Source organism: Cedecea sp. AS113 (assembly GCF_037152415.1).
GTDB lineage: Bacteria > Pseudomonadota > Gammaproteobacteria > Enterobacterales > Enterobacteriaceae > Cedecea.
Window position 1 is genome coordinate 56,842 of sequence record NZ_JBBCMI010000004.1, and the last position, 230,067, is coordinate 286,908.

Here is a 230,067-nt window from a genome sequence, read left to right on the forward strand (position 1 = left end):
TCAGGGGAATCGAAAGCAATAGCCCCATTGACCAGCGCCGCCAGGCTTTCAAGCTGAACTTTGGCCCCACTCAGGCCAACATCGGCCTTTACGCCGGACACATTCCAGAAACGGCTGCCTTTTTTCACCAGGCTGGTAAAGCGGCGATCGATAAGCACGTCGACGGTGACACCCTGCTTGTTCTTATTGATGGCATAGTCATACACGCGGCCAACCGGAATTTTGCGGAAATAGACCAGCGACCCGCTGTTAAGGGAGCCTAAATCCGGGGCGTGGAGGTGAATCATCAGCTCGCCGTTATCCAGGCGATATTTGGGTTGGGTATCGAGGGCGGTAAAATGGTCACGCGGCTCGCCTTTACCCGGCATCATGCCGATGTAGTTCCCGCCTACCAGGGCATCAAGCCCGGATACTCCAGCGAGGGAAGCCTTCGGCGTTACCAGCCAGAATTGTGTGTCTTCCCGCAGGGCATCCTTCATATCGCTTTTGATGCTGACTTTGACTTCTATTTTACGCAGGTCATCGCTCAGGCTGATGTTTTGCACGGTACCCACTTCAACGCCCTGGTAGCGCACGGGCGTGCGGCCAGCGACTATCCCGTCGGCGGAGATGAAGTCGATGGTTACGGTGTTGCCGCGTTCCTGGTAAGTCGTCCAGATCAGCCAGCCGGCAATCAGTAACGCAATAACAGGTAATAACCAGAAAGGGGAAATCCGGCGTTTCGTTTTAATTCTCGCTTCAGTCGGTGAAGCGGGCGTTTCCTGACTCATGTGCGTCCCAAAGTAGTCGGCTATCCAGCCATTCGACGGCAAGAATAGTTAATATAACCGCCGCGCCAAAGAAGACTGCGGCGGGACCCATCGTAAAAGCTAACAGCTGGTCACGGTTAACCAGTGACATCATCAACGCGATGACAAACAGATCGAGCATAGACCAGCGGCCAATCCAGGTGACAAAGCGCAGCAATAAAATGCGGGTTCGTAATCCCTGCTGGCATTTGAAATGAATACTGATAAGTAGCGTAATTAATACAATAACTTTAGTAAACGGCACCAGGATACTGGCAATAAACACCACGGCAGCGACGGCGATATTGCTGTGCGCCAGGGAAATAATGCCCGAAAGAATGGTGTCTTCCTGGCGTGCCCCGTTCACGTAAATAATAGAAATCGGCAGCAGGTTAGCCGGAAGCAGGAAGATCAGGGAGGCAACCAGTGCTGCCCAGGATTTTTGTAAGCTTTGCTTTCGGCGATAGTACAGCGGGATGTGGCAGCGAGGGCAGCGGCCTCGTTCGTCAGGAACGCCGGTAAAATGGCAGCCGAGGCAAACCCGCAGTTGCGCATTAAAAGCACGAGCCGGGCGCTGGGGGTAAAAACGCTCCCATAGCTGCTCAATGTTCAGGTGGATCATGGTCAACAGACTCAAGACCACCAGCGCAATAAAAGCAATCAGCCCTGGGCCTGGCTGGATAAACGCATACTCGCGAACCTTAATGCAGGCCACGCCAATGCCCACCAGATAGATATCCAGCATCACCCACTCTTTAAGCTTATCCAGCATCAGCAGTACCGGGCGAAGGTTCATGCCGAGAATGTTGCCAAAGCAGAGATAGGCAATAGCCGCGACCAGCGTGGCCGGTGCGCCGACCACGCAAAAGAGCACGACGGCGGCGGTAAGCACGTCTCCCTGGCTTGCCATCTGCCAAATGCCCTGCATAACGTTGGCATCAATACTCGAACCCAGGAGATAGATACGCAGCAGCGGATCGGAAAAGGCGACGGGCATCAGCACCAGCATCGCCACGGCCATCGCCCCCAGGCGCGTCAATGACCAGTCACGGCCATGATGTACTCTTGCATCACAACAGGGGCAGTATGCACTTTGTGTTGATTTAACCAGGGGCAGAGAGAAAAGGGTATCGCATTGGGGACAACGCTGATAACGTGCCTGAGGCAATGCCTGACTGATGGCGTGTATTTTCATTGTGCGTCGTAAGCCGGGAGCGTTGTTATCTGAATGATGCATTTAGCCTATCGTAATTCATAAAATGATACACCTTGTGGCACCGTGCATTTAATGCTTATTTTAATATGCTACAAAGTAAAGTAAGACAACATAACGGTTATTTAATGAACAAAGAACAATTTTACGCGGATCTGAATCGCGATTTTAGTGCGTTAATGGCAGGTGAAACCAGCTTTCTTGCAACACTGGCGAATACCAGTGCGTTGCTCTTTGAGCGCCTTGAAGGCGTCAACTGGGCAGGATTCTACCTTCTCGAAGCCCAAACGCTAGTTCTGGGGCCCTTCCAGGGTAAAATTGCCTGCGTAAGAATCCCTGTCGGCAAGGGCGTATGCGGCACAGCCGTCGCAACAGGCACGATTCAGCGTGTGGAGGATGTGCATGCTTTCGACGGGCACATTGCCTGCGATGCGGCCAGCAATTCGGAAATTGTGCTGCCTCTGACGGTTGACGGCCAGACGATTGGCGTCCTGGATATCGACAGCACCGAGTATGGCCGTTTTTCGGAAGAAGACGAAATGGGTTTAAAAACCTTGAGTTCGCGGCTTTCAGACGTGCTGAGCGGCACTGATTTTAAAAAATTCTTCCCTCGATAGCATGATAAGCAACGGATAACGTGGCATTTAGCGATGGCGTCATTATAATGTCGCCTGTTCATGCCTGGGACTTATTGGCAATTCCGTTGTAATCAGGAAATTTCATGGAAAATCAACCTAAGTTGAATAGCAGTAAAGAAGTTATCGCATTTTTGGCCGAGCGTTTCCCTCAATGTTTTAGCGCTGAAGGTGAAGCTCGTCCGTTGAAGATTGGTATCTTCCAGGATTTAGTCTCTCGTGTTGAAGGCGAAATGAGCCTCAGCAAAACACAGCTTCGTTCAGCGTTACGTCTCTATACGTCAAGCTGGCGCTACCTGTACGGCATCAAAGCTGGCGCGACTCGCGTCGATCTTGATGGCAACCCTTGCGGTGAGCTGGACGAACAGCATGTTGAACATGCACGTCAGCAGCTGGATGAAGCGAAAGCCCGCGTTCAGGCCCAGCGCGCTGAGCAACAGGCGAAGAAACGTGAAGCCGCGGCAGCCGCAGGCGTAACGGAAGACGCTCCACGTCGCGAACGCAAACCTCGTCCGGCGGCAGCACCGCGTCGTAAAGAAGGGGCAGAGCGTAAACCTCGCGCAGAAAAACCGGCACCAAAGGCACCTCGTGAAGAGCGTCGTACGCCGGTGACCGATATTTCTGCTCTGCAGGTTGGACAGGCCATTAAAGTCAAAGCCGGTAACAACGCAATGGATGCTACCGTACTGGAAATTACCAAAGATGGCGTCCGTGTACAGCTGACTTCTGGTATGGCAATGATCGTACGCGCAGAACACTTGCAGTTCTGAAACGGAGGCCTGACTCAGGCATGAACAAACTCTTTAAGCTTACGGCTATCGCCAGCCTGCTGTTCGTGGCAGGCAGTGCCCTGGCCCTGGACAACATTACCCGTGCTGACCAAATTCCTCAGTTAAAGGAAGAAGCTCAGCACGCTACGGTGAGTGAGCGTGTGACCTCGCGTTTTACGCGCTCGCATTACCGCCAGTTCGATCTGGATGCCAATTTCTCGGCAAAAATCTTTGACCGCTACCTGAACTTGCTGGATTACAGCCATAACGTGCTGTTAGCCAGCGACGTCGCCCAGTTCGCTGCGAAGAAAGGGCAGATCGGCGACGAGCTGCGTAGCGGTAAGCTCGATGTTTTTTACGACCTCTACAATCTGGGTCAGAAGCGCCGTTTTGAACGCTACCAGTACGCCCTGAAGGTGCTGGCGAAGCCGATGGATTTCACCGGTAACGACACCATCAATCTGGATCGCAGCAAGGCGCCGTGGCCAACGAGCGTCGATGAGCTGGATAAGCTCTGGGATGCGAAAGTTAAATACGACGAGCTGAGCCTGAAGCTGACCGGTAAAACCGAGCAGGAAATTCGTGAAACCCTGACCAAGCGCTATCAGTTTGCGATCCGCCGCCTGGCGCAAAGCAACAGTGAAGATGTGTTCTCGCTGGCGATGACCGCGTTTGCTCATGAGATTGACCCGCATACAAACTATCTCTCTCCGCGCAGCACCGAACAGTTCAACACCGAAATGAGCCTGTCTTTAGAAGGCATCGGGGCGGTGCTGCAAATGGACGATGATTATACGCTGATCAACTCCATGGTTGCCGGTGGTCCGGCGGCGAAGAGCAAGGCCATCACCGTCGGCGATCGTATTGTTGGCGTAGGCCAAACGGGTAAACCGATGGTTGACGTGATCGGCTGGCGTCTGGACGACGTTGTGGCGCTGATTAAAGGGCCAAAAGGCAGCAAAGTTCGCCTTGAAATCCTGCCAGCGGGCAAAGGCACCAAGACGCGTACCGTGACGCTGACCCGCGAACGTATTCGCCTCGAAGATCGCGCGGTTAAGATGTCTGTGAAGACAGTCGGCAAAGACAAAGTCGGCGTGCTGGATATTCCTGGCTTCTACGTTGGCCTCACTGATGATGTGAAGGTTCAGCTGCAGAAGCTGGAAAAACAGAATGTGAAGAGCGTAATTATCGATCTGCGTTCTAACGGCGGCGGGGCGCTGACTGAAGCGGTGTCCCTGTCCGGTCTGTTTATTCCTAGTGGCCCGGTCGTTCAGGTCCGCGACAACAACGGTAAAGTCCGTGAAGATAGCGATACCGACGGCGTGGTCTACTACAAAGGGCCGCTGGTGGTGCTGGTTGACCGCTTCAGCGCCTCGGCATCTGAAATCTTTGCGGCGGCGATGCAGGATTATGGCCGCGCGCTGATTGTCGGCGAGCCGACCTTCGGGAAAGGCACCGTGCAGCAGTACCGTTCGCTGAATCGCATTTACGATCAGATGCTGCGTCCGGAATGGCCTGCGCTGGGCTCGGTTCAGTACACCATTCAGAAGTTCTACCGCATCAACGGCGGCAGTACCCAGCGGAAAGGTGTGACGCCGGATATCATGATGCCAACCGGGACCGAGCAAACTGAGACCGGCGAGAAGTTCGAAGACAACGCGTTGCCGTGGGATAGCATCAACGCAGCGACCTATGTGAAAACCGGTGACCTTACGCCGTTCGAACCTGAGTTGCTGAAGCTGCATCAGGATCGCATCGCCAAAGACCCTGAATTCCAGTACATCATGAAGGACATTGCTCGCTTCAATGCCCTGAAGGAAAAACGTAACGCTGTTTCTCTGAATTATGCGGTACGTGAAAAAGAGAATCAGGAAGACGACGCGACGCGTCTGGCCAGAATCAACGATCGCTTTAAGCGGGAAGGTAAAGCGCCGCTTAAGAAACTCGACGATTTGCCGAAGGACTACCAGGAGCCCGATCCGTATCTCGACGAGACGGTACACATTGCCATCGATCTTGCCGGTATGGAGCAAGACAGGCCGGCTGAACAACCGGCGGCGAAATAACCTCCCTGATGGGCACCCAAGCGGTGCCCATTTTTTTGCCTGTCTTCGTGATGTAAGATAAATGCATACAAAATGTAAAGTTATGTATTATTAACCACTTGGGCGGGGCGGATGCTTGAAAATAGGCGGCGCGCCCCTACGATGTGTGGGAGCGCAAAGAGCGTGTTTTTAACCGAGGTAAAAAGAAAATTATGATGCGTATCGGGCTTTTCCTGTTGACCAACCTTGCGGTAATGGTCGTTTTCGGGCTGGTGCTAAGCCTGACGGGGATCCAGTCGAGCAGCGTTCAGGGTCTGATGATCATGGCGGTGCTGTTTGGCTTTGGCGGCTCTTTTATTTCCCTGCTGATGTCAAAATGGATGGCATTGCGTTCAGTAGGCGGTGAGGTGATTGAGCAACCTCGTAATGAAACTGAGCACTGGTTGATGGAAACCGTGCGTCGGCAGTCACAGCAGGCGGGTATCGCCATGCCGCAGGTTGCGATTTACCATGCGCCAGACATCAATGCTTTCGCCACCGGAGCGCGCCGTGACGCCTCTCTGGTTGCGGTCAGCACAGGTCTGCTGCAAAACATGAGTCGTGACGAAGCGGAAGCGGTTATCGCGCATGAAATCAGCCACATCGCCAATGGCGATATGGTCACCATGACGCTGATTCAGGGTGTGGTGAACACCTTCGTTATCTTTATCTCCCGTATCATCGCTCAGGTCGCTTCCGGCTTCCTGTCCGGGAACCGTGATGACAACGAAAGCAGCAACGGCAACCCGCTGATTTACTTTGCGGTGGCGACGGTGCTTGAACTGGTGTTTGGCATTCTGGCAAGCATCATCACCATGTGGTTCTCACGCCATCGTGAATTCCATGCCGACGCGGGTTCCGCGAAGCTTGTGGGCCGCGAGAAGATGATTGCTGCGCTGCAGCGCCTGAAAACCAGCTACGAGCCGCAGGAAGCCAGCAGCATGATGGCGTTTTGCATCAACGGTAAGGCTAAGTCAATGAGCGAACTGTTCATGACGCACCCACCGCTGGACAAACGTATCGAAGCGCTGCGCAGCGGTGAATACCTGAAGTAACCGGAAGGTTGAAGTGAAAAGCGTGCCCACGTGGCACGCTTTTTTTATGCCTGAGCCCGAGGCTGGGACATTCGCAACCCGCTGACGACGGCGGCAATGGTGGCAAATATGCCTGCAAGAACCAGCGAGGCATGCGTCCCGCTGTTACCAAACAAGTTAAACATTAGCGCGACCAGTGCAGCCCCACAGCTTTGCCCGAGCAGGCGAGCTGTCCCCAGCATTCCGCTTGCCCCTCCGCTGCGATGGCGGGGCGCCGAGGAGATAATGGTGTGGTTATTCGGGGACTGGAAGAGGCCGAATCCTGCCCCACACAACACCATACGCCAGATAATATTCAGGTCGGACGGATCGTGCGGGAGCATGGCCAAAGCAAACAGGCCGCAGGCCATCACTAAAAGCCCTACGGCGCCCATCAGGCCGGCATGAACACGTTCGATAAGATAACCGGCCAGCGGGGCCATCACCATCGTTGCCAGCGGCCACGGCGTTAACAGCAGACCGGTTTCAACCTCACTGCGGCCCAGGACGGTTTGCAAGAAAAAGGGCAGTGAAACCAGCGCCAGCATTTGAGCGCCGAACGAACATATTGATGTGCCAATAGACAGCGAAAAAATCGGGATTCGCAGCAGGTCTACCGGCAGCAGAGGGAACGGTAAGCTAAGCTGGCGACGGATGAAGAAATAGCCAATCACGACAAGCGCAACCAGCTCACCGATAATGACTGACCCCGGCTGGCCCTGTGAAAAACCACCGATCGCTGAAATCAGCAGACCGAAGGTGAGGGCATTCATCACCGCACTCGGGATATCAAAACGCTGCCCCTGGGATTTTTGCTGATTTGGAGGTAAATAGCGCAGCGCCAGAATCAGCGAAACGATGCCAATCGGCACATTGATTAAAAACAGCCACTGCCAGGAGGCCACCGAAAGAATCGCGGCGGCAACGGTGGGACCTGCCGCGGAGGAGACGGCAACGATAAATGAATTGACCCCCATCCCACGACCAAGAAAACGTTGAGGATAAATGAGGCGTATCAAGGCGGTATTTACGCTCATCAGCGCCGCACCGCCAAAGCCTTGCAGTACGCGGGCAAAGGTGAGCATCGGCAATGAAGTTGAGACGGCACAAAACAGTGAGGTCAGGCAGAACAGGACCAGACCGCATTGATAGATACGGCGGTAGCCAAAAATATCGCCGAGAAACGAAAGCGACAGCAGCGAGACAATAATCGCTATTTGATAAGCGTTAACCACCCAAATAGATTCCGCCGGGCTGGCATTCAAATCGTGGGCAATGGTAGGCAGGGCAACGTTAGCAATAGCGCCGTCCAGCACGGCCATCATAATGCCGAGCGCGATGGTGAAAATGGCGCCATAACGCTGGGGCGTAGGCAAGCCGTCGGACACTGATTTATCCATACTTTGAAAAGGCTGTCTGAAGTCGTTAGGAGGGTAATGATTTTATCATTAATTAATCTCGCTGATGCCGCAGATTTGTAACGAATCAGCAGGCTTTGATTGCGACACTCACGGGGCATCAATATACTAAAAAGCAGTTCTGATTTTTATAAAACAATAACCCCCGAGGTGATGTATGGCACTCTCAGACTCCGACAAACAGCCCGATGCAGTCTCTTCCGTGCTGAAAGTTTTCGGCATCCTGCAGGCGCTTGGGGAAGAAAAAGAGATTGGGATAACCGAACTTTCTCAGCGCGTGATGATGTCCAAGAGTACCGTGTATCGCTTTTTGCAGACCATGAAGTCCCTGGGCTATGTCTCTCAGGAAGGCGAGTTAGAGAAATATGCGCTGACGCTGAAGCTTTTTGAGCTTGGCAGCCGCGCCCTGCAGAACGTTGATCTTGTCCGCAGTGCAGATATACAGATGCGAGAGCTCTCCCGCGGAACCAAAGAGGCGATTCACCTCGGGGCGCTGGACGACAGCAGTATTGTCTATATCCATAAAATTGACTCGCTCTATAATTTACGCATGTATTCCCGCGTAGGGCGTCGGAATCCTTTGTACAGCACAGCAATAGGCAAGGTTTTGCTGGCCTGGCGACCGCGCGAGGAGATTCTGGATATTCTCTCTGACGTAGAATATGTCCGCAGCACGGAACGCACTATTGTCAGTACTGAAGCGCTTCTCCCGGTGCTTGATCTGGTGCGTGAGCAGGGGTACGGCGAAGATAACGAAGAACAGGAAGAAGGCATTCGCTGCGTGGCGGTACCGGTGTTTGATCGTTTTGGTACTGTCATTGCGGGAATGAGTATTTCATTTCCAACGCTTCGCTATTCGGATGAGGGACTGTCTGAATACGTTAGTCTTCTTCATCAGGCTGCGCGTGCGCTGTCAGAGCAAATGGGCTATCACCACTCTCCTTTCTGATTTTGTTAAAGTGGGCCGCGCAGAACACGCGGCCCTTTAGATCTAACCATTATCAATCGGCGTGTCGACCTTACGCAGCAGTGGGCAGTTGGTCAGGCCAATAATTCCACTGTCGGTATGAATAAACTGTGCTGTCACGGTATTACGTGCCGTCAGGTACTTGCATTGCAATCCCAGTCCGGCCGCATTTTCTTTGCTGCCAATCAAAACGCCATAGCCTGAAAGCAACAGGCCAATCCAGATGATGGCAATAACAATGATGGTACGAATAATCGCTCGCATACTGACCTCAAACATCAATCCAATCCTGCATCAACCTTACTCTGAATAATTGACGTCACAATCTGATGATTCTGAAATGAAAAAGCAGGAAACGTTACTTATGGTTTAGTTGGTTAGTGTTAAATTAGCGAAATTCTATGGTCAAGAGGTGGCGATGTAGTGAGAAAGTACAGATGGGTGATCGTTCTGGTGATTGTTGTTACCTGCCTGCTGCTATGGACTCAAATGATAAATGTGATGTGCGACCAGGATGTGCAATTTTTCAGCGGCATTTGTACCATTAATAAATTTATCCCCTGGTAGTGATTTGTCTCTCTCTGCCTCAGGTGTAGAATGCGTTTTTTTTGAGGTGGTAAGATGAACGAACTGGGTGTTAGTGCTTTAAGTATCATGCCGCTGGCAATCTCGCTGGTGACGTTGATTCTCGGTCTTGTCCTGTGGTTTTTTGTCAATCGTTCCAGCAGCCGTGCAAACGAGCAGATTGCGCTGCTTGAAGAGCTGGTTGATTTACAGAAACGTCAAAATGCCCTGCTGCGTCGCCTGTGCGAAGCCAACGAACCCGAGCCGGAACACAAACCGACTGCGAAGGCTGAAGAAGAAAATGACGACGACTTTGTTCGTCTGGTAGCGGAACGCTAATCAGGCTGGAGGTGGGATGAGCTGGAAAAACCCCTGGTACAATCCGCAGTTATCCCACCATCTACCTGATGGGTTTTGTAACGCTGAGCCTGCAGTCCGGCAACCTGGCGACGTCCAAAGGTGGCGGCAGGAGCGCAAAGCGCAGAAGCTGCCGCATCCTCCCGGTGAAGGTTATTCCGCGTTTATTGAACGCTGGTGGCAACAGGCCGATCTGAGCGGCAGCGATGACCGCATATGGTGGCTGGGCCATGCCAGCCTGTTATTGCGGCTTAATGGTCATTTTTTGCTGACCGATCCGGTATTTTCCCGTCGAGCTTCCCCGGTTTCTTTTGCCGGTCCTGCCCGGCGAACCGAAGTCCCGCTCGACCTTAACCTGTTGCCTCGACTTGATGCGGTACTCATCTCCCATAACCACTACGACCATCTGGACAAAAAAACTGTCCGTCGCTTGATCAAGCGTTTTCCCGACGTGCATTTTTTTGTGCCCCTGGGCTTGAAAGCATGGTTCAGCCAGCGCGGCATTGAACAGGTAACAGAGCTGGACTGGTGGCAAAGCTTTAACTGGTGCGGCATGGTTTTCACCGCCGTGCCTGCCCGGCACTGGAGTATGCGAACGTTTTGGGATCGAAACCGTTCGCTCTGGTGCGGCTGGGTTGTGGAGCAGGGGAATTTGCGCTTCTGGTTCAGCGGTGATTCGGGTTATACCCCGTCTCTGGCGGAGATCGCAAAACGGCTGGGTCCATTTGACATGGCTGCATTGCCGATCGGGGCCTATGAGCCTCGCTGGTTTATGGGCGATCATCATATGGATCCGCAACAGGCGGTGACCTTATGGCAAGCAATCGGCAAGCCTGAGACAATTCCTATCCACTGGGGCGTATTTGAACTGGCCGATGAGTCTCTCGATAAACCACCGCAGGAATTGCTGGCGGCCCTGCGTGAGAAAGGGGAAAGCGATGATCTGTTTTCACCGCTGCGTATTGGTCAAAGTTTGCCCCTAACAAAAAATAAGAATTAATTATTATTGCCCGTGCAGAGAGCTTTATTTCTATTTGGCTAAATTAACGCCTGATAATCATGCTTTAAATTTCATCGAAACGTTTTTATTGCCTTATCCTGGTGCGCGGTGTCATTAAACTTTCATTATTTTGGTGCAGAATACGTGGCCTGTTGTACAGGCTTTATTCGGTGGACATAAAAAATACAGGGATGAAATCCGGGCATTGAACGCGATGACTGGCTTTAGGTTGATTTGTGCATAGGTATGCATAAAAAATCATAAAGATATATCCTTCAAAAAGGATTTTATTGTTCATGTGTCTGGACGAAAAGTGCACTTTACGCTAAGGTTCAGAAGTTGTCGGAATGTTGTTAAAACACAATCTGTTGCGACAATCTTGTGCAGTGAAAATATATATCAAAAAGCGCGGATTACTTTCCCAAAGTAATCGTGTAATTTTCTGAATCTGTGCGGCAGATCGACACATGCTTAAAAATGGCTTGCCATTGTTTACGTTGTGTGTGATAACACGTTGGGTTAAACGAGGTACAGTTCTGTTTATGTGTGGCATTTTCAGTAAAGAAGACCTGAGTAAACACGTTGTCGTTGAATACCGCTTCTCTGCCGAGCCTTATATTAGTGCCTCATGCAGTAATGTCTCTGTTTTATCTAAGTTATGCCTGCGGGCGAAGAATACAATCTAAGGAATTTGCAAAATGGCAAAGATTAAAGGTCAAGTTAAGTGGTTCAACGAGTCTAAAGGTTTTGGTTTCATTACTCCAGCAGACGGCAGCAAAGATGTATTCGTACACTTCTCTGCAATCCAGGGTAACGGCTTCAAAACTCTGGCTGAAGGCCAGAACGTTGAATTCGAAATCCAGGACGGCCAGAAAGGCCCTGCTGCAGTTAACGTGACTGCCATCTAATTCTTCTGGATTAGAGCTCAGGCGCGAATAACGCCGAATTGAGATAAAAGCCCCGTTTCGACGGGGCTTTTTCATTTCTGTCGCTAATCTACTGTTTTTCAAGCTATTAACAAATTGAATCATTTGTTGCCTCTTGTTGCAAAGCTGCGAAGGTTTTAGCACTGTTCTCCCGGCAAAATGTCTGGGATCTGGTTAAATCTTTCAATCGCTTAGGCTCCTCAAGGAATAGTTGTGAAGAAGGGTGTCCCCGTATTAACCGGTAATTTTATCCAGTGGCGTTTTGGGCTTCTGTGTGTGGCCATCACCGGGAGTTTGGTGTTCCTGCTCGGACGTATTGCCTGGCTGCAAATTATCTCCCCGGATAACCTGGTTAAACAGGAGGATATGCGTTCCCTGCGCGAGGAGCCGATTGAGGTGCCCCGTGGGATGATCGAAGATCGCAACGGAAAACCGCTAGCGGTCAGTGTGCCGGTCGAGGCTGTGTGGGCCGATCCGAAAACGGTTATGGAGAAGGGCGGCGTACTGGTTAACAGCCGCTGGCAGGCGCTGGCCTCGGCGCTGCACGTCCCTTTGAGCGAGATTGCCGCGCGTATTCACAGCAACGAGCGCGGCCGTTTTATCTACCTTGCGCGCCAGCTGGATCCCCAGCAGGCACAATACATCGACAAACTAAATATCCCTGGTATTGCGCTGCGCGATGAATCTCGCCGCTTTTATCCCGCAGGCCGGGTTGGGGCAAACCTGATCGGCTTCACCAACATTGACGATCAGGGCATTGAAGGGATCGAGAAAAGCTTTAACCAGCAGCTGACCGGTAAAGAAGGTGAGCGTCTGGTGCGTAAAGACCGTTACGGCCATGTTGTCGAGAATATTACTGAGAACCCTGCCAGCCCCGCGCATAATATCCAGCTCAGCATCGATGAACGGCTGCAAACTGTGACGGAAGATGCGCTCAGCAACGCCGTATCCTGGAACAAAGCCGAGTCAGGCGCCGCGGTGGTTATTGATGTGCAGACCGGTGAAGTTCTGGCGATGGCTAATTACCCGACTTTTAATCCGAACAACCGCGATGACGCAAAGCTCGATGATTTCCGTAACCGTGCGATAAGCGACACCTTCGAACCCGGTTCGACCGTAAAACCGATGGTGGTAATGACCGCGCTGCAGCAGGGAATTGTCCGGCCTGACAGCGTTATTGATACTCATCCATTTACACTGGACGGGCACCACATTCGTGACGTGGGGTATTACCCGCAGCTCACCCTGACAGGCGTGCTACAAAAATCGAGCGATACCGGCGTGTCCCGTCTTTCACTGGCGATGCCGATTCAGAATATTTGGGACACTTATCATAAATTTGGCTTTGGCGTCCCTACGGCAATCGGCCTGACGGGGGAAAGCCGCGGCCTGTTGCCGGTGCGCCAGCGCTGGGGAGAACTGGATCGCGCCACTTTCGCATTTGGCTATGGCCTGATGGTGACCCCGCTGCAGCTGGCTCATGTTTACGCCACGATCGGCAGCTTTGGTATTTCCCGTCCGCTGTCTATCACCCGCGTAGATCCGCCTGTGGAAGGGAAAAGGGTTATGCCTGAAGAAATCGTGCATGAAGTGGAACATATGATGGAGAGCGTGGCGCTGCCCGGCGGCGGGGGGGTTAAGGCAGCAGTTCATGGCTACCGTGTGGCAGTGAAAACGGGCACAGCCAAAAAGATCGGTCCTGATGGCAAATATATAGATCAGTACATTGCTTACACGGCTGGCGTGGCGCCGGCCAGTAATCCTCGCTATGCGCTGGTGGTGGTGATTAACGATCCTTCCAACGGGAAGTACTACGGCGGTGCGGTTTCTGCCCCTGTTTTCAGCCAAATCATGGGGGATGTTTTACGTCTGGAAAATATTGAGCCGGACGGGCTACCCGCCGGAGACAACAGCATTATGGTGCTGAACAAAATGGAGAATGACCGCGCCGCCATGTAGCGGTTTGGCAAAAGGGGCGCTAAAATTGCGCCCTTTGTTGTTTCCGGAGTTTTTTATGTCCTGGCTTTGCCCACTCTGCCATTCCGTGCTTAGCGCCAGCGCGAACAGCTATCGTTGCCCTCAGGGCCATCAATTTGATATTGCCAAAGAAGGCTACGTTAATTTGTTGCCCGTTCAGCATAAACGTTCGAAAGACCCGGGTGACAGCGCGGAAATGATGCAGGCTCGCCGGGCATTCCTCGACGCCGGACATTATCAGCCTCTACGCGATACCGTTTGCCAGCTGTTAAAAGAGATAGCGCCCTCGGCGCTATTGGATATTGGCTGTGGGGAAGGGTATTACACGGCGGGATTTGCATCGGTTGTGGCAGATAACGGGGGTGAAACCTGGGGGCTGGACGTTTCAAAAGTTGCGATTCGCTACGCCGCCAAACGCTACCGTGAAGTTAAATTTTGCGTAGCATCCAGCCACCGCCTGCCGTTTGCCGACGAGAGTATGGACTCGATTGTTCGCATTTTTGCACCCTGCAAGGGCGAAGAGCTTGCCCGGGTCGTGAAGCGTGGCGGCGTAATGGTGACAGCCACGCCTGGCCCACGCCATTTGATGCAGCTAAAAGGGCTGATTTATCAGGATATTGTCTTGCACAGTGAAGCGGTAGAATCTATGCCGGGCTTTACGCTGCAGCAGACGCTTCAGCCTGGCTGGATGATGAACCTGCGTGGGGATGAGGCTGCCGCTCTGCTGCAAATGACGCCGTTCGCCTGGCGCGCCCGCCCGGAAGTCTGGGACGGGCTGAAAACAGAAACGGCATTTAGCTGTGACACTGACTTTGTTGTGCGGGTCTGGCAGCGCGATTGATCAGTTAAAAGGGGCGAAGTGGCTGTACATGATCTGGCAGCCGATGCCTATCAGCACGATACCGCCGAGGATCTCGGCGCGTTTGCCTAACATAGGCCCGATAAAGCGGCCGACCATTATCCCCAGCGTGGACATAATCGCAGTAGCGCAGCCGATGGCTAGCGCAGTCTGAATAATATTGACCTGCAGGAAGGCAAGCCCAACGCCTACGGCCATTGCATCAAGACTGGTGGCAATCGCGGTGGTCACCAGCAGCCAAAAACCGTGGCGATGAATTTTAGGCGCATCTTCCTGAGCCGCCCCGCGGAAGCCTTCCAGCACCATACGCCCGCCGAGGAACACCAGCAGAATAAAGGCCACCCAATGGTTCCATTCCAGCACAACTTTGCTCGCCAGCAGGCCAAGGCCCCAGCCGATAAGCGGAGTAATGGCTTCAATGACGCCAAAGATCAAACCGGTACGGAGGGCTTCTGAGAATTTAGGTTTGTGCAGAGTGGCACCTTTGCCGATGGAAGCGGCGAAAGCGTCCATGGACATGCCGAAAGCAAGCAGGATTGTTGCGGAGAGATTCATCGTTACGCCTCAGTTGGGAATATCCATATACACGCAAACCATCCCCAACTTTACGATGGCGCGTGCCTATGGTCTCGCCTACTCAGAACTCTGAGGCGTACATGCCACGTTAATCTCAGGAGCGGATATAACGAGTATGTTGACATGTACATTTCTGCCTGTGGCAGAAATCGGCTACTCCCCAACGACGGGCGCAACCTTAACATATTTTTTTAATTTAAAACAATCTTTGAATTCTATTTTTCTGATCATTTATTGATAACGATTTTCGTTTTAATGAGACATGCAATGTAAAGGTTAAAATAAAGCCATATAAATCTTATGAAATAGCAAAGGCTATGTTTCAATTGATGAAAAATAGCCCACCAATATAGACATTGCTATATGTGTAACTTACTGAGTTGAAACCATTAGTTTGTAAATTCTTTCGAGGTCATCAATATTCTTTACGCGAATCAATAAGCGCCGCTGTTCTAATTGCATCACCAGCACGCCATCTTCCGATAAATTCATTTCTTTAATGCGGTTATATTCCACCCAAACATTGGCGAAGAAAAAACCATGACTTTTGAAGACGATCTTCGGTTGCCTGAACCAGGAAAGATAAATGGCCATTAGCGCCAGAGCAGATAATAACCATGTGGTTAGCGGGGTACCGTGCGAGGTCACGTTGTTATAGATAAGAATGCCGACAAGAAAGACAAAGATGGCGCTGTCCACGCGATTACGGCGAAGCAGGGGGATTTTGAGCAGGGTTTTGCCCTTTAGTTTGTCCATCACAAACTCATCGTAAACGGCAAAAGCCAGCAGCAACGCGATAAACACAACCAGCACGACATCCGTTAACGTCATGAAACCTCCCCTTAGAGATAAAAAAAACGGGGGCTGAATGCCCCCGTTTGTCAGAACAAATTACAGACCCAGCAGGCCAATAGCGTAACCCACAATGCCGATCACAAAGAAGCCCATAATGATCCACAGCGCGTTGACTTTTTTGCGTAGCAGCCACATACAGGCAAAGGTCAGCAGCAGCGGTACCAGGCCCGGCATCAGCTGGTCGAGGATCGTTTGCACGGTGGTCACTTTAACGGCCCCAGTCTGGTCGGTAATTTTTGACACCACCAGTGGGATGTTAACGTGCGTCCATTTGTTAACTAACGCCCCCATGACAAAGAGGCCGAGAATAGACGCCCCTTCCGTCAGTTTTTGCAGGAATCCGCCGCCCATATCCTTAACGATATCGACGCCTTTACGGTAGCCATAGGCCACGCCATAGTAGCGGGTCAGCAGGCGCACCGCGTTGAACAGAATAAAGAACAGCAGCGGGCCAAGCAGGCTACCGCTCATGGCGATACCGGCGCCCAGGGCAGCAAAGACCGGGCGGACGGTACCCCAGAAGATAGGGTCGCCTACGCCGGCCAGCGGCCCCATCAGGCCAACTTTGATGCCGTTAATCGCACCGTCATCAATTTCAGCGCCGTTAGCACGCTGCTCTTCCATTGCCAGCGTGACGCCAAGTACCGGGGCGGCAACGTAAGGGTGGGTGTTAAAGAATTCCAGATGGCGCTTGATAGCCTGGCGACGGGCGTCGTTGTTTTCCGGGTACAGGCGTTTGATAACCGGCACCATACAGAAGCAGAAGCCTAACGCCTGCATACGTTCGAAGTTCCATGAGCCCTGGAACAGGTTAGAACGCAGGAATACGCCACGGATATCACTCTGGGTGATTTTCTTCTCAGTCGTTAATTTAGTGGAATCAACCATTTCGCTCACCTGTTAGTCCAGTTCGTTATCAAGATCGTTCGCGGCAGCAGCCTGAGCCGGAGCACCCGCGCTACGGTTATATTTCGGGCTGAGCTGAATGTAGAGAATGGCCATCACTGCGCCAATCACGCCCAGTGCCACCAGGTTGAAGTTGGTGAACGCTGCGGTAACGAAACCGAGGTAGAAGAACGGCATCAGGTAGCCCGCGCGCATCATGTTGATGACCATCGCGTAACCGACCACCACAATCATGCCGCCGGCGATGTTCAGGCCGCTGGTTACCACTTCAGGAATGGCGTTCAGCATGTTCTGAACTTCACTGGTGCCTACGGAGATGGCGACGATAACCGCTGGAATAGCGATACGCATTGCCTGCAGGAACAGGGAAGAGACGTGGATCCAGGAAAGCGCCGTCAGGTTGCCGTTATTGGCCGCCTTATCCGCCGCGTGCTGGAAGCCCACGGTAATAGTACGCACGATAATGGTCAGCACCTGGCCCGCAGCCGCCAGTGGAATAGCCAGCGCGATACCGGCCCCGATGCTTTGGTGCCCGGCAATGACCAGAATGGTCGAGATAATTGAGGCGAGGGCGGCATCCGGGGCCACGGCGGCACCGATATTCATCCAGCCCAGGGCGATCATTTCCAGCGTACCGCCGATGATGATGCCGGTTTTCATGTCGCCGAGAACGGCACCGATTAACGTACAGGCGATAAGCGGACGGTGGAACTGAAATTCATCGAGCACCGACTCCATACCGGCGATACAGGCTACGACAAACACCAGCACAATCTGAAGAGTGGTAATCTCCATTGTACTTCTCCTATTGACGATGACTTATGTGTGAAATCTGAGCAATATTATTAGTGATGACAATCATTTAACTTTCGCGATCAGATCCATCATTTTCAGTTTTTGATCGGTAGACACTTTCCGCGCTTCAAGCTCAATACCGCGGTCGTTCAGTTTTTTGAAGGCCTCAATATCTTTCTCATCTACGGAAATGGCGTTGTTAACCTGGGTTTTGCCCTGGCGGAAAGCCATGCCGCCGATGTTGACGGAGGTGATTTTTACGCCACCCTCAACAATGCGCTCAACGTCGGTTGGGTTGGTGAACAGGAGCATGACGCGTTCACCCGCGTATTTGGGGTTGTTGTAAACGCGGATCATTTTTGCGACATCCACCACGTGGGCGGTGACGCCCGGCGGTGCGACCTGGGTCAGCAGCGTTTTGCGAACGGTGTCTGCCGCCACTTCATCACTGACGACGATAATGCGGGTAACGTTGGTTTCTTTCGTCCAGCGGGTGGCGACCTGGCCATGAATTAAACGGTCATCAATACGCGCGAGACCGATGTTCATGTAATCGTTTGGCCCCATCGGTTTGGCTGGCGCAGCGGCTTTCGGCGCGGCGGCAACGGGGGCCGGTGCGGCTTTTTCAATCGGCTTAGCTTTCAGCGCTTTCACGCCTTCGCGGCCCGTTTCAACGGCGTGGGCAACCAGATCGTCGAAGGTGGGATTGTCGTCCCGCGACATCAGGGTTTCGACCAGCATCGGGATATTAACCCCGGCGACCACTTCGTAATGTTCCTTATCCACAACGATACGGCTTGCCGCATTGAATGGACTGCCACCCCAGGTATCCACGAGGAATAGCACGCCTTTGCTGGTGTCCAGTTTCTCCAGCTGAGCGTTATATTTCTCGATCAGGGTTTCAGCATTTTCACCCGGGACGAAATCTATCCAGCCAACGTTCTCTTGTTCGCCTAATAGCATTTCGGCGGTTTTCAGCAATTGTTCCGCTGCCCAGCCATGTGTGCCTATGACAATAGCAATAGTCACTTGCTACCTCCTGTTTTTGTCATTACAACACCCCTCGAAGGGTGCGGTGGTGTATCGGGATCGTTTCAGCGAATCGATTCAGATAACACGTTCAAGAAAGAACAAACCATTTGCCGGAATTATTTTAGACAGTGAAAAAATAATTTATGTGATGAAGATCCGTAATTTAACGTTGCCGTGATTTCATGGCATTACGCTGTAAAATATGGTCAGCATAAGTTGCAAAAAAATTGCAAAGTCAGGTAAATCTTTGCCAAGCCCTGGTTTACTTTGATAATGTTAGCGTCCGATTCACTTTCAGGAGTAGCGGGCAGTAGCCCACCCTATGGACCGTCACCGACGTCTTTTCACTGCCGGGATGCCTAAATCCCACCCTCTCAGCGGCGTTTTATGCCCGCAAATACGATTAACCAGCCGCTTTGCGTCCGTAACCTACGGAATGCCGACTTGCTGTGCCCTTAACGGGAGTCTGACATGGAACTGTTAATGGACCCGCAAATCTGGGCCGGTTTACTCACGCTTGTTGTGCTGGAAATCGTACTGGGTATTGATAACCTGGTGTTTATCGCCATTCTTGCGGATAAGCTTCCGCCTAAGCAGCGGGATAAGGCTCGATTGATTGGCCTGTCGTTAGCGCTGATTATGCGCCTGGCACTGCTGTCGCTGATTTCGTGGCTGGTCACGCTAACTGCGCCGCTGTTCAGCATCGCGGATTTCACCTTCTCAGGCCGTGACCTGATTATGCTGGTGGGCGGTATCTTCCTGCTGTTTAAAGCGACCACGGAACTGCACGAACGCCTTGAAAACCGTCAGCATGATGACGGCCACGGTAAGGGCTATGCCAGCTTCTGGGTGGTGGTGCTGCAGATTGTGGTGCTGGATGCCGTCTTCTCGCTGGATGCGGTGATTACCGCCGTGGGGATGGTCAACCATCTGCCGGTGATGATGGCTGCGGTCATCATTGCGATGGGCGTCATGCTGCTTGCCTCCAAACCGCTAACCAACTTTGTTAACCAACACCCGACGGTGGTGGTGCTCTGCCTGAGCTTCCTGTTGATGATTGGTTTGAGTCTGGTGGCAGAAGGCTTTGGTTTCCACATTCCAAAAGGCTACCTGTACGCGGCCATTGGTTTCTCGATCATCATCGAGCTGTTTAACCAGATCGCGCGTCGTAACTTTATTCGTCATCAGTCGCGCCAGCCTCTGCGAGCGCGTACTGCCGATGCGATTCTGCGCATGATGAGTGGTAAGCGTCAGGAACGTGTACAAAGCAGCGAAGACAGCAAAGCCATGACGCCAATTGAGGCGGAATCCTTTGCGGAAGAAGAGCGCTATATGATTAACGGCGTGCTGACGCTGGCTTCGCGCTCATTGCGCAGCATTATGACACCGCGTGGTGAGATTTCGTGGGTTGATGCGATGAAGAGCGTGCCGGAGATCCGCGAACAGCTGCTTGCCTCTCCGCACAGTTTGTTCCCGGTGTGCCGGGGCGAACTGGATGAAATTATTGGCGTAGTACGAGCGAAAGAGCTGCTGGTTGCCCTGGACGAAGGCGTTGACGTGGCGGCGATTGCCGCGCAGTCACCGGCGATTGTTGTGCCGGAAACGCTGGACCCAATCAACCTGCTTGGCGTGCTGCGTCGTGCTCGCGGCAGCTTCGTTATCGTTAACAACGAATTTGGCGTGGTGCAGGGCCTGGTCACGCCGCTGGACGTGCTGGAAGCGATTGCCGGTGAATTCCCGGATGCGGATGAAACGCCTGAAATCGTTCGTGACGGTGACGGCTGGCTGGTGAAAGGCTCAACGGACCTGCATGCGCTGCAGCAGCGCCTGGACATCCATCGCCTGGTGCACAGCGAAGAAGATATTGCTTCTATCGCCGGCCTGGTGATTGCGGTGAATGGTCATATTCCTAAAGTCGGGGACGTGATCGAAGTCGCGCCGCTGCGTATTCAGATAGTCGAAGCCAACGATTATCGCGTCGATTTAGTTCGTGTGGAAAAAGAACGCTCTCCACACGAGGACGAAGAAGAGTAAGTCAGCGCATAGGGAAGGCCGGGATAGCCCGGTCTTCATGGCGAGGGGGCGGCGGCGTGTTGCCCTCGAGCCAGTGAGAGAAATCTCTCAGCGGCATAGGTTTGGCGTACAAAAAGCCCTGCAGCACATCGACACCGTTACGACGTAAATATTCTGCCTGCTCTTGCGTTTCCACCCCTTCAGCCACCAAATCGATCCCCAGCCTTTGCCCAAGGGCGATAATAATGTCCGTCACCGTCGAGTTCACCGCATCAGTCCCGATGGCGGCGGTGAAGGATTTATCGATTTTCAGCACATTGGGATTCAGCGTTTCAAGATAAGCCAGCGAGCTGTGGCCGGTGCCGAAATCATCAATAGCGAGGTCGATACCGAGCCTGTGTAGCTCCTGAACGACGCCGTGATCCATTGGGGGCAGGGCATTTCGTTCGGTGAGTTCTAGCGTCAACTTTTGCTTAGGCGTGGCCGGGAACCAATAACGTTTCAGGTCTCGAATAATTGCGCCGTCGTGGAAGTGGCTGGGGGCAACGTTAAGGCCGATATGAAACCCGGGCGTTTTGGGGAAGATCTCCAGGTGACGCACGGTTTCATCCAGCACAAAGCGCGTGAGTGGCGCAATTTGCTGCTGCTGTTCCGCGAGGGGGATAAACACTTCAGGCGAAATCCAGCCCTGTCTTGGGTTATTCCAGCGCAGCAGCAGCTCTACGCCAACGCACTCTAAGTTTCGGGCGCTGACCAGCGGCTGGCAGAAGACTTCAAATTCCCGGGCGGCGAGGCCGAGGTTGATCTCCCAGGAAAAGCTCATTCGGTTGGCGGTCGCAAGCCAGGCAATATAGCCCACCAGCAGGCTGAGTAATAAAGCCAGTGGAAGCTGGGCCGGTAAGTTTTGCAGCGTTAACTGGTCGGCAGAAGGGCCAATGGCAGTAATAGAATAAGGGTAAAGCTTAGATACTGTCTGTTTAGATACATCATCTCCGTTTGTTTCTATCTTCCCCAGCAGACCGGCACCGTATTCAAGATGATCGTCGCCGACGTTCAGTACCGCTCGCGTTACCCAGGGATGCTCCGGCTTAAGCAGTAGGCTGGTTAACATCTGAATATTAATAATCTGCATGACGCCATCGTGTGGCTGCCCCTGCAGCGGTCGCCAGAAAATCAGCACCGGTGTACCTTTTAACAATGAGCTGTCGCGGGATAAAAACAGCAGCGGCTCGTCTGAAGGCAGGCGAGTATGGAGCTGATGAATATCCACGTTGCGGCTGCCGTAAATACTGGAGCAGTACAGCACGCCATCTTTGATTAAACCAATGGCGCGTACCGTTTGCATTTTGGCGGCGTGTTCACGAATTTTTAATTGGGCGTCGTCGCAGGAGGTCCCGATAAGCTGCATAATATCGTCGCTGACCGTATTCAGCGGAGCGAGGAGAGTATCGAGTGTGGTAATGATTCGCTGATTAAACTGGACGACGCGTTGTTCGTTAAGATTTCGCTCCACCGCATATCTGACGCTAAGCGTAACGATTAAAACTAAAATGGCGAGTACAGCGCAGACAATAACTCGCCTGCGGCGATAGTCAGAAATAATCCGCTGTGCCGTTTGCATCCCTGTTTCCCTGTTTCTCGCCGCAAGCAATGAGGCGTAACGTTATCATCAAAGTGTAGCGGGATATCAGAGCGCGAAAAAAATAAAAAAAGATAAGATAAAAAAACACCGCATAAGCGGTGTTTTATATTATTCATGTCGCTGACGTCAGCTCTTACGAGGCGGAGTATTGGTCTCCTTTTTCCCTCTTATCTGGCAACCTATTCAGCCTTATTCCCGGCCTTGCTTCGATGGTCACCGCCAAAACCGGGGACATCTTCAGAAAATCGCGCAGTCCTCGCATCTCGCTCGTAGCCCTGTGATTCGCCCAGGACACCATACAGCTCAGGCCGACGGCCGTGAATCCACCTGCGGCCGGTAGACATCGGCAGCAACTCCAGATCGAGGTCGGCGTACACGATCGTATCCTCAAAGGAACCCGTTTCGGTAACGATCCTGCCGTAGGGATCAATAACCATGGCATTTCCTGTCCGAACCTCTCCGTTATCCAGGCCGACGCCATTACTGAACAGAATGAAAAAGCCATTATCATGCGCGCGAGAAGGTAGCCAGCGCATCAGCCAGCCCCGGCCGCTGTCCCCGCGCAAGGCTTCCTCCAGCGTTTGCGGGTCGTTATGTCTGTTTTCCCAGAGGCTGGGGGAAATAGGTTTCATGCCGAAGGGACTTCGCGAATGGGTTCCTCCAGTCTGGTGTGGAGCGATAAGAACATCGGCGCCCAACAAGGCCGTAATGCGCGCATTTTCCACGAGATTATTATCCCAGCAGATAAGCACCCCGACACGCACTCCCCACGGCGTGTCAAAAACAGTAAAACTGTTGCCGGAGGAAATATCAGGGTGTTCAAACGCGTGGAGCTTCCTGTGCACATGCCGCGTGCCATCCGGCATGCAGATGGCGTAGGCATTATACAGGCGTTCGTCGCTGCTCTTTTCAATGAACCCGGCGCCAATAGCCATCTGGTATTTTTCTGCAAGTGCGGCGACCCGGGCTAATGATGCGCTCTCGTCAGCCCGCTCAGACAACGCATTCAGCGCCTGGCGGCTGAGATCCGGCACATGCCAGTATCCGGTAATGCACATTTCAGGGAAGGCCAGAATCTTTACCTCCTCCTGGGCGGCCTGAATAATAAATTTCTCCATCACCGATAAATTGTACTGTTTATCTCCCGCCCGGTGGCAGAACTGCACTGTGGCAGTACGAATATGGGTATCCATTTTTCATCCTTATTTAACGATTCGGAGGCTATTCCATCAGAGAGCACGTTCGCGTGTATAATCACGATTTCGCCCCATACGATAACCAGACGGAATGGATATAAAACTGCTGCGCGCTTTCGTTACCCTCTCACAGTCAGGGTCGTATCATTCAGCCGCTGAAACACTGTGCGTCACGCAACCTGCACTGACCAAACAGATCCAGACGCTGGAGTTTCTTTCCGGCATCACGCTATTTCAGCGAGGTCGCCACGGGGCAAGGCTGACCGTGGCAGGAGAGCTGCTGCTCCCGGGCGCTGCTGCGGTACTCGAACGCCACGATCTTTTCTGTTCCGAAGTGGCCGATATTCAGAAAGGGCGGGCGGGGAAACTGACCATGGGCTTTGGGATCTCGTCCTTCCAGTTGGCCCCTCGGCAGGTGGCCGTTTTTCGCAGCCAGTTTCCGGATGTGCAGGTATCCCTGAATGATATGTCCTCTGCAGAACAGTTTCGGCAGCTAATGGAGGGCAGTCTTCAGGTTGGGTTTGTGCGATTGCCTGCGCCTGCACAGCTGGAAAGTCGAATCCTGGCGGAAGAGCGGCTGGTTCTTGCCGTGATTCAGGCGCCTAATGCGGAAACAGCTGCGGCAACAGAGTTGCTGCAAATGAGCCAACTGCTGCAGCTATCCCGCAATCGGGGAGAAGGGCTGTCGGCACAGGCAGCGCGTTTTCTCTCAGGCAATAATCTCGCTCCCCGCACCGTTTCAGCGGCAGATGATATTCAGACTTTGCTGGCGCTGGTTGCCGCCGGAGAGGGCGTGGCATTACTGCCGGCGGGGGTAAGCCATATTCTGCCAGCCGGAGTCAGGCTTGTGGCACTTGAAGGTGAACATACCACCTGGCAAACGGGCATAGCCTGGAATGCTCAGTTAAACGATCCTGTGCGAGATCGCTTCCTGCAGATAGTGACCGGCTAATTGAATTTTAGATATTGAATGTCGGGGAAAGAACAAGCGGATGCTCAGTAAAACGATGTGAGCGGGAAATACTTTACGGTACTCCCCGCTCATTTTATAACGAACGCGGCTTAGCGTTTAAGCCGCGTTGCTTGGTTACGGCTTAATCGCACTGAACCTTAATAGCCAGCCCGCCTCGCGATGTTTCGCGGTATTTGGCGTTCATGTCTTTACCGGTTTCGTACATGGTCTCAATGACCTTATCGAGCGAAACGCGTGGGGCGCTGGTACGACGCATCGCCATACGGGTGGCGTTGATAGCCTTCACCGAGGCAATCGCATTCCGCTCGATACATGGCACCTGTACCTGGCCGGCGACCGGGTCACAGGTCAGGCCGAGGTTATGTTCCATACCGATTTCCGCCGCAACGCAAACCTGTTCCGGGCTTGCGCCCATAATTTCAGCCAGGCCCGCCGCCGCCATCGAACAGGCAACGCCGACTTCACCCTGGCAGCCTACTTCAGCGCCAGAAATAGAGGCGTTCATTTTGTACAGCACGCCGATAGCGCCGGAGGCCAGGAAGTAGCGAATCCAGGTGTCCGGCGTGACCGGCTCGATAAAGTGGTCGTAGTAGGCCAGCACCGCAGGCACGATCCCGCAGGCGCCGTTGGTTGGCGCGGTCACAACGCGGCCACCCGCGGCGTTCTCTTCGTTCACCGCCAGGGCAAACATGTTCACCCAGTCAACCACGTTCATTGGATCGTTGGACAGCTTATCGCTGGACACCAGCATCCGGCGCAGGGCAGAGGCACGACGCGGCACGCGCAGCGGGCCAGGCAGCACGCCTTCGGTATTCATCCCGCGATCGATACAGGCGCGCATGGTTTGCCAGATATTGGCGAAGTACTCTTCGATTTCCTCGCGGCTATGCAGCGCCAGTTCGTTCTGCATTACCATGCCGGACACGGAAAGCCCGGTGTCCTTGCAGTGCTGCAGCATTTCCTGTGCGGAATGGAATGGATAAGGCACGGTGACTTCGCTGGCCGCATCTTTACCAAAGTGTTCTTCGTCGACGATGAAGCCGCCGCCGATGGAATAATAGGTTTTGCTGTAGATCTCTTTGTCGCCGTTATAGGCGTGGATCTGCATGCCGTTTTCATGCAGCGGCAGGTTGTCGCTGCGAAAACGCATGCCGTTATCCTGCGGGAAATCGACCTCATGACGACCCTGAGCAATTAGCAGACGACCGCGGGTTTCCACGTCGCGAATAAAAGCCGGAATAGCGTCGATATCGACGTTATCCGGCTGGTTGCCGGCCAGACCCATAATAATCGCGATATCGGTGTGGTGGCCTTTCCCCGTCAGGGAAAGAGAACCGTAAACGTCCACCGCGATGCGGGTGGTACTGTCCAGCAGTCCCTGTTCGATCAGTGCGTCGACAAACTGTTTCCCGGCCTTCATTGGCCCGACGGTATGGGAGCTGGAAGGCCCGATGCCGACTTTGAACATGTCGAATATGCTAATCACTCTAAAACTCCTCTGATAGCACCCTGTTTCATGGAACATGATGCTTTGAAATGGCTAAGCGCTAGTTTAAAAATTTATTGGTTCCACCAGGAAACTATTCACATGAATTAAACTAATGCTTAACCATAAATCACCTAATAGCAGATGATTTATGGTCTTTCTGTTGCTTAAATATAGCCATTTTCAGCGTTTTAAAGTGTCGCCTGGATCGCTATCTACCTGTAAAGAGAGTTCGCGAATAATCCCCGCCGTCATCCCCCAGACAAAATAGCGTTGATACCAGGAAAGCCAGACGCGATGCGCGTTGCCGCGGCGATGGATATCTAACGGATGGTAGCGCCCAAGCCTCAGCGCCTCGGCGAGCGGCATTTCAAATACCGCAGAAACTTCATCTTCACTGGCGCGCCAGGGCAAATCAGGGGGAATGATGCCGACAATCGGCGTGACCTGGAAACCCGTCACGCTGTCCACCGGCGGGAGCGTGCCGATAACCTCGACGGATTCTGGTGGAATGGCGACTTCTTCCTGGGCTTCCCGCAACGCGGCGGCTATCAGCGAACTGTCGGTGTCGTCTACCGCTCCACCGGGGAAGGCCACCTGGCCTGCATGTTTGCGCAGCATCAGCGAGCGCTGGGTGAGTAAAAGCCCCGGCTGAGGGCGCCGCACAATGGGTACCAGCACCGCCGCCTGACGTTTGTTGCTGACCGGCCCGCTGTCCGCCGGGCGTAACAGTTGAAACCGGGTAAGGAAGTCATTCAGCGTCAGGGACGAACCAGGCATGCATTAATTCTCCAGTAAGGGCAGGATACGATTAACTTTATCAAAAGTTTCCTGATATTCCGCCGCCTCGTGACTGTCGGCAACGATCCCGCCGCCGGCAGAGCAATATAATTTCCCGCCTTCGGCAGTGAGCGTACGGATGGTGATGCTGGTATCCATTTTTCCGCAGAAGCTAATGTAGCCGATACTGCCACACCATGCGTTACGCCGTTGAGGCTCAAGCTCTTCAATAATTTCCATTGCCCGCACTTTGGGGGCACCGGTGATTGAACCTCCGGGGAAGGTGGCGCGCAGGAGATCGCAGGCGCTAAGCGTCTCAGGCAGCCTGGCGGTAATCGTGCTCACCAGGTGATGCACCGCAGGGAAAGGCTCCACCACAAACAGCTCTGGCACTTTGACGCTGCCCGGCACCGCAACGCGGCCAATGTCGTTGCGCAGCAAATCAACAATCATCAGATTTTCAGCGCGATCTTTTGGCGAGTTCGCCAGGCGTTCAGCTTGCGCTGCGTCGGCCTGCGGATCGGCAAGACGAGGCAGCGTGCCTTTAATCGGGCGGGTTTGAATCTGCTTGTCTTCGAGCAGAACAAACCGCTCCGGGGAAAGGCTAAGAATACAGCTGTCCGGCAGCCGCAGAAAAGCGCTGAACGGCGCGCGGTTCGCCTGATTCAGCGTTTCGAAAGCCTGCCATTCATCCCCTTCATAGCGGGCGTGGAACCGCTGAGCCAGGTTAACCTGGTAGCAGTCTCCGCTACTGAGATAAGCCTGGATCTGGCGGAACTTCTCGCCGTACGTATCGCGGGACATATTGGACTGCCACTGGCTGGTCAGCCGGAAAGGCTGAACATTTTGCCGGGGCGAGAGTGCATTCAGCCAGGCCAGACGAGCTTCAATGTCTCCCCTGCAAACCAGCGTCAGACGCTGCAGATGATGGTCTGCAATCAGCGCCCAGTCATAAATGCCGACGGCCATATCCGGCGTGGTTAAATCCTGTTCTGCCGTCGAGGGGATTTTCTCAAAGCGGCGGCCCAGATCGTAGCTAAATAGCCCCAGCGCGCCGCCGCAGAACGGAATATCGCTAGTGGGCGTGGTGGCAAGGCCACAGCTGTCCAGCGTTTGCTGTAACAGTTCAAGCGGGCATTCGTTGTGTTGTGATGAAAGCCCGTGGCGTTCAATCACGGTTTCCTGGCCGCGTGTGACCAGCGTTGCAAGCGGGCTGGCAACCATAATATCAAAACGGTTATGCGGATGGTCGGCAAAGCCAGAGTGAAGCAGCATGGCCCAGGGCTGAGTGGAAACCGAGCGGAAATAGTGCTGAACGGCATCGGCCTGCCAGCTGAGTTCGCGAAAAACGGGGGAGGTTGTAACATTCATCTTGGTAGCATCGTCAGGAGCAGAGTAAAATAGCGACTTCAGCACTGTAACAGGACTTAAACATGATTTCAGGATTACCGGCGCTTAGCCACGAGCAGCAGCAGCAGGCCGTCGAGCGTATTCACGAACTGATGGCCGACGGCATGAGCAGCGGCGAAGCCATCGCCCTCGTAGCCAGTGAGATTCGTGCCTCGCATACCGGGGGTAACGTCGCCGTACGCTTTGAAGATGAAGACGGCGAAGAAGAAGACCCGCAGGACTAGCCGGGCCTTAGCGACTTAGCGTTACACCGCCGCGATGATTTTGATTTCCACTTTGTAGCGCGGGTTCATCAACTTAGCTTGTACGGTGCAGCGTACCGGCGCTTTACCCGCCACAACCCACTCATCCCACGCTCTATTCATCGCCGCAAAATCTTCGCCATCCGGCAGGAAAATCGTTGCATCCAGAATGCGGGTCTTGTCGCTGCCGAGTTCGGCCAGCAGGGTGTCGATTTGCTGCAGGGTATTTGCCGTCTGCTGGTAGGCGTCAGCATCCAGGTTTTCCGGGACGCCGGTGTAGTACACGGTCTGGTTATGGATAACCGCATCAGACCAGCGGGCTTCAGGTTTAATACGCGCAATACTCATGGCAACTCCTTAACAACAAACGATATGTGCGGCACAGACTGCCACAATCCGCCGCCCGGTGCCACCGCCTGGCTGGATAAACCTCGCCGGGGCTGACATAATCACTGGCAATTTAACCAGGGGGTAACGTGACGGACGATTTTGCAGCAGACGGCCAACTGGCTAAGGTCATTCCGGGCTTCAAGCCGCGTGAAGCTCAGCGTGAAATGGCGGAGGCCGTAACCCGGGCGATTCAAGTCGGCGGCGAGCTGGTGGTAGAGGCCGGTACCGGTACAGGGAAAACATACGCTTATCTTGCCCCCGCGCTGCGTTCTGGCAAAAAAATCATTATTTCTACCGGCTCAAAAGCGCTGCAGGATCAGCTGTTTTCTCGCGATCTGCCGACGATATCCCGTGCGCTGAAATTTACCGGTCGCGTGGCGTTGCTGAAAGGGCGCTCTAACTATCTTTGCCTGGAAAGGCTGGAGCAGCAGTCGCTGGCGGGCGGTGATTTGCCCGTGCAGGCGTTAAGCGACGTGATGCATTTGCGCAGCTGGGCCAGTGAAACCGTGGATGGCGATATCAGCACCTGTGGGTCCGTCGCCGAAGATTCCACCGTCTGGCCGATGGTCACCAGCACCAACGATAACTGTCTGGGGCAGGATTGTCCGCAGTATCAGGACTGCTTTGTGGTCAAGGCGCGTAAAAAGGCGATGGATGCCGACGTGGTGGTGGTGAACCATCACTTGTACCTGGCCGACATGGTAGTGAAGGAGAGCGGCTTCGCGGAGCTTATTCCCGAGGCTCAGGTGACAATTTTCGATGAAGCCCACCAGATCCCGGATATCGCCAGCCAGTATTTTGGCCAGTCTATCTCCAGCCGGCAGTTGCTCGACCTCGCCAAAGACATTTCCATTGCCTACCGCACGGAAGTCCGTGACGCGCAGCAACTGCAAAAAAGCGCCGACAGCCTTGCCCAGCGCACGCAGGACTTCCGCCTGCAAATAGGCGACCCGGGCTACCGGGGGAACCTGCGGGAGCTGCTTGCGGATGCGAATATCCAGCGTTCGCTGCTGCTGCTCGATGATGCCCTGGAGCTGTGTTATGACGTGGCAAAGCTTTCTCTTGGCCGCTCGGCGCTGCTGGATGCCGCATTTGAACGCGCGGTAATTTACCGTGGGCGAATCAAACGGCTGAAAGAGATTAATCAGCCGGGCTACAGCTACTGGTATGAATGCAACGCCCGCCACTTCACGCTGGCCCTGACGCCCCTGTCCGTGGCCGACAAGTTTAAGGAAGTCATTCGTGAAAAAGCGGGCTGCTGGGTCTTTACCTCGGCCACGCTTGCGGTGAATGACAATATGAGCCATTTCACCGAGCGGCTGGGTATTGACGAAGCAGAAACACTGCTGCTTGCCAGCCCGTTTGATTACGCTAAACAGGCGCTGCTGTGCGTGCCGAGAGGGCTGCCGACGCCCAATCAGCCCCATGCTGGCCGTCACCTGGCTAACCTGTTGCGCCCGCTCATTGAGGCGAACAACGGGCGCTGCTTTATGCTCTGTACCTCCCACGCCATGATGCGCGACCTGGCGGAACAGTTCCGGGCCACCATGACGTTGCCCGTGCTGCTGCAGGGGGAAACAAGCAAAGGCCAACTGCTGCAGCAGTTTGTTGAGGCCGGTAACGCCCTGCTGGTGGCGACCAGCAGCTTCTGGGAAGGCGTAGACGTGCGCGGCGACACGCTCTCCCTGGTTATCATCGACAAACTTCCCTTTACCTCGCCGGACGATCCGCTGCTCAAGGCTCGCATGGAAGATTGCCGCATTCGCGGGGGCGATCCATTTGACGATGTCCAACTGCCTGACGCGGTGATCACCCTTAAGCAGGGTGTCGGTCGCCTCATCCGCGATGTAGAAGACCGTGGGGTCCTGGTTATCTGCGATAACCGCCTGGTCATGCGTCCGTATGGCGCTGTTTTCCTTAACAGCCTGCCGCCCACGCCGCGTACCCGGGATATAAATCGGGCAGTTGAGTTCCTCAATGCCTCTGGTGCGCAGTAATTTGTGCCAGGCTATGGTATGATGCGCGCCGTTTTTTGACCTTATCTCCGCCAGAGGTTGGCAAGCCCATGCGAATTTTAGCCATCGATACCGCAACAGAAGCCTGTTCTGTTGCCCTGCAAAACGACGCGGCGTCCTACGCCCATTTCGAACTCTGCCCGCGTGAGCACACGCAAAGAATTTTACCGCTGGTCAAAGAGATCCTGAACCAGGGCGGGATTACTTTGTCTGAGGTGAACGCACTTGCCTACGGGCGTGGGCCGGGCAGTTTCACCGGTGTGCGCATTGGGATTGGGATTGCGCAGGGGCTGGCGCTGGGTGCTGAGCTGCCGATGATGGGCGTTTCAACGCTGGCGACAATGGCTCAGGGCGCATGGCGCAGAACGGGCGCCACCCGCGTACTCGCCGCAATAGATGCCCGCATGGGCGAAGTTTATTGGGCTGAATATGAGCGTGACGAGCAGGGCGTGTGGCACGGTGAAGCAAGCGAAGCCGTCCTTAAGCCTGAAGACGTTGCCGGGCGGTTGAAGCATCTGAGCGGCACCTGGGCTACAGTCGGAACAGGCTGGCAGGCCTGGCCTGATATGGCGAAGGATAGCGGACTTGTGTTGCAGGACGGTGAAACTACGCTGCCTGAAGCTGAAGATATGCTTCCTCTGGCGCAGCAGGCGTTTAGCGCCGGCAAAACCGTCGCCGTCGAGCATGCGGAGCCTGTCTACCTGCGTAACGAAGTCACCTGGAAAAAGCTACCTGGCAGAGAGTAAGACCGACCCCGCTAAACGGCGGGCAGGTTAAGGAGATGAGGTATGGCTGTTTGTAATGTCAAAAAATGCAGCTGGCTGCTGGCCGCCGCTGCGGCGCTGGTCCTGAGCGGCTGCGTGAGTGTGCCGGATGCAATTAAAGGGACTTCCGCGACCCCACAGCAGGATCTGACGGCGGTGATGAGTGCGCCCCAGCTTTATGTCGGGCAGGAAGCGCGCTTTGGCGGGCGAGTGGTGAACGTGGACAACCTGAAGGGCAAAACTCGCCTGGAGATTGCCACCGTCAGCCTCGATGAAGGTGCCCGTCCGGCATTGAATGATCCTTCGCAAGGGCGCATTTATGCCGACGTCAATGGCTTCCTTGATCCGGTAGATTTCCGCAATCAGTTGGTGACCGTCGTCGGGCCAATTACCGGCACGGCAGAAGGTAAGATTGGTCAGACGCCCTATAAATTCATGACCATGCAGGCGACGGGATACAAGCGCTGGAACGTAGTCCAGCAGGTCGTCATGCCGCCGCAGCCGATCGATCCGTGGTTCTGGGGCGGGCCTTACCCGTATCGCCACCATTACGACATGTGGGGCGGCGGCTGGTACAATCCGGGGCCTGCACAGGTGCAAACCGTTGTAACCGAATAATCTGTTGTTTTTAAAATGTTTTCAAACAGCGGCCTGGCCGCTGTTTGTTTTTATCCAGGACGGATGAAAAAATTTAGTGATGTGCTTCGCAACCTTTAATCAGGCTAATTAATAAACTGGTACGCTGAGTTAATATTATGTTAACGAAATGTATTCCCTGGGGTTGTGATGACGACAAATAATAATTTCAGAGGTGGATCCTTGAATAAGGTTTGGCTTAACCGCTACCCGGCCGACGTTGCGGCTGAAATAAATCCCGACCGCTATCAATCCCTGGTTGATATGTTTGAGCAGGCTGTCACTCGCTACGCTGACAAACCCGCTTTTATCAACATGGGGGAGGTGATGACCTTCCGCAAACTGGAAGAGCGCAGCCGGGCATTTGCCGCGTACCTTCAGCAGGGGCTGGGCCTGAAAAAAGGCGACCGCGTGGCGCTGATGATGCCAAACCTGCTGCAGTATCCTGTCGCGCTGTTCGGCATTCTGCGCGCCGGTATGGTGGTGGTTAACGTTAACCCGCTCTATACCCCGCGAGAGCTGGAGCACCAGCTGAATGACAGCGGGGCCAGCGCGATTGTGATCGTGTCAAACTTTGCCCACACGCTGGAGAAAGTGGTCGAAAAAACCCAGGTGAAACACGTCATCCTGACTCGCCTGGGGGACCAGATCTCCGGGCCGAAGGGGACGCTGGTTAACTTCGTGGTGAAGTACATCAAGCGTCTGGTGCCGAAATACCATCTGCCGCACGCCATCTCTTTCCGTCGGGCGCTGCAAAGCGGTTACCGCATGCAGTACATCAAACCTGAAATTATCAATGGCGATTTAGCCTTCCTGCAGTACACCGGCGGCACAACCGGCGTAGCTAAAGGCGCCATGCTGACGCACCGTAATATGCTGGCCAACCTCGAGCAAGTCAGGGCGGCATACAGCCCGCTACTGCACGAAGGTAAAGAGCTGGTGGTGACTCCGCTGCCGCTGTACCACATTTTTGCTCTGACCATTAACTGCCTGCTGTTTATCGACATGGGGGGGCAGAACCTGTTGATTACCAACCCACGCGACATTCCGGGACTGGTAAAAGAGCTGGCAAAATATCCTTTCACTGCCATGACCGCCGTGAATACGTTGTTTAACGCGTTACTGAATAACAAAGAGTTCCAGCAGCTTGATTTTTCAAGCCTTCACCTCGCTGCGGGCGGCGGTATGCCCGTCCAGCACGCTGTTGCCGAACGTTGGGAAAAACTCACGGGCCGCTTCCTGCTTGAAGGCTATGGCCTGACGGAATGCGCACCGCTGGTCAGCGCGAACCCGCATGATATGGATTATCACAGCGGATCTATTGGCCTGCCGGTGCCGTCCACCGACGTGAAGCTGATAGACGATCAGGGCAATGAAGTACCGCCCGGTGAGCCAGGCGAACTGTGCGTTAAAGGCCCGCAGGTAATGCTGGGCTACTGGCAGCGACCGAAAGAAACGGATGAAATCCTTAAAGACGGCTGGCTGCGCACCGGGGATATTGCGGTAATGAACGAAGAAGGCTTCATGAACATCGTTGACCGCAAAAAAGACATGATCCTCGTTTCCGGCTTCAACGTTTATCCGAACGAAATTGAAGATGTGGTCATGCAGAACGAAGGCGTGCTTGAAGTCGCGGCGGTGGGTGTTCCTGCCGGGGTGAGCGGTGAGCAGGTGAAAATCTTTGTGGTGAAAAAAGATCCTGCCCTGACGGAAGAGGCGCTGATCGCCTTCTGTCGTCGCCAGTTAACCGGCTATAAAGTGCCTAAACTGATTGAATTCCGCACGGAACTGCCAAAATCGAACGTCGGGAAAATTTTACGACGAGAACTGCGTGACGAAGCGGGCAAGACAGGCAACAATAACGCCTGAGCTCCAAGTCACTCGTCCTGATGCCGGTTCGCCGGCATTTTTTATGGGCGCAACCTAAGAGAACTGAATTTGACTTACCAGATGATTACTACCGATGAAGGGCTGGCCGCCGTATGCCAGGCCGCTCGTCAGTTCCCCGCGCTGGCGCTGGACACCGAATTTGTTCGCACCAGAACCTATTACCCGCAGCTGGGGCTGATCCAGCTTTATGACGGCCAGCAGGTTTCGCTGATCGATCCTTTAGCCATCGGCGACTGGTCGCCGTTCAAGGCGTTGTTGCAGGATCCTGACACCATCAAGTATCTGCATGCGGGCAGCGAAGATCTCGAAGTCTTCCTGAATGCCTTTGGCATGCTGCCTGATCCGTTTATTGATACGCAAATTCTGGCGTCCTTTACTGGCCGCCCGCTGTCCTGCGGCTTTGCCACTATCGTTGAGTCTTACACCGGCATTGCGCTGGATAAAAGTGAATCCCGCACCGACTGGCTGGCGCGTCCGCTCACGGAGAGGCAGTGTGAATACGCCGCGGCAGATGTGCTTTATTTGCTGCCTATCGCTGAGAAACTGATGGCCGAAACGGAAGCGGCGGGCTGGATAGGCGCGGCTCTCGATGAGTGCCATCTGATGTGCTCCCGTCGTCGCGATCAGCTCGATCCGGAAGAAGCCTGGCGCGAAATAGGCAATGCCTGGCAGCTGCGTACCCGACAGCTGGCCTGCCTCAAGAAGCTGGCGGCCTGGCGCTTGCGTAAAGCCCGCGAGCGCGACATGGCGGTGAACTTTGTCGTCCGCGAAGAAAACCTGTGGCAGGTAGCGAGATACATGCCTGGCTCGTTGGGCGAACTGGACTCGCTTGGCCTGAGCGGCAGCGAAATTCGCTTCCACGGCAAAACGCTTATCGCCCTGGTGGCCGAGGCGCAGGCGCTGCCGGAGAGCGAGCTGCCGCAGCCGCTGCAAAATCTGGTGGATATGCCGGGCTACCGCAAAGTGTTTAAGGCCATTAAAGCCCTGGTGCAGGAAGTGAGCGAGGCTAAAGGGCTGAGCGCCGAATTACTGGCCTCCCGCCGCCAAATCAATCAGCTGTTAAACTGGCACTGGAAATTGAAACCGCAAAGCGTGGCACCGGAATTAATTAGCGGCTGGCGGGCAGAATTAATGGCAGAAGCATTAACGAAATTGCTGGCGGAATACTGATTATTTATATGACCTGGGAATAATTACAGTATTGTTCTCAGGTTTGAATATATTGGCAAGCTGCAACAAGAATGAGCTTAATAAACGTTAAGTGACTGCGTAAAAATAAAACCCCCTGACAAATGCAGGGGGTTTTTTATTCATGCCGACTTACTGGCTTCTTCCGCTTCCGGGAGCGTCACGTTCAGCTCCAGAATCGAAATATCTCCATCCCGCTGCTCGAGCTGGACGCTGACCATTTCCGGGTCAATTTGCACGTATTTGCAAATCACGTCGAGAATGTCCTTGCGCAGCTGCGGCAGGTAATGCGGTTCCGCATCGCTACGGCGACGCTCAGCTACGATGATCTGTAAACGCTCTTTCGCGATGTTGGCGGTGTTCTTTTTTCGTGACAGAAAAAAGTCGAGTAATGCCATAACTTATCCTCCGAACAGGCGTTTCAGGAAACCCTTCTTCTCTTCTTCAATGAAGCGGAAAGGGCGTTCTTCGCCGAGCAGGCGTTCCACGGTATCGGCGTAGGCTTTGCCTGCATCCGATTCACCGTCAAGAATCACCGGCTCGCCCTGGTTGGACGCACGCAGCACTGACTGGTCTTCAGGGATAACGCCAACCAGCGGAATGCGCAGAATTTCGAGCACATCTTCCATGCTCAGCATATCGCCTTTATTGACGCGACCTGGGTTGTAGCGGGTCAGCAATAAATGCTCTTTAATCGGCTCTTCACCGTTTTCAGCGCGGCGGGATTTGGACGACAGAATGCCGAGGATTCGGTCTGAGTCACGCACCGAGGAGACTTCCGGGTTGGTGGTAATGACCGCTTCATCCGCGAAGTACAGCGCCATCAGCGCGCCGGTTTCGATACCTGCCGGGGAGTCACAAACGATAAACTCGAAGTCCATGTTTTTCAGGTCTTCCAGCACCTTGGCCACGCCTTCGCGGGTCAGAGCGTCTTTATCGCGGGTTTGTGAAGCAGGCAGGATATAGAGCTGTTCAGTGCGTTTATCGCGGATAAGCGCCTGATTCAGCGTGGCATCGCCCTGAATCACGTTAACGAAATCGTACACAACGCGGCGTTCGCAGCCCATGATCAGGTCAAGGTTACGCAGACCAATGTCGAAATCAATAACGACGGTTTTTCTTCCCTTTTGGGCCAGCCCCGTAGCGATGGCCGCGCTGGACGTGGTCTTACCGACGCCCCCTTTACCCGATGTAACAACAATAATGCGTGCCATAAAGGATTTCCTTGTTAAAAGGGCTTAATTCAAAGATTGAACGGAGAGCGCACCACTCGCCAGATTCAGGCGAGCCGCTTTTCCATAATAATCGGCTGGGATCTGCTCGCTCAGCCAGTACTCGCCCGCAATAGAGACAAGCTCTGCTACCAGGTTAGTACAAAATATTTGTGCATCACGATCGCCGCTTGCACCAGCCAGCGCACGGCCACGCATCATGCCGTAAATATGAATATTACCATCTGCTATCAGTTCTGCACCGGCGCTGACGTGATTGGTCACAATCAAGTCACAGTTTGGCGCATAAATGCGCTGCCCGGAACGGACCGGAGTATCAATTAAACGCGTTTTTGTGATCGGTGTAACATCCGGCGCGGTGACCACCACGGGCTCAGCAGGTGCGGCTTTTGGCGTTCTTGCGGCCTTTTCTTTCCCTTCGGTCAGCAAGGGCAGGCCAGCACGCTCAATTTCAGCCTTTAAAGCTTCATCTTTACAGCCGCTGATACCCACCACGCGCAGGCCGGTTGCGGTAACGGCCTGTTGTACTTTCTTCCAGTTGACGGAACCATCGAGACTGGCGACGTTAACGACCACCGGGGCATTCTTTAAGAATGCGGGAGCCTGGGCGATTTTATCTTCCAGAGCCTGGCGAATAACCTCAGGTTGTGCATCATGCAAATGAACCACAGATAAGGTAAAACTGCTGCCCTTTAACTCGATTGGCGTGTTTGACATCCTGGCCTTACTCAATTCAGTTTCAATCCCCACTATTGTGGGACGATATTCCGAAGTACACCAGGCATGTTATAGTCCAGCTTATATTCAGGCAAGCCACTCGCTGGCGAAAATAGAGTAAAAAAAATGTTTTGTGTGATCTACCGAAGTACTAAACGTGACCAGACATATCTTTATGTCGAAAAAAAAGACGATTTCTCCCGAGTGCCGGAAGAGCTGATGAAAGGCTTTGGCAAACCGGTCCTGTCGATGCTGTTGCCGCTGGACGGCAGTAAAAAACTGGCCAATGCCGATTTGGATAAAGTGAAACAGGCGCTGGAAACTGAGGGCTATTATTTACAGATCCCACCTCCGGTAGAAAGTTTGCTGACTATGCACCTGGAAAAGAGTCCTAAAAAATAAATTTCGGACTGAAGGTAAATCTTTTCCATGCTTTCACACGGAGAATGTGTGAAACACATTATTGAAGAAATGATGATGAAAAATGCAGTTTTGCGTTATACCTTCAGCGCCTTAATTCTTTCCAGCGGGGCCGGTTATCTTCCCGCTGCTGAGGCGACTCCCACAGCCGCCTCAGTTCCTCAAACTAGCCCGCGTCAAACTGCCACGCTCGCTGAGCAAGGGCGAAATCCCGCTGAATTTCCGGCTTATGTCGAAAAATTAAAACAACAAGCCAGAGCAAAGGGCATCAGCAATGCGACGCTGGCAAAAGCCTTTGCCAATATTCATTTTGTCGATCGGGTCATTCAATCCGATCGCAATCAGCTGGAAAAGAAAATAACGCTGGATGACTATTTAAACCGCGTTATTACTCCCGCCAAAATCAAACAGGCGCGTAGCCTGGCCCGCCAGCACCGGGCAGAGCTGGAAAAAGTCAGCGCCAAAAGTGGCGTGCAGAGTCGCTACATCGTCGCGCTGTGGGCAATGGAAAGTAACTTCGGCAAGCTGCAGGGCAAAGAAGATGTCATTTCTGCTTTAGCGACGCTCGCATTTGAGGGCCGTCGTGAAGCCTTTTTCACCAACGAGCTGATGGCGGCGCTGAAAATCATCCAGCGAGGTGATGTCAGCGCGACGCAGATGAAAGGCTCATGGGCCGGGGCGATGGGGCAGAACCAGTTTATGCCGAGTTCGCTGCTGCGCTACGGCAAAGACGGCGATGGCGACGGCAAAATTGATATCTGGAATAACACCCGAGACGTTTTCGCTTCCACGGCAAACTACCTGGCGGTAGAGGGCTGGCAGCGTGGTGGGGCGTGGGGCTATGAAGTGAAACTGCCCACGGGCTTTAATACTTCGCTGCTGGGCACAAGCCAGGGGCAGGGCAAGTCCGTGGCCCAGTGGAAAAAACTAGGCGTGACGCTGCCAAAAGGCTCCTATCTTCCAGCGTCGTCAAAGAAAGCCTGGCTGGTGAAGCCAGACGATGGTTTGGATCGTTCGTTCCTGGTCTATAACAACTTCCGCACCCTGATGCACTGGAACCGTTCTTACTACTTTGCCATTAGCATCGGCAAAATGGCGGATGCCATCGCAGATAAATAAGGCACGCTTAGAAACACTTCCCCGGTATTCAGCAGGCATTTTTTTATCTAGTATCAAAGGCAGTTAACACACACGACACAGAGGAAAGGCATGTATCAACATCATAACTGGCAGGGTGCGCTGCTTGATTTTCCGGTAAACAAAGTAGTCTGTGTTGGCAGCAACTATGCCAAACATATTAAAGAGATGGGCAGTGCGACGCCGGACGAGCCGGTGGTGTTTATTAAGCCTGAAAGTGCCCTGTGCGATATTCGCCAGCCGCTGGCGTTACCACAGGAATTCGGCTCCGTGCATCATGAGGTAGAGCTGGCCATTCTGATCGGCTCAACCCTTAAGCAGGCAAGTGAAGAGCACGTGCAAAAAGCCATCGCCGGCTATGGTGTTGCGCTGGACCTTACGCTGCGCGATCTGCAGGCCAAACTGAAAAAAGCAGGCCAGCCGTGGGAAAAAGCCAAGGGCTTCGATAACTCTTGCCCAATCTCCGGGTTTATCCCTGCGGCACAGTTCACTCACGATCCGCAAAATACCCCGCTGGAGCTGAAGATCAACGGTGAAATTCGCCAGCAGGGCAATACCGAAGACATGATCCACAAGATCGTGCCGCTGATTGCCTACATGAGCAAGTTCTTCACCCTGCGTGCGGGGGATGTGATCCTGACCGGTACACCGGAAGGCGTAGGCCCGCTGCTTAGCGGCGATGAGCTGGAAGTGAGCTTTGCAGGTCACAGCCTGACGACGCGTGTTTTATAAACAATTTGCCGCTTCAGGGCGGCAAAACTTGCATCCGGGTGTCAGACTGTTTATAAGGTGCAGCTTAATTTTTAAATGCAGGAACCGCTATGACACCCACTCCTTTTTGGCAAAGTAAAACTCTCGACGAAATGAGCGACGCCGAGTGGGAATCCCTGTGCGACGGCTGCGGCCAGTGCTGCCTGCATAAGCTGATGGACGAAGACACCGACGAGATTTATTTCACCAACGTCGCCTGTAAGCAGCTCAATATCAAAACCTGTCAGTGCAGGAACTACGCCCGTCGCTTCGAATACGAGCCGGACTGCATCAAACTCACTCGCGACAATTTGCCGACTTTTGAGTGGCTGCCGCACACCTGCGCTTACCGCCTGCTGGCCGAAGGCAAACCGCTGCCGGAATGGCACCCGCTAATCACTGGCTCAAAAGCCGCCATGCACGGCGAACGCATTTCCGTGCGTCATATCGCGGTGAAAGAGTCAGAGGTTCGCGACTGGCAGGATCATATCCTCAACAAGCCCGAGTGGGCTGACTAGCGTATTTCGATGCTGGTCGGTAATGAAAATAAATCCTTTATATAACCAATCTTGTGATAGGATAGACTTTCAATAACCAAAATAAGAGAGTTTTTATCCTGAATTTAACATTCCAGTGTCCGTCATGTGGCGGATCGCAGTATCGCACCTCCCCCTACGATGTCCGAGAATCAAATCCCCATGGCGCAGTCTGTATCTTTTGCAAATCCGCAATGCAGGCGTCCGCTCATCGTCCGTTAAATGCGACCTTCTCCGGTTTTAGCCCGCAGGTGCAACAGTCTTTGGCTTCTTCCCAGCCGCGCTGTTAAGATTCCGTCCTCAAAGGAGGAAAAATGAAAAAACTAACAACCATCATGAGCCTATTGTTGCTCAGCGGCTGTGCGACGGCAGAGCGTGAGGCACCGAAGCCTCCGCACAGCATAGGCATGGCGAACCCGGCTTCAGTTTACTGCCAGGCCAAAGGCGGGAAATCTGTGATGGTGAAAACGCCTGAGGGCGAAAGAAGTGACTGCCTGCTGCCAGGCGGGGAAAGAATTGATGAATGGGCTCTGTACCGGCGCGATCATTCCTGAAAAAAATAACCCACCGAAAGGTGGGTTATTTGTCTAACGTGTTTGTTAACTTAGCGGCCAAACAGATCGCGACGCTTAGGTTTGAAGAACTGGGCAATCAGCACCAGAACCGCGATTACCAGGAACACGGCGAAGATCCCGAGCAGCCACTGCACCATATCCAGCGACAGGAATTCCCACTGACGAACGGAGCAGTCACCGTTGGCAACAAAGACCTGCGGCAGCCATTTATCCAGCGGTAGCCAGCTTGGGAAGCGAGCGAAGAAATCACAGGTCACAAATGGGGACGGGTGAAGCTGCAGCATGGTGTGCTCCCATGCCAACTGAACGCCTTTCCCTGCGCTGTAGAGCCAGATGGCCAGGGCGCCATAGCGAAGCGGGCTTTTAGGCGCTATCGCGCCCACGATGCCTGCCCCCATCACGCCAAACAGCGCGCAACGTTCATAAATACACATCACACAAGGTTTCAGCCCCATAACGTGCTGGAACCACAATGCCACCATCTCAAGCGCAAATGCCGTAAAGGCTAAAAGCAGCCAGGCGGTGCGCCCAAGAGAGCATTGGTTTAAATATCGCAACATAATCAGTTTCCCTGCAGCATGCGTAGAATCGGCAGTGTAAACCAATTCCCTTTTTGCGCCAGTAGCGCAGATGAAAATAACGCAGTAATCGGATGTTTATAAGGAAAAAATTTGTAACGGGAAGCGGACTTCCCGTCAAATTGCCTTAGTGCGGTGCAAGCAGCGTATCAGGCGTCATTAGCCAGCCACTGTCCAGCATCCATTGTGTAGCAGGCGTCAGGGTATATTCCACACATAGCAGGCCCACAAGGGTCAGAACCAGCGTGTAGGGCAGCGCCATCACAACCATGCGGCCGTAAGAGAGGCGAATCAGCGGCGCCAGCGCCGATGTCAGCAGGAACAGGAACGCCGCCTGGCCGTTTGGCGTTGCCACCGAGGGCAGGTTTGTGCCGGTATTGATAGCCACCGCCAGCAGTTCGAACTGCTGCATATTGATGGCACCATTCTGCAGCGCAGTTTTCGCCTCGTTGATATAAACGGTGCCGACAAAGACGTTGTCGGAAATCGAGGATAGCAGGCCGTTAAAGATATAAAACAGCGACAGCTGGGCGTGCGGAGAGGCATCGAGCACGTACTGAATTATCGGGCTGAACAGATGCTGGTCGATGATAACCGCCACGATAGTGAAGAAAACGGTCAACAGGGCGGTAAACGGCAGCGCTTCGGTAAAGGCTTTGCCGATAGCATGCTCGTCGGTAACCCCGCACAGCGATGTCGCCAGAATAATCACCGACAGGCCAATCAGGCCGACTTCTGCCAGATGGAAGGCCAGAGCGATAATCAGCCAGACGCCAATCAGCGCCTGGATCAGCAGCTTCATCTTGTCCTGCTTTGTTCGCTTCCTGGTGCTCTGAGCATCAAAGTCATACAGGATCCCACGCACTTTTTCCGGCAGCGTTTGTCCGTAGCCGAACACTTTAAAACGTTCCAGCAGGATGCAGGTGAGCAGGCCACAAATCAGCACCGGCACGGTCACCGGCATCATGCGCAGGAAGAAATCGCCGAAGTGCCAGCCAGCGTTTTTAGCAATGATCAGGTTTTGCGGCTCGCCAACCATGGTCATTACGCCGCCCAGCGCGGTACCGACGCCAGCGTGCATCATCAGGCTGCGCAGGAAAGCGCGGAATTGCTCAAGCACTTCGCGGCTGTCGCTCCGAATATGGCTGTCGTCCTGAACGTTGCTGTCATCCTGTGCTTCAGATGCTACGCGGTGATAGATGCTGTAGAAGCCCACGGCGACGCTAATGACAACGGCCACGACCGTCAAGGCATCAAGGAAGGCGGAAAGAAACGCGGCGGCGACGCAAAAGGCCAGCGACAGCGCAACTTTAGACCGGATCCCCAACAGCAGGCGGGTGAAGAGCAGCAACAGGAGCTGCTTCATGAAATAAATCCCGGCCACCATAAACATCAGCAGCAGCAGCACTTCGAGGTTTGAAGCAATTTCAGCACGAACGTGATCGGGGCTGGTCATACCGACCAGCACGGCCTCAATGGCCAGCAGGCCACCCGGCAGCAGCGGGTAGCATTTCAGCGCCATCGCCAGGGCAAAAATAAACTCCACCACCAGCATCCATCCCGCGATAAACGGGCTGACAAACCAAAAGACTAGCGGATTAAGCACTAAAAAGAGAAGCAGCGTCAGTTTGTACCAGTCAGGTGATTGACCCAGAAAATTGCGGTACAACGCCCGCCCAAAGGACATTTCCATCGTATAGTTACCATTATCCGTTGTATTATGTTGATGTTAAAAAAGATAACGCTTCAGGGTACTCGTTTATCGCGCACGCGATCAAGCCGAAGGAAATCCTGAGTTAAGGCGTTTATCGTCAAAATTCAACGCCGATCCCGCATTTGCGCGTCGGCCCCGCTATCTGGCGCGCATGGCATCTGGTATGATGAGTCCAATTAGCAAAACCTGAGTAATGGAAATCTTACTATGGTCATTAAGGCGCAGAGCCCAGCGGGTTTCGCGGAAGAGTATATTATAGAAAGTATCTGGAACAGCCGTTTTCCGCCGGGTTCTATTCTGCCGGCAGAGCGTGAACTTTCAGAACTGATTGGCGTTACCCGTACCACTTTACGTGAAGTGCTTCAGCGTCTTGCACGCGACGGCTGGCTGACAATTCAGCACGGGAAGCCAACGCGGGTGAACAATTTCTGGGAAACCTCGGGCTTAAACATTCTGGAAACGCTGGCTCGTCTCGATCACGACAGCGTGCCGCAGCTGATTGATAATCTGCTTTCGGTGCGAACCAATATTTCCACGATATTTATTCGTACGGCGATTCGTCAGTATCCAGATAAAGCGCAGGAAGTGCTGGCCACGGCTAGCAAAGTTGAAGACCACGCGGACGCGTTTGCCGAGCTGGATTACAACATTTTCCGCGGCCTGGCGTTTGCATCAGGTAACCCAATTTATGGGCTGATCCTGAACGGGATGAAAGGGCTGTACACCCGCATCGGGCGTCACTACTTCTCCAATCCTGAAGCCCGTAGCCTGGCGCTGGGCTTTTACCACCGCCTGGCAGAAATCTGCCAGCAGGGGCTACACGAGCAGGTCTTTGATACCGTGCGTAACTACGGTCGCGAGAGCGGCGAGATTTGGCACCGTATGCAGAAAAACCTGCCTGGCGATTTGGCGATGCACAGTCGCTAGGCCAGCATAAAAAACGCTTCCCGCGGGAAGCGCTACAGACTGTTGACAAACCTCTTGTGATATAAGAAATAACAGAGGGCTCGTTAAAAAAACAGGAAAATCAATTCATTGATTTTCGGCTAATAACCACAAAGAGGGAAAAATCACGCTTTTTCCCTCTTTGTCAGCAACTTTAAACGCTTCCCTCGGGAAGCGTTTTTTTTCACTCTTACAGCGGGTTTCGCTGCGGGCAGCCCTCCAGCAGTTCCACGCTACCATCCGCATTTTGCTGCTCCAGCACGACATCAAAGCCCCACAGGCGATGCACATGCTTGAGCACTTCTCTGCGCCCTTTATCCAGTGGGGCGCGGTTGTGCGGGATGTAGCGCAGCGTTAGCGAACGATCCCCACGCAAATCTACATCCCAAACCTGAATATTCGGCTCGAGGTTGCTCAGGTTGTACTGGGCCGACAGATGGGAACGTATTTCCCTGTATCCCTCTTCATTGTGGATGGCCGAAATTTCCAGGTAATTATTGCGGTCATCGTCCAGCACGGTGAACAGGCGGAAGTCGCGCATCAGCTTAGGCGAAAGGAACTGGCTGATAAAGCTTTCGTCCTTGAAGTCACGCATGGCGAAATGCAGCGTTTCCAGCCAGTCTTTGCCGGCAATATCCGGGAACCAGTAGCGGTCTTCTTCGGTCGGCGACTGGCAAATACGTTTGATATCCTGGAACATGGCGAACCCCAGCGCGTAGGGGTTAATGCCGTTGTACCACGGGCTGTTATAGGGCGGCTGGAACACCACATTGGTATGGCTGTGCAAAAACTCCAGCATAAAGCGGTCACTGACTTTGCCCTCGTCATACAGATGATTGAGAATGGTGTAGTGCCAGAAGGTGGCCCAGCCCTCGTTCATGACCTGGGTCTGTTTTTGCGGATAAAAATACTGGCTCACCTTGCGCACAATACGCAGGATCTCACGCTGCCACGGCTCCAGCAGCGGGGCATTCTTCTCCATAAAATACAGCAGATTCTCCTGCGGCTCCGAAGGGAAGCGGTGGGCGGATTCCGCGGCTTTTTCCTCTTCCTTACGCGGCAGCGTGCGCCAGAGCGTATTCACCTGGCTTTGCAGATACTCTTCCCGGCTTTTCTGGCGCGCTTTCTCCTCCTGCAGGGATATCTTCTGCGGGCGTTTATAGCGGTCCACGCCGTAATTCATCAGCGCGTGGCAGGAGTCCAGCAGACGCTCCACCTCATCAACCCCGTAGCGCTCTTCACACTGCGTAATGTAATTTTTGGCGAAAATCAGGTAGTCGATTATCGAGCTGGCATCCGTCCAGCTGCGGAACAGGTAGTTGTTTTTAAAGAAAGAGTTGTGCCCGTAACAGGCATGCGCAATCACCAACGCCTGCATGGTGATGGTGTTCTCTTCCATCAAATAGGCAATGCAGGGGTTAGAGTTGATGACGATCTCATACGCCAGCCCTTGCTGCCCGTGCTTGTACAGGCGCTCGGTTTCGATGAATTTTTTGCCAAAAGACCAGTGCGGGTAGTTAATCGGCATCCCGACGCTGGAATACGCGTCCATCATCTGCTCGGAGGTAATGACCTCAATCTGGTGGGGATAGGTGTCCAGGCGGTAGAGCTTTGCTACCCGGTCAATCTCGGCCAGGTAAATGTCCAGTAGCTCAAACGTCCAGTCGGGGCCGTCACTAAGACGGGTGGGATCCTTTGTGGCGAAATCAGTTACGTTAGCCATCAGCGCGCCCTCATTGTTTTCGACTTTCTCTGGATGGAAAGCCTCACTCTCAAGAATAGACAACTCCTGAAAGATAGCGCCGACAAGTAAAATTTTTTCTTCGCGATTTATTGATCTCAATAGCGGGCTTTTAGCGCGTCACTCAGCATTTTATTTTGACGAAAATGTTTTCCCGTACAGGAGATGCTAATTATCCCGATCCAGCGCTGGCGGGCAGGTTTGTGAGTTTAGTCACCATAATAAAGTCATATGTTGAATAACATATTCAACTGAGTTATCAATATGTAATCAGAAGATTATTCTTTTAGCTAATTGCGGAGCAGATATGCGTGTTGTGGTGCTGGGAAGTGGTGTCGTCGGCGTGGCGAGCGCCTGGTATTTACGTCAGGCCGGGCATGAAGTCACTGTCATCGATCGCGAATCTGGGCCGGCGCAGGAAACTAGCGCGGCTAACGCAGGGCAGATCTCTCCGGGCTATGCTGCTCCGTGGGCGGCTCCGGGCGTCCCGTTAAAAGCCATTAAGTGGATGTTCCAGCGCCACGCGCCGCTGGCCATCAGCCTCGACGGAACCCAGTTCCAGCTGAAGTGGATGTGGCAGATGCTGCGCAACTGCGATACCCGCCATTACATGGAAAATAAAGGCCGCATGGTACGCCTGGCGGAGTACAGCCGTGATTGCCTGAAAGAATTGCGCCACGCCACAGGCATCCAGTATGAAGGCCGGCAGGGCGGGACGCTACAGCTGTTCCGCACCGAGCAGCAGTATGAAAGCGCGGCCAAAGACATCGCCGTCTTGAAAGACGCAGGCGTGCCGTATGAGCTGCTGGAAGCTAGCCAGCTTAACCGCGTTGAACCCGCGCTGGCGGACGTAGCCCACAAGCTGACCGGCGGCCTGCGTTTACCGAACGATGAAACCGGTGACTGCCAGCTGTTTACCCAAAACCTGGCGCGGATGGCGGCGGAAGCCGGCGTTGAGTTTCGCTTCAATACGCCGGTTGATCGTCTGCTTTACGACAACCAGCAAATCAGCGGCGTACAGTGCGGCCAGGAAGTGGTGAAGGGGGATGCCTACGTCGTGGCATTCGGGTCCTATTCCACTGGCCTGCTCAAGGGCATCGCCGATATTCCTGTCTATCCTTTGAAAGGTTACTCCCTGACAATTCCTATTGCCGACGAACAGGGCGCGCCGGTTTCAACCATTCTGGATGAGACCTACAAGATCGCTATTACCCGCTTTGACAACCGCATCCGCGTGGGAGGCATGGCAGAAATCGTAGGTTTTAACACTGAACTGCTGCAGCCGCGCCGTGAAACGCTGGAAATGGTCGTCAGGGATCTCTATCCGCGAGGCGGGCACGTCGAGCAGGCCACGTTCTGGACCGGGCTGCGTCCGATGACGCCGGACGGGACGCCAATTGTAGGGCGTACGCCGTTCAAGAATCTCTGGCTTAATACCGGACACGGCACGCTAGGCTGGACAATGGCATGCGGTTCGGGCCAGATGCTGAGCGACCTGATCTCCGGGCGTACTCCGGCTATCCCAAGCGAGGATTTAGGCATCGCACGCTACGCGCCTGGCTTTACGCCACTGAGCGCCCGCCACCTTCACGGCGCACATAACTAAAAGGAGCCGTCATGTCCCGTCCTGTGGTAGCGACGCTGGATCTCAGCGCGCTGCGCAATAATCTTGAAGTGGTGCGCAGAGCCGCCCCGCGTTCGCGTGTCTGGTCGGTCGTTAAGGCCAACGCATATGGCCACGGTCTCGACCGTATCTGGTCGGCGTTAGGCGCGACCGATGGTTTTGCCATGCTGAATCTCGAAGAGGCCATTTTGCTGCGTGAGCGAGGCTGGAAAGGGCCGATCCTGATGCTGGAAGGGTTCTTCCATGCCGATGAGCTGGCGCTGTTCGACAAATACCGGCTGACCACCAGCCTGCACAGCAACTGGCAGGTGAAGGCGATAGCCAACGCGAAGCTGAGCGCGCCGCTGGATGTTTATCTCAAAATCAATAGCGGGATGAATCGTCTCGGGTTTACGCCCGACCGCGTACACGGCATCTGGCAAAAACTCCGTTCTATCCCGAATGTGGGCGAGCTGACCCTGATGGCGCATTTTGCCGATGCCGAGCAGCCAGAAGGCATTACTGAGCCGATGAAGCGCATTGAACGGGCGGCGGAGGGAATTGACGCCCCACGCTCGCTGTCAAACTCGGCGGCTACGCTGTGGCACCCTGAGGCGCATTTTGACTGGGTTCGCCCGGGGATAATCCTTTATGGCGCCTCTCCGAGCGGGCAATGGCAGGATATCGCCACCAGCGGCCTTCAGCCGGTAATGACGTTGAGCAGCGAAATTATCGGCATTCAGAACCTGAAGGCTGGCGATACCGTGGGCTACGGCAGCCGCTACACCGCCAGCGGCGAGCAGCGAATCGGGATTGTGGCTGGTGGCTATGCGGACGGCTACCCACGTATTGCGGCGGATGGCACGCCGGTCATGGTGGATGGCGTCATGACCCGCCTGGTGGGCAAAGTGTCGATGGATATGATCGCTGTAGACCTGACGCCTTGCCCGCAGGCGGGTATCGGCAGCCCGGTTGAGCTGTGGGGCAAAAACGTCAAAATTGACGATGTCGCCAGCGCCGCGGGTACGGTTGGCTATGAGCTGATGTGTGCGTTAGCGCCGAGAGTGCCGGTGGTGATGAGTTAACGTTTATGCTTCTTATCCCCCCTCCGGGAAGGGAGAGGGGATAAGCCATGTTAACGCCATTTGTTTTCCCCCTCTCCCTCTGGGAGAGGGCCGGGGTGAGGGGAGACTACTCCTCTTCTTCCTCAGCCACCCGGACACCAATCTTACGCACCAGATTGTCCTCTTTCTCGGCCACCGTCCAAATCATTCCGGCAAACTCCACCTGGTCGCCAACCACCGGCGCGCCGCCGAGCATCCCCAGCACAAAATCACCTAACGATTGCTGAGTATCCACTTCTTCATCCAGCGTCAGGCCGTAAATGGTCGCCACGTCGGAGAACTGGGCGCTGGCTTCCAGAATAAAGTCGCCAAAGAAACGCTGATCCAAGTCCACCGGCGGCGACTGGCTAAACAGTTTCCCCAGCGCGGGAAGATCGCGTTCCCGGCCAATAACGCAAAGCACATCGCCTTCTCGCAGGCGGGTGCTGCCCGTTGGGTGAAGCAGTACGTTATTGCGGAACAGCGCGGCAATACGCGTTTCTTCTGGCATATGCAGGTCACGCAGGGCGGCACCCACGCACCATTTCTCTTCGCTTAGCTGGTAGACAAACTGTTCCCACGGATTGTCAGGATGAATATCCAGACCCACGCGCGAAACGGGCCAGCCTACTGGCGGCACGACGACTTTGGCTTTTTTGGCAGCCCAGCCCAGCGACGTGCCCTGGAGCAGCAGAGACACCAGCACCACAAAGAAGGCCACGTTGAAGAACAGGCGGGCGTTATCCAGCCCGGCCATCATCGGGAACACCGCCAGGATGATCGGCACTGCGCCTCGAAGCCCAACCCAGCTGATAAATACGCGCTCGCGCAGATTAAAACCGCGGAATGGCAGCAGACCGGCAAAAATCGACAGCGGACGAGCAAAGAAGATCATCCACGCGGAAAGCAGGAGAGCAGGGACTGCAATCGGCAGCAGATCGGACGGGTTTACCAGTAAACCCAGCACCAGGAACATGCCGATTTGCGCCATCCAGGCCAGGCCGTCGAAGGTTTGCAGGATCCCGAAACGGTTGCGAATCGGGCGGTTGCCCATCACAAAGCCACACAGATAAACCGCCAGAATACCGCTGCCGTCCAGCGCCGTCGTGACGCCAAATACCATAATCCCGCCGCTAAGGGCCAGCATCGGGTAAAGCCCGTGGGGTAAGGTTATCCGGTTAATCATTTGCAGCAGCAGATAGCCGCCGCCGAGGCCAAGCACAATCCCCAGGCCAAATTGCTGAATGATGTGCACGAGGAACAGCCAGCTCAGGCCGGTCTGGTGCTGCTGGATCATCTCAATCAGCGTGATAGTGAGAAACACCGCCATCGGGTCATTGCTGCCCGATTCAATTTCAAGCGTCGCGCCGACGCGTTCGTTCAGGCCTTTCCCACCGAGCAGGGAAAAGACCGCGGCGGCGTCGGTGGAGCCGACAATGGCGCCGATAAGCAGGCCGTCAATCAGGTTCAGGTTGAACAGCCAGGCGGCGGCAATCCCGGTCAGCCCGGAGGTAATTAATACCCCAACGGTTGCCAGCGAGAGCGCGGGGCCCAGCGCAACGCGAAACGAACTCGCCTGGGTTCTCATCCCGCCGTCAAGCAGGATCACCGCCAGCGCCAGGTTGCTGATCAGGTAGGCAAAGGGATAATTATCAAACGGGATACCGCCAAGGCCATCGATCCCGGCCAGCATGCCGATAGCCAGAAAGATAACCAGAATGGGAATGCCCAGACGAGAGGAGAAAGAACTTAATAAGATACTGCAAGTTACCAGAACGGAACCCAAAATAAACAGACTGACAATCGCCCCTGCGTCCAAAATCATTCGTCTCCTTTGTCTATGTTGTCGAATTGTAACATGTCATCTGTTACCCAAACGCTCAAAAAGGGCGCTTAAACCGGGCTTCTTTAGCGAAGTACCGGGTGTCCACTTAACGTCAGTCGGGAGGTAACGCCGTCGTGGGCCAGCTCGCCAAACGCGCCGAGCGGCAGCGTCACGGTTTGTGGTTCATGTCCAAAAGGCAGGCCGGAAAGGACAGGCACGTTCAGGCGCTGTTGCAGCGTTTTACGCATTACTTCAAAAGTATATCCTGCATCGTAATCCGTTGCGGTTGTCCCGTTAAAACTGCCTAAAATAATCGCTTTCTGGCGTGACAGAATGCCCGCATGGTAAAGCTGCAGCAGCATGCGCTCAACGCGGAAGGGATGTTCGTTGATGTCTTCCACAACCAAAATACCGCCGTCTATTGGCGGCAAAAACGGCGTGCCGACCAGAGAGATTAGCATTGCGAGATTGCCGCCCCAAACCGTGCCGCTGGCCTGCATCGCGGGCGCATCGTTTTCCCAACTTAGCGTGAACGTCGGTTCGCTGAGCGCCTGCCAGAAGTGGCGCCAGGTATATTCATCCATCTCCTCGGCACCAAAATTTCCGGCCAGCATCGGGCCACTGAAGGTGATGGCTCCGCACTGTGCCAGCAGGGCCATCTGGAAAGCGGTGAAGTCGCTGTGACCGCAAATAATTTGTGGCCGGGCACGAAGCGAAGCCCCAAGACGTGAAAAATCAATGTGCTCAAGCAGGCGGCTCATGCCGTAACCCCCGCGCACGGCCAGCACGATGTCCGTTTCCGGCGGCAGAGCCGCCAGCTGATTAAGTTCAGCCAGTCGCTCACTGTCCGTGCCGGCAAAACGCTGAAAACGCCGGGTCACTGCCTGCTGATTGACGACCTGATGCCCATTCTCTTCCAGCCGACGAATGCCCCTGGCGGCGGCCTGTTGATTAATGCAGTAGCCGGACGGGGCGATTAAATGAATCAGAGACATGGCATTTCCTTGCTGAATATGAATTGGTTATCATGCCGCTATCGAGAGCGCTTGTCATCGCCGTTATGGCCGGCCACATCAATAAGGATAGAGGCGTGAAATTAAGAGGGTTTATCATTCTGGTGCTTTTTTTGGCCGGTTGCTCCAGCCATTCTCCGCAGCAGCAGGCACCGTGGGATCCGACGATCCCCACCCAGCGGGCGCTGAACTGGATGCCGCTGACCGAACTCTCCGGCCAGCAATGGGGCGTTAGTCCGAGACTGATAACGGCAATTATTGCGGTAGAGTCGGGCGGCAATCCGCAGCTGGTTAGCGCCTCTAATGCCATCGGCCTGATGCAGATCAAAGGCTCCACGGCGGGCAAAGAGGTGTATCGCAATCAGGGCTTCAGAGGGCAGCCCTCGGACAGTGAACTGAGAGAGCCGGCGCGTAATATCGACATCGGTACGGCTTATCTGAGTATTCTGGAACACGGCATTTTGCGGGGAATCAACGACCCGCAGGTGATGCAGTACGCGCTGATTGTTTCTTACGTGAACGGGGCGGGGGCGCTACTAAGAACCTTTGATTCCGACAGGCAGACCGCAATCGACAAAATTAACCGCCTGAGCCCGGATGAATTTTATCAGCATGTAGCGACCAACCATCCTGCGCCGCAGGCACCGCGCTACCTGTATAAGGTCACGCGGGCCATGAACGCCATTTAAGCTATTTCACGCGGTTGGCCTTTTCCCGGGCCGACCGCTCCAGCGAGAAAATAATCTTTTGCAGTTCGCGCTCGACCGCCGGGTTGACGTTTAAGAAACGAAAACTCAGGCGCGGAGTAGAAATGGTCTCGTTTTTACTGTCCACGACTTTTCGCTCTGAAACCATCACCAACTGCATATCAAAGTAAAACTTGCCCCATTCTACGAGATCCATCTCTACGCGGCCAAAACGCAGCCCGGGTGCAAGGCCCGGCGGTAACGTGCCGTCCACCAGGGCGCCCATTCCACCAAGAGACAGGTCGCAGAGCCGGAAGGCAAACTGAGAACCGTCGGCAAGTTCGGTGCGGCAATAATACTGGGGCTGCGTAGGCGCGGTAATGCGGAAATATTCCCGGCGCTGAACGAACCACAGCGATGGCGGCAGCGGCGTGGTAAACGCCGGGAGATTTTGATATTCCGTCGCTTTAAGGCCGGGCAGGGAGAATTCGACTTTTGCCCCCTGCGTTTCAGCGATGAAATCAATATCGTTGGCCTTCTGCACGGAAAGGTTTTCCCGCGCCTGGCTGCCAAAGTCCAGCACTAAACGCTCCGCCGAGACATCGAGAATTTTGCTGATGAACTGCCCGTTAGACCATTCCAGCCTGACGGGAACCTGCTGTCTGTGTAAATCACGTAACACACCTAATACTGCCAGAGGGGACTGCTTCAGGAACTGATCGTTATAGTGACTCAAGGCTCAAGTCCTTGTTGTGTTTTCAGGTTGTGGTAACGAAGCTTATCGGCAAAACCGCACAAAACTTAATACAAATTTTTGACTATTTTTTCCTGAAAATGCGCATAACCAGGTGAGATTCATCACGTTTTTTTGCAGCCGAACTATACTCTTTTTGACAGCAGGTCGCTGGCCGGGGCGCAGACAGCCTTGGGCGAGCCTGCTAAAGCTCACAATGTAGAAGAGGACGTTCTAAAATGGGTATCCTGGCCTGGATTATTTTTGGTCTTATCGCGGGTGTGGTAGCTAAGTGGATTATGCCTGGCAAAGACGGCGGCGGTATTATCCTCACCTGTATTCTGGGGATCGTGGGCGCGGTTGTCGGCGGTTGGGTGGCGACGGCATTGCACCTTGGCGGACCGGTAACCGGTTTTAACTGGCCAAGTTTCTTTGTGGCGGTGATTGGCGCCATTATTGTGCTGGCTATTTTCAGGATGGTACGACGGTAGACAGTCATTCATTACAAAAAAACGGCCCTTCAGGGCCGTTTTTACGTTTAGCTTTCTATACAAGTTTAGAAATCGTAGCCCACGGTCGCAATGATCGAACGTTCCGCGCCCCAATAGCAATAGCCCGTCCCGTAGCAGCCCGCCACATAGTCACGGCCCGTGAGGTTGGTGGCATTAAGCTGCACAAACGCGCCTTTCAGCGACGGTGTCCATGCGCCCATGTCTGCCCGAACCATGGCATCCAGCAGCGTTACGGAAGGAACACGCAGGGTATTTTCGTTGTCGGCCCATTGTTTGCCGATGTAGCGAATCCCTGCGCCCAGGCTCAGGCCATAATCGGCTTTGAACGTGCTCCACAGGCTCGCTATTTGATTTGGCGTGACGTACGGCGTGTTGCCGTCATTACCGTCGATGGCGTCTTTATAGCGCACCCGGTTAAGGGTATAGCTGGCGATGGTTGACAGGCGTGGTGTCAACTGAGTGCGGGCTTCCAGCTCAAGTCCTTGCGAATGCACTTTGCCTGCCGGTTCAAAATATCCCCCCTGCACGTTACGGTTCCCCACATCTTTTTGGGTCAAATCGTAAACGGCGGCGCTATACAGATCGCTGGTTCCCACAGGCTGGTATTTTACGCCAGCTTCGTACTGTTCGGCAGTTGTGGGTTTCAGCAGTTTGCCTTCGGCATCGGAAAGTACCTGCGGTGTGACGGCCTGACTGTAGCTCACATACGGCGAAATACCGTTATCAAAGGCGTACAGCAGAGATGCGCGGCCGCTAAAGTGGTTGTCGCTGCGGTTGTCCGTCACGTCACTGTCGATCGCCGTCGCCACCAGATGGCTTTTAGTCACCAGATGATCGTAGCGGCCAGACAGCGTCATATGCCAGCGGTCCCACTTCATCTCATCCTGCAGATAAGCCCCGGTTTGCTCATACTGGCGGCGGCCTGATTTCACCAAAAGCCCCTGATTAATTGTCGCGTAGCTTGGGTCACGTGGATCGTAATAATAGTAACCGCCAACGCCAACGCCACCAGAAACGCCGGTCCACGGATTCAGGTTGGTAGTGTAGCCCGTCCCGTCGGTCAGATCGTTGGTGAACCGGTGATATTCCCCGCCGAGCACCACTTTATGCTGCAGATCGCCGGTCGCGAAGTCGGCTTCTAACTGATTGTCGATGGCCCAGGCATCCAGCGAGGAGTTTTCACGGCTGTAGTAGCGCGACAGTTCGTTATGCGCGGTATCTGCCCAGCCAATTTGATAGGCCTGGCGTAGCGCTACGTTTGAGTGGGTATAGCTGGCGTTTGAGCGGAAAGACCAGACCTCATCGAAGGCGTGAGCAAACTCGTAGCTGTAGATCTGCTGGTGGCGCTTAAAGGCGTCATCGCCCGGCTGTACGTCAGAAAAGCCAGTATCCAGCTTGCGTCCCGTGGTGGTGTAAAGGCTGCCGTCGCCCGGAACAGAACCGTGGTAGCCCCCGGACGGATCTTTTTCCAGGTAGGCTCTTAGTACCAGAGACGTTGCATCATCCGGCTGCCAAAGCAGGGACGGCGAAATAGCGTAACGTTCATCACGCGTGTTGTCATACTGTGTATCACTATTTTTAGTCAGGCCGGTGATACGGAAGGCCCACTGGTCATTAATCGCGTTGGTGTAATCAAACGCCGTGCCGTTGGTGTTGTGGTTGCCGTATATCGCCCGCACGTGGCCTTCTTCGACAAACTGCGGACGTTTAGACGTTTCCATCACCAGGCCACCCGGAACAGTCTGGCCGTAAAGTGCGGAAGACGGGCCTTTGATGACGTCAAGGCGTTCCAGGAACCAGGGATCGACCTGGACCACGTTAAAGCTGCCCGCGTCGCTCATCAGGCGGAGGCCATCAAGGAAGATGTTATTCACGTCGCCGCCGTGGAAACCCCGTAATGCGACGGTATCGTAACGGGTTGCACCGCCGGAGAATCCGGTAAACACGCCCGGGGTATAGTGCAGCGCGCTATTAATGGTTTGCGCGCCCTGGTCTTCCATTTGCTGACGGGTCACGACGGAAATGCTTTGCCCGGTGGTAATCAGCGGCTCGTCGGTTTTGGTCGCGCCACGGGTTGTGGTGGCGGTATAACCTATTGTTGGAGAGGTTGCGGTGTCAGCAGGTTTGGCGGTCACAACCAGTATTTCTTCAGCCGATGAAGAAAAAGGGGCGATGAGCGCCAGCGTGCAGAGTAAAGCGGAGCGCTTTACGGTAAGGTCCTTTATCATTTTTTGTCCGGAAGTATTGAGATCATCATCCTGATGGAAGTCCTCCGCCGGCATGCGACGGGAAAACGCGGTTTTTAAATGCGGTTTCGAATGAGAATTGTTATCGTTATTATTATCAAGTGCAAGGCGTGCGATGATTTTTAATGCATAAAAGCCCATGAAATCAATGATGATTTCATGGGCTTATTGTTTTAAATGAAATGATTAAGCGGCAATCACGCCGTGGTCAGTATGGTCAGGTTACGGCGCTGGCTTGCTCGAGGCAGGTGAGATCCCCGTTTTATCTGCGGCAGGTTTGGCCGCTTCCGTTACCGGGCCGGGCGTGGCCGAAGGCAGCTTATCCGGCGCATTGTCGCAGGGTTTTTCTTTTGCACAGAGCCTATCCAGCATTTTCAGCGCGACGCCGTTGGTCCAGCCGAAGCCATCCTGAAGCGGATATTCACCGCCTCCACCGCCCGCACCTCCGGCTGTGACATCGTATTTTTCAACCAGCTTTTGCTCTTTGTTGTAGAGGTTCTGCACCGTACTCAGGAAGCGGAAGCTGACTTCCAGCGCGAGATCTTTATGCCCGTAATTTTGCAGACCTTCGGTGGCCACCCACTGCAGCGGCGCCCAGCCGTTGGGGGCATCCCATTGCTGGCTGGTTTTTACGCTGGTCGTGGCAAGTCCGCCCGCGCTGAGCAGGTGCTGACGGGTGGCTTTCGCCATCTTGTCCGCTCTGTCCTGCGCCGCCGCATGAACGTACAGTGGGAACAGGGCGGCGGCGGTTAGCTGGTTTCGAACCGTGTGGCTTTTCAGATCGTAATCCGCGTACCAGCCTTCTTTGGCGTTCCACAGGTTTTGTTCAATTGCTTTCTGTCGATCGTCCGCGGCCTGCTTATAGCGCTGTGCTGCGTCGCTATCTTTTGCCAGCTCGCTGGCGTGAGTCAACGTTTTTTCAAGCTGGTAGAGCAGCGCATTAAGGTCCACGGGCACAATGCTTGTGGTACGGATGGTGCCCAGTTGGGCTGGATTATCCATCCAGCGGGAGCTGAAGTCCCAGCCGGAAGCGGCGGCAGCTCGCAGGTCACGATAAATATCCGTGGCCGCACGCGACGGCGTATTTTTCGCAGTGGTGACGTCGTCCAGGTAAGACTCTGTTCGCGGCGTGTCTTTCTCATCCCAGTAACGGTTGAGCAGGGCACCATTTTTGAGTTTCACCACGCGGGCATGGGCTTCGCCCGGTTTGAGGGCGTCGCTGCCCTCCATCCACCAGCTGTACTCCTGCTTCAGCTGTGGCAGATAGGTTGTGTAAACGCTATCCCCTTTATTCTGCGCCAGCAGTTCCACCATCATGGCGAAAAACGGCGGCTGTGAACGGCCCAGGTAGTAGCTGCGGTTCCCGTTGGGAATGTAGCCCCAGGTATCGATTTCGTGGGCGAAGTTGTCCACCATATTTTGCACGTCATCCCAGTGCCCACTCTCCGCCAGCCCCAGCAGGGTGAAGTAACTGTCCCAATAGTAAAGCTCGTGGAAGCGTCCGCCGGGCACAACGTAAGGTTTTGGTAGCGGGAGAAGCGAGTCCCATTTGTTGTCGCTGTTCGCGGAACGGGTCAGTTCTGGCCAGAGCCCGTTGATATGCTCCCGCAGGCTTTCTCCTTCCGGCGGCACAGACTTTTTTTCTTCCTTTGGCAGGATAAAGTTCACATCAACAAAATGGCGTAAGTCGAACCCCGAGAGCCGGCGCTGCATACGATAATCAGCAAGGATCATCAGCGGATCGCCCTTGGGCACGGCATCCGCAAAGGTTTTCTGGTCGGGGAACAGCTTCGCGGTCTGGACATCAATAAACAAAGGCCCAAAAAGCTCGTCGGGCGATTGAGGCTCGGGCGGGCGTGGGGATTCGGTTTCCTGGGCTGCAAACGAAGCAAGCGGCGTAAGGCCAAATACGGCACCGGCAGCGGCCATTTGGGCCGCAAAGCAAAGCGCATAAGGCCGGCGCAAAACGGGTTTTATCATCATTCCTTCTCCATCGACGGGACGCAACACGCTACGTTGCGATCAACTCCCTGAAAACCTTAGTTGAATTTTCCGAATTTCGAGCACTGTTGAAGATAAAAAGAGAAAAACCGGATTATTTACCCCATAAAAAAGCCCCGCAGAGCGGGGCTGAAGTATTCGTTAAGTCTGTAATCACCCCTGCGGGTTTACCAGCCATGTGCCGGAGTTTGCTACTACAATGGTTTGCTTGCGGGGCGTTTCACCGCCGCTCAGCGTCAACAAATATTTCCCGGCAGGGAGCTGAAGCGACGCAAAACCGTTGGCGGCGGGCGTCAGCTTTTGCGCTTTGCCGTTGACCGCCAGCTGTTCTCCGTCGTTCATTCGAACATACACTCTCGCGAGCGTGCTTTCAGCCGCGACGGCTACAGGGGGCGCGCTTGCCTGCGCCGGGCTTTGATTCGCTGCAAGCGGCGCGGGAGCAGGTTCCGGCGAGCTTACTGAAGGGCTTCCCCGGCCAAAAAGTACCGCGCCAACAATCAGACCCGCGACGGCGCCCGCACCAATTTGCAGGGCAGGTTGATAGCGCTTCCAGAGCGGACGCGTCGCCGTATTCTCTGGATCTTCTACCGGCACCAGCGCGGTACCCGTTTTTTTATTACCGATCAGTTCACGCACGTCGTCTGGCTGGATATTCAGCAGGGCCGCAAAAGCGTCAATGGATTGGGGGCGATCTTCCGGCTTCAGCGACAGCGCTTTATCAACCGCCTGCAGTAAATTCAGGGAATAGCCCTCGGGCTGGTTTTCCGCGAGCTGGATGCAGCTGTCCTGAATACTGCGGGCGACGCTGGCAGGCGGTGCATTGCCGGTAATCAGCGTATAAAGCACGGCTCCGACGGCGTAAATATCTGTCCACGGCCCCAGCTGGCTTGCCAGATCTCCGGTGTACTGCTCCAGCGGTGCAAATCCGGGGTGAAGCAGGGTATTGCCTTCATCCAGCGAGCCTTGTCCCCGGCGTGGCGCGCCGGTATTGAGCAGGATGGGCAGCCCGTTATCCTGAATTTGAATGCTTTTCAGCGACAGGTTGCGGTGCAGATGTTCGGCCGCGTGAAGCGTTGCCAGCGCGCCGCAAAGCATGGGCAGCATCCGGCGGATCCACGTTTCATCGATCAGCGACGGCTGCTGCTTTTGCAGTTCATCCAGCGTAATGCCGCTATAAAACAGCGTCACGACGTAAGCGGTATTATTGTCGCTCCAGATGCGCAGCACCTGAGGCAGATTCGGGTGATTAAAGTGCGCCAGCTTACGCGCTTCCTGCATAAAGCCGTTCAGACCGGTGGTGTAGACCAGGTGATCGCGCTCGCTGTGCAGCACCAGCTCCATCACGTCATTGCGCATGACGTAAGCTTTAGGCATGTATTCACGGATAGCCACCAGACGCTCGAGCTGATGATCCCACGCCCGGTAAAGAATACTGGTCATGCTGGCGTCGATGGCTTCCTGAATTTCAAATTCGTCAAAGCGGTAGCCAGGCGGCAGAGCATTGGGCACTTTTGGAATAAAATCGTTATCTATCATGATGTTCTCTGCGCGTAGTCATGCAACATGCGGCGTATTTATTTTTGGGCTCGCCAGGCACCCGCGGCCGGGTCGCGCAGCTGCGGGTGCAGGGACTCGACCAGCAACAACGTAATGGCCGTCCCCGGCGTCACCCAGCCGGACCAGAGCTTGCGCACCTCGTTGAGCCGCGTCTGGAGACGCTGTTCATCCAATGCCATGTCGCGGGACACTTCCACGGCAACGGTGCCGCTGGCTTTCCAGCCGTTAATTTCAGGGTGGTAAGGTAAAATAAGCCAGCTTTGCGGTGCCTGTTCACTGCTGACGACCATGCGCTCATTGTTCACGCTGGTGATAAGCAGGCTGTCGGCGTCCGCTGAGGGGTTGAGTCCGCTGACCGGGAAACCGTGGACAAACGTCATCATAATGCGCTTTTCGCCGCCGACGCCGCGCTGCACCACTTCGCTGGTGCCGTTCAGCCAGCCGCCTTTTTCACATTTGCCATTCTCTTTACCCGGAATAAACAGGGAACTGCTGGAGGCATCCCCCTGCCAGAATGTGCGCAAGTGGCAGCCATCCTGTAGGGTAAATTCCAGCCATGGCGTGCGGTCGAGAGGCGTGGAAAGATCTTCCGGGCGCTCATTACGGGTCGCAACCGAAGAAAGCGGGGACTCGATAGTCACTCCCCAGTCGCTGGTTTTGGTGGCAGACCCGCGAGCAAGGGAAGCCCCCTCGGGATCTTCAAGCTGCCAGTTGACGCGCTCAATCTCGCTGCACTGATTTTCCAGAAGCGCGCCGAGGCGAGGCATGAACGTTTTCAGAATAAGGGGGTTTTTATCCCCGTTTGCCACAATTCGAACCGGAAGATCGCTTCCGCACCAGCTTTGCGGGGCATTGCTTTTGATGTTGTCTATCCACACGTCCAGCTTTTGGGACGGCGATTGAACAATGCGGTAGTTCCCTGCCCAGACGGTAGTGGATGCCAGCAGCAACGCCATACCCGAAAGCCAGAGTTTCATAAAAATCCTTGTTAGCCTGTGTGTAAAGAGGGGCTACGTTAACGCCCATACAGGTTGCCGGGCGAGTCGTTGCTACTCTCATACCAAAATCTTTGGTTAGAAAACCCCCGAAGGGGAAGTTTAATTAATGATCCACGTTCCGTTGTCGGCGTTCTGGCAGGCTTTGCTTTTATTATCTACCGCAACGCAGGTGGATTTTTTGGCCGCGCGGCGAGGGCGAGGCCGGTCTTTTTTCAGCGTCTGGGTATACAGCTCGCTTTTGACCAGCGCCCTGAGCGGCACATAGCCCAGCAGCTCTTGTTTATCCTGCTCGGCGATAGCAAACCAGTGATTTTCTACCTCGCCCAGCACCGTGTAGCTTTGGCCGTTTTCAAGCTGGGCCAGCACTTTGCCACCAAAATCGGGTTTGCTCATGATGGAGCCCGGATAAAGCGCCCGATACTCGGCGTCAACAGGCGTAAACTCTTTTGGTACTTCAACGACATAGCGGTGAGTCAGGGTGACGCCGTTTACCGTGCTGGTCACAATGGTGTCGTCGGTCATCTTCGGCGGCGGCGCTTTACAGCCGACAACCGTAGTGACAACAAGGAGGACTAACAGGCTTCGCAATTTCATTGAGACGTTCCCTGAGAAAAAGGTTAAAACTCAACCGCCGCGGGAGCAAGGAGCGCCGCACAGGAAAATTATCCACGACGTGAGATACGCCCACGCAAAACGGTGCGGCGGCTTGAGTATCTCGCCGGCGCAAGGAATTCGCGTGGTTTCAGCATAGTAGCGTGATTTTACATAGCCCGGTTAACAATTCAATGGTGTTATAACAGTGGAATAACCTATTACGTACATGAAGGTTTGATGCCGGGTTAGCGCAGTAAAAAATTGGGCTGAGGTAAATGTAATCGGCTCGCCACTTAAAAGGAATGAAAAGCAGGGAGATGACGGTAATTTTTTGAATTTATTTGATAAATTCAGACTTTTCGTTGTGGTGTTATTTTTATTCTGTGGTCAATGCAAATCGTCTTTTGGGGTTTCCCTGAGGTTATTCTTAAAACAATAAAAAAACATCGGGCCGTCTTCAGGATGCCCGATGAGAAGGCAGAGGTTCAGGCTCCGCTCGATTGAGAAAATAACCGCAAAGCTCGCTCACCTGTTTCATCGATCGGCAGGTAAACCAGCAGCCTTGAACCGTCTCGCGGGGCAGAGTACCAGTTGACCTGTTGCATACCGAAGGTGCCGATCTGCGGATGCGTATACTGTTTGATATGGTTTTCGATATTGCGGATTTCATAGCGCTGCTCCCAGAGCGTTTTAAACGCGGGAGAGGCGGTGAAAAACGACTCCAGCAGCGCTTCCCAGCGCGGGTCGCCGCGGTGCTCGGTGATCCCGGCGCGGAACCAGCCGACAAACTTGGGCAGCACATCTTCGTTACAGTCCACCCGGCTGCGCCAGGTCTCATTGGTCAGATATTGATAAATGCAGTTGCGATGCTCCGGCGGTTCATTGTCGAGATCGACCCCCATTAGCTGGCAAAAATGTGAATTGTAGCCGAGGATGTCGAAGTTCGGCTTCTGGATACTGGCGGGGTTGGGCATCAGGGCGTCCAGCATCCGGCGGGCGGCGGGGCTGAGCCCCTCGCACTGCGCGGCGGCGGGCGCTTCGGACGGAGGCAGTCCGGCCAGAATAAACAAATGACGGGTTTCCGCCGGGGAGCACTGCAGCGCGCTGGCGATCGCCGCCATGGCGCTTGAGGATGGATTCACTTCTCGGCCCTGTTCCAGCCAGGTATACCAGGTTACGCCGATGTCAGCCAGCAGCGCCACTTCTTCACGGCGAAGGCCGGGCGTGCGCCGACGCCCGCTGCGCGGTAGCCCCAGCCGCTGCGGGTCCAGACTTTCACGCCGGGTGCGTAAAAACAGCGCCAGCATTTTACGGCTGTCGTCCAGCGGGCCATGCCGCAGCTCAGGCTGAGTGATGAGCATCACAAATACTCCAGAATAGTAGTGCCAGTACCAGTATAAGTAAGAACTGGTACCCGGTTAAATGTTCAGGGATCCTACGTCGGTATCCTGAACTATGCAATGGAGTCCCTGATGAATAATTCGCCTGTTTCACCCGGTCGTGCTGGCCTGGTGCTGCTGTTGACGGGCCAGATGCTGCCGTTAATCGACACGTCTATCACCAACGTGGCGCTGGACTCGATCACCCAGTCCCTCGGCACCACGCCAACCCAGCTTGAACTTATTGTGGCACTTTACGGCGTTGCTTTTGCCGTCAGTCTGGCGGTAGGCAGCAAACTGGGGGATAACCACGGCCGCCGCAGAACGCTGCTGTGGGGCGTGGCCCTGTTCGGCATTGCTTCTTTCCTGTGCGGGATCTCCAGTTCGGTCTCCGAACTGCTGGCAGCCCGTACCCTGCAAGGCGTTGGGGCTGCGCTGATCGTGCCGCAGATCCTTGCCACGCTGCACGTGACGCTCAAAGGCACCGCTCACGCCCGCGCCATCAGTCTGTACGGCGGCATTGGTGGGATAGCTTTTATTATCGGCCAGATGGGCGGCGGCTGGCTGGTGTCGGCGGATATTGCCGGGCTGGGCTGGCGAAACGCGTTCTTTATTAACGTGCCTATCTGCCTGTTGGTGCTGGTGCTGAGCCGGTTCTATATTCCTGAAACGCGAAGCGAAAGCCACTCGCGTATTGACTGGCAGGGCACCGTCACGCTCGCGCTGGTGCTGTGTTGCCTGCTGTTCCCGATGGCGCTTGGCCCCGAGCTGCACTGGCCATGGCCGATGCAGCTGATGCTGGTGGCGACATTGCCGCTCGGTTATCTGATGCGCGTTGGCGCGCTTAACCAACAGCAGCGGGGGCTACAGCCGCTGTTGCCGCCAAGACTGCTTAAGCTGGGCAGCATAAGGTTTGGCCTGCTGATCGCGCTGTTGTTCTTTACCTGCTGGTCGGGCTTTATGTTCTGCATGGCGCTGACGCTCCAGTCGGGCATGGGAATGGCGCCGTGGCAGTCCGGGAACAGCTTTATTGCCATGGGCATTTCGTATTTTGTTTCAGCGTGGTTTGCGCCGAGGCTTATCGTGCGCCACTCGCTAAGCACGATTCTACTGAGTGGGATTGCTATCCAGGTGGTTGGCCTGTTGGGGCTGATATTTACGCTCTGGCACTTTGGCACCCAAGCAGGCCCGCTGGCTATTGCCCCGGCGACGCTGGTGGTGGGCTACGGCCAGGCGCTGATTGTGAACAGCTTCTACCGCATCGGGATGCGCGATATCGACCTGAACGATGCCGGGGCGGCAAGCGCCATATTAAGCACCCTGCAGCAGTCTGCGCTGGGGCTTGGCCCGGCGGTCCTCGGAGCATTGTTCCTGCATCTGCAGCACCAAAGCGGGGATTACTCCGTGGCGATGATCGGTTTCCTGGCGGCTGAAATCGTGATGATGCTGGCGCTGGCAGTTGCCGCCGTTACCCGCCGTCAGCTTTTATCTGGGGTGAAAGTCTCTTTAAGATAACGCCCCGGCGGCTGGCCGATAATTCGGGTAAAGGCAGTGGTAAAGCTGCTGGCGCTTTGATAGCCCATATCATAGGCCACCTGAGTTATCGGCTCGCCGTTAACCAATTTCTCCACCGAACTGATAATCCGCATTCTCTCCCGCCAGCGGGTAAAACTCATCCCGACTTCGCTTTCGAAGAGGCGGCTTAATGTTCTGGGGCTGATGAAGGCAACGGCGGCCAGCTGCACCAGCGTTTTATTGCAGGCCGGATCTTCCCGCAGCAGGCTGGTGATTAGCCTCAGCCGCTTATCTTTACCCTCAGGCACAAACAGATCGGTTTTCAAAACTTGCTTGCGCAACTGGAAGTGCAGCAGTTGCGCAATGAGCTCAAGTTGCGCGCCCGAATCGACGTGGTGTTGAATCGCTAAGGCTTCTTTGGCCAGTTCCATCAGCAGGTTAGAGGCGACGATAAGCGAGCTATTTTCCGGCAATTGCAGCTCAAATCCTTGCCTGAAACGCAAATTGATCAGCCGCGAACGCTCGGTGTAAAGCGCCCGGTGTAGCAGGCCAGGCGGCACCCAAATGCCGTTACCAGGCGTAGCCAGCCACCAACCTGTTTCGTTTTGCAGACGAAGAGTGCCTTCCAGCGTCACGCTTAACTGGCCGTGTATATGGCGGTGAAACGTCACATCGTCACCCCGGTGATGGGCCATGTCGGAAGCAGCGATAGCCACGGATAGGGCATCTGGCATGTTGGCACTCCTGCGAAGTGTTTTGGCGGATTAGCGAAAGAATTATCTCATTCTTTTTCTGATAATGCTTGCATCGAGAAAATTAGAGGAGAACAAGATGAAAAAATTACGCTTCGTAGGTATCGCCGGTAGTTTGCGGGTAGATTCCGCTTCCCGTGCATTGCTCAACAGCATTGGTGGAATGTTGCCTGAGCAGAGTCATTTTAGCGTGCTTGATATTGGTGCCATGGAACATTACTGCCAGGATCTGGAAAAGGGGGAATTACCGGAGCCGGTGGTAAGCGCCCGCCGGTTAGTGGCTGAGGCCGATGCGGTGATCATTACGGTACCGGAATACAATCACGGCATGCCCGGCGTACTCAAGAATGCGCTCGACTGGCTGTCTCGGCCGGTCAGAGCCAGCTGTATGCTGGGAAAATATGTCTTTTTCGTTTCGCAGTCGACCGGCGCGCTTGGCGGCGTCAGGGCGCAATACCAGCTGCGGGAAACGCTGGCTTCAATGCTGTGCAATATGGTGCCGCTGCCGGAGCTGGCGGTCAGCTTCGCGAATCAGAAATTAGAGAACGGGCGTTTAATTGATTCAGCCACGGCGGCGTCTATTCGTACCCAGCTTGCCGTCTTTATTAAGGCGGTAGAGCAGAATAGCACAAACCGTTAACGACGGATTTATCGCCTTATATGGCAACAAAATAAGGATAAAATCCATACATGTGTGTGGATTTTTTTTGCCAATAACATCCCGATAACTAAGCGAATTACCGCTAATAATACCCGAAATACAGGATGTATTATTCGGCGGTGTTATTTTTATAATATTTGATTTTATTTTGTTTTTTTAATTAAAAAAATTATTGGCATTAATTGTATGGATTAATCAGGATGTGAATGAGATTTTAAAATATCGTGAAAGTGGGTTAACATAGATTTACTTCATTCACCTGCGATGCAATAGAATTATTATGCCTGCAATGAAAAAGACAATTATTTCTCTGACAACACTGGCGTTATTCGTCAGCTCTGCTAGCTACGCTAACGCGGATTCCACGCAAAAAACCGACTTCCTGCTGATTGGCGGCGGTATTATGAGCGCCTCTCTCGGGACGTGGCTCCAGGAGTTGCAGCCGGACTGGAAACAGGTCATGGTTGAGAAGCTTGACGGCGTGGCGCTTGAGTCCTCGAACGGCTGGAATAATGCCGGTACCGGGCACTCGGCAAATATGGAACTGAACTATACGCCGGAGCGCACGGACGGTTCTATTGATGTCAGCAAAGCGCTGGAAATTAACGAACAGTTTATGATTTCCCGCCAGTTCTGGTCCGCACAAATTCAGCGCGGTATTTTGAACGACCCGCATTCGTTTATTAATTCCACACCGCACATGAGTTTTGTCTGGGGCGATAAAAACGTTGAGTATCTGACCAAGCGCTATGCCGCGCTGCAGAAAACCACGCTGTTCCAGGGGATGAAATTCTCCACCAACCACGAGCAAATTAAACAGTGGGCTCCGCTGGTGATGGAAGGGCGCGACCCAAATCAAAAAGTGGCGGCGACCTGGACGCCAGTAGGGACCGACGTTAACTACGGTGAAATTACCCGCCAGCTGATCGGCAGCCTGAAAAAAAGCCCGAATTTCTCCCTGCAGACCTCTTCTGAAGTCACCGACTTCAAACGCAACGGCGATAATTCCTGGCACGTCACCATCAAAGACGTCACCAGCGGCAAAGAGCACGCCATCGACGCGAAATATGTCTTTATCGGGGCTGGCGGCGGTGCACTGAAACTGCTGCAGGAAACCGGTATTCCGGAATCGAAAAACTATGCCGGTTTCCCGGTGGGTGGCTCCTTCCTGATGACCGAAAACCCGGCGGTAACCAGCCAGCATCTTGAAAAAGTGTATGGTCAGGCCTCCGTGGGTGCACCGCCGATGTCCGTGCCGCACATTGATGCCCGCTTTATCGACGGCAAGCGCGTGGTGCTGTTCGGGCCGTTCGCGACCTTCTCTACCAAATTCCTGAAAAACGGCTCTTTCTTTGATCTGCTGAGCACCACCACCACCAGCAACTTTATGCCGATGACCGACGTAGGTCTGGATAACTTTGACCTGGTGAAATACCTGATTGGTCAGGTGATGCTGAGTGATGAAGATCGCTTTGAAGCGCTGAAAGAGTACTACCCGCAGGCGCGTAAAGAAGACTGGAAACTGATTCAGGCTGGCCAACGCGTGCAGATCATCAAAAAAGATGAAAACAAAGGCGGCGTCCTGAAGCTCGGTACCGAAGTGGTTGTTGACCAGCAGAAAACCATTTCTGCTCTGCTGGGCGCATCCCCAGGCGCGTCTACCGCGGCACCTATCACGCTGAACGTGCTGAAGCAGATGTTCCCGCAGCAGTTCAACTCGCCTGAGTGGCAGAGTAAGATCCGCGCTGTTGTGCCAAGCTACGGCCAGGAGATGAACGGCAACGCGGCGCTGACGCAGAAAGTGTGGGATGACACCGCGGCCACGCTGCAGCTGACCAAACCGCCGGTCATTCAAATGAACGACCAGAGCGCAACCCCGGTAGCAAAACCAGCCGAAGCGAAAGCGGACGCGGCTACCCAGCACGACATGGCGCTGTAAGTTAACGCCTCAGCCAGCCGCTGTTACGACAGAGGCAATGATAAAAAAAGCCAGCCGCAAGGCTGGCTTTTCTCTTTCAGGTGCCGTTACAGCCCGCGTTTATCCATCAGCAGGGCAAGGTCAACCAGGCGGTTAGAGAAGCCCCATTCGTTGTCGTACCAGGCCAGGATTTTCACCAGGTTACCGCCAATCACCAGGGTCGAAAGCCCGTCAATAATCGAAGATCGCGGGTCACCCTGATAGTCGCTGGAAACCAGCGGCTCATCGCTGTAGCCCAGAATGTCTTTCAGCGGGCCAGCTTCAGCGGCTTTGCGGAACGCGGCATTCACTTCTTCCGCCGTGACATCGCGTTTGAGCGTCACGGTTAAATCAACGATAGACACCACTGGTACAGGCACGCGCAAAGAGTAGCCTGTCAGGCGACCGTCAAGCTCGGGGATAACCTTGCCGAGGGCTTTAGCCGCGCCGCTGGAATATGGCACAATCGATAGCGCTGCCGCACGTGCACCACGCAGGTCTTTTTCTGGCTGGTCGTGCAGCGCCTGGCTGTTGGTGTAGGCGTGAGTCGTGTTCATCAGGCCGTGTTCAATGCCGAATGCCTGATGCAGTACCTGCGCGGCAGGGGCCAGGCCGTTGGTGGTACAGCTGCCGTTGCTGACCACAAAGTGTTTCTGCGGATCGTAACTTTCGTGGTTCACGCCCAGCACGATAGTCAGATCGTCGTCTTTACCAGGGGCAGAAATGATCACGCGTTTTGCGCCGCCGTGGGTGATGTGAACTTCTGCTTTTTCGCGGCTGGTGAAGAAGCCGGTGGCCTCGATAACGACATCTACGCCGACCTCACGCCATGGGATCTGCGCCGGATCTCTTTCGCTGAAAACGCGAACCGGCTTGCCGTCAACGTGCAGCAGCCCTTCGGAGGCTTCCACTGGCGCAGGCAGTTTACCCATCAGCGAGTCGTGTTTTAACAGGTGCGCAAGGGTTTTGCTGTCCGTCAGATCGTTGATGGCCACGATCTCAATATTGGGGTTACCCAGGGCAGCGCGCAGCACGTTACGTCCGATTCGGCCAAAACCATTAATCCCGACCTTAACCATGATTCACTCCTTCTCTTGAATGTCTGAGGTCAGAGTAGGCGCAGAGTGGAATGGCGTAAATGACAAAAAAGGATCAATTCATGCCAACTTCCGGCAGTGGAAGCGCTCGCGGTATTCCCCCGGCGTGAGGTGAAGCTGGCGCTCAAAGACGCGGCGCAGGTTAATGGCGGTGCCAAAGCCCGAGGCGCAGGCGACCCGCTCCAGGGTGTCGTTCGACTGCTCAAGATGATGGCGGGCGGCGGCCAGCCGGGCTTCTTCCACATAGCGGGCGGGCGTGACGCCGGTTTCACGGGTAAAGACGCGGGTAAAATTACGCGGACTCATGGCGACCCGTTCCGCCAGTTTTTCCACCGATAAATCCTCCGCCAGGTTATCCAGCAGCCAGTCCTGGAGCTGACTTATCGGCCCGGTATTGGCCGCCTGGCGCAGATGATAGCGGCTAAACTGTAGCTGACCGCCGGGGCGATGGAGGTACATCACCAGATCCTGGGCCACATCCCGCGCGAGGGTAAAGCCGTAATCCGCCTCAACTAACGCGAGCGTAAGGTCAAAGCCGGAACTCACGCCGCCGGAGGTCCACACCGGGCCGTCCTGAATATACAGAGGGCCGCCTTCCACTTTGATTTGCGGCCACCTGGCCTGCATCTCTTCCAGCATTCGCCAGTGGGTGGTTGCCCGGCGGCCATCCAGCAGCCCGGCGCGGGCCAGCAGCATCGCACCGCCGCACACGGAGGCAATGCGCTGAGTATTTGGCGCGGCGCGGTATAACCAGTCGACCACCGCGCTGCCTTCAGGTTCGCTCTGGCCTTTGCCGGTGATCATGATGGTGTCGCGGGGCTCATTGGGGTCGAGGTCGGCCAGCCTGTGGTCAGCCAGCAGGTTCAGGCCGGACATGCCGTGCACGACGTGATGAGGTTGAGTGGTGGCGATACTGATGCGGTAGCGAGGCTCGGTCAAGGCGTCCGCATGCAGTCGGTTAGCCTGCATCAGAATATCGGCGATACCGGCGGCTTCGAACAGCATGCCGCCGTCAGGAACAATTATCAGGATCGTTTTCATGTCCTGAAAAGTACGCTTTTAACAAATTAAGTCAAGTGGGCTAGCCGTAATGCCGCTGTCCCCAGGCCAGGGCGGTTTCAATCAGTCGGGCTAGCACCTGCTGGAATTGCGCGCCCTTATCGTCTGACCAGGCAAAACTCTCTTCATCCATGTAGCAACACTGCGCCACTTCCAGCTGTACCGCATGGATATTTTGCTGTGGCGCACCGTAATGGCGCGTGATGTACCCGCCCTTGAAGCGCCCGTTCAGCACTTTGCTGTAGCCGTTGAAATGCTCGCTGGTTTTTAACAGTTCAGCGCTGAGTACCGGATCGCAGCTGGTGCCGTCTGCGGTGCCGAAGTTAAGATCCGGCAGGCGGCCTTCGAACAGGCGAGGTACCACGGATTTGATGGAATGCGCATCCCACAGCAGCGCATAGCCAAAGGTTTCTTTCAGCCTTGCCAGTTCCTGGGCCAGCGCCTGATGATAGGGCTGCCAGATGTTGGTCAGGATATCTGCTCTGGCCTGCACATCGGGGGATTTTCCCGCCTCGAACAGCGGTTCACCGTCGAAAAAAATGTCCGGGTAAAGCCCGGTAGTGGCGGTGGTGTACAGCGGCTTATCGTCCGACGGGCGGTTCAAATCCACCACGTAGCGGGAGTAGTTGGCGCTGAGTATGCTGGCACCCATCTCGCGTATAGGCTGATAAAGTTTGGGAATATGCCAGTCGGTATCTTCCAGTTTTTTGGCACGCGCCGTCAGCCCGTTTGCCACTTCCGGCGTTAACTGTGTACCGGGATGCGGCATGCTGATCAGCAGCGGCAGCTTGCCCTGATGAAGCTCAAAGCCCTTAATCATTCCACACCTCTTTACCTTGATAGATAACCTGTTTGGAGAGCGTGCCGCCCAGCCAGTAGCTCAGCTCGGCGGGATGGTCTATTTCCCAGGCAACAAAGCTGGCTTCTTTCCCGGCTTCAAGAGTGCCCGTTTTCTCACCGATCCCGAGTGCGCGCGCCGCATTCAGCGTCACGCCAGCAAGCGCTTCTTCCGGCGTCAGGCCAAACAGCGTGCAGACCATATTCATCATCAGACGCAGGGATTGCACCGGGGAGGTGCCCGGGTTCAGATCGCTGGAAATGGCTATTGGCACATGATGTTTACGCAGCAGCGCCACCGGCGGCTTCTGCGTTTCGCGCAGGAAGTAAAATGCGCCGGGCAGCAGCACGGCGGTTGTACCGTGTTTTGCCATCAGCGTAATATCGTCCTCGCAGAGATATTCCAGATGGTCGGCGGAAAGCGCATTGTGGCGGGCGGCGAGCCCCGCGCCATGCAGCAGCGAAAGCTGTTCGGCATGAAGCTTAACCGGCAGGCCCAGCTCATGGGCTTTCACAAAGACGCGCTCAACCTGCGGCACGGAAAAGGCCAGGTGTTCACAGAAGGCATCGACGGCGTCAACCAGCCCTTCGCGATGCAATTCCGGTAACCAACGTTCGCAAACGTCGGTGATAAAATCGTCGCTGCGGTCTTTGTATTCCGGGGGCAGGGCGTGTGCAGCCAGGCAGGTACTGTAAATCGTCAGCGGCAGACTTTGTGCCAGCTGGCGGACAACGCGCAGCATTTTGCGCTCGTCGTCAAAGCTGAGGCCGTAGCCCGATTTCACTTCCAGAGTCGTCACGCCGTCTTTACGCAGCGCATTGATACGGCGACTGGCGCTTGCCAGCAGCTCGGCTTCGCTGGCCTGACGCGTGGCCTTCACCGTGCTGGCTATCCCGCCGCCGGCTGCGGCAATATCCGCGTAGGTGGCCCCGTTCAGGCGCATCTCAAATTCCTGGCTGCGGTTGCCGCCGAACACGCTGTGGGTGTGGCAGTCGATAAGGCCGGGGGTGACGAATTTACCCTGAAGGTCGCGTTCTTCGTCGTGGGGCTGGTTGGGACGCTGGCTTTCGGTGCCAACCCAGGCAATTTTCTCGCCTTCGGTCAGCAGCGCCGCGTCTTCGATAATATTGTACTTGCCGCTGACCATGGTGGTGATGCGGCAGTTACGCCATAAAATCCGCATAAGATCTCTCTCATCAGGACGGGGCACGGCGAAAGCCGCGCCCCAGGGGAACTACTTCGCCAGCATTGGCAGGTTCAGGCCGTGTTCTCTGGCGCACTCAATAGCAATATCATAGCCCGCATCCGCATGGCGCATCACGCCGGTGGCCGGGTCGTTGTTCAACACGCGAGCAATACGCTCCGCCGCTTCGTCGGTACCGTCGCAGACGATAACCATGCCGGAGTGCTGTGAGAAGCCCATGCCGACGCCGCCGCCGTGGTGCAGGGAAACCCAGGTCGCGCCGCTGGCCGTGTTCAGCAGGGCGTTCAGCAGTGGCCAGTCGGACACGGCATCGGAGCCATCCTGCATCGATTCGGTTTCGCGGTTGGGGCTTGCCACCGAGCCGGAATCAAGGTGATCGCGGCCAATGACGATAGGGGCGGACAGCTCGCCGCTTCTGACCATTTCGTTAAACGCCAGGCCCAGTTTTGCGCGCTGGCCGAGGCCGACCCAGCAGATACGCGCCGGCAGGCCCTGGAAGCTAATGCGCTCTTTGGCCATGTCCAGCCAGCGGTGCAGGTGCTTGTCGTCCGGGATCAGCTCTTTGACTTTGGCATCGGTACGGTAGATATCTTCCGGGTTGCCGGAGAGTGCGGCCCAGCGGAAAGGCCCGATCCCACGGCAGAACAGCGGGCGAATATAGGCCGGCACAAAGCCCGGGAAATCAAAGGCGTTGCTGACGCCCATCTCTTTGGCCATCTGGCGGATGTTGTTGCCGTAATCAAAGGTAGGGATGCCCTGCTGCTGGAAGGCGAGCATCGCTTTCACGTGCTCCGCCATGGACGCTTTCGCTGCCTGAGTGACCACCGCAGGCTCGACGGCTGCGCGCTCGCGATACTCTTCCCAGCTCCAGCCAACGGGCAGGTAGCCGTTGAGCGGGTCGTGGGCGCTGGTCTGATCGGTAACCATGTCCGGGCGCACGCCGCGCTTCACCAGTTCAGGCAGAATTTCTGCCGCATTACCGTGCAGGGCAATAGAAACAGCTTTCCCTTCGCCGGTGTAGCGTTTGAGGCGGTTGAGGGCGTCGTCCAGATCTTTAGCCTGCTCGTCGACATACCCGGTGCGCAGGCGGAAGTCGATGCGCGACTGCTGGCATTCAATGTTCAGTGAACAGGCACCGGCAAGGGTAGCGGCCAGCGGCTGCGCGCCGCCCATGCCGCCGAGGCCCGCGGTGAGCACCCAGCGCCCGGTTAGCGAGCCGTTGTAGTGCTGGCGGCCAGCTTCCACGAAAGTTTCATAGGTGCCCTGCACAATGCCCTGGCTGCCGATGTAGATCCACGACCCGGCGGTCATCTGGCCGTACATCGCCAGACCTTTGGCGTCCAGCTCATTGAAGTGTTCCCAGTTAGCCCAGTGCGGCACCAGGTTAGAGTTGGCAATCAGCACGCGAGGGGCGTTGGCGTGGGTTTTAAAGACGCCAACCGGCTTGCCGGACTGCACCAGCAGGGTTTCATCATCATTCAGGGCTTTGAGCGCTTCGACCATTTTGTCGTAGCACTCCCAGTTTCTCGCCGCCCGGCCAATGCCGCCGTAAACCACCAGTTCTTTCGGGTTTTCAGCCACATCGGGATCGAGGTTATTCATCAGCATGCGCAGCGGAGCTTCCGTCAGCCAGCTTTTGGCATTCAGCTTCGTGCCGCGTGGCGCCCTGATTTCAACATCACGATAACGAGAAAACTCACTCTTCATGGGGTTCACCTTGTTTTGAGATAACGGGGAAAGTGCTCACGAAAAATACCATGTCATCTTTTCGTTTGCTTGTATATACATGATTATCACATTTGATGTCAGGCACGAAAAACATTTTATTATTCTTTTAAATCAACACATTAAATAATAACGGATAAGTAGTTACATCATATATCGTTTCTTTTTCGACCTCTTCCGCACCATTTTGGCGCTCTTTACAAAGAGATTGATCCTTTTTGGGGCAAAAATAGCAGTTCAGATAGCTGGAAAATCCCCCGGAAGGCACCGTTTAATCCTGATAAAAATCACGGATTGATCACACTTAAAATTTAATAAATTCATTATTTATTTGTTTTTAAACAATAAATTTTATTGTTTTTAATGTTGCGTATTTGTTATGGCACAGGCTTTGCAGATTGTACATACAATGCTATACATAGCTTTTTTACGCAGCCGTTCATTTCTTCGGCAGCCAGATGACCATGAGGCGTAGCGATGATTACTTTCAACAATGTGACCAAGTTTTATGACGACGGCACGGTCGTGGTGGATGGACTGAATCTCACCGCACCCGGCGGCAAGATCACCGTGCTGGTAGGCCCTTCCGGTTGTGGGAAAACAACGTCACTGCGCATGATCAATCGGCTGATCGAGCCGTCTTCCGGCGACATTCTGCTTAACGGCGAATCCACCTCCGCCATGGACGTGGTGCAGCTGCGCCGCCGTATTGGCTACGTTATTCAGAATGCGGGCCTGTTCCCGCATCGAAACATCATCGACAACATTGCTACCACCGCGATCCTCAACGGCATGCCTAAGGCTAAAGCCCGTGCGCGAGCGGGGGAACTGCTGGAAGTCGTCGGCCTGGCCCCGCAGTTGGCCAAACGCTATCCGTGGCAGCTTTCCGGCGGCCAGCAGCAGCGTGTCGGGGTTGCCCGAGCGTTGGCCGCTGACCCGGAGTTCATGCTGATGGATGAACCCTTTAGCGCCGTGGACCCGGTGGTGCGTGACCAGTTGCAGGAGGAGTTTCTCCGCATTCAAAAGGAAGTGAGTAAAACCATCATTATGGTGACGCACGATATTGACGAGGCGATGAAGCTGGGCGATCTGGTCGCGGTCCTGAAGCCCGGCGGCAAGCTGGGGCAGATGGCATCCCCTGGTGAACTGCTTAACGCCCCGCAGAGTGATTTTGTCGCCGACTTTATTGGCCGCGACCGCGGCTATCGCAAGCTGAGTTTCTACAATTCCGGGCCGCTGGCCTCAATGCAAACGGAGCCTACCGCCGAAGTGGGCACGCCTATTGATATGGCTCGCAACATTGCGGTGCAGCGCTGGCTGCTGGTCACCCGCGAAGGCAAAGCCTGCGGCTGGTTTGATACGCATCAGCAGGTTGAGGCCGTGGTGCCGGAGCATATTAATCTGGGCGCCACCTTCTTCCCACAAACCGGCACGCTGCGCCAGATGCTTGACTCAGCGCTCAGCTCGCCGTGCCACCGGGCGGTGGTGATTGGCGAGCGGGCAGAAGTGCTGGGGACGCTGGGGCTGGATCACGTCCTGGATGCCTGCAAGTCGATGGCGCGGGAGGCGGTATGAGATTTGACTGGCTGTGGGCGCAGAGCGACAAAATTTTCCATCTGCTGCTGTGGCATCTCTACCTTTCGGTGACGCCGATCCTGATTGGCCTGCTGCTGGCCATTCCGGCTGGCTGGCTGGTGAGCAGTATGCCGCGCGTGAAGGGCGTCATTCTTAACCTGTTCGGGCTGCTGTACACCATCCCGTCTCTGGCGCTGTTTGTGCTGCTGCCGCCGCTGCTCGGCACGCAGATCCTCGACCCGATCAACGTGGTGGTGGCGCTGACAATTTATAGCTTTGCGCTGCTGGTCAGAACCGTGTGCGACGGGCTGGATTCAGTACCCACCGACACCCGGCAGTCCGCCTTTGCCCTCGGCTACAAACCGGTGCACCAGTTTTTCCAGGTTGATTTGCCGCTGGCGGTGCCGGTGATTGGCTCCGGGATGCGGGTTGCCGTGGTGTCTAACGTCAGCATCGTTTCCGTCGCCGCGCTGATCGGTGCCCCGCAGCTCGGGTCGCTGTTTACCCAGGGGTTTCAGCTGCAGTTTCTGACACCGATTATTGCCGGCATCGTTCTGTGTATCGTGCTGGCTTTCGTGCTCGACTGCGTGGTTGTGGCCGTCACCCGCTCATTAAGCCGCTGGCAGCCAACAAGGGGATAAAGTATGTCTGACTGGTTCTTTACGCTCAGCCACTGGTATGGCGATGACGGTATTCTTCCGCTGCTGGCGCAGCATATCGGCTACAGCGCGGTGGCACTGGCGATAGCGATAGCCATTGCGTTTCCGGTGGGCTGTTACACCGGCCATACCGGCAAAGGGGAGGCGCTGCTGATTGGCACCACCAACGCGCTGCGCTCCCTGCCGTCGTTTGGCCTGATTATCCTGCTGGTTATTCTGATGGCAGGCTACTTCAAGTCCGACATGGCCTTTATTCTGCCATGCATCATCGTGCTGGTGGTATTAGCCCTGCCGCCGATAGCGCTGGGCGTGCATGCGGGGATTCGCTCCGTTGACCCCAGCGTGCACGACGCCGCCAAAGGCATCGGTCTGACGCCGTTCCAGGTGCTGACTCAGGTGGAGTTACCCTGCGCCACGCCGTTGATTCTGTCCGGCATTCGCAGCGCCACGCTGCAGATTATCTCTACTGCTACCATCGCGGCCTACGTCTCCCTTGGCGGCCTGGGGCGGTTGATTATCGATGGCCGTGCGGCGAACGATTTTGCCCAGATGACCGCTGGCGCGGTGCTCGTTGCCATTCTGGCGCTGCTCGTAGATGTGTTCTTTTCCCTTTCGGTGAAGTACGTGGTGTCCCACGGCATTTCCCGACGTATCAAAACCCAGTGATGTTGAGCCCGTTAATTACACAAGGTGAAAGCGATGAATATGAAGAAACGTTGTTTGACGCTGTTGAGTGCCGCGATGCTGTCCGTTGTTTCCTCCGCGTGGGCGGCAGATGCGGGGCAGAAGGTAATTATTGGCTCGGCTGACTTCCCGGAAAACCAGCTGCTGGCGACGATTTACGCCGGGGCGCTGGAAGCACAGAACATCCCGGTGGAGAAGAAGCTCAACATCGGCAGCCGCGAAGTTTACATTCCGGCCCTGCTGGACGGCTCCATTAATGTTATCCCTGAGTACAGCGGCGCGCTGCTGAGCTACCTGGATGCCAAGAATACGGCGCACAGTTCTGACGAAGTGGCGACCGCGCTGGCGGCGAAGCTGCCGGCCAAAGTGAAAATGCTGAATACCTCCGTGGCGCAAAACAGCGACGTTATCGCCGTCACCAAAAAAACGGCGGATAAATACAACCTCAAAACCATTGAAGACCTGAAGCCTCACGCGGCGGAGCTGATTCTGGGCGGCCCGGCCGAATGGAAAACGCGTCACGAAGGCGTGCCGGGGCTGAAAGAAGTGTATGGCCTGAACTTCAAGAGCTTCAAAGTGCTGGACGTGGCTGGCCCGCTGACGCTGACCGCGCTGAAGAACAACCAAATTCAGGCGGCGGATTTAACCTCCACCACGCCTGAAATTCAGAAAGACCATCTGGTGGCGCTGGCCGATCCGAAAAACCTGTTTGCGGCGCAAAATATCGTCCCGATTGTGGCCACTACTACGCTGAATCCGACGATTGAGGGCACGCTGAATAAAGTCTCGGCTCAGTTAACCACCGCGGATCTGATCGCTATGAACGGGCAGCTTGCGGAATTTGCCAGCATTGATGACGTGGCGCATCAGTGGCTGGTTAAACATGGTCTGAGCAAGTAAGGGCGAACGATGACAAGACAAACTGGCTCCACCGCACGTTCCCATGAAACCGTCACCTTAGGCAGGGCGCAAACCACCATTGACGAGCTGGTACGCATTGCCGACGGGGCGCCGGTCGAACTGGCCCCCGAAGCCCTGGCGAATATGAACCACGTCAGCGGCTATATTCGACGGGCAATAGATGAGGGGCAGGTGATCTACGGCCTGACTACCGGGGTAGGCGACCTGGTGACGGAGCGCCTTTCCGCCGACCAAATCGCCAGCGTGCAGCTCAATATGCTGCGCAGCCACGCCTGTGGGATGGGGCCAGATTTGTCCGTGCGTGAAGTGCGCGCCATGATGGCGGTAATGCTGAAGTCGCTGCTGCAGGGATATAGCGGCGTCAGCGCCGAGCTGGCGACACGCATGGCCGAAATGCTTAACCGACAGGTGACGCCATGGTCACCGGCCAGCGGCTCGGTCGGCTATTTAATTGCGACGGCGCATATCGGACTGTCTCTGTTTGGCGAGGGGCAGTGCTGGTATCAGGGCGAGCTTCTGCCGTCCGCCGAAGCTTTGGCAAAAGCGGGGATTGCTCCCCGAGTGCCAGGCCCGCGCGAAGGCCATGCGCTGATCAGCGGCACCTACGAAATCACCGGCCTGGCGTGCCTTGCCGTGCATGATTTTGAGCGGCTGCTGCCGGTGGCGGACATGGCCGGCGGTATGTGCCTTGAGGCGCTGAAGGGCAATACTCGTGGCTATGATGCCCGTCTGCACGCCCTGCGTCCGCACGATGGGCAGCAGAAAACCGCCGCGATTCTTCGCCGGTTACTGAGCGGCAGCGAGATCTTTGCCCGCTACCGCGACCATCGGGTGCAGGATGCGCTCAGCCTGCGCTGCATTCCGCAAATTCACGGCGCGGTGCGCGACCAGCTCGCCCATTGCCGTCAGATTGTGACTATCGAACTCAATTCGGTGACCGATAACCCGGTCTTCCTTATCGAAGAAGATGCGCTGGTTATTCTGCCCGGTGGCAACGGGCACGGTGCGCCGCTGGCGCTGGCGCTGGATTCTCTGGCCGTTGCCATTGCCCAGGTCAGCACGGCGTCCCAGGCGCGGTCGGATCGTATTACCAACGTGCACCTGAGCGGCCTGCCTGCGTTCCTGGTGGGCAGAAGCGGCGCGAACTCCGGGATGATGATCCCGCCTTACGTGGCCGCCGCGCTGGCGGGGGATAACCGCAGCCTGGCAGCTCCGTCGAGCGTGCATACCGTCACCACCTGCGCCGGGCAGGAAGACCATATCAGCATGGGCGTTTCTTCGGCGCGAAAAGCCATGCTGGCGGTGAGCAACGCGGTGGATATCGTTGCCATCGAGCTGCTGTGCGCCAGCCAGGCGCTGGAGTTTCACCGCCCGCTTCGCGCCTCGGTTGGCGCGGAGTTAACGCTGAGCATGGTGCGCGCCCGTGTGCTATTCCGTGAGACAGACACGGCGCTTTACCCGGATATGCACGCCCTGCGCGATTTGATTGCTGAGGGTGAGCTGAGCCAACGGCTGCTCGCCCTGGTTGAGGAGTCCGAACATGAGTGAAGCTTTGCAACCGCTGAAAGGCGTCAGAGTGCTTGATTTATCCCGTGTGCTGGCCGGCCCGTGGTGCGCCTCGCTGCTGAACGATCTCGGGGCGGAAGTCATCAAGATTGAGATGCCGGGCAGCGGGGATGACTCCCGTAGCTTCACCCCGCACATCGGCGGGGAAAGCAGCTACTTCATGCAGCTTAACCACGGCAAGAAAAGCGTCACTCTGGATTTAAAGGCACCGGAGGGGTTAGCCATTCTCAAGCAACTGGTGGCGCAGGTCGATGTGCTGGTGGAGAACTTCCGTCCGGGCGTAACCAAACGCCTCGGCATCGACTACGCGACGCTGCAGGAAATCAACCCGCGGCTGGTTTACGCCAGCATTTCCGGGTTTGGGCAGCACGGGGCGATGGCACACAAAGCTGCCTACGACCATATCGTGCAGGCCTACGGCGGCATTATGGAGGTCACCGGCTGGGCGGAGGGAGAGCCAACACGCGTCGGCGATGCCATTGGGGATGTTGTGGCCGGGTTGTACGGCAGTTGGGCGGTGCTCGCGGCTTTGCTGCAGCGCGGGATAAGCGGCAAAGGGCAGCATCTTGATGTGTCGATGCTCGACACGATGGTGACGATGCAAATGGTTTCCCTGACCCAGTGGATCGGCGGGCAGCCTTCCGCCGGGCGGCTGGGCAACGCGCACCCGATCAGCGCCCCGATGGACAGCTTTCCGGCGCAGGATGGCCACATTGTCATTGCCGTCGCCAACGATAAACTTTTCCGCCAGCTTTGCTCGGCGATGAATAAGCCCGAACTGGCAAGCGATCCGCTGTATCTCACCGATCCGCTACGCCTGGCGAACCAGCGGCCACTGCGGGAAGAAATTGAGCGCTGGCTGGCGGATAAAACGGTGAACGATGCTCAGGCCATTCTGGACCATGCGGGCGTCCCTGCTTCTGCCGTGCTGCGTCTCGACCAGATTCTGACCAGCGACTATGCGAAAGAACGTGAACTCGTTAAGCAGGTAACGCACCCGACGGCAGGCACCATCTCTATTGTTCCGCAGCCGGTGAAAATGAGCGCCATGCAGGCCGAGCCTGCGCTGATGCCGCCTGGGCTGGGTGAGCATACGGCCAGCGTGCTGCGAGAATTACTGGCTATCGACGAGGCAACGCTGACGCAGCTCAAGGCGCAGGGCGTCATTTAACCGGCGGAGAACGAAAATGGTGCAAATAAATAAAGTGGCGGTGGTCGGGGCCGGAACGATGGGCGCGCGCATCGCCGTGGTGATGGCGCGAGCGGGCTACCGCGTTAGCCTGTGGTCGCGCTCTGAGCCGACGCTCGATAAAGCGCGGACTATTGTGGCATCGCTCGGCGCTGGTGAAGCCGTAGAGTTCACCATCTCCTTTGAGACTTGCCTGAGCGACGCCGACCTGGTGTCCGAGAACGTTGCCGAAGACGTGGCGCTCAAGCAGCGCGTGCTGAGGGATGTCGAGCGCCTGGTGAGTGAGCATTGCGTTATCACGACGAACACTTCAAGCGTGTCTATTACGCTGCTGGCCTCGGCCTTGAGCCAGCCGCAGCGGCTGATCGGTATGCACTGGTTTAACCCGGCGGATACCATGCCGATGATCGAGATTGTGCGCGGGGCACCGACCGGGGATGACATCTGCCAGCGCGTGCGGGACATCTGCCAGCACCTGGGGAAAGAGACTATCGTCGTCAACCAGGATATTCCGGGTTTTATTATCAACCGGCTGCAGTACGCGATGCTGCGCGAGGCGCTTTACCTGGTGGATGCCGGAATCGGCTCCGTAGAGGATGTTGACCGCGCGGTGCAGCGCACGCTGGCGCCCCGCTGGGCGGCGATGGGGCCGATGAAGCTAATGGATTTTGCCGGGCTGGATACGGTAGAGAAAGTGGCCGGTATTTTACTGCCCGAATTGGATAACAGCGCTGAACTCCCGGCGTGGCTGAAAGCCAAAGTGGCCGACGGTAAGCTCGGCGCGAAAAGCGGGGAGGGCTTCTATGCGTGGACCGCAGAGACCGCCGCAGCCGGAATGCGCCACCGGGATGAAATCGTCAGGCAGCTAACCGGGGGAGAGAAGTATGAGTGATATCCTTTCTCACGTTGATGGCGCGGTTGCGGTGGTGACGCTCAATCGGCCACAGAAATACAATGCGCTCACGGCTGAAATGCTTGATGAGCTGCTCGGCGTCTTAACCGAGCTGGACGGGCGACCGGACGTCAGGGCGATCGTTTTGCTTGGCTCTCCCAAAGCGTTTTCTGCCGGGGCGGATACCGGCACGCTGGCGTCTGCTTCGGCGACAACATTATGGCGCAGCGGATTCAGCGAGAAGTGGGACCAGGTGGCGAGCATTGAAAAGCCGCTGATTGCCGCCGTGTCTGGCTACGCCCTCGGCGGTGGCCTGGAGCTGGCGCTGCTGTGCGACATTATTATCGCCGATTCAAGCGCCGTCTTTGGCCTGCCGGAAAGCCACATCGGGATTATCCCCGGGGCGGGCGGGACGCAGCGGCTGGTGCGTGCCGTGGGCAAATCGCTGGCGATGGACATGCTGTTAAGCGGCAGAAGAATTGACGCGCAGGAAGCGCTGCGTGCCGGGCTTGTCAGCCGCGTGACGGACTCGCTGGAAGAGCAGGCTTTAGCGCTGGCGACTCAGGTGGCAAAAGCCGCGCCGCTTGCCGCGATGATGATCAAAAAAGCCGTGGCGGCCAGCTACGAAATGCCGCTGAGTGCGGGCGTGGCCTACGAGCGATCGCTCTCTGCGTTAATTGCCGACAGCGAAGACCGGGCGGCGGGGCTGGCGGCGTTTAAAAATAAGCAATCGCCCGAGTTTAAGGGGCGATGAAGTGAGATAACGCTGAAACCGGCAGCCAGTCTGCCGGTTTTTTTATGCCGAAAGGGTGACGCGAGCGAAAAGGGAAGAGGCCGCAGAAACCACGCTGACCGTGGCCGGGGCGCTCATCAACAGGCTGTCGTAGTGTTGTAATACCTGGCGTTCACCGTTGACCTCAACCTCCAGATCGTCACCGGCATTAAACAGCAGCTGTGTACCCTGCTGGTGTTTCCAGGTGCCTTCCCGCAGCCAGCTTACCGTGGCTCGCGTGCTCTCTGCTTTATAGATGACGTTAAAGTCCAGCAGCGGCCCGCCGACAATCGTACAGCTGACTTCGCTGTCGCCGCTAAAATCCGTGGCCTGGAACGGTGGAATCAGCGGGCTTTGTTCGCCGTCGACGGTGAGATACATACCTTCGCCTTCCAGCACGCTGATATTGCGCAGATAGCCTGAAAAAAGAGAGAAGGGGCCGTCCTGGCGGATGGTCGCCACCGAAATGCGCCAGGCGTAGTTATCCGTCGCCGGGAAACGATAAATTTCCCGCGTCACGCCCTGGCCGTTTTTCCAGAGCATTTCCGGGCACTGCTCGTAGGGCAGAAGCTGGATCATTTGTGCATGCTTCCTTCGAGGCGGTAGCGTGAACCCGGGTAAACCAGGCGCACGCTGGTGACGATTTTTTTGTTCTGGCGGCCGGTCCAGGTGCGACGATTGACCTGCAGGCAAGGCGTGTGCTCGTCGATTTCCAGATACGCGCACTCTTCGCGAGGCACGTTTACCGCCTCAATAATATGCTCACCTTCAACGATGGGCGCGATGGACGAGAGATAGGCGTTGGGCGTGATACGGGTGAAATCCTGCTGGAAGTAATCCGGCACGATCAGCGAGTTCACCAGGCGGTCTTCCAGCATCACCGGCACGCCGTTTTCGTAGTGGCAAATCAGCGAATGGAACAGGCGGCTGCCCTTGGGTAAATTGAAGGCCATGGCCTGCTGCGCGTCGGCATACACCTGGGTTAGCTCCAGCACGCGGGCGTGATGGCGGTGGCCGCGGCTGGCAATTTCGTCGGCAATATTATTGATTTCGAGCAGCGCGGACTGCCCGCGCACTTCGGCGACGAAAGTCCCGATGCCCTGCATACGTACCAGCAGACCTTCGGCGGTCAGTTCACGCAGGGCGCGGTTGATGGTCATGCGGCTGTAGCCAAACTGATTCACCAGTTCACTTTCGGAGGGAACCCGGTAGTTTACTGGCCATAATCCACTATGAATATTGGTCTTAATAATGATTTTGACCCTTTCATAATAGGGGGCCGGCTGGTCCAGATTGTCGGTCTCTGCCGCTGCTTTAAAAACGTCGTTTTGTGCCATTCATCATTCCTCGCCCGGGTATCCTTTAAAGTTTACTCTACCCCTATTTGGATGTATATATACATGCATGTATATACAATTGATTAACATCGAACCGGGGTGCTGATATGGCGGTATATTTCGCGGCAAAAGCGCTTCTGCCGCAGGGCTGGGCGGAAAATGTCAGAGTGGGCGTTTCGCCCGAGGGCGTCATTCAGTCCGTGGTCGCTGACAGCGTGCCGGATGAAGGCGATATTCGCCTGGACGGCGTTGTTGTGCCGGGGATGCCGAACCTGCATTCGCACGCTTTTCAGCGGGCGATGGCGGGGCTGACGGAAGTCGTTGGCGACCCGGCAGACAGCTTCTGGACGTGGCGCGATCTAATGTATCGCCTGGTGGGCAAAATCATCCCGGAACAGCTGGAAACCATCGCCAGCTATCTGTATATCGAAATGTTAAAAGCCGGCTATACCTCGGTGGCCGAGTTTCACTATCTGCATCACGATGTGGACGGCAAAGCCTACGCGCAGCCTGCGGAACTGGCGCTGCGCGTGGCTCAGGCTGCAAAAAACGTCGGCATTGGCCTGACGCTGCTCCCGGTGCTATATACGTATTCCGGTTTCGGGGGGCAGCCCGCATCGTCGGGGCAGCGTCGCTTTATTAACGACACCGACAGCTACCTGAAATTGTATGACAGCATTGCCACAGCGCTTGCCCCGGAGCCGATGCAGCGCGCTGGGTTGTGCTTCCATTCGCTGCGCGCCGTGACGCCGGAACAAATGCATCTGGTGCTGTCCAGCCAGCCGCAGCCTCAGCCGGTGCATATTCATATTTCCGAGCAGCAGAAAGAGGTGGCGGACTGCCTCGCCTGGTCCGGGCTGCGTCCCGTCGAGTGGCTGTATGACAATATGCCCGTCGATGATCGCTGGTGCCTGATTCACGCCACCCACATCACCGAAAGCGAAACGCGACTTATGGCTGATTCCGGCGCAGTTGCCGGGTTGTGTTTGACCACCGAAGCGAATCTCGGGGACGGCATTTTCCCCGGGCAGGCGTTTTTGCAGCAGGGCGGCAACTGGGGCATTGGCTCCGACAGCCATATCAGCGTCAGCGTTAGCGAGGATTTACGCTGGTTTGAATACGGCCAGCGGCTGAATAACCGCCGCCGTAATTTGCTTCACCTTGAGGCGGAGCCCTATGTTGGCAACGTGCTTTATCAGGGGGCGCTGCGCGGCGGGCGCATGGCGCTGGGGAAAAACATTGGCGAGCTGGCCGTAGGGGCGCGGGCCGACTGGCTGGTGCTGGACGGGGACGATCCGTTCCTGGCGACAGCGAAAGATAGCGAGCTGTTGAACCGCTGGATTTTTGCCTGCTCTTCTAACCCAATCAAAGACGTTGTGACCGGCGGGAAATGGGTGATACGAGAAGGGCGGCATGAGAAAGACGCAGAGATCAAAGCGGACTTCGCGCAGGTGTTGAAGCAGCTAACGCGTTAGTTACCCGATGAAAATGCATATCCGCTATTGAGCTATCCGCCTCCGGGCTTTCAGGTTTTAATGCTGGCCTGCAAGTTCACGAGGAGAAAATCATGGCCAATGCACGTTATGCTATTTTGGGCGGCAGCTCTGGTATCGGGCTGGCGCTTGCCCGAAAGCTGACGTCTCGCGGAGACAGCGTCCTTATCGGCGGACGATCGGGGGAAAAACTGCAGGCGGCATTAGCTGAGCTTGGCCAAAATGCCGCAGGTAAAACGGTGGACGTGACCGACCGCCTGTCTCTCCGGGCATTCTTTTCGGATGCCGGGCCGCTGGCTGGGTTGTTTACCCCGGCGGCCTCTTATCAAACTGGCGATTTTCGCGATGGCGATGCCGCCACGTCCGAAGCGCTGTTTCAGGCCAAATTCTGGTCACAGTATTGGGCCGTCTATGAGGCGCTTCCTAATCTGCATACTTCCTCTGCCGTGGTGCTGATGTCCGGTGCCGCTTCTGCCCGCCCCATTGGTGCGCCAGCCTATGCCGCCTGCAATGCGGCGCTTGAGGGACTGGCCCGGGGCCTGGCGGTGGAGCTGAAGCCGGTGCGGGTCAACTGCCTGTCGCCGGGCACCACCGACAGCGAACTTTGGCGTAGCCGACCGGCCGAAGTGCGTGAATCGACCTACCAATATTGGAACAGTCTGGCGTTAAATGGTCGCCCAGGACACGTAGATGAACAGGCCGCAACGGCACTTTTTTTACTGGATAATCATAACATTACAGGCAGTACAATTTATTGCGATGGCGGCTATACCCTGCGGTAGGCACGTTTGTCCGTGGGTGCTTTCGCACTCAAGTTAGCCCCGCCCGGGCCGATATTTTTTGCAGACCAACAATATGGGATGAATTAAATGACAGGTCCGATTGGCAGCATTGGCGTTTCTGTTCCCTCGATGGGGGCAAATATTGCGGCAAAGGTTAAAGCTCCGGTGGTCCCCGCCCCGGCGATCCAGGCCTCAACGCGCGTCACCCTCAGCGGAGCGAGCGACAGCATCAGCGCCGTTTACTCGTTCGGTGCCCAAAAGCTTCGGGCGAATACGCCCGCAGGCAACAGCAGTTTATCCGCGCTGATGGGGGCAACCCTTTCGCAGCCGGGTTCTGTCTCGTTCCAGGGGCTGGGTAAAGAGCTTCTGCTGGCGCTGAAAGATAATCCGAAAGGTTTCTCTCTGGCGGTTGCCTCGCCTGCGGCCGCCGCCGTAGAGGGCGACGTTGTGCAGGACAAAGACAGCGCTGTCGCGCTGAATATCGAGACAAAGAGCGGCGTAAAGGTCAGCATTTCGTTATCCCGCCAGTCTGAAGGCCTGGTCGCGCAAGTTCAGACCAGCGGCGGCGATCTGACCGACGATGACGTGGCGGCGATCTCGGGCCTGGCGGATGGCTTCCAGAACGTGCTTGATGGCCTGTCGCAGCAGCCACCGGCGATAAAAATTGGCGGACTGCTCAACGTTGATAGCAGGCTGTTCAAGTCCGTGGAGCTGAACACCGATGTCAGCCAGGCCGGCAGCTCAATCCAGTCTCTGAGTTTCCAGAGCGACAGCGCTCGGCGCACGCTCAGTTATAAAGACGGCGACGCCACGTTTAACCTGACGACCGACCTCAGTAACGCGGGGACATTGGGCAGCAAAAGTCAGCAGGCCCAGGCGCTTTCCGCCTATGAGAAACAGCTCGACGGAGCCGGATCCCGCGGCCATGCGAACAAAGCCCAGCTTGCCCTGTTTAAAAGCGCCTTCCACGCGCTGAACAGCGATTATGGCTCTAACGAATCGAAAACCAGTGGGATACAGCAAAGCATCACTGTTTCTGCAGAAGATAAAGCACGCTCTTACTTGAGCGGGCTGGCTGATTTTACCGCGTCCTTTAAACAGTCGGACGTCGCCTCAAACCCTTACAAGTCCGAGGAAAAAGACAGTTTTTCCTATGACTTTAGCCAGACCACTCAGGGCAGCACCGATACCCGGGGTGACCTGAGCAAGCTGGCTCAGAGCACAAAGGCGGGCCTCAAGGCCAGCTATCATGAGTCGCTGGTCCCGGGCGGAAAATTGGACCTCACGGGACTGAAATCCTCACAAAATTATACTTATCATGTGATTAGTGAAGAAACGTCGACCCAAACAACGCTGGCGTTCAAAAAGGGCAATCTGGCGAGCGTGGAAACCAGCCGCGCGACCCATAACGCCGAATATGTTCAGACTTACGTTGCGGCGCGTTTGACCGATGAGAAACGCACCCCGTTTGATAAGGAAGAGACGAAGAAGGTCAATCTCCTGGCGGATAATGTCAATCTGAAATCAACCAATCCATTGAATCTGAAATAATCCTGCTACCCACGCTGCGGCGTGGGTTTTTTACCTCTGTCGGGGAACCGGCTCGCCGGCGTTACCACTCAGCCTCAATTGCCCAACGAGTGGAATACCCTCCGATGAGAAACATCCTTAATACTTTCCGTCCTACACAGTCCGATCCTCGCCTGCAGGCGCAAAGCGGCCAGTCAAGCCGCACCGCCAGAACGTCAGCCACGGCATCGTCGTCCCGCAACGTGAATAACCCGTCCACACGGTTGGTGCAGGATTTCGCGAAGCTAAGCGGCAAAAACCTGAGGGCCAACGTGTTGCTTAACAGCGATGATAATTCGGTACCTATTCACCATAAAAGCCCGTCGGCGCTGCTGAAAGCGATAGACGATAATATTTCAAATACGGCCAGAGAGTGGGGGATGCCTAAGCATGAAGTTGAGGCGATGCTGGGCAGCAGCAAGCGCATTAACGAGCCTGTTTGCGGCGTTACGGCGAATAACGTGATGAAGCTTTTCCTCGACACCGACCATTTCAGCTACGCTTTTGAACACGGGCGAACAATGTCGTTACCCCAGCTTCAGCAACAGCTTGCCAATTTACCCGCCCACAAACACTTTATTTTGCGCGTGAATGACGCAGGCATGGGCCATGCTTACGTGATTGATCTCCCGGCCAGCACAAAACCAAGGCGCGATGCGTTTCTGTATCAGTCGGATTTAGGGGAAGGGGCGACTCGCCCGCTGCGTCTTGACGACTGGATGAGCAAGAAAGCTGCACAGCCGGTTTCGCTGAACGATATCAATACGCATTTTATGAACATGGCGCACGGGCGAATCGATCCGGGGCATATTGCTAAGCTGTTCGACGTCGACAGTAACCCGAATATGCTGCGCCCGGAGCGCCTGGATCTACAAAGGAATCAAGGTTTTAATTTTCAGCTGGCGGAATACGACCCGGCGAATCTGGAGAAAAACGTCTCGGCGATTAAAGCCCGATGCGGCTAAGTATTTGCCGCCGGTAGCAGGGAATAAATCCACGTTTAATGTGGATTTATTCCGCTTTGTCGCCAGAGAAAAAGCGGCCTTTTGGCGAGTCGGGGCTGGACTAACTCAATGTGATCTCTATCATGTCGGGGTCACTACAGAACAAGAGAACGTGCTATGCAACATATCATCGAAGGCTTTCTTAACTTCCAGAAAGAGATTTTCCCGCAGCGCAAAGAGCTCTTTCGCAGCCTGGCGTCCAGCCAAAATCCTAAAGCGCTTTTTATTTCCTGTTCCGACAGCCGACTGGTGCCGGAGCTGGTAACACAGCAGGAACCAGGGCAGCTCTTCGTTATTCGTAATGCAGGCAATATCGTGCCTTCTTTCGGTCCAGAGCCGGGCGGCGTTTCGGCAACCATCGAGTACGCGGTTGTTGCCCTTGGCGTAACCGATATTGTGATTTGCGGGCACTCTAACTGCGGTGCGATGAAAGCTATCGCCTCCTGCCAGTGCCTGGATCCGATGCCGGCCGTTGCGCACTGGCTGCACTATGCCGATGCGGCAAAAGCGGTCGTGGAAAAGAAAACCTGGAACAACGAGACCGATAAGGTCAACGCCATGGTAGAAGAAAACGTTATCGCCCAGCTGAACAACATTAAAACGCATCCTTCCGTCGCGGTAGGGCTGCGTAACAACGGCCTGCGCCTGCACGGCTGGGTTTATGATATCGAAAGCGGTGAAATTCGCACGCTGGATAAAAACAGCAAATCCTTTGTTTCCCTGGCGGATAACCCTGACGTTTGTTTCGAATAAATTCACGTCAGCGCTCTTGCAGATAAAAAAATCCACGCTTTGCGTGGATTTTTTACATCTATGGATAAATAAAGACGCCAGAAGCAGGATTGTGGAGATTTCACGGATTTACTTTCCCTATACGGAAAAGCCTGAGACGGCGGGATTATAATCGACATAAAGCGGGCGAATGCTCGCGCTCAGCCGCAGGTCAGGAGAGTTTAAGATGAAAAAGTATCTGTATGTGTTGGCTATGTCTGCGCTGATTGTTGTGCCGTCCCTGGCGCAGGCGCGTCCTGGCCCCTGGTTTGGTCATGGTCCAGGATTCTGGTCTGGCCCGCGCTATTATCCGGGGCCGCATTATTTCTATGGCGGACCGCGTTTAACCGTATTGCCTGGGCTTGCCACGGCCATTATCGTAGGCGGCCTGACCTATTACGTGGTCAACGGAATTTACTACCAGCGTCAGGGAGCGGAATACATTCGCGTGGAGACGCCGTCCAGCATCAATTCTGGCGTCAGCGTGCTGGATTACAACGGCAAACGCTATTACGTGCGTAACGGCAGCTATTACCAGAAGGATATTAACGGTAACTATTTCGAAGTGCCGCGCCCCGCCGGACTGTAATCCCCATTTTGTTCAGCCTGTATGGCAGGCGGTAATGTAGGAAACCCACCGTCAGCGTGGGTTTCTTTTGGCATTAACTGACGCCTTAGTTCCCCTCTTTTCTCAACGTTCGCCCTCCCGTCAACCCTTGGGCCGGTCTTCCACGCCTGTTCACCATCACTTTTTCATATTGGTACATCTACACATCAATTTGGTTACATAAAATCTACAACTTAGTTCGCAAATTCATTATCAGCAGGGTGTGGTTTGCGCGCATTACTTGTATATACATGAGTGATCATTTGATGTGCGATGGGTTTTCCGGCGTTTAATCAGGTTCAGCGAGGTCGTTATGTCTTCCTTTTCATCCACAGAAGAACAGTCCAAAAAGAGCTCACGTCTAAGCGAGAGCCGATCTATTGATTACATTCCTGACGGGGAACGTCACGGGCATGCGTTTAGCCAGTTCACCCTTTGGTTCGGCGGCAATTTGCAGATCACCGCGATTGTCACCGGCGCGCTGGCCATTGTGCTGGGTGGTGACGTCGTTTGGTCGCTGGTGGGGCTGTTTGTGGGGCAGATTCTGGGGGCATCGATAATGTCCTTCCATGCTTTACAGGGGCCGCGCCTTGGCCTGCCGCAGATGATCATCTCCCGGGCGCAGTTTGGCGTTTACGGGGCGGTGATTCCGCTGGTGCTGGTGTGTATCATGTATATCGGCTTTTCCGCCAGCGGCACCGTGCTGGCGGGGCAGGCAATGGCGCATTTGCTGTCAATCAGCGATGTCAGCGGGATGATCCTGTTCAGCGCCATTATTATCGTCATTGCTGTGCTCGGCTATCGCGTGATCCATAAGCTTGGCAAGGTCGCCAGTGTTGTTGGCGTGCTGGCTTTTGCCTGGCTGTTTGGGTCGCTGCTGTTCAACACCGATCTCGCGGGCATTGTGCAAAATAACCATTTCTCCATGCCGATGTTTTTGCTGGCGGTGTCGCTGTCCTCTTCCTGGCAAATTGCCTTTTGCCCCTATGTTTCCGATTACTCGCGCTACCTGCCGCGAGACGTGTCTGGTCCGAAGGTGTTTTTCTCGGTGTTCAGCGGCACCGTGCTGGGGACTCAGGCTTCAATGACGCTGGGCGTTATCACCGCTGCGATTGCCGGGAGCGCTTTTTCCGGACACGAAGTCGGCTACATTGTGGGGCTGGGCAAAACCGAAACCATGGCGATGCTGATTTATTTTGCTATCTGCTTCGGCAAAATTACTTTTACCACGCTGAATGCCTACGGCAGCTTTATGTCGCTGACCACCATTGTGTCAGGGTTCCGCAAGCAGGTGACCCTGAGCCAGAAGAACCGCATTCTGTTTGTGGTGCTGATGGTGGCGGCTTCATGCATCATTGCGCTGCTGAGTGAACCCGCATTCCTGAAACACTTCACTCATTTCCTGCTGTTCTTGCTGGCCTTCTTTGTGCCGTGGAGCGCCATTAGCCTGACCGATTACTTCTTTATTTCGTCCCGAGCCGTAGATATTCCCGCGCTGTTTGATGCCGATAAGCGCTATGGCCGCTGGAACCTGTTTGGCATAGGGGTTTATATCGTCGGGGTGCTGATTCAGCTGCCGTTTATTGAGAACCCGCTTTTCCACGGCTCGCTGACGTGGCTATTCGACGGCAACGATGTGTCGTGGATCATTGGCTGGTTTGGTACGGCGATTCTCTATTATGGCCTGCATCGCCTCGATAAACGTGTTCTACCAGCTGTGACGGTTTACCCGAATAGCGCTGCTCGCTGATTTTTCTGTGTTTAAAAAAAATCCACGCCTGAGCGTGGATTTTTTATACCCGAAGGGAAGGGGTTAGACGTTGAACAGGAAGTTCATCACGTCGCCGTCTTTCACGATGTAGTCTTTACCTTCGGCGCGCATTTTGCCGGCTTCTTTTGCGCCTTGCTCGCCTTTGTAGGTGATAAAGTCTTCATAGGCGATGGTTTGCGCGCGGATGAAGCCTTTTTCGAAGTCGGTGTGGATTTTACCCGCCGCCTGTGGAGCAGTCGCGCCGACAGGGATGGTCCACGCGCGCACTTCTTTCACGCCAGCGGTGAAATAGGTCTGCAGGCTCAGCAGCTCGTAGCCAGCGCGGATCACGCGGTTCAGGCCCGGCTCTTCCAGACCCAGCTCGGCCATGAACTCTTCGCGGTCGGCATCGTCCAGCTCGGCGATGTCGGATTCAACCGCGGCGCAGACGGCAACCACGACGGAACCTTCACCAGCGGCAATTTCGCGGACTTTATCGAGGTACGGGTTGTTTTCAAAACCGTCTTCGTTAACGTTGGCGATGTACATGGTTGGCTTCAGGGTCAGGAAGCTCAGGTATTTGATCGCCGCCTTATCTTCTTCGGTCAGATTTTTCAGCGCGCGCAACATACCGGCGTTTTCCAGCTGTGGCAGGCATTTTTCCAGCGCCGCCAGCTCGGCTTTAGCGTCTTTGTCGCCGCCTTTGGCTTTCTTCTGCACGCGGTGAATAGCGCGCTCGCAGGTGTCCAGGTCAGACAGCGCCAGCTCGGTATTGATAACTTCAATGTCGTCAGCCGGATCCACTTTATTGTTTACGTGGATGATGTTGTCGTTTTCAAAGCAGCGCACCACGTGGCCGATAGCTTCGGTTTCACGGATGTTGGTCAGGAACTGGTTGCCCAGGCCTTCACCTTTAGACGCGCCTTTCACCAGGCCTGCGATGTCCACGAATTCCATGGTGGTCGGCAGAATACGCTGGGGTTTAACGATTTCGGCCAGCTTGTCCAGACGCGGGTCCGGCATTGGCACCACACCCGTGTTCGGCTCGATAGTACAGAACGGGAAGTTAGCCGCTTCGATACCTGCTTTGGTCAGGGCGTTGAACAGCGTGGATTTGCCCACGTTCGGCAAGCCGACGATACCGCATTTGAATCCCATGGTTTAAATCACCTTAATTGCTTGATTATCAATGAATTTAATTGTTTTCATTGAAAAAATGTAGATAACTTTGCGCATTATACACTGAAACCGCCGCCAGCGGGCGTGGAAATCCTTTCCCGGTGCGGGGAAGGCCGGTTTATTGTGCTTTAAAGGCGTGCAGACGATTAGTTGCCTTAGTCAGACCCTCTTTCAGCCAGACTTCGGTGCAGCGCGCCGCTTCGTCTACTGCGTCGTCGATAAGCTTCTGTTCGCTGACCGGCGGTTTGCCGAGCACAAAGCCGACAACTTTGTTTTTATCGCCCGGATGGCCAATCCCCACGCGTAACCGGTGAAAGTTCGGGTTATTGCCGAGTTTACTGATAATGTCCTTCAGGCCGTTGTGCCCGCCGTGGCCGCCACCCAGCTTGAATTTCGCCACGCCCGGAGGGAGATCCAGTTCATCGTGCGCCACCAGAATTTCGTCCGGGGCGATGCGGAAGAAGGTGGCCATGGCGGCAACCGCTTTCCCGCTGAGGTTCATAAACGTGGTCGGAACCAGCAGGCGAACGTCTTCTCCACCCAGATTAATGCGGGCGGTATAGCCAAAGAATTTCGCTTCTTCTTTCAGCGACTGATTGTGGCGCTCGGCCAGTAAATCCACATACCAGGCCCCGGCATTATGGCGGGTCGCTGCATATTCAGCGCCTGGGTTGGCCAGGCCGACAATTAATTTAATGCTCACGTTTAAATTCCTGAAAACCGTTCACAGCCGCGTAGTTTACTGCGCGAGGGCGACGTTGACAAAGCGCAATCCCCCCGCCGACACATTCTTGAATAGTTGAGGATCTGAACCATTAGAATTTCAAGTAACTCAGACGCTTATTTGTAAACTTTTGTAGGTCTTTCATTCGTAATTGTGATCGCTCACGCACACGCTCTTTAGGGGCATTGTCTATACTTTAGTCACAAGGATAGGGGATGTTCCCCACCGACCCGTAATAGTGCGGAGGTGACATATGAAACGCAGAAACGCTTCGTTACTCGGTAATGTCCTCATGGGATTGGGACTGGTTGTGATGGTGGTCGGCGTGGGCTATTCAATTCTGAACCAGCTCCCGCAGCTAAACCTGCCGCAGTTTTTCGCCCACGGTGCCGTGCTGAGCATCTTCGTTGGGGCCGTACTTTGGCTTGCCGGGGCGCGTATTGGCGGACGTGAACAGGTCTGTGACCGTTACTGGTGGGTTCGCCATTACGATAAACGCTGCCGCCGGGATGAACATCATCGCCACAGCTAATATTTAGCAGATTTTGAGAAACGGCTCCTTTTCAGGGGCCGTTTTTTTTATGCTTAACGGATTGACCCTCACGTTACGTGAGGCTGCACACTCCCTCTCAGCAGAAGCCAAAAGGAGCAGGACATGTTGTTCAAAGTAGGTGAACTGGCAAAGCGTGCCGGGATCACGGTACGGACGCTACACCACTATGAAGCTATAGGCCTGTTGCTGCCTTCTGCCCGCACCGCCGCGGGTTATCGGCTGTATAACCGGCTGGATATCGCCCGGCTGCATCATATTCAGGCGTTGAGCCGGATGGGAATGAGCCTGGGTGAGGTGCGCGACTGTCTCGAGCGTCAGGCGCTGTCGCTCCAGGAGATCCTGGATTCGCAGATCTCCGTGCTGGATGGCCAGCTGGCTGAAATCGCCGTGCTGCGCCAGCGGCTGGTTACGCTACGTGAAACTCTGCGCAGCGGCGCAGAACCTGACCTCGAGGAATGGCTGACTACGCTGGAGTTAATGACGATGTACGATCGCTATTTTTCAAAAGAAGAGTTAGAGCGCCTGCCTTTTGCGCAGGCTGATAGCCGCCGTGACGGGGAATGGAAACAACTGGTCGACGAGGTGGCCGTGCTTCATGCCCAGGGCGTTCCACCGGCGGATGAGCGCGCCCAGCGGCTGGCGGCGCACTGGATGGAAATCCTGGAGCGTGACACGGCGGGTGAGCCGGATTTTCTGGTTCGCCTGAACAAAATGCATCAGGCTGAGCCGGACATGGCCCGCCAGACCGGGATTTCGCCGGCGCTGACCGAATACGTAACGCACGCATTCGGCCACAGCAAGCTGAACATTTACCGGCGCTACCTCAACGATGAGGAGTTTGCTTTCACCAGCCGCCACTATTTCGACCGTATGCAGGAGTGGCCGCCGCTGGTGGCCGCGGTGCGTAAGGCCAATGCGGAAGGCGTGCAGGCTGAATCAGAGCAGGCGCAGCAGCTAGCACGTCGCTGGCTGGAACTGTTTCAGTCGTTTGCCGGGCCGTCTGTGCAGACGCAGCAAAAATTCCGCACCGCAATGGCGAACGAGCCAGAGCTTGCCAAAGGCACCTGGATGACGCCGGAGGTGCTGGCCTGGCTGCAGAGGGCGATTGGCGCTATGTTCCAAGCCGCTGGACTAAGAAATCAACCAGGCTCCTGACGCGTAAAGAGAGATGGCGAGCGTGAGGATAAAGTAAAATAAACGGTCGTGAGGTGCCGCCGTACTCCGGCAGCACCTCAACCAGCGTTCCGTCGGCCACATCCTGCTCCAGAATAAACCGGTAGGTCTGAATCAGGCCCGCTCCGCTTCTGGCAAGCGCCACTATTCCCAACACATCTTCCGCGCAGGTAAAGCCGCCGCGGGTAAAAATGTCGGTATCTTTGCCGTCGACGCTGAACGTCCAGGGGACTTTTCGCCCGGTGCTCGGCAGCTCAAACTGGATGCACTCGTGGTGATTTAAGTCGCCCAGCGTTTGGGGTATTCCCGCCCGGGCTAAATAGACCGGAGAAGCCACGGTGATAAGCTCCGCGTCTTCGAGCTTGCGGGCAATAAGCGATGAGTCCTGAGGTGAGCGGCCGCGAATGGCAATGTCGTAACTTTCATCGGCAAAGTCGATGTTGCGGTTGCTGATGTGAACCTGCACCGAGACGCGGGGGTAAAGCTGCCTGAATTCCGGCAGCAGCGGCAGCACTCGATGATGTGCATACGGGGTAGGGAGGCTAATTCGCAGCACGCCAGCGGGTTCTCTCTGTGCGCCGGTGACTTCCCGCTCCGCCTCTCTGAGCTGCTGCAGCGCCTGCTGGCACTGGCGGAAATAGCGCTCCCCGCTTTCTGTCAGCCTGATCTGGCGGGTTGTACGCACGAACAGGCGCACGCCTAAGCGCTCTTCCAGGCGGGCGATAGAGCGGCTGACCGCCGCGGGCGTGATCCCCATAAAATTGGCCGCCGCGCTGAAGCTCAGCTGTTCCGCGGCCTGGCAAAACAGCTCCAGCGTGCCGATCTGCATCTCTTCGAAGTGGCGTTTCATTCCGATGTTCTCTTTCTATTTATTACATGAGGTATCTTGTCATGTTACGGATGGCTAATTTATCGGTCATTGTGTCATAAGTATAGTGAGCTCCACATTCACCCACAGGAGCAAATCATGAACTCAACCCCAACCGTTATTGTGACCGGCGCCTCAAGCGGCATCGGCCTGGCTATCGCGCAGGCTTACCTGGCTCGCGGCTACAATGTTGTCGGCAATGGCCGAACGCTGAAGCGCTTAGAAACGGCGGCGGCAAGCCTCGGTAACCCGGCGAATTTCCTGCTGGTGGCCGGAGATATTGCGCTGAAGACCACTGCAGAAGCACTGTTTAAGCAGGCTATCGCCGCTTTTGCCGTGTGGATATTCTGATCAATAACGCCGGGATCTTTATCCCGAAACCGGCGAGCGACTACAGCGAGCAGGATATCGACGCGTTGATTAACACCAACCTGAAAGGGTTTCTGTTCCCGTCCCAGCAGGCCGCCAGCCATATGAGCAAAAACAAGTCGGGGCACATTGTGAACATCACGGCGAGCGTGGCCATGCAGCCTAACGTCAAGGTGCCTGCCTTGTTGCCGGTGATGGTGAAGGGCGGTCTGAATCAGGCGACCAGGGCGCTGGCTTTAGAGCTGGCGGCGGATAATGTGCGGGTTAACGCCGTTGCGCCTGGCATTATCGAAACGCCACTGCACGCGGACTATTCAGGCTCAATAGGTTTTCTCAGCACGCTGTCGCCGAGCGGGAAGACAGGCACCGTGCAGGATGTGGTAAACGCCGTGCTGTATCTGACGGATTCACAGTTCGTCAGCGGCACGGTCATGGCCGTGGACGGCGGCAGCACCGCCGGGGTTTGGTAACAGGAGAGCCGCTATGCCATACATTAATATTCGCGTCACCCGGGAAGGGGTCAGCGCAGAGCAAAAGCTGGCGCTGATTGAGGGCGTCACCGACCTGCTGGAGCAGGTATTAAACAAAAAGCCCGCCGACACCTTTGTGGTTATCGACGAGGTTGAAACCGACAATTGGGGCGTGAACCGTGAAAGCGTGAGCGCCCGGCGGCGACGCGAAGCCGGGCAGGAGTAAGAGTGAACCTGGCCGCTAATTGGCGGCCAGTGCGGCCTGAACGTCCGGGAAGAACGCAAGGCGGCCGGGAATCGGTTTCACGCCAGCCCGCGCGAGCGTGCGCAGCGGCTGGAATTCAAGGTTCGTCACCCGTAGTTCGCAGCCTTCCGGCATTTTCTCTACAAAGCGCTGGAAGGCATCCAGACCCCCTGCGTCCAGCACCGGAACCGCATCCCATTGCAGAATAACCACCCGATGCCCCGGCACCTGCTGGGCCAGCTGAATGAACAATCCTTCGGCAGCGGCAAAGAACAGCGGCCCCGTGACGCGCAGCGCCAGCACATCCTCAGGCACATTCACATTGCTAAGCGGCGCGAGGCGGGTCATTCGAGCCACGCGTCGCATGAAAAGCAGCGACGCCAGCACAATGCCGACGCTGATGGCAATCACCATGTCAAACAGCACGGTCAGCGACATGCAGATCAGCATCACGATGATGTCGTCTTTCGGCGCCCGGCGCAGCAGGTTGACGACTTTATGCGCCTCGCTCATGTTCCACGCCACCATCAGCAGCAGGGCCGCCATCGCCGAGAGAGGCAGCCAGGAAAGCAGAGGGGCGAGCGCCAGCAGGGCCAGGATCACCAGCAGCGAGTGAATAATGGCGGCCACAGGCGAAGTTGCCCCGGCACGCACGTTGGCGGCTGAGCGAGCAATGGCCGCGGTGGCGGTAATTCCGCCGAAGAACGGGGCAATAATATTTCCCAGCCCCTGGCCGACCAGCTCGCTATTGGCGTTATGTTTGGTGCCGGTCATGCCGTCCAGCACCACCGCACAAAGCAGGGATTCGATGGCACCCAGCATGGCCATAGAGAACGCCGCAGGTAGCAGGGCGCTGAGTGAGTCCCAGCTAAGCGTAAAGTCCGAATTTGGCATCGCCCACGGGAGCGTTAGCTGAGGCAGCAGTTGGGGAATGCCGTTGCCCTGGGTGCCGTCGGCAAGCACGTAGTGGAACCGGGAGCCAATCGTCGCAACTTCACCACCAAGCAAAGTCACCATCGCCATCACGGCGCAGCCCGCCAGCAGCGCAGGCAGATGCCCCGGCAGGCGAAGCCCCAGGCGCGGCCAGAGAATCAGCACCGCCAGCGTCACGATGCCGATCGCAGCGTCGCCCATATTCAGCGTGGGCAGCGCCATCGCCAGCGCGGCCACTTTATTCAGGTAGTGTTCCGGCACGTGCTCCAGCGTAAGGCCGAAAAAGTCTTTCACCTGCATCGTCGCAATGGTGATGCCTATCCCGGAGGTAAAGCCCAACGTCACCGACAGCGGAATGTATTCGATAAGCCGCCCAAAGCGTGCCAGCCCAAACAGGATCAGGAATATCCCGGACATCAGCGTGGCAACCAGCAGGCCAGCAAGCCCGAATTGTTGCGCGACGGGGTAGAGGATCACCACGAAAGCCGCTGTCGGGCCGGAGACGCTGAAGCGCGAGCCGCCGCTAAGGGCGATGACAATCCCGGCCACGGCGGCAGTATACAAACCGTACTGCGGCGCAACGCCGCTGCCGATGGCCAGCGCCATAGCCAGAGGAATAGCGATGATCCCGACGGTCACACCGGCGATGGCGTCCCGGCTAAAGCGGGACAGGGTGTACTTTTCGCGCCAGCAGGCATCAATCAGGGCGCGGAATGGCATTACGTGAGAAGAAGATACGGTTTTCACTTGTGATTCCATCCGTGAGCGCATCATCTGTCGTTCAGGCAGGTGAAGGAGGCATTGAAAAAGAGTAGTTCAAAAACGAAAAAACCCGCCGCAGCGGGTTTTAAAAGCAACGTCTATCAGTGCTCGAACATCGCAGAGATAGATTCTTCGTTACTGATACGACGAATGGCTTCTGCCAGCATACCGGACAGGGTCAGGGTACGGACGTTTGGCAGAGCTTTGATTTCGTCAGACAGCGGGATGGTATCGCAGACAATCACTTCGTCGATCACCGAGTTGCGCAGGTTGTGAACCGCGTTACCGGAGAAGATAGGGTGAGTGGCATAGGCGAATACGCGTTTAGCGCCGCGTTCTTTCAGCGCTTCAGCTGCTTTACACAGGGTGCCGCCAGTATCAATCATGTCGTCAACCAGTACGCAATCACGGCCGGACACGTCACCGATGATATGCATAACCTGGGAAACGTTAGCGCGCGGACGGCGCTTGTCGATGATAGCCATATCGGTGTCGTTCAGCAGCTTAGCGATAGCACGGGCACGTACCACGCCGCCGATGTCCGGGGAAACCACGATTGGGTTTTCCAGGCCGATTTGCAGCATATCTTCCAGCAGAATTGGGCTACCGAAGACGTTGTCTACCGGGACGTCAAAGAAGCCCTGGATTTGTTCAGCGTGCAGGTCCACGGTGAGAACACGGTCAACCCCTACGCTTGAGAGGAAGTCAGCAACGACTTTCGCAGTGATGGGTACACGAGCGGAGCGCACACGGCGGTCCTGACGAGCGTAGCCAAAGTAAGGGATAACAGCGGTGATACGACCTGCAGAAGCGCGGCGCAGGGCATCAACCATAACAACCAACTCCATCAGGTTGTCGTTCGTTGGGGCACAGGTGGACTGGATGATGAAAATATCACCACCGCGTACATTTTCGTTGATTTGTACGCTTACTTCACCGTCGCTAAAGCGACCGACGGCGGCGTCACCAAGGGAGGTGTACAGGCGGTTGGCAATACGTTGTGCTAGTTCCGGGGTGGCGTTACCAGCAAAAAGCTTCATATCAGGCACGAGAAGAACCTCAGGCATGCGTCCAGTGGCGGATGGTTGCTACCGCATAATGTGCGGGCGGGGTAGCCCCCATCCAGGCGGTGTATTAAAGAGCACGATGCAACGTCTGAAACGAGGTGACGTTGTCACCAATGCCCAGCTTGCCCGGATATGGCCTGATGCAGCGGAGATCTATTAACGCCTCGCGCAACAAACCCATGCAGCCATTCCGGGGCTTGCTCAAGCACCTGCCGGGCGGCGTGCTCGGTGTTAAATTCAGCAAACACACAAGCGCCGGTGCCGGTCAGGCGCGACGGCGCGTATTCTAACAGCCAGGAAAGCGCGGCATCAACCTCGCGAAAACGTTTTCTTGCGATAACCTCACAATCGTTGACAAATTCACATTTTAGCAACGTCGTAATTGACCTGACCGGGGTTTCGCGCGGGAGGTCAGGATCGCCAAAAATGATCGGCGTTGGAATACTGACGCCCGGATGAGCAACCAGGTACCATTTTTCTTCAGGTTCGACCGGCGTCAGGATTTCACCGACGCCTTCAGCAAAGGCGGCGTGGCCCCTGACAAATACCGGCACGTCGGCACCAAGGCGAATGCCCAGCGCGGCCAGTTCGTCTTCGCTGCAGCCGGTTTTCCAGAGCTGGTTCAGTGCCACCAGTACGGTAGCCGCGTTGGAGGAGCCGCCGCCCAGCCCGCCGCCCATTGGAAGCTGCTTCTCAACGCCGAGATCGGCGCCTGCGCCCGCGGGCAGGGTGCCTTTTTCTGCCGCGAATTCCATCAGCATACGGGCGGCGCGCACAATCAGGTTTTCTTCATCAGGCACGCCGTCAATCGGCGTTACCAGCCGAATGACGCCGTCGGAACGCGGTTCGATGGTGAGCGTATCGCCATAATCAAGAAACTGAAACAGGGTCTGCAGGTTGTGATAACCGTCGGCACGGCGGCCGGTGATGTACAGAAACAGGTTCAGTTTTGCAGGGGCAGGCCAGCGGGAAATCATTATTTCACCGTCCAGCTGTCCATTTTCAGCTTGATACGCTGGTCGCCTTCGCGCAATTCCATGTTGGACGGCAGAGAAGGTTGGGTTTTGCTGTCGTAATCGCTGTACACCACTTTCCAGGTTTTGCCGCCCTGGGTGTAGTTTACTTCGCGCAGGCGGTACTGGTCGTCCAGCTTGTAGTCCGTGGAGTCGCCCGGCAGGCCGAGCATCCACTGGCGCAGGCTGTTCAACGGAATAGGCATCCCGGTCAGCTTGCCGATCATCTCTTCCGCATCTGTGGCGGTGTAGCGCTTGCCGTCGCGGTCGGTTAACTGAACCCGATCCGGCTGAGCATTAAGCTCAAGCTCGGTGCTGCCGAGCGGGTTGGTCAGCAGCAGGCGGTAACGGTCAGGGGCAGTTTGCTGCCAGTTAAAGCGGGCATATACCTTTTGGCTATCGGAGAGATAAGCAAAAGCGCCACGCGTCTGATATTGGGTGATTTTTTGCACTTGTTGCTGGTGTTCTAACCACTGCGGCGAGTCAGGACTTTTGCCCGGGCCGCTCGGTTGGGTGACTGAACAGGCGGCCAGCACGAGGCTGGCAAGGGGCAGAAGGCGCATCAGGCGGGCTTTTGGCATCAACATGGCGGCAGCAAATCCTTAAATTCATTTTTGTGGTCAACCGTTCATGCTAGCGGGCGGGCGGCAGGGCGTCTACGGTCATGTTGTCTTAAATCATAAATCATCCACTTACTCCACAGGGAGAAGCTCTCTTTTATTGATTCGGCTCATCCTGTATGATGCGACCAGAAATCCTTATCAACATCGGTATTACTCAGACCGCTCCATGACCCTGTTAGCGTTAGGAATTAACCACAAAACCGCGCCGGTATCGCTGCGAGAACGTGTAACGTTTTCGCCAGACACGCTCGACCAGGCGTTGGGCAGTTTGCTGGAACAGCCTATGGTTCAGGGCGGAGTGGTGCTGTCGACCTGCAACAGAACCGAGTTATATCTGAGCGTTGAGCAACAGGAAAACCTGCACGAAGGGCTGGTGCGCTGGCTGTGTGATTACCACAACCTCAACGAAGAGGAAGTGCGTAAAAGCCTTTACTGGCACCACGATAACGACGCCGTCAGCCATCTGATGCGCGTGGCCAGTGGCCTGGATTCACTGGTGCTGGGCGAACCGCAGATCCTCGGGCAGGTAAAAAAAGCCTTTGCCGACTCCCAAAAAGGCCATTCGCTTTCCAGCGAGCTGGAGCGCATGTTCCAGAAGTCCTTCTCCGTTGCCAAGCGCGTGCGCACCGAAACCGACATTGGCGCCAGCGCCGTTTCCGTCGCGTTTGCCGCCTGCACCCTGGCACGGCAAATCTTTGAATCGCTCTCCTCGGTAACGGTCCTGCTGGTCGGTGCCGGGGAGACTATCGAACTGGTTGCCCGCCATCTGCGCGAGCATAAAGTTGAGAAGATGATTATCGCCAACCGTACCCGAGAACGCGCTCAGGTGCTGGCCGATGAGGTCGGCGCGGAAGTGATTAGCCTGAGTGAAATTGACGAACGTCTGGCGGATGCCGATATCATCATCAGTTCTACCGCCAGCCCGCTGCCTATCATCGGCAAGGGGATGATGGAACGCGCGCTTAAAGCCCGTCGTAACCAGCCGATGCTGCTGGTAGACATCGCCGTACCGCGTGACGTCGAACCCGAAGTCGGTAAGCTGGCGAACGCCTACCTTTACAGCGTGGACGACCTGCAGGCCATTATTCAGAGCAACCTTGCGCAGCGCAAAGCGGCGGCGGTTGAGGCTGAAACTATCGTGGCGCAGGAATGCAGTGAATTTATGGCCTGGCTGCGCGCGCAAAGCGCCTCCGAGACCATTCGTGAATACCGTAGTCAGGCAGAGCAGGTGAGAGACGACCTGGCTGCCAAAGCGCTGGCTGCCCTACAACAGGGCGGCGACGCGGAATCCGTACTGCAGGATCTGGCCTGGAAACTGACCAATCGCCTGATTCATGCCCCAACCAAATCGCTCACGCAGGCTGCCCGTGACGGGGACGACGAACGCCTGCAAATCCTGCGTAACAGCCTCGGGCTGGATTAGCACACACAACTCTTATTACAAGGTGAACCACCGCCCATGAAGCCTTCTATTGTTGCCAAACTGGAAGCCTTGCAGGAGCGCCATGAAGAAGTTCAGGCCCTGCTAGGCGATGCCTCGACCATTGCCGATCAGGACCGTTTCCGCGCCCTGTCTCGTGAGTATGCCCAGTTAAGCGATGTATCGCGCTGTTTCCTGCAATGGCGTCAGGTACAGGAAGACATTGAGACCGCAGAAAGTATGCTCGGCGATCCGGAAATGCGCGAAATGGCGCAGGAAGAGCTGGCCGAAGCCAAAGCCAGCAGCGAAGAGCTGGAGCAGCAGCTTCAGGTTCTGCTGCTGCCAAAAGATCCCGACGATGAGCGCAATGCGTTTGTCGAAGTTCGTGCCGGCACCGGCGGGGACGAAGCTGCGCTGTTTGCCGGCGATCTGTTCCGCATGTACAGCCGCTATGCCGAAGCCCGCCGCTGGCGGATTGAAATCATCAGCGCCAACGAAGGCGAGCACGGCGGCTTCAAAGAAGTGATCGCAAAAATCAGCGGCGAGGGTGTCTATGGCCGCCTGAAATTTGAATCCGGCGGCCACCGCGTGCAGCGTGTTCCGGCCACGGAATCCCAGGGGCGTATTCATACTTCCGCGTGTACCGTGGCGGTGATGCCGGAAATTCCAGAGGCGGAACTGCCGGACATTAACCCGGCGGACCTGCGCATCGATACCTTCCGTTCCTCTGGGGCGGGCGGGCAGCACGTTAACACCACCGACTCCGCAATCCGTATTACTCACTTGCCAACCGGCATTGTGGTGGAGTGCCAGGACGAACGTTCCCAGCATAAAAACAAAGCTAAAGCGCTTTCCGTGCTGGGGGCGCGAATTCGCGCCGCCGAAGTCGCCAAACGTCAGCAGGAAGAGGCTTCCACTCGCCGTAACCTGCTCGGCTCCGGCGACCGCTCTGACCGCAACCGTACCTACAACTTCCCGCAGGGGCGCGTGACCGATCACCGCATCAACCTGACGCTTTACCGTCTGGATGAAGTGATGGAAGGGAAAATCGACGCCCTGATCGAGCCGATTGTGCAGGAGTTCCAGGCCGATCAGCTCGCGGCGCTGTCCGAGCAGGATTAATGGAGTTTCAGTCATGGCTTCGCCAGGCCGTTCAGCGCCTGGCGCAAAGCGAAAGCCCAAAGCGAGATGCGGAGATTTTATTGGGATTTGTCACCGGCAAATCCCGCACGTTTATTCTCGCTTTTGGTGAAATCTCGCTGACGCCAGCCCAGCAAGCCGAGCTTGATGGGCTTCTGGCTCGCCGGGAGCGCGGTGAACCGATTGCACACCTTGTGGGCGAACGTGAGTTCTGGTCGCTGCCGCTGCGCGTTTCTCCGGTGACGCTGATTCCTCGTCCTGATACCGAATGCCTCGTCGAACATGCGTTAACTAAGCTGCCGAAAACCCCGTGCGCAATGTTAGATCTTGGCACCGGGACGGGCGCTATCGCTCTGGCGCTGGCCAGCGAACGTCCTGACTGCGACGTCACCGCGCTGGACGTGGTGCCGGAAGCCGTGGCGCTGGCGAAAACGAACGCAGAAAACCTGGGCATAACCAACGTCAGGGTGTTGCAAAGCCACTGGTTTAACGCCCTTGATGCCCAGCGCTTTGCGCTGATTGTCAGTAATCCGCCGTATATCGACGAAGCCGATCCGCACCTCAGTGAAGGTGACGTTCGCTTTGAACCGAAAAGCGCGCTGGTAGCGGAGAATCATGGTCTGGCCGATTTAGAAACCCTGGTTAACGATTCACGCCGTTTTCTTGAACCCGGCGGCTGGCTGGTGCTGGAGCACGGCTGGACGCAGGGCGAAAGCGTGCAGCGTTTGCTACGGGATGCCGGTTTCACCGAGGTTGCAACCTACAAAGATTATGGCGATAACGATCGCCTGACGTCAGGACGCTATCTTTGACTTATTAAGGAACAGACATTTTGGCGACTTATTTTTCACTTAAATATCTGCATATTTTCACCGTCGTTATTTCAATCAGCCTGTTTGTTTTACGCTACTGGTGGCAATATCGCGGGTCTGTGATGTCCGGCAAGCGCTGGGTGCGCATCGTACCGCACGTTAATGATACGCTGTTATTGATCAGCGGTTTTGCGCTGGTTATGGTTACGCATTTCTATCCTTTTACGCCGCAGGGAACGTGGCTGACTGAAAAGCTGTTTGGCGTTATTATCTATATCGCTTTAGGTTTTATCGCGCTGGGAAAACGTCCGCGCAGCCAGCAGGTTCGTTGGTTTGCTTTTCTGCTGGGGCTGGTGGTGCTTTACATCATCATAAAACTCGCCACCACTAAAATACCGATATTGGGGTAAGTATGAAGTCGTTAGCCGATTTCGAATTTAATCAGGCACCGCTCTGCGAGGGCATGATTTTGGTCTCGCAGCTGATTCGGGATGATTTCCCGACCGCAGAAGTGAAAGCACAGCTCGGGGAACTGGTGAAGCTGGCAAAAGAAGAGATTTGCCTGGGGACACATCCCGACCTGCAGCTGGAAAAACTGCTGGAACTCTTTTACGGCGAATGGGGCTTTAAGGACTCAGGCGGCGTGTATCGCCTGTCCGACGCCCTGTGGCTGGACAACGTTTTAAAAAGTCGTCAGGGGAGCGCGGTTTCCCTTGGGGCAATTTTGCTGTGGCTTGCCGAGCAGCTTGATATTCCGCTGATGCCGGTGATTTTCCCGACGCAGCTTATTCTGCGTGCCGACTGGATGGACGGCGAAATGTGGCTTATCAATCCGTTTAACGGCGATACGCTGGATGAGCACACGCTGGAAGTGTGGATCAAGGGCAATATTAACCCGACGGCGGAGCTGTTCGACGAAGATCTTGACGAGTCCGACAACGCGGAGGTGATCCGCAAGCTGCTGGATACGCTCAAGTCCGCGCTGATGGAGGAGCGGCAGATGGAGATGGCGCTGCGCGCCAGCGAAGTACTGCTGCAGTTTAATCCGGAAGATCCGTACGAAATTCGCGACCGCGGCCTGATTTATGCGCAGCTGGACTGCGAGCACGTGGCGCTCAACGACTTGAGCTATTTTGTTGAGCAGTGCCCGGAAGATCCAATTAGCGAAATGATTAAGGCGCAAATCAATTCGATTGCGCACAAGCAGATTACCCTGCATTAAGTTCACACCTGATAAGGCGAACATATGAAACAAAAAGTGGTTAACATTGGCGATATCAACGTCGCAAACGACCTGCCGTTTGTGCTGTTTGGCGGCATGAACGTGCTGGAGTCCCGCGACCTGGCGATGCGCATCTGCGAACACTACGTGACCGTGACCCAAAAGCTGGGTATCCCGTACGTGTTCAAAGCCTCTTTTGATAAAGCTAACCGTTCATCCATTCATTCCTACCGTGGCCCGGGCCTGGAAGAGGGCATGAAGATTTTCCAGGAGCTGAAGCAGACCTTCGGCGTGAAAATCATTACCGACGTGCATGAAGCTCACCAGGCACAGCCTGTGGCTGACGTGGTTGATGTGATTCAACTGCCAGCTTTCCTGGCTCGCCAGACCGACCTGGTTGAAGCGATGGCCAAAACCGGCGCCGTCATCAACGTGAAGAAGCCGCAGTTTGTCAGCCCTGGTCAGATGGGCAACATCGTGGATAAATTCGCCGAAGGCGGCAACGACAAAATCATCCTGTGCGATCGCGGCACGCAATTCGGCTACGACAACCTGGTTGTCGACATGCTGGGCTTCAGCGTGATGAAGCAGGTCTCTAACGGCGCGCCGGTGATTTTCGATGTCACCCACGCGCTGCAATGCCGTGACCCGTTTGGTGCGGCGTCAAGCGGTCGTCGTGCGCAGGTGACTGAACTGGCTCGCGCCGGGATGGCTACTGGTCTGGCGGGTCTGTTTATTGAAGCGCACCCGGACCCGGATAACGCCCGCTGCGATGGCCCATCTGCGCTGCCGCTGGCGAAGCTGGAAGCTTTCCTGACCCAGATTAAAGCGATTGACGATCTGGTGAAGAACTTCGAGCCGCTGGACACCAGCAAATAATTGCTGCAAAAAATAAAACCCGCTTCGGCGGGTTTTTTTATGTTTGGCTCCCTCTCTTGAGGGAGACAGCGAAATGAGTCCGTAGTGGCCTGATGCTCTCTCCCCGTGGGAGGGGGAGCAAATATTAAAGACCGCCTTTACAGGCGGTCTTGCTGTTTACTTAGGCAAAGATTGTCATCAGGTAGGCGGCAAACAGCGCCAAGTGCGCGGTGCCGTTAAGCACGTTGGTGCGTCCGGTGGAGAACGAAATCTGGCACAGGACCAGCGCCGCCATCATCACCACCATCTGCGGCATGCCGAGGGCGAAAACCAGGTCGTTGCCGGTGAACCAGGCAATCAGCGTCACCGTCGGTACAGTAAGAGAAATGGTGGCGAGCACGGAACCGAAGAACAGGTTCATGGCGCGCTGTACCTGGTTACTCAGCACCGCTTTTAACGCGCCCAACCCTTCCGGAGACAGAATCAGCAAGGCGACCAGGAAGCCGGTGAACTGGGCCGGGGCATCCATCGCGTCCAGAAGATGCTCCAGCGGGTTGGCGTTCATCTTGGTCACGGCAATCACTGCAATCAGGTGGACGATAAGCCAGGCCGTGTGCCACGCGGAGCTGTGCGCGGATGGCTTGCCGTGGTGCGGGTCGTCGCTGTCGCCTTCATCTTCGTGCTCGTAAACAAACAGGCTCTGGTGCGTTTTCGTCTGAATCAGCAGGAATACGCCGTACATGGCGGCAGAGATCAGCGCTACAAGCAGGGACTGACCCAGCGAGAAATTGCCGCCCGGAAGAGCCATCGGGAACACCAGCACGATCACCGCCAGCGGGAAGAGCGCGATCAGGTACTGTTTAATACCAAACAGGTTCATGTACTGCGTGGCAAATTTGCGGCCGCCCATCAACAGGGAGAAGCCCACAAGGCCGCCGGTCACAATCATGATGATGGAATAGAGCGTGTCGCGCATCAGCGTTGGGGCTGCATCGCCGGTGGCCATCAGCGCGGAAATCAGACTAACTTCAAGAATAACGACCGACAGGCTCAGAATCAGTGAGCCGTAGGGTTCACCCAGACGGTGCGCCAGCACGTCCGCGTGGCGAACAACGCTAAAGGCACTGCCCAGAATGGCGACCAGCGCCAAAATATTGATGCCGACAACCACCGGCAGGGACTGGCTTGACCCCCACATCGCCAGTACCGCCAGTGCCAGTACCGGGAAAATGAGAGAACTCTCCTTGTGGCGGGTTTTTACCGCCTCATGTTGTGTTTTTGTCATTCAACTTCTCCATCTCTGCAGGCGATAACCTGTTTTGATCATTATAGTCAGGTTTTTGAAGTCATATAAACTAGCAAAAAACCGTTACTTTTAGTTAAAAATTTACTTATTTTTACGGCATTTATTTGAATTTAAGTCTGGTGCACCGAAATGGCGTGTATTCTTTATTTAATTTAAATAAAACATATTGATATGAATTGCATTCAGTCAAATAACCGCTGTTTTTGACGGTGTTAGTCCCGGGTATGGGCATGAAAATCACAACCTGGGCGCGAAATCAGTATGTTAGCGATAGAGTAACGGGCGAGTGCATTGTTTACAAAAAGAAGTGTTATGAAAATTAACCCTCCATTATGTGTGACTAATTTATTGGCGACAGGGTAACACACATCAGTCTGGCAAGAAAAAATGACAATTTATCTGTTTTGTGATCGCTATCATGCTTGCCAGCGCGCGGTGAATTGCTTATGGTCTTGATATATTGCTCTATTAGTAGGCAAAAGTTGTCAATAAATGCCGGGAAGGCGCAGCGTGTGCAGTCGCACGGAAGCAAGCAGTGGCGGAGGTATATCGTGTTAACGCGTGATTTCTTAATGAAAGCGGATTGTAAGACGGCTTTTGGTGCCATTGAGGAATCGTTACTGTGGTCCCCTGAGCAGCGTTCGGCGTCTCTTGCCGCCACGCTCGCTTGTCGCCCAGACCAAAGTCCGGTATGGCTCTTTGGTTACGGTTCACTGATGTGGAACCCGGCTTTTGAATTTGAAGAGTCAGCCCCCGGCATGCTGGTGGGCTGGCATCGTGCATTTTGCCTGCGGTTGACGGCGGGGCGTGGAACCGCCTGCCGCCCTGGACGTATGCTCGCGCTTAAAGAGGGCGGCAGAACGACCGGGCTGGCTTACCGGTTGCCGGAGGCTGGCCTGGAAGACGAACTGACGCTGGTCTGGAAGCGGGAGATGATTACCGGCTGCTATTTGCCAACCTGGTGCAAACTCGAGTTGGACGATGGGCGAATGGTCAACGCGCTGGTGTTCATTATGGACCCGCGTCACCCGCTTTATGAGGCGGATACCCGGGCAGAAACCATCGCGCCGCTGATCGCTTCTGCCAGCGGGCCGCTGGGCACCAATGCTCAGTATCTTTTTTCGCTCGAGCAGGAAATGAAAAAGCACGGGATGAAGGACGATTGTATGTCCGAACTGGCAAACCAGGTGCGGGCCTGGCTGAGCGGGCATGAGGATAACAGCGGGCTGCAGCCTGGTTTTGCATAGTAAGAAAAAGGCCACCGAAAGGTGGCCTCAGTGTTTTATGCCGGAACAAAACTGATGGAGTGCTCCAGCGACTGGGTATGACTGTCGATCAGCACCTTCCAGGTCCCGCTATAGGGCACGGCGATATAGGCCGACTGGCGATTTTGTACGCTTAGCACGTCGGCCTCCGCGCTACCGCGCCTGTCTGAGTCGCACATCAAATGGATATGACAGTTATTCGAACAGCGAACAACCACGGTATCGCCACCAAAAAGTTTTAGACTGGCTTTTACTACTGGCATTTTTCACTCCACTTCCGCATCAAACATGGCCTGCTGGCCCCCAAAGGTGCTGTCCTGGTTCGTGATGTTGTTCACAAATCACTCGTGGCATCACACCAGAGCCGAGAGGGGTAAATGCTGATATTGATCAAAAAATGCCGCAACGATTAAACAATAATCATATTGTGCCTGAAACCTTTCAGCTGGCGGGCGTTTCGTTGGCAAACGTCCGCCCGCGCATCATTAAATACGGAAATGCCCCGCGGTTTCCGCTAACTCTCCAGCCTGACTTTGCAATGCACCCGCCGCCGCCGCGGATTCCACTACCAGTTCAGCATTCTGCTGTACCATATTGTCCAGATGGGTCACCGCGTGATTAATCTCCTGAATCCCTTTCATCTGTTCGTCGGTTGAGAGGGTTATCTCGCGCATGATGACCAAAACGCTGCCGACGCTTTGTTCTATTTTGTCCATCGCCTCACCGGCCTGGCGCACGTAAAGCGAGCCATCTGCAACGCTTGCGGTGGTGGAGTCGATCAGGCTTTTGATCTCCTTCGCCGCCTGTGCGCTGCGGCTGGCGAGGTTGCGCACTTCGCCAGCGACCACGGCAAATCCCCGGCCTTGTTCACCGGCGCGGGCAGCCTCAACGGCGGCATTTAGCGCCAGGATGTTGGTCTGGAAAGCGATGCTGTCAATGACGCCGGTAATATCGCCAATCTTGCCGGAGGCCAGCTCAATGGCCTGCATGGTGGTAATAACCTTCGAGACCACTTCACCCCCGCGTTCAGCGGCTTCACCGGCGCTGTGGGCTTGAGCGTTGGCCTGAGCGGCAGAAGCGGTAGAATTTGCGACAGAGGCGGTGATCTGCTCTACGGCGCTGGCTGTTTCTCGCAGGCTGGAGGCGGCCCGCTCGGTGCGGGCAGAAAGCTCCTGGTTGCCTGCAGCAATTTCGTTGGCGGCGACTTTCACCGAGGCGCTTGAATCCCTGAGCTGGGTCATGACTACGCCCAACTTGTCGCTGAAGGCGTTAAAGGCGTGGGCGATTTCCGTCACTTCATCGTGACCCGTTTCCGGCAACCGCTGAGATAGATCATTTGTGCCGTTGCTGATGGCGCGCATCCCGTCGCGAATTGTCCCGAGGCGGCTCATCACCTTACCGATCAGCAGATGCACAATTGCACCAGAAATCAGCACCAACACCAGCAGGGCGATGGCGGAAGCCTTCAGCAAAGCGCGCATCCCGGAGGTGGCATCATGCTCGTCGAGGGCCACGACCAGATACCAATGCGTGCCGCTAATCGGCGTAGCCATCAGCTGTTTACTTTGCCCGCTGATTATGCCGACGGCGCGATGTGTATCGCCGAGTAGCTGAGGTAAATCAGCCTGTTGAACGGCATCAGAAAAGGCTTTCAGCGTCAGGGTCGGATCCTGAGCGGCAATCAATGTCCCATCGCTGTTGATTAGCAGCCCGCTGCTGGCGGGCGTTGGGTGAATGCTGCGCACGTTCGCCACCACGCTGTCCATCGCCACATCCCCCGCGACGACGGCTTTAAGGCTGCCATTTTGCTTAATGGGCACGGCAAAAGTCACGACCAGCTTACCGGTACCGGCATCCACGTAAGGAGCGGTGACGACGGGAGCGTCGTCTTTCACCACCTGTTGATACCACGGGCGCCCGGTGGGGTCGAAGTCGGCCGGTACCCCCGTTGGGTCAGAAAATTTTGCGGTTTTATTCGCATAACCGACGTAGATATTGGTGAAGCCGCCGGCTTTGGCCAGTTGAGTGAAGACCGGGATGGGATCTTCGCTCAGCGCGGTGTTTTCCAGGGAGCTAACGATCGCCATTTTACCGCTGACCCAGTCGCCGATAGCGACGGAATGGCTCAGGCTGGTGCTGGTTAGTGTGTCGGTGATGGCACGTTGGTTATCGCGGCTGGTGACGGCGTAATTAATGAAGGTGTTGAGACATAGAGCTGAGACCAGGCAAATTGCCGTGACTAAAAGAAGACGTGTACGAAGAGATTTAACCATAATTATTATCCTGCTGCTGTGTTGTCCTAAGCAAAATATCGGCAACAAATGCAGGTAACTTGATGGCGCGGGAGAGGGTATAAGCAAATAATATTCCCGCGCTGAAATAATTAGAAAGTGAGGATTTTGTCCGACGCTAACGTCCATTCGGCAAGTTCAACGAGCGTGCCGATGGCAACGCCTTCAATGAGCGGCAGGCTGGTGATCCCGCGCCCGTCGGTACAGGTTTTACAGAGCTTCACCGGCACACCTTGCGCGGTGAGAATCTCGAGCATCTGCTGAATGTTGTATCCCTCGGCGGGCTTCTGACCGCGCAGGCCAGCGGTCACCGCATCGGACATCAGGAACAGTTTTACTTCTGGCTGCGGCTCCTGGTCGCGCAGGGCGATGGCCAGCCGCAAACTGTTAAAAAGCGATTCGCTGCCGTACGCCGCCCCGTTGGCAATAATGACTATCTTCTGCATGAGTTTCTCCTTGATGATAACGTTGAGCGTGAGAAGCAGTGTATCGCCCTGAGTTATCGCTGGGTATGATTTGTGCCCGGAAAAGCAGGATTAATCCTGGAGTCGTGCATGCATGTCTCCCCGGTGGGTTAAGAGCAAAACCAGTGTGTTATCCTTAATCAATGCGTAGATTTGCCGTTCCGCTTTTAACCTTGTGTTGTTTGCTCCCTCGTCCGGGAGGGGCAATGAGTACCTCAAACAACGTTGTTCCCGCGGCCCAAAACCCTTTCTCTTCTCCCGCTGATGACCTGCCGAACATGGGCCTCGCGCCTGAAACCGATGCTGCCGCGCGCAGGATTGCCGCAATGGCGAAGAAGTTTGGCGAAGACAGCATGGTGGACAACGGGCTGGATACCGGCGAGCAGGCGCGACTGTTCGCTTTTACCAGCCTGAGAGATTTACTGGCCGACAAAGTGACCGATGAAACCCAGGCTTTGCTTTCGCCCTGGGGCAAAGCCAGCGTCAATTTGCGGGTGGATGAACACGGGAGCTGGAAGGGCAGCAATGGTTCGCTTTTCACGCCCTGGCAGGACAACAGCCGCTATCTGACCTGGAGCCAGCTCGGCTTTAGCCAGCAAAAATACGGCACCACCGGTAACCTCGGGCTGGGGCAGCGCTGGGTCGCCGGAAGCTGGCTACTGGGCTACAACTCGTTCTACGATAATCAGCTGACTACGCAGCTACAGCGGGCGGGATTTGGCGCCGAAGCCTGGGGCGAATACCTGCGGCTTTCGGCCAATTATTACCAGCCGCTGAACGGCTGGCGCGGGCAAACCGACACGCTTGAGCAGCGCCTGGCCCGGGGCTATGACGTCACGGCGCAGGCCTGGCTGCCGTTTTATCGGCATATTGCGACCAGTCTTAGCTTCGAACAATACTTTGGTGACAACGTCACGCTCTTCGACAGCGATAGCGGATACCGAAACCCAGTCGCGGTGACGATGGGCATTAACTATACGCCCGTGCCGCTGATCACGCTCACGGCCCAGCACAAGCAGGGTGAAAGCGGCGTCGCGCAGGAAAATCTGGGGCTCAAGCTGAATTATCGTTTCGGGGTGCCGCTGCAGAAGCAGCTCTCGGCGGACGAAGTGGCCGCGACCAGCTCCCTGCGCGGCAGCCGCTACGATAGCGTTGAGCGCGAGTCCGCCCCGGTGATGCAGTTCCGTCAGCGTAAAACGTTGTCAGTATTCCTGGCCACGCCGCCGTGGCAGCTGCAGCCGGGAGAAACGGTTTTGCTTAAGCTGCAGGTGAAAGCGACGCATGGCATCCGGCGGCTGGTATGGCAGGGAGATACCCAGGTGCTCAGCCTGACGCCGCCGGCACGGCCGCTCAGCACCGACGGCTGGAGCATTATTTTGCCTGCGTGGCAGGCAGGTGCCGCAAATGAATATCACCTGTCGGTCACCGTGGAAGACGAAAAGGGGCAGCGCGTCTCGTCGAATGAGATTGTGCTCCAGCCTGCCGCACCGCTGCTGATTGCCCCCGAAAGTGACCCGCGTTACTCCTTGCTGCCGGAGGAGTAACCGGCGCTAAAAAATACGATCCTGGTGAACCCAAACGGCCGCTTCCACTCGGGACTTGAGCTTCATTTTCTTCAGCAGATGTTTGACGTGCACTTTCACCGTACTTTCGGTGATGTCCAGGCGACGGGCGATCATCTTGTTCGGCAGCCCCTGGGCTATCAGCTTCAGGATATCGCGTTCCCGCGGAGTAAGCTGATTGACGTCACGGTCTGAGGTTGCACGGTTGGCCCGCAGGCTGGCCGCCAACACCGGGGTCAGCGCTTCGCTAAGTACCATTTCTCCCGCTGCGGCCTGCTGCAGGGCTTTGAGCAAATCTTCCGGCTCCATGTCTTTCAGCAAATAGCCATCCGCACCGCGCTTAAGGGCGGTGACCACATCTTCTTCATGGTTCGAAACGGTAAACACCACAATGCGTCCTGACAGTGCTTTTTCACGCAGGCAGTCGAGCGTTTCCAGCCCGTTCATGCCCGGCATGTTCAGGTCGAGCAGGATCAGGTCTGGATCGAGCGCTTCGGCAAGCTGCACGCCCTGTTCGCCGCTGCCGGCCTCTCCGACGACGGCCAGCTCTGGCGCCATGCTGATCAGCTGCTTAACGCCGGTACGCATCATGGGATGATCGTCTATCAGCAAAATGGTTGCTGCTTCCTGATGACTCATTCTTCGCTCCTTATTACGGAAGAAAGCGGTGCTTCGGGGATAAAATTGACGACCACTTCGGTGCCGCCACAGGGACGGGGGCGAACCTGGCAGTCACCCTGCAAGGTTTGGGCGCGGTCGCGCATGATAATAAGGCCGTAATGGTTGCTGCGCTCGCCGCTGCCGGAAATACCGCGCCCGTTGTCCCACACCGCAAGGCGTACCTGATTTCCGTGGCGGGTAACGCTGATACCGCAGGCGCTGGCTTCCGCGTGTTTCAGGCTGTTGTTCAGTGCCTCACGCGCAATCTGCACCAAATGAATGGCCTGATGAGAAGGCACTAAGCGCGGCGGGAGCTGGTAGTCCAGCCCCACCGGGAAGCCAAGTTTGTCGCTGAACTCCTGGCAACTGGCCTCAAGCGCCGGGCGCAAACCAGGCTCGGTGAGCTTAAGGCGGAAGGTGGTCAGCAATTCTCTCAGCTGCCGCCAGGAGGTGTTCAACTCGCCGCGTATTTGCTCCAGCAGCGTCCGACTCTCCTCCGGCAGCGTTTTGCCCTGCATTTGCAGGCAGCTGACCTGCATCTTCATACAGGAAAGCGACTGGGCGATGGAGTCATGCAATTCCCTGGCAATGGCAGATCGCTCCTCCATCACCACTAACTGCTGCTGGTGTTCATACTGACGCTCCATGGCGAGCGTGGCTGTGAGCTGCTCCATTAGCGTGGCAATAAGCTGCAGCTGGTCTTCGGTCAGCGTTTTGCCCAACGGAAGCTGGGCCAGCACCAGACCGTAATGAAGATGGTTATCGGTGAGGCGCCATTTCAGCGTCGTGGTGTCCTGCGGTAGCGCTGCCCCGGCATCCGGGCACAGCTGGCAGCCCCGGGCATCGCAGTGCGCGTCCGGCTGGAACGTGTATTCCTGATAATTCTCTTCATCTTCGTACTCGTACACCCGGAGCACGATGCCCAGCAGCGGCGTTAAAACCTGAAGTTCGCTCAGTACGGGGGAAATACGCTGGCACAGCGGAGCCTGCGCGTGCAGGCGGCGGTTAGCCTCGTAGAGGAAGGTGAGCATCTGGTTTTTTTGCTCAAGCCCGGCTGTTTTCTCCCGGACCCGCCGCTCGAGCACGGCGTAGCTTTGCGCCAGTTCGCTGGACATGCTGTTTAGCGCGCTCCCAAGCGTGGCCATTTCGTCGCGGCCGCGAAAATTCACCCGTTGGGTGAAGTCTCGCTGACCAATGGCGGTGGCCATCGCCAGTAGCTGACGCCACGGGCGGAGTAATCTTTTGCGTAACCAAATCAGGGTAAAGACGATCAACAGCCCGAGTAACACCGCCATACCCTGCTGCAGCAAAATCACGTGATGCAGACGCATCTCGGTGGTGCGGTCGAAGGAGCTGACCAGTTCATCAATGCTGGCGACAAAATGGGCGACGGCGGGTTTCACCTGCTGCGGCGTTTGGGCGGCAATCAGCGCGGGTTCAAGCGTGCTGCGCCAGTAATCTTGTAGCTGTTGAAGCCTGGACTGCTGCCCGTCGCGCTCGGCGGCAAGGCGGAGATCGTCGCTCCATGTGGTTTGCTCCATTTCTCGCAGCAGCATCTTGTCCTGCTCCGTCAGCGGAATGGCTGCCAGCAGGCGGTAGCTCTGCATGCGCATGGAGCCCGTTTTGTTGATCGCGTGGGCATTGCCCGAAATCCCCTGGGCCAGCCAGCCGGCCATCGCCATTCCCACCACGCTTAACATCGCCAGCAGCATGACAACCAGCGCGAGCTGATTGACCAGCGAAAGGGGAGAAAACAGGCGTTTTAGCATTGGCAAACGGGCTCCTGAGTGGGAAAGGTGACGAGTGGCGCTATTTTCAGTCAACAGCTGGAGTATACCCATACCTCCAAAGGATTACCCCCAAATTGCCAGAGGTGGCAGGGCAATGGGAGCGGTCAGCAGCAAGTCCCGCAGGGGTGTGATAAATCACGTTATTTTTTTGCCAGAAGATTACTCACAAAGAATGAGGGGGCTTTTTTGCCCGCCGGAGAGATAGATTATCCCTTGATTTACATCAACTAATCTCGACACAGGAACCCTAAGGTTGCGGCATTTACTCACACGAAATGAGGTGTTTATGTCACAGTCTCCCGTTCCCGAGAAGCCGTCGGGCGCACTGATTACCGACTGGCGGCCGGAAGATCCGCAGTTCTGGCAGCAAAAAGGTCATCGGATCGCCAGCCGCAACCTGTGGATTTCCGTCCCAAGCCTGCTGCTGGCCTTCTGCGTCTGGATGCTGTTCAGCGCGGTGGCGGTGAATTTGAATAAGGTCGGCTTTACCTTCACCACCGATCAGCTGTTTATGCTCACGGCGTTACCTTCCGTTTCCGGCGCGCTGCTGCGCGTCCCGTATTCGTTCATGGTGCCGGTCTTTGGCGGCCGCCGCTGGACGGCGTTCAGCACGGGGATCTTGATTATTCCATGCGTCTGGCTGGGCTTTGCCGTGCAGGATACCAGCACCTCGTTTAACACCTTCATCTGTATCTCTCTGCTGTGCGGCTTTGCCGGGGCGAACTTTGCCTCCAGCATGGCAAACATCAGCTTCTTCTTCCCGAAGGCAAAGCAGGGCGGCGCGCTGGGGATTAACGGCGGGCTGGGGAATATGGGCGTGAGCGTGATGCAGCTGGTGGCCCCGCTGGCTATCTCCCTGTCGATGTTTGCCATTTTTGGCGGCAAAGGCGTGGCACAGGGCGACGGCACGATGCTGTTCCTGGAAAATGCCGCGTGGATCTGGGTGCCGTTTCTGGCGGTATTCACCTTAGCGGCCTGGTTCGGAATGAACGATCTCTCGGCGTCGAAAGCCTCCCTGCGTGAGCAGTTGCCGGTGCTTAAGCGCGGCCATCTCTGGATTCTGGGGCTGCTCTACCTGGCGACATTTGGCTCGTTCATCGGCTTTTCTGCCGGGTTTGCGATGCTGTCTAAAACCCAGTTCCCGGACGTCAACATTCTGCATTTTGCCTTCTTTGGCCCGCTGTTTGGCGCCCTGGCACGTTCTGCAGGTGGGGCGATTTCCGACCGCTGGGGCGGCACCCGAGTTTCGCTGTATAACTTCATGCTGATGGCCATTTTCAGCGCGCTGCTGTTCACCACGCTGCCAACGAACGGACAGGGTGGGAACTTCATCGCCTTCTTTGGGGTGTTCCTGATGCTGTTCCTGACGGCGGGGCTGGGCAGTGGCTCGACCTTCCAGATGATTTCCGTGATTTTCCGTAAGCTGACAATGGACAGAGTAAAAGCCGCCGGTGGCAGCGATGAAGTCGCCCTGCGCGAGGCTGCCACGGATACCGCCGCAGCGCTGGGCTTTATTTCGGCCATTGGCGCCATCGGGGGGTTCTTTATCCCTAAAGCCTTCGGCACTTCCCTGGCGTTGACCGGCTCGCCTGCCGGGGCGATGAAGCTGTTCCTCGTCTTTTACATTGTGTGTGTGGTTATTACCTGGGCCGTTTATGGCCGGAAATCCTCTCGCTAATGCATTGACCTTTTTGGTTATCCCTTTGCGCGGCTTCGTCCGCGCTTTTTTTTGCCCGTTACGTTTTCAGCGCTGGTTAATTCGCCGCCTACCCCTTAATACCCAAACCCGGCTTGCAGCTACCCCTTACCCGATAGGTTTTGATTTTTTTGTATTTATATTCAGTTAGTTAGTGATTCTTAAGATCTTACACTTTGGTGGTAGTGGCCGCCGGGCGCCCAAAAACCACACCAGAAGCAGTTGATCGTTATCAAAAATCCCCAGCTTTCGAGGCGTTACCGTCTCGGGCATCAAGCAATGTCGATTTCACCAGAAGAGCCACCAGGCTCCACATCAGGAGTATCCCGATGAGCAAGTTCCTCGACCGGTTTCGTTATTTCAGGCAGAAGGGAGAAACCTTCGCCAATGGACACGGCCAGCTACTCGATACCAATCGCGACTGGGAAGAAGGGTATCGCCAGCGCTGGCAGCATGACAAAGTGGTGCGCTCCACGCACGGCGTGAACTGTACCGGCTCCTGCAGCTGGAAGATTTATGTCAAAAGCGGCCTGGTGACCTGGGAAACCCAGCAAACGGACTACCCGCGTACCCGTCCGGATATGCCGAACCACGAACCTCGCGGCTGCCCGCGCGGGGCAAGCTACTCATGGTATCTCTACAGCGCCAACCGTTTGAAGTACCCGCAGATGCGTAAACGTCTGATCAAGCTGTGGCGCGAAGCGAAAACGCAGCATAACGATCCGGTTGAAGCCTGGGCATCGATCATTAACGATCCCGACAAAGCCAAAAGTTACAAACAGGCGCGTGGCCGCGGGGGATTTGTTCGTTCGACCTGGGAAGAGGTTAACGAGCTGATCGCGGCGGCGAACGTCTATACCGCAAAAACCTACGGCCCGGACCGCATCACCGGCTTCTCGCCGATCCCGGCCATGTCGATGGTTTCTTACGCCGCAGGCACCCGCTATCTGTCGCTTATCGGCGGCACCTGCATGAGCTTCTACGACTGGTACTGCGACCTGCCGCCAGCGTCTCCGCAAACCTGGGGCGAGCAGACTGACGTACCGGAGTCCGCGGACTGGTACAACGCCGGTTACATCATCGCCTGGGGCTCTAACGTCCCGCAGACGCGTACCCCGGACGCCCACTTCTTCACCGAAGTCCGCTACAAAGGCACCAAAACGGTTGCCGTCACGCCGGACTATGCGGAAATCTCCAAGCTGTGCGACCAGTGGCTGGCGCCGAAGCAGGGGACGGATGCCGCGATGGCGATGGCAATGGGCCACGTTATGCTGCGGGAATTCCATCTCGACAAACCAAGCCAGTACTTCACCGACTACGTTCGTCGCTACACCGATATGCCGATGCTGGTGACGCTGGAAGCCCGTGACGGCTTCTATGCCCCGGCGAATTTGCTGCGTGCGGCAGACCTGGTCGACAGTCTCGGCCAGGAAAATAATCCGCAGTGGAAAACCGTGGCGCTGGCTGATCAGTCCGGCGAGCTGGTTGCACCTAACGGGTCCATTGGCTTCCGCTGGGGTGAAAAAGGCAAGTGGAACCTCGAGCAGCGTGACGGCAGCACCGGGGAAGAAACCGCGCTGCGCCTGAGCCTGCTGGGCAGCCACGATGAAGTTGCCGAGGTGGGGTTCCCGTACTTTGGCGGTGAGAGCACCGAGCATTTCGACAACGTCAAACTGAAAGACGTACTGCTGCATAAGCTGCCGGTTAAACGCCTGCAGCTGGCGGACGGCTCAAGCGTGCTGGTGGCAACGGTCTACGATCTCACCCTGGCTAACTACGGTCTGGATCGCGGCCTGAACGATGATAACTGCGCCAGCAGCTACGATGAAATGAAGGCTTATACACCAGCCTGGGCCGAGCAGATCACCGGTGTGCCTCGCCAGGATATCGTGCGCATTGCCCGTGAGTTCGCGGATAACGCGGACAAAACCCACGGCCGCTCGATGATTATCGTTGGCGCAGGCGTGAACCACTGGTTCCATATGGATATGGCCTACCGCGGGCTTATCAATATGCTGATCTTCTGCGGCAGTATCGGGCAGAGCGGCGGCGGCTGGGGCCACTACGTCGGTCAGGAAAAACTGCGTCCGCAGACCGGCTGGATGCCGCTGGCGTTTGCCCTCGACTGGCAGCGCCCGCCGCGCCACATGAACAGCACCTCCTACTTCTATAACCACTCCAGCCAGTGGCGCTATGAGACGGTGACGGCGGATGAGTTCCTGTCGCCGCTGGCGGATAAGTCCCGCTACACCGGCCACCTGATCGACTTCAACGTGCGCGCCGAACGCATGGGCTGGCTGCCGTCTGCACCGCAGCTTGGCACTAACCCGCTGCGCATTGCTGACCGGGCGAAAGAGGCCGGAATGTCGCCGGTGGATTACACCGTTGAACAACTTAAATCCGGCGGCATCCGCTTTGCGGCGGAGCAGCCGGACTCCGGCTATAACCACCCGCGCAACATGTTTATCTGGCGTTCTAACCTTCTGGGCTCTTCCGGGAAGGGGCATGAATTTATGCTCAAATACCTGCTGGGCACCGAGCACGGCATTCAGGGGAAAGATCTGGGCCAGGAAGGCGGGCTCATGCCGGAGGAGGTGGAATGGGTCGATAACGGCCTGGACGGCAAGCTGGATCTGGTGGTCACCCTGGACTTCCGCCTGTCGAGCACCTGCCTGTATTCCGACATTGTGCTGCCGACCGCCACCTGGTATGAGAAAGAAGATCTGAACACTTCGGATATGCATCCGTTTATTCACCCGTTCTCCGCCGCCGTGGATCCTTGCTGGGAATCGAAAAGCGACTGGGAAATCTACAAAAGCATCGCGAAGAAGTTCTCCGAAGTTTGCGTTGGCCACCTCGGTAAAGAGACCGATGTTGTGACGCTGCCGATTCAGCACGACTCGGCCGCCGAACTGGCTCAGCCGTATGGCGTCATGGACTGGAAGAAAGGCGAATGTGACCTAATCCCAGGCAAAACCGCGCCGCACATTATTGCCGTTGAACGCGACTATCCGGCGACGTACGAACGCTTTACCTCCGTCGGACCGCTGTTGGAGAAAATGGGCAACGGCGGGAAAGGCATTAGCTGGAATACCGAAAAAGAAGTCGAGTTCCTGCGCAAGCTCAACTACGTGAAGACCGACGGCCCGGCGAAAGGTCAGCCTATGATCAACACGGCCATTGATGCCGCCGAGGTTGTGCTCAGCCTGGCGCCGGAAACCAACGGCCAGGTGGCGGTGAAAGCCTGGGCCGCGCTCGGTGAATTTACCGGTCGCGATCACACGCACCTCGCATTGCCGAAAGAAGAAGAGAAGATTCGCTTTCGCGACATTCAGGTTCAGCCGCGCAAAATCATCTCCAGCCCGACCTGGTCCGGCCTGGAGGACGAACATGTCTCTTATAACGCGGGCTATACCAACGTGCACGAGCTGATCCCGTGGCGCACCCTGTCTGGGCGCCAGCAGCTTTATCAGGATCACCAGTGGATGCGCGACTTTGGCGAGAGCCTCGTGGTGTACCGTCCGCCGATTGATACCCGTTCCGTGGACGGCATGATGGGCCACAAGTCTAACGGCAACCCGGAAAAAGCGCTTAACTTCCTGACCCCGCATCAGAAGTGGGGCATCCACTCCACCTACAGCGACAACCTGTTGATGCTGACGCTGGGGCGCGGGGGGCCAATTATCTGGCTGTGTGAAGCAGACGCCAAAGAAATCGGCATCGCCGATAACGACTGGGTTGAAGTGTTTAACAAAAACGGGGCGCTGACGGCGCGCGCGGTAGTGAGCCAGCGCGTTCCGGCCGGGATGACGATGATGTACCACGCGCAGGAACGCATCATGAACCTGCCGGGCTCTGAAATCACCGGCCAGCGCGGCGGCATTCATAACTCGGTGACCCGCATCACGCTGAAGCCAACCCACATGATTGGCGGCTACGCCCAGCTGGCCTACAGCTTTAACTATTACGGCACGGTCGGCTCTAACCGCGATGAGTTCGTGGTGGTTCGCAAAATGAAAGAGATTAACTGGTTAGACGGCGAAGGCAATGACCAGGTACAGGAGAGCGTAAAATGAAAATTCGTTCACAAATTGGCATGGTGCTGAATCTGGACAAATGCATCGGCTGCCATACCTGCTCGGTGACCTGCAAAAACGTCTGGACCAGCCGCGAAGGAACGGAATACGCGTGGTTTAACAACGTGGAAACCAAGCCTGGCCTGGGCTACCCAAACGACTGGGAAAACCAGGACAAATGGAAGGGGGGCTGGATCCGCAAAATCAACGGCAAGCTGCAGCCCCGCATGGGCAACCGCGCGATGCTGCTGGGTAAAATATTCGCTAACCCGCATTTACCGGGGATCGATGATTATTACGAGCCGTTTGACTACGACTACCAGAACCTGCACACCGCGCCGGAGGGCAGCAAAGCGCAGCCCGTGGCCCGGCCTCGCTCGCTGATTACCGGCCAGCGGATGAACAAAATCGAAGCTGGCCCGAACTGGGAAGAGCTGCTTGGCGGCGAATTTGAAAAACGCGCGCAGGACCAGAACTTCGTCAATATGCAAAAGGCGATGTACGGCCAGTTCGAAAACACCTTCATGATGTACCTGCCGCGCCTGTGCGAGCACTGCCTGAACCCGGCCTGCGTCGCCACCTGTCCGAGCGGGGCCATCTACAAGCGCGAAGAAGACGGCATTGTGCTGATTGATCAGGATAAATGCCGCGGCTGGCGGATGTGCATCACCGGCTGCCCGTACAAAAAAATCTACTTCAACTGGAAAAGTGGCAAGTCCGAGAAGTGCATCTTCTGCTACCCGCGCATTGAAGCGGGGATGCCGACGGTTTGCTCAGAAACCTGCGTCGGACGTATTCGCTACCTCGGCGTGCTGCTGTATGACGCCGATGCGATTGAGCAGGCGGCCAGCACGGAAAACGAGAAAGATCTGTATCAGCGTCAGCTGGACGTATTCCTGGATCCGAACGATCCGGCGGTCATTGCGCAAGCGCTGAAAGACGGTATCCCGCAGGGAGTGATTACGGCGGCTCAGCAGTCGCCGGTGTACAAAATGGCGATGGACTGGAAGCTGGCTCTGCCGCTGCACCCGGAATATCGCACGCTGCCGATGGTCTGGTACGTGCCGCCGCTGTCGCCGATTCAGTCCGCGAGCGATGCGGGCCAGCTGCCGCACACAGGTATTCTGCCTGATGTCGAAAGCCTGCGTATTCCGGTGGAGTACCTGGCCAACCTGCTGACCGCCGGGGACACCGCGCCGGTGCTGCGGGCGCTGAAGCGCATGATGGCGATGCGTCACTACAAACGTGCTGAAACTGTTGAAGGCGTGATCGACACGCGCGCGCTGGAAGAGGTGGGGCTAACCGAAGCTCAGGCGCAGGAGATGTACCGCTACCTGGCTATCGCTAACTACGAAGATCGTTTTGTGGTGCCGACCAGCCATCGCGAACTGGCCGAGGACTCTTTCCCTGAGCATAGCGGCTGCGGCTTTAGCTTTGGCGACGGCTGTCACGGCAGCGACACCAAATTCAATCTGTTCAACAGCCGTCGGATTGACGCTATCGACGTCTCGAGCAAAACGGAGCCGCATCCATGATTGAACTACTGATTATCTCCCGCCTGCTGGAGTACCCGGATGCTGCCCTGTGGCAGCATCATCAGGAGCTGCATGAGGCGCTGGCCCAAAGCGAGACATTGACGAAAATGCAGCGCGCCAGTCTGGATGGGTTTATCGACTCACTCTGTCAGCGGGAGCTGCTGGACGCGCAATCCAGCTACAGCGAGCTATTCGACCGGGGCAGAGCCACTTCGCTGTTGCTCTTCGAGCACGTTCACGGTGAATCGCGCGATCGGGGCCAGGCGATGGTTAACCTGATGAACCAGTATCAACAGGCCGGGCTGGAAATTGACAGCCGCGAGCTGCCGGACCATCTGCCGCTTTATCTGGAATACCTGTCCCAGCGCACGCGGGCAGAAGCGCAGGGCGGGCTGCAGGACATCGCGCCGATCCTGGCTTTGCTCAGCGCGCGTCTGAAACAGCGTGAGAGCGACTATGCGCTACTCTTCGACCTGCTGATTGCTCTGGCTGAAAGCGACGTCAGCGTCGAAACGGTCCGCCAGCAAATTGCCAACGAAGCGCGCGACGACACGCCTCAGGCGCTGGATGCGGTGTGGGAAGAGGAGCAGGTGAAATTCATGGCCGATGACAGCTGCGGAGAGACCGACATTACCGCACACCAGCGCCGTTTTGCCGGGGCGGTGGCTCCGCAGTACCTGAATATAGCAGGAGGGAAATAATGTATTTTCTCAACGTCTTCTTCTTTGATATCTATCCGTACCTTTGCGGTGCCGTGTTCCTGATTGGCAGCTGGCTGCGCTATGACTACGGGCAGTACACCTGGCGTGCAGCGTCCAGCCAGATGCTGGATCGCAAGGGCATGAACCTGGCCTCAAACCTGTTTCATTTCGGTATTCTTGGGATCTTTGCCGGACACTTCCTTGGCATGCTGACGCCGCACTGGATGTACGAGGCGTTTTTGCCGCTAGAAATTAAACAGAAAATGGCCATGTTTGCCGGGGGAGCCAGCGGCGTGATGACGCTGGTGGGCGGCCTGCTGCTGCTGAAGCGTCGCCTGTTCAGCCCACGCGTGCGCGCCACCACCACTGGGGCCGATATCCTGATCCTTAGCCTGCTGATGCTCCAGTGTGCGCTGGGCCTCGGCACTATTCCGTTCTCCGCCCAGCATATGGACGGCAGCGAAATGATGAAGCTGGTGAACTGGGCGCAGCACGTGGTCACCTTCCGCGGTGGCGCATCTGACTACCTCGACGGCGTGGCGTTTATTTTCCGCGTTCATCTGGTGCTGGGCATGACGCTGTTCCTGCTGTTCCCGTTCTCGCGCCTCGTGCATATCTGGAGCGCGCCGGTGGAATACCTGACACGCAAATACCAGATTGTTCGCGCTCGCCGCTAGTCTGCATGAACGATCACAAGCCCGGTATATGCCGGGCTTTTTACACAATAAACAAATTCGTTTTTTCGGATATGAACGTTGACTTTAACGCCGAGAGCTTTACTATGGCAGCGTTTATTCAAGAGATCTCACCATGACTGCCCTGGCGCCTTTACAGCTTTTTAAACATTTGTCGGAAGAAACCCGGCTGGCTATCACTCTGCTGCTAAGAGCGAAAAGCGAGCTTTGCGTCTGCGAACTAACTGCTGTGCTGGATCTGCCGCAGCCTAAGGTCTCCCGGCATTTGGCGATGCTGCGCGAGGGCGGTTTGCTGCAGGACAGAAGAGAGGGGAAATGGGTTTATTATCGCCTTTCACCCCACATGCCCGCGTGGGCGGCGGCGGTCATTGAGCAGGCCTGGCAAAGCCAGGGCCATGAAGTGCTGGAGCGCTTGAAACGCATCGAGGCGAGTGGGGCTATGGCGCTTTGCCAGTAAAAAAATTTAACTTAACACATTCGTTTTTTCAGATATGATGGCGTTGTTTTACTGAAGTGGGAGTGAACATGTTTTTAGCAGGAACGCTATTTCTTCATGGCAATCGGCGCCCGTGAACTGCTGCGCAAAAACGTTGAGCCTTATGAAGTTTTAGGGCTGGAGAAAGGGCAATTCAGCGAGGAGCGACTCATTGAGTTGATGGTGCAGTACCCGCTGTTAATTAACCGCCCGATTGTGGTGACTGAGCGGGGGACGAGATTTTGCCGCCCTTCGGAACGCGTGCTGGATATCCTGCCTGAAGGGCAGCAGGGTGCGTTCAGTAAAGAGGACGGCGAGCCGGTTGTGGATGAGCAGGGCCAGCGCTTGAAACCGTAAAACCCGCTTGAAACCCTGAGGGGAAGGGTTCACAATACTTCGCAAGGTGATGGCGTTCCACCTTCCCCCAACCGCCTCGTTCAGAGGCTGATGACGCCTGGTATGACTCTTTTAATCCAAGAGGCATGTCAGGCTGGTCAACGTTTACCCCCCGGCTCTGCATGCTTCCCTTAACGGGGCTCGAGCCATGATACATGTTATTGGTCACCTTCATCCCGACAGCGATGCTGTTTGCAGCGCCGTGATGGTTGCTCGCTGGTTAACGCTGCGGGGCCGCACGGCACAGGCGTGGCGCTGCGGCGAGGTTAACCGTGAAACTGAACTGATTTTCTCCCGTGCCGCTCTTCCTCTGCCCGGGCTTCTCTCGTCTTCTCTGAGCAACAAAGACATCTGGCTGGTGGATTTTAACGAGCCGGGGCAAGGGCCAGACTCGCTTATCACCGGCAATATTGTTGGGATCATCGATCATCACCGTTTGGGCGGGCTGATTACCCGGTTGCCGCCGGAGGTGTGCATCAAACCCGTAGGCAGCACGGCCACGGTGATCTGGCAGCTTATGGACGCCCGACTTCGGGCCGGGATCTCTGCCAGCGAGGCTATTTTGCTCCTGGGCGCGCTGCTCAGTGACACCGTCGCGCTACGTTCGCCCACGACCACACCTGAGGATAGGCTGGCGGCGGATGAGCTGGCCGGGCGCATCGGTATCGATTATGAAGAGTTTATTGCCGACCTGCTCACGGCCAAGACCTCTGTGGCCGGGCAGAGCGCGAGGGAGCTGCTGCACAAAGATCTCAAGCGCTTTGACATCAACGGTGTTCGGCTAAAAATTGCGCAGCTGGAACTCTACTCTCTAACGCAACTTGCTCCTCAACTGGATGCTCTGCTGGAAGAAATGAATCTGCATGCGGCCGACGCCGATGTCGATCTTGTCGTGTTGATGGTGACCGATATTAATGCTTGTGCATCTGAACTCTATTTCTCCACCTCTTCATTGATGCCTGGGGCGCAGCCCCGCGTGATGTCGGGCATGATGAGTCGCAAAAAACAGCTTCTCCCCTGGCTGCAAAGCCAGCTCAATCCCGCCAGGAGCCCGCTATGAACCTCTACTCCCACGTTCTCGTACTTATTCAGGGCAAGACCGACGGGCAGGTGCTGATTCAACATGCCGCTCGCCTTGCCGGGGCGCTGCCCGTCCAAATCACCCTCGTCCACATCAGCGAAGACTACCGGGAGATGAATTACGTCTCCGATGCGCGAATGGATGACAACGTTTCTGCCGACCTGATTCAGGCGAAAGCGTTGTTTAGCGAGCTGGTGCACTCGGTCAACGTGCCGGTAAAAACGCGGGAGCTGGTGACGTTGAACCGCTTTGAAGGCGTTGAAAAATGCATTTCTTCACTGGATGTGGACCTGGTGCTGGCCGGGCACCGCAACCGCTGGCTGGGGCAGATCGCTTCTGACTCGATGGAATACGTTAATCATCTGAATGTTGACGTGCTGATTAAACATATCGATGGCAAACAATGAGGTAATCACCATGAATTTTACGCTGGATAAAATAGTTGCTCGTGAAATTTTGGATTCTCGTGGGAACCCAACCGTTGAAGTTGATGCTTATACCACAGAGGGGGTTATGGCCCGGGCCTCGGTTCCGTCCGGTGCCAGCACGGGTTCAAGGGAGGCCATAGAGCGACGGGATGGCGATAAACAGCGCTACAACGGTAAGGGGGTGCAGAACGCAGTGCATTCGATCAATACCGAGATTCATCAGGCACTTGTGGGCGTTGATGCCCGTGAACAGCGGCGGGTGGATGATATTCTGCTGGCGCTGGACGGCACGGAAAACAAGGCACGGTTGGGGTCTAACGCCATTCTCGGTGTTTCTTTGGCCGTCGCGCGGCTTGCAGCTCAGGTAGCCGGCCAGCCGCTGTTTCGCTATCTCGGTGGGCTGAGGGCGAACCTGCTGCCGGTTCCCTGCATGAATATTGTTAACGGCGGGGTGCATGCCCGGGGGCAGGGAGCGGATTTTCAGGAGTTTATGATTGCGCCACATGGTGCGGCCAGCCTGACCGAAGCCGTGCGCCAGGGGAGCGAAGTCTACCAGGCGCTTCGCCAGATCCTGCTGGATAACAATCTTTCTACAGCCGTGGGTGATGAAGGCGGATTTGCCCCGGCGGTGTCCTCTAATAAACAACCTTTGCAGTTTATCGTGCAGGCGATTGAGAAAGCGGGCTACCGGCCAGGGGAAGATATCAGCATCTGTATCGATCCCGCTTCCAGCGAATTCTATACCGAGGGTAAATACCACCTAAGAACGGAAAAAAGCACGCTTAGCGCCGAAGAGATGACGGGCTATTATGCCGATCTGCGGGGCCAGTTTCCTATTGTGCTGCTTGAAGATGGGCTGGCCGAGAATGACTGGGCAGGCTGGAAGCACCTGAACCAAAAATTGGGCAACAGGGTCGAGCTGGTGGGCGACGATCTCTTCGTGACTAACGTGAAATACATCCGACGTGGCATAGAAGAGAACCTGGCTAACGCGGCGCTGATCAAGCTGAACCAGATAGGCACCCTGAGCGAAACCTTCGACGCGGTGGCACTTTGCCAGCAGCACGGCTGGGGAACGTTTATTTCGCACCGCAGCGGTGAAACGACGGACAGCTTTATTGCGGACATGACGGTTGCCCTGCGTGCGGGGCACCTGAAAACCGGCGCGCCTTGTCGGGGCGAAAGGGTAGAAAAATATAATCAGTTGATGCGAATTGAACAGGCGCTAGGCGCACATGCACATTTTGCCGGACGTAGCGCTTTTATTCATAAAAGCTAAAAGCAAAGTTCTTATTTAACAACACCGTATCGTTTAGATCTTTTTGAGGGAAATATGGTTAAATCACTGTTTGCAGTTATTGTTGGCGGCTCGGCTGGGTGTGTTATTCGCTGGCTCCTTGCGTTACGTCTGAATGGCCTTTTCCCTCATTTGCCCCTCGGTACGCTGGCGGTCAACCTGTTGGCCGGGTTGATTATCGGTGGCGCGATGGCTTTCTTTCTGCGCCAGCCGCAGCTCGATCCCGGCTGGAAGTTGTTGATTACCACCGGCCTGTGCGGCGGCATGAGTACTTTTTCAACGTTCTCTGTTGAGCTGTTTTCGCTGCTGCAGGGGGGGAATTATGCCTGGGCGATGGCGTCCGTTTTCGCTCACGTACTGGGTTCACTGTTAATGACCGCGGTCGGTTTCTTTGTCATAAATGCCGTGATGTAATCGGGCTGTACAATCGGCGGGCCTGAGTTTGGCTCGCCTTTTTTATTCTTAGAGAACAACAGAGAAAGGCGTTTTATAAGAGTATTAGCCCGGGTGCCAGGAATAGGGAGGCAGGGGAAGGATGACCGCACAAGCGCGTTCTCACTGACGTGAGTCGAACCTTAATCGAAGCTTCTCGTCCTTCCCCAACGGTAATCTGGATGATTGTGCAAGTTCATAAGTTGGGATTTGTTCTGGAAGATGGTGGCGGGGGAAGGATTCGAACCTTCGAAGTCGATGACGGCAGATTTACAGTCTGCTCCCTTTGGCCGCTCGGGAACCCCGCCAGGGGTTAATGCTTTGAATTTTGAGATGGTGGTGGGGGAAGGATTATTCGTCGCTTCACTCCTCACCCTTCGGGCCGCTGCTTTAGCAGCGTTATCTCGCTTTCGCTCGATTCGAACCTTGGTCGAAGGTTCTCACCCTTCCCGATAAGCGAAAATTTTGTCTCATCTCATCGGTATTACCACATCACTGTGGTGAATAATGGTGGTGGGGGAAGGATTCGAACCTTCGAAGTCGATGACGGCAGATTTACAGTCTGCTCCCTTTGGCCGCTCGGGAACCCCACCACGGGGTAATGCTTGTTACTGGCCTGCTTCGCTGTGGAAGCGGGGCGCATCATATCAAATGAAGCGCCGCTGTAAAGCATTCACTTGAGGAAAATGAATCGTTTGCCGCTTTTTTACGCTGAGCGCCGCAAAGCTAACCAATTCATTTTCTGAGTGATTAGAGAATAATCGTACGGTTGCCGTAAACGAAGACTCGCTGGGCCAGCACTTCGTAGAGCGCCCGGCTTAGCACATTTTTCTCTACGTCACGCCCGGCACGCATCATGTCGTCGGCGGTGTAGGTGTGATCGACGTGGATCACGTCCTGCATGATGATCGGGCCTTCGTCCAGATTATCATTAACATAATGCGCGGTGGCGCCGATAATCTTCACGCCGCGTTCGTAAGCCTGGTGATAAGGGCGTGCGCCGATAAACGCCGGCAGGAACGAGTGATGGATGTTGATTATCTGGTTCGGGAAGCGGGCGACAAACTCAGGCGTCAATACGCGCATGTATTTGGCCAGCACGACGTAGTCTGGTTTATGTGCTTCGATAGCATCGGCCATTTGCATGTCGTGCTCTTCGCGCGTCATCCCTTCGTGGCTGACTAACTGGAACGGAATGTCGAAACGCTCCACTAAGGTACGTAGGGTTTCGTGATTGCCGATGACGGCAGCGATTTCTACGTCCAGGCCGCCATAGGTGGATTTCATCAGCAAATCGCCGAGGCAATGGGCTTCTTTGGTGACCAGAATAACAATGCGACGGCGGCCCGCAGGCGTCAATTCACGAATTGAGCCTTCCGGCAGCGCGCTGTCCAGGTCGGCCATCAGCGTGAAGTCGTTAAAAATGCCTTCAAGCTCGGTACGCATAAAGAAGCGGCCGGTACGATGATCGACAAATTCGTTGTTCTGAACAATATTGAGTTCGTGTTTGTAGCAAATGTTAGTGATTCGCGCGATGAGACCCTTCTGATCGGGGCAGATTGTGCGGAGAACTTTACGTTGTAATGCCTGCATGAAGAGATAAATCCTGTTGAACGGTGTTTGCGAAACAATAATGCTGTTATGCAGCGAAGGCTATCATCCGCAGCATTTTTTATATTTTTTTCCAGAACCGCAAGGGCAGGGGTCATTACGACCGAACTGCGGGCGGAGGCCGTCGATATAGTACCATTGACCGCTTTCCCTGACGAAACGAGAGCGTTCGATTATCGCGCTTTGCTTGCCGTTTTCCTGAAAACGGGCCACAAAGCTGACAAATCCTTCGTTGACATCTTTGCCTTCGGCTTCTTCATATATCGTCAGGCCGAGCCATTCCGTGTCGCCGAAGCCGCTGGATATTTCTGATTTTAACGACGGACGGCGGCAGCTCTCATGCCAGCTTGCAACAAGATAATCCGCATCCTGCTTCACAAAAGCGGTGTAACGAGAGCGCATAAGCTGTGACGGGCGTTGCGGATGCTGGGCCGCGCTTAGGTAAGGCTGGCAACATAAGCTATACTCCAAACCGCTGCCACAGGGACAAAGTTGCAACATAATATCTCCAGGAAAAAATAAACGACGCCAATAATACGACGGCAGCACTTATGTTAACTGAGCGGTGGCGTTGGCGTCACGGAGTGATTACCGGGGAAGATTGACCGAGGCGTGATGAGACAGGTAAAGATCGGCCTGGCATTAGGGTCGGGTGCGGCCAAAGGATGGGCGCACATTGGCGTTATCAATGCGTTAAAAAAAGCAGGGATTCAGATTGATATCGTGGCAGGGTGTTCCGTCGGCGCGCTGGTCGGTGCCGCCTGTGCCAGCCAGCGGTTGCCGGTGATGGAGCGATGGGTGCGATCATTCAGCTACTGGGATGTCCTGCGTCTGATGGATCTTTCCTGGCGTCGCGGCGGGCTGCTCCGCGGTGAACGCGTGTTTAACAATATTCGCAAAATCATTCCAGAAACCGCTATTGAGGGCTGTGGCATGAGATTTGGTGCCGTGGCCACCAACCTGAGTACCGGGCGAGAGCTGTGGTTTACCGACGGCGACCTCCATCAGGCTATTCGCGCCTCCTGCAGCATGCCGGGGCTGCTGTCTCCCGTTGCACACAACGGTTACTGGCTGGTGGATGGCGCAATTGTCAATCCGGTGCCGATCTCGCTCACTCGTGCGCTGGGGGCGGATATCGTCATTGCGGTGGACTTGCAGCACGATGCGCACCTGATGCAGCAGGATCTGCTGTCGGTGAATATGACGCCTGCCGGGGAGGAGAATCTGGCGCAGCCTGCGTCCTGGCGCAGTCGTTTACGGGAGCGTTTGGGAAAAATGACCCACCGCCGGGCCACTGTTACGCCGACGGCGATGGAAATTATGACGACCTCGATTCAGGTGCTGGAAAACCGCCTCAAGCGTAACCGCATGGCGGGCGATCCTCCCGATATTCTGCTGCAGCCCTTTTGCCCGCAAATTTCCACCCTCGACTTTCATCGCGCGTCCGAAGCTATCGCGGCAGGCTACCTTGCGGTTGAGAAAAAAATGGATGAGCTACTGCCGCTGGTTCGTACTCATGATTAAGTTAATACTTAACCCGTTTCTGACAGGCGCTCGTTGCGATACCGTGCCACTATTGAAATATTGCCAGGCAGAGGAAAGCGCATGAGTTACCCGCTGGAAGGAAAGCAGATCCTCATTGTTGAAGACGAGCCCGTTTTCCGCTCTCTGCTGGACAGCTATTTGACGTCGCTGGGCGCGGGCACGCTGCTTGCCTGGGACGGCATGGATGCGCTTGAGAAGCTGGGGCAATTTACGCCGGATCTGCTGATTTGTGACCTGGCGATGCCACGAATGAATGGTCTTGAACTGGTGGAGCACATCCGTAACGAAGGTAATCAAACGCCCATTTTAGTTATTTCAGCGACGGAAAATATGTCTGACATAGCCCAGGCTTTACGGCTCGGTGTGCAGGATGTGTTGCTGAAACCCATTAAAGATCTTAATCGATTAAAAGAGACCGTATTGTCCTGTATCTACCCCACAATGTTTAATTCCCGGGTAGAAGAGGAGGAGCGGCTGTTTCAGGATTGGGATGCGCTGGCACGGGATCCTCAGGCTGCATCCAAGCTGCTGCAAGAACTGCAGCCGCCGGTCCAGCAGGTTATGTCGCGCTGCCGAATAAATTATCGCCAGTTAATTGCCGTCGATCAGCCTGGTCTGGTGCTCGATATTGCGCCACTTTCAGATAATGATCTGGCTTTTTATTGTTTAGACGTTACCCGTGCTGGCGATAACGGTGTATTAGCCGCGCTGTTGCTCAGAGCATTATTCAACGGATTATTACAGGAACAACTTTCGCATCAGGGCCAGCGTTTACCTGAACTGGGTAATTTACTAAAACAGGTCAATCAACTATTGCGTCAGGCAAACCTGAACGGACAATTTCCGCTCATTGTGGGTTATTATCACAGCGGATTAAAAAACCTCATTCTGGTCTCCGCCGGGCTTAATGCCACATTAAATACCGGCGAGCACCAAATCCAGGTCAGCAACGGCGTGCCGTTGGGGACGCTGGGCAATGCCTACCTCAATCAAATCAGCCAGCGGTGCGAAGCCTGGCAATGCCAGGTGTGGGGCTCCGGTGGGCGTTTACGGCTGATGTTGTCTGCAGAATAAACAACGGAACAACTGATTACATTTAGCTTTTTTCCTGGAACCCGGGCGGTGGTAATATCGCGACCAACCTAATCGTATTTGTCTTAAATTAGCCGCTGCCGGAGTAAACGGGGGGCGGTTTTCGTTTTTAAGCTGATATACTCAACTGCGTTTTTAAATTGACGACAAGTGTGAAACTTGAACAGTCCTGGAGGTTTTTTCAATGGCTGCCATTAATTCTAAAGTAAGAAAAGCTGTTATCCCGGTTGCGGGGTTGGGAACGCGTATGTTGCCGGCAACAAAGGCAATTCCAAAAGAGATGCTGCCGCTGGTTGATAAACCGCTGATTCAGTATGTCGTTAATGAGTGTATCGCTGCCGGTATTACCGAGATTGTGCTGGTTACCCACTCTTCTAAAAATTCCATCGAGAACCACTTCGACACCAGTTTTGAACTGGAAGCCATGCTTGAGAAGCGCGTTAAGCGTCAGCTTCTGGAAGAAGTGCAGTCTATTTGCCCGCCGCACGTCACCATTATGCAGGTGCGTCAGGGGCTGGCGAAAGGGCTGGGCCACGCCGTGATGTGTGCGCATCCTGTCGTCGGTGATGAGCCGGTTGCGGTGATCCTGCCGGACGTGATTCTGGATGAGTTCGAATCCGACCTTTCTCAGGACAACCTGGCCGAAATGATCCGCCGCTTTGACGAAACCGGACACAGCCAAATCATGGTTGAACCTGTTGCGGATGTAACCGCTTATGGCGTGGTTGACTGCAAAGGTGCTGCGCTTTTTGCGGGCGACAGCGTGCCAATGGTCGGGATTGTTGAGAAACCTAAAGCTGACGTTGCGCCATCCAATCTGGCCGTTGTCGGACGCTATGTGCTGAGCGCGGATATCTGGCCGCTGCTGGCGAAAACCCCTCCAGGTGCCGGGGATGAAATTCAGCTCACCGATTCTATCGCCATGCTGATGGAAAAAGAGACCGTTGAAGCCTACCACATGAAAGGCGTGAGCCACGACTGCGGCAACAAGCTGGGCTATATGCAGGCGTTTGTTGAGTACGGTATTCGTCATAACACGCTGGGTGCAGACTTTAAAACCTGGCTTGAAGCCACGGTTGGCGCGAAGAAATAAGTTAATTCAACGCAGGATGGTAAGATGAAAGTTACCGTATTTGGTATTGGCTACGTTGGTTTAGTCCAGGCCGCCGTGCTCGCTGATGTTGGGCATGACGTCATGTGCATCGACGTAGACGCAAAGAAAGTGGAAAACCTGAAAAAAGGTGAAATCCCTATCTTTGAGCCAGGCCTTGCGCCGTTGGTGAAGAAAAATTATGAAGAAGGGCGCCTGCAGTTCAGCACCAATGCTGAAGAGGGCGTCAACCATGGCGAAATGCACTATATCGCCGTGGGGACTCCGCCGGATGAAGACGGTTCCGCTGACCTGAAATACGTGACTTCCGTTGCGCGTACCATTGCGCAGTACATGGATTCACATAAAGTCGTCATCGACAAGTCAACGGTACCCGTTGGCACGGCAGACAAAGTCCGTGCGGTGATGGAAGAAACCCTGAAATCTCGCGGTCTGGAGATTAACTTTGATGTGGTTTCTAACCCCGAGTTCCTGAAAGAAGGTGCCGCGGTTGCCGACTGCATGCGCCCTGAGCGTATCGTCATCGGGACGGATAACGAAGAGGTTATTGACCTGCTTCGTGAGCTGTACGAGCCGTTCAACCGTAATCACGATCGCATGATTCTGATGGATATCCGCAGCGCCGAGCTGACCAAATACGCCGCTAACTGCATGCTGGCGACCAAAATCAGCTTCATGAACGAGATTGCTAACCTGGCCGAACGTCTCGGGGCTGACATCGAGAAAGTGCGAATGGGTATCGGGTCTGATTCCCGGATTGGCTACAGTTTCATCTATCCAGGCTGCGGCTACGGTGGCTCCTGCTTCCCGAAAGATGTTCAGGCGCTGATTCGCACCGCAGAGCAGATTGGCTACACGCCAAAAATTCTGCAGGCGGTCGAAGAGGTTAACTATGCTCAGAAGCAAAAGCTGCCTGAATTCGTGACCCGCCACTTTGGCCAGGATCTGAAAGGCAAAACCTTTGCGCTTTGGGGACTGTCTTTCAAGCCTAATACAGACGATATGCGTGAAGCCTCCAGCCGGGTGCTGATTGAGGCTCTGTGGGAACGAGGCGCAGAGATTCAGGCTTTCGATCCAGAAGCCATGGATGAAACTCAGCGTATTTACGGCCACCGCAGTGATTTAAGGCTGATGGGAACCAAAGAAGCGGCCCTGCAGGGCGCTGATGCGCTTGTGGTTTGTACCGAGTGGCAGAGCTTTAAGGCTCCGGATTTCGATCTGATGAAGAAATCCCTGAAGCAGCCGGTCATCTTCGATGGTCGTAATCTGTATGATCCAGAGAGACTGAATAAGCGTGGTTTTGTTTATTACGCAATCGGCCGCGGTGCTTCCATTAATATTGTTTAAATAACGCCCGTCTGTTGTTATTTATCGTGACCGGCACGACAGCGCACCAGAGAGCCTGTACGCTGCCGGTCACGTTCTCCTTCTGGCACCACTCCTAAGATTTTAAATCCCCGCTATTAGGCTCCTACAGGGCTTTTCAGCCGTGTTCCTGCAATATTCTGCCGTGCTCGACGGACAAAACCTTTATAGGGGTTAAGGTAAAGGGTTGTGTTCGTTATTTGAACATCAGGGTGCATTTGAAGCAGAAAGATAAGCGAGCGACTAAACGCTGATAACAATGGGCCGTGTAAATATGAGCGATAAAAGTGGCAGTAATATACTTCACGGCGCGTATGTGGGGCGAACCAGTCTCGGCGTCAGCGAGATAAATACAACGTATGGGATACTCAATAATCTCTCGGCATGAGATCTTCAGGCAGGATTCCCCACTTTGTTCAGGCAAGGATTCAACTCTATGTAGTAACGCCACATTTTTAGTTGATAACGCTTATGGAGTATATCAACCCGAGAAATGGATTACCTTAACGCCAGATAAATCTGCGTCAGGCTTAACCTGATGATTAGCGGGAGAAATTAACTGTACTAAAGGACAGGTATTGTATCTAAAGATATTAAATACGATTCATTAATAAAGAAACGTAAGCTGTTATAGGATTGTTTTACTAAAGTGGTTCATGGCAGGGGCATTAAAATGAAGTGCGTCACAAATAAAAAATCCCGCCGGAGCGGGATCTTAATAAGCAGCACTGAGGGGATTACAGCAGGAAGTCTTCCAGTTTCTTACCTTGCTCATCCATTGCTTTCTTGATAACTGCTGGCGTACGGCCCTGGCCAGTCCAGGTTTTAGTTTCGCCGTTTTCGTCGATGTACTGGTATTTAGCAGGACGCGCAGCGCGTTTCGCTTTACCTGCAGATTTAACAGCAGCAATGCTGTTCAGCAGTTCGTTAGGGTCGATGCCGTCAGCAATCAGCATTTCACGGTATTGCTGCAGTTTACGAGTGCGCTCTTCAACTTCAGCCGCCGCCGCGTTTTCTTCTTCACGACGTTCGTTAACGACAACTTCTAATTTCTCCAGCATCTCTTCCAGAGTTTCCAGGGTGCATTCTCTTGCCTGGGCACGAAGAGTACGGATGTTGTTCAGAATTTTAAGTGCTTCGCTCATTGTAGTAATCTCAAACTTATTATTGGGGGGGTGACGTTTGAGCTAATAATAGAGCGTTATATTAGGTTCTGCAATAGCCGTGAATGTAAGTAATTCAAAATTTGCTGATATATAAGTGGCAGTTTAAATACTGTTAACTTAATTCCTGGCCGCTAAACCACGTGAAATGGCACTTCAAGACTCAATTTTTAGACAACAACCCTGCCATCAAAAGGGTTTGTCATGATGAGGGAAAGATAAAAATTTCGCATTAATCATCAAATATCAAGCGCGGGTATTTAGGCATAGGATGGATAGCGGTCGTTTACAATTTATAATAATTGAGCAGGTGAAGCATTTCATTAGAGGCGATAACCCGTCTGGATCGGCGATCCGTCATAGCTGTTTCATGTATCCGGCGTACCGCTATTACTCAATGTATAAGCGTGATTTATTAATATATCGGATACAATTAACCTTGATGTTTAGCGAGGTAATCCGCCATCCACCACACGTTACAGTGTGGTACAATCCGCCGAAACATAATTTACACTTTTGATTCAGGCAACGGGTGCAATGGCTCAACTCTATTTTTACTACTCAGCAATGAATGCGGGAAAATCGACGGCGCTACTTCAGTCATCCTGGAATTACCAGGAAAGAGGGATGCGTACGCTGGTCTACACCGCCGAAATTGATAATCGCTTTGGTGTGGGTAAGGTCAGTTCGCGTATTGGTCTGTCTTCCCCGGCCCGGCTTTATAATCCGACAACGGACCTGCTGGCCGACATCCGCGCCGAACAGCAATCTGCCCCGATACACTGCGTTCTGGTGGACGAGAGCCAATTTTTATCTAAAGAGCAGGTTTATGCTTTATCTGATGTTGTCGATGAGCTGGATATTCCTGTTTTATGCTACGGGCTGCGAACGGATTTTCGCGGGGAGTTATTCAGCGGAAGTCAGTACCTGCTGGCGCTGTCAGACAAATTGGTTGAGCTGAAAACGATTTGTTTCTGTGGCCGTAAAGCCAGTATGGTGCTGCGTCTCGATCAGGAAGGTCGGCCTTATAATGAGGGTGAACAGGTGGTGATAGGCGGGAATGAGCGCTATGTTTCGGTCTGCCGTAAGCATTACAAAGAAGCGTTGCTTAAAGGCTCTCTACAGGCCATTCAGGGCAACTGATTCACCGACCATAACTTCCTGTAACGCTTCTACATTAAACATGCTGTGCAGGCCTGAGTGACGTATTCAGACAGAAAAAAACCCGCCAAAAGGCGGGTTTTGCATTTTAAGGGATACCGATTAAGCCGTTTTCTTGGCTTTTTTGTCAGCTTTTGCCGCTGGTGCAGCTTCTTTAGCCGCAGCACCTTCAACAAACGGACGGCCGTAGTAGGTATCCAGCAGAATCTGTTTCAGTTCAGAAATCAGCGGATAGCGTGGGTTAGCGCCGGTGCACTGGTCATCAAAGGCATCTTCGGACAGTTTATCCACGTGGGCCAGGAAGTCTGCTTCCTGCACGCCTGCTTCGCGGATGGACTTAGGAATACCCAGTTCAGCTTTGATTGATTCCAGCCATGCCAGCAGTTTCTCAATCTTAGCCGCGGTACGGTCGCCCGCTGCGGTCAGACCCAGATGGTCGGCGATTTCAGCGTAGCGGCGACGAGCCTGTGGGCGGTCGTACTGGCTGAAAGCCGTCTGCTTGGTTGGGTTGTCGTTCGCGTTATAGCGAATAACGTTGGAGATCAGCAGGGCGTTCGCCAGACCGTGAGGAATGTGGAACTGAGAACCCAGTTTGTGAGCCATGGAGTGGCACACGCCCAGGAAGGCGTTAGCAAACGCGATACCGGCGATAGTCGCTGCGTTGTGAACACGTTCACGTGCAACCGGATTTTTAGACCCTTCATTATAGGAAGCTGGCAGGTTTTCTTTCAGCAGTTTGAGTGCCTGCAGAGCCTGGCCGTCAGAGAATTCGCTTGCCAGGACGGAAACGTAAGCTTCTAGCGCGTGGGTCACGGCATCCAGACCACCAAAGGCGCAGAGCGACTTAGGCATATCCATCACCAGGTTAGCATCAACAATTGCCATGTCCGGGGTCAGCGCGTAGTCAGCCAGCGGGTATTTCTGGCCGGTTGCATCGTCGGTAACAACCGCAAACGGTGTAACTTCAGAACCGGTACCGGACGTGGTAGTGACCGCAATCATCTTCGCTTTCACGCCCATTTTCGGGAACTTGTAGATACGTTTACGGATATCCATAAAGCGCAGCGCCAGTTCTTCGAAGTGGGTTTCTGGGTGTTCGTACATGACCCACATGATTTTGGCTGCATCCATTGGGGAGCCGCCGCCCAGCGCAATGATCACGTCTGGTTTGAAGGAGTTTGCCAGTTCAGCACCCTTGCGAACAACGGTCAGCGTAGGGTCAGCTTCAACTTCGAAGAAGACTTCGGTTTCTACGCCAGCGGCTTTCAGCACGGAGGTGATTTGATCGGCATAGCCATTATTGAACAGGAAACGGTCGGTCACAATCAGCGCACGTTTGTGGCCATCAGTAATCACTTCATCCAGCGCAATTGGCAGAGAGCCACGGCGGAAGTAGATAGATTTCGGAAGTTTATGCCACAGCATGTTCTCAGCTCGCTTAGCAACGGTTTTCTTGTTGATCAGGTGCTTAGGACCCACGTTTTCGGAGATGGAGTTACCGCCCCATGAACCACAACCCAGCGTCAGAGACGGCGCAAGTTTGAAGTTATACAGGTCACCGATACCCCCCTGAGAAGCCGGAGTGTTAATCAGGATACGTGCGGTCTTCATTTTGTCGCCGAAGAACTTAACGCGCGCAGGCTGGTTGTCCTGGTCGGTATAAAGGCAAGAGGTATGGCCGATACCGCCCATCTCAACCAGTTTTTCTGCTTTTACTACCGCGTCTTCAAAGTTTTTAGCGCGGTACATGGCAAGGGTAGGGGACAGTTTTTCATGAGCAAACGGCTCGGACTCATCGACTACGGACACTTCACCGATCAGGATTTTGGTGTCTGCTGGTACGGTGAAGCCTGCCAGTTCTGCAATTTTGGCTGCCGGCTGGCCCACAATCGCGGCGTTAAGCGCGCCATTCTTCAGGATGATGTCCTGAACGGCTTTCAGCTCTTTGCCCTGCAGCAGGTAACCGCCGTGGCTGGCGAAACGTTCGCGAACGGCGTTGTATACAGAATCAACAACGATGACGGACTGTTCAGACGCACAGATAACGCCGTTGTCGAAGGTTTTTGACATCAAAATAGACGCGACAGCACGTTTAACGTCGGCAGTTTCGTCTACCACTACAGGTGTGTTACCTGCGCCTACGCCTATAGCCGGTTTACCGGAGCTGTAAGCCGCTTTAACCATGCCAGGGCCACCGGTCGCCAGAATCATGTTGATGTCCGGGTGGTGCATCAGGGCGTTAGACAGCTCGACGGAAGGTTGATCAATCCAGCCGATCAGATCTTTTGGTGCGCCCGCCGCGATTGCAGCCTGCAGAACAATGTCTGCTGCTTTGTTGGTTGCATCTTTAGCGCGTGGGTGCGGGGAGAAGATGATCGCGTTACGGGTTTTCAGGCTGATCAGCGATTTGAAAATGGCGGTTGAAGTTGGGTTAGTGGTTGGCACGATACCGCAGATGATACCGACAGGTTCGGCAATCGTGATGGTACCGAAGGTGTCGTCTTCAGACAGCACACCGCAGGTTTTCTCATCTTTATAAGCGTTATAGATATATTCAGAAGCGAAGTGGTTTTTAATCACTTTATCTTCGACGATACCCATACCGGATTCAGCGACGGCTAATTTAGCCAGGGGGATTCGAGCGTCGGCAGCGGCCAGGGCGGCAGCACGGAAAATCTTATCGACTTGCTCTTGAGTAAAGTTGGCATATTCACGCTGGGCTTTCTTTACGCGCTCTACGAGGGCGTTCAGTTCCGCGACATTAGTTACAGCCATAATGCTCTCCTGATAATGTTAAACTCTTTTAGTAAATAAGCTGCGCGAGTCGACAGTATAGCCAGCAGCCACCGAATGCGTGTTTAAGACAAAAAACTGTCATAAAAATGACCTGGATTCATGCGCTGATTTACTAAAAGAGCCTCATCTGAATAAGCCGTGTTAGTGGAGAAACCTGCTTTTCAGATGTGTCCAAGAGTACTCACTTCTGAGTAGGTTTTTCGTGATCTAAATCACAACTAATCGATGCTGACACCATTCAGCAGGCGGTACCCAGGTGATTGATAAATCTTTAAAAATTTAGTCACAGCAATGTCAAAACAAAGTATCACAAATTCAACATTCGGGTAACAGTTCGCCATGATGCTAAAATAAGTTGTTGCAGGCATCGATTAAGCAGGGAAATAGCGTAGCGGCAGGGGTGTTTTTCCATTACATTACGCCTGCTTTTGCTTTGTTCATTTGCGGAGTTTTGTGTGGCTCAATCCTTTTTCGACCTGCCAACCTATATTAAGTTTTTTATCGGGATGTTTGCTCTGGTCAACCCGGTAGGGATCATTCCCGTATTTATTAGTATGACCAGTTACCAGAGTGCCGCAGCAAGAAATAAAACCAACCTCACGGCCAACCTCTCGGTGGCGATTATTCTCTGGACCTCACTTTTTTTGGGTGACGGTATTCTGCAAGTTTTTGGTATTTCAATTGATTCATTCCGCATTGCCGGCGGCATTCTTGTGGTGACCATTGCTATGTCAATGATCAGCGGCAAGCTGGGTGAAGATAAACAGAATAAGCAAGAGAAATCGGAGAGCGCGATACGCGAAAGCGTGGGGGTTGTTCCCCTGGCATTGCCGTTGATGGCGGGGCCGGGTGCCATCAGTTCAACGATTGTCTGGGGAAGTCGCTATCACAGCTGGGGGCACCTGCTGGGATTCTCCCTGGCTATTGCGCTGTTTGCATTTTGCTGTTGGCTGCTGTTCCGCATTGCACCGTGGCTGGTGCGCATACTGGGGCAAACCGGGATCAACGTGATTACCCGTATTATGGGCCTGCTTCTGATGTCTCTGGGGATCGAATTTATTGTCACCGGGGTCAGGGCTATCTTCCCGGGCCTGACAAGTTAATTCCGCTGCCGCTTTCAAATGAAAAAGCAGAATCTCTATTCTGCTTTTTTTCTTTCCGTAGAAGAAAATTTTACCTGCCCGCTATCCCCATTATTGCAAAAGTAAATGCGAATCTTTCATAAGAAAATGCTTTGGAAAACCGTGTATTAGAGGTTGACGTTGTAACAAGCTGTACAGAAAAGTGGCGATCGAAATGATATTTAGCATCCGTTATGCAATCAGGCTTGCTGCGGGTTTATTGAGATGATATTAGTAATTCATGCCTTCCCGCAGAGGAATGTGCTAAAAAATAATCAATTGTTAATTTTTTGTGAGTGATGAAGCAGGCGATAAACCGACCTCCTCTCTAATGCAGTGATAGTATACTAACCCCATGATAATAAAGATTATGATTGGGTTTTTATAAACATCCTTCCTGCATGACGCTCCCCACAATCTCTCCATAAAAGAGAAATGGTTAACAAATTTGCAAATTGTATTGGCGGGTATCTGAAGCTTTTGATACTTTCCGGGCAAAACAATTCGCTGAAAAATGTTTCTTTTCTAGATGAGAATGATTTCGCAGCGTAATCATGTCCTGCGAACCACTAAATCATGGCCGTCGACCACGCAATCGGCGGCAGAAAGAATCGACGTAATGAGGTCGCCGAATCGAGCGGCCCGAAAATAAAGTCGGTGATAGCGAAGTAGTAAGGAAAGCAGTATCCCGTACGGACGTTTAACGCTCCTGCGCTGTAAGGGACCCCTGAGGGGAAGAGGCCGACTTTCGGGTCGGTAATTATAATGAGTGGAGTACCAACACAATGACAAATATCACTAAAAAAAGCCTGATTGCAGCGGGCATTTTAACTGCGCTGATTGCTGGCAATGTCGCGATGGCGGCAGATGTTCCGGCGGGTGTGCAATTGGCAGAGAAACAAGATCTGGTTCGTAACAACGGCTCAGAACCTCAATCTCTTGATCCGCACAAAATCGAAGGCGTGCCAGAGTCCAATATCAGCCGTGACCTGTTCGAAGGTCTGCTGGTAAGCGATCTGCAGGGCCACCCGTCTCCGGGTGTCGCAGAGTCCTGGGACAATAAAGATTTTAAAGTCTGGACTTTCCACCTGCGTAAAGACGCGAAATGGTCCAACGGCGAACCTGTCACCGCGCAGGACTTTGTTTACAGCTGGCAGCGCCTGGCTGACCCGAAAACCGCCTCTCCTTATTCCAGCTACCTGCAATACGGTCACCTGACCAATATCGACGATATCATTGCCGGTAAAAAGCCGACCAGCGATCTGGGCGTGAAAGCCATCGATGACCACACTCTGGAAGTCACCCTGAGCGAGCCGGTGCCGTACTTCTACAAGCTGCTGGTTCACCCATCCGTTTCTCCGGTACCGAAAGCGACCGTTGAGAAATTCGGCGACAAGTGGACCCAGCCTGCCAACATCGTGACCAACGGTGCTTACAAATTAAAAGATTGGGTGGTGAACGAGCGTATCGTTCTGGTGCGTAACACCAACTACTGGAATAACGGGAAAACCGTGATTAACCAGGTGACCTACCTGCCAATCTCTTCTGAAGTAACAGACGTTAACCGCTACCGCAGCGGTGAAATCGACATGACGTATAACAACCTGCCGATTGAGCTGTTCCAGAAACTGAAAAAAGAAATTCCAACTGAAGTTCACGCCGATCCGTACCTGTGTACCTATTACTACGAGATCAACAACCAGAAAGCACCATTTACCGATCCTCGCGTTCGTGCGGCGCTGAAACTGGGCCTGGATCGCGACATCATCGTGAACAAAGTGAAAAACCAGGGCGATCTGCCGGCTTATGGTTATACCCCGCCGTATACTGATGGCGCGAAACTGACCCCGCCAGAGTGGTTCACCTGGTCTCAGGACAAGCGTAACGAAGAAGCCAAAAAACTGCTGGCTGAAGCAGGTTACACCAAAGACAAGCCGCTGACCTTCAACCTGCTGTACAACACCTCCGATCTGCACAAGAAGCTGGCTATCGCCGTGGCGTCTATCTGGCAGAAAAACCTGGGCGTGAACGTCAAGCTGGAGAACCAGGAGTGGAAAACCTTCCTGGATACCCGTCATCAGGGGACCTTCGACGTGGCGCGTGCGGGCTGGTGTGCGGACTATAACGAACCGACTTCCTTCCTGAACACCATGCTGTCCGACAGCTCTAACAACACCGCGCACTATAAGAGCCCGGCGTTCGACAAGATTATTGCCGACACCCTGAAAGTGACCGACGAAGCCCAGCGTACCGCGCTGTATGAGAAAGCTGAGCAGCAGCTTGATAAAGACTCAGCCATCGTCCCGGTTTACTACTACGTTAACGCCCGTCTGGTTAAGCCGTGGGTGGGTGGTTACACCGGTAAAGACCCGATGGATAATGTCTACGTAAGAGACTTGTACATTATCAAACATTAATGGCAATTCGTGGGGCAGGACCCACCGGTTTCGGCCGGTGGATAGATTCTGCCCCATCGTGTCTTATTTACATCGCACTGCAAAGGCACAGGCCAGAAGGTACGGGCAATGTTGAAATTTATTCTACGTCGTTGTCTGGAAGCAATTCCGACACTCTTTATTCTTATCACTATTTCCTTCTTTATGATGCGTCTCGCACCGGGGAGTCCTTTTACCGGCGAACGTACGCTGCCGCCAGAAGTCATGGCGAACATCGAAGCGAAGTATCACCTTAACGATCCGATCACCACGCAGTATTTCAGCTATTTAAAACAGCTGGCGCATGGGGATTTTGGGCCGTCATTTAAATACAAAGACTATTCGGTCAATGACCTGGTGGCCTCCAGCTTCCCGGTATCCGCAAAATTAGGTGCAGCGGCTTTCATCTTTGCCATTGTGCTGGGTGTGACGGCGGGCGTGGTTGCGGCGCTGAATCAAAACACCAAATGGGATTACACGGTAATGGGCTTTGCCATGACGGGGGTGGTTATCCCCAGCTTCGTGGTGGCGCCGTTGCTGGTACTGATCTTCGCTATCACCCTTAAATGGCTGCCCGGTGGCGGGTGGAACGGGGGGGCGCCGAAGTACATGATACTGCCGATGATAGCCCTGTCTTTGGCGTACATCGCGAGCATCGCGCGTATTACCCGCGGCTCAATGATTGAAGTCCTGCACTCTAACTTTATCCGCACCGCACGTGCCAAAGGCCTGCCGATGCGTCGTATCGTGCTGCGCCATGCCCTGAAACCTGCGCTGCTGCCGGTCCTGTCTTACCTCGGACCAGCGTTTGTGGGCATCATCACGGGCTCCATGGTGATTGAAACAATTTATGGCCTGCCGGGCATCGGTCAGCTGTTTGTTAACGGGGCGCTGAACCGTGACTACTCACTGGTTCTCAGCCTGACCATTTTGGTCGGCGCGCTGACGATTCTGTTCAACGCGGTAGTTGACGTGCTGTATGCCGTTATCGACCCGAAAATCCGTTACTAAGCTGGAGTGGCCATAATGTTGACTAAGAAAAACAGCGAGGCGCTGGAAAACTTCAGTGAAAAACTGGAAGTTGAAGGTCGCAGCCTGTGGCAGGATGCGCGTCGCCGTTTTATCCATAACCGCGCGGCGATCACCAGCCTGTTTGTCCTGGCTCTGATTGCGCTGTTCGTGGCTTTTGCGCCAGTTCTGTCGCAGTTTACCTACTTTGATACCGACTGGGGCATGATGTCGGCGGCCCCTGATATGGCATCCGGTCACTATTTCGGGACCGATTCGTCCGGTCGCGATCTGCTGGTGCGTGTTGCCATTGGGGGACGTATCTCCCTTATGGTGGGTATTTCTGCTGCGCTGGTGGCGGTTATTGTCGGGACGCTGTACGGCTGCCTGGCGGGCTATCTCGGCGGCAAAATCGACTCCGTGATGATGCGTTTGCTGGAGATCCTGAACTCCTTCCCGTTCATGTTCTTCGTGATCCTGCTGGTGACCTTCTTCGGGCAAAACATCCTGCTTATCTTCGTGGCTATCGGCATGGTGTCCTGGCTGGACATGGCGCGTATCGTGCGCGGCCAGACCCTGAGCCTGAAACGCAAAGAGTTCATCGAAGCGGCACACGTAGGCGGTGTTTCGACCATTAACATCGTTCTGCGCCATATTGTGCCGAACGTGTTGGGCGTGGTGGTGGTTTACGCCTCACTGCTGGTACCTAGCATGATCCTGTTCGAATCTTTCCTGAGTTTCCTGGGCCTCGGCACGCAGGAGCCTCTGAGCAGCTGGGGAGCGCTGTTAAGCGACGGTGCAAACTCCATGGAGGTATCACCGTGGCTTCTGCTGTTCCCGGCAGGCTTCCTGGTGGTTACGCTGTTCTGTTTTAACTTTATCGGCGATGGCCTGCGTGATGCCCTCGACCCGAAAGATCGTTAAGGAGTCCCTCCATGAGTACTATTGAAACCTCTCCGGTGGCCGCTCCACTGAACAAATCTGAGGTCCTGCTGGACGTTAAAGACCTGCGTGTGACCTTTGGCACACCCGACGGCGACGTCACGGCAGTAAACGACCTCAACTTTAGCCTGCGTGCCGGTGAAACCCTCGGCATTGTCGGTGAGTCCGGCTCGGGCAAATCCCAAACGGCCTTCGCGCTGATGGGCCTGCTGGCGGCCAATGGTCGTATCGGCGGCTCTGCGAAATTCAACGGCAAAGAGATCCTGAACCTGCCGGAGTCGCAGCTTAACCGCCTGCGCGCCGAGCAAATCTCGATGATTTTCCAGGATCCGATGACCTCGCTGAACCCGTACATGCGTGTGGGCGATCAGCTGATGGAAGTGCTGATGCTGCACAAAAAACTCGGTAAGGCGGAAGCGTTTGAAGAGTCTGTGCGGATGCTGGATGCGGTAAAAATGCCTGAAGCGCGGAAGCGTATGCGCATGTTCCCGCACGAGTTCTCCGGCGGGATGCGCCAGCGCGTGATGATTGCCATGGCGCTGCTGTGTCGGCCAAAACTGCTGATTGCTGACGAACCAACTACCGCACTGGACGTTACCGTTCAGGCGCAGATCATGACGCTGCTGAACGAGCTGAAGCGTGAGTTCAACACGGCGATCATCATGATCACCCACGACCTGGGCGTTGTGGCCGGGATCTGCGACAAAGTGCTGGTGATGTACGCCGGGCGTACGATGGAATACGGCAACGCGCGCGACGTCTTCTACAAGCCGGTACACCCGTACTCAATCGGCCTGTTGAACGCGGTACCGCGTCTGGATGCGGAAGGTGAATCTCTGCTGACCATTCCAGGCAACCCGCCGAACCTGCTGCGCCTGCCGCAGGGGTGCCCGTTCCAGCCTCGCTGTCAGTTTGCGATGGAAGCGTGTAATAGTGCTCCGCCACTGGAGCAGTTTGGTGATGGCCGCCTGCGTGCCTGCTTTAGACCGGTGGAGGAATTAGCATGAGCACCGTTGCAGAAGAGAGAAAAGTTCTGTTAGAAATCGCTGACCTGAAGGTGCATTTTGACATCAAAGATGGCAAACAGTGGTTCTGGCAGCCTTCCAAAACCCTGAAAGCCGTGGATGGCGTGACGCTGCGCCTGTACGAAGGGGAAACCCTCGGCGTGGTGGGCGAGTCCGGCTGCGGTAAATCGACCTTTGCCCGCGCCATCATTGGCCTGGTGAAAGCGACCGATGGCCGAGTAGCGTGGCTGGGGAAAGATCTTCTGGGCATGAAACAGGAAGAGTGGCGCGATGTGCGCAGCGATATTCAGATGATTTTCCAGGATCCTCTGGCATCGCTGAACCCGCGGATGAACATCGGCGATATCATCGCCGAGCCGCTGCTGACCTATCATCCAAAAATGCCTAAGCAGGAAGTTCGCGACCGCGTGAAGGCGATGATGATGAAGGTCGGCCTGCTGCCAAACCTGGTCAACCGCTACCCGCATGAGTTCTCCGGCGGCCAGTGCCAGCGTATCGGTATCGCACGCGCGCTGATTCTTGAGCCAAAACTCATCATCTGTGATGAGCCGGTCTCCGCGCTGGACGTGTCCATTCAGGCGCAGGTGGTTAACCTGCTACAGAAACTGCAGCGCGAAATGGGGCTGTCGTTAATCTTCATCGCCCACGATCTCGCGGTGGTGAAGCACATCTCCGATCGCGTGCTGGTCATGTATCTGGGCCATGCGGTGGAGCTGGGCACCTACGATGAGGTGTACCACAATCCGCTGCACCCTTATACCAAAGCGCTGATGTCGGCGGTGCCGATCCCCGATCCGGATCTGGAGAAGAACAAAACTATCCAGCTGCTGGAAGGGGAGCTGCCGTCGCCCATCAATCCGCCATCAGGCTGCGTGTTCCGCACCCGCTGCCCGATTGCCGGCCCGGAATGCGCCAAAACGCGTCCGGTGCTGGAAGGCAGTTTCCGCCATGCGGTTTCCTGTCTGAAGATTGACCCGCTATAATCTCGCCTGGGGCCAGCACCGCGCTGGCCCTTTCTTTTTGCGAGGATCACCGTGCCAGGCAACATTTTATCACTTCGTGCGCTGCTTTACCGCTTTCTGTTCGATCAAAATACCCGCTCAGGGCGCCGGTTCGAGGCGTTTTGCGGCCTGCTGGCGCTGCTCAGCGTGGCCGTTGTTTTTACCGAATCCAGCGTCGGGAGCGATCCCCGGCTAACCTACGGCGAATGGCAGCTGTTTATCTGGCTGGAAATCATCTTCACGCTGCTGTTCACCTGTGAATATCTGCTGCGAGTGCTAACGTGGCCGCAGCCCATCCGCTACGTGTTTAGCTTCTGGGGCATTATTGACCTGGCGACCATGCTGCCGCTGTATGTCCTGTGGCTTTGGCCTGAGTTTGCTATTCACTACTATTTTGCCTGGCGGGCAATGCGCGCCATTCGCGTGCTGCGTATCCTCAAACTGCTGCGCTACATGCCCGCGCTCAAAAGTCTGTGGCGCAGCCTGATTAACGCCAGCAATCAGCTGATCCTGTTCTATTCGTTTATTGCCATCGTAATGGTCGCGGCGGGAGCGCTGATGTACGGCATAGAAGGGAAGGCCAACGGCTTTACCAGCCTTGGCGTAGCGGTTTACTGGGCGGTTGTAACGGTCACCACTGTCGGCTATGGCGACATTGTGCCGCATACTGCGCTGGGGCGTTTCGTGGCCTCGCTGCTGATCCTGATTGGTTATTCGGTGATAGCCATCCCCACCGGGATTTTAACGGCGCAAATGTCGCAGGATATGCAAAGAAGGCGGTCAGTAAGGGAATGTACGCGCTGTCATCAGCAGGATCATGCCAGCAACGCGCATTACTGCAAAACCTGCGGGGAGCATCTCCCGCCCAATGAGAAGTAGTCACAGCGCGGCCTGAGGGCCGCGCAGGGAGGATTACTCACGCCACAGGATGTGGCAAAGCTTGTGGTCTTTCTCGCGGCACAGCAGGACGCGAGCGAAGATATCGTTCAGCTCGCCGCCGTCGGTATCCGCCAGCCCGATAACGACTTCTGCAAAGAAGTCAGGGTTCAGGTCGAAATCGACGTGCTCCTGCCAGTCTTCGGCCGGGTCAAACAGCTCCGCACCGCCGCGCTCCTCGAACTGTAGATTGAAAAGAATAATGTCGGCAGGATCGAGATTATCGCCCGCCAGCTCGAGAAAAATATCGTACGCCTGTTCTAAAGTCTCGTCTTCGGTCAGGCGGTTATTCAGATCCATTTCCATCTCTACATCCACTTATCGAGGGCTGATGCGCCACGTTTTACAGCAACGGACTAAAGAAGTAAAACAGTCGCTCGGTCATTCGCTGCCAGAGCGGGCGTTTTAACCATAAATGCGCGTCCAGCAGCCGCGAGCGTGAGATATAGTCGTCCTGCACCGCAGCTAAATCACCGGCAAAACCTTCATCATCGATGACCAGCGTAATCTCAAAATTCAGCCACAGGCTGCGCATGTCCAGGTTAACCGTGCCGACCAGGCTGAGTTGCCCATCGACCAGCACGCTTTTGGTGTGCAGCAGCCCGCCTTCAAACTGGTAAATTTTCACGCCAGCGGCAAGCAGTTCAGTGAAGAACGCGCGGCTTGCCCAGCCCACCAGTAAAGAATCGTTTTTACGCGGCACGATGATACTCACGTCCACGCCGCGCTGCGCTGCCGTGCAAATGGCGTGGAGCAAATCATCGCTCGGTACGAAGTAGGGGGTCGTCATGATCAGGTATTCACGTGCGGCATAAACGGAGGTCAGCAACGCCTGATGAATCAGATCTTCCGGGAACCCTGGCCCTGAAGCGATAGTATGAATGGTGTGGCCGCTGGCCTCTTCAAACGGCATGATATTCTCATCCGGCGGCGGCGGAAGAATACGTTTCCCGGTCTCTATCTCCCAGTCGCAGGAGTATACGATGCCCATTGCGGTGGCGACCGGGCCTTCCATACGCGCCATCAAATCGACCCACTGACCCACATTCGCATCCTGCTTGAAGAAACGGGGGTCAACCATGTTCATGCTACCGGTATAGGCAATATAGTTATCGATCATCACCATCTTACGGTGCTGGCGCAGGTCCATTCGACGCAGGAAAACACGCATCAGGTTAACCTTCAGCGCTTCGACTACTTCGATGCCCGCGTTACGCATCATATTGGCCCACGGGCTGCGGAAGAAGGCGACGCTACCCGCGGAGTCGAGCATCAAACGGCAATGAATGCCGCGTCGCGCTGCCGCCATCAATGATTCTGCCACCTGGTCGGCCATGCCGCCGGGTTGCCAGATATAAAACACCATCTCGATGTTATGGCGTGCCAGTTGGATATCGCGGATCAGCGCCTGCATGGTGTCATCCGAACTGGTTAGCAGCTGGAGCTGATTGCCCTTCACGCCGGCAATCCCCTGGCGGCGCTCGCAAAGCTGGAACAGCGAGCTGGCGACCTCGCTGGTTTCTGAGGCAAAAATATGCTTACAGTTTTTCAGCTCTTTAAGCCACTTAGCGGTAGAAGGCCACATGGCGCGCGCGCGCTCTGCCCGGCGTTTACCGAGATGCAGTTCTCCCACGGAGAGATAGGCAATAATCCCGACCAGCGGCAGAATATAGATGATCAATAGCCAGGCCATTGCCGAAGGGACGGCGCGGCGTTTCATCAATATACGCAGCGTAACGCCGGCGATAAGCAGCCAGTAGCCGAGAATGACCAGCCAGCTCACCACGGTATAGAAGGTTGTCATGCCTTAAAAATCCTTTTGAAACCGAAGAGTTGAGAGTGTACGCAGAACTTTCACTGCTTAACACTAAAAGTATACGCAAAACGGATGGTTTGCCCGGCAGAAGGTTCTATAATGGCGCGTCTTTTTTAGGAAATTGAGTCGTAGACATGAGACGTAGCAGAACGGAAGTTGGGCGTTGGCGTATGCAGCGTCAAACGCAGAAGCGCAGGGCGCGTTGGCTGGAAAGCCAGTCACGGCGCAATATGCGCATTCATGCTATTCGTAAGTGCCTGGTTAACCAGCAGCGTAATTCATTGCTGTTTGCCATCCACGATCGCTGGGCATAAGATCCGGGCACCGCGTGCGGTGCCCATTAAATCCATTAGGAAATAAACCTTCCCTTTACCCTGAATTTATATTTCCAAAGGGCGGAAGTTTGTTTTTAAAATGATCGCGATCATCATTTTAATTAAAATAGACGGCATAATTCACGGAATTTTCTTACCTTGACAGGGTGCCGCAATAAGTGATTAGCGATTTAATTAAAAAGGATTTTTCTTATACCAGGAGAATAAATTTTCTGTTTGTCATTATTCTTGCCGTGCTGGTGATGTTTAGCTCGGTGCTGGCCTGGATAAACTATAATCATCAAAAAAACACGTTGGATGATGAAAGCGAAGGTTTTGTTCATAATATTGCGATGTTCTATATCGAGCAGCAGCTGAAAACTTTAGAGAATGCATTGTGGCAAAGCGCTACCCTATTAAATAATAAAACCGTTGATGCTCTGGTTAATGCTGAAAATGAAGTTTTGGAGAAACAGCTCACAACATCTATTGCGGTGTTGCCAGCTATTTCAGGTTATATCATTGCCACACGTGATGGAAAGTATAATAGCATACCAAATTCCTATGTTGATAATCGCCTGGACCTGTCAGGACGAAACTGGTACGAAAGCCTCAGCGTAAAAAGTTCTTTTGTGAACTATTCGAATATTTATGCTAATGCAGTTGATAAATCACCGGTAGTGACCATTGCCAAACTGCTGCACGACGATAAAGGCGAGCGGTACGGGATGTTCGCCATGGATCTGAATTTGATCAATATGAGCTATCCGCTACGACAGTTGGAGAGTCCGAATCCAGGGCACTTCTCGATTGTTGACCGTCAGGGAAGAGCGGTGCTTGATGCAGACAGCGATGCTATCGGCACGGAGGTTGTCTCGCCGGCGGTGGTGCAATGTATGACAAATGGCCTGGGGTCATTTCACGATAAAGCAAGTCACAGGCAGTATTACTACTACTCCTTTTCAAACCCGGACTGGTTTGTTGTTTATGCTGTAAAAGACAGAATCATTGATGATGCCGTTTTATATTATATCTGGATCATTTTGGGCGGATTTGTTTTTTGCCTGACAATTTATCTATTATTATGGTTCTTTATGCATCAATCGATAAAGTCGATGGTGATTGATATTATTTCGATGATGCGTTTTGGCCGTCTGGATATGAAAGGCGGCGTCGATAAACAAATTATGAATGAAATAAACGAAAGCAGTCAGCAAATAAAAAGTGCAAAAAATGCTTCGCTAACGGATGGTCTCACAGGGTTGCTTAATCGCCGTAGCTTTGATAATGACATTAATTACCTATTAGCCCGGGAAGCACCTTTTAGTCTTGGCATCATTGATATTGATAACTTTAAAAAAATAAACGATCACTACGGGCATCTGGTCGGTGACACGGTGCTAAAGGTCATTGCCGATATGGGCATGGGTTTACTGGACGATCGCGCCAAGCTTTATCGCTACGGTGGAGAGGAAATTGCCTTTATTTATTTTTCCGACAATCAGGTTAAAGCTATGGAAATTATGGAAGGCTGGCGTAAAGCGGTCGAAAGTAAACTCTGGCGTGAACAAGGATTAGTCGTCACCTTTAGCGGCGGTGTTTGCCCATGGCGAGGTGAGGATTATGAAGCGCTGATTGAGAAAGCCGACAGGTTGCTCTACAAGGCGAAATCCAGCGGAAAAAATAAAGTCGTGATCTCGACCAGCTAAGGAAGCCTGCCAAAAGGAGTAGTTACATGGAGAAAAGCGTTGAGTTCATCGTTAATCGGGTGATGAAGAATAACTTCGGCATGGCTTTTGAGTCGTTACTGCAGCCGATTTTCGACACATCAGGTTTTACCTGTGTCGGCGCCGAGATGCTCATTAGAGGCGTGCATCGGCGGGCACTCGTCTCCCCAGACGTGTTTATTAATCGACTGGAAGAAAACGGAGGGATTGTGTCGCTGGGCGAACATGTTATCTCCTCGGCATTTAGCTATATGACGGACGTCATCGTGCCGCATAACGGGAGTTATTTATTGCACCTCAATCTTTCGCCAGTTCAATTGAATGATGCTGGTTTTGCCGATCGGATAGTCGAGCTGGTGGCTCAGCGCCCTGTGCCAGTGCAACGCATTGTCTTTGAGATAACCGACAACAACATTCTGCTAGATGATACCGGGCGCGAAAACGCCACTCGCCTTCGTGACGCCGGTTTTTTACTTGCGTGGGATGATATTCACAGCGTTGAACAGCTTCAAAGCCGACTGGCTCAGCTAGAAACAGACTTCATAAAGCTAGACCGTGCCTGCTTCAGGGCCACATCCGGCGAAGAAACGCTCAATATTATCCGCCGTGCTCAGGAGAAAGAGGTGGATGTTATTGCGGAAGGGGTAGAAACCTTTTCGCAGATGCAAGTGCTGTTCAATAGCAATGTCAGGCTGGCGCAAGGTTATCTTTTCTCACGGCCCCTGAATCAGGACAGTTTTCGCCAGAAGCATTTACAGCTGACAGAGTAACACGCTAATGAGCCTGCAGCCTGCAGGCTCGTCTGAAGGCAAATCAGAATACTTTCTTGTATGGTTTTACTTCAACTTTAGCGTACACGCCTGCGGCGATATACGGGTCTGCATCAGCCCAGGCTTTCGCCTCTTCCAGAGACGCAAACTCGGCAATCACCGTGGAACCGGTAAAGCCGGCGCTGCCAGGATCGTTGCTGTCAACCGCCGGCATCGGGCCTGCGGTCAGCAGACGACCTTCGTCACGCAGCACCTGAAGGCGAGCCAGGTGGGCAGGGCGAACGGACAGGCGCTTTTCCAGTGAATCGGCAATATCTTGGGCATAAATGACGTACAGCACGGGCACACTTCCTTCTTGATGTTGGGTTGTAAACCACGGTAAGTGAACCTCGGGCAGACTGCAATTGAAAGATAAACAGGATGTTAAATCCTTGAGAAAATAGCGGGAAACTCGCGCAGACAGCAGGAAAAAGTGCGCCTTTGGGCAATGCGTTGTTGAATATGATTGTTATTTGCATTTAAAATTGTCGTCTCTTGAAAGACACTGAAACCATTATGACGTCAATGACCCTGGAATTACCTCGCCGCTTTCCGTGGCCGACTCTTCTCTCCGTCGGGATTCATGGTGCCGTTGTGGCCGGGTTGCTCTACACCTCGGTACATCAGGTTATTGAGTCCCCAGCACCTTCGCAGCCGATCAGCGTCACGATGGTTGCGCCTGCTGATCTTGAGCCTCCTCAGCCTCAGGTTGTTCAGCCTCCGCCACAGCCGGTCGCGGAACCCGAACCGGAGCCAGAGCCGATACCCGAGCCGCCGAAAGAGGCGCCCGTTGTTATTCACAAGCCTGAGCCTAAGCCAAAACCGAAGCCTAAACCGGTGAAAAAGGTTGAGCAGCCGAAGCGAGACGTTAAGCCGGTTGAGCCTCGTCAGACTTCTCCATTTGAAAACAATGCGCCCGTGCAGCCTGCGCCAACGGCAGCGGCGAAACCAGCTCCTGCATCGCCTGCACCATCGGTGAACACCGGGCCGCGAGCGATCAGCCGCGACAGGCCGCAGTACCCTACGCGAGCTTTTGCATTGCGCATGGACGGCAACGTTCGCGTGAAGTTTGATGTCGATGCCGATGGCCGGGTGAATAACGTTGAGATCCTCTCCGCCCAGCCTGCAAACATGTTTGAACGTGAAGTTAAGCAGGCGATGAAGAAGTGGCGCTATGAGAGCGGGAAGCCAGGGCAGGGCATTACCGTCAACATTAAATTCCGCATTAGCGGCGGCGCAAGCATGGATTAATAATCATCACCCACCTTTTAAAAAAGCCACGTATGAGAATACGTGGCTTTTTTATTTCGTGACCTGTTTTGCCTAATGTTGCAGGACAATTATTGTTTAAATATTCATCAGCTAAACGATTCCAGAAAAATAATAAATGAGTTATTTCATTCCTTATCTTAAATTCAATAATCAAACTTAAGGTAAATTAACTACTAATATTAATAGGGTGTTTATTTAAGACTTTTCTTATTTATTGCTGCGCTGGCATACTAAAAGGAAATGACAAAAATAGACTCTTCCTTTATGCGCCATTATTATAAGGCCGCCTTTTTGTGCGTGCTTTTTTACTCCGAATTAAACTATGCTGCGCCGCTGACGCCTGCCGACCGGGACACTATTCTCCAGCAGCAGCAGGATTTGCTGTTGCAGAACAGGCAGCAGCGAGAGGAGATCCAGCGTAGCCTCCAGCCCCGACTGGCAAGCCCTGTGGCCCAACCTGACCAGGGACCCTGCTTCACCATTCGCCATATTGATATTGAAAATGCCACGCTGCTTTCCGACCCGGCCCGGAATCGCCTAATTACGCCCTATATTGATCGCTGCCTCGGCATGGCGAAGATCAATCAGCTAACCCGGGATATATCTGACTGGTATATTAGCCGCGGATATATCACCAGCCGGGCATTTTTGACCGAGCAGGATCTTTCGGGGGGAACGCTGCATATTGCCGTGCTGGAGGGCAGGCTGCAGGCTATTCGTATTGAAGGGGCTCCTTCACGCCAGCTAAAAATGGCGTTTCCGGGACTGGAAGGGAAAATACTTAACCTGCGCGATATTGAGCAGGGGATGGAGCAAATAAACCGGTTACGCACCACGCCGGTACAAATTGAAATATTACCGGGCGAGAAGGCCGGGGAATCAATTGTCAATCTCACGGCCACGCCTGAATTTCCATTTTCCGCAGCCGTCGGGTTTGATAACAGCGGGCAAAAAAGCACCGGCACCGGGCAGCTCACCGCCTCGCTGACCGCCAATAATCCGCTGGGGCTGGCTGATAAATGGTTTATCAGCGGTGGGCGCAGCAGCGATTTTGCCAGCGACCATGATGCCCAAAGCTTTCAGGCCGGGGTCAACGTGCCATGGGGTTATAGCCTCGTTGATTACAGCTACAGCTGGAGCGACTACCTCACCACCCTGGATAACAAAGGTTATCTGTGGCGTTCGACCGGGCGAGCCGAAACGCATCGCCTGAACTTCTCCCGCGTGCTTTACCGAAACGGTGACTTAAAAACCGCCGCCTCCATCGGCCTGACTCACCGTATTAGCCGCAACTACCTGAACGATGCGCCGTTGCTTAGCAGCAGCCGGAAGCTCACCAGCCTGCAGTTCGGCCTTAACCACACGCAGAAAATCGCAGGCGGCGTGGCAACTCTGAACCCGTCATTCAGCCACGGCGTGCCGTGGTTTGGGGCCGAAAACGATAACGGCAAGCGGGGCGATGTGCCAAAAGCCGAATTCAAAAAATGGAGCCTGAGCGGCAGTTTTCAGCGTCCGCTGACGCAAAAAATTTGGTGGTTAACCAGCGTCTACGGCCAATGGTCGCCCGATCGACTTTACGGCAGCGAGCGCTTAACGATAGGCGGTGAAAGCTCCGTGCGCGGCTTTAAAGAGCAATACCTTTCCGGCGATAACGGGGGCTATCTTCGCAAGGAACTGAACTATGCCCTGTTCAGCTTCCCTTATCTGGGCGAAGTCAGCCTGAACGCTGCCGTAGATGGCGGTTGGCTGCGCAATGACAACGAAGACAGGCAGGCATCCGGCACGCTTTGGGGTGCCTCCGCTGGCCTCACTGTCGCCGGGCGTTTCTACTCCAGCCAGTTCACCGTTGGCACACCACTTCACTATCCGGGCTATCTGGCACCGGATCATCTCGTGATTTATTACCGCCTGGGCCTGGCGATTTAAGGTAAAAATATGGATAAGCACCCGGTTGGATTAGCGCCGCGCCTGTTAAGTTACCTCATCATCTGCCTGATTGCCGGGCAGCCGGTCTTTCCGGCGGTGGCGGCGACCATCAACCCGGTCACGCCGGGTACGCAGATGGATCAGGCCGGAAACGGCGTCCCGGTAGTTAACATCGCCACGCCCAACCAGGCAGGTATTTCCCATAACCAGTTCCAGGACTATAACGTCGGAAAAGAGGGGCTGATCCTTAACAACGCCACCGGGCAGATGACGCAAACTCAGCTCGGGGGGATTATTCAGAACAACCCTAACCTTCGGGCCGGCCAGGAAGCGACCGGCATCATCAATGAAGTCATCGGCGGCAATCGCTCACAGCTGCAGGGTTATACCGAAGTGGCGGGCAAGGCGGCCAACGTGATGGTCGCTAACCCCTACGGCATTACCTGTAACGGCTGTGGATTTATCAATACCCCCAATGCCACGCTGACCACGGGCAAACCTCAGTTTGATGCGGCAGGTAACCTGCTGGCGCTGGATGTCAGCAAAGGTACCATCACGGTCGAAGGCCAGGGCCTCGATGCCAGCAAAACCGATGCGCTGTCGATCATTGCCCGGGCAACGGAAGTCAACGCCGGTATTCACGCCAAAGATCTTAAGGTGACCGTGGGCGCCAACCGTGTTTCATCCGCGGGCGCGGTCACGCCGATAGCCGGAGAAGGTGCCGCGCCCGTGGTTGCCGTGGATACCGGCGCGCTGGGCGGCATGTATGCCAATCGTATTCACCTTGTTTCCAGTGACAAAGGCGTGGGCGTCAACCTGGGGAACCTGAACGCGCGCCAGGGCGACATCACCCTGGATGCCAGCGGCAAGCTGGTGGTAAATAACAGCCTTGCAAGCGGGGATCTCTCGGCTCAGGCGGATAGCGTCGTGCTGAGCGGCGAGCATAAAAGTGGGGGCGCAACGCAGGTTAATAGCCGCTCTGACATCACCATCGCCAACGGTAAGTTAGCCAGCAACAGGGAAATCACGCTGAACGGCAGCGGAAAACTGACGCTGAACAACGGCCAGCTCACCGCAGGCAATGACATTGCTCTCAATGCCGGGGCGGTAAGCATGGACGCGGCCAGCGAGGCCAACGCGGGCGGCGCGATCCGGGCCAGCGCGGGGGCAGACATGGGCAATGCCGGGAAGCTGACGGCGGGGCGAGACATTGCTTTATCCGCTGGCCAGGTAAGCAACAGCGGCCAGATTACGGCCAACGGGGACCTGAACGCCAGAGCCAGCAGCCTCAACAACAGCGGGAACGTACAGGCACAGCGTAATATCCAGCTCGACCTCGGTTCGTTCACACACAGCGGCCAGATGCTGGCCGGGGCAGGACTCACGGCCACGACCGGGGATGCCTGGATAGACGGCATGTTGAGCAGCGGCACCGACCAGGCGTGGACCAGTCGCAACACCTTCAATATTGGCCGGAATGGTCAACTGCTGAGCAGCGGCAATCTTGCGCTTGAGTCCGGAACGTTCAGTAATGCGGGGACGGTGAATGGTAAGCAGGCGGTCGCATTAAGCAGCCAGCAGTTTTACGGCCAACAGGGAAGCTCGCTGGCAAGCGGGGGCAACCTTGAGCTGGTTACGCAGCAGCTACAAAGCGCCGGGCAAATCACCTCGCAAAAAGATCTGACGTTCAAGGGCGGGCGATTTGAAACCCTTGCCGGCGGGCAATTGCAATCTGAAGGCAATATGCTGCTGCAGGCTAATAATAGCCTCACGCTGAGCGGTACGCAGGCCGCAAAAGGTGCGCTCGTGATTAACACCGGCACACTGACACACAGCGGAAGCACCAAAGGTAATACCGTTACGCTTGGCGCCCGTCAGATCGACACCAGCGGAAATATTCAGGCTGATGGCGCAATGTTGCTCACCGCAGACAATATTGTGCAACAGGCCGGTGGTGCCCTGCTGGCGCAAAACAACTTACAGCTTAATGCCCTGAACTTTACCAACCGGGGCTCGCTGGACAGCGATGCGCTGACGCTGGCCATCGTCGGGAATATCGACAACCAGACAAGCGGCAAAATCACCGCACGCAATGGACTGAACAGTACCTCCGATAGCTTTAACAACGCCGGGCAGGTAGCGGCCTCCGCGCTTGACGTCGCTGCGCAGACCGCCCTGACCAACACCGGCAGCATGCTGGCTGAGAAAAACCTGAATGCAACGGCGGCACAGCTAAAAAACACCGGCCAGCTTGAGGCGGCCTCCCTCGCGCTGCATGGCACCACGCTAGACAACGGCGGCCTGATTCAGGGCGGTCAGAATCTCACGTTAACGGCTGCGAACCTGGCTAACCGAAGCGGCGGCAAAATCATCAGCGGCAGCGGCCTGGCGCTCAGCATCCCGCAGCTCACCAATGCAGGCCTGATTTCCGTTCAGCAGGGGCTGGCCATTGATAGCCTGATGCTGGTTAACAGCGGGAATATTGAATCTCAGGCGATGACGCTGAAAGCGGGCCAGCAGGTAGACAACCAGGCCAGTGGAGCACTGCTGGCGAAAGATGCGCTCTCGCTCACGGCTGGCAGCTTCAATAACGCCGGGAGCCTGCAGGGAAAAAATCTCGCTATCGGCGCAGGGCAATGGAATAACAGCGGGCTGACCCGCGGAAGCGAGAGCTTAACGGCAAGCGTTAGCGGGGAGCTGAATAACGGCCCACAAGGGAAAATCATCGTCGGCCAGCCGGACGCTCAGGGCGTCATCGCCGGCGGTCAGTTTGATCTCAACGCCGGGAGCGTGACCAACGAAGGCTGGCTGCAAAGCGGTGGCGGGGCGAACGTGACCGTTCAGGCCCTGGTGAACGCGGGGGTGATTTCCGCTAACCAGGGCGCAACCCTCGAAGGGCTGACGCTCGATAACCGGGGCCGCATTGAAGCGCAGGATCTTCAGCTAAAACTGCGTGACAAAGTGAATAACTTTGCCGGCGCCGTGCTGGTGGCAAAACGCAACCTGCAGCTTTCTGCACCTGAGTTAGATAACGCCGGCCAGTTAATTGCCGACAGTACCGTTCTGGATGCACAAAACGTCACTAACACGGGCTTGCTGCAAGGGGATTCCGCGCTCAAAGCCACGGGCGACACCTTCAACAATGCCACGGGGGGCACCGTGCTGGCTGAAAGGGAGCTGACGCTTGCCGCTCGCCAGATGACCAATGCGGGAGAGATTCAGGCCGACAGCGCGACGCTCAATGCCGGCCAGATGACCAACAGCGGCAAGCTGCTTGGCTTGTCCATCCTCAACCTGACCGCGACTGATAACCTGGCCAATACCGGTAAAATTCTCGGCAAAGACAAACTCCTACTGACCAGCGGCAGCCTCGAAAACCAGGGCACGCTGGCGGCATCTGATCTCAGCGTCGACAGCCAGCGTAACGTCAACGGCGGCCTGTTGCAGGGCGAAAAATCGCTGCGTCTGGGTGCCACGGTGCTGAACAACCTCGCGCAGGGGAAAATTATCAGCGGCAGCGGGTTGTCGTTGTCTATCCCTGAGCTGAACAACGCCGGGCTGATTTCGGTAGCGCAAGGGCTGACGATCGACGGGGTCAATCTCAGCAACAGCGGGAACATTGAAGCCAGCGACCTGAACCTGGGGCTGACGCAAGGGCTGGATAACCAGGCCAGCGGTGTGCTTCTCGCCGACAACACGCTCTCGGTGACAACGGCCAAAGGCAGTAACGCCGGGAAACTGATTGCCAACAATACAACCCTGACGGTTGATGACCTGACCAATAACGGATTGCTCCAGGGTAACCAGGCCATTAGCTCCCGGGGCAAGACGCTGACTAACGGTGGCCCTGGCCAGCTATTAAGTGATGGAAGCATTGCCGTGAATGCTGCGCGTCTGGATAACGCCGGCCGACTGCAGGGGAGAAATATTACGCTCACCGGCGGGCAAAACGGCGGTGAAAATACAGGGCAGATCCTTGGCCGTGACGCGCTGAATATTTTATTCGGCGGGGCGTTCAACAACGGCGGCCGGCTGATTAGCCAGAACACTCTCGGCCTGACGACCGGGCCACTCAGCAATGCCGGCATTATTGCAGCCTCTACTTTGGACATTGATGCCGGGTCAGCCCAGGCAAACAATAGTGGCTTGATTCAGGCCGACGGCAAACTCACCTTCACCGCCGCTGCCCTGCAAAACGATAAAGGGGCAACGGTGGCCGCGGGCGATGACGTCACTTTGACCCTGCCGGTGTTAAATAATGCAGGCAGCATTTCTGCAGTCAAACACCTCCAGCTCAACGGGGGACGTTTAGATAACCTCGGCGCCATCGACGCCCAAAATCTGGATTTCGACCTGAGCGGGCAGTTAAATAATCTGGCCGGAGCCTCACTGCTGGCGGACAACCGGCTGGCAATGACCGCTCACGGCTGGACTAACGCCGGGCAAGTTATCGGTGACAACGTCACGTTCTCTGTTCTGCAGGGGCAAAACGATGGCCTGCTGCAGGGCGACAGCAGTTTGAAGCTCAACGCCACTCAGTTTGGCAACGGCGCGGCAGGCAAAGTGCTGACCGGCGGCTGGCTCGATATGCAAGGCGACCAGCTGAGCAATCAGGGATTGCTGCAGGGGCAAACATTGACGCTGCAGGGCACAAATCTCAGCAATACGGGGTCGCTGTCCGGCAAAGACAGGCTGTCGATTAACACCGATAAATCGGTCACTAACGACGGGCAGATGCTGAGTCAGGGAGAGCTGCAGCTTTCCACCGGCCAGCTGGATAATAATGGCGTGCTGGCCGCGACAAAGGTCGGTGTTCGGGCCGACACGCTTAATAACCGGGGAACGCTGCAGAGCAACAGCGGGTTGGATCTCCACAGTGCCGTTGTGACAAACAGCGGCACGCTGCTGGCTAAGCAGGGGCTGAATATCACCGGCACCAGCCTCGACAACGGCGGTATCGTTCAGGGGGACACGCTCACTCTTGCCTTGCAAAACGGGCTAACCAACCAGGCGACAGGGAAACTGCTGGCAACCGGCACGCTTGATTTCAGTGGAGAGTCGCTGAGCAATAGCGGTGCGGTGGCAGCGGATAACGCGCGCCTGGCGGTAAACATTTTCAATAACGGTGGGCTGGTGCAGGGCAATAATGGCCTGTCGCTGTCCGGTGCAGGGGCAAATCGCCCTCAGACCATGCTGCTGAGAAGTTTTGCCGCAGCGCCACCTCCGGCCGTTCGTGTCCTGAATAACCTGAGCGGCGGGAAGCTGCTGAGCGGCGGCCAGCTCGACATTGCCGCTAATGATGTGAGCAACGCTGGCACCGTTCAGGCCCGCGACAATCTGACCTTCACCGCAGGAAGCCTGAATAATCAGGGTACACTTTCGGCGGGCAGTTTAGCGCTCGATATCGCCGGACAGTTGAATAACCAAAGCGGCGGCAAATTACTGGCGGCAGATACGCTGCAAGGCCTGAGCGAAACCCTGGCTAACGGCGGCGTGATTGCCGCAGGCAAGCTCGAACTCGGCAGCAACCGCATTGATAACCAGGGCGTGCTCCAGGGCGACACTGCGCTGGCGCTGAATACTCCGCAGCTCAACAACCTGGCCGACGGGCAGATCGTGAGCGGCAGCTCGCTGAACCTGACCATTCCGCAGATGGTCAACCTGGGCCTGATCTCCGTGAAGGAGGCGCTTGCGCTGTCAGGCGCGAGCCTGGATAACCAGGGCATGCTGCAGGGCGGCAGCCTGGCGCTGAACTTTACCGACAACATCCTCAACCGCAACGCGGCCAAACTGCTGGCAGAGAAAGGTCTGTCTCTGCAAACGGCCAATCTTAACAATCAGGGCACGCTGGCAGGTGACACCGCAGAGATAACGACCAATACCCTGAACAACGCAGGCTTGATGCAGGGCAATACGGCGCTGACGCTGGCCTCGGGTACGCCATCCACGCTGACAGTCACGAACCAGAATAACGGGAGAATACTGACCGGCGGGGCTCTGGCGCTTAACCTGTCGACGCTCGCCAATCAGGGAACCCTGCTGGCTCAGCAGGGAATGACCGTCCATGCCGATACCGTGGACAACCAGGGCACGATGCAGGGGCAAGATCTGACGGTTAACGCTTCCACGGTGAATAACTTGTCCGGCGGCAGAATGCTCACGGGGGGGCAGTTGGCGCTTAATGGCCAACAGATCGCCAATGCCGGCATTATGCAGGGCCAGACCCTGGGCGTGAAAGCGACTAACTGGGACAATAGCGGCAGCGCGCTCGGCCTCAACGGGCTGACGGCTCAGGTTGATAACGAACTCATCAACGGTGGGCGTTTGCTCAGCCAGGGCGTGAGCCAGATAACCGCCGGAACGTTAACCAACACCGGCGCAGTGTTGAGCGAGGGGGACTTAACCCTCAGCGGCGGCGCGCTGCTGAACCGCGGCAATATTCAGGGCAGCAATCTCACGGCCAACAACGGGGCGATAGACAACGCGGGTTCGGTGATTGGCCTGAAATCGCTGACTCTGCAGCCTCAGCAGGACATCAACAACCGGCTGGGCGGCGCCATGCAAACCCAGGGCGCCATGCTGGTGTCCGGGCAGAACGTCACCAACGGCGGCCTGTGGCAGGCGCAGTACCTGAAGCTGAACGCTCTGCAACTGCAAAATAACGGCACGCTGCAAAGCACCGGCAACCTCGATCTGGCGCTGGTATCCGGCCTGACGAATACCGGTGCCATAACGGCCAATAACGCGGCCACCGTTACGGCTCCGGGAATAACAAACCAGGGGCAAATACAGGCTAAAAATCTTGCTCTCAGCGGCAGCTCGCTCAATAACAGCGGCAATATCAGCGGCGTTGAAGGCCTGGGGATCTCGCTGGGCGGTAACCTGGATGTGCAAAGCGGCGCGAAACTGCTGACCAATGGTTTGCTGACCGTCGGGGCCAATATCATCACCAACCTCGGCCACGTTCAGGGCAACGCGGTGACGCTCACCGCCGCCGCACTAAACAATCAGGGACGTATAGAAGCGAATTCCGCCCTCACCGGCACGCTGAGCGGAGGCCTGGATAACGGACAGAATGCGGTCCTGCTCAGCCAGGGCAGCCTGGATCTTGGGGCGCAGCAGCTAACCAACACCGGCACCGTTCAGGGGAACGGCAATACCCAGATCGATCTGCGTGAGCGCGGCAACAACCAGGGGCAGCTACTGAGCGGCGGTCTGCTTACGCTCAACGCGCCTGGGTTTACCAACGGCGGCTGGGTGCAGGGTTTCGCACTTATGCTGAATGCGGGCTCGCTCAGCAACAGCGGGACGGTGCTGGCGCAGCAGCAGGGGACGATCGGCGGCAGCTATATCCTGAATAACGGCATGTTACAGGGGGGCAGTTTAACCGTTAATCCAGGACAACTGGACAACAACGGCACCGTGTATGCCACACAGAACCTGGGCATCACGGCCAGCCAGGTTAACAGCGCTGCCGGGGCGCGGCTGCTTAGCCAGGGCAATATGGGGATCAACGCCGGGAATACCAGCCTGCAGGGGCAGGTCGCGGCGCTGGGCAACCTGTCGCTCAACAGCCAGGGCAGCTACAACCAGCTGACCACGCTGGCGGCCGGCAATACGCTGGCGGTCAGCAGTCAGGGCGATATTAACGTCAATGGCCTGCTACAGGGCCAGGGCGTGCAGCTCTCTGCCGCAGGCACGTTGAATAATAACGGGCAGGTCCGGGCGGGCTACGGCGAAAGCCACCTCAATGCCGGGCAGCTGAATCTGAACGGCGCAGGTAGCGTGCAGGCGGGTGGGACGCTGCGCCTGACCAGCCAGAACGGCATCAACAACGCGGGCTTCGTCGGCACCGCCGGTGATTTAATTGCCAGCGCGGGCGGGACGCTGCTCAACAGCGCCCTGCTGTATGCGGGCAATAACATGAGTCTGTTTGCCAACAGCATTCGCAACTATCGCGGCGATATTCTGGCGGGCAACAGCCTGTGGATGCAGCGTGATGCGGCGGGCAATGCCAACGCCGAAGTGGTGAACACCTCCGGAAGTATTGAAACGCAGAATGGCGATATTTCTATTCGCACCGGGAATTTATTTAACGGCTATATAAATTTTGTAGTGAATAAAACATCAACAAACTCTGAGAACAATCGTGATGTTTTTCCTATGGGGGCAAGTTATGGTACTGACAATAAAGGTCCGTATGTAAAGTTTGGTGTTTTCTTTGATATTCTCCAGGACGAAATTTACCCAGGTGGTAATTTTACAGAATCTTTGACTGTTGATGCCACCGGTGTCGCTGCGAGGATTTCTTCAGGAGCAAATATAGCTTTAATTTCAGGTCAGTTAACAAATCAGGCTAGTAATATTATAGCTAAAAAGAATATCAGATTAAGCGGAACGAGTCTGGATAATCTGAGTTATCAAACGGGGATGTCAAGCCGGGAGGTGATTTATGTGCTTGACAGCTACAGAAGTACATCAGGTGATACGGTTGAAGCGACTTACAGACCTAAAATATCTGAAGCTTCATCAACTAATGGTCAAATTTATCGGGCTAGTATACTGGCAGGTGGAGATATTAATGCCAGTTTTAGTAACCAGTTTGATAATTCATATATCACCTCAAATTCAGCCGGCTACACGCCAGGCCGCAGCAAGCCAGAGCTTAATTTAGCCGGTGGTCCTGGTGTAACTGGTGGCGCTCAGGCCACCGATCTAAACACGGGCACCAATAATACGGTGGCCGCGCCACAGGCAATGATCAATTTGCCTGGAACCGGGATTGGCAACATCGAAAATCCAATCGGAAGCGGCGGATTAGCCGCCGTGGATAGCCGGCCGCAGAATAGCGCGGACTATGGTCAGGCAGGCGGTAAGATCGCGGATATCAATCTAAGTCAGCAGGGCGGGCCAGGTATCGATTTAGCGGGCAACGCGACGGGCCTGGCGGATTCGAAGGCGAATGGTGGCAATCTAACGCCTGTAAACGGTGAGCTCGTTGAGCTGACCAAACAGCAATCGGGCGAGCCCTCTCGTCATAAAAATGATGATATTGCCGCCGCTGCCGCTCAGGTGATAGCGCAATCCAGCGGAGGTAAAACACCGCCTCCGCCGGGCTATGATTATCGCCCCATTGAACTGACGAACATCTCGGATATTACCTCGAAGCTGACGGCCAGTGGGTCGCCAGTTAAGCTCAGCGATTATCCGCTGCCTGCCAGCGATAACGGCTATTTTGTCGCGAATAAAGATCCGAAAAGCCCGTATCTGATCGTCACCAATCCCAAGCTGGATAGTCTTGGACAGCTGGACAACAGCCTGTTCAATGATATCTACAAGCTTGCCGGGATGGCCGGACCAACCGCACCGCAGGAAACGCGCGCCACTTATACCGATACCAATAAATTCCTGGGCTCGGATTATTTCCTGGCTCGACTGAACCTGCGCCCGGAATATGATTACCGTTTCCTCGGGGATGCGGCTTTTGATACCCGCTATGTCAGTAATCAGATCCTGAATCAGACCGGCAACCGCTACGTGAACGGCATCGGCTCCGATCTGGAGCAAATGCAGTACCTGATTGACCATGCCGCTCAGGCTCGCGATAAACTGGGTCTTAAGCTGGGTGTCAGCCTGTCCGCTGACCAGGTCGCGGCGCTGGATTCCAGCATCCTGTGGTGGGAAAACGCGGTAATCGACGGGCAAAATGTCCTGGTCCCTAAACTGTATATTTCCCCGAAGGATGTCACGGTGAATAACGGCAGCGTCATCGCCGGGAATCAGGTGATCCTCAACGGCGGCAATATCACCAACGACGGCAGCACGCTGCAGGGCAAAGCGCTGCTGAGCGCCAGCAGCCAGAACGCCATCAGCAATATTAACGGCGGGGCAATTAACTCGGGCGGTAGCCTACAGCTCAGTGCGCTGGGGGATATTAATAATGTCAGTTCAACTATATCAGGTCAAAAAGTTGCCCTTGAAAGTGTGTCCGGACAAATTGTTAACAAGACAACGGCAAATCTTTGGGATGCGGCAAATGTTGGAAAGGGCTGGAATCGGCAAGGGCTAGAGTTAGTACAAACAGATTTAGGTGCTTTGGCTTCTATCAACGCCACCGATTCTCTCATTCTTAGTGCAGGGACGGATATTCTTGTTACCGGTGCTTCTCTAAGAGCTGGCAGCAATATGGCACTTAAAGCGCAAAATAATATTGTCATTGAAAGTAATCAGCTTGTTGAACGAGAAAGGCGAGGTAGTAATCTCAACGAAAATATTACTCAACAGAGTAGCTCAATCACCAGCGGAGGAACGCTTAATCTGCAAGCGGGTTGGGATATTGCGGTTAAAGCCAGCAACCTGTATGCAGAAGATAACGTCGGCTTACAGGCCGGCAGGGACGTTAACTTAGAGGCGGCGGAATCTACCCACCGCGACCAATACACCGCGAAGAAAAAGGTCGATATCAACGAGTCCGTGCGCCAGCAGGGCACGGAGATCGCCAGCGGCGGGAACACCACAATTATTGCCGGGCGCGATGTTAACACCGAGGCCGCGCAGGTGACGGCCCACGGGGATATCGGCGTGGGCGCAGGGCGGGATATCAACCTGGCCACGGCCACCGAGAGCGACTACCACTACGACGAAGAAACCAAAACCAAAAAAGGTTTCCTCAGCAGCAAAACCACGCACACCATCAATGAAACCAGCTCGACCCGCGAAGCCGGAACGCTGCTGAGCGGCGACAACGTGACGCTGAAAGCCGGTAACGATCTGCTGGTGAAAGGCTCCTCCGTGGTGGGCGACGGCAATGTGGCGCTGAACGCGGGCAATAACGTCGATATCGTGGCTGCGACGGAAACTGACACGGCCTGGCACTACAAGGAGACCAAAAAGAGCGGCCTGATGGGCACCGGCGGGATTGGTTTTACCATCGGCAGCAGCAAAAGTACCCACGATCTGCGTGAGCAAGGCACCACCCAGAGCCAGAGCATCAGCACCGTAGGATCTACCGGCGGCAACGTCAGCGTCAATGCAGGTGGAACGGCGCATATTGGCGGTGCCGACCTGGTCGCAAGTAAGGATCTGTCAGTCGCTGGCGATAGCGTGCTCATTGAGCCGGGGCACGACAAACGTACCCGCGATGAGAAATTTGAGCAGAAGAGCACCGGGCTGACCGTGGCGCTGTCCGGGGCGGTGGGAGACGCGGTCAACAGCGCGGTAGAGACCGCCCAAACAACCAAAAATGAAAGTGACGGCAGACTGGCTGCCCTGCAGGCCACGAAAACGGCGCTGGCCGGGGGCCAGGCCTATCTGAACGACCAGAAAGCGGGGGCAGACAAAGATCCTGACAATGGCATTCGGGTAAGCGTCTCCCTGACCACGCAAAAATCGAAATCTGAGCAGCACGCCGAGTCGGACGTAGTGAAAGGCTCGACCCTGACGGCCGGGAATGATCTGAGCATCACCGCCACCGGAAAAGGAAACAGTGCGGACAGCGGCAATATCCTGATTGGCGGCAGCCAGCTTAAAGCGGGCGGCGATACATCGCTTTCTGCGAGCCAGGATATTGTCCTGGGCGGGGCGGCCAATACGCAGCTGACGACCGGCAAAAACAGCAGCAGCGGCGGCGGGATTGGCGTTGGTTTCGGCGTGAACAGCGGTTCGGCGGGGCTCAGCGTCTTTGCCAACGTCAACGCCGCCAACGGTAAGGACAAAGGGAACGGCACCAGCTGGACGGAAACCACGCTCGACAGCGGCGGCGCGGTGTCGCTCACCAGCGGCCGGGACGCCATTCTGAACGGGGCCCAGGTCAACGGCGATAAAGTTATCGCCGACATTGGCCGGGACTTGCTGATCGGCAGCCAGCAGGACTCGAATAGCTACGACAGCAAGCAAACCAGCATGGCCGCAGGCGGCAGCTACACCTTCGGAGGCGGTGGTGGTTCTGGCTATATCAGCCTCAGCCAGGACAAGATGAAGAGCACCTATGACTCGGTGCTGGAGCAAAGCGGTATTTTTGCCGGAAACGGCGGCTTTGACATTACCGTGGGCAACCATACACAGCTGAACGGGGCGGTAATAGCCAGCCGGGCCGGGGCGGATAAAAACAGCCTCGATACCGGGACACTGGGCTTCTCTGATATCGGCAACAAAGCCGACTATAAAGTCAGCCACAGCGGTATCAGCCTGTCCGGTGGCACGAAAATATTCCCCGGATCAATGCTGGCCGCTAACGGCCTCGCGAACGTCGGCACGCTGCTGGCCGGAATGAACGGGAAAGGTCACGCCGAAGGCACCACGCAATCCGCCGTGGCGGGTGGTAGTATCACGGTTCGTGACAAGGCAAATCAGCAGCAGGACGTTGCCACGCTGAGCCGCGACACTGAACATGCCAACGGCAGTATCGGGCAGATCTTTAACAAAGAGGAAGAGCAAAAACGCCTGCAGACGGCGCAGCTGGTGGGTGAGATCGGCGGCCAGATGACCGGCGTGGTGGCCACCTATGGCGACCTGCAGGCGCTGGATGCCGTGCGTGCCAAAGATAGCAAATACGCCAGCATGAGCGCTGCAGAACTGCGTAATACGGAGGACTACCAGAAAGCCTTTGGCGACTACGGCATCGGCGGTAAATACCAGATGATAGCGCAGTCGGTGAGCGGCATTCTGGCGGGCGCCGCCGGGGGCGATTTCAATAAAGCCCTGGCGGGTGGCCTGAATCCGGTGATGGCGCAGGCTATTAAGGGCACCACTGAAGGCAATGAACCTGCCAATCTGATGGCGCACGCGGTCTGGGGCGCTCTGGCGGCGCAGCTCTCAGGCGGCAATGCGGCGGCAGGCGCGGCGGGGGCATTCAGCGGCGAACTGGCGGCCAGGCATATCGCCGCAGAGATGTTCCCGAATACAAAACCTGGGGATTTGAATCAGGACCAAAAACAGCTCGTTAGTCTGCTGGGCACCATGGCGGCAGGGATCGCTGGCGGCGTGGTAGGGAATAGCACCGCGTCAGCAACCACGGGCGCGCAGGCCGGGAAGAATGCGGTTGAAAATAATCTCCTGGGTGCTACCTCATCCGACAAACTAGACAAGGCAGTTGAGAGAATTAAGAACGGTGATAAAACATTAGCTACCGCGAATGAACTGATTATGCTGGAAAATGCGAATAGCCGCAGTGATGCGCTTGTATCCAAATTCACCAAAGATCCTTCGCAAATGGACAGTAACGAGCGGGCGGAACTGGCGGGCTACCTGCGCGTCTATGCCAGTGAAATGGAGAAGGCGTACGGGTCAGCAATTGCACAGCAACTGGTTACAGGCCTATTGTCCGGTCAGAATTATATGAAGCGTAGCCCTGATTCCGAGGCAATGGCCAGTGCTCAAAAAATAATGAATACCTGGGGTTACCATAAATCGAATGCCAGTATTGGCGATGCACCGCTGATGTTTGGAAGTAGCGTACTGGGTATTACGGTGAAAGGTATGGCGGCTAATGTGGCAATAGGTACAGCGGTTAATACTGGTGTTCAGCTTAGTGGGAAAGATCCTTTCAGTTATGTGGATGCAATTATTGCGGGTATAACTGCTGCCGTGACTACAGGGAAAGGTATTGTAGTCTCGACACCTATTAATATGGGCGGTGCTGCTATTGGGAGTAGTATTAAGGGTGAAAATCCGACTAACTCTTCGATTGGTGCTGGGGTGGGTAATATTGTAGGTGGAGTTGGAGGTGAAATAATCAAAGGTGTCGCTTCAAAACTTGGAAAAGATAGCGTATCTGATTTAACAGGTACAGTTATCGGGGGATACATCAGTGAGAAAGCAGGAAGTGCTGTAAAAGACACTCTTGATAAAAAGGATGATGCCAATGCTAAAAAATAGCTTTATCAGATTATTTAAATTGATATTGGGTTGCTTAGTTTTATTCTTAGTTGCTGATGCTGTGTCAGTACTGCTTGCATCATTAATTGTTTATGCCAAAAAAGATTATTTTTTATTCAACTGGAGAGGTGTTTTTTCATCATTTTTTGAATCTGGATATATTGGTGGTCTTATTTTGGGTGTTGGGCTTTGGATTAGGTCTTATTTACAAGAACGAAAAGATAAATAGATTTAATTGAGTAAACCAGAACTCATTGTTCCTTATTCTGCTGTTTTCGGCGTCGAACACCGAAACGATCAGTGGCAACAACAGCAGCCACTGCGGTAGCGTGGGCGGTTGGTATAGATTATAGCTCTAGCGGCGCGGGAGCAACGTGTCGGCAAGCGTGAACGTCAGCCGGGGACATAATCAGTATGCCGGAAGATCTCTAAATATGAATGGTCCGTTTTGCCGGGATGCTTACAAACCGGCAGTGCAAAAAACCTGAAAAAGAAAAAGAGCGTGAAAAATGATTCCGTATATCAAATTGTTAATTTATTCTTGCATTTTTTGTATACTTTTTTGCTTTCTTTTAGGGGCTGGAACATCGTTCCTTATATACATTAAGAATGGATACTTTCTGATTCCTGATGGACAGATAAAGAGAGCTATTGTTTTTGGATTCATCGCAGGGATAGCGATTACATCGGCTACAATAGTTTTCAATTTGATAGATAAATTTAACACTCAAAAATAGTCCAGGCGTTCAATCGTTATGATGTTGATGAAGGCGAGCCCATCAGCAATGATGATATGGAAAGTTGAATTAATACGCTGAAACAACAGGCCATACGGGCAAGCTGTGGCTGTGAGAGTTGAATGGGTAACATACGCTCAGGCCGACAGAGAAAACCCGCTAGCCGGGGGCTTCTCTGGCATTAATCCCTTTAAGATAACGGGCGAAGCTATTCACATCCACGCAGATAAAAATCGCTTCGTGGATGTGAAACCCGGCTAAAACTTCATCCGCTAAACGTCATCTCTGCCACCCATTCGGCTTCGGGCTGCTGGTACAGCGCCCAGAACGTATCGGCCACGCCGGTGGCCTCGGCGGAGTCCGGCTCAATCAGCGCCGCTACCGTGACGGACCCCACGTGCACGCCATGCGATCTGGCATACGGGAAAAGCCCCAGCGTCAGGGCGCGAACGCCTGCTTTGCCAATGCTGATCGAAATGAATTCCGGGTTAGGGTGCACTCCCCAGCCGCCACCGGTGAACAACAGGGCGCCACGTCCGCGGGCAAACATAGTTTTCAATGCGGCCTGGGAGGCAGCCAGCGCCCCGCCGATATTGACCGCAAGGTCGGTGTTAAAGGTGGCGATCTGCTGGTCGAGCACTGATCCCGGGTGCAGATGTGCCGCGTTGTAGTGCACCACGCCGAGGGTGCCGAATTCGGTCTCAGTCTCCTGTATTAAAGCTGCAACGGCATTGGCATCGGCGGCATCGACAACCTTAGCGTACGCCTGGAAGCCTTTGCTGGCGAGGCGCGCCGCAAGTTCGCCAAGTTTCGATGCATTCCTTGCGGCTAAAATCACCACAAAACCTTCACGGGCGAAGCGTTCCGCCGTGGCATAGCCGATCCCCGGCCCGGCCCCAATGCTAAGAAAAGTTTTCATCATTTACTCCTCAATAAGTTCGCGAGCACTGTATCATCTGCATAAATGTAGATAATTCATCACTGGAGCAATTGCTTAATGCAAAATATGCAGGAATTCAGCGAGCATCTTAAAATTGACGAGCTGGCCGCCTTTGCTGCGGTGGTGGAAAACAACGGTTTTGCCGGAGCCGCGCGCGTGATGGACCGTAACGCTACCGTGATATCCAGAAGAATTCAGCATCTTGAATCCCGGTTGGGCACCCGGCTGTTGGCTCGTTCCACGCGTCATGTTGTGCTGACTGAGGCCGGGGAGCTTTTTTACCGCCGCGTGCGGGGCATCCTGGATGAGTTACGCAATGCTCAGCTGGAAGTCAGTGAATTCACGGCTGCCCCGGTTGGAAACCTTAAAATCTCTCTGCCGCTGACCTTTGGCCGACGCTGGATTACCCCCAAACTGTCGGCCTTTTTAGCCCAGTATCCCGGCATTCACCTGGACGTCAGGTTTACCGACAGGCTGGTGGATCTGGTGGCCGAGGGCTACGATGTGGCCATCCGCGTCGGGCGTCTGACCGACAGCGCGTTGATTGCCCGCACGCTGGGGCAGTTTGAATACCAGCTTGTCGCTTCCCCGGCCTGGCTGGCACAGCGCGAGATCGCTTCCCCCGCAGACCTCAGCGGGCATCATTGCCTGGGGCTGGTGAGTCATGCCAGCTGGCCAGACTGGATTCTGGTGAACGGTGACAGCAAAGCCACCGTGAGAATTAAGGGCCCGCTGCAGACGGACAATTCAGAAGCCCTGTTGCAGGCGGCGGTGGATGGGTTGGGGATTGCCCTGGTGCCAGACTGGCTTATCACGACTGAGCTTGCCCACGGGCAGCTGGTTCGGGTGTTACCGGCCTGGAAAGGCCAGAATCGGGGCGGCGTCTACGGAATTATGCCGCCGGGTAGATTGATTCCGGCCAAAACGCGCCTGTTTATTGATTATCTTCTGCAGGAAATGGGGGAAAAGCGGTCGGTCGCGTGAGGGGAAAATAAACTGCCCGGCGTAACCGGGCAGGAGTGTTACTCGGCTTGAGGTATCGCGCGAGGCTTGCCTTCTTTATCCACGGCGACATAGATAAATATCGCCTCGGTGGCTTTGTAGCGCTGGCCGATAGGCTCGGAAGAGACTTTTTTCACCCAGACTTCCACGTTGATGGTGATGGACGTTGTCCCGCGCTTAACGCAGCGGGCGTAACAGCACACTACGTCTCCCACCGCCACCGGTTTCAGGAAGGTCATGCCGTCCACACGCACGGTCACCACGCGGCCATGAGCGATTTCTTTGGCCTGAATGGCGCCGCCCATGTCCATCTGCGACATCAGCCAGCCGCCAAAAATATCGCCGTTGGCGTTGGTGTCCGCTGGCATCGCCAGGGTGCGCAGCACTAATTCACCTTGCGGTAATTCGTTCGGCATTACTGCTCTTCCTTTGGCATATGACGGTAGATGTAGACGCCGCTCAGCAGGGTAAAGACCAGCGTGATGGCGGTCAGCCCGAACACTTTAAAGTTAATCCAGATGCTTTCCGGGAGCCAGAACGCCACGTAAATATTCAATAAACCACAGGCGATGAAGAACAGCGCCCAGGCGATATTCAGGCGAGTCCACACCTCGGTTGGCAAAGTGATTTCTTTGCCCAGCATGCTCTGAATCAGCAGCTTGTTCATGCCGAACTGCATCACCAGCAGCGCCGCGGCGAACAGGCCGTAAATCAGCGTGACTTTCCACTTAATAAATTCGGCATTGTGGAAGTAAATGGTCAGGCCGCCAAACACGGCAACCATCACGAAGGTGACCAGCGTGGTCTTTTCCACCTTGCGGTACTTCACCCAGCTGTAAACCAGGGCGAGGGCGGTGGCGATGATCAGCGCCCAGGTGCCGACAAAAATGTCGTACATCTTATAAAAAGCAAAGAAGACAATCAGGGGCAGGAAGTCGAGAAACTGCTTCATAATCTGTTCCGTAAAGAGGTGACTCCTGACTATAACGCGCGGTCAGGAGTCGGGGAAGGTTATTGACGTATCAACATGTACAGGCGGAATAAGTAGATCAGCAGCACGGCTGAAATCAGGTTGCTTATGGTATTCGCAATCACGGCCCCGGCTTCCGGCGACAGCGCAGCAAAGCTGGATGCCAGCAGCAGTAACGCCGTTTTGGCCGCCAGCCAGCCGACGACCGCAGGGGCAACAAGGCGCATGTTGGCCCACACCAGGCGCAGGCTGCTGCGCATAGAGCGGAAAATCCCGATTTTATCCTGCACCAGCATTACCGGCGCAAGCGAAAGCAGGATAGCCAGCAGCACGCCGGGCACAACCACAAGCATGATCCCGATTTGCACCAGCAACGTGGTCAGGAAGATCAGAATGAACATTTTTGGCAGCACGGGCGCAGAGGCACCAATCGCGCGCAGGGCGCTTACGCGCTGGCCTGCAGAAACGATTTGCATCAGCACCATCATGCTGGCCGCCAGAATAGCGTTGCCAATCAGGCCCGAAAACGTGGAGGCTGCAGACGCTTTCAGTAACACTTGCTGCTGTTCCAGCGACATATTCTGCACTAAATCAAACAGCCCGACGCTGCCCGCCAGGTTATCTCCCTCACTCAGAATCGCCATTTGTTCTTCGCTGGGCGAGAACGCACGGCCAATAATCACCGAAATTAAGGCGCAAAGTAACGCAATCAGCAATATGGTAACAAACTGATTACGCAAAAAATTCCCCGTGTCACGGTATACGGAACCTGCCGTGATAGACATGCACTCTCCTTGATGTTGCTAACGGTTATCAATCTGGGGGCAATTGTACCCTGGATGAGGCTGCCGTGGCACCACAAAGACTTTCTATAAGCGGTTGAATAGCGTCAGTTCCGTACAGGGGCACCAGGCCGTAGCGGGCTCGTGCCCGGTTGCAGGCATCGTTGGTGACGCCGTCTTCCCCGGACATCGCAAACTCGCGGCACGGCGAAGGACGATTTTCATAAATGCTGCATCTGACCCGCTGACCTGGTTCGCCCTCCAGCGCTACGCAGCGGCTGTTGCGCTGGTTAGTGCCGCTCATGCAGCGCAGAAAAGGGGTAACCGGCTCGGTTAAATGCGAAGGGACCAGGCCGCCGGCGTCGTCGGCTTCAGCCCAGTAGAAAGAGACACGAAAGTAAGCACAACAGGCACCACAAGTCATACAAGGGTTATCGCTCATCTTGCACCTGCAACTTCTGATTTCACGTTTCAACGGTTGAGGAGAACACCCAAATTAGCCAAGTCAGGGGTTTTTACAAGGGGTGGATGGGGAAGAATTTTCAGGATGTGATTATTAACAAAGTTGATCTGGTTTAGGTTTGTTGTTTTTCACTGCGCTACCAAAAATTAATCCAGATCATTGAATGTTAAATTAGAGGATAAAGTGTGATCGGTGTTAGATCACTTTGTACTTCTTTCTGAGTATATTCAGCCCGCTGTTAAAAACCATAACAAGGGAAGGGCTATGAAAAAACTCACACTGGCATTACTGGCGATGGGATGTCTGTCCGGTGCGGCGTCGGCGCATCAGGCGGGGGAATTCTTTATGCGTGCGGGGACCGCGACGGTTCGACCCACCGCGGGCTCGGATGACGTGCTCAAAATGGGCGGCTTTAAAGTTGATAACAATACGCAGCTGGGGCTGACCTTCGACTATATGGTCACCGATAACATCGGGATTGAGCTGCTGGCGGCGACGCCGTTCCGTCACAAGGTCGGGCTTGGGCCAACCGGCGATCTTGCCACCGTGCGCCAGCTGCCACCTACGCTGATGGCGCAGTGGTACTTTGGCGATGCGGGTAGCAAAGTGCGGCCTTACGTGGGCGTCGGCGTAAACTACACCACTTTCTTTGATGCAAGCTTCAACGACACCGGCAAAAGCGCGGGCCTGAGCGATCTGAAAGTGAAAGATTCGTGGGGCGCTGCGGGTCAGGTCGGGCTGGATTATCTGGTGAACGAAGACTGGCTGCTGAACATGTCCGTCTGGTATATGGACATCGACACCACGGTGAAATTTAAAGCCGGGGAAGACCAGCAGAGCATCAAGACGCGCATCGACCCGTGGGTGTTTATGTTCTCTGCGGGCTACCGCTTCTAAAGGCTGTGATCGGGCTGGCCTTCAACGGGCCAGCCCGGTGAGGTTTATTCCTCCCGGAAGGGATTAATGGCTATCACTCCCGATACCAATGCCGTGCCTTTAATCCAATCGTTCCGGCAGTTTGATCGTATAAAACAGAGTTATCAAAATAGGTGATAATCCCGCCGTTGATGGTGTTCAGGCTGTGTTTGGTCAGATTGACGATGTGATGGATGTAGCGTCCGCCGTCGTTAGCGACCTTAAAGTGCTGGCCAAACAGGCTGCCATCGGCCAGCCTGAGCGTGTAATGCACGGGCGTGCCCTCTGGGCATTTGTCCTGTGCCTGCGGATCGGCGCTGAAGTAAATAAAGCCTTCGGAGCCGCTATCAATGATGTTTTTCCCGCAGACTTTTTCCCCGGTATCAAGCCGTTCCAGGCAGCCATCGATCTCGCTATCTTTCCAGTAGTGATGTGTATCCCCCGGTTTTGGCGGCTGAGCCGATAATGCGATTTGTCTGAACCCGCTGGTTTCGGCATTCAGCGGGTTAATAATCAGCTTACCGGGCTCGCTGTCGTGCGGGCGAGGGAGAATCACTATCCAGCGCTCACCCAGTGCTAACAGGGGATTAGGCGCATTGTTACGGGTCATGCCGATCCCAAGAATAGCTTTGTAGCCAGCGCTAACGGGGTCGCCGCCCATACGAAATTGATCGATAGGCGCTTTGGAGGCAATGCAATGTGGCCGGATGGCATTGCACTGGGCGGATTCAACCAGCTGAATGACGGTTGGTATGTTCACGCCCTCAAACCCGACCTGCGTCCTGACAAGCTCACCATCCAGCTGCACGCCGCTGGAATATTGCACGTGTTCAGGCTTGTTGAGCCGCTCTACATTGTCGACGTTGAGTACGCCCGGCATCACGCGGAGGCCGACCGAACCGGTATCGAGCATGGTTTCCACCGGTTTACCGCCAATGGTCAGCGTCACGCTATAACGCAGGCCATCGTTGGCCATCAGTTTGGCATGAACGGGCACGACTATGCGGGGGAGTGCCTGGGCAAATGCCTTAGGTAAGCCGAGCGTGAAAGAGAATAATACGAAAGCAAAGCCGGTTGTGGTTCTGGAAATCTGCGAGAAAAGAGTGGTGTCAGGCACGATGTGCGATCCTGTGTATGCATAGCAAAATGTTTTTATTCTTATCGCTGACTGTCGCCAGCGTCAGAACGTGCTTTCCGCTCCAAATTTTTTGGTGTGAGTGCCAACCCGACAAAAGAGGGGTGACTGCTTTAGGGTCGTCTTCCTGCGATCCTCGTTTCCCAGAGGCGATAAAATACAAAGAGTAAAGTCGCAATGCATGCGGTTTTTGCTGTCAGCCGCTAAAAGAAGGCGGGGAGGATGAAAATGGTCTGGAGAAAGGCGCAGGCATAGCGGCCATCATATTGAAAATAATGAGTAATCAATAATTATATAAAACCACTATGCCTGATATTTAAGATACTTCTGGCGTACCCCTTACATTCTACTTACCCGCGCGTGGCGGCTTTCATGTTCTGCACGAACTGTTTCAGTTCGCTGAGCATTACTTCAGGCTGTGCCAGGTTCTTTTCGATGATTTTCACCACCGCAGAGCCTGAAATCGCGCCTGCAGCACCGGCGGCAATGGCATCGCGTACCTGAGACGGTTCGGAAATACCAAAGCCTTGCAGAGGCGGCGCGGCCTGATACTCACCCAGTTTCTCAATTAAATGATGCAGCGGAAGCTGAGCGCGCGTTTCGGTGCCGGTAACGCCTGCACGGGAAAGCAGGTAAGTGTAACCCCGGCCATGAGCCGAAATTTCGCGCAGCAGCGTTTCGTCGGCGTTTGGCGGGCAGATGAAAATAGGCGCGACGTTGTGGCGCATTGCGGCATGGCGGAATTCAGCGGACTCTTCCACCGGCACGTCGGCAACCAACACAGAATCCACGCCCACTTTGGCGCACAGCGCATAAAATTCGTCGATGCCACGGTTAAAGACCAGGTTGGCATACATCAGCAGACCAATCGGGATCTCCGGGTATTTTTGGCGGATCGTCGCCAGCATTTCAAAGCACTGGGTTGGCGTCACGTCAGAGGCGAAAGCCCGCAGCGCCGCGCCCTGGATGGTTGGGCCATCCGCCAGCGGATCGGAGAACGGAATGCCCAGCTCGAGCGCGTCCGCGCCGCCCTCAATCAGTGCATCAATAATTTTCAGCGAAAGCTCAGGGGTTGGGTCGCCCAGCGTCACGAAGGGAACGAATGCGCCTTCCTTGCGGGCCTGCAGCTGTTCAAACAGATGATGATAACGTTCCATTACATTTCCCCTCGTGCTTTCAGAATATCGTGGACGGTGAAGATGTCTTTGTCGCCGCGGCCAGAGAGGTTCACTACCAACAGCTGCTCTTTTTCAGGGTTCTCGCGCATCATTTTCAACGCATGGGCGAGGGCGTGAGAAGACTCCAGCGCAGGAATAATCCCTTCGCTGCGGCACAGCGCTTTAAAGGCATCCAGCGCTTCGTCATCGGTAATGGAGACGTAATCGGCGCGGCCAGTGCTGTTCAGGTACGCGTGCTGCGGCCCCACGGACGGGAAGTCCAGCCCGGCAGAAATAGAGTACGACTCTTCAATTTGCCCTTCGTCGGTTTGCATCATCGGCGACTTCATGCCGAAGTAGATCCCCACGCGGCCGTGCTTCAGCGGCGCCCCGTGTTCGCCGGTTTCAATCCCGTGCCCGGCTGGCTCAACGCCAATCAGGCCCACGCTGGTTTCATCGATAAAGTCGGCAAACATGCCGATGGCGTTGGAACCACCGCCCACGCAGGCGATTACCGCGTCAGGCAGGCGACCTTCTTTTTCCAGAATCTGCGCTTTGGTTTCTTCGCCGATCATGCGCTGGAATTCACGCACGATGGTCGGGAACGGGTGCGGACCTGCGGCGGTGCCGAGCATGTAGTGCGCGGTTTCATAGCTTGCAGACCAGTCGCGCAGCGCCTCGTTACAGGCATCTTTCAGGGTGGATGAGCCGCTGTGCACCGGAATGACTTCGGCCCCCATCAGGCGCATACGGAAGACGTTTGGCGACTGGCGCTCGACGTCTTTGGCTCCCATATAAATACGGCATTTCAGGCCGAGCAGGGCGCTGGCGAGGGCAGAAGCTACGCCGTGCTGACCCGCGCCGGTTTCGGCGATGATTTCGGTTTTGCCCATACGCTTGGCAAGCAGCGCCTGGCCCAGCACCTGGTTAGTTTTGTGCGCGCCGCCGTGAAGCAGATCTTCACGTTTGAGATACAGCGTGGTGTTGGTACCAGCCGTAAGGTTTTTGCATTTGGTCAGCGCCGTTGGGCGGCCCGCGTAGTTCTTCAGCAGATCGGTAAACTCCGCCTGGAACTCAGCATCGCTTTGCGCCGCCACGAAAGCTTCTTCGAGCTGGCGCAAAGCAGGCATCAGGATCTGCGGCACGTACATCCCGCCAAATTCACCAAAATAAGGGTTCAGTAAAGTCATGGTATCTCTTCCTTAGTAAGCCCGCAGGGTCCGGAAGACCGCAGCCAGCTTGTTAGCATCTTTTATTCCCGGCGCACTTTCCACGCCAGAGTTGAAATCCAGTCCCGCGCAGCCGGCTTTAGCCGCTTCCACGCAGTTATCCGCTCCGAGGCCGCCCGCCAGAATCACGTTGTCCAGCTTTTGTCCGGCTAACAGTCGCCAGTCAAAGCTTTGCCCGGTGCCGCCCTGGCCGTTATCGAACACGTATTTGTCAACGTGCTGCAGATTCCGCTCAGGAAGCGTGTCGGCTACGCTCAACGCTTTCCAGATTTGTGTTTTCTCCGGCAGCAGCGCTCGCAGCTCAGTAATGTATGCCTGGGTTTCAGCGCCGTGAAGCTGAACTGCGCTCAGTGAGAACGTCTCTACTTTCTGCACAACTTCTGTTACCGGCGTATTTCTGAATACACCCACGTAGCGAAGCGGGGCGGAGGCAATGACTGCAGCGGCTTTCTCATCGCTGACAAAACGCGGCGAAGTCGGGACGAAGATCAGGCCACCGTAAATAGCTCCGGCTTCCTGAGCCGCACGAGCATCTTCCCCCCGCGTCAGGCCGCAAACTTTGTTTTCACCCAGCAACACGCGGCGTACCGCGGCGTTCAGGTCATCCTCGCTCATCAGCGCGGAGCCAATCAGGAATCCGTTGGCGAAGTGGCTGAGTTCACGAACCTGAGCGTAATGATTAATGCCCGATTCGCTAATTACCGTGACGCCGTGGGTCAGACGCGGGGCCAACTGGCGAGTGCGGTCCATGTCAATGGACAGATCGCGCAGGTCGCGGTTGTTGATGCCGACCACTTTGGCCCCGAGCGCGATGGCGCGCTCCAGTTCTTCTTCGTTGCTAACTTCGGTCAGCACGCCCATGTTCAGGCTGTGGGCCACGGCGGCCAGTTGGCGATACTGTTCATCGTCCAGCACCGAGAGCATCAGCAGGCAGGCGTCCGCCTGGTAAAAGCGCGCCAGATGAATCTGGTAGGCGTCGATAATAAAGTCTTTGCACAGCACCGGCTGGCTGACAATGCCGCTGACGATCGGCAGAAAATCGAAGCTGCCCTGGAAGTATTTCTCGTCGGTCAGCACCGACACGGCAGAGGCATAATGCTTATAAACACCGGCGATATGAGCCGGGTCGAAGTCATCGCGGATCGTCCCTTTGGACGGGGATGCCTTTTTGCATTCAAGAATAAAGACGGTGCGGGCCCCCTGCAGCGCGTCATAGAAGTTCCGCGTGGCGGGCACAATCTCATTCTGGAAGCTCGCCAGTGGCTGCTGCTGTTTGCGGGCTTCGACCCACAGCGCTTTGTCAGCCACGATACGGTTTAAAACGGTCTCCTGCATTCCCTTATCCTCTTCCTGCGAGCGCGGTGACGCGGTCATATGCGGCCCCGCTGCGCAATACATCCAGCACTTTTTTGGCGTTAGCCTTCAAGTCTTCATGGCCGTGCAATCGCATCAGCATCGCAACGTTAGCCGCGACGGCAGACTCGTGCGCGGTCTCACCTTTACCTTGTAGCAGGCGAGTCAGAATGTCACGGTTTTCTTCCGGCGTGCCGCCCGCCAGTGCTTCCTGGTGATAGGCCGGAAGGTCGAAATCGGCGGCGGTCAGCTGGTAGCTTTTGATTTCACCCTGATTCAGTTCGGCGACCAGCGTCGGCGCATGGAGCGACACTTCATCCATGCCGCCGCTGTGAACCACAGCTGCGCGTTTATAGCCGAGGACGCGCAGGGTTTCAGCAATCGGCAGCACCAGTTCCGGGCTGTAGACGCCGATCAGCGCCAGCGGCGGATGCGCCGGGTTAATCAGTGGCCCCAAAACATTGAACAGGGTGCGCGTTTTCAACTGCTGGCGAACCGGCATCGCGTGGCGGAAACCGGTGTGGTACTTAGGCGCAAACAGGAAGCAAACGCCCAGCTCGTCCAGCGCTTTACGGGAAGCATCCGCGTTCATTTCCAGGTTGATGCCAAACGCTGCCAGCAGATCGGAGGAACCCGAACGGCTGGAAACGCTGCGGTTGCCGTGTTTGGCGACCTTTAGCCCGACCGCGGCGGCAACAAAGGCGCTGGCGGTGGAGATGTTAATGCTGTTGCTGCCGTCGCCGCCGGTGCCGACGATATCGGCAAACTCGTAGCTCGGGCTTGGGAACGGCGCGGCGTGCTCAAGCAGGGCAGATGCGGCGCCGGCAATTTCGTTCGGGTGTTCACCGCGCACCTTCATGCTGACCAGCGCGGCCGCCAGCTGTTCTGGCTTCAGCTCACCGCGAACGATGGCGGAAAACAGCTGGTGGCTCTCTTCGCGGCTCAGGGTTTGCGCCTGATAAAGCTTGTCGAGGATCGGCTGCAGCGTATTGGCCTGCTTCAGCTTCTGCAGCGCCCAGTCGAGGGTCTGCTCCAGCAGGCGAGCGCCGTGGCTGGTGAGAATGGATTCCGGGTGGAACTGGAAGCCCACAACCCGGTCAGCCTCGTGGCGAACCGCCATCACCATGCCGTCGAAATGCGCGTTGATGGTCAGGCCGGCAGGGATGTTGCTGCCCACCAGGGAGTGATAGCGCGCCACCGGCAGCGGGTTAGGCAGCCCGGCAAACATCGCTTCGCCGTCATGGGAGATAGAAGAGGCTTTGCCGTGCAGGATTTCGCCCGCCTGGCCGACGTAGCCGCCGTAAGCCTCCACAATGGCCTGGTGGCCGAGGCAAATGCCAATAATCGGCAGTTTACCGCGCATTCGTGTCAGTAATTCCGGCATGCAGCCCGCTTCGCTTGGGGCACCTGGCCCAGGGGACAGCATCAGCACCGGGTTATCCATGGTGGCCAGGCGTTCGATCAGCGTTTGTGCCGGGACGTGGTTACGGTAAATCACCACGTTGTGGCCGTTCGCGCGCAGCTGGTCCGCCAGGTTATAGGTGAATGAGTCGATATTATCGAGCAGCAGAATGTCAGCCATTAGAAAATCTCCTGGGCGTGATGCGCGGTAGCAATGGCGCGCAAAACAGCGCGGGCTTTGTTGCGGGTTTCGTCGGCTTCGGACTGCGGGTCTGAATCAAGGACAACGCCAGCGCCGGCCTGCACGGTGGCTATGCCGTCTTCGACGTAGGCTGAGCGGATGACGATGCAGGTATCGAGGTCGCCGTGGGCGGTGAAGTAACCCACCGCGCCGCCGTAGCTGCCGCGACGAACGCCTTCGGCCCCGGCAATCAGCTGCATCGCACGCACTTTCGGCGCGCCGCTCAGGGTGCCCATATTCATACAGGCGCGGTAGGCGTGCAGCACGTCCAGGTCGTGACGCAGCTCGCCGACAACACGGGAAACCAGATGCATCACGAAGGAGTAGCGGTCGACTTTGGTTAAATCCGCCACGTAGCGGCTGCCCGGCGTACAAATGCGGGCAAGATCGTTCCGCGCCAGGTCAACCAGCATCAGGTGTTCTGAGAGTTCTTTATGGTCGGTACGCATTTCCAGCTCGATGCGGCTGTCCAGGTCTCGATCCAAGGATCCGTCGGCGCGGCGGCCACGAGGGCGGGTGCCGGCAATCGGGTAGATCTCAATCTGGCGATTCGTCGCATCGTATTTGAGCGAGCTTTCCGGGGAAGCGCCGAACAGTGTGAAATCGTTGTCCTGCATAAAGAACATGTACGGGCTTGGGTTGCTCTTCTTCAGCGTCTGATAAGCCGCCAGCGGTGACGGGCAAGGCAGCGAGAAGCGGCGGGACGGCACAACCTGGAAAATTTCACCGATGCGAATGGCTTTTTGCATCTGGCGCACAACTGCCCCGAACTCTTCGTCTGTCTGATTGACATCGCAGCTCATGTTCTCAACTTTCTGCACCGGCAGGGCAGCAGGCTCTTCACTGATTTGCTGGCGCAGCTGTTCGGTGCGTTTCTGCAGGCGTTGTTTTTCGCTCACGGAAGGCGTAAAGAGGCTGGCCTGAATGCGGGTTTGTTTTTTCTGATGATCGATGGTCAATAAGGTTTCGGCCAGGTAGAAGCAGTAGTCCGGGCAGCGGTTGTCCTGTTTAAGCTGCGGCAGGTCCTCAAAACCGGCCACCAGGTCGTAGGCAAACAGACCGCCGAAGAACATCGCATGGCGTTCATCCGCGGGCACGCTCACCAGTTCCTGCATAATGCGGAATGCGTCAAAGACCGACAGCGAGCACAGGCGCGCGTCTTCATCTAATAACGTGCTGACCGTTGGGAAGCGAAGGGTGCGGCCATCCGGGAAGTGCTCGTTTTCGACACCAGCCGGCAGGGCGGCATCCAGCAGAGGCAGCAGGGAAGCGCCGTTAGCAGACAAGGCCTGTAAGGTGACGGTGTCACCTAAGGCCGTAATGCGCATGGCGCTATCGACCAGCAGCAGGCTTTTTAAGTCGTCTTTGCTGTCGATGTCTGCGGACTCCAGCAGCAGCGTCGCAGGGCGCGCACCGCACAGCTGGTGGAAAAGGGCCGTTGGGTTTTCACGGTAGGCAGCTTCGCTGCTCAGGAGTTCAAGTGCCGGTTTTTGTGTTTGCATTTTAGTTCTCAAATTTTGTTCAAAAAAAAGCCCGCATCGTTGGCGGGCCTGGTATCTGTGCTGTTAAACAGCGTACGCGATCGCACCGCCCGAGTTCAGGGAGTACGCCACCAACCGTGCAGGGAATTCATCGCTTTCATTTCAGATACCTCGTCATGTGAACTTTCGTACTAGTAAACTGGTTCGCGGCTGTATTGTCAATACTGATTTTTTAAAATAGCCGATTATCGTTATCATGGGCCGCTAAATTTCTGTTTATCCATTCTGGAGCCATTTTGAGCGAGCCCACCCTGGCCACGATCCACGATTTACACAGCCACACTACCGCCTCGGACGGCCTGTTGTCTCCTGAAGCTTTGGTTAATCGCGCCGTAGATATGCGCGTCACGGTACTTGCCATTACCGATCATGACACCGTGGCGGGTCTGCCTGCCGCAAGGGCTGAAATCCAGCGCCTGAATTTACCGCTACAGTTAATTAGCGGCGTTGAAATCTCCACCGTCTGGGAAAATCACGAAATCCATATCGTTGGCCTGGGTATTGATGAACAGCACCCGGCGCTGAAGCTTTTTCTTGAACAGCAAAGTGAACGCCGCAGCCAGCGCGCCGTAATGATTGCCGAACGTCTGGATAAAGCGCGTATTCCCGGTGCGCTGGAAGGGGCAATGCGTCACGCAGGCAGCGGGGCAATTACCCGCGGGCATTTCGCTCGTTTTCTGGTCGAGCAGGGCAAAGCCAGCAATATGGGCGATGTTTTCAAAAAGTATCTGGCTAAGGGGAAAACCGGATACGTTCCGCCCCAGTGGTGTACAATAGAACAAGCTATTGATGTGATTCATCATTCTGGCGGGCAGGCGGTGCTGGCGCATCCAGGGCGCTACGGCCTGACCGCAAAATGGCTAAAACGACTGCTGGCGCACTTTGCCGAACACGGTGGCGATGCCATGGAAGTTGCGCAGTGCCAGCAGGCTCCCAACGAACGTACACAGCTTGCGAGCTACGCTAAGCAGTTTAATCTGCTGGCGTCGCAGGGGTCTGATTTTCATCTACCCTGCGCGTGGATTGAACTGGGCCGTAAGCTGTGGCTACCGGCGGGCGTTGAGCCCGTCTGGCAGCACTGGGAGCAGAGCCGCATCGCTAAAGAGAGGGCAGTATGAGTCAGTTTTTTTATATCCACCCGGATAACCCGCAGCCGCGCCTGATTAATCAGGCCGTCGATATTATTCGTAAAGGCGGGGTCATTGTTTACCCTACCGATTCCGGCTATGCGCTGGGCTGCAAGATTGAAGATAAGGGCGCCATGGAGCGCATTTGCCGCATTCGTCAGCTCCCTGACGGCCACAACTTTACCCTGATGTGTCGGGATCTGTCGGAGCTGTCGACATACGCCTTCGTCGACAACGTGGCATTCCGTCTGATTAAAAACAACACGCCGGGGAATTACACCTTTATCCTGAAGGGCACCAAAGAGGTTCCCCGTCGCCTGCTGCAGGAAAAACGTAAAACTATCGGTTTGCGCGTGCCGTCAAATCCGATTGCGCTGGCGCTCCTTGAAGTGCTGAATGAGCCGATGCTGTCGACTTCGCTGATGCTACCGGGTAGCGAGTTTACCGAGTCCGATCCTGAAGAGATCAAAGATCGCCTCGAGAAAGTGGTGGATCTGGTTATCCACGGCGGCTATCTGGGGCAGCAGCCCACCACGGTTATCGATCTGACTGAAGACGCGCCGGTTGTTATGCGCGAGGGCGTCGGGGACGTTAAACCTTTCCTGTAAGGAAATCGCTATGGCCCGATTTAACATTGATGTTCTGGCTTCTCAATGCGGCGTGACGCCCGCCAATATTCGTAGCTGGCAGCGTTATGGGTTGATCAAGCCGCAGGTGGATGAGAACGGGCACCGTTTTTTTGATTTTACCCACTGTTCGCAGGTCGCCGCGATTGTTGGCTGGCTTGAGAAAGGGGTAGCTCTGTCGGATATGCTGGCGCTGCTGAAAGGCGAGAAAATGTCTCCGCCTTTCAGATGGCTCGACGTTCAGGAAGCCCTGCTGGCGCAGTGTGAGGCGATGCAGCCGGCGAAGTTGAGGGCGCTTATCTGGCGCTATGGCCGCGAAGTCCCGCCCGTTATTTTTATTGATGAGGTTATCCGCCCGCTGAGACTATGGCTTAACGCTGATGCACAGCAGGAACAGGCGATGAATAGCGCATTGCTTGATACGGCGCTGATTGAATATGCGACGTTCGTCCTGGCCAGCGGGCGTAAGCGCCCGGGCGGCAGTCTGTTTATTCTGGCGCTGTCGCTAAAAGATCCCGTCGAGCTTTGGCTGGAAGGGATCCGTTTTGCCAGCGACGGTTTTTGCGTTGAGGTCCTTGACCGCGGCATTCCCTGCCCGGATCTTAGCCGTATTCATGCGGACCACATTATGATTTGGGCCGATAAGGCGCTGGATGCTAACCAACAGGCACAGTATCACCGCTGGCTGAAGAGCGGAATTCCTGTTTTTCTGGGAGGCAGTGAGGCCGCCAGAGGAAATAAAAATGTGGCTACTCCGCGCAATTGTGCTTCCGGCGAGCAAGCTGCACTGCTGGATACTCAGAGCCAGCGGTGAGCAAATCTGGAAACGGGTTTTCACTCCATTTACGTTAAAATTCGTGTAGTATGTGCGGCCACGATGCTGTCAGCGGTTTTCCTGCATTGCCGGGCAGCCATTCAAATTCGTATTTATACTTCATCAGGCCCATGCCTTTTGATTTCAAAGTATCTGAGACGCCTGTGAAGGCGACACCCGAGGAAGCTCAATGAGCGAAAAGTTACAAAAAGTGCTGGCTCGCGCTGGCCATGGTTCCCGTCGTGAGATTGAAACCATTATCTCTGCAGGCCGCGTAAGCGTTGACGGTAAAATTGCCACGCTGGGCGATCGCGTTGAAATTACCCAGTCGCTTAAAATCCGCATCGATGGTCATTTGATCTCCATCCGTGAATCAGCGGAACAGATCTGCCGCGTGCTGGCCTATTACAAGCCGGAAGGTGAGCTCTGTACCCGCAGCGACCCGGAAGGGCGCCCAACCGTTTTTGACCGTTTACCAAAGCTGCGCGGTGCACGTTGGATTGCCGTTGGGCGTCTGGACGTGAATACCTGTGGTTTACTGCTGTTCACCACCGACGGGGAACTGGCAAATCGCCTGATGCACCCAAGCCGTGAAGTGGAGCGTGAATACTCCGTACGCGTGTTTGGCCAGGTGGATGACGACAAAGTAAGACAACTGTCTCGTGGCGTGCAGCTTGAAGATGGCCCGGCGGCGTTCAAAACCATCAAGTTCACCGGCGGGGAAGGCATTAACCAGTGGTATAACGTGACCCTGACCGAAGGCCGTAACCGTGAGGTTCGTCGCCTGTGGGAAGCTGTCGGTGTTCAGGTGAGCCGCCTTATTCGCGTGCGTTACGGTGACATTAAGCTACCGAAAGGCCTTCCGCGCGGGGGCTATACCGAGCTTGATCTGGCGCAGACAAACTACCTGCGTACGCTGGTGGAACTGCCGGAAGAAACCAGCAGTAAAGTGGCGGTAGAAAAAGATCGCCGCCGCATGAAAGCGAACCAGATTCGTCGTGCCGTGAAGCGTCACACCCAGGTGACCGGCGGTAACCGCCGCGCCAGCAGCAGCCGTAATAACGGCAGCGGCAGCTAAATCTTAACCCCTCTTTTGAGGGGTTTTTTATTAGTAATCAATACCCATCTGCGCCTTCACCCCGGCGTCAAACGCATGCTTAACCGGGCGGAGTTCGCTCACCGTGTCGGCCATCTCCAGAATATCGCGGTGGCACCCGCGGCCAGTCACAATCACTGTCTGATTCGCCGGGCGGTTAGCCAGCGCGCTTAAGACGTCTTCCAGCGGCAGATAATCATAGGCCACCATGTAGGTCAGCTCGTCGAGGATCACCATATCCAGCGTGGCGTCTGCCAGCATTCGTTTGCCGTGCTCCCACACCGCAAGACAGGCGGCGGTATCCGTTTCCCGGTTTTGCGTTTCCCAGGTAAAGCCTGTCGCCATCACCTGAAACTCAACCCCGTGTGGCTCCAGCAGATTACGTTCGCCGTTCGGCCACTGGCCCTTGATAAATTGAATGACGCCGACTTTTTGGCCGTGGCCTACGGCGCGGGTAGCGGTGCCGAATGCGGCGGTTGTTTTACCTTTCCCGTTACCGGTGAAGACTATCAGGATCCCGCGCTCCTGCTGGGCTTCTGCAATGCGCGCATCAACCTTTTCTTTCTGGCGCTGTTGGCGCTGCTGATAACGCTCTTCGCTCATTCTGAAATCCCCGGTTTACGGTTAGGCTGGGCATCAAAACTCATGCCGGTCTTACGGCGGCTGTCGTCGCCCATTAGCCAGAGATAAAGCGGCATTAAATCCCGGGGCGTTTTCAGTTTAGCCGGATCTTCCGTGGGGAAGGCGCTGGCGCGCATTGCGGTGCGAGTACCGCCTGGGTTGATGCAGTTTACGCGCAGGTTGTGCTGCTTATACTCCTCCGCCAGCACCTGCATCATGCCTTCCGTCGCAAACTTCGATGCGGCGTAAGCGCCCCAGCCAGCGCGGCCCTGGCGACCCACGCTTGAGGTGGTGAACACCAGAGAGCCAGATTCGGATTTAAGTAATAAAGGAAGCAAAGCCTGAGTCAGGAAAAAGGTCGCATTGACGTTCACCTGCATGACGGCCTGCCAGGTGTCGGGATCCTGCTTGTCCATCGACACGACATCGCCAAGAATACCGGCATTATGCAGGACGCCATCGAGGCGAGGAACCAGCGCACTTAGCTTGTTAGCCAGCGCATGGCAATCTGCCGACGTGGCGGTAGCCAGATCGAGCGTGAACCAGTGCGCAGGGAGCAAACCGTGAGACTGGATCTCACCGGCGACGGCGCGGAGCTTTTGCTCATTGCGCCCCAGCAAAATCACCGAAGCACCAAATCTGGCATAGGTGAGTGCGGCGACGCGGCCGATGCCATCGCTGGCACCGGTCACTAAAATAATGCGATTTTTAAGTAAATTATCTTGCGGCTGATAGTGCACGGTTTTACTCCTCGCGTGATGCAATATGCTCACGTCTTATTTCTCGTTAAGTTACCTGGCTTTATGCCTTAAAGACGGGCGTATTTCAATCAGTCAGCCGGAGACAATGCTAAGGATTAACATTTTGCAAAAATTTCCCCGAGCCAAATCTTTTAAGGATGCCCTCGTGCTGCCTTTATAGTTACTTACAGACGAACGTGTGCCCGCTCGGGTACACTGCGGAGATTAACAATGCTTGGTGATAAAGGCGGTAAATGTGGATCTGATTGCTGACTATGGACTTTTTTTGGCTAAAGCGGTGACCATCGTGGTGGCAATTGGTGCCGTTGCACTTATCCTGGTGAACGTTGCGCAACGTAAGAAACAGGGCCGGGGTGAACTAAGGCTGACGAATCTGAGCGAGCAGTATCAGGATGTACAGCAGGAGATGCAGGTCGCTATGCTCGACCCGCATCAGCAGAAGCTGTGGCTTAAAGAAGAAAAGAAAAAGCTTAAGCTCGAAGCGAAGCAGGCAAAGGCGCGGGCTAAACGTGGCGAAAAGGCCAGTTCAGGCAAGCCGACGCTTTACGTCCTCGACTTTAAAGGCAGCATGGATGCCCACGAAGTCAGCTCGCTCCGTGAAGAAATTACCGCCGTGCTATCGGTAGTTAAACCCAAGGATGAAGTTTTGCTGCGGCTGGAAAGTCCTGGCGGAGTAGTTCATGGCTACGGGCTAGCGGCATCACAGCTCCAGCGCTTGCGGGACAAAGCCGTGCCTTTAACCATTGCGGTGGATAAAGTGGCGGCCAGCGGCGGCTATATGATGGCGTGTGTGGCCCAGCGCATTGTGGCCGCGCCCTTCTCGATCATCGGCTCGATTGGCGTTGTCGCGCAAATCCCTAACTTCCATCGCCTGCTTAAGCGCAATGACATCGACGTGGAGCTGCACACCGCGGGGCAGTACAAGCGCACGCTGACCCTGCTGGGTGAGAACACTGAGCAGGGGCGTGAGAAGTTCAGGGAAGATCTCAACGAAACGCATCACCTGTTCAAACAGTTTGTCAGCAGCATGCGTCCGGGCCTTGATATCGAATCAGTGGCTACGGGCGAGCACTGGTACGGTACCCAGGCGAAAGAAAAAGGTCTGGTTGATGACGTGGCGACCAGCGACGATCTGCTGCTGGGGATGATGAAAGATTTTGACGCTATTAATGTACGTTATTTGCAGCGCAAAAAAGTGATGGACCGTTTCACCGGTAGCGCGGCGAACAGCTTAGATCGCCTGCTCTTACGCTGGTGGCAGCGTGGTGAAAAACCACTGCTGTAAAGCAAAAAAGCGAGGCGTTTAAGCCTCGCTTTTCGTTTAGCCCTGCAGCGAATACTTTTCTGACAGGACGTGGGCCAAGTGTTTAAACATATTAAACACCGCCGTACTCTTCGGCGTGGGCAAACCTTGTTCGTCCAGGAAGTATTCTCCACTAAAGACCAGCACGCCGTTTTTTTGCTCCACGCCGGTGGCTTCCATTCCGTGCAGGAAATCCTCATGTTCACGAATGATTTTGTTCGCCTCTGCGAGGAGGGATTCGCGGTCAATAGGCTGAGTTGTCTCTTGCATGATGTTCTCCTTAAAAAACTGGCGCTAGTTTACGTCCGCTTGAGGGAAAAGGGCAAATTTTCCCTGTAAACCCTGTGGCCTTAAAAAAGTTAACCGTGCTGGCGGGATCCGGTATTGCATGCTAATAAAGTTGCGTAACATATTTTATCAGGTAGAGTGTGACGCTTTCGCAAATCTGGCAACAGAATTGCTTGACATTCGACCAAACTTCCGTCGTGCTATGCCACTTGTTTGAGACTTTAGGCCTTCAATACCCGACGAGTGAGCCGTGGGTGTTGCAGGTTATTGAAAAAAAGAGTTGATCTCCTTCTACGCTGCCGCAATATAAAAAAGCGCGTCGCCAGTGGAAGGTGAAAATTTGCGACGTATTCCTGGAAGAATTAAATAGGTAAAGGTGAAAATGGGTAAAGCTCTCGTTATCGTTGAGTCCCCGGCAAAAGCCAAAACGATCAACAAATATCTCGGAAACGACTACGTGGTGAAGTCCAGCGTCGGTCATATCCGTGATTTGCCGACCAGTGGATCAACCACCAAGAAGAGCGCTGACTCTACCGCCGCCAAAGGGGCCAAAAAGGTCAAAAAGGATGAACGCGGAGCGCTCGTCAACCGTATGGGTGTCGATCCCTGGCATGACTGGGATGCTCATTACGAAGTGCTGCCTGGCAAGGAGAAAGTGGTCTCCGAGCTGAAATCACTGGCAGAAAAAGCAGACCACATCTATCTCGCAACCGACCTTGACCGCGAAGGGGAAGCCATTGCCTGGCACCTGCGGGAAGTTATCGGTGGCGACGACACCCGCTACAGCCGCGTGGTGTTTAATGAAATCACCAAGAATGCGATTCGTCAGGCGTTTGAAAAGCCCGGTGAACTGAATATTGACCGTGTGAATGCCCAGCAGGCGCGCCGTTTTATGGACCGCGTTGTGGGCTATATGGTGTCTCCGCTGCTGTGGAAAAAAATTGCGCGTGGCCTGTCTGCCGGGCGCGTTCAGTCCGTGGCCGTTCGCCTGGTGGTTGAGCGTGAACGCGAAATTAAAGCGTTCGTCCCGGAAGAGTATTGGGAAATCGATGCCAACCTGTCGACGCCGAAGGGCGATGCGCTGCCGGTACAGGTGAGTCACCATAAAGACAAACCGTTCCGTCCGGTTAACCGCGAGCAGACCATGGCGGCCGTTAGCCTGCTTGAAAAAGCGCGTTACACCGTTCTGGATCGTGAAGACAAGCCGACCAGCAGCAAACCGGGGGCGCCGTTCATCACTTCCACACTGCAGCAGGCTGCCAGCACCCGCCTTGGCTTCGGCGTGAAGAAAACCATGATGATGGCGCAGCGTCTTTACGAAGCGGGCCACATTACCTATATGCGTACTGACTCTACTAACCTGAGCCAGGACGCGGTGAGCATGGTACGCGGCTACATCGAAGAAAACTTCGGTAAGAAATACCTGCCGGCGGATGCCAATCAATACGCCAGCAAGGATAACTCTCAGGAAGCGCACGAAGCGATTCGTCCTTCTGACGTGGCCGTGCAGGCGGAAGCGTTAAAAGACATGGAGGCGGATGCCCAGAAGCTTTATCAGCTGATCTGGCGCCAGTTCGTCGCCTGCCAGATGACGCCAGCGAAATACGACTCCACCACGCTGACGGTGGAAGCCGGTGAGTACCGTCTGAAGGCGCGTGGCCGCACGCTGCGCTTTGATGGCTGGACGAAAGTGATGCCTGCGCTGCGCAAGGGGGATGAAGATCGCACCTTACCGGCGGTGAATCCGGGCGAATCTTTGACGCTGGTTGAACTGCTTCCAGCCCAGCACTTTACCAAGCCGCCCGCGCGTTTCAGCGAAGCGTCGCTGGTGAAAGAGCTGGAAAAACGCGGAATTGGCCGCCCGTCCACCTACGCCTCTATCATTTCAACCATTCAGGATCGTGGCTACGTGCGCGTTGAGAACCGCCGTTTCTACGCCGAAAAAATGGGTGAAATTGTCACCGATCGCCTGGAAGAGAACTTCCGCGAGCTGATGAATTACGACTTCACGGCGCAAATGGAAAACAGTCTTGACCAGGTGGCCAATAACCAGGCCGAGTGGAAAGGCGTGCTGGACAACTTCTTCACTGATTTTAGCGGCCAGCTTGAGAAAGCGGAGCAGGATCCGGAAGAAGGCGGTATGCGTCCGAACCAGATGGTTCTGACCAGCATCGACTGCCCAACCTGCGGCCGTAAAATGGGGATCCGTACCGCGAGTACCGGCGTGTTCCTCGGCTGTTCTGGCTATGCGTTACCGCCGAAAGAGCGCTGCAAAACCACCATCAACCTGGTGCCGGAGAACGAAGTTCTTAACGTGCTGGAAGGTGACGATGCGGAAACTAACGCCCTGCGTGCCAAGCGTCGCTGCCAGAAGTGCGGCACGGCGATGGACAGCTACCTTATCGATCCGAAGCGTAAGCTGCACGTGTGTGGCAATAACCCGACCTGTGACGGCTACGAAATCGAAGAGGGTGAATTCCGCATCAAGGGGTATGACGGCCCAATCGTTGAGTGTGAGAAATGTGGCTCCGAAATGCACCTGAAAATGGGGCGTTTTGGCAAGTACATGGCTTGTACTAATGACGAGTGTAAAAATACCCGTAAGATCCTGCGTAACGGCGAAGTAGCGCCACCGAAGGAAGATCCGGTGCCGCTGCCAGAGTTGCCGTGTGAGAAGTCTGACGCGTATTTCGTGCTGCGTGATGGCGCCGCTGGCGTCTTCCTGGCCGCGAACACGTTCCCGAAATCTCGTGAAACGCGCGCCCCGCTGGTTGAAGAGCTGCATCGCTTCCGCGATCGCCTGCCGGAGAAGCTGCGCTATCTGGCCGACGCTCCTCAGGAAGATCCAGAGGGGAATAAAGCGTTCGTTCGCTTTAGTCGTAAAACGAAGCAGCAGTACGTGGCTTCTGATAAAGACGGTAAAGCGACCGGCTGGTCAGCCTTCTTCGTTGACGGCAAATGGGTCGTTGGTAAGAAATAATTCTGCCTGAACCTGTGAAAACCGGAGCCTGTCTCCGGTTTTTTTATGGCGCCTTATATAACTCGTTTATTATCTTTTTATCCCATCTATACAAAGTAGCTATAACTGATATAGTGAGTAAAGCAATGTCAATTTTCGTTTTTTCTGCGTCTTAACCCCGCCCATTGCGCCGGGGCCTTTGACCCTGGACGGTAAGCTATGAAATTACAGCAGCTGCGTTATATCGTTGAAGTCGTAAACCACAATCTTAATGTCTCCTCGACGGCGGAAGGGCTCTATACCTCTCAGCCGGGGATCAGTAAGCAAGTTCGTATGCTGGAAGACGAACTGGGAATACAAATATTTGCCCGAAGCGGAAAACACCTGACCCAGGTTACGCCAGCGGGGCAGGAAATTATCCGTATCGCCCGTGAAGTGCTGTCGAAAGTCGACGCCATCAAATCCGTTGCCGGAGAACACACCTGGCCTGACAAAGGCTCGCTCTATGTGGCGACAACCCACACACAGGCCCGTTATGCGCTGCCTGGCGTGATTAAAGGCTTTATTGAGCGTTATCCTCGGGTTTCACTGCATATGCATCAGGGCTCGCCGACGCAGATTGCAGAGGCGGTTTCCAAAGGCAATGCCGATTTTGCTATCGCCACCGAAGCGCTTCATCTTTACGATGACCTGGTGATGCTGCCTTGCTACCACTGGAACCGCTCCATTGTGGTTACGCCCGATCACCCATTGGCTTCGAAAGAGTCGGTTAGCATCGAAGAGTTGGCGCAGTATCCGCTGGTCACCTACACCTTTGGTTTTACCGGCCGTTCCGAGTTGGACACTGCTTTTAACCGCGCAGGGTTAACGCCGCGAATCGTCTTTACCGCCACCGATGCCGATGTGATTAAAACCTATGTTCGCCTGGGACTCGGAGTAGGGGTCATTGCTAGCATGGCGGTAGATCCGATTTCAGACCCGGATTTAGTCCGTATCGAAGCCCAGGGCGTATTTAGCCACAGCACGACGAAAATAGGTTTCCGTCGTAGCACTTTCCTGCGCAGTTATATGTATGATTTTATTCAGCGTTTTGCGCCACATTTAACCCGTGACGTGGTGGATACCGCCGTGGCATTACGCTCGAACGAAGATATTGAAGCGATGTTTAAAGATATAAAATTACCCGCCAAATAATTCCCCAGGGTATCTTCGGCACATCCGAAGATACCCGAGTCATTATTAAACAAGAATTAAACGCATTTCTTCGTCTATTCCCATTCCCGTAAATAAGCCACATCCTGCTAATGGTTATTGTGTCGCAATTAAGAGACACAGCTAGTAAATAATTCGTGGTTGCGCAAACCTGGCGTTTCGATTATTTATTTCAGGTCAAAAGATTAAATCTTTTCTCCTGCTTATTGCGCAATTTTTCTGGCTTTTGAGCTAGAGTTTCTTTAGGATTAATCCCAACTGGCGATTAGTTATACCGATTGTTTAGAAACGTTACGATAAGTGGTGTCGATTGTATGAGGCTAGCAATGTCTTCAGGCAGTGAGGAATCGCAGCAGGATCCATCCCTGAAACGTAAGGCATGGATGGCGGTGTTTTTGGTGTCAGCCTTGTTCTGGCTGGTTGTGGCGCTGGTTGCCTGGCATTTTTGGGGGTAGCTATGTCTACTCGGGATAGGGGTCCTGCACCTAAAGTTGTGGCCCGCAACAGCGGCAAACCACGAAAAGACGTTAAGAAAGAGGGAAGCACGCCACCTGAAGGCTGGACGCTGACGAAACAGCAGCAGGCCTTTATTGATTTGTTTTCTGAAGACGATAGCAAAAAACAATAAAATCGTTATTGAATTGTTTATTTTTTCTGCGGAATTAAACGTGCTTTTTATTTACCGCAGGGCAACCTGTTATTCACTAATAATTACACACAGCAATACATTTTGGTGATTGCTTAATTAAGCAGTCTTGTTGCATATAGTCACATTGAGTTAACTCTATGAATAATCACAATGCCGTGAAATATTGGTCATGGATCGGTGCTTTCACGCTGTCTGCCTTGTTTTGGGTAGAAGTGCTGCGTGTCTTCGCGAATTAATCTTCGTTGAGTGGCTGAGCGCCGCTGTCTTACTGCTTCGAATAATCCTCCCGATTCGCCTCTCGCCCCGACATTCCGTTGGGGCGTTTGTTTATTCACGGTTTATTCCCTTCGCCTCATTTATCAATTTGGGTTGTTATCAAATCGTTACGGCAGGTTTGTGTTATCTTTAATAGTGACCCTGCGAATAATCAGGGCACTCGCTATCCCTGTCATAAAGGAGGAGCTATGTCGTTAACCCTACGCGAAGCCAGTAAGGACACTCTACGGGCGCTAAATAAAACCTGGCATTACTACAGCTTGCCGCTGGCCGCAAAAGAGCTGGGGGATATCAGCCGGTTACCTAAGTCGCTAAAAGTTTTACTGGAGAACCTGCTGCGCTGGCAGGATGAAGACTCCGTCACCCGCGAAGATATTCATGCCCTGGCCGGCTGGCTGAAACAGGCCCACGCCGACCGCGAAATTGCCTATCGTCCTGCCAGGGTACTGATGCAGGACTTCACTGGCGTACCGGCGGTGGTCGATCTTGCCGCAATGCGTGAGGCCGTTAAGCGCCTCGGCGGTGATGTGGCGAAAGTTAACCCGCTTTCCCCGGTCGATTTGGTGATTGACCACTCGGTGACCGTCGACCATTTCGGCGACAACGATGCCTTCGAGGAAAACGTTCGTCTTGAAATGGAGCGCAATCACGAGCGCTATGTCTTTCTACGCTGGGGCCAGCAGGCCTTCAGCCGTTTCAGCGTTGTGCCACCCGGTACCGGCATTTGCCACCAGGTGAACCTTGAGTACCTGGGCAAAGCCGTCTGGAGTGAAGAACAGAACGGCGAACTTGTCGCTTACCCTGACACGCTGGTTGGCACCGACTCGCATACCACGATGATTAATGGCCTTGGCGTGCTGGGCTGGGGAGTGGGCGGTATCGAAGCTGAAGCGGCGATGCTGGGCCAGCCGGTATCTATGCTGATCCCCGATGTGGTCGGCTTTAAGCTTGAGGGCAAACTGCGGGAAGGGATCACCGCGACGGACCTTGTGCTGACCGTCACCCAGATGCTGCGTAAACACGGCGTAGTGGGCAAATTTGTTGAGTTTTACGGCGACGGGCTTGATTCGTTGCCGCTCGCCGACCGGGCAACGATCGCCAACATGTCTCCAGAATACGGTGCGACCTGCGGTTTCTTCCCGATCGACGGCGTAACGCTGGAATATATGCGCCTCAGCGGGCGTAGCGAAGAGCAGGTGGCTCTGGTTGAAGCTTACGCTAAGGCGCAGGGCATGTGGCGCAATACGGGAGATGAACCCGTGTTTACCAGCACGCTCTCTCTAAACATGCATGACGTTGAGGCAAGCCTGGCCGGGCCAAAACGCCCGCAGGATCGTGTCCCGCTCGGCGGAGTGCCAAAAGCGTTTGCCGCCAGCAACGAACTTGAAGTCAACGCTTCCCACAAAGATCGTCATCCGGTCAGCTACACGCTGGCGGGCGAAGAGCATCAATTGCCGGATGGCGCCGTGGTGATTGCCGCTATCACCTCCTGTACCAACACGTCAAACCCCAGCGTGCTGATGGCGGCAGGGTTGCTGGCTAAAAAAGCCGTCAGTCTGGGGCTGAAGCCGCAGCCTTGGGTGAAGGCCTCGCTTGCGCCGGGATCTAAGGTGGTCTCGGATTATCTGGCGAAAGCCAAATTAACCCCATACCTTGATGAGCTGGGCTTTAACCTGGTGGGTTACGGCTGTACTACCTGCATAGGCAACTCTGGTCCGCTGCCCGATCCTATCGAGCAGGCGATTAAAAAAGGCGATCTTACCGTGGGCGCGGTGCTTTCCGGCAACCGCAACTTCGAAGGCCGTATTCACCCGCTGGTGAAAACGAACTGGCTGGCCTCACCGCCGCTTGTCGTCGCCTACGCGCTGGCTGGAAACATGAACATCGACCTGACTAAAGAGCCATTAGGGCAGGATAAAAATGGCGCTGACGTCTACCTGAAAGACATCTGGCCGGGCAGCCAGGAAATTGCTGCGGCTGTCGCGCAGGTGACTACCGAGATGTTCCACAAAGAATATGCTGAAGTGTTTGAAGGTACCGAAGAGTGGCGCAGCATTGAGGTGGCGCGGTCGGCCACCTACGGCTGGCAGGACGACTCAACCTATATCCGACTGTCGCCGTTCTTTGACGAGATGGGCGCCGAGCCAAAACCAGTGGAAGATATTCACGGGGCTAACGTGCTGGCGATGCTGGGGGATTCAGTCACTACCGACCATATTTCCCCGGCGGGGAGCATTAAACCTGACAGCCCGGCGGGGCGCTACCTGCAGGGGCATGGCGTAGAGCGCAGAGACTTTAACTCCTACGGTTCGCGTCGTGGTAACCATGAAGTCATGATGCGCGGGACGTTTGCCAACATTCGTATTCGCAACGAGATGGTGCCAGGCGTTGAAGGCGGCATGACGCGGTTACTGCCGGGTGAAGAAGTTCTGTCTATTTATGACGCTGCAATGCGTTACAAAGAGCGGGGCATTCCGCTGGCGGTGATCGCCGGGAAAGAGTATGGCTCCGGTTCAAGCCGCGACTGGGCGGCCAAAGGCCCTCGCTTGCTGGGCGTCCGGGTGGTCATTGCCGAATCGTTCGAACGTATTCACCGCTCGAACCTTATCGGCATGGGCATTTTACCGCTGGAGTTCCCTCAGGGCGTCACGCGAAAAACGCTGGGGCTGACGGGGGAGGAAAAGCTGGATATTAGCGGGTTAAACCAACTGAAACCTGGCGCCAGCGTGCCGGTTACGCTGACCTTTGCCGACGGGCGCCAACAGGTCATTGATTGCCGCTGCCGCATTGATACCGGCAATGAGCTGACCTATTTCCGTCACGACGGCATCCTGCATTATGTGATCAGGAATATGCTGAAGTAAGAAACGACAAAGCCCCTGAAAAGGGGCTTTTTTACGAGATGAGCGTCTTTACTCAGACAGCAGATGGCCCATTTTGGCGGCTTTAGTGTCGAGATAATGCGCATTTTTCGGGTTACGGCCGACGATGAGCGGTACGCGCTCAACAATGTTGATCCCGGCTTCAGTCAAAATTTCGACTTTTTTCGGGTTGTTGGTGAGTAAACGCACGGCATCCACGCCCAGCAGCTTGAACATGTCGGCGCACAGCGTAAAGTCACGTTCGTCGGCGGCAAAGCCGAGCTGGTGATTAGCCTCTACCGTGTCGTAGCCTTTATCCTGCAGCGCATAGGCCCGGATTTTATTCAGCAGCCCGATATTACGGCCTTCCTGGCGATGGTAAAGCAGCACGCCACGGCCTTGTTCAGCTATGTGGGTTAACGCGGCTTCAAGCTGGAAGCCGCAGTCACAGCGCAGGCTGAACAGCGCATCACCGGTCAGACATTCGGAGTGGACGCGCGCGAGCACGGGCTCTTCACCGCTAATATCCCCGAAAACCAGGGCAACATGATCCTGCCCCGTTGCCACTTCTTCAAAACCCACCATCAGGAAATCGCCCCAGGGGGTTGGCAGTTTGGCTTCTGCCACACGTTTAAGCTGCATGTGATTCTCCAGGTACTTATTTTGACACCGTGGTGTCTGCCAGAAGTCTGGCCTGTACGTTAATGTCAGATATTTTGCCATAACGCGCGGTCGTTCGCTTCATTGACAGATTAAAAAGCCATTTTTGCCAATGACGGCATCGCGGTTTAACCTTCCTGGGCATTTTTCGGTTATTCTTTAAAGGCTTTCATTATCATGAGGTTTTCATGCAGGCAATAGCAAAACGCATCACCGCAGGCACAACGCTTCTGTTAATCATGCCGTTAATCGTCTGGTTCAGCGGCTGGGAATGGGCCCCAGGGGGCGATGAAAGCGTGTTAAAAATGCTTTATTGGGTCACTGAGACCGTGACGCAGCCCTGGGGAGTCATTACGCATGTTGTGCTTTGTGCCTGGTTTCTGTGGTGCCTGCGTTATCGCCTTAAGCCTGCGCTGATGTTATTTGCTATCCTCGCTGCCGCTATCCTTATAGGTCAGGGCATTAAGTCCGTTATCAAGAACAAAGTGCAGGAACCCCGGCCATTCGTCGTCTGGCTTGAAAAAACTCACCATATCACTACCGACCAGTTCTACACTTTAAAGCGTACTCAGCGTGCGGAACTGGTGAAAGCGCAGCTGGAAGGTCAGGATGAAATTCCCGGGTGGTTACGTAAACACTGGCAGTTTGAAACCGGCTTCGCTTTTCCTTCTGGTCACACGATGTTTGCTGCCAGTTGGGCGCTGTTGGGCGTAGGATTACTTTGGCCGCGCAGGCGGACGTTTACGCTGGTGGTATTGTTGTTATGGGCAACGGGCGTAATGGGAAGCCGACTGTGGCTGGGCATGCATTGGCCACGTGACCTGGTTGTCGCCACGATTATCTCTGGTTTGTTAGTTATTCTGGCGACCTGGCTGGCGCAGCGCTGGTGTGGGCCGCTGACTCCGCCTGCAGAAGAAGACCAGGAAATAGCCGAACGGCATGAAAAAAGTTGAGAATAGTGTTTTAACCCCCATTTCTTATGCATTCGGGGAGGTTAATGGATTCCCCGGTTTCGCCTGAAATGGTAGTTTATACCTCCGGGACTCATTTTTGGCATAGCTAAGCCAGCTGTGACCACATAACGGGATGTCATGTGAAATATTTACTCATTTTCTTACTGGTACTTGCCATCTTTGTGGTGTCTATCACTTTAGGGGCGCAAAACGATCAGGTTGTGAACTTTAATTACCTGTTAGCGCAAGGCGAGTACCGGGTGTCTACTTTGCTGGCGACGCTGTTTGCGGCAGGGTTTATTCTTGGATGGCTGATTTGCGGTCTGTTCTGGCTGCGCATCCGTGTGTCCCTGGCCCGTGCTGAGCGAAAAATTAAACGTCTTGAGCAACAGGTTACCCCTACTACTGATGTTTCGGCGCCCGTTGTGCCGGCCGTGAAGGAATAATCTTTTATGTTGGAACTGCTGTTTCTGCTGTTACCCATTGCAGCCGCTTATGGCTGGTATATGGGGCGCAGAAGTGCGCTGCAAGACAAACAGCAGGAGGCCAGTCGCCTTTCTCGCGACTATGTCGCCGGGGTGAACTTCCTGTTGGCTAACCAGCAGGACAAAGCGGTTGATCTGTTCCTCGACATGCTTAAAGAGGACACCGGCACCGTTGAAGCTCACCTCACGTTAGGGAATCTCTTCCGCCAGCGTGGCGAGGTTGATCGGGCTATCCGTATCCACCAGTCGCTGATGGAAAGCGCGTCGTTGAACTACGACCAGCGTCTGCTTGCCGTGCAGCAACTCGGCAAAGACTACATGGCCGCCGGGCTTTATGACCGCGCCGAAGATATGTTCAGCCAGCTTATCGACGAAACCGACTTCCGCATCAGCGCGCTGCAGCAGCTGCTGCAAATTCACCAGGCAACAAGCGACTGGCAGAAAGCCATCGACGTGGCCGAACGGCTGGTTAAGCTCGGCAAAGACAAACAGCGTGTGGAAATCGCGCACTTCTACTGTGAACTTGCGCTGCAAAACATTGGCAATGACGACACGGACAAGGCCATGTCCCTGCTTAAAAAAGGGGCGGCTGCAGATAAAAATTGTGCCCGGGTCTCCATCATGATGGGGCGTATTTTCATGGAAAAAGGCGAATATGCCAAAGCGGTAGATTCGTTAAAACGCGTAATTGAGCAAGATAGCGAACTGGTCAGCGAAACGCTGGAGATGCTGCAGGTGTGCTATCAACAGCTAGGCAAACCTGACGAGTGGGAAACTTTCCTCAAGCGTTGCGTGGAAGAAAACAGCGGGGCAGTGGCAGAGCTTATGCTGGCGAGCATTCTCGAGCAGCGCGAAGGCGCTGAAACGGCTCAGATGTATATCAACCGTCAACTGCAACGGCATCCAACAATGCGGGTATTCCATCGTCTGATGGATTACCACCTGCATGAGGCGGAGGAAGGGCGAGCGAAAGAAAGCTTGATGGTACTGAGGGATATGGTGGGCGAGCAAATTCGCACCAAGCCCCGCTATCGCTGTCAAAAATGCGGCTTTACTGCCTACACCATGTACTGGCATTGCCCATCCTGCCGCGCCTGGTCAACGGTGAAACCAATTCGCGGGCTGGATGGGCAATAGCCCGCGTTTTTTAAAAACCCATACTTTAGTTACAACATACTATTAAATGCTTCATCGTCCCCAGCTTCAGCATCGTGCAACTTTCGCTTAGCAGGGGGCAATCGCGGCTGTAAATTTACCTGGCTGACGAGTAGAATGCTGCCGTTTAACTTTTTTGCGCCGCGCTGGTGCCCAACAGTCAGAAGGTTTTGCCATGAATTCAACTGCGTCATCCTCCTCCCGTGTTGCCACTGAATCGCCGATAGTCGTTGCTCTTGATTATGATAATCGCGATAGCGCCCTGGCCTTTGTCGACCGTATCGACCCGCGCGACTGCCGTCTGAAAGTTGGGAAGGAGATGTTTACCCTGTTTGGTCCACAGCTGGTGGGCGACCTGCAACAGCGCGGGTTTGATGTCTTCCTCGATCTGAAATTCCACGATATCCCGAACACCACCGCGCGGGCCGTCACGGCTGCTGCAGAAATGGGCGTGTGGATGGTCAACGTTCATGCTACGGGTGGAGCCCGAATGATGCGCGCCGCAAAAGAAGCACTTGCCCCATTTGGGAAAGATGCGCCGTTGCTGATCGCCGTTACCGTTTTGACCAGCATGGAAGCCAGCGACCTGGCCGATCTGGGCATTACCGCCAGCCCGGCAGACTATGCCGAGCGTCTGGCGACGCTGACCAAAGAGTGTGGCCTGGACGGCGTAGTGTGCTCTGCGCAAGAGGCGGTACGTTTTAAGGCGGCGTTAGGCCGAGAATTCAAGCTTATTACCCCAGGCATTCGCCCGATGGGCAGTGATGCCGGCGATCAGCGCCGCATCATGACACCGCAGCAGGCTCTGCAAGCCGGAGTAGACTTTATGGTCATTGGGCGTCCGATCACCCAATCTGCTGACCCGGCGCAGACTTTGCGCGATATTCGCGCCTCGCTGGCGCAGGGGGCTTGATGAAAGACAATAATAGCCGGCTGGTTTACTCCACGGAAACCGGGCGTATAGACGAACCTAAAGTTGAAGTTCAGCGCCCAAAAGGCGACGGCATTGTGCGCATTCAAAAGCAGACCAGCGGCCGCAAAGGGAAGGGCGTATGCCTGATTTCTGGTATTGATGCCGACGATGCGACGCTGGCAGCCATTGCTGCGGAGCTGAAAAAGAAATGTGGCTGCGGTGGCGCGGTCAAAGACGGCGTGATTGAAATCCAGGGCGATAAGCGCGATTTGATAAAATCATTGCTTGAAGCGAAAGGCATGAAAGTGAAACTCGCGGGCGGGTAATTCGGAATAATATTAATTATTGGGCCACGGCAAATACCGTGGCCTTTTATTTTTACTGCTGTTAGTCAGACCTGAAAATTAACACGTAATGAATTCGTCAAAGCGAGTTAGCTTTTGCTGGCGTCCTGCCTTATTTACCCACCTGGTGACCGATAATACCGCCTACTGCCGCACCGCCAAGCGTACCCAGCGTGCTGCCGTCGGTCAGTACTGCGCCACCCAGCGCACCGGCACCTGCGCCGATTGCCGTGTTGCGGTCACGCTTAGACCAGTTAGAACATGCACTCAGGGACATTGCGAGGGTAATAGCCAGCATTGCAGCGGCCACTTTTTTGTTATTTAAGGTCATCATACTTTCTCCAGAATAATTGATTCACGGAAGCCAGTCTCAGGTAAGTATAGTAAGAATTCACCACTTTACCGGGCGGTTCGTGAAACGATGTCGCGATATAAGCTTAAAAAAGGGCAGGTGCGTTTATTACTCCCTGTTATATCGCTAAATTCTATTCTATTTTTTCCGTATGATTAACACAGGTAAAAACTCTTAATTCCAGCGTGGGAATATTCTGAGAGAGAAGAGGCCCGCGCGCGGCACGGGCAGCAGAGACTTAGACGGCGGCGTAGGGGTCAACAATATCCACCTGCAGGTGGACTGCTTTCAGTTGCTCCAGCGTCTCCTGGCTAATTGCGGCGTCGGTGATAACGCGGTTGAAGCGTGAAATCGGGCCCAAAGTATACGGATGCACGTTGCCAAACTTGCTGCTGTCCGTCAGCACAATGGCCTCGCTACCTTTCTCCAGCACAGAATTCACCACGTCGGTACGCAGCATATCGCGCCCGGTAAAACCGGTTTCCGGCAAGAAACCGTCGATGCCGATAAAAGCCTTACTGAAATGCAGCTGCTGGATAAACTGGCGGGTAAGCGGCCCGACCATGCTTTCGCTTTTCTTCTGATAGATCCCGCCGACCAGAATGACTTCACAATCGGTGTCTTTCAGCAAATGGGCAATGTAGCTGCTGACGGTGATCAGCGTGACCTTTTTTTGCTCCGCCAGAGTACGGGCGAGAAGCGCGTTGCTGCTGCCGTTTTCGATAAACACGGTTTCACCATCACTCACCAGCGAGGCGGCATATTGCGCAAGCTGCAGCTTGAGGGTGTAGTTGTTCATCATGCGAGTTTCAACATCATCGCTATCCAGCGGGACGGCAAAACCATGCGTGCGACGAAGGTAATTATTTTTTTCAAGCAGGTTCAAATCCTGGCGGATGGTGACTTCTGAAACGCCGGTTGTTTTCGCCAGAGAGGCGACGCTAACCCGGCCTTGATCGATAACCATCTGCAGGATAATTTGTTGTCTTGAGTTCATGTCAGCCAGTAGTCAGGCGGGGGATTAACCCCGCCTTCTCGTCAAAGAGTATGTTCCGTGCGGGCTATAATATCATCCTGCGCGTCAGGAGATAAGGCCGTAAAGAAGGCCGAGTATCCTGCAACCCTTACCACCAAATCTCGATATTTATCAGGATTTTGTTTGGCATCAAGCAGTGTTTCGCGGGAGACAATGTTGTACTGAACGTGCCAGCCCTTGTGTGATTCGAAGAAGGTGCGCAGCATAAACATTAATTTTTCACGATCGCGTGGATTATCTAACGTTGAAGGATTCAGTTTTTGGTTCAATAAAACACCGCCGAGGATTTTATTGGTCGGCAGTTTGCCCACGGAACTGATGACCGCCGTAGGGCCCAGATGATCGGTCCCGGACGCGGGGCTGGCGCCTTCTGCCAAAGGTGTATGTGCTCTCCGGCCATCCGGTGTGGCCATCGTGGCTGCGCCAAACGGCACGTTTGCTGAAATAGAAGAGGTTCCCGCGTAGTATGTTCCGCCAACAGGGCCGCGGCCAAAGCGCGTGTTGTGATAGCGCTTAAGTTCATCAATGTAGGTTTGATAGGCGCGGGCGAGCAGCATATCGACTTCGTCATCGTCGTTGCCGTATTTTGGCGCGCCGTTGATTAGTCGCTGGCGAAGCTGCTCGCCGCTCAGCCCGACAAAATCGTTGGCCAGGGCATCCGCCAGCTGTTGCTGCCCGATGATGCCCTGTTCAAAGACCAGTTTGTTTACGGCTGAAAGGCTATTCCCAAGATTGGCAATCCCGACCTGAAGTCCTGAAACCCAGTCGTATTTGGCGCCACCTTGCTTGATACTTTTGCCTCGTTCAATGCAATCATCCACCAGCGCCGAACAAAGAATATCGTGCGCGTTTTCTTCCAACACGGTATCTACCACGCATTCGATCTCGATCGATTTTTGCGTGTAATAACGAATTTGCTGGTCCCAGGCGTCGAGGACTTCGTCAAACGAAGTGAAATTGCCTTCAGACAGCGCCTTTTGCTGTGGGAGAAAAATGCTTCCGCTGGTGGCATCCCGGCCATGTTCAAGGCTTGCCAGCATCACGCGGGCAAAGTTGATGAAGCTCATGCCGGTGCAACGGTAGCCCCATTTTCCGCCGACGGCGGTTTCAATGCAGCCGATAGCCGCATAGTCATAAGCATCTTCCCGGCTGACGCCAAGCTTAATGAATGCCTCGATAACAATTTCATCATTGTTAAACGCCGGCATGCCGAATCCGCAGCGAATCACCTGCACACAGGCATCAAGGAAGTCGCTGCTCATCCCGGCGTGATAGCGAACGCTGAGGTTAGGCTGCGTTGAGCGCAGGCGGCCGCAGGACTCAAGAATGGCGTAGGAGAGCGGGTTAACGGCATCCACCGCGACGCCGTGCACCAGCGTTTGTCCTCCGATGGTGACGTTTTGGTAAAGCGGGCTGCCGGCGGAGGCTTTTGAATGCGAGCCGGAGCGAATTTTATTCACCTCAAGCAGCTTCAGCCAGCAGCTTTGCAGCAGTTCAATGGCCTGTTCCCGGCTGGTGGTTTGCTGTAATTCTACATCCCGGCGGTACCACGGATAAAGGTACTGATCGAGCCGACCAAAGGAGACGGAGTGCCCGTTGGATTCAATTTGCAGTACAAGCTGTACGAAATAGCTGAGCTGTAAAGCCTGCCAGAAAGTGACCGGCGGATTGCTGGCGATATGTTCGCAGTTTTCAGCGATCGCCAACAGTTCATCCCGGCGTGCCTCTCGTTTTTCGTCGGAGGCCATTTTCTTCGCCAATTCTGCGTAGCGTAATATATGGTCGCTCAGGGCAACAAAAGTCATATCAATGGCTTTCAGGAACTGCTCTTTGTGCAGGTCGTCCCAGTCGGTAAGTTGCAAACGCCCGCGTCGCTCGGCGACTTTGTCACGCAACCCACTAATACCCAGCTCAAGCAGCAGCGGGAAATTCACCGCCAGGTGAGCGTCGCCGGAAGTCATATTGCCTTCGGCTTTTATGATCCCGGTCGCCAGCAGTGCCTTTTGCTCGTCGGTAAACATGCCATAACAGCGATCCTGCACCGTCTGCCCGCGCCACCAGGGGCAAACTTCATGCATGACCGCTTTATCCGCGTCGGAAATTGAAAAGCCGGCACCCGGACGGTCGCCAAGCTCGTCGATTTCGCTCTCAATCCAACCCACGGTGTATTCCGGGAAGAACGGCGCCCCGCGCACATGGCTTGCTTGGTTGCCGACGATCAGCTCGTCATGTTTTATCCAGATGGTCCGCTCCGCCAGATGATGGGCTAGCGCCATCGCGCGGCGAACCGGCAGCGGTTTATCCTGATGCCGCTGGTAAACAGCAGTGTAGTGGCGGGCACGCTCGGTGCAGACCGGCGGCTTCACGATATGTATCAGCGCTTCTTTGTGCGCCTTTATACGTGGGCTGAGAAAATTCAGGTTCAGTTCGGTCATGATGATTATCCTCTAATCCAGGCTGTCATGCCTTTTTGGCTGGCGTACTGTTCGGCGAAGTGCAGAAGGTCTGGTGCATCAAGCGGCCTGCTGGCGGCCAGGTAGGGCTGCTCCAACAGGGTGTATTTGTTTATCCCTAAGGTGTGATAAGGCAGAAAATGGATAGATTTCGCGCCAATTTCGTCGGCGGCGAAATCGCTGATGGCGCGGATGGAACGTTCATCGGCGTTAAAATCGGGAATCAACGGCACGCGGATGGTCATCTCTACGCCGCGGGCGGCCAGCTTGCGAAAGTTATCCATCACGCGTTCGGCGTTGCCGTCGGTCCACTGCTGAAAGCGTGCTTTGTCTACGTGCTTAAGATCCGCCAGCAGCAAATCCAAAAAAGGTAATGAAGGCGCAATGTATTTCCAGGGCACGTGCAGGCAGGATTCCACGGCAGTATGCAGGTCGGCCTCTTTACCGCGCTGTAGCAGTTCCCGCGCCAGCTCCGGCTGCATAAAAGGCTCCCCGCCGGAAAGCGTAATCCCCCCTCCGCTGCGAGCATAAAAAGGTTTATCGCGCAGCACTGTGGTCATAATAGAATCCGCCGTTTTTACTTCACCGCAGACGGTCAACGCCTGGGTAGGGCAACACTCTCTCAGAGCATTGATAGCATTGGGGTTGAGTTTGCCACGGGCAATAACCAGTTCGCTGTCTACACGGGAAACCACGTCCGGTAAGGCCTGCTGGCAAAGTTCGCAGCCGGCGATGCACAAACGGCGGTCCAGCAAAACGTCGCATTCACGGCTACGGCTTTCGGGATTCTGGCACCAGCGGCAGCCCAGCGAGCATCCTTTCAGGAAGACCACCGTGCGGATCCCTGGGCCATCGTGCGTGGAGTAGCGCTGAATATTGAACAGCATGGCATTCTCTCTTGTTGTTTCTTTCGTAAATTAAATTACTTTCGAATGAAAGTTATATTGATATTGATCAGCTAAGCAATCGACAGTCGGGTTATGATGCGGTCAATGAGAGATGACTCTAATTCTGGAGAGCGTAATGGAACTGTATTTAGATACCGCAGATGTTGCCGCCGTTAAGCGTCTTGCCCGTGTTCTGCCGCTGCAGGGCGTAACCACCAACCCTTCCATCGTTGCCAAAGCGGGAATATCCCTGTGGGAAGTGCTGCCTGCACTGCAGGACGCGCTGGGGGGCGAGGGTCAGCTGTTTGCTCAGGTGATTGCGAACCAGGCTGATGAAATGGTGAAAGAGGCACAGCTGCTAACCACGCGGGTACCGGGGCTGGTTGTTAAGGTTCCCACTACGCCGGAAGGCCTGGCGGCACTTAAACAGCTTAAAGTCCTCGGGATCCCAAGGCTGGGTACGGCAGTTTATGGCGCGACGCAGGGGCTACTGGCCGCGCTGGCGGGCGCTGAATACGTTGCGCCTTATGTGAACCGACTGGATGCTCAGGGCGGGGACGGGATTCAGATGGTACAGGATCTCCAGCAGCTTCTGACGCTGCATGCCCCTGACGCGAAAGTGCTGGCGGCCAGCTTCCGCACGCCGCACCAGGCGATGTCATGCCTTCTGGCCGGCTGCGAAGCGATCACGCTGCCGATTGATGTGGTCGAACAGATGCTGGTCACGCCTGCGGTGACGGCGGCGATAGACGGGTTTGAAAAAGACTGGCAGGGGGCTTTCGGCTCGTTAACGCTCTAATCATTTATGGCCACCGTTCGCGGTGGCCTATATTTCCCAAAGAATTAAATTTCCCAGGGCGATTTTTTTTGCTCGCCGTCCTGCTTGTTTTCATCGTTATTTATGCTCAGCAATTCCGCTTTAAGGATCTCAAGGTTGTTTATCGCGGAGGCATAATCTTTGGCAACCAGAATATCCAGCACGGTATCAATACGTTTGGCAAGCTGCTGCGGATCCAGTGTTGGCATTGTTAATCCTGTCTGTGTTAGGGAATGAATCATTCGCCCATAATGCAAAAAATAGCCGATAAAGAGAAGGGCACTCGGCGAATTCTTAGCCTTATTCTTCAATAAATTATCGCACAACATATAAGCATTAATTATTAATCCTTACGCTGCATTCATCAAACTACAGCCGTGGATTAGTCTGATCCTGCGATGACCGCACTTTCATTTAATGAGGATCTGGCTATGACAGTTATCAACCAACCAACCTGCAAACTCTTTACTGACACTGCACGTTTTACTCAACTGTCTGGATATTACGAAGAAGAACGCCGTACAGTCTGGATGATGCTTCGTGCCCGCCCGCGTCCCTGCTTCAATCACGGACTTATCGAGGAAATAATGAATCTGGGATATATCGTCCAGAAGGCCGGATTTAAAGTCGATTTCTGGGTTACCGGCTCGCTGGTCCCCGGAATGTACAATACCGGCGGCGATTTAGGCTTTTTTGTGGAAACTATTCGTAATGGGCGTCGGGAAGCACTCCGCGCTTATGCCCGCGCCTGCGTGGACTGCGTGCACGCTGCGTCTCGCGGTTTTGATACGGGGGCGATCAGCCTGGCGATGGTCGAGGGCAGTGCGCTTGGCGGCGGATTTGAGGCGGCGCTCGCGCACCATTTCCTGCTGGCACAGCGCGATGCCAGGCTGGGATTCCCGGAAATTGCCTTCAACCTGTTTCCCGGGATGGGGGCGTACTCTTTGGTTGCTCGCCGTTCGGGCATGAAACTTGCTGAAGAGTTGATCTATAAGGGCGAGTCCCACACGGCGGAATGGTACCAGCAGTATGGGCTGGTGGATCAGCTGTTTGAGCCGGGACAGGGATACCTGGCCACGCGCACCTTCATCGATACCCTCCAGCCTAAACTTAACGGCGTGAAGGCCATGCTGCGCGCGCGACAGCGCGTGTTACAGCTGCCGCGCTCAGAGCTGATGGACATCACCGAAGACTGGGTGGATGCCGCATTCTGCCTGGAGGACAAGGACATTGCCTATATGGAACGGCTGGTCATGCTGCAAAATCGCCATACGTCGACGGCTCTGCGTAAAGCGGGCTAGCGCTTTGTTCTGGCCTGATAGCGCTTAAACCAACGCTCAAACACGGCAGCGGGCATTGGTTTGGCAAATAAGAACCCCTGCCGTTCGTTGACGCCGTTCTTGGTAAGAAAGGCGTCTTCTTTTTGGTTTTCCACGCCCTCGGCGATCACCTGTAAATTCAGCGCCTGTGCTACTGCCACGATGGCTCTCACCAGCGACTGAGACACGGAATGTTTATGCACGTCGCGCACAAAAGACTGATCGAGCTTAATAGCGTCGATAGGGAAGCGCGCCAGCTGCGATAAGGACGAGTACCCCGTGCCGAAGTCGTCCAGATGCACCTGCGCTCCCAGTTGACTGAATTGCTTGATAACCGACAGCGCCAGCTCTTCGTTCTCGATAAGACAGCTCTCGGTCAGCTCAACGTCAATCGGGCAATATTCAAAATTCAGATCCTTCAGCGCTTGCTTGAGATCGCTAAAAATAGTCTGATCGGCGAGCTGGCGGGCGGACACGTTGACCGCCACTCGGAGATTAATGCCTTTGTCCCGCCACTTCGCCACCTGCTGCACAACGCTAACCATCACCCAGCGCCCTAGCGGCACAATCAGGCCGGACTCTTCCGCATAGGAAATAAAGCCATGAGGAGGAATGAGGCCCCGCTCCGGCGACTGCCAGCGTACCAGCGCTTCCAGGCTACGGACTTCACCGCGCCAGGTCATCTTGGGCTGGTAATGGATCACCAGTTGATCGTTATCCAGCGCTTTACGCAGGTTGGTATCCAGCCACAAATACTCAAATACCCGCTGGTTCATCTCGGGAGAGAACACGCAAAACTTCCCGCGGCCGCTCTCTTTGGCGGTATACATGGCGGTGTCGGCGTTACGAATCAGATTCTCCCGTTCATCCCCGTGCTGCGGGGCGAGAGAGATACCCAGCGAACAGCCGCTGTAGACCTCAATCAGGCCAATCCTGAAGGGCTGCTTCAGGCGGGTCAGAATGCGGGAGGACATCGCTTCCAGCGAGCCCTGAGAGGTGTTTGTTGCCAGCACGATAAATTCATCTCCCCCGAGACGCGCCAGCACCTGGCCTTCCTCAAGGCAGCTTAAAATCGCCAGCGACACGGCCTGCAGCAGCTGATCGCCAAACATATGGCCGTAGGCATCGTTCACTTTTTTAAAGTTATCGAGATCCAGATAGACGATACCAACCTGCGTGTCGCCCCGTTTGGTAATGGCCTCGGTGATCAGATCGTAAATGGCGTTGCGGTTAGGCAGTCCGGTGATGGTATCGGTATTGGCCAGCACCCGCAGGCGTTCCTGCGCGCGGCGCTCTTCGGTAATGTCGGTGCCGGAACAAATCAGGTAGATTTCGTTTTTGCCGCTGCCGCTGTGGACAAACTTGTTGCGGAACAAAAACAGCCGCTGGCCTTTACGGGTTTTGACCCAACGTTCAACTTCATAGGAGCTGCCATTGCGAAAAAATCCGCTGATATTGCGCTTTGAGGCGGCGGCTTCGCTGCGGCTCATAAACAGCTTGAAGACATTCTGACCGATGACCTCATGCTCTTTCATCCCGGTGTATTCTTCACTTAACCGATTGAAGCGCTGGATATTTCCCTGTTTATCAAGAATGACAATGACTGAATTCGCTTCAGAGACAACCTGCTCGGCAAAAGAGAGGCCCTGGACCAGGTCGCGAGCCACCGAATGGGTGTCGTGCCAGGCCGAGGCGGTGCCCGCCCACTCGCGTTTAGACACTTTGCGGCCGACCATATGCACCGGGACTTCTATGCCGAACAGCGACAGCGTCATGGTCAGGCTGGAGGTAATCACCGTCATCTGACGAATTTCGTCGGCCTGTATCATGTCCAGCGCCACCACCTGGCCGGTGTCTGAATCTTCACTGGCCGCCAGCTGAAGGGCGTTGCTGTCCGCCGGTAGACGCCAGTAGGGGCTGGTCGTCCCCAGGTAACGATAAAGCAGGTTCTGCTCCAAATCGTCTTTCATTCGTGCTCCTGAGCCTCAGGGGAAAATATCACCTAAATCTATTATTTATAGTAGCAACAGACGGCCGATGTTAAAGCCCCGGTAAAGAGGAAAAGATCTTGTTTTTGCAGAGGATGTGCAATATATCGGCACATTGAGATGACAGAAATGAAAAAGCCGGGCAGAGCGCCCGGCTTTATAGGGTGAAAATCAGGATCAGGCCGCAGGGCGAGCGATAACGCTGCGCGTTTCCATGCGAACTTCCGCGATGGTCACGTCGATAACGTCGGTCACTTTATAAACGACTTCGCCCTTGATCTGCACGGTGCCGTTTTCCTGGCTGCAAACCAGCTCATCACGTACCGCGTGAATGAACGGTGCAGGGATAAACGCCACGGCCCCGTTGTCCACCAGGCGTACGCGCATCCCGCCGCGGCTAACATCGATAATTTCTGCTGCGAAGCGAGTATCGGTGCCGGCTTTCGGGCTCAGGAAGCGAGCGTACAGCCAGTCGCCCACGTCACGCTCGGCCATCCGGTTCAGACGGCGACGTTCCGCCATCTGGACGGTGGTTTCTTCCGCCGGACGCGTCGCCGCTTCGCCTTTAATAATCGCTTTCAGCAAACGGTGGTTAACCATATCGCCGAATTTACGGATTGGGGAAGTCCAGGTGGCATAGGCTTCGAGGCCAAGGCCGAAGTGCGGGCCAGGTTCGGTGCTGATCTCGGCGAACGACTGGTAACGGCGAATGCGGCTGTCCAGGAACCCGGTAGGCTGAGCGTCCAGTTCGCGGCGCAGTTTGCAGAAACCTTCCAGCGTAAGGACTTCCTGCGCGTCCACGGTGATGCCGTGGGTTTGCAGCATGGTTGCCAGCTGTTCAGTATTGGCCGGATCGAAACCGGTATGGACGTTATAAATCCCGAAGCCCAGTTTCTCGCGCAGCACGATGGCCGCACAAACGTTAGCCGCGATCATCGACTCTTCAACGATACGGTTTGCGATACGACGCGGCTCGGCCACGATATCCAACACTTCGCCTTTCTCGCCCAAGACAAAGCGGTAGTCAGGGCGATCTTTAAAGACCAGAGCGTGGGTCTGGCGCCATTCGCTGCGGGTCAGACAAACGCGATGCAGCAGGCGAATTTGCTGTGCAATGGCGTCGCTCTGCGGCTGCCAGCCACCTTTCTCTTCCAGCCAGTCAGAGACTTCGTCATAAACCAGCTTGGCTTTGGACTCGATATTGGCGGCGAAGAAATGAATGTCGCTGGCGATAGCGCCGTCCTGCTCAATGGTCATGCGGCAGGCGAGGACAGGGCGGACAACGTTGGCGCGCAGGGAGCAGAGATCGTCTGACAGCTCGCGCGGCAGCATTGGAATATTGAAGCCAGGCAGATAGTTGGTAAAGGCACGAATTTTGGCGATGCCGTCGAGTTTGCTGCCTTCTGCGATCCACGCCGTTGGGTCAGCGATGGCCACGGTCAGCTGCAGTTTGCCGTCGGCAAGTTCTTCAACGTACAGCGCATCGTCCATATCTTCGGTGCTGGCGCTGTCGATGGTGACAAAATCCAGCGACGTTAAGTCTTCGCGCACCAGGCCGTCGTCAAGCATCTCGGTGGCGACGCCGTCCGGCGCTTCGCGTTCAAGATTGTGACGTGACAGTGTCACCCACCACGGCGCAAGATGATCGTCGCCGAAGGTGATGAATTGCGTTAACTCGGCATAGAAGCCACGGTCGCCCTTTAGCGGGTGACGGCGCATTTCAGCTACCGCCCAGTCACCGTTCTGGAAGTCATGGGTCACGTCGCGAGCTGCGCGGCACTGAATGGCATCTCTCAGCAGCGGATGATCCGGCACAATTGACAGGCGGTCGTCTTTTTTCTGAACGCGGCCAACAAAACGCGTCAGGAAAGGTTCGATAAGCGTTTCCGGCTCGGCGGACTCACGGTCTTTATCGGTGTGGATGACGGCGCTGATACGGTCGCCGTGCATCACTTTTTTCATCTGCGGCGGCGGAATAAAGTAGCTTTTATTCGCATCGACTTCGAGGAAGCCGAACCCTTTTTCCGTGCCTTTCACCACGCCTTCAGCGCGTGGAGTCTGAGAATGCAGTTGCTGTTTTAGCTGCGCGAGCAGCGGGTTATCCTGAAGCATATCGTTTCGTTTTCGTGGCCAAAAGAGCGGCTGACAGTTTTACGCGAAACCGTACCTTGCGGCAAGCGCTGATTGCCGTGAAGGCTTATGGATTCAGCGCTTGAGCGGTATTTCCCAGGCCAATTTTCAGGCGGTTTATCCACCCGGCCAGCCCGGCACTAACCAGTAGTTTCAGCACCTGCTGCTCGCTAAAACCTTGCTCATACAAAGGTTGAATCTGCGCGGCGCTAAATCTGTCCGGGGCGCGGGTTAACAGCTGCACGGCATGAATAATCGCTTTTTCACGAGGGTGATTGTGACTCCAGGCGTTAAGCGCCCGTTCCCCGTTGCGCATCGCGTCCGGTAATCCAGCATCTCCCTGCCAGGCCGCCGCGGCATCGCTAAAGCAGGCGGCGCTGCCGTTAATCCGTGACGTCAGCATCACCACCAGCAGCGCATCGTCTGGTTGCTGCGCGGTGGTCTGCCAGAACAGGCGGGTAAGCTGGCTGAGGTAAGACAGTGCCCGCTCATCGTGAGCAAGCAGCCAGGCAATATCACGCAGGGTGCGCAGCGGCTGGCTGATGCTCAAGACTTCCAGCTGTTCCGCCCGGGCATAGCGCATTTCAACGGGCGCCAGCCCCGGAAGCCAGTTGACCGGGTACGGCGTAAACAACGCAGGTTCCGCGTCCTGTTGCCCGTCCAGCCCCGGCAGCCAGCGAACGGGCAGCCCCTGCAGCGCTTGCCAGACGGCAATAGCGCGCGCCTGGAAGCCCACGAAGCCGATAATCTGGGTAAAGGAGACAATATCGTCCACCGAGAGGCCGCATTCATCCAACTGCGCTAAGGCGCTATCGTCGATAAGCGTCGGCTGGCTGGCAAGCTGGCGGGCAAACTGGGTGATCTGAGTCAGGCGACGGTTGCTTTCGCGGGATGAGTCGGGGCCGGGCTGGGGAGCAAGGCGAGCGGCATAGTGGTTACACAGGCGTTGGACCCCGTAGACCTGCGCAACGGTCAGCGCCGTGCTCAGGCGATCGTAGCTACTCAGGGTGTGTAAACGCGTCACGTTAATCCTTTCCGGCAGCAGCACATCGGCTACCGCTCGGGCGGCATCAAGCCACGGGGCTTCAACAATCAATTGTGCTTCAGAAGGGGCTACATCAAGCAGAAAGCGGTCTTCAACCTGCGCTGCTTCGGGAACTAAAGGCAGTACATCCGCCGGGCACAGACTGGATTGGGTTTCATGATACCAGTGGCTTTTACCAGAAAAGCGGCGTTGTTCCATGGTCGTTCCTTGGTCAAAAAGTTTGCAGACCCGGATACAACGTGGAAGCCGGGCCTGGTTCGCTGTTTTATCCTGGCGCAAGCTCGGGAGGTGACAAAAGAATGATCGGTGATAATAAATATCGGAAAGGTATAACTAAATCGGATTCAGGGGAGGAAAGCAGGGGGAAATAGCGAAACGGGCCGCAGCCCGCTTCGCTCAGGAACAGAAATTAGTCTTTCAGTTCCAGCTCGTTCATGGCTGCGATGCTGAAGCCGCCGTCAACGTGAACCACTTCCCCGGAGATACCGGCAGACAGGTCAGAACACAGGAAGGCTGCGGAGTTACCCACGTCTTCAATGGTTACGGTGCGACGAATCGGGGTAACGGCTTCACAGTGGGCCAGCATTTTACGGAAGTCTTTGATGCCGGAAGCGGCCAGAGTACGGATTGGGCCAGCGGAGATGGCGTTCACGCGCACGCCTTCTGGACCCATGGCATTAGCCATGTAGCGAACGTTAGCTTCCAGAGACGCTTTGGCCAGGCCCATAACGTTGTAGTTAGGGATTGCACGCTCTGCGCCCAGGTAGGACAGGGTCAGCAGGGCGGAACCTGGGTTCAGCATTTCACGGCAAACTTTCGCCATGGCAACGAAGCTGTATGCGCTGATGTCGTGGGCAATTTTAAAGCCTTCACGGGTAACGGCGTTCACGTAGTCGCCATCCAGCTGATCGCCAGGGGCGAAGCCGATGGAGTGAACGAAACCGTCAAATTTCGGCCAGCTTTTCGCCAGTTCGGTAAACAGCGCTTCGATGCTCTCATCTTCAGCCACATCGCAAGGCAGCACGATGCTTGAACCCAGCTCGGCAGCAAAACCTTCCACACGGCCTTTCAGCTTCTCGTTCTGGTAGGTGAATGCCAGCTCGGCGCCTTCGCGGTGCATCGCCTGTGCAATACCGTAGGCAATGGAGAGTTTACTGGCGACGCCAGTGATCAGAATGCGTTTACCGGTAAGAAAACCCATAGCTTTAATCCTTAATAGTCATTGTTGTTGCGGCCAGCAGGTGAAAAAACAGGCAGGCCGACGTTAAGACCGGGCGATTCTAACATGACTCCCGCGTAAGCGTTAATCCGACCACTTTTCCACGTCATAATTTGAGCCGCAGGGATGTTGGCTGCACGCCCATTTCTCAGTCACTTACTTCAGTAAGCTCCTGAAAACTGCTCCCTTGCCGCCTACCCGCAACTCAAATTATCTAGTGGAAGTTGGGGGAGAATGATCGTGGCGAAGTAGTCTAAATTAACGATCCCTACGCCAGGCGTCAGCGGTTAAGGCCTCGCCGAAGTGGCTGTTAATCAGCCGTTTAGTCAATTCATGCAGCGGGGAGGCGAGCACGTCGGCCGTGCTGCCGCGCTCCACCACTTCGCCTTCGTGCATCACCATCACCTGGTCGCTGATGTGCTTCATCATGCCAATGTGCTGGGTCACGTAAATATAAGAAATTCCTTGTTTTTCCTGCAGTTCAAGCATCAGGTTAATCAGCTGCGAGCGCATGGACATATCCAGCGAGGCCAGCGCTTCATCGGCGATAATGACCTTGGGCCGGAGGATCAGCGCGCGGGCCAGGCCCAGACGCTGTTTTTGCCCCGGAGCCAGCATATGCGGGTAATAGCTGGCGTGGTCCGGCAGCAGACCAACCATGCGTAAGGTGTCCAGAATGCGTTTTTGCCGCAGCTCTGGCTCCAGCTCGGTATTCAACCGCAGCGGGAAGTCCAGAATCTGCGAGATGCGCTGGCGTGGGTTCAGGGAAGTACTCGGATCCTGGAATATCATGCGGATCCGCTGGCTGCGCCAGGAATAATCGCCGAAGTGGAGAGGGTGATCGTCAATCACTAACTCGCCGGTGGTCGGCTCAACCATCCCCGCCAGCATTTTTGCCAGCGTAGATTTACCCGAGCCATTCTCCCCGATAATCGCCAGCGTCTGCTTCTCGCGCAGCGTAAAGTTGAGCGGCTTCACCGCTTCGACGTGCTGGCGGTGAAACAAACCTGTACGGTAGCGAAACGTCTTACTTAAATTGCGGACTTCCAGCAGCGTTTCGACCATTACTGACTCTCCATATTCAGCGGGAAATGACAGGCGTAGAGGTGATTTTTCGCCCCTTCAAGCCTTGGCGCTTCAATGCATTTGCGTTGGGCATAAGGGCAGCGAGGCCCCAGACGGCAGCCCAGCGGCAATTGCTCCAGCAGCGGAATCGCGCCCGGCATGGTGTTTAACCGGCTCTTGTGCGGCATCGGGCTACCAAAGTCAGGGATCGCGCGGATCAGCGCCTGAGTATACGGGTGGTGTGGCGTGGCAACCAGCTCTTCGCTCGTCGCGCTTTCCACGGTTTGCCCGCAGTACATCACGTTAATTTTATCCGCCCACTGGCTCAGCATCTGCAGGTCGTGGCTAATCAGCAGAATGGTGGTGTTGTTGTTCTGATTGAGCCGCGTTAACAGACGGAAGATCTGCGACTGCGTGGTCGGCTCCATGGCGTTGGTGGGCTCATCCGCAATCAGCAGGCGAGGCTGGTTTGCCAGCGCGATGGCGATCATCACCTTCTGGCATTCGCCTTCCGTCAGCTCGTACGGATAGCTGCTCATGGCGTCTCTGTGATCTTTAATCCCCACGCGGTGCAGCAGTTCGATGGCGCGGCGCTTGCGCCAGCCAAAGCGTTGCCACCAGCGGCCTTTATAAGTCCAGCCGGGAATATTTTGGGTCAACTGACGGCCAATTCTTTCCGACGGATCCAGGCAGGACTGTGGCTCCTGGAAAATCATCGACACGTTGTGGCCCACCAGGCGGCGGCGCTCACGCGGCGAGAGCCGCAGCAGGTCGATATCGTCAAAGCGCATACGGTCAGCGGTAACCCGCCAGTTATCTTTGGTGACGCCACAGATAGCTTTCGCGATGAGACTTTTCCCTGAGCCGGATTCGCCGACCAGACCACGAATTTCCCCTTCGCCCAGCGTCATGCTCACGCGATCGACGGCTTTTACCCAACCTTCGGAGGTCATAAATTCGATGGTCAGATTGCGGATATCAAGTAGCGGCATTATTGCACCCCCGCGTTAATCGCGCGGCGCAGGCCGTCGCCAAGCAGGTTAACCAGCAGGACGCTTATCATGATGGCCGCCCCCGGCAGCATCACCGTCCAGGGCGCAACGTAAATCAGCTCCAGCGCATCACCGAGCATTGCACCCCATTCCGGGGAAGGGAGCTGCGCGCCAAGATCGAGAAAACCGAGTGCGGCAATGTCCAGAATCGCCATAGACAGCGCTCGTGTGATTTCTGTTACCAGCGTGGCGGTGATATTGGGCATGACGGCAAACCAGAGAATATTTAGCGTGGAAGCGCCATCCAGACGGGCGGCGACCACGTACTCTTTCTCCAGTTCATCGTGCACCGCGCTGTAGACCGAACGTACCATTCGCGGCAGCAGCGCCAGCCAGACGGCAAACATCGCATGGCTGAGATGGGGGCCAGCAAAGGCGACCACAATAATCGCCAGCAGCAGGGAAGGAATCGACAGCAGCGTATCGAGAATGTGGTTCAGCACCGCGGAGCGCAGACCGTGGGTCGACCCCGCTATCACGCCGAGCACGATGCCGCAGATTGTTGCCGCAAGCGTGACGACAAACGCGCCGCCCACAGTCGGAGCTGCGCCGCTCAGCAGGCGGCTTAGCACGTCACGGCCAAGATCGTCGGTACCGAGGAAGAACGAAACTTCCCCATAGCGGGACCATGACGGCGGCAAAAGCTGATAGCCCAGAAACTGTTGGTCAATTTGATACGGGGCAAAAAGACCGCCAAACAGGCACAGAATAGCCAGGCCGCCGCAGCCGTAGAGGCCAATCATCGCCGTGGTATCGCCATAGAATTTACGCCACGTCAGACGCAGCGTGCTTGGCGGTCGCTTTTCGCGGTAGACGCTATCGTAAGGCATACCATTCCTTATGCTTCAGTGGGTTGGCCATAGCGCCCAAAATATCGGAAATCACGTTAACAACAATCACCAGCGAGCCAATCACCATCACCCCGGCGGAAATCGCCATGTAATCCTGCTGGCGAATGGCGTTAATCAGCCAGCGGCCCAGGCCGGGCCAGCTAAAGACCACTTCGGTGATCATCGCCAGCGTCAGCATGGTTGAAAACTGCAGGCCCAGGCGAGGGATCACCGGCGGCAGCGCGTTGTGCAGCACGTGGCGATGCAAAATAGTGAAGCGGGAAAGCCCGCGCGTGGCGGCGGCTTTGACGTAGTTCTGATCGAACACCTCGATGGTACTGATGCGCATCAGGCGAATCACTTCGGTGGTCGGGGCGACGGCCAGGGCGGCGACCGGCAGCACCATGTGGCGCAGGGCGCTGACGATCATTTCGCTGCGATAAGGCGAGTCCGAGAGCCACGCATCCACCAGCGCAAAGCCGGTGACGGACTTAACCTCATAAAGCAGGTCAAAACGCCCTGAAACCGGGAACCAGCCCAGCGTCAGCGAGAAGAACAGCGTCAGCAGCAGCGCCAGCCAGAACACCGGAATCGAAAAACCGACCAGCGCCAGGGCGCTGATTAGCCTGTCCTGCCACTTATTGCGCATGATGCCCGCCAGCATCCCCACCGGAATACCAATCAGCAGCGCCAGGCCGAAGGCCAGAATGCACAGTTCCATGGTGGCCGGGAACACGTCGCGTAATTGCTCGTTAATCGACTGGCCGTTGATGCTGGAAACGCCAAAATCCCAGTGCAGCAGACTCTCAAACCAGAACACCCAGGCGTTCCACAGCGAAGCCCCCTGCAGCGGTGCGTGGGGCGTAAAATAGTTGAGGCTAAAGCCGACCACCGCCAGAAACAGCAGAGTGATCAGCAGCAGCAATAATCGCCTTAGCGTGAAAATGATCATTATTTTTTCGCCTCTTCATTTTCCCTGGACACGCCTGCAAACGAGGCGTTGCCGAACGGGCTGAGCACCAGGCCTTTCATGTCGTAGCGGTAGGCCTGCAGCCTTAACGAAGAGGCCAGCGGCAGCACAGGCAGCTCTGCGGAAAGAATATCCTGCGCTTCGTTGTAGGCTTCAATACGGGCGGAAAGCTGCTGGGAAGAGAGCGCTTTTTGCAGCACGCTGTCGAAATGCGGGTTACACCAGCGGGCATAGTTAGTTTGCGAGCCGATGGCCGCGCAGCTCAGCATCGGGCGGAAGAAGCTGTCCGGGTCGTTACTGTCCGTTGCCCAGCCGGCAAGCGTCAGATCGTGGCTCATGTCCATCAGTCTGGCTTCCTGGAAGCGGCCCTCCATCGGCACGATAATCACCTTCACGCCAATCTGTGCCATATCCGCCTGAATCAGCTCGGCGGTTTTGAGTGGGCTTGGGTTCCAGGCCTGGGAGCTGGTCGGCACCCACAGGCGGAGTTCCAGTTTATCCACGCCCAGGGCCTGTAACTGCTCACGGGCTTTCGCCGGGTTGTATTCGGTAATTTTTGCGTCGTTATCGTAGGCCCAGGAGGCGCGAGGCAAAATGGATGCGGCCGTTTCTGCCGTGCCGTAATAAATAGACTGCATCAGGCGCTGATTATTAATGGCAAGGGACAGCGCGTGGCGAACGGCCGGGTTATTCAGCGGCGGTTTGTTGGTGTTAAACGCCAGGTACGCGATATTCATGCCCGGGCGCAGCGTCAGGCGCAGACGCGGATCGTCACGCAGAATAGTCAACTGACTTGCCGCAGGCCAGGCCAGCACGTCGCATTCGCCGGTGAGCAGTTTTGAAAGACGGCCGGTGCCGCCGGAACCCAGATCGACCACCACCTGCGGCATCAGCGGTACGCCGCGCCAGAAGTGCTGGTTGCGCGCCAGGCGAATGTACTGCCCGGCGCGGTATTCGCTGAGCAGGAAAGGTCCGGTGCCGACCGGCTGCCTGTCCATCAATTCCTGGTGGTCAGCTTTGGTCAACTGCGCGGCGTATTCGGCGGACATCACCGACGCGTAATGCGTAGCTAAATGCCAGAGGAAGGAGGCGTCCGGCTTATTGAGGCGGAATTCAACGGTATTGTCATCCAGCTTGCGAACGCTTTTCACCGTTTCCGGGAACTGGAGACTGTCGAAATAGGGGTAGCTGCCGCCGTTAACGTTATGCCACGGATGGTTGCGGTCGAAGATACGCTCAAAGGTAAACACCACATCATCGGCGTTTAGCGCGCGGGTGGGTTTAAACCAGGCGGTAGTCTGGAACTGGACATTGTGGCGCAGGTGGAAACGGTAAGTCGCGCCGTTATCCAGCACTTCCCAGCTTTCCGCCAGTTCAGGCACCAGGCGATAGGTATAAGGGTCAACGTCCAGCAGGCGGTCATAAAGCTGCGCCGCCAGCGTGTCGACGGTCAGGCCGCCGCTGGTCATTTGCGGGTTAAAGGTGTTGACCTGCCCGTTGACGCAATAAACAAAGCCACTGCGGCGAATATCTGCCGGTTTTTCAGCGGGCGCAGCGGCACGCGCCGCGCCGCTCAGGCAGCATAAACCCAGTAACAGGGAGGAGAGCATTCCGCGCATAAGTTTTTGAGTTATCTCAAGTGATGGGCAAAGTGTATCGCACTCTTGCCTTCTCCCCAAAATTACTGGTGACGATCGGCAATTTTCTGCGCAGGACGATGAAAAAAACGCCGCTCAGTCCGGCGTCAGGCTGCTTAATTGGTGTTTTTTCAGCATCGCTCGTAGCTGATGATAACTCACGCCCAGCAGTTCTGCAGCCCGGCGCTGGTTAAAAGTTGCCTGCTTCAGGCTTTGTTCCAGCAGATTTTTCTCCTGTTCGTTTTGCCAGCTTCGCAGATCGAGCGGCAGGCCGGGCAGGTGCGCCGGAGCCTCTTGTCTGGCCTGATGGAGCGGGGCAGGTTTATGAGTGAAAGGGTTAAGGATAATGTTGTCCAGCGCCTCATCGCTTGAGCCGTGGCGGTACACCGAGCGCTCAACCACGTTTTTCAGCTCGCGGATATTGCCCGGCCAGCCATAGTTAAGCAGCGTCTCGCAGGCCCTCCCGGTAAAACCAGGGAACAGCGGCAAATTAAGTTCCCGGCACATTTGAATCGCAAAGTGATCGGCCAGCAGCAGGATATCCGATCGCCGCTCGCGCAGCGGCGGGAGCATCACCACGTCAAACGCCAGCCTGTCGAGCAGGTCGGCGCGGAATTTCCCTTGTTCGGCCAGCTCCGGCAAATCGGCATTGGTGGCGCAGACCAGGCGAGTATTCACCTGTAGCGGCTGGCTGCCGCCCACGCGCTCAAGTTCGCCGTATTCCACCACCCGCAGCAGCTTCTCCTGCACCAGCATTGGGGCCGTGGCCAGCTCATCAAGAAACAGCGTGCCGCCTTCAGCTCGTTCAAAACGACCCTGATGGCGCTTCTGCGCGCCGGTAAACGCGCCGGCTTCGTGGCCAAACAGCTCGCTGTCGAGCAGGTTTTCGTTCAGTGCCGCACAGTTGAGGGAGATAAAAGGCCCTTGCCAGCGCTGGGAGAGGAAATGCAGGCGGTTGGCGATGAGTTCCTTCCCGGTGCCGCGTTCGCCGATGACCAGCACCGGTTTATTCAGCGGGGCCAGGCGGGAAACTTGTTCCATGACCTCCAGAAAGCTATTAGCTTCTCCAATGAGGCTGTCCTTGTTTTCAGGCATGGTTAAATTCCCTAATAGTTAGTTAATTTAACCACTATAGCGGCTTTCATGGGATCGTCAAATTTACATTAATTCTTATTAATCAATGAAGTAAAAAGTTGGCACGGATGCTGCAATATCCTGTCAGAGCAGAGTGCCTGGCACCTGAGATAATGACTAAGAGGATTGAATTATGGGTATTTTTTCTCGTTTTGCCGACATCGTGAATGCGAACATCAACTCCCTGCTGGAGAAAGCGGAAGATCCGCAGAAGCTGGTGCGCCTGATGATTCAGGAAATGGAAGACACGCTGGTAGAAGTGCGTTCCACTTCAGCCCGCGCGCTGGCCGAAAAGAAACAGCTGAGCCGCCGCGTGGAGCAAGCTACCGCGCAGCAGGCCGAATGGCAGGAAAAAGCCGAGCTGGCGCTGCGTAAAGAGAAAGAAGATCTGGCTCGTGCCGCGCTGATTGAAAAACAGAAGCTGACCGACCTGATCGTCACGCTGGAAAATGAAGTTGTGCACGTGGATGAAACTCTGGCGCGCATGAAGAAAGAAATCGGCGAGCTGGAAAATAAGCTGAGCGAAACTCGCGCTCGCCAGCAGGCGCTGACCCTGCGTCATCAGGCTGCCTCTTCTTCACGCGATGTTCGCCGCCAGTTGGATAGCGGTAAACTGGATGAAGCGATGGCCCGGTTCGAATCTTTCGAGCGCCGCATCGACCAGATGGAATCCGAGGCGGAAAGCCACGCCTTTGGCAAACAGAAGTCTCTGGACGCGCAGTTTGCCGAGCTAAAAGCCGATGATGAAATCAGCGCCCAGATAGCTGCGCTGAAAGCAAAAATGAACCAGGATCGTCAATAATAATCCAGGCCGCGATGCGCCCGGCGCATCGCGACTCAAGCCTGACCCGTAAGGAGTACACATGACTGCGCTTTTTCTTGCTATCCCGTTGACCATTTTTGTGCTGTTCGTGGCGCCGATTTGGCTGTGGCTTCACTACAGCAATCGTCCTGATGCTGGGCAGCTTTCACAGAGTGAGCAGCAGCGGCTTGCCCAGTTGACCGATGAGGCGCGACAGATGCGGGAGCGCATTCAGTCTCTGGAACAGATCCTTGATGCCGAACACCCGAACTGGAGAAACAACTAATGGTGAATTCATTTTCCGGTCGTAAGCTGTGGCGTATCCCTGAGAAGGGGATGGTAAAAGGAGTTTGCGCGGGTATTGCGCAATACCTTGATGTGCCGGTCAAACTGGTCCGCGCCATTGCAATTTTATCGATATTCTTTGGCCTGTCGTTCTTTGTGCTGGTGGCCTACATCGTGATGACATTTGTGCTGGACCCGATGCCCTACGGCGCAGATGAAAAAGATACGCAACCGACCAACCGCGATCTGCTGAACGCGGTGGATGCGGAACTGGCCGCCGGTGAGCAACGTTTACGCTCGATGGAGCGTTACATTACGTCTGACACTTTCACGCTGCGCAGCCGTTTTCGCCAGCTGTAAAACAACCCTCTCCCTGAGGGAGAGGGGATAAACAGGTTTTCTCCCTCTCCTGGGGGAGAAGGCCGGGGTGAGGGCGCCCAGGCTCAATACCAACCACCCACCGCAATTAACCGCTTTTGGAGAGACAATGACTACATTCCATTCCGTCAGCCAGAAAGCTAAACCAGGCCTGAAACTTGCCGGGAAGCTTGCTTTACTTGCCGCGCTGCGGTTCGGCCCGGCGGGTTTTGCGGCGTGGGCGATCAAATCGGTAGCCCGCCGCCCGCTGAAAATGATACTGGCCGTGGTGCTGGAGCCGTTACTGACCCGCATCCTGCGCAACGTCTCTGACCGTTACGACCGCCGCATGGCAAAATAACCCTCCTCGCGGCGGCGAAATCTTCCGCTTAACGTTTTGATTCTTGGTAATCAGCCCCATTTGATATTATCAATAAAGGTATTTTCTGCAGCGGAAGGCAATCAGGACGCTTATGAACCGACTCAAAAACGAATTTAACGCCCTGGTAAACCGGGGCGTTGATCGTCATTTACGCCTCGCGGTAACCGGGCTGAGCCGCAGCGGTAAAACCGCATTTATCACCGCGATGGTCAACCAGTTGCTGGGCATTCACACCGGCGCACGGCTGCCAATGCTTAGCGCCGCTCGTGAAGAGCGTTTGCTCGGCGTTAAGCGCGTGCCGCAGCGCGATCTGGGCATTCAGCGTTTCACCTATGATGAAGGCATGGCGCAGCTTTTCGGCACGCCACCGGCCTGGCCGACGCCGACTCGTGGCGTAAGCGAAATGCGCCTTGCGTTACGCTACCGCTCCAACGATTCGCTGCTGCGCCACTTCAAAGACACGTCCACGCTTTACCTGGAGATTGTTGATTATCCGGGGGAGTGGCTGCTTGACCTGCCCATGCTGGCGCAGGATTACCTGAGCTGGTCGCGCCAGATGACAGGCCTGCTGCAGGGCCAGCGTGCCGAGTGGTCGGCGGAATGGCGTCACCTTTGCGAGGGTTTAGATCCTCTCGCTCCCGCCGATGAAAACCGCCTGGCGGCGGTTGCCGAAGCGTGGACTGACTACCTGCTGCGCTGCAAGAAAGAAGGGCTGCATTTTATTCAGCCGGGGCGCTTTGTCCTGCCCGGAGATATGGCGGGCGCGCCCGCGCTGCAGTTTTTCCCATGGCCGGATGTGGATGCTTTTGGTGAGTCGAAGCTGGCCCAGGCGGATAAGGGCAGCAACATCGGCATGCTGCGCGCGCGTTTTGATTACTACTGTGAAAAGGTGGTGAAAGGGTTCTATAAGAATCACTTCCTGCGCTTCGACAGACAGATTGTGCTGGTGGATTGCCTGCAGCCGCTCAACAGCGGGCCCCAGGCGTTCAACGATATGCGCCTGGCGTTAACCCAGCTGATGCAAAGCTTCCACTACGGGCAGCGCACGCTGTTCCGTCGCCTGTTTTCCCCGGTGATCGATAAGCTGCTGTTTGCCGCCACCAAAGCCGACCATGTCACGGTAGACCAGCACGCTAACATGGTTTCTCTCCTGCAACAGCTGGTGCAGGACGCCTGGCAAAACGCGGCCTTCGAAGGCATCAGCATGGACTGCATGGGGCTGGCCTCCGTGCAGGCAACGCAAAGCGGCATTGTGGACGTGCAGGGGGAGCAAATCCCGGCGCTGCGCGGCAATCGCCTGAACGACGGTGCGCCGCTGACGGTGTATCCGGGGGAGGTGCCTTCGCGCCTGCCCGGCAATGCTTTCTGGCAAAATCAGGGCTTTCAGTTCGAACAGTTCCGGCCGCAGGTGATGGACGTTGACCGTCCGCTGCCGCACATCAGGCTGGACGCAGCGCTGGAATTCTTAATTGGAGATAAATTGCGATGAGCGATCCTATTAAACCGCGCATCGATTTTGCGCAGCCGCTGGAGGCGGGAAAAGAACAGGACTGGAAAGCGGCACACGCGTTCAGTGAACCGGAAGCGCAAAAGTTTACCCCGGTCACCACCAGCGTTGAAACGCTTGCCGACGAAGAAGGGCAGGCCGAGGCTGTTATTGAAGCTGCTTTAAGACCGAAACGCAGCCTGTGGCGCAAAATGGTGACAGCCGGACTGGCGCTGTTTGGCGTCAGCGTTGTGGCTCAGGGCGTACAGTGGACCCACAACGCTTTTGTGACTCAGGACTGGATCGCCCTTGGCGGCGGCGTTGCCGGGGGGCTTATCGTCGCGGCTGGCGTCGGCTCGATTGCCAGCGAATGGCGGAGGTTGTGGCGTTTGCGCCAGCGTGCCGAAGAGCGTGACGAGGCACGAGAACTGCTCGCCAGTCACAGCACGGGCAGAGGGCGGGCGTTCTGCGAAAAACTGGCCAGCCAGGCCGGGCTGGATAAAGGCCATCCGGCGCTGCAGCGCTGGTATGCCTCGATCCATGAAACCCACAACGACCGGGAAGTCGTGGCGCTTTATGCCCAGCTTGTTCAGCCGGTGCTGGACGCTCAGGCCCGGCGTGAAATTAGCCGTTCTGCTGCCGAATCCACGCTGATGATCGCCGTCAGCCCGCTGGCGCTGGTGGATATGGCTTTTATTGCCTGGCGTAACCTGCGCCTGATCAACCGCATCGCCACGCTGTACGGTATCGAACTGGGCTATTTCAGCCGTATTCGCCTGTTCCGCCTGGTGCTGCTGAATATTGCTTTCGCCGGGGCGAGCGAGCTGGTGCGTGAAGTCGGCATGGACTGGATGTCGCAGGACATTGCTGCCAGACTTTCGGCTCGCGCCGCGCAGGGGATTGGGGCCGGGCTGTTAACTGCCCGCCTGGGCATTAAGGCGATGGAGCTCTGCCGTCCGCTGCCGTGGCTGGAGGATGACAAGCCCCGGCTGGGGGATTTCCGCAAACAGCTTCTGGTTCAGCTGAAAGAGACGCTGGCCTCCGGGAAAAACAAACCTACCAACTGAATTTGTATCATTGACCTGGAGGGCGGCTTCGGCTGCCCTTTGTTGTTTACAGCACACGTATAAATTTCGTGCTTGTTGACCAGTGGTTTGTCTTTTAGTGTCAACATTTCATGACAGGCATCTTCTTGCCAACGGCTAACTGCGTTATTATCCCTGCAACTCTATGAGGTCCTTCAGCCCGGCTGAAGGTCGTATAGGCCGTTTTCCGTAACATAAGGTCACCTGCATGCGTCTGGAAGTCTTTTGTCAGGACCGCCTTGGTCTCACTCGTGAACTGCTCGATCTGTTAGTGCTGCGCGGTATTGATTTGCGCGGTATCGAAATTGACCCGATCGGGCGTATTTACCTTAATTTTTCCTCCCTTGATTTTGAATCTTTCAGCAGCCTGATGGCGGAAATTCGCCGCATCCCTGATGTTACCGACGTGCGTAAAGTACCGTGGATGCCTTCCGAGCGTGAACATCGCGCCCTGAGTGCGCTACTTGAGGCGCTGCCGGAGCCGGTGCTGTCGCTGGATATGCGCAGCAAAGTTGAACTGGCCAACCCGGCAAGCTGCGCGCTGTTCGGGCAGAGCGAAGATCGTCTGCGGAACCATAATGCGGGCACGTTGATCAGCGGGTTTAACTTCACCCGCTGGCTGGAGAGCGAACCGCACGACTCCCACACCGAACATGTTGTGATCCACGGGCAAAACTTCCTGCTGGAGATCACCCCGGTTCATCTGGATGGCGAAGATAATCAGCCGCTGCTGGTGGGCGCGGTGGTGATGCTGCGCTCTACCGTGCGCATGGGGCGCCAGCTGCAAAACCTCTCCAGCAGCGATTTCAGCGCCTTTGACCAGATTGTCGCCGTCAGCCAGAAAATGCGTCATGTGGTTGAGCAGGCGCGCAAACTGTCGCTGTTGAATGCCCCGTTGCTGATTGTGGGCGATACTGGCACGGGCAAAGATCTTCTGGCCAATGCCTGCCACCTGAGCAGCCCGCGAGCGCAAAAACCTTATCTGGCGCTGAACTGCGGCTCTATTCCTGACGACGTGATCGAAAGCGAACTGTTTGGTCACGCGGCCGGGGCTTATGCCAACGCCGTCGAAGGGAAAAAAGGCTTCTTTGAGCAGGCCAACGGTGGCTCTGTGCTGCTGGACGAAATCGGTGAAATGTCGCCGCGTATGCAGACCAAACTGCTGCGCTTCCTGAACGACGGCACGTTCCGTCGCGTCGGCGAAGAGCATGAGGTGCATGTTGATGTCCGCGTGATTTGCGCGACACAAAAAAATCTGGTGGAGCTGGTGCAGAAAGGCGAGTTCCGCGAGGATCTCTATTATCGCCTCAACGTCCTGACCCTGAACCTGCCGCCGCTGCGCGATCGCCCGCAGGACATCATGCCGCTGACGGAGCTGTTTGTGGCGCGCTTTGCCGACGAGCAGGGCGTACCGCGGCCTAAGCTGTCTCACGATTTAAGCAGCGTGCTGACCCGCTACGGCTGGCCGGGTAACGTGCGTCAGCTGAAAAACGCCATTTACCGCGCGCTAACTCAGTTGGAAGGCTACGAGCTGCGCCCTCAGGACATCCTGTTGCCGGACTTCGACTCGGCCAGCCTGGCCGTGGGGGAAGAGGCGATGGAAGGCTCGCTGGACGATATTACCAGCCGTTTTGAGCGTTCCGTGTTAACACAGCTGTACCGCAGTTATCCAAGTACGCGTAAGCTGGCAAAACGGCTGGGTGTTTCCCATACCGCGATCGCCAACAAGCTGCGTGAGTACGGACTGAGCCAGAAGAAGGGCGAAGAGTAAAAACAAAAAACCCCGGAAATCCGGGGTTTTCTTTTCATACAGGTCTGAGGCTTAAGCCTTCAGCACGTCTAGTGCCGCAGCGTAATCCGGCTCGGTGGTGATTTCATTCACCAGCTCGCTGAAGATCACTTCATCGTTTTCATTGATAACCACTACCGCACGTGCGGTCAGGCCTTTCAGCGCGCCTTCGGCAATGCTGACGCCGTAAGTCTGCTGGAACTCAGGGTTACGCAGGGTGGAAAGGGTGACAACGTTGTTCAGGCCTTCAGCGCCGCAGAAACGGGACTGAGCGAACGGCAGGTCGGCAGAAATACACAGCACAACGGTGTTATCCAGCTCGGTAGCCAACTGGTTGAATTTACGCACGGACGCGGCACACACGCCGGTGTCGATGCTTGGGAAAATATTCAGCACTTTACGTTTGCCGGCAAACTGGCTCAGCGCAACGTCAGAAAGATCTTTCGCAACCAGAGAGAAGGCGGCGGCTTTGCTGCCTTTCTGTGGGATCTGACCTGCAACCTTGACCGGGTTGCCCTGGAAATGAACGGTTTGTGACATGTTTAATCTTCCTTTTACATAAAATTAACGCCGGGAACAGTGTATTCCAGGAAATCCGTGATGAACATAAAAAACTGAAAGTACATGCAAAAGCGCGGGCTCGCTATACTCAGGCGATAACCCCAAGGGAGACTGATGATGAGAACAGTGAAAGTTTACCAGGAAGCCTGGCCGCTCCATACGCCATTTGTAATCTCGCGTGGAACCCGCAGCGAGGCGGTTGTTGTGGTGGTGGAAATCGAACAAGGCGGCATAAAAGGCGTCGGCGAATGCACGCCGTATCCACGCTATGGCGAAAGCGATGCTTCGGTGCTGGCCCAGGTCACCACGGTACTTTCACAGCTTGAGCGCGGCATGACGCGCGCTGAATTACAGCAGGCTCTTCCGCCAGGGGCGGCGCGGAACGCCATTGA

The 230,067-nt window shown here is 55.2% G+C and carries 205 protein-coding genes, 2 tRNA genes, 1 other RNA gene, 4 pseudogenes, 2 riboswitches and 1 other annotated feature (2 of these 215 cut by a window edge); of the genes and pseudogenes, 120 read left to right on the forward strand and 92 right to left on the reverse strand.

Annotation, left to right across the window (positions count from 1 at the left end):
* Together WFN87_RS06110 and yebS are read right to left on the reverse strand one after the other, a co-directional pair.
* Positions 1-770: the 5' end (the start) of a PqiB family protein gene (locus WFN87_RS06110; protein WP_336982376.1), read on the reverse strand. It extends 1,864 nt beyond the left edge of the window; only the first 770 of its 2,634 coding nucleotides appear in the window; the start codon lies at positions 768-770; the stop codon falls past the left edge of the window.
* A complete protein-coding gene (yebS, locus tag WFN87_RS06115) occupies positions 739-1,983 on the reverse strand; it encodes a membrane integrity lipid transport subunit YebS (protein WP_442892755.1) in 1,245 nt (414 codons plus the stop codon). The genes WFN87_RS06110 and yebS overlap by 32 nt, the downstream gene beginning before the upstream one ends.
* 146 nt (positions 1,984-2,129) lie before the next feature.
* Between yebS and WFN87_RS06120 the strand changes: the two genes are divergently transcribed.
* From WFN87_RS06120 to htpX, 4 genes are all read left to right on the forward strand, one after another.
* Positions 2,130-2,618, forward strand: coding sequence for a GAF domain-containing protein (locus WFN87_RS06120; protein ID WP_336982374.1), 489 nt, complete (start codon positions 2,130-2,132; stop codon positions 2,616-2,618).
* 104 nt (positions 2,619-2,722) lie between these two features.
* The gene (proQ, locus tag WFN87_RS06125; protein ID WP_166873089.1) at positions 2,723-3,406 is read left to right on the forward strand and encodes an RNA chaperone ProQ; all 684 of its coding nucleotides are present in this window, start codon (positions 2,723-2,725) and stop codon (positions 3,404-3,406) included.
* 20 nt (positions 3,407-3,426) lie between these two features.
* Entirely contained in the window at positions 3,427-5,472 is a 2,046-nt protein-coding gene (gene prc, locus WFN87_RS06130; RefSeq protein ID WP_008454005.1) for a carboxy terminal-processing peptidase, read from the forward strand.
* Positions 5,473-5,663: 191 nt separating this feature from the next.
* Positions 5,664-6,545 (forward strand): protease HtpX, encoded by an 882-nt coding sequence (htpX, locus tag WFN87_RS06135; protein WP_008454007.1) that lies wholly within the window; start codon positions 5,664-5,666, stop codon positions 6,543-6,545.
* 44 nt (positions 6,546-6,589) lie between these two features.
* On the opposite strand, the gene WFN87_RS06140 is transcribed toward htpX, so the two are convergent.
* Positions 6,590-7,963, reverse strand: coding sequence for an MFS transporter (locus WFN87_RS06140; protein WP_336982373.1), 1,374 nt, complete (start codon positions 7,961-7,963; stop codon positions 6,590-6,592).
* 175 nt (positions 7,964-8,138) lie between these two features.
* Here WFN87_RS06140 and kdgR point away from each other — a divergent pair, with 175 nt between their 5' ends.
* Positions 8,139-8,930: a DNA-binding transcriptional regulator KdgR gene (kdgR, locus tag WFN87_RS06145; protein WP_336982372.1), complete on the forward strand. Its 792-nt coding sequence runs from the start codon at positions 8,139-8,141 to the stop codon at positions 8,928-8,930.
* A 42-nt stretch (positions 8,931-8,972) separates the two neighbouring features.
* On the opposite strand, the gene WFN87_RS06150 is transcribed toward kdgR, so the two are convergent.
* Entirely contained in the window at positions 8,973-9,212 is a 240-nt protein-coding gene (locus WFN87_RS06150; RefSeq protein ID WP_008454013.1) for a YobH family protein, read from the reverse strand.
* A 159-nt stretch (positions 9,213-9,371) separates the two neighbouring features.
* Here WFN87_RS06150 and mgrB point away from each other — a divergent pair, with 159 nt between their 5' ends.
* The 7 genes from mgrB to rlmA all read left to right on the forward strand — a co-directional run bounded on the left by mgrB (position 9,372) and on the right by rlmA (position 14,613).
* Positions 9,372-9,515 (forward strand): PhoP/PhoQ regulator MgrB, encoded by a 144-nt coding sequence (gene mgrB, locus WFN87_RS06155; RefSeq protein ID WP_008454016.1) that lies wholly within the window; start codon positions 9,372-9,374, stop codon positions 9,513-9,515.
* Positions 9,516-9,569: 54 nt separating this feature from the next.
* Positions 9,570-9,851, forward strand: coding sequence for a YebO family protein (locus tag WFN87_RS06160; protein ID WP_336982371.1), 282 nt, complete (start codon positions 9,570-9,572; stop codon positions 9,849-9,851).
* 16 nt (positions 9,852-9,867) lie between these two features.
* Entirely contained in the window at positions 9,868-10,869 is a 1,002-nt protein-coding gene (locus WFN87_RS06165; protein ID WP_336982370.1) for an MBL fold metallo-hydrolase, read from the forward strand.
* 542 nt (positions 10,870-11,411) lie between these two features.
* Entirely contained in the window at positions 11,412-11,555 is a 144-nt protein-coding gene (locus tag WFN87_RS06170) for a DUF2627 domain-containing protein (protein ID WP_008454022.1), read from the forward strand.
* 12 nt (positions 11,556-11,567) lie between these two features.
* On the forward strand, positions 11,568-11,777 hold the full coding sequence (gene cspE / locus WFN87_RS06175) for a transcription antiterminator/RNA stability regulator CspE (protein ID WP_001062678.1): 210 nt from the start codon (positions 11,568-11,570) through the stop codon (positions 11,775-11,777).
* A gap of 231 nt (positions 11,778-12,008) precedes the next feature.
* On the forward strand, positions 12,009-13,754 hold the full coding sequence (ftsI, locus tag WFN87_RS06180) for a peptidoglycan glycosyltransferase FtsI (RefSeq protein WP_008454025.1): 1,746 nt from the start codon (positions 12,009-12,011) through the stop codon (positions 13,752-13,754).
* Between the two features lie 55 nt (positions 13,755-13,809).
* A complete protein-coding gene (rlmA, locus tag WFN87_RS06185) occupies positions 13,810-14,613 on the forward strand; it encodes a 23S rRNA (guanine(745)-N(1))-methyltransferase (RefSeq protein ID WP_336982369.1) in 804 nt (267 codons plus the stop codon).
* On the opposite strand, the gene mntP is transcribed toward rlmA, so the two are convergent.
* The 5 genes from mntP to manX all read right to left on the reverse strand — a co-directional run bounded on the left by mntP (position 14,614) and on the right by manX (position 18,792).
* The gene (mntP, locus tag WFN87_RS06190) at positions 14,614-15,186 is read right to left on the reverse strand and encodes a manganese efflux pump MntP (protein WP_008454030.1); all 573 of its coding nucleotides are present in this window, start codon (positions 15,184-15,186) and stop codon (positions 14,614-14,616) included.
* Positions 15,187-15,192: 6 nt separating this feature from the next.
* Positions 15,193-15,381: riboswitch (yybP-ykoY riboswitch) on the reverse strand.
* A 198-nt stretch (positions 15,382-15,579) separates the two neighbouring features.
* Positions 15,580-16,038, reverse strand: coding sequence for a DUF986 family protein (locus WFN87_RS06195; protein ID WP_336708175.1), 459 nt, complete (start codon positions 16,036-16,038; stop codon positions 15,580-15,582).
* Positions 16,039-16,098: 60 nt separating this feature from the next.
* Positions 16,099-16,950, reverse strand: a complete 852-nt coding sequence (locus tag WFN87_RS06200; RefSeq protein ID WP_008454033.1) for a PTS mannose transporter subunit IID — start codon at positions 16,948-16,950, stop codon at positions 16,099-16,101.
* A 12-nt stretch (positions 16,951-16,962) separates the two neighbouring features.
* Complete coding sequence (locus tag WFN87_RS06205) at positions 16,963-17,763, reverse strand: PTS mannose/fructose/sorbose transporter subunit IIC (RefSeq protein WP_008454035.1); 801 nt, start codon at positions 17,761-17,763, stop codon at positions 16,963-16,965.
* Positions 17,764-17,826: 63 nt separating this feature from the next.
* Positions 17,827-18,792, reverse strand: a complete 966-nt coding sequence (manX, locus tag WFN87_RS06210) for a PTS mannose transporter subunit IIAB (protein WP_008454037.1) — start codon at positions 18,790-18,792, stop codon at positions 17,827-17,829.
* 474 nt (positions 18,793-19,266) lie between these two features.
* Between manX and yoaE the strand changes: the two genes are divergently transcribed.
* On the forward strand, positions 19,267-20,829 hold the full coding sequence (gene yoaE / locus WFN87_RS06215; protein WP_008454039.1) for a CNNM family cation transport protein YoaE: 1,563 nt from the start codon (positions 19,267-19,269) through the stop codon (positions 20,827-20,829).
* A 1-nt stretch (position 20,830) separates the two neighbouring features.
* On the opposite strand, the gene WFN87_RS06220 is transcribed toward yoaE, so the two are convergent.
* Complete coding sequence (locus tag WFN87_RS06220) at positions 20,831-22,429, reverse strand: EAL domain-containing protein (protein WP_336982368.1); 1,599 nt, start codon at positions 22,427-22,429, stop codon at positions 20,831-20,833.
* A 200-nt stretch (positions 22,430-22,629) separates the two neighbouring features.
* Positions 22,630-23,643: a nitrilase family protein gene (locus tag WFN87_RS06225; protein ID WP_336982367.1), complete on the reverse strand. Its 1,014-nt coding sequence runs from the start codon at positions 23,641-23,643 to the stop codon at positions 22,630-22,632.
* A 94-nt stretch (positions 23,644-23,737) separates the two neighbouring features.
* On the opposite strand from WFN87_RS06225, the gene WFN87_RS06230 reads away from it, so the two are divergent.
* Positions 23,738-24,598, forward strand: coding sequence for a LysR family transcriptional regulator (locus tag WFN87_RS06230; protein WP_336982366.1), 861 nt, complete (start codon positions 23,738-23,740; stop codon positions 24,596-24,598).
* A 142-nt stretch (positions 24,599-24,740) separates the two neighbouring features.
* Here the strand turns inward: WFN87_RS06230 and sdaA are convergent, their stop codons facing one another.
* The 3 genes from sdaA to pabB form a co-directional block, all read right to left on the reverse strand.
* Positions 24,741-26,105: an L-serine ammonia-lyase gene (gene sdaA / locus WFN87_RS06235; protein WP_166991884.1), complete on the reverse strand. Its 1,365-nt coding sequence runs from the start codon at positions 26,103-26,105 to the stop codon at positions 24,741-24,743.
* A 183-nt stretch (positions 26,106-26,288) separates the two neighbouring features.
* A complete protein-coding gene (locus WFN87_RS06240; protein ID WP_321219762.1) occupies positions 26,289-26,885 on the reverse strand; it encodes a CoA pyrophosphatase in 597 nt (198 codons plus the stop codon).
* Between the two features lie 3 nt (positions 26,886-26,888).
* Positions 26,889-28,256, reverse strand: coding sequence for an aminodeoxychorismate synthase component 1 (gene pabB, locus WFN87_RS06245; protein WP_336982365.1), 1,368 nt, complete (start codon positions 28,254-28,256; stop codon positions 26,889-26,891).
* A 62-nt stretch (positions 28,257-28,318) separates the two neighbouring features.
* On the opposite strand from pabB, the gene WFN87_RS06250 reads away from it, so the two are divergent.
* Positions 28,319-28,519, forward strand: coding sequence for a YoaH family protein (locus WFN87_RS06250; protein WP_008454053.1), 201 nt, complete (start codon positions 28,319-28,321; stop codon positions 28,517-28,519).
* Between the two features lie 21 nt (positions 28,520-28,540).
* Here WFN87_RS06250 and WFN87_RS06255 read toward each other — a convergent pair whose 3' ends face one another.
* Positions 28,541-28,885 carry a RidA family protein gene (locus WFN87_RS06255; RefSeq protein ID WP_008454054.1) on the reverse strand — a complete coding sequence of 115 codons (345 nt, stop codon included), beginning with the start codon at positions 28,883-28,885 and terminating at the stop codon, positions 28,541-28,543.
* A 128-nt stretch (positions 28,886-29,013) separates the two neighbouring features.
* Here WFN87_RS06255 and WFN87_RS06260 point away from each other — a divergent pair, with 128 nt between their 5' ends.
* The 5 genes from WFN87_RS06260 to rnd all read left to right on the forward strand — a co-directional run bounded on the left by WFN87_RS06260 (position 29,014) and on the right by rnd (position 35,402).
* Entirely contained in the window at positions 29,014-30,924 is a 1,911-nt protein-coding gene (locus tag WFN87_RS06260; RefSeq protein ID WP_336982364.1) for an ATP-dependent DNA helicase, read from the forward strand.
* A gap of 68 nt (positions 30,925-30,992) precedes the next feature.
* Positions 30,993-31,688, forward strand: coding sequence for a tRNA (adenosine(37)-N6)-threonylcarbamoyltransferase complex dimerization subunit type 1 TsaB (gene tsaB, locus WFN87_RS06265; protein ID WP_336982363.1), 696 nt, complete (start codon positions 30,993-30,995; stop codon positions 31,686-31,688).
* Positions 31,689-31,730: 42 nt separating this feature from the next.
* Positions 31,731-32,324, forward strand: coding sequence for a Slp family lipoprotein (locus WFN87_RS06270; RefSeq protein ID WP_336982362.1), 594 nt, complete (start codon positions 31,731-31,733; stop codon positions 32,322-32,324).
* A gap of 201 nt (positions 32,325-32,525) precedes the next feature.
* A complete protein-coding gene (fadD, locus tag WFN87_RS06275; protein WP_166991897.1) occupies positions 32,526-34,211 on the forward strand; it encodes a long-chain-fatty-acid--CoA ligase FadD in 1,686 nt (561 codons plus the stop codon).
* Between the two features lie 69 nt (positions 34,212-34,280).
* The gene (gene rnd, locus WFN87_RS06280) at positions 34,281-35,402 is read left to right on the forward strand and encodes a ribonuclease D (RefSeq protein WP_008454065.1); all 1,122 of its coding nucleotides are present in this window, start codon (positions 34,281-34,283) and stop codon (positions 35,400-35,402) included.
* 140 nt (positions 35,403-35,542) lie between these two features.
* Here the strand turns inward: rnd and minE are convergent, their stop codons facing one another.
* The 3 genes from minE to minC are packed head-to-tail and all read right to left on the reverse strand — an operon-like array spanning position 35,543 to position 37,369.
* A complete protein-coding gene (minE, locus tag WFN87_RS06285; protein ID WP_008454068.1) occupies positions 35,543-35,818 on the reverse strand; it encodes a cell division topological specificity factor MinE in 276 nt (91 codons plus the stop codon).
* Between the two features lie 3 nt (positions 35,819-35,821).
* Entirely contained in the window at positions 35,822-36,634 is an 813-nt protein-coding gene (gene minD, locus WFN87_RS06290; RefSeq protein ID WP_008454070.1) for a septum site-determining protein MinD, read from the reverse strand.
* Between the two features lie 24 nt (positions 36,635-36,658).
* Positions 36,659-37,369 (reverse strand): septum site-determining protein MinC, encoded by a 711-nt coding sequence (gene minC / locus WFN87_RS06295; RefSeq protein WP_008454072.1) that lies wholly within the window; start codon positions 37,367-37,369, stop codon positions 36,659-36,661.
* 126 nt (positions 37,370-37,495) lie between these two features.
* On the opposite strand from minC, the gene WFN87_RS06300 reads away from it, so the two are divergent.
* The 6 genes from WFN87_RS06300 to WFN87_RS06325 all read left to right on the forward strand — a co-directional run bounded on the left by WFN87_RS06300 (position 37,496) and on the right by WFN87_RS06325 (position 40,766).
* A complete protein-coding gene (locus WFN87_RS06300) occupies positions 37,496-37,771 on the forward strand; it encodes a YcgL domain-containing protein (protein WP_008454073.1) in 276 nt (91 codons plus the stop codon).
* 75 nt (positions 37,772-37,846) lie between these two features.
* Positions 37,847-38,908, forward strand: a complete 1,062-nt coding sequence (locus tag WFN87_RS06305) for a lytic murein transglycosylase (RefSeq protein ID WP_336982441.1) — start codon at positions 37,847-37,849, stop codon at positions 38,906-38,908.
* 90 nt (positions 38,909-38,998) lie between these two features.
* The gene (locus tag WFN87_RS06310) at positions 38,999-39,658 is read left to right on the forward strand and encodes a fumarylacetoacetate hydrolase family protein (protein WP_085540087.1); all 660 of its coding nucleotides are present in this window, start codon (positions 38,999-39,001) and stop codon (positions 39,656-39,658) included.
* 89 nt (positions 39,659-39,747) lie between these two features.
* Complete coding sequence (locus tag WFN87_RS06315; protein ID WP_336982361.1) at positions 39,748-40,194, forward strand: YcgN family cysteine cluster protein; 447 nt, start codon at positions 39,748-39,750, stop codon at positions 40,192-40,194.
* 98 nt (positions 40,195-40,292) lie between these two features.
* Positions 40,293-40,502 (forward strand): cold shock small protein YmcF, encoded by a 210-nt coding sequence (gene ymcF, locus WFN87_RS24135; RefSeq protein WP_442892756.1) that lies wholly within the window; start codon positions 40,293-40,295, stop codon positions 40,500-40,502.
* 24 nt (positions 40,503-40,526) lie between these two features.
* Positions 40,527-40,766: a putative hemolysin gene (locus tag WFN87_RS06325; protein ID WP_008454082.1), complete on the forward strand. Its 240-nt coding sequence runs from the start codon at positions 40,527-40,529 to the stop codon at positions 40,764-40,766.
* 50 nt (positions 40,767-40,816) lie between these two features.
* Here the strand turns inward: WFN87_RS06325 and dsbB are convergent, their stop codons facing one another.
* Positions 40,817-41,347 (reverse strand): disulfide bond formation protein DsbB, encoded by a 531-nt coding sequence (gene dsbB, locus WFN87_RS06330; protein WP_008454083.1) that lies wholly within the window; start codon positions 41,345-41,347, stop codon positions 40,817-40,819.
* Between the two features lie 145 nt (positions 41,348-41,492).
* The gene (gene nhaB / locus WFN87_RS06335) at positions 41,493-43,058 is read right to left on the reverse strand and encodes a sodium/proton antiporter NhaB (protein ID WP_166991903.1); all 1,566 of its coding nucleotides are present in this window, start codon (positions 43,056-43,058) and stop codon (positions 41,493-41,495) included.
* A gap of 228 nt (positions 43,059-43,286) precedes the next feature.
* Between nhaB and fadR the strand changes: the two genes are divergently transcribed.
* Positions 43,287-44,006, forward strand: a complete 720-nt coding sequence (gene fadR / locus WFN87_RS06340; RefSeq protein WP_008454089.1) for a fatty acid metabolism transcriptional regulator FadR — start codon at positions 43,287-43,289, stop codon at positions 44,004-44,006.
* Between the two features lie 208 nt (positions 44,007-44,214).
* Here the strand turns inward: fadR and WFN87_RS06345 are convergent, their stop codons facing one another.
* A complete protein-coding gene (locus tag WFN87_RS06345) occupies positions 44,215-45,747 on the reverse strand; it encodes a SpoVR family protein (protein ID WP_336982360.1) in 1,533 nt (510 codons plus the stop codon).
* Positions 45,748-46,072: 325 nt separating this feature from the next.
* Between WFN87_RS06345 and WFN87_RS06350 the strand changes: the two genes are divergently transcribed.
* The 3 genes and pseudogenes from WFN87_RS06350 to WFN87_RS24140 all read left to right on the forward strand — a co-directional run.
* On the forward strand, positions 46,073-47,371 hold the full coding sequence (locus WFN87_RS06350) for a D-amino acid dehydrogenase (RefSeq protein ID WP_008454094.1): 1,299 nt from the start codon (positions 46,073-46,075) through the stop codon (positions 47,369-47,371).
* An 11-nt stretch (positions 47,372-47,382) separates the two neighbouring features.
* A complete protein-coding gene (dadX, locus tag WFN87_RS06355) occupies positions 47,383-48,453 on the forward strand; it encodes a catabolic alanine racemase DadX (protein WP_336982359.1) in 1,071 nt (356 codons plus the stop codon).
* Positions 48,454-48,511: 58 nt separating this feature from the next.
* Positions 48,512-48,625: pseudogene (locus WFN87_RS24140) on the forward strand (hypothetical protein); the annotation flags it as partial.
* On the opposite strand, the pseudogene WFN87_RS06360 reads toward WFN87_RS24140, so the two are convergent.
* Positions 48,578-50,296 (reverse strand): annotated as a pseudogene (locus tag WFN87_RS06360) (potassium/proton antiporter); the annotation flags it as partial. The pseudogenes WFN87_RS24140 and WFN87_RS06360 overlap by 48 nt on opposite strands.
* 83 nt (positions 50,297-50,379) lie before the next feature.
* Positions 50,380-51,291, reverse strand: coding sequence for a muramoyltetrapeptide carboxypeptidase (ldcA, locus tag WFN87_RS06365; protein ID WP_336982358.1), 912 nt, complete (start codon positions 51,289-51,291; stop codon positions 50,380-50,382).
* Positions 51,292-51,386: 95 nt separating this feature from the next.
* On the opposite strand from ldcA, the gene emtA reads away from it, so the two are divergent.
* Positions 51,387-51,998, forward strand: coding sequence for a membrane-bound lytic murein transglycosylase EmtA (gene emtA / locus WFN87_RS06370; RefSeq protein WP_008454102.1), 612 nt, complete (start codon positions 51,387-51,389; stop codon positions 51,996-51,998).
* A 1-nt stretch (position 51,999) separates the two neighbouring features.
* Here the strand turns inward: emtA and ycgR are convergent, their stop codons facing one another.
* The gene (ycgR, locus tag WFN87_RS06375; RefSeq protein WP_008454103.1) at positions 52,000-52,731 is read right to left on the reverse strand and encodes a flagellar brake protein YcgR; all 732 of its coding nucleotides are present in this window, start codon (positions 52,729-52,731) and stop codon (positions 52,000-52,002) included.
* A gap of 236 nt (positions 52,732-52,967) precedes the next feature.
* Between ycgR and WFN87_RS06380 the strand changes: the two genes are divergently transcribed.
* A complete protein-coding gene (locus WFN87_RS06380; protein WP_008454104.1) occupies positions 52,968-53,219 on the forward strand; it encodes a GlsB/YeaQ/YmgE family stress response membrane protein in 252 nt (83 codons plus the stop codon).
* Positions 53,220-53,284: 65 nt separating this feature from the next.
* On the opposite strand, the gene WFN87_RS06385 is transcribed toward WFN87_RS06380, so the two are convergent.
* From WFN87_RS06385 to WFN87_RS06410, 6 genes are all read right to left on the reverse strand, one after another.
* Positions 53,285-55,468: a TonB-dependent siderophore receptor gene (locus WFN87_RS06385; RefSeq protein ID WP_336982357.1), complete on the reverse strand. Its 2,184-nt coding sequence runs from the start codon at positions 55,466-55,468 to the stop codon at positions 53,285-53,287.
* A gap of 240 nt (positions 55,469-55,708) precedes the next feature.
* On the reverse strand, positions 55,709-57,466 hold the full coding sequence (treA, locus tag WFN87_RS06390) for an alpha,alpha-trehalase TreA (RefSeq protein WP_336982439.1): 1,758 nt from the start codon (positions 57,464-57,466) through the stop codon (positions 55,709-55,711).
* A gap of 174 nt (positions 57,467-57,640) precedes the next feature.
* Positions 57,641-59,023: a serine/threonine protein kinase gene (locus WFN87_RS06395; protein WP_336982356.1), complete on the reverse strand. Its 1,383-nt coding sequence runs from the start codon at positions 59,021-59,023 to the stop codon at positions 57,641-57,643.
* 38 nt (positions 59,024-59,061) lie between these two features.
* Positions 59,062-60,021 carry a hypothetical protein gene (locus WFN87_RS06400; RefSeq protein ID WP_008454108.1) on the reverse strand — a complete coding sequence of 320 codons (960 nt, stop codon included), beginning with the start codon at positions 60,019-60,021 and terminating at the stop codon, positions 59,062-59,064.
* Positions 60,022-60,141: 120 nt separating this feature from the next.
* Complete coding sequence (locus WFN87_RS06405; protein WP_166991918.1) at positions 60,142-60,636, reverse strand: SH3 domain-containing protein; 495 nt, start codon at positions 60,634-60,636, stop codon at positions 60,142-60,144.
* A 485-nt stretch (positions 60,637-61,121) separates the two neighbouring features.
* Complete coding sequence (locus tag WFN87_RS06410) at positions 61,122-61,997, reverse strand: helix-turn-helix transcriptional regulator (protein ID WP_008454110.1); 876 nt, start codon at positions 61,995-61,997, stop codon at positions 61,122-61,124.
* Between the two features lie 111 nt (positions 61,998-62,108).
* On the opposite strand from WFN87_RS06410, the gene WFN87_RS06415 reads away from it, so the two are divergent.
* Positions 62,109-63,530 (forward strand): MFS transporter, encoded by a 1,422-nt coding sequence (locus tag WFN87_RS06415; protein ID WP_336982355.1) that lies wholly within the window; start codon positions 62,109-62,111, stop codon positions 63,528-63,530.
* On the opposite strand, the gene WFN87_RS06420 is transcribed toward WFN87_RS06415, so the two are convergent.
* Positions 63,494-64,264: a helix-turn-helix domain-containing protein gene (locus WFN87_RS06420; RefSeq protein WP_336982354.1), complete on the reverse strand. Its 771-nt coding sequence runs from the start codon at positions 64,262-64,264 to the stop codon at positions 63,494-63,496. The two genes, WFN87_RS06415 and WFN87_RS06420, sit on opposite strands and share 37 nt — an antisense overlap.
* 97 nt (positions 64,265-64,361) lie before the next feature.
* On the opposite strand from WFN87_RS06420, the gene WFN87_RS06425 reads away from it, so the two are divergent.
* A complete protein-coding gene (locus WFN87_RS06425; RefSeq protein WP_336982353.1) occupies positions 64,362-64,922 on the forward strand; it encodes an NADPH-dependent FMN reductase in 561 nt (186 codons plus the stop codon).
* 301 nt (positions 64,923-65,223) lie between these two features.
* Positions 65,224-66,882 (forward strand): malate dehydrogenase (quinone), encoded by a 1,659-nt coding sequence (gene mqo / locus WFN87_RS06430; RefSeq protein ID WP_336982352.1) that lies wholly within the window; start codon positions 65,224-65,226, stop codon positions 66,880-66,882.
* Positions 66,883-66,968: 86 nt separating this feature from the next.
* Here the strand turns inward: mqo and gap are convergent, their stop codons facing one another.
* From gap to hutU, 5 genes are all read right to left on the reverse strand, one after another.
* On the reverse strand, positions 66,969-67,979 hold the full coding sequence (gene gap, locus WFN87_RS06435) for a type I glyceraldehyde-3-phosphate dehydrogenase (RefSeq protein WP_166873177.1): 1,011 nt from the start codon (positions 67,977-67,979) through the stop codon (positions 66,969-66,971).
* A gap of 78 nt (positions 67,980-68,057) precedes the next feature.
* Positions 68,058-69,038, reverse strand: coding sequence for a GlxA family transcriptional regulator (locus WFN87_RS06440; RefSeq protein ID WP_336982351.1), 981 nt, complete (start codon positions 69,036-69,038; stop codon positions 68,058-68,060).
* A 40-nt stretch (positions 69,039-69,078) separates the two neighbouring features.
* Positions 69,079-69,876, reverse strand: a complete 798-nt coding sequence (gene hutG / locus WFN87_RS06445; protein ID WP_166991936.1) for an N-formylglutamate deformylase — start codon at positions 69,874-69,876, stop codon at positions 69,079-69,081.
* Positions 69,869-71,077, reverse strand: a complete 1,209-nt coding sequence (hutI, locus tag WFN87_RS06450; protein WP_336982350.1) for an imidazolonepropionase — start codon at positions 71,075-71,077, stop codon at positions 69,869-69,871. The genes hutG and hutI overlap by 8 nt, the downstream gene beginning before the upstream one ends.
* 51 nt (positions 71,078-71,128) lie before the next feature.
* The gene (gene hutU, locus WFN87_RS06455) at positions 71,129-72,805 is read right to left on the reverse strand and encodes a urocanate hydratase (RefSeq protein ID WP_008454128.1); all 1,677 of its coding nucleotides are present in this window, start codon (positions 72,803-72,805) and stop codon (positions 71,129-71,131) included.
* 495 nt (positions 72,806-73,300) lie between these two features.
* Here hutU and WFN87_RS06460 point away from each other — a divergent pair, with 495 nt between their 5' ends.
* From WFN87_RS06460 to WFN87_RS06495, 8 genes are read left to right on the forward strand one after another with little or no spacing between them, the layout of a single operon-like run.
* On the forward strand, positions 73,301-74,398 hold the full coding sequence (locus WFN87_RS06460) for an ABC transporter ATP-binding protein (protein WP_039303885.1): 1,098 nt from the start codon (positions 73,301-73,303) through the stop codon (positions 74,396-74,398).
* Positions 74,395-75,039 carry an ABC transporter permease gene (locus WFN87_RS06465; protein WP_008454132.1) on the forward strand — a complete coding sequence of 215 codons (645 nt, stop codon included), beginning with the start codon at positions 74,395-74,397 and terminating at the stop codon, positions 75,037-75,039. The genes WFN87_RS06460 and WFN87_RS06465 overlap by 4 nt, the downstream gene beginning before the upstream one ends.
* Before the next feature lie 3 nt (positions 75,040-75,042).
* Positions 75,043-75,723, forward strand: a complete 681-nt coding sequence (locus WFN87_RS06470; RefSeq protein ID WP_336982349.1) for an ABC transporter permease — start codon at positions 75,043-75,045, stop codon at positions 75,721-75,723.
* A gap of 33 nt (positions 75,724-75,756) precedes the next feature.
* Complete coding sequence (locus tag WFN87_RS06475; RefSeq protein WP_008454135.1) at positions 75,757-76,641, forward strand: ABC transporter substrate-binding protein; 885 nt, start codon at positions 75,757-75,759, stop codon at positions 76,639-76,641.
* A gap of 9 nt (positions 76,642-76,650) precedes the next feature.
* Complete coding sequence (locus WFN87_RS06480; RefSeq protein WP_336982348.1) at positions 76,651-78,210, forward strand: HAL/PAL/TAL family ammonia-lyase; 1,560 nt, start codon at positions 76,651-76,653, stop codon at positions 78,208-78,210.
* Positions 78,203-79,399, forward strand: coding sequence for a CaiB/BaiF CoA transferase family protein (locus WFN87_RS06485; RefSeq protein ID WP_336982347.1), 1,197 nt, complete (start codon positions 78,203-78,205; stop codon positions 79,397-79,399). The genes WFN87_RS06480 and WFN87_RS06485 overlap by 8 nt, the downstream gene beginning before the upstream one ends.
* A gap of 16 nt (positions 79,400-79,415) precedes the next feature.
* Positions 79,416-80,309, forward strand: a complete 894-nt coding sequence (locus tag WFN87_RS06490) for a 3-hydroxyacyl-CoA dehydrogenase family protein (RefSeq protein WP_336982346.1) — start codon at positions 79,416-79,418, stop codon at positions 80,307-80,309.
* Positions 80,302-81,063 carry an enoyl-CoA hydratase-related protein gene (locus tag WFN87_RS06495; RefSeq protein ID WP_336982345.1) on the forward strand — a complete coding sequence of 254 codons (762 nt, stop codon included), beginning with the start codon at positions 80,302-80,304 and terminating at the stop codon, positions 81,061-81,063. Before WFN87_RS06490 ends, WFN87_RS06495 begins: the two co-directional genes overlap by 8 nt.
* Positions 81,064-81,105: 42 nt before the next feature.
* Here WFN87_RS06495 and WFN87_RS06500 read toward each other — a convergent pair whose 3' ends face one another.
* Together WFN87_RS06500 and hutC are read right to left on the reverse strand one after the other, a co-directional pair.
* Positions 81,106-81,660, reverse strand: coding sequence for a HutD family protein (locus WFN87_RS06500; RefSeq protein ID WP_166991959.1), 555 nt, complete (start codon positions 81,658-81,660; stop codon positions 81,106-81,108).
* A complete protein-coding gene (hutC, locus tag WFN87_RS06505; protein WP_008454147.1) occupies positions 81,657-82,418 on the reverse strand; it encodes a histidine utilization repressor in 762 nt (253 codons plus the stop codon). Before hutC ends, WFN87_RS06500 begins: the two co-directional genes overlap by 4 nt.
* Before the next feature lie 107 nt (positions 82,419-82,525).
* On the opposite strand from hutC, the gene WFN87_RS06510 reads away from it, so the two are divergent.
* From WFN87_RS06510 to WFN87_RS06540, 7 genes are all read left to right on the forward strand, one after another.
* Positions 82,526-83,893 (forward strand): formimidoylglutamate deiminase, encoded by a 1,368-nt coding sequence (locus WFN87_RS06510; RefSeq protein ID WP_336982344.1) that lies wholly within the window; start codon positions 82,526-82,528, stop codon positions 83,891-83,893.
* Between the two features lie 92 nt (positions 83,894-83,985).
* A complete protein-coding gene (locus WFN87_RS06515) occupies positions 83,986-84,693 on the forward strand; it encodes an SDR family oxidoreductase (protein WP_336818155.1) in 708 nt (235 codons plus the stop codon).
* 87 nt (positions 84,694-84,780) lie between these two features.
* Entirely contained in the window at positions 84,781-86,244 is a 1,464-nt protein-coding gene (locus WFN87_RS06520; RefSeq protein WP_336982343.1) for a hypothetical protein, read from the forward strand.
* Between the two features lie 104 nt (positions 86,245-86,348).
* On the forward strand, positions 86,349-87,227 hold the full coding sequence (locus tag WFN87_RS06525; protein ID WP_166873231.1) for a cycle-inhibiting factor: 879 nt from the start codon (positions 86,349-86,351) through the stop codon (positions 87,225-87,227).
* A 156-nt stretch (positions 87,228-87,383) separates the two neighbouring features.
* Complete coding sequence (locus WFN87_RS06530; RefSeq protein WP_008454155.1) at positions 87,384-88,019, forward strand: carbonic anhydrase; 636 nt, start codon at positions 87,384-87,386, stop codon at positions 88,017-88,019.
* A 205-nt stretch (positions 88,020-88,224) separates the two neighbouring features.
* Positions 88,225-88,626, forward strand: coding sequence for a DUF6515 family protein (locus WFN87_RS06535; protein ID WP_008454157.1), 402 nt, complete (start codon positions 88,225-88,227; stop codon positions 88,624-88,626).
* 331 nt (positions 88,627-88,957) lie between these two features.
* Positions 88,958-90,394: a purine-cytosine permease family protein gene (locus tag WFN87_RS06540; protein ID WP_336982342.1), complete on the forward strand. Its 1,437-nt coding sequence runs from the start codon at positions 88,958-88,960 to the stop codon at positions 90,392-90,394.
* A 63-nt stretch (positions 90,395-90,457) separates the two neighbouring features.
* Here WFN87_RS06540 and ychF read toward each other — a convergent pair whose 3' ends face one another.
* Positions 90,458-91,552 (reverse strand): redox-regulated ATPase YchF, encoded by a 1,095-nt coding sequence (gene ychF / locus WFN87_RS06545; RefSeq protein WP_008454161.1) that lies wholly within the window; start codon positions 91,550-91,552, stop codon positions 90,458-90,460.
* Between the two features lie 139 nt (positions 91,553-91,691).
* The gene (pth, locus tag WFN87_RS06550) at positions 91,692-92,276 is read right to left on the reverse strand and encodes an aminoacyl-tRNA hydrolase (RefSeq protein ID WP_008454164.1); all 585 of its coding nucleotides are present in this window, start codon (positions 92,274-92,276) and stop codon (positions 91,692-91,694) included.
* Between the two features lie 274 nt (positions 92,277-92,550).
* Here pth and ychH point away from each other — a divergent pair, with 274 nt between their 5' ends.
* Both ychH and WFN87_RS06560 read left to right on the forward strand, forming a co-directional pair.
* Positions 92,551-92,829 (forward strand): stress-induced protein YchH, encoded by a 279-nt coding sequence (ychH, locus tag WFN87_RS06555; RefSeq protein ID WP_008454166.1) that lies wholly within the window; start codon positions 92,551-92,553, stop codon positions 92,827-92,829.
* Between the two features lie 123 nt (positions 92,830-92,952).
* Positions 92,953-94,005, forward strand: a complete 1,053-nt coding sequence (locus WFN87_RS06560) for a MerR family transcriptional regulator (protein WP_336982341.1) — start codon at positions 92,953-92,955, stop codon at positions 94,003-94,005.
* Here WFN87_RS06560 and WFN87_RS06565 read toward each other — a convergent pair.
* Positions 93,962-94,873, reverse strand: coding sequence for a LysR substrate-binding domain-containing protein (locus WFN87_RS06565; RefSeq protein WP_166991977.1), 912 nt, complete (start codon positions 94,871-94,873; stop codon positions 93,962-93,964). The genes WFN87_RS06560 and WFN87_RS06565 overlap by 44 nt on opposite strands.
* A 117-nt stretch (positions 94,874-94,990) precedes the next feature.
* Between WFN87_RS06565 and WFN87_RS06570 the strand changes: the two are divergent.
* Both WFN87_RS06570 and WFN87_RS06575 read left to right on the forward strand, forming a co-directional pair.
* A pseudogene (locus WFN87_RS06570) lies at positions 94,991-95,730 on the forward strand (SDR family NAD(P)-dependent oxidoreductase).
* Entirely contained in the window at positions 95,666-95,956 is a 291-nt protein-coding gene (locus WFN87_RS06575) for a tautomerase family protein (protein ID WP_442892757.1), read from the forward strand. The pseudogene WFN87_RS06570 and the gene WFN87_RS06575 overlap by 65 nt, the downstream one beginning before the upstream one ends.
* 15 nt (positions 95,957-95,971) lie before the next feature.
* Here WFN87_RS06575 and dauA read toward each other — a convergent pair whose 3' ends face one another.
* From dauA to lolB, 4 genes are all read right to left on the reverse strand, one after another.
* Positions 95,972-97,654 carry a C4-dicarboxylic acid transporter DauA gene (gene dauA, locus WFN87_RS06580; RefSeq protein WP_336982337.1) on the reverse strand — a complete coding sequence of 561 codons (1,683 nt, stop codon included), beginning with the start codon at positions 97,652-97,654 and terminating at the stop codon, positions 95,972-95,974.
* A gap of 116 nt (positions 97,655-97,770) precedes the next feature.
* Positions 97,771-98,718: a ribose-phosphate diphosphokinase gene (gene prs, locus WFN87_RS06585; protein WP_008454180.1), complete on the reverse strand. Its 948-nt coding sequence runs from the start codon at positions 98,716-98,718 to the stop codon at positions 97,771-97,773.
* 125 nt (positions 98,719-98,843) lie between these two features.
* Positions 98,844-99,710: a 4-(cytidine 5'-diphospho)-2-C-methyl-D-erythritol kinase gene (gene ispE, locus WFN87_RS06590; protein ID WP_336708272.1), complete on the reverse strand. Its 867-nt coding sequence runs from the start codon at positions 99,708-99,710 to the stop codon at positions 98,844-98,846.
* A 2-nt stretch (positions 99,711-99,712) separates the two neighbouring features.
* The gene (lolB, locus tag WFN87_RS06595; RefSeq protein WP_008454183.1) at positions 99,713-100,336 is read right to left on the reverse strand and encodes a lipoprotein insertase outer membrane protein LolB; all 624 of its coding nucleotides are present in this window, start codon (positions 100,334-100,336) and stop codon (positions 99,713-99,715) included.
* Positions 100,337-100,538: 202 nt separating this feature from the next.
* On the opposite strand from lolB, the gene hemA reads away from it, so the two are divergent.
* From hemA to kdsA, 6 genes are read left to right on the forward strand one after another with little or no spacing between them, the layout of a single operon-like run.
* The gene (hemA, locus tag WFN87_RS06600; RefSeq protein WP_008454185.1) at positions 100,539-101,795 is read left to right on the forward strand and encodes a glutamyl-tRNA reductase; all 1,257 of its coding nucleotides are present in this window, start codon (positions 100,539-100,541) and stop codon (positions 101,793-101,795) included.
* 36 nt (positions 101,796-101,831) lie between these two features.
* Positions 101,832-102,914 (forward strand): peptide chain release factor 1, encoded by a 1,083-nt coding sequence (gene prfA, locus WFN87_RS06605; protein ID WP_008454187.1) that lies wholly within the window; start codon positions 101,832-101,834, stop codon positions 102,912-102,914.
* Positions 102,914-103,744: a peptide chain release factor N(5)-glutamine methyltransferase gene (prmC, locus tag WFN87_RS06610; protein ID WP_336982336.1), complete on the forward strand. Its 831-nt coding sequence runs from the start codon at positions 102,914-102,916 to the stop codon at positions 103,742-103,744. The genes prfA and prmC overlap by 1 nt, the downstream gene beginning before the upstream one ends.
* 20 nt (positions 103,745-103,764) lie before the next feature.
* Positions 103,765-104,154, forward strand: a complete 390-nt coding sequence (locus WFN87_RS06615; RefSeq protein ID WP_008454190.1) for a SirB2 family protein — start codon at positions 103,765-103,767, stop codon at positions 104,152-104,154.
* A 2-nt stretch (positions 104,155-104,156) separates the two neighbouring features.
* Positions 104,157-104,966 (forward strand): invasion regulator SirB1, encoded by an 810-nt coding sequence (sirB1, locus tag WFN87_RS06620; RefSeq protein ID WP_008454192.1) that lies wholly within the window; start codon positions 104,157-104,159, stop codon positions 104,964-104,966.
* A 24-nt stretch (positions 104,967-104,990) separates the two neighbouring features.
* Positions 104,991-105,845, forward strand: a complete 855-nt coding sequence (gene kdsA / locus WFN87_RS06625; RefSeq protein WP_008454194.1) for a 3-deoxy-8-phosphooctulonate synthase — start codon at positions 104,991-104,993, stop codon at positions 105,843-105,845.
* Positions 105,846-106,005: 160 nt separating this feature from the next.
* On the opposite strand, the gene chaA is transcribed toward kdsA, so the two are convergent.
* On the reverse strand, positions 106,006-107,109 hold the full coding sequence (gene chaA / locus WFN87_RS06630; protein ID WP_166873271.1) for a sodium-potassium/proton antiporter ChaA: 1,104 nt from the start codon (positions 107,107-107,109) through the stop codon (positions 106,006-106,008).
* A 572-nt stretch (positions 107,110-107,681) separates the two neighbouring features.
* Here chaA and WFN87_RS06635 point away from each other — a divergent pair.
* Positions 107,682-108,377: a gamma-glutamylcyclotransferase gene (locus WFN87_RS06635; protein ID WP_336982335.1), complete on the forward strand. Its 696-nt coding sequence runs from the start codon at positions 107,682-107,684 to the stop codon at positions 108,375-108,377.
* Between the two features lie 35 nt (positions 108,378-108,412).
* Here WFN87_RS06635 and WFN87_RS06640 read toward each other — a convergent pair whose 3' ends face one another.
* The 3 genes from WFN87_RS06640 to WFN87_RS06650 form a co-directional block, all read right to left on the reverse strand.
* Positions 108,413-108,658, reverse strand: coding sequence for a DUF1883 domain-containing protein (locus tag WFN87_RS06640; protein ID WP_008454200.1), 246 nt, complete (start codon positions 108,656-108,658; stop codon positions 108,413-108,415).
* Positions 108,659-108,880: 222 nt separating this feature from the next.
* A complete protein-coding gene (locus WFN87_RS06645; RefSeq protein WP_336982334.1) occupies positions 108,881-110,668 on the reverse strand; it encodes a methyl-accepting chemotaxis protein in 1,788 nt (595 codons plus the stop codon).
* Positions 110,669-110,778: 110 nt separating this feature from the next.
* Positions 110,779-111,132 (reverse strand): DsrE/DsrF/TusD sulfur relay family protein, encoded by a 354-nt coding sequence (locus WFN87_RS06650; protein ID WP_008454206.1) that lies wholly within the window; start codon positions 111,130-111,132, stop codon positions 110,779-110,781.
* Between the two features lie 161 nt (positions 111,133-111,293).
* Between WFN87_RS06650 and WFN87_RS06655 the strand changes: the two genes are divergently transcribed.
* The gene (locus WFN87_RS06655) at positions 111,294-112,694 is read left to right on the forward strand and encodes a YchO/YchP family invasin (RefSeq protein WP_336818166.1); all 1,401 of its coding nucleotides are present in this window, start codon (positions 111,294-111,296) and stop codon (positions 112,692-112,694) included.
* 6 nt (positions 112,695-112,700) lie between these two features.
* Here the strand turns inward: WFN87_RS06655 and narL are convergent, their stop codons facing one another.
* Positions 112,701-113,351: a two-component system response regulator NarL gene (gene narL, locus WFN87_RS06660; RefSeq protein ID WP_008454210.1), complete on the reverse strand. Its 651-nt coding sequence runs from the start codon at positions 113,349-113,351 to the stop codon at positions 112,701-112,703.
* Positions 113,348-115,141, reverse strand: a complete 1,794-nt coding sequence (gene narX / locus WFN87_RS06665) for a nitrate/nitrite two-component system sensor histidine kinase NarX (RefSeq protein WP_336982333.1) — start codon at positions 115,139-115,141, stop codon at positions 113,348-113,350. The genes narL and narX overlap by 4 nt, the downstream gene beginning before the upstream one ends.
* 307 nt (positions 115,142-115,448) lie before the next feature.
* Between narX and WFN87_RS06670 the strand changes: the two genes are divergently transcribed.
* The 11 genes and pseudogenes from WFN87_RS06670 to crcB all read left to right on the forward strand — a co-directional run bounded on the left by WFN87_RS06670 (position 115,449) and on the right by crcB (position 127,956).
* A complete protein-coding gene (locus WFN87_RS06670) occupies positions 115,449-116,840 on the forward strand; it encodes a NarK family nitrate/nitrite MFS transporter (protein WP_166992007.1) in 1,392 nt (463 codons plus the stop codon).
* A 347-nt stretch (positions 116,841-117,187) separates the two neighbouring features.
* A complete protein-coding gene (locus WFN87_RS06675; RefSeq protein WP_166992010.1) occupies positions 117,188-120,934 on the forward strand; it encodes a nitrate reductase subunit alpha in 3,747 nt (1,248 codons plus the stop codon).
* Positions 120,931-122,469: a nitrate reductase subunit beta gene (narH, locus tag WFN87_RS06680; protein WP_336982332.1), complete on the forward strand. Its 1,539-nt coding sequence runs from the start codon at positions 120,931-120,933 to the stop codon at positions 122,467-122,469. The genes WFN87_RS06675 and narH overlap by 4 nt, the downstream gene beginning before the upstream one ends.
* Positions 122,466-123,170 carry a nitrate reductase molybdenum cofactor assembly chaperone gene (narJ, locus tag WFN87_RS06685; RefSeq protein ID WP_008454216.1) on the forward strand — a complete coding sequence of 235 codons (705 nt, stop codon included), beginning with the start codon at positions 122,466-122,468 and terminating at the stop codon, positions 123,168-123,170. Before narH ends, narJ begins: the two co-directional genes overlap by 4 nt.
* Positions 123,170-123,847, forward strand: coding sequence for a respiratory nitrate reductase subunit gamma (gene narI, locus WFN87_RS06690; protein WP_336982331.1), 678 nt, complete (start codon positions 123,170-123,172; stop codon positions 123,845-123,847). The genes narJ and narI overlap by 1 nt, the downstream gene beginning before the upstream one ends.
* A 133-nt stretch (positions 123,848-123,980) precedes the next feature.
* The gene (locus WFN87_RS06695) at positions 123,981-124,322 is read left to right on the forward strand and encodes a metalloregulator ArsR/SmtB family transcription factor (protein ID WP_166992013.1); all 342 of its coding nucleotides are present in this window, start codon (positions 123,981-123,983) and stop codon (positions 124,320-124,322) included.
* A 96-nt stretch (positions 124,323-124,418) separates the two neighbouring features.
* Positions 124,419-124,697 (forward strand): annotated as a pseudogene (locus WFN87_RS06700) (ArsC/Spx/MgsR family protein); the annotation flags it as partial.
* A gap of 36 nt (positions 124,698-124,733) precedes the next feature.
* Positions 124,734-124,804: riboswitch (Fluoride riboswitch) on the forward strand.
* A gap of 80 nt (positions 124,805-124,884) precedes the next feature.
* Positions 124,885-125,796, forward strand: coding sequence for a DHH family phosphoesterase (locus tag WFN87_RS06705; protein WP_336982330.1), 912 nt, complete (start codon positions 124,885-124,887; stop codon positions 125,794-125,796).
* A complete protein-coding gene (locus tag WFN87_RS06710; RefSeq protein ID WP_336982329.1) occupies positions 125,793-126,224 on the forward strand; it encodes a universal stress protein in 432 nt (143 codons plus the stop codon). Before WFN87_RS06705 ends, WFN87_RS06710 begins: the two co-directional genes overlap by 4 nt.
* Before the next feature lie 10 nt (positions 126,225-126,234).
* Positions 126,235-127,524 carry a phosphopyruvate hydratase gene (eno, locus tag WFN87_RS06715; protein ID WP_336982328.1) on the forward strand — a complete coding sequence of 430 codons (1,290 nt, stop codon included), beginning with the start codon at positions 126,235-126,237 and terminating at the stop codon, positions 127,522-127,524.
* A gap of 54 nt (positions 127,525-127,578) precedes the next feature.
* The gene (crcB, locus tag WFN87_RS06720; protein WP_336982327.1) at positions 127,579-127,956 is read left to right on the forward strand and encodes a fluoride efflux transporter CrcB; all 378 of its coding nucleotides are present in this window, start codon (positions 127,579-127,581) and stop codon (positions 127,954-127,956) included.
* A gap of 241 nt (positions 127,957-128,197) precedes the next feature.
* Here the strand turns inward: crcB and WFN87_RS06725 are convergent.
* From WFN87_RS06725 to WFN87_RS06745, 5 genes are all read right to left on the reverse strand, one after another.
* Positions 128,198-128,282: transfer RNA gene (locus WFN87_RS06725), tRNA-Tyr, on the reverse strand.
* A 26-nt stretch (positions 128,283-128,308) separates the two neighbouring features.
* Positions 128,309-128,439, reverse strand: a non-coding RNA gene (locus WFN87_RS06730) — RtT sRNA.
* A gap of 43 nt (positions 128,440-128,482) precedes the next feature.
* Positions 128,483-128,567 (reverse strand) — tRNA-Tyr (locus WFN87_RS06735).
* Between the two features lie 157 nt (positions 128,568-128,724).
* Complete coding sequence (gene purU / locus WFN87_RS06740; protein WP_336982326.1) at positions 128,725-129,567, reverse strand: formyltetrahydrofolate deformylase; 843 nt, start codon at positions 129,565-129,567, stop codon at positions 128,725-128,727.
* 63 nt (positions 129,568-129,630) lie between these two features.
* Complete coding sequence (locus WFN87_RS06745) at positions 129,631-130,086, reverse strand: YchJ family metal-binding protein (protein ID WP_166992025.1); 456 nt, start codon at positions 130,084-130,086, stop codon at positions 129,631-129,633.
* Between the two features lie 114 nt (positions 130,087-130,200).
* On the opposite strand from WFN87_RS06745, the gene rssA reads away from it, so the two are divergent.
* The 4 genes from rssA (at position 130,201) to WFN87_RS06765 (ending at position 134,680) form a co-directional block, all read left to right on the forward strand.
* The gene (gene rssA / locus WFN87_RS06750) at positions 130,201-131,109 is read left to right on the forward strand and encodes a patatin-like phospholipase RssA (protein ID WP_336709743.1); all 909 of its coding nucleotides are present in this window, start codon (positions 130,201-130,203) and stop codon (positions 131,107-131,109) included.
* 81 nt (positions 131,110-131,190) lie between these two features.
* Entirely contained in the window at positions 131,191-132,204 is a 1,014-nt protein-coding gene (rssB, locus tag WFN87_RS06755) for a two-component system response regulator RssB (protein ID WP_008454235.1), read from the forward strand.
* Positions 132,205-132,406: 202 nt separating this feature from the next.
* Entirely contained in the window at positions 132,407-133,315 is a 909-nt protein-coding gene (gene galU, locus WFN87_RS06760) for a UTP--glucose-1-phosphate uridylyltransferase GalU (RefSeq protein WP_336982325.1), read from the forward strand.
* 24 nt (positions 133,316-133,339) lie between these two features.
* A complete protein-coding gene (locus tag WFN87_RS06765) occupies positions 133,340-134,680 on the forward strand; it encodes a UDP-glucose dehydrogenase family protein (RefSeq protein WP_166873320.1) in 1,341 nt (446 codons plus the stop codon).
* 755 nt (positions 134,681-135,435) lie between these two features.
* Here WFN87_RS06765 and hns read toward each other — a convergent pair.
* Positions 135,436-135,843, reverse strand: a complete 408-nt coding sequence (gene hns, locus WFN87_RS06770; RefSeq protein WP_008454242.1) for a histone-like nucleoid-structuring protein H-NS — start codon at positions 135,841-135,843, stop codon at positions 135,436-135,438.
* A 555-nt stretch (positions 135,844-136,398) separates the two neighbouring features.
* On the opposite strand from hns, the gene tdk reads away from it, so the two are divergent.
* On the forward strand, positions 136,399-137,004 hold the full coding sequence (gene tdk / locus WFN87_RS06775; protein WP_039303730.1) for a thymidine kinase: 606 nt from the start codon (positions 136,399-136,401) through the stop codon (positions 137,002-137,004).
* A gap of 120 nt (positions 137,005-137,124) precedes the next feature.
* Here tdk and adhE read toward each other — a convergent pair whose 3' ends face one another.
* Positions 137,125-139,797, reverse strand: coding sequence for a bifunctional acetaldehyde-CoA/alcohol dehydrogenase (gene adhE, locus WFN87_RS06780; protein WP_166992030.1), 2,673 nt, complete (start codon positions 139,795-139,797; stop codon positions 137,125-137,127).
* A 476-nt stretch (positions 139,798-140,273) separates the two neighbouring features.
* Here adhE and WFN87_RS06785 point away from each other — a divergent pair, with 476 nt between their 5' ends.
* From WFN87_RS06785 to WFN87_RS06815, 7 genes are all read left to right on the forward strand, one after another.
* Positions 140,274-140,921 carry a YchE family NAAT transporter gene (locus WFN87_RS06785; protein ID WP_008454247.1) on the forward strand — a complete coding sequence of 216 codons (648 nt, stop codon included), beginning with the start codon at positions 140,274-140,276 and terminating at the stop codon, positions 140,919-140,921.
* A gap of 803 nt (positions 140,922-141,724) precedes the next feature.
* Positions 141,725-143,356: an oligopeptide ABC transporter substrate-binding protein OppA gene (gene oppA / locus WFN87_RS06790; RefSeq protein ID WP_166992033.1), complete on the forward strand. Its 1,632-nt coding sequence runs from the start codon at positions 141,725-141,727 to the stop codon at positions 143,354-143,356.
* A 108-nt stretch (positions 143,357-143,464) separates the two neighbouring features.
* A complete protein-coding gene (gene oppB / locus WFN87_RS06795; RefSeq protein ID WP_008454251.1) occupies positions 143,465-144,385 on the forward strand; it encodes an oligopeptide ABC transporter permease OppB in 921 nt (306 codons plus the stop codon).
* Between the two features lie 12 nt (positions 144,386-144,397).
* A complete protein-coding gene (gene oppC / locus WFN87_RS06800; RefSeq protein WP_034807489.1) occupies positions 144,398-145,306 on the forward strand; it encodes an oligopeptide ABC transporter permease OppC in 909 nt (302 codons plus the stop codon).
* A gap of 11 nt (positions 145,307-145,317) precedes the next feature.
* On the forward strand, positions 145,318-146,331 hold the full coding sequence (locus WFN87_RS06805) for an ABC transporter ATP-binding protein (RefSeq protein WP_039303721.1): 1,014 nt from the start codon (positions 145,318-145,320) through the stop codon (positions 146,329-146,331).
* Positions 146,328-147,332 carry a murein tripeptide/oligopeptide ABC transporter ATP binding protein OppF gene (gene oppF, locus WFN87_RS06810; protein ID WP_166992036.1) on the forward strand — a complete coding sequence of 335 codons (1,005 nt, stop codon included), beginning with the start codon at positions 146,328-146,330 and terminating at the stop codon, positions 147,330-147,332. Before WFN87_RS06805 ends, oppF begins: the two co-directional genes overlap by 4 nt.
* Before the next feature lie 51 nt (positions 147,333-147,383).
* Positions 147,384-148,229 (forward strand): ion transporter, encoded by an 846-nt coding sequence (locus WFN87_RS06815; protein ID WP_336982324.1) that lies wholly within the window; start codon positions 147,384-147,386, stop codon positions 148,227-148,229.
* A gap of 33 nt (positions 148,230-148,262) precedes the next feature.
* Here the strand turns inward: WFN87_RS06815 and WFN87_RS06820 are convergent, their stop codons facing one another.
* Together WFN87_RS06820 and cls are read right to left on the reverse strand one after the other, a co-directional pair.
* Positions 148,263-148,592: an HI1450 family dsDNA-mimic protein gene (locus tag WFN87_RS06820; protein ID WP_008454257.1), complete on the reverse strand. Its 330-nt coding sequence runs from the start codon at positions 148,590-148,592 to the stop codon at positions 148,263-148,265.
* 37 nt (positions 148,593-148,629) lie between these two features.
* On the reverse strand, positions 148,630-150,090 hold the full coding sequence (cls, locus tag WFN87_RS06825) for a cardiolipin synthase (protein WP_008454258.1): 1,461 nt from the start codon (positions 150,088-150,090) through the stop codon (positions 148,630-148,632).
* A 146-nt stretch (positions 150,091-150,236) separates the two neighbouring features.
* On the opposite strand from cls, the gene WFN87_RS06830 reads away from it, so the two are divergent.
* From WFN87_RS06830 to WFN87_RS06840, 3 genes are all read left to right on the forward strand, one after another.
* Complete coding sequence (locus WFN87_RS06830) at positions 150,237-150,416, forward strand: YciY family protein (protein WP_008454259.1); 180 nt, start codon at positions 150,237-150,239, stop codon at positions 150,414-150,416.
* A gap of 179 nt (positions 150,417-150,595) precedes the next feature.
* Complete coding sequence (locus WFN87_RS06835; protein WP_336982323.1) at positions 150,596-152,125, forward strand: sensor domain-containing diguanylate cyclase; 1,530 nt, start codon at positions 150,596-150,598, stop codon at positions 152,123-152,125.
* Positions 152,126-152,151: 26 nt separating this feature from the next.
* Positions 152,152-152,913: an EAL domain-containing protein gene (locus tag WFN87_RS06840; RefSeq protein ID WP_336709737.1), complete on the forward strand. Its 762-nt coding sequence runs from the start codon at positions 152,152-152,154 to the stop codon at positions 152,911-152,913.
* Positions 152,914-152,956: 43 nt separating this feature from the next.
* Here the strand turns inward: WFN87_RS06840 and WFN87_RS06845 are convergent, their stop codons facing one another.
* Complete coding sequence (locus WFN87_RS06845) at positions 152,957-153,253, reverse strand: YciI family protein (protein ID WP_008454262.1); 297 nt, start codon at positions 153,251-153,253, stop codon at positions 152,957-152,959.
* Between the two features lie 215 nt (positions 153,254-153,468).
* Between WFN87_RS06845 and tonB the strand changes: the two genes are divergently transcribed.
* The 4 genes from tonB (at position 153,469) to WFN87_RS06865 (ending at position 170,254) form a co-directional block, all read left to right on the forward strand.
* The gene (tonB, locus tag WFN87_RS06850; protein WP_336709651.1) at positions 153,469-154,203 is read left to right on the forward strand and encodes a TonB system transport protein TonB; all 735 of its coding nucleotides are present in this window, start codon (positions 153,469-153,471) and stop codon (positions 154,201-154,203) included.
* 285 nt (positions 154,204-154,488) lie between these two features.
* A complete protein-coding gene (locus WFN87_RS06855) occupies positions 154,489-156,150 on the forward strand; it encodes a ShlB/FhaC/HecB family hemolysin secretion/activation protein (protein ID WP_336982436.1) in 1,662 nt (553 codons plus the stop codon).
* Positions 156,151-156,159: 9 nt separating this feature from the next.
* Positions 156,160-170,025, forward strand: a complete 13,866-nt coding sequence (locus tag WFN87_RS06860) for a hemagglutinin repeat-containing protein (RefSeq protein WP_336982322.1) — start codon at positions 156,160-156,162, stop codon at positions 170,023-170,025.
* The gene (locus tag WFN87_RS06865; protein WP_336982321.1) at positions 170,012-170,254 is read left to right on the forward strand and encodes a hypothetical protein; all 243 of its coding nucleotides are present in this window, start codon (positions 170,012-170,014) and stop codon (positions 170,252-170,254) included. Before WFN87_RS06860 ends, WFN87_RS06865 begins: the two co-directional genes overlap by 14 nt.
* 773 nt (positions 170,255-171,027) lie before the next feature.
* Here WFN87_RS06865 and WFN87_RS06870 read toward each other — a convergent pair.
* Positions 171,028-171,681, reverse strand: coding sequence for an SDR family oxidoreductase (locus WFN87_RS06870; RefSeq protein WP_336982320.1), 654 nt, complete (start codon positions 171,679-171,681; stop codon positions 171,028-171,030).
* A 78-nt stretch (positions 171,682-171,759) separates the two neighbouring features.
* Here WFN87_RS06870 and WFN87_RS06875 point away from each other — a divergent pair, with 78 nt between their 5' ends.
* Positions 171,760-172,686 (forward strand): LysR family transcriptional regulator, encoded by a 927-nt coding sequence (locus WFN87_RS06875; RefSeq protein ID WP_336982319.1) that lies wholly within the window; start codon positions 171,760-171,762, stop codon positions 172,684-172,686.
* A 38-nt stretch (positions 172,687-172,724) separates the two neighbouring features.
* On the opposite strand, the gene yciA is transcribed toward WFN87_RS06875, so the two are convergent.
* Genes yciA through WFN87_RS06895 form a run of 4 tightly spaced genes read right to left on the reverse strand, consistent with a single transcriptional unit; the run spans position 172,725 to position 174,898 of the window.
* A complete protein-coding gene (gene yciA / locus WFN87_RS06880) occupies positions 172,725-173,120 on the reverse strand; it encodes an acyl-CoA thioester hydrolase YciA (protein WP_008454281.1) in 396 nt (131 codons plus the stop codon).
* Positions 173,120-173,656 (reverse strand): septation protein A, encoded by a 537-nt coding sequence (locus tag WFN87_RS06885; protein ID WP_166873360.1) that lies wholly within the window; start codon positions 173,654-173,656, stop codon positions 173,120-173,122. Before WFN87_RS06885 ends, yciA begins: the two co-directional genes overlap by 1 nt.
* A gap of 59 nt (positions 173,657-173,715) precedes the next feature.
* The gene (locus WFN87_RS06890; RefSeq protein ID WP_166992054.1) at positions 173,716-174,459 is read right to left on the reverse strand and encodes a YciC family protein; all 744 of its coding nucleotides are present in this window, start codon (positions 174,457-174,459) and stop codon (positions 173,716-173,718) included.
* Between the two features lie 28 nt (positions 174,460-174,487).
* Complete coding sequence (locus WFN87_RS06895) at positions 174,488-174,898, reverse strand: YkgJ family cysteine cluster protein (RefSeq protein ID WP_336707320.1); 411 nt, start codon at positions 174,896-174,898, stop codon at positions 174,488-174,490.
* A gap of 285 nt (positions 174,899-175,183) precedes the next feature.
* Here WFN87_RS06895 and ompW point away from each other — a divergent pair, with 285 nt between their 5' ends.
* The gene (ompW, locus tag WFN87_RS06900; protein WP_336982318.1) at positions 175,184-175,816 is read left to right on the forward strand and encodes an outer membrane protein OmpW; all 633 of its coding nucleotides are present in this window, start codon (positions 175,184-175,186) and stop codon (positions 175,814-175,816) included.
* A 73-nt stretch (positions 175,817-175,889) separates the two neighbouring features.
* Here the strand turns inward: ompW and WFN87_RS06905 are convergent, their stop codons facing one another.
* The 6 genes from WFN87_RS06905 to WFN87_RS06930 all read right to left on the reverse strand — a co-directional run bounded on the left by WFN87_RS06905 (position 175,890) and on the right by WFN87_RS06930 (position 183,852).
* Positions 175,890-176,951 carry a hypothetical protein gene (locus tag WFN87_RS06905; RefSeq protein WP_336982317.1) on the reverse strand — a complete coding sequence of 354 codons (1,062 nt, stop codon included), beginning with the start codon at positions 176,949-176,951 and terminating at the stop codon, positions 175,890-175,892.
* A gap of 368 nt (positions 176,952-177,319) precedes the next feature.
* Positions 177,320-178,126: a tryptophan synthase subunit alpha gene (gene trpA, locus WFN87_RS06910; RefSeq protein WP_336982316.1), complete on the reverse strand. Its 807-nt coding sequence runs from the start codon at positions 178,124-178,126 to the stop codon at positions 177,320-177,322.
* Positions 178,126-179,316 carry a tryptophan synthase subunit beta gene (gene trpB, locus WFN87_RS06915; protein WP_008454293.1) on the reverse strand — a complete coding sequence of 397 codons (1,191 nt, stop codon included), beginning with the start codon at positions 179,314-179,316 and terminating at the stop codon, positions 178,126-178,128. The genes trpA and trpB overlap by 1 nt, the downstream gene beginning before the upstream one ends.
* A gap of 12 nt (positions 179,317-179,328) precedes the next feature.
* The gene (gene trpCF, locus WFN87_RS06920; protein ID WP_336982315.1) at positions 179,329-180,690 is read right to left on the reverse strand and encodes a bifunctional indole-3-glycerol-phosphate synthase TrpC/phosphoribosylanthranilate isomerase TrpF; all 1,362 of its coding nucleotides are present in this window, start codon (positions 180,688-180,690) and stop codon (positions 179,329-179,331) included.
* A gap of 4 nt (positions 180,691-180,694) precedes the next feature.
* On the reverse strand, positions 180,695-182,290 hold the full coding sequence (trpD, locus tag WFN87_RS06925) for a bifunctional anthranilate synthase glutamate amidotransferase component TrpG/anthranilate phosphoribosyltransferase TrpD (RefSeq protein WP_166992071.1): 1,596 nt from the start codon (positions 182,288-182,290) through the stop codon (positions 180,695-180,697).
* A complete protein-coding gene (locus WFN87_RS06930) occupies positions 182,290-183,852 on the reverse strand; it encodes an anthranilate synthase component 1 (protein ID WP_336707314.1) in 1,563 nt (520 codons plus the stop codon). Before WFN87_RS06930 ends, trpD begins: the two co-directional genes overlap by 1 nt.
* 21 nt (positions 183,853-183,873) lie before the next feature.
* Positions 183,874-183,971 (reverse strand) — a sequence feature (Trp leader region).
* A gap of 138 nt (positions 183,972-184,109) precedes the next feature.
* On the opposite strand from WFN87_RS06930, the gene rnm reads away from it, so the two are divergent.
* From rnm to rluB, 4 genes are all read left to right on the forward strand, one after another.
* Positions 184,110-185,009 (forward strand): RNase RNM, encoded by a 900-nt coding sequence (gene rnm, locus WFN87_RS06935; protein ID WP_442892758.1) that lies wholly within the window; start codon positions 184,110-184,112, stop codon positions 185,007-185,009.
* Complete coding sequence (locus WFN87_RS06940; RefSeq protein WP_008461305.1) at positions 185,006-185,626, forward strand: L-threonylcarbamoyladenylate synthase; 621 nt, start codon at positions 185,006-185,008, stop codon at positions 185,624-185,626. Before rnm ends, WFN87_RS06940 begins: the two co-directional genes overlap by 4 nt.
* A 10-nt stretch (positions 185,627-185,636) precedes the next feature.
* A complete protein-coding gene (locus tag WFN87_RS06945) occupies positions 185,637-186,458 on the forward strand; it encodes a MerR family transcriptional regulator (protein WP_336982314.1) in 822 nt (273 codons plus the stop codon).
* Positions 186,459-186,648: 190 nt separating this feature from the next.
* Positions 186,649-187,536 carry a 23S rRNA pseudouridine(2605) synthase RluB gene (rluB, locus tag WFN87_RS06950; RefSeq protein WP_008461308.1) on the forward strand — a complete coding sequence of 296 codons (888 nt, stop codon included), beginning with the start codon at positions 186,649-186,651 and terminating at the stop codon, positions 187,534-187,536.
* A gap of 30 nt (positions 187,537-187,566) precedes the next feature.
* On the opposite strand, the gene cobO is transcribed toward rluB, so the two are convergent.
* Entirely contained in the window at positions 187,567-188,157 is a 591-nt protein-coding gene (cobO, locus tag WFN87_RS06955) for a cob(I)yrinic acid a,c-diamide adenosyltransferase (RefSeq protein WP_336982313.1), read from the reverse strand.
* A complete protein-coding gene (locus WFN87_RS06960) occupies positions 188,154-188,915 on the reverse strand; it encodes a YciK family oxidoreductase (RefSeq protein ID WP_039294082.1) in 762 nt (253 codons plus the stop codon). Before WFN87_RS06960 ends, cobO begins: the two co-directional genes overlap by 4 nt.
* Before the next feature lie 256 nt (positions 188,916-189,171).
* On the opposite strand from WFN87_RS06960, the gene sohB reads away from it, so the two are divergent.
* A complete protein-coding gene (gene sohB / locus WFN87_RS06965; RefSeq protein WP_039303636.1) occupies positions 189,172-190,221 on the forward strand; it encodes a protease SohB in 1,050 nt (349 codons plus the stop codon).
* A gap of 36 nt (positions 190,222-190,257) precedes the next feature.
* Here sohB and WFN87_RS06970 read toward each other — a convergent pair whose 3' ends face one another.
* A complete protein-coding gene (locus tag WFN87_RS06970; protein WP_166863569.1) occupies positions 190,258-190,509 on the reverse strand; it encodes a YciN family protein in 252 nt (83 codons plus the stop codon).
* A 400-nt stretch (positions 190,510-190,909) separates the two neighbouring features.
* On the opposite strand from WFN87_RS06970, the gene topA reads away from it, so the two are divergent.
* The 6 genes from topA to acnA all read left to right on the forward strand — a co-directional run bounded on the left by topA (position 190,910) and on the right by acnA (position 198,487).
* Complete coding sequence (topA, locus tag WFN87_RS06975) at positions 190,910-193,507, forward strand: type I DNA topoisomerase (protein ID WP_008461318.1); 2,598 nt, start codon at positions 190,910-190,912, stop codon at positions 193,505-193,507.
* Between the two features lie 198 nt (positions 193,508-193,705).
* Positions 193,706-194,680: an HTH-type transcriptional regulator CysB gene (gene cysB, locus WFN87_RS06980; RefSeq protein ID WP_008461319.1), complete on the forward strand. Its 975-nt coding sequence runs from the start codon at positions 193,706-193,708 to the stop codon at positions 194,678-194,680.
* A gap of 344 nt (positions 194,681-195,024) precedes the next feature.
* Positions 195,025-195,153 carry a YmiA family putative membrane protein gene (locus tag WFN87_RS06985; RefSeq protein ID WP_008461320.1) on the forward strand — a complete coding sequence of 43 codons (129 nt, stop codon included), beginning with the start codon at positions 195,025-195,027 and terminating at the stop codon, positions 195,151-195,153.
* A gap of 2 nt (positions 195,154-195,155) precedes the next feature.
* On the forward strand, positions 195,156-195,326 hold the full coding sequence (locus WFN87_RS06990) for a hypothetical protein (RefSeq protein ID WP_157141453.1): 171 nt from the start codon (positions 195,156-195,158) through the stop codon (positions 195,324-195,326).
* A 158-nt stretch (positions 195,327-195,484) separates the two neighbouring features.
* A complete protein-coding gene (gene ymiC, locus WFN87_RS06995; RefSeq protein WP_273969969.1) occupies positions 195,485-195,583 on the forward strand; it encodes a small membrane protein YmiC in 99 nt (32 codons plus the stop codon).
* Positions 195,584-195,811: 228 nt separating this feature from the next.
* Positions 195,812-198,487, forward strand: coding sequence for an aconitate hydratase AcnA (gene acnA, locus WFN87_RS07000; protein ID WP_166992086.1), 2,676 nt, complete (start codon positions 195,812-195,814; stop codon positions 198,485-198,487).
* A 48-nt stretch (positions 198,488-198,535) separates the two neighbouring features.
* Here acnA and ribA read toward each other — a convergent pair whose 3' ends face one another.
* Positions 198,536-199,126, reverse strand: coding sequence for a GTP cyclohydrolase II (gene ribA / locus WFN87_RS07005; protein ID WP_008461322.1), 591 nt, complete (start codon positions 199,124-199,126; stop codon positions 198,536-198,538).
* A 206-nt stretch (positions 199,127-199,332) separates the two neighbouring features.
* Here ribA and pgpB point away from each other — a divergent pair, with 206 nt between their 5' ends.
* The 5 genes from pgpB to yciH all read left to right on the forward strand — a co-directional run bounded on the left by pgpB (position 199,333) and on the right by yciH (position 202,976).
* The gene (pgpB, locus tag WFN87_RS07010; protein ID WP_008461323.1) at positions 199,333-200,097 is read left to right on the forward strand and encodes a phosphatidylglycerophosphatase B; all 765 of its coding nucleotides are present in this window, start codon (positions 199,333-199,335) and stop codon (positions 200,095-200,097) included.
* 140 nt (positions 200,098-200,237) lie between these two features.
* On the forward strand, positions 200,238-200,543 hold the full coding sequence (locus tag WFN87_RS07015) for a LapA family protein (protein WP_336982312.1): 306 nt from the start codon (positions 200,238-200,240) through the stop codon (positions 200,541-200,543).
* Positions 200,544-200,549: 6 nt separating this feature from the next.
* Positions 200,550-201,719 (forward strand): lipopolysaccharide assembly protein LapB, encoded by a 1,170-nt coding sequence (gene lapB / locus WFN87_RS07020; RefSeq protein WP_008461326.1) that lies wholly within the window; start codon positions 200,550-200,552, stop codon positions 201,717-201,719.
* 193 nt (positions 201,720-201,912) lie between these two features.
* Entirely contained in the window at positions 201,913-202,650 is a 738-nt protein-coding gene (gene pyrF / locus WFN87_RS07025; RefSeq protein ID WP_336982311.1) for an orotidine-5'-phosphate decarboxylase, read from the forward strand.
* Positions 202,650-202,976 (forward strand): stress response translation initiation inhibitor YciH, encoded by a 327-nt coding sequence (gene yciH / locus WFN87_RS07030; RefSeq protein ID WP_166873417.1) that lies wholly within the window; start codon positions 202,650-202,652, stop codon positions 202,974-202,976. Before pyrF ends, yciH begins: the two co-directional genes overlap by 1 nt.
* 130 nt (positions 202,977-203,106) lie before the next feature.
* On the opposite strand, the gene osmB is transcribed toward yciH, so the two are convergent.
* From osmB to WFN87_RS07050, 4 genes are all read right to left on the reverse strand, one after another.
* Entirely contained in the window at positions 203,107-203,325 is a 219-nt protein-coding gene (gene osmB / locus WFN87_RS07035) for an osmotically-inducible lipoprotein OsmB (RefSeq protein ID WP_008461331.1), read from the reverse strand.
* Between the two features lie 259 nt (positions 203,326-203,584).
* Positions 203,585-204,343 carry a DNA-binding transcriptional regulator YciT gene (gene yciT, locus WFN87_RS07040; RefSeq protein ID WP_166992097.1) on the reverse strand — a complete coding sequence of 253 codons (759 nt, stop codon included), beginning with the start codon at positions 204,341-204,343 and terminating at the stop codon, positions 203,585-203,587.
* A 41-nt stretch (positions 204,344-204,384) separates the two neighbouring features.
* Positions 204,385-206,817 (reverse strand): formate C-acetyltransferase/glycerol dehydratase family glycyl radical enzyme, encoded by a 2,433-nt coding sequence (locus tag WFN87_RS07045; protein WP_336982310.1) that lies wholly within the window; start codon positions 206,815-206,817, stop codon positions 204,385-204,387.
* Positions 206,818-206,822: 5 nt separating this feature from the next.
* Positions 206,823-207,722 carry a glycyl-radical enzyme activating protein gene (locus WFN87_RS07050; RefSeq protein WP_336982309.1) on the reverse strand — a complete coding sequence of 300 codons (900 nt, stop codon included), beginning with the start codon at positions 207,720-207,722 and terminating at the stop codon, positions 206,823-206,825.
* A gap of 136 nt (positions 207,723-207,858) precedes the next feature.
* On the opposite strand from WFN87_RS07050, the gene fsa reads away from it, so the two are divergent.
* Positions 207,859-208,521 carry a fructose-6-phosphate aldolase gene (gene fsa / locus WFN87_RS07055; RefSeq protein WP_336982308.1) on the forward strand — a complete coding sequence of 221 codons (663 nt, stop codon included), beginning with the start codon at positions 207,859-207,861 and terminating at the stop codon, positions 208,519-208,521.
* A gap of 44 nt (positions 208,522-208,565) precedes the next feature.
* Here fsa and yciZ read toward each other — a convergent pair whose 3' ends face one another.
* On the reverse strand, positions 208,566-208,748 hold the full coding sequence (yciZ, locus tag WFN87_RS07060) for a protein YciZ/DeoL (RefSeq protein ID WP_008461338.1): 183 nt from the start codon (positions 208,746-208,748) through the stop codon (positions 208,566-208,568).
* A 222-nt stretch (positions 208,749-208,970) separates the two neighbouring features.
* On the opposite strand from yciZ, the gene WFN87_RS07065 reads away from it, so the two are divergent.
* Complete coding sequence (locus tag WFN87_RS07065; protein ID WP_008461339.1) at positions 208,971-209,840, forward strand: crotonase/enoyl-CoA hydratase family protein; 870 nt, start codon at positions 208,971-208,973, stop codon at positions 209,838-209,840.
* On the opposite strand, the gene pdeR is transcribed toward WFN87_RS07065, so the two are convergent.
* The 10 genes from pdeR to pspF form a co-directional block, all read right to left on the reverse strand.
* A complete protein-coding gene (gene pdeR / locus WFN87_RS07070; RefSeq protein WP_336982307.1) occupies positions 209,837-211,828 on the reverse strand; it encodes a cyclic di-GMP phosphodiesterase in 1,992 nt (663 codons plus the stop codon). The genes WFN87_RS07065 and pdeR overlap by 4 nt on opposite strands.
* 195 nt (positions 211,829-212,023) lie before the next feature.
* Positions 212,024-213,958, reverse strand: coding sequence for an exoribonuclease II (locus WFN87_RS07075; protein WP_166992109.1), 1,935 nt, complete (start codon positions 213,956-213,958; stop codon positions 212,024-212,026).
* 85 nt (positions 213,959-214,043) lie between these two features.
* A complete protein-coding gene (locus WFN87_RS07080) occupies positions 214,044-215,219 on the reverse strand; it encodes a CMD domain-containing protein (protein WP_336982306.1) in 1,176 nt (391 codons plus the stop codon).
* Positions 215,220-215,430: 211 nt separating this feature from the next.
* Positions 215,431-216,222, reverse strand: coding sequence for an enoyl-ACP reductase FabI (gene fabI, locus WFN87_RS07085; RefSeq protein ID WP_039294025.1), 792 nt, complete (start codon positions 216,220-216,222; stop codon positions 215,431-215,433).
* Positions 216,223-216,498: 276 nt separating this feature from the next.
* Positions 216,499-217,305, reverse strand: coding sequence for a putrescine export ABC transporter ATP-binding protein SapF (gene sapF / locus WFN87_RS07090; protein WP_336982305.1), 807 nt, complete (start codon positions 217,303-217,305; stop codon positions 216,499-216,501).
* Complete coding sequence (sapD, locus tag WFN87_RS07095; protein ID WP_008461346.1) at positions 217,305-218,297, reverse strand: putrescine export ABC transporter ATP-binding protein SapD; 993 nt, start codon at positions 218,295-218,297, stop codon at positions 217,305-217,307. Before sapD ends, sapF begins: the two co-directional genes overlap by 1 nt.
* Entirely contained in the window at positions 218,297-219,187 is an 891-nt protein-coding gene (gene sapC, locus WFN87_RS07100) for a putrescine export ABC transporter permease SapC (protein ID WP_008461347.1), read from the reverse strand. The genes sapD and sapC overlap by 1 nt, the downstream gene beginning before the upstream one ends.
* Positions 219,174-220,139, reverse strand: a complete 966-nt coding sequence (sapB, locus tag WFN87_RS07105; RefSeq protein WP_166992116.1) for a putrescine export ABC transporter permease SapB — start codon at positions 220,137-220,139, stop codon at positions 219,174-219,176. Before sapB ends, sapC begins: the two co-directional genes overlap by 14 nt.
* The gene (sapA, locus tag WFN87_RS07110; protein WP_336982304.1) at positions 220,139-221,776 is read right to left on the reverse strand and encodes an ABC transporter substrate-binding protein SapA; all 1,638 of its coding nucleotides are present in this window, start codon (positions 221,774-221,776) and stop codon (positions 220,139-220,141) included. Before sapA ends, sapB begins: the two co-directional genes overlap by 1 nt.
* A gap of 114 nt (positions 221,777-221,890) precedes the next feature.
* Positions 221,891-222,889 carry a phage shock protein operon transcriptional activator gene (gene pspF, locus WFN87_RS07115; RefSeq protein WP_008461352.1) on the reverse strand — a complete coding sequence of 333 codons (999 nt, stop codon included), beginning with the start codon at positions 222,887-222,889 and terminating at the stop codon, positions 221,891-221,893.
* A gap of 172 nt (positions 222,890-223,061) precedes the next feature.
* Between pspF and pspA the strand changes: the two genes are divergently transcribed.
* From pspA to tyrR, 7 genes are all read left to right on the forward strand, one after another.
* Positions 223,062-223,730, forward strand: a complete 669-nt coding sequence (gene pspA, locus WFN87_RS07120; RefSeq protein ID WP_008461354.1) for a phage shock protein PspA — start codon at positions 223,062-223,064, stop codon at positions 223,728-223,730.
* Between the two features lie 61 nt (positions 223,731-223,791).
* Positions 223,792-224,016, forward strand: coding sequence for an envelope stress response membrane protein PspB (gene pspB, locus WFN87_RS07125; RefSeq protein ID WP_008461355.1), 225 nt, complete (start codon positions 223,792-223,794; stop codon positions 224,014-224,016).
* Complete coding sequence (gene pspC / locus WFN87_RS07130; RefSeq protein WP_039303566.1) at positions 224,016-224,375, forward strand: envelope stress response membrane protein PspC; 360 nt, start codon at positions 224,016-224,018, stop codon at positions 224,373-224,375. The genes pspB and pspC overlap by 1 nt, the downstream gene beginning before the upstream one ends.
* Before the next feature lie 127 nt (positions 224,376-224,502).
* A complete protein-coding gene (gene pspD, locus WFN87_RS07135) occupies positions 224,503-224,733 on the forward strand; it encodes a phage shock protein PspD (protein ID WP_008461357.1) in 231 nt (76 codons plus the stop codon).
* Positions 224,734-224,845: 112 nt separating this feature from the next.
* Complete coding sequence (locus WFN87_RS07140) at positions 224,846-226,243, forward strand: YcjX family protein (RefSeq protein ID WP_008461358.1); 1,398 nt, start codon at positions 224,846-224,848, stop codon at positions 226,241-226,243.
* Entirely contained in the window at positions 226,240-227,307 is a 1,068-nt protein-coding gene (locus tag WFN87_RS07145) for a YcjF family protein (protein WP_336982303.1), read from the forward strand. The genes WFN87_RS07140 and WFN87_RS07145 overlap by 4 nt, the downstream gene beginning before the upstream one ends.
* A 226-nt stretch (positions 227,308-227,533) precedes the next feature.
* Positions 227,534-229,096 (forward strand): transcriptional regulator TyrR, encoded by a 1,563-nt coding sequence (gene tyrR / locus WFN87_RS07150; protein WP_008461360.1) that lies wholly within the window; start codon positions 227,534-227,536, stop codon positions 229,094-229,096.
* 51 nt (positions 229,097-229,147) lie between these two features.
* Here tyrR and tpx read toward each other — a convergent pair whose 3' ends face one another.
* Positions 229,148-229,654, reverse strand: a complete 507-nt coding sequence (tpx, locus tag WFN87_RS07155) for a thiol peroxidase (RefSeq protein WP_008461361.1) — start codon at positions 229,652-229,654, stop codon at positions 229,148-229,150.
* Between the two features lie 138 nt (positions 229,655-229,792).
* Between tpx and ycjG the strand changes: the two genes are divergently transcribed.
* A protein-coding gene (ycjG, locus tag WFN87_RS07160; protein WP_166992956.1) for an L-Ala-D/L-Glu epimerase crosses the window boundary here: on the forward strand, positions 229,793-230,067 show its start. 691 nt of this gene lie beyond the right edge of the window; only the first 275 of its 966 coding nucleotides appear in the window; its start codon is at positions 229,793-229,795; the stop codon falls past the right edge of the window.

What these genes read in the sequence shown, in the direction of transcription:
- yebS (WP_442892755.1), bottom strand. Translation starts at nt 1,983, where the DNA reads ATGAAAATACACGCCATCAGTCAGGCATTGCCTCAGGCACGTTATCAG.
- WFN87_RS06120 (WP_336982374.1), top strand. Translation starts at nt 2,130, where the DNA reads ATGAACAAAGAACAATTTTACGCGGATCTGAATCGCGATTTTAGTGCG.
- proQ (WP_166873089.1), top strand. Translation starts at nt 2,723, where the DNA reads ATGGAAAATCAACCTAAGTTGAATAGCAGTAAAGAAGTTATCGCATTT.
- prc (WP_008454005.1), top strand. Translation starts at nt 3,427, where the DNA reads ATGAACAAACTCTTTAAGCTTACGGCTATCGCCAGCCTGCTGTTCGTG.
- htpX (WP_008454007.1), top strand. Translation starts at nt 5,664, where the DNA reads ATGATGCGTATCGGGCTTTTCCTGTTGACCAACCTTGCGGTAATGGTC.
- WFN87_RS06140 (WP_336982373.1), bottom strand. Translation starts at nt 7,963, where the DNA reads ATGGATAAATCAGTGTCCGACGGCTTGCCTACGCCCCAGCGTTATGGC.
- kdgR (WP_336982372.1), top strand. Translation starts at nt 8,139, where the DNA reads ATGGCACTCTCAGACTCCGACAAACAGCCCGATGCAGTCTCTTCCGTG.
- WFN87_RS06150 (WP_008454013.1), bottom strand. Translation starts at nt 9,212, where the DNA reads ATGCGAGCGATTATTCGTACCATCATTGTTATTGCCATCATCTGGATT.
- WFN87_RS06160 (WP_336982371.1), top strand. Translation starts at nt 9,570, where the DNA reads ATGAACGAACTGGGTGTTAGTGCTTTAAGTATCATGCCGCTGGCAATC.
- WFN87_RS06165 (WP_336982370.1), top strand. Translation starts at nt 9,868, where the DNA reads ATGAGCTGGAAAAACCCCTGGTACAATCCGCAGTTATCCCACCATCTA.
- WFN87_RS06170 (WP_008454022.1), top strand. Translation starts at nt 11,412, where the DNA reads ATGTGTGGCATTTTCAGTAAAGAAGACCTGAGTAAACACGTTGTCGTT.
- cspE (WP_001062678.1), top strand. Translation starts at nt 11,568, where the DNA reads ATGGCAAAGATTAAAGGTCAAGTTAAGTGGTTCAACGAGTCTAAAGGT.
- rlmA (WP_336982369.1), top strand. Translation starts at nt 13,810, where the DNA reads ATGTCCTGGCTTTGCCCACTCTGCCATTCCGTGCTTAGCGCCAGCGCG.
- mntP (WP_008454030.1), bottom strand. Translation starts at nt 15,186, where the DNA reads ATGAATCTCTCCGCAACAATCCTGCTTGCTTTCGGCATGTCCATGGAC.
- WFN87_RS06195 (WP_336708175.1), bottom strand. Translation starts at nt 16,038, where the DNA reads ATGACGTTAACGGATGTCGTGCTGGTTGTGTTTATCGCGTTGCTGCTG.
- WFN87_RS06200 (WP_008454033.1), bottom strand. Translation starts at nt 16,950, where the DNA reads ATGGTTGATTCCACTAAATTAACGACTGAGAAGAAAATCACCCAGAGT.
- WFN87_RS06205 (WP_008454035.1), bottom strand. Translation starts at nt 17,763, where the DNA reads ATGGAGATTACCACTCTTCAGATTGTGCTGGTGTTTGTCGTAGCCTGT.
- yoaE (WP_008454039.1), top strand. Translation starts at nt 19,267, where the DNA reads ATGGAACTGTTAATGGACCCGCAAATCTGGGCCGGTTTACTCACGCTT.
- WFN87_RS06220 (WP_336982368.1), bottom strand. Translation starts at nt 22,429, where the DNA reads ATGCAAACGGCACAGCGGATTATTTCTGACTATCGCCGCAGGCGAGTT.
- WFN87_RS06225 (WP_336982367.1), bottom strand. Translation starts at nt 23,643, where the DNA reads ATGGATACCCATATTCGTACTGCCACAGTGCAGTTCTGCCACCGGGCG.
- WFN87_RS06230 (WP_336982366.1), top strand. Translation starts at nt 23,738, where the DNA reads ATGGATATAAAACTGCTGCGCGCTTTCGTTACCCTCTCACAGTCAGGG.
- WFN87_RS06240 (WP_321219762.1), bottom strand. Translation starts at nt 26,885, where the DNA reads ATGCCTGGTTCGTCCCTGACGCTGAATGACTTCCTTACCCGGTTTCAA.
- pabB (WP_336982365.1), bottom strand. Translation starts at nt 28,256, where the DNA reads ATGAATGTTACAACCTCCCCCGTTTTTCGCGAACTCAGCTGGCAGGCC.
- WFN87_RS06250 (WP_008454053.1), top strand. Translation starts at nt 28,319, where the DNA reads ATGATTTCAGGATTACCGGCGCTTAGCCACGAGCAGCAGCAGCAGGCC.
- WFN87_RS06255 (WP_008454054.1), bottom strand. Translation starts at nt 28,885, where the DNA reads ATGAGTATTGCGCGTATTAAACCTGAAGCCCGCTGGTCTGATGCGGTT.
- tsaB (WP_336982363.1), top strand. Translation starts at nt 30,993, where the DNA reads ATGCGAATTTTAGCCATCGATACCGCAACAGAAGCCTGTTCTGTTGCC.
- WFN87_RS06270 (WP_336982362.1), top strand. Translation starts at nt 31,731, where the DNA reads ATGGCTGTTTGTAATGTCAAAAAATGCAGCTGGCTGCTGGCCGCCGCT.
- minE (WP_008454068.1), bottom strand. Translation starts at nt 35,818, where the DNA reads ATGGCATTACTCGACTTTTTTCTGTCACGAAAAAAGAACACCGCCAAC.
- minD (WP_008454070.1), bottom strand. Translation starts at nt 36,634, where the DNA reads ATGGCACGCATTATTGTTGTTACATCGGGTAAAGGGGGCGTCGGTAAG.
- minC (WP_008454072.1), bottom strand. Translation starts at nt 37,369, where the DNA reads ATGTCAAACACGCCAATCGAGTTAAAGGGCAGCAGTTTTACCTTATCT.
- WFN87_RS06300 (WP_008454073.1), top strand. Translation starts at nt 37,496, where the DNA reads ATGTTTTGTGTGATCTACCGAAGTACTAAACGTGACCAGACATATCTT.
- WFN87_RS06305 (WP_336982441.1), top strand. Translation starts at nt 37,847, where the DNA reads ATGAAAAATGCAGTTTTGCGTTATACCTTCAGCGCCTTAATTCTTTCC.
- WFN87_RS06310 (WP_085540087.1), top strand. Translation starts at nt 38,999, where the DNA reads ATGTATCAACATCATAACTGGCAGGGTGCGCTGCTTGATTTTCCGGTA.
- WFN87_RS06315 (WP_336982361.1), top strand. Translation starts at nt 39,748, where the DNA reads ATGACACCCACTCCTTTTTGGCAAAGTAAAACTCTCGACGAAATGAGC.
- WFN87_RS06325 (WP_008454082.1), top strand. Translation starts at nt 40,527, where the DNA reads ATGAAAAAACTAACAACCATCATGAGCCTATTGTTGCTCAGCGGCTGT.
- dsbB (WP_008454083.1), bottom strand. Translation starts at nt 41,347, where the DNA reads ATGTTGCGATATTTAAACCAATGCTCTCTTGGGCGCACCGCCTGGCTG.
- nhaB (WP_166991903.1), bottom strand. Translation starts at nt 43,058, where the DNA reads ATGGAAATGTCCTTTGGGCGGGCGTTGTACCGCAATTTTCTGGGTCAA.
- fadR (WP_008454089.1), top strand. Translation starts at nt 43,287, where the DNA reads ATGGTCATTAAGGCGCAGAGCCCAGCGGGTTTCGCGGAAGAGTATATT.
- WFN87_RS06345 (WP_336982360.1), bottom strand. Translation starts at nt 45,747, where the DNA reads ATGGCTAACGTAACTGATTTCGCCACAAAGGATCCCACCCGTCTTAGT.
- WFN87_RS06350 (WP_008454094.1), top strand. Translation starts at nt 46,073, where the DNA reads ATGCGTGTTGTGGTGCTGGGAAGTGGTGTCGTCGGCGTGGCGAGCGCC.
- dadX (WP_336982359.1), top strand. Translation starts at nt 47,383, where the DNA reads ATGTCCCGTCCTGTGGTAGCGACGCTGGATCTCAGCGCGCTGCGCAAT.
- ldcA (WP_336982358.1), bottom strand. Translation starts at nt 51,291, where the DNA reads ATGTCTCTGATTCATTTAATCGCCCCGTCCGGCTACTGCATTAATCAA.
- WFN87_RS06380 (WP_008454104.1), top strand. Translation starts at nt 52,968, where the DNA reads ATGGGTATCCTGGCCTGGATTATTTTTGGTCTTATCGCGGGTGTGGTA.
- WFN87_RS06385 (WP_336982357.1), bottom strand. Translation starts at nt 55,468, where the DNA reads ATGATAAAGGACCTTACCGTAAAGCGCTCCGCTTTACTCTGCACGCTG.
- treA (WP_336982439.1), bottom strand. Translation starts at nt 57,466, where the DNA reads ATGATAAAACCCGTTTTGCGCCGGCCTTATGCGCTTTGCTTTGCGGCC.
- WFN87_RS06395 (WP_336982356.1), bottom strand. Translation starts at nt 59,023, where the DNA reads ATGATAGATAACGATTTTATTCCAAAAGTGCCCAATGCTCTGCCGCCT.
- WFN87_RS06400 (WP_008454108.1), bottom strand. Translation starts at nt 60,021, where the DNA reads ATGAAACTCTGGCTTTCGGGTATGGCGTTGCTGCTGGCATCCACTACC.
- WFN87_RS06405 (WP_166991918.1), bottom strand. Translation starts at nt 60,636, where the DNA reads ATGAAATTGCGAAGCCTGTTAGTCCTCCTTGTTGTCACTACGGTTGTC.
- WFN87_RS06410 (WP_008454110.1), bottom strand. Translation starts at nt 61,997, where the DNA reads ATGCTCATCACTCAGCCTGAGCTGCGGCATGGCCCGCTGGACGACAGC.
- WFN87_RS06415 (WP_336982355.1), top strand. Translation starts at nt 62,109, where the DNA reads ATGAATAATTCGCCTGTTTCACCCGGTCGTGCTGGCCTGGTGCTGCTG.
- WFN87_RS06420 (WP_336982354.1), bottom strand. Translation starts at nt 64,264, where the DNA reads ATGCCAGATGCCCTATCCGTGGCTATCGCTGCTTCCGACATGGCCCAT.
- WFN87_RS06425 (WP_336982353.1), top strand. Translation starts at nt 64,362, where the DNA reads ATGAAAAAATTACGCTTCGTAGGTATCGCCGGTAGTTTGCGGGTAGAT.
- mqo (WP_336982352.1), top strand. Translation starts at nt 65,224, where the DNA reads ATGCCTGCAATGAAAAAGACAATTATTTCTCTGACAACACTGGCGTTA.
- gap (WP_166873177.1), bottom strand. Translation starts at nt 67,979, where the DNA reads ATGGTTAAGGTCGGGATTAATGGTTTTGGCCGAATCGGACGTAACGTG.
- WFN87_RS06440 (WP_336982351.1), bottom strand. Translation starts at nt 69,038, where the DNA reads ATGAAAACGATCCTGATAATTGTTCCTGACGGCGGCATGCTGTTCGAA.
- hutG (WP_166991936.1), bottom strand. Translation starts at nt 69,876, where the DNA reads ATGATTAAGGGCTTTGAGCTTCATCAGGGCAAGCTGCCGCTGCTGATC.
- hutI (WP_336982350.1), bottom strand. Translation starts at nt 71,077, where the DNA reads ATGCGGATTTTATGGCGTAACTGCCGCATCACCACCATGGTCAGCGGC.
- hutU (WP_008454128.1), bottom strand. Translation starts at nt 72,805, where the DNA reads ATGAAGAGTGAGTTTTCTCGTTATCGTGATGTTGAAATCAGGGCGCCA.
- WFN87_RS06460 (WP_039303885.1), top strand. Translation starts at nt 73,301, where the DNA reads ATGATTACTTTCAACAATGTGACCAAGTTTTATGACGACGGCACGGTC.
- WFN87_RS06465 (WP_008454132.1), top strand. Translation starts at nt 74,395, where the DNA reads ATGAGATTTGACTGGCTGTGGGCGCAGAGCGACAAAATTTTCCATCTG.
- WFN87_RS06470 (WP_336982349.1), top strand. Translation starts at nt 75,043, where the DNA reads ATGTCTGACTGGTTCTTTACGCTCAGCCACTGGTATGGCGATGACGGT.
- WFN87_RS06475 (WP_008454135.1), top strand. Translation starts at nt 75,757, where the DNA reads ATGAATATGAAGAAACGTTGTTTGACGCTGTTGAGTGCCGCGATGCTG.
- WFN87_RS06480 (WP_336982348.1), top strand. Translation starts at nt 76,651, where the DNA reads ATGACAAGACAAACTGGCTCCACCGCACGTTCCCATGAAACCGTCACC.
- WFN87_RS06485 (WP_336982347.1), top strand. Translation starts at nt 78,203, where the DNA reads ATGAGTGAAGCTTTGCAACCGCTGAAAGGCGTCAGAGTGCTTGATTTA.
- WFN87_RS06490 (WP_336982346.1), top strand. Translation starts at nt 79,416, where the DNA reads ATGGTGCAAATAAATAAAGTGGCGGTGGTCGGGGCCGGAACGATGGGC.
- WFN87_RS06495 (WP_336982345.1), top strand. Translation starts at nt 80,302, where the DNA reads ATGAGTGATATCCTTTCTCACGTTGATGGCGCGGTTGCGGTGGTGACG.
- WFN87_RS06500 (WP_166991959.1), bottom strand. Translation starts at nt 81,660, where the DNA reads ATGATCCAGCTTCTGCCCTACGAGCAGTGCCCGGAAATGCTCTGGAAA.
- hutC (WP_008454147.1), bottom strand. Translation starts at nt 82,418, where the DNA reads ATGGCACAAAACGACGTTTTTAAAGCAGCGGCAGAGACCGACAATCTG.
- WFN87_RS06510 (WP_336982344.1), top strand. Translation starts at nt 82,526, where the DNA reads ATGGCGGTATATTTCGCGGCAAAAGCGCTTCTGCCGCAGGGCTGGGCG.
- WFN87_RS06515 (WP_336818155.1), top strand. Translation starts at nt 83,986, where the DNA reads ATGGCCAATGCACGTTATGCTATTTTGGGCGGCAGCTCTGGTATCGGG.
- WFN87_RS06520 (WP_336982343.1), top strand. Translation starts at nt 84,781, where the DNA reads ATGACAGGTCCGATTGGCAGCATTGGCGTTTCTGTTCCCTCGATGGGG.
- WFN87_RS06525 (WP_166873231.1), top strand. Translation starts at nt 86,349, where the DNA reads ATGAGAAACATCCTTAATACTTTCCGTCCTACACAGTCCGATCCTCGC.
- WFN87_RS06530 (WP_008454155.1), top strand. Translation starts at nt 87,384, where the DNA reads ATGCAACATATCATCGAAGGCTTTCTTAACTTCCAGAAAGAGATTTTC.
- WFN87_RS06535 (WP_008454157.1), top strand. Translation starts at nt 88,225, where the DNA reads ATGAAAAAGTATCTGTATGTGTTGGCTATGTCTGCGCTGATTGTTGTG.
- WFN87_RS06540 (WP_336982342.1), top strand. Translation starts at nt 88,958, where the DNA reads ATGTCTTCCTTTTCATCCACAGAAGAACAGTCCAAAAAGAGCTCACGT.
- ychF (WP_008454161.1), bottom strand. Translation starts at nt 91,552, where the DNA reads ATGGGATTCAAATGCGGTATCGTCGGCTTGCCGAACGTGGGCAAATCC.
- ychH (WP_008454166.1), top strand. Translation starts at nt 92,551, where the DNA reads ATGAAACGCAGAAACGCTTCGTTACTCGGTAATGTCCTCATGGGATTG.
- WFN87_RS06560 (WP_336982341.1), top strand. Translation starts at nt 92,953, where the DNA reads ATGTTGTTCAAAGTAGGTGAACTGGCAAAGCGTGCCGGGATCACGGTA.
- WFN87_RS06565 (WP_166991977.1), bottom strand. Translation starts at nt 94,873, where the DNA reads ATGAAACGCCACTTCGAAGAGATGCAGATCGGCACGCTGGAGCTGTTT.
- lolB (WP_008454183.1), bottom strand. Translation starts at nt 100,336, where the DNA reads ATGTTGATGCCAAAAGCCCGCCTGATGCGCCTTCTGCCCCTTGCCAGC.
- hemA (WP_008454185.1), top strand. Translation starts at nt 100,539, where the DNA reads ATGACCCTGTTAGCGTTAGGAATTAACCACAAAACCGCGCCGGTATCG.
- prfA (WP_008454187.1), top strand. Translation starts at nt 101,832, where the DNA reads ATGAAGCCTTCTATTGTTGCCAAACTGGAAGCCTTGCAGGAGCGCCAT.
- prmC (WP_336982336.1), top strand. Translation starts at nt 102,914, where the DNA reads ATGGAGTTTCAGTCATGGCTTCGCCAGGCCGTTCAGCGCCTGGCGCAA.
- sirB1 (WP_008454192.1), top strand. Translation starts at nt 104,157, where the DNA reads ATGAAGTCGTTAGCCGATTTCGAATTTAATCAGGCACCGCTCTGCGAG.
- kdsA (WP_008454194.1), top strand. Translation starts at nt 104,991, where the DNA reads ATGAAACAAAAAGTGGTTAACATTGGCGATATCAACGTCGCAAACGAC.
- chaA (WP_166873271.1), bottom strand. Translation starts at nt 107,109, where the DNA reads ATGACAAAAACACAACATGAGGCGGTAAAAACCCGCCACAAGGAGAGT.
- WFN87_RS06640 (WP_008454200.1), bottom strand. Translation starts at nt 108,658, where the DNA reads ATGCCAGTAGTAAAAGCCAGTCTAAAACTTTTTGGTGGCGATACCGTG.
- WFN87_RS06645 (WP_336982334.1), bottom strand. Translation starts at nt 110,668, where the DNA reads ATGGTTAAATCTCTTCGTACACGTCTTCTTTTAGTCACGGCAATTTGC.
- WFN87_RS06650 (WP_008454206.1), bottom strand. Translation starts at nt 111,132, where the DNA reads ATGCAGAAGATAGTCATTATTGCCAACGGGGCGGCGTACGGCAGCGAA.
- WFN87_RS06655 (WP_336818166.1), top strand. Translation starts at nt 111,294, where the DNA reads ATGCGTAGATTTGCCGTTCCGCTTTTAACCTTGTGTTGTTTGCTCCCT.
- narL (WP_008454210.1), bottom strand. Translation starts at nt 113,351, where the DNA reads ATGAGTCATCAGGAAGCAGCAACCATTTTGCTGATAGACGATCATCCC.
- narX (WP_336982333.1), bottom strand. Translation starts at nt 115,141, where the DNA reads ATGCTAAAACGCCTGTTTTCTCCCCTTTCGCTGGTCAATCAGCTCGCG.
- WFN87_RS06670 (WP_166992007.1), top strand. Translation starts at nt 115,449, where the DNA reads ATGTCACAGTCTCCCGTTCCCGAGAAGCCGTCGGGCGCACTGATTACC.
- WFN87_RS06675 (WP_166992010.1), top strand. Translation starts at nt 117,188, where the DNA reads ATGAGCAAGTTCCTCGACCGGTTTCGTTATTTCAGGCAGAAGGGAGAA.
- narH (WP_336982332.1), top strand. Translation starts at nt 120,931, where the DNA reads ATGAAAATTCGTTCACAAATTGGCATGGTGCTGAATCTGGACAAATGC.
- narJ (WP_008454216.1), top strand. Translation starts at nt 122,466, where the DNA reads ATGATTGAACTACTGATTATCTCCCGCCTGCTGGAGTACCCGGATGCT.
- narI (WP_336982331.1), top strand. Translation starts at nt 123,170, where the DNA reads ATGTATTTTCTCAACGTCTTCTTCTTTGATATCTATCCGTACCTTTGC.
- WFN87_RS06695 (WP_166992013.1), top strand. Translation starts at nt 123,981, where the DNA reads ATGACTGCCCTGGCGCCTTTACAGCTTTTTAAACATTTGTCGGAAGAA.
- WFN87_RS06705 (WP_336982330.1), top strand. Translation starts at nt 124,885, where the DNA reads ATGATACATGTTATTGGTCACCTTCATCCCGACAGCGATGCTGTTTGC.
- WFN87_RS06710 (WP_336982329.1), top strand. Translation starts at nt 125,793, where the DNA reads ATGAACCTCTACTCCCACGTTCTCGTACTTATTCAGGGCAAGACCGAC.
- eno (WP_336982328.1), top strand. Translation starts at nt 126,235, where the DNA reads ATGAATTTTACGCTGGATAAAATAGTTGCTCGTGAAATTTTGGATTCT.
- crcB (WP_336982327.1), top strand. Translation starts at nt 127,579, where the DNA reads ATGGTTAAATCACTGTTTGCAGTTATTGTTGGCGGCTCGGCTGGGTGT.
- purU (WP_336982326.1), bottom strand. Translation starts at nt 129,567, where the DNA reads ATGCAGGCATTACAACGTAAAGTTCTCCGCACAATCTGCCCCGATCAG.
- WFN87_RS06745 (WP_166992025.1), bottom strand. Translation starts at nt 130,086, where the DNA reads ATGTTGCAACTTTGTCCCTGTGGCAGCGGTTTGGAGTATAGCTTATGT.
- rssA (WP_336709743.1), top strand. Translation starts at nt 130,201, where the DNA reads ATGAGACAGGTAAAGATCGGCCTGGCATTAGGGTCGGGTGCGGCCAAA.
- rssB (WP_008454235.1), top strand. Translation starts at nt 131,191, where the DNA reads ATGAGTTACCCGCTGGAAGGAAAGCAGATCCTCATTGTTGAAGACGAG.
- galU (WP_336982325.1), top strand. Translation starts at nt 132,407, where the DNA reads ATGGCTGCCATTAATTCTAAAGTAAGAAAAGCTGTTATCCCGGTTGCG.
- WFN87_RS06765 (WP_166873320.1), top strand. Translation starts at nt 133,340, where the DNA reads ATGAAAGTTACCGTATTTGGTATTGGCTACGTTGGTTTAGTCCAGGCC.
- hns (WP_008454242.1), bottom strand. Translation starts at nt 135,843, where the DNA reads ATGAGCGAAGCACTTAAAATTCTGAACAACATCCGTACTCTTCGTGCC.
- tdk (WP_039303730.1), top strand. Translation starts at nt 136,399, where the DNA reads ATGGCTCAACTCTATTTTTACTACTCAGCAATGAATGCGGGAAAATCG.
- adhE (WP_166992030.1), bottom strand. Translation starts at nt 139,797, where the DNA reads ATGGCTGTAACTAATGTCGCGGAACTGAACGCCCTCGTAGAGCGCGTA.
- oppA (WP_166992033.1), top strand. Translation starts at nt 141,725, where the DNA reads ATGACAAATATCACTAAAAAAAGCCTGATTGCAGCGGGCATTTTAACT.
- oppB (WP_008454251.1), top strand. Translation starts at nt 143,465, where the DNA reads ATGTTGAAATTTATTCTACGTCGTTGTCTGGAAGCAATTCCGACACTC.
- WFN87_RS06805 (WP_039303721.1), top strand. Translation starts at nt 145,318, where the DNA reads ATGAGTACTATTGAAACCTCTCCGGTGGCCGCTCCACTGAACAAATCT.
- oppF (WP_166992036.1), top strand. Translation starts at nt 146,328, where the DNA reads ATGAGCACCGTTGCAGAAGAGAGAAAAGTTCTGTTAGAAATCGCTGAC.
- WFN87_RS06820 (WP_008454257.1), bottom strand. Translation starts at nt 148,592, where the DNA reads ATGGAAATGGATCTGAATAACCGCCTGACCGAAGACGAGACTTTAGAA.
- cls (WP_008454258.1), bottom strand. Translation starts at nt 150,090, where the DNA reads ATGACAACCTTCTATACCGTGGTGAGCTGGCTGGTCATTCTCGGCTAC.
- WFN87_RS06830 (WP_008454259.1), top strand. Translation starts at nt 150,237, where the DNA reads ATGAGACGTAGCAGAACGGAAGTTGGGCGTTGGCGTATGCAGCGTCAA.
- WFN87_RS06840 (WP_336709737.1), top strand. Translation starts at nt 152,152, where the DNA reads ATGGAGAAAAGCGTTGAGTTCATCGTTAATCGGGTGATGAAGAATAAC.
- tonB (WP_336709651.1), top strand. Translation starts at nt 153,469, where the DNA reads ATGACGTCAATGACCCTGGAATTACCTCGCCGCTTTCCGTGGCCGACT.
- WFN87_RS06855 (WP_336982436.1), top strand. Translation starts at nt 154,489, where the DNA reads ATGCGCCATTATTATAAGGCCGCCTTTTTGTGCGTGCTTTTTTACTCC.
- WFN87_RS06860 (WP_336982322.1), top strand. Translation starts at nt 156,160, where the DNA reads ATGGATAAGCACCCGGTTGGATTAGCGCCGCGCCTGTTAAGTTACCTC.
- WFN87_RS06865 (WP_336982321.1), top strand. Translation starts at nt 170,012, where the DNA reads ATGCTAAAAAATAGCTTTATCAGATTATTTAAATTGATATTGGGTTGC.
- WFN87_RS06870 (WP_336982320.1), bottom strand. Translation starts at nt 171,681, where the DNA reads ATGAAAACTTTTCTTAGCATTGGGGCCGGGCCGGGGATCGGCTATGCC.
- WFN87_RS06875 (WP_336982319.1), top strand. Translation starts at nt 171,760, where the DNA reads ATGCAAAATATGCAGGAATTCAGCGAGCATCTTAAAATTGACGAGCTG.
- yciA (WP_008454281.1), bottom strand. Translation starts at nt 173,120, where the DNA reads ATGCCGAACGAATTACCGCAAGGTGAATTAGTGCTGCGCACCCTGGCG.
- WFN87_RS06885 (WP_166873360.1), bottom strand. Translation starts at nt 173,656, where the DNA reads ATGAAGCAGTTTCTCGACTTCCTGCCCCTGATTGTCTTCTTTGCTTTT.
- WFN87_RS06890 (WP_166992054.1), bottom strand. Translation starts at nt 174,459, where the DNA reads ATGTCTATCACGGCAGGTTCCGTATACCGTGACACGGGGAATTTTTTG.
- WFN87_RS06895 (WP_336707320.1), bottom strand. Translation starts at nt 174,898, where the DNA reads ATGAGCGATAACCCTTGTATGACTTGTGGTGCCTGTTGTGCTTACTTT.
- ompW (WP_336982318.1), top strand. Translation starts at nt 175,184, where the DNA reads ATGAAAAAACTCACACTGGCATTACTGGCGATGGGATGTCTGTCCGGT.
- trpA (WP_336982316.1), bottom strand. Translation starts at nt 178,126, where the DNA reads ATGGAACGTTATCATCATCTGTTTGAACAGCTGCAGGCCCGCAAGGAA.
- trpB (WP_008454293.1), bottom strand. Translation starts at nt 179,316, where the DNA reads ATGACTTTACTGAACCCTTATTTTGGTGAATTTGGCGGGATGTACGTG.
- trpCF (WP_336982315.1), bottom strand. Translation starts at nt 180,690, where the DNA reads ATGCAGGAGACCGTTTTAAACCGTATCGTGGCTGACAAAGCGCTGTGG.
- trpD (WP_166992071.1), bottom strand. Translation starts at nt 182,290, where the DNA reads ATGGCTGACATTCTGCTGCTCGATAATATCGACTCATTCACCTATAAC.
- WFN87_RS06930 (WP_336707314.1), bottom strand. Translation starts at nt 183,852, where the DNA reads ATGCAAACACAAAAACCGGCACTTGAACTCCTGAGCAGCGAAGCTGCC.
- WFN87_RS06940 (WP_008461305.1), top strand. Translation starts at nt 185,006, where the DNA reads ATGAGTCAGTTTTTTTATATCCACCCGGATAACCCGCAGCCGCGCCTG.
- WFN87_RS06945 (WP_336982314.1), top strand. Translation starts at nt 185,637, where the DNA reads ATGGCCCGATTTAACATTGATGTTCTGGCTTCTCAATGCGGCGTGACG.
- rluB (WP_008461308.1), top strand. Translation starts at nt 186,649, where the DNA reads ATGAGCGAAAAGTTACAAAAAGTGCTGGCTCGCGCTGGCCATGGTTCC.
- cobO (WP_336982313.1), bottom strand. Translation starts at nt 188,157, where the DNA reads ATGAGCGAAGAGCGTTATCAGCAGCGCCAACAGCGCCAGAAAGAAAAG.
- WFN87_RS06970 (WP_166863569.1), bottom strand. Translation starts at nt 190,509, where the DNA reads ATGCAAGAGACAACTCAGCCTATTGACCGCGAATCCCTCCTCGCAGAG.
- topA (WP_008461318.1), top strand. Translation starts at nt 190,910, where the DNA reads ATGGGTAAAGCTCTCGTTATCGTTGAGTCCCCGGCAAAAGCCAAAACG.
- cysB (WP_008461319.1), top strand. Translation starts at nt 193,706, where the DNA reads ATGAAATTACAGCAGCTGCGTTATATCGTTGAAGTCGTAAACCACAAT.
- WFN87_RS06985 (WP_008461320.1), top strand. Translation starts at nt 195,025, where the DNA reads ATGTCTTCAGGCAGTGAGGAATCGCAGCAGGATCCATCCCTGAAACGT.
- WFN87_RS06990 (WP_157141453.1), top strand. Translation starts at nt 195,156, where the DNA reads ATGTCTACTCGGGATAGGGGTCCTGCACCTAAAGTTGTGGCCCGCAAC.
- ymiC (WP_273969969.1), top strand. Translation starts at nt 195,485, where the DNA reads ATGAATAATCACAATGCCGTGAAATATTGGTCATGGATCGGTGCTTTC.
- acnA (WP_166992086.1), top strand. Translation starts at nt 195,812, where the DNA reads ATGTCGTTAACCCTACGCGAAGCCAGTAAGGACACTCTACGGGCGCTA.
- ribA (WP_008461322.1), bottom strand. Translation starts at nt 199,126, where the DNA reads ATGCAGCTTAAACGTGTGGCAGAAGCCAAACTGCCAACCCCCTGGGGC.
- pgpB (WP_008461323.1), top strand. Translation starts at nt 199,333, where the DNA reads ATGCAGGCAATAGCAAAACGCATCACCGCAGGCACAACGCTTCTGTTA.
- lapB (WP_008461326.1), top strand. Translation starts at nt 200,550, where the DNA reads ATGTTGGAACTGCTGTTTCTGCTGTTACCCATTGCAGCCGCTTATGGC.
- pyrF (WP_336982311.1), top strand. Translation starts at nt 201,913, where the DNA reads ATGAATTCAACTGCGTCATCCTCCTCCCGTGTTGCCACTGAATCGCCG.
- yciH (WP_166873417.1), top strand. Translation starts at nt 202,650, where the DNA reads ATGAAAGACAATAATAGCCGGCTGGTTTACTCCACGGAAACCGGGCGT.
- osmB (WP_008461331.1), bottom strand. Translation starts at nt 203,325, where the DNA reads ATGACCTTAAATAACAAAAAAGTGGCCGCTGCAATGCTGGCTATTACC.
- yciT (WP_166992097.1), bottom strand. Translation starts at nt 204,343, where the DNA reads ATGAACTCAAGACAACAAATTATCCTGCAGATGGTTATCGATCAAGGC.
- WFN87_RS07045 (WP_336982310.1), bottom strand. Translation starts at nt 206,817, where the DNA reads ATGACCGAACTGAACCTGAATTTTCTCAGCCCACGTATAAAGGCGCAC.
- WFN87_RS07050 (WP_336982309.1), bottom strand. Translation starts at nt 207,722, where the DNA reads ATGCTGTTCAATATTCAGCGCTACTCCACGCACGATGGCCCAGGGATC.
- fsa (WP_336982308.1), top strand. Translation starts at nt 207,859, where the DNA reads ATGGAACTGTATTTAGATACCGCAGATGTTGCCGCCGTTAAGCGTCTT.
- yciZ (WP_008461338.1), bottom strand. Translation starts at nt 208,748, where the DNA reads ATGCCAACACTGGATCCGCAGCAGCTTGCCAAACGTATTGATACCGTG.
- WFN87_RS07065 (WP_008461339.1), top strand. Translation starts at nt 208,971, where the DNA reads ATGACAGTTATCAACCAACCAACCTGCAAACTCTTTACTGACACTGCA.
- pdeR (WP_336982307.1), bottom strand. Translation starts at nt 211,828, where the DNA reads ATGAAAGACGATTTGGAGCAGAACCTGCTTTATCGTTACCTGGGGACG.
- WFN87_RS07075 (WP_166992109.1), bottom strand. Translation starts at nt 213,958, where the DNA reads ATGCTTCAGGATAACCCGCTGCTCGCGCAGCTAAAACAGCAACTGCAT.
- WFN87_RS07080 (WP_336982306.1), bottom strand. Translation starts at nt 215,219, where the DNA reads ATGGAACAACGCCGCTTTTCTGGTAAAAGCCACTGGTATCATGAAACC.
- fabI (WP_039294025.1), bottom strand. Translation starts at nt 216,222, where the DNA reads ATGGGTTTTCTTACCGGTAAACGCATTCTGATCACTGGCGTCGCCAGT.
- sapF (WP_336982305.1), bottom strand. Translation starts at nt 217,305, where the DNA reads ATGGTCGAAACGCTGCTGGAAGTCCGCAATTTAAGTAAGACGTTTCGC.
- sapD (WP_008461346.1), bottom strand. Translation starts at nt 218,297, where the DNA reads ATGCCGCTACTTGATATCCGCAATCTGACCATCGAATTTATGACCTCC.
- sapC (WP_008461347.1), bottom strand. Translation starts at nt 219,187, where the DNA reads ATGCCTTACGATAGCGTCTACCGCGAAAAGCGACCGCCAAGCACGCTG.
- sapB (WP_166992116.1), bottom strand. Translation starts at nt 220,139, where the DNA reads ATGATCATTTTCACGCTAAGGCGATTATTGCTGCTGCTGATCACTCTG.
- sapA (WP_336982304.1), bottom strand. Translation starts at nt 221,776, where the DNA reads ATGCGCGGAATGCTCTCCTCCCTGTTACTGGGTTTATGCTGCCTGAGC.
- pspF (WP_008461352.1), bottom strand. Translation starts at nt 222,889, where the DNA reads ATGCCTGAAAACAAGGACAGCCTCATTGGAGAAGCTAATAGCTTTCTG.
- pspA (WP_008461354.1), top strand. Translation starts at nt 223,062, where the DNA reads ATGGGTATTTTTTCTCGTTTTGCCGACATCGTGAATGCGAACATCAAC.
- pspB (WP_008461355.1), top strand. Translation starts at nt 223,792, where the DNA reads ATGACTGCGCTTTTTCTTGCTATCCCGTTGACCATTTTTGTGCTGTTC.
- pspC (WP_039303566.1), top strand. Translation starts at nt 224,016, where the DNA reads ATGGTGAATTCATTTTCCGGTCGTAAGCTGTGGCGTATCCCTGAGAAG.
- pspD (WP_008461357.1), top strand. Translation starts at nt 224,503, where the DNA reads ATGACTACATTCCATTCCGTCAGCCAGAAAGCTAAACCAGGCCTGAAA.
- WFN87_RS07140 (WP_008461358.1), top strand. Translation starts at nt 224,846, where the DNA reads ATGAACCGACTCAAAAACGAATTTAACGCCCTGGTAAACCGGGGCGTT.
- WFN87_RS07145 (WP_336982303.1), top strand. Translation starts at nt 226,240, where the DNA reads ATGAGCGATCCTATTAAACCGCGCATCGATTTTGCGCAGCCGCTGGAG.
- tyrR (WP_008461360.1), top strand. Translation starts at nt 227,534, where the DNA reads ATGCGTCTGGAAGTCTTTTGTCAGGACCGCCTTGGTCTCACTCGTGAA.
- tpx (WP_008461361.1), bottom strand. Translation starts at nt 229,654, where the DNA reads ATGTCACAAACCGTTCATTTCCAGGGCAACCCGGTCAAGGTTGCAGGT.